Below are 226,264 nucleotides of genomic sequence, written 5' to 3' on the forward strand. Positions count from 1 at the left end.
CGTCAGCACACTCCGGTTCGGTCCAAACAGGCGAAAGCCTCCAACGACCAACACCCTGGCGCGGGGTGGAGCAGCCCGGTAGCTCGTCAGGCTCATAACCTGAAGGTCACAGGTTCAAATCCTGTCCCCGCAACCAAAGCCCCTCATACCCAAATGCAAAAACGCCGCCCAACAATGGGCGGCGTTTTGCGTTCGGGAACGCCGCGCATTGCTGAGCCAGTTCCTGCCAAGCAGCAGACGGCAAAAAGCCCGAGACGAGCTCGGGCTTTCCACCTGCGCATCCCGGCCGAAACCGGGGCGTCGCGCGCTTACTTCAGGTTATAGGCCGGGGCGCCCTTCAGCTGATCCTTGGTCATGCTGATCATGCCATGGTCCGGGTAGGTGCGGGCGTTGTCGCCGCTGCGCGCCACAGTTCCGGTCGTGTCGGTCGAAGCCGGCGCCGCGGCGGTGTTGCTGGCCGTATTCATGCCGGCCGAACCGGCCGTGCCGGCGCTGCCGGAGGCGCTGCTGCCGGCCGTGCTGGCCGTCGTGGCCTTGCGGGGCGTCTCGCTCCACTGGATCGCGTTGAACGGAACCGCGACGTCCTTCTCGCCCATGCCGAGGAAGCCGCCGACGCCGATCACCACGCCCTTGACGTTGCCCTGGTGGTCGACCAGCACGTCGCTGACGTCGCCGACCTTCTCGTCATTGGGGCCGTAAATGTCGACGCCCATCAGCTTCGAGCCGCGCCACTGGCCGGCCTGATCGTTGGTGATGAACTGAACCGAGCCAGCGGAGGTCCCCATGGCGGGCGAGCTGGTCGCCGGCGGCGCCGTGGTGGCGGGCGCAGGGGTCGACGGATTCGTCTGCGCGACGGCCGTCCCGGCCAGCAGAGCGGTTGCAATCAAACTGGTGGCGAGTTTGGCTTTCAGCATTGTGGTGTCTCCGATGCCGATGAAAAATTCGATGCGCGCCTAGATACGCGCTCCCTGATAACTGCAGGAGGGCCGGATGGTTCGCGAGAGTTGCTCCGGATTTCATTGCAGGAAACCCCAATCTTCTGCCGTAAGCTAGGCTTTGGCGGCTGGAGACTTGCGCTGTGTGGAAGCCCGAAAGGCATCGCAGACTCTCGTTGACTCCGTCCTCGATCGCTGGAATCCATAGAGAACAAAAGTGGAACATAAGCACAGGAAACCCGTGGAGCCATGTCTGCATCCGCGCAGCCTCTCGCCGTCTCTGCGCTTCGGGAGCGCATCGCCGCCATCGGGGCGGACGGTTCGGCGCGTGGCTTTACGCCGTCGCGTCAGCTGGTTTCGCTTGGCGTCGACGCCGTCGACCAGGCGCTCGGGGGCGGTCTTCGGCGCGGCGGTCTCCACGAAATTCGTTCCGCCGAACCGGGCTCGACTGCGCCGGCCTCCGGCTTTGCGCTGGCCCTGGCGGCGCGCCTGACCGCCGCCGACGGGACGTCGGCTCCCTGGCTCTGGGTGCGGCAGGATTTCTCGGGGCTCGAAGCCGGCGAACCTTATGGCCCCGGGCTCGCGGCCTTCGGCCTTGACCCGGCGCGCCTCGTTCTTGTGGGAGCCGCCGACGCCTCCGATGTGCTGCGGGCCGCCGAGGAGGGGCTGCGCTGCGCCGCCTTGGGCGCCGTCTTGATCGAGCCCTGGGGAGATCCTCGCGTCCTGGATCTCACCGCGAGCCGCCGGCTGGTGCTGGCCGCGGAAGCGTCCGGGGTGGCGGCTCTCCTGTTGCGTCCGGGCGCCCGGGAGGGCCCTGGCGGGTCCGCCACCCGCTGGAGCGTCGGCCCGGCGCCCAGCGCCGCCTTGCCGGCCCGCGGCGTAGGCCCCCCGGCCTTTCAGGTCGTCCTGTCGCGAAGCCGGCAGAGCGGCCTGGATGCTTCAACCCTCTCCCGGCCGGCCACCGCCGGCCATCTCCCAGACGCCCCTCCGGTCCACGCCCGGGAGGGCGATGGCTGGACCATGGAATGGCGTCCCAATGAACGCATTTTCGCCGACCCTCTCCGCCGCGAAGCCCGCAATGCCGACCCGGAGCCCGTCCGGGCGTTTCCTGGCGGTGCGTTTTCCGCGGCTTCCGGTGGATCGCCTGCGGAGAATGCAGGCTCGCACGGGTTCGCGCGACGCGCCCCCGCGGACGCCCCAAAGCGGGGAGGAATCCGCCGCGCCGGTTGAGCCGCCGCTCGTGGTGGTCGAGAAGATCAGGGGCTCGCATGTCGTGGCGTCCCTCGACGAGGCGGCGTCCCGGGCCGGCGTTTCGGCCGGAATGACGCTCTCCACCGCGCGGGCCATTCATCCCGGGCTGGCCGTCATGGAGGCCGACCCGGCCGCGGACGCCCGCACGCTCGAAACGCTTGCCGATTGGGCCGAGCGCTACACCCCCTTTGTCGGGCTGGATGGCGCCGACGGCCTATTGCTTGAGGTCACCGGGTCGGCGCATCTCTTCGGTGGCGAAGCCGCCATGCTGGGCGACATGCTGCGACGCCTGCGGCGCGCCGGTTATGCGGCGGCCGGAGCCATCGCGGGCGCGGTCGGGACCGCCCGCGCGCTGGCGCGCCATGGCGACAGGTCGGTCGTGATCCAGACGGGCGGCGAGGCCGAGGCGGTCGCCGCCTTGCCGATCGAGGCGCTGGCCTTGTCGCCGGACGCCGTCACGGCGCTGCATCGGCTCGGGCTGAAGCGCATCGCCGATCTGGCCGACCGGCCGCGCGGACCCTTGGCGGCGCGCTTCGGGGCGGATCTGCTGTCGCGCGTCGATCGTGTGCGCGGGCTCGCCGAGGAGCCGGTCTCGCCTCGCCGTTCCTTGCCGTCCTGCACGGCGGAGCGGCGCTTCGCCGAGCCCATCGGGCACGAGGAGGATGTCCGGCGCTCCATCTTGTCCCTGGCGGCCGATCTCTGCGCCGTGCTGGAGCGCCGTGGCGAGGGCGCGCGGCGGCTGGAGCTCGTGTTCTTCCGGGCCGACGGCGCGGTGCGGCGCATCGTTGTCGCGACAGGCCGGCCCTTGCGCGATCCGGCCGGCATGGCGCGGCTGTTTCGCGAAAAGCTGGACGCCCTGGCGGACCCGGTCGACCCCGGCTTCGGCTTCGACGTGATGCGGCTCGCCGCCCTGATGACCGAGCGGCAGGACGCAGCCCAGACGGGCCTCGATCGCCGCGCAGAGGACGCCGAGGCCCTGGCCGAACTGGCCGACAAGCTGGCCGCCCGGTTCGGCGCGCGCCGGGTGCAGCGGTTCATCCCGCAGGATACGCATTGGCCGGAGCGCGCCTCCCTGGCGGTTCCGGCGCAACGCAGCGGGCTGGCGCTGGCCGAAGACTGGAGCCCGGTGCTCGAGCCCGATGAGCCGCCGACGCGGCCGCTGCGGCTGCTCGCCAGGCCCGAGACGATCGAGGTTCTGGCCGAAATCCCCGATGGACCGCCCATCCGGTTCCGTTGGCGGCGCGTGCTGCACGTGGTCCGCAAGGCGGAGGGGCCGGAGCGCCTCGCTCCCGAGTGGTGGCGCTCCGCGGCTGACGCCCTGACGCGGGATTACTTCCGGGTCGAGGACGAGGTCGGGCGCCGGTTCTGGGTTTACCGCGAAGGGCTCTGGGGACGTGAAACGACCGCGCCCCGCTGGTTCCTGCACGGGCTGTTCGGGTGAGAACCGCCGCGGTTCGCTTCAACCGCCGCGGTTCGGTTGAGAACCGCCGCGGTTCGGTTGAGAACCGCCGCATGATCGAGGCTCAGCCATGACCCTGTCGCCATGATGCCCGTCGCCCGCAAGGGCGAGAACCCGCCCTACGCCGAGATCGCCGTAACGACGAATTTCTCGTTTCTGCGCGGCGCCTCGCATCCGGAGGAGCTCGTCGCCGAAGCCTGGCGGCTAGGCCTCGCCGGGATCGGCGTGGCCGATCGCAACTCGCTCGCCGGCGTGGTGCGGGCCCACACGGCCATGAAGGAAACCGGCGCTGCCGAAGCCGGCATGCGCCTCGCCGTGGGCGCGCGGTTGGTGTTCGCGGACGCAACGCCGGACATTCTGGTCTACCCGCAGGATCGCGCCGCTTACGGGCGGCTGAGCCGGCTCCTGACGCTTGGCAAGCGTCGGGCCGGAAAGGGCGATTGCACGCTGGCGCTGGGCGACCTGCTGGAGCACGTTCAAGGGCAGAACCTCGTGCTGGTCCCGCCCTTGCGGATCCCGGCCGCCGAGGCGACGCGGCTCCAGGCGGTGCTGGCCCAGCTGGTCGAGGCCGCGCCGGGAGCGGTCTGGATGCTCGCCGCCTTGCCGCACGCCGGTGCGGATCGCCGGCGCATGGCGCGCCTGGAGGAGATCGCGGCCGCGAGCGGCGCCCGGCTGCTCGCCTCCAACGACGTGCTCTATCACAACGCCGATCGCCGGCCGCTGCAGGACGTGCTCAGCTGCGTACGTGAGCATTGCACCATCGAGACGGCCGGGCGCCGGCTCGAGGCCAACGCCGAGCGGCATCTGAAGTCGCCCGACGAGATGGCGCGGTTGTTTCGCCCCCATCCGTCCCTGCTCGCCGAGACCATGCGGTTCCTCGATCGCTGCCGCTTCTCGCTGGAGGAGCTGCGCTACGAGTACCCGGACGATCCGGTGCCGCCCGGCAAGACGCCGCAGCAGCATCTGGCCGATCTCACCCAGGCGGGCGCGGCTCATCGCTGGCCCGAGGGCGTTCCGCTCAAGATCCAGGGATTGATCGCCAAGGAGCTCGCCCTGATCGCGCAGCTGAACTATGCGCGCTATTTCCTCACCGTGAACGACATCGTCGCGGAGGCGCGCCGCCGCAAGATCCTGTGCCAGGGGCGCGGCTCTGCGGCGAATTCCGTGGTTTGCTACTGCCTCGGGATCACGGCCGTCGATCCCACCGAGATCGACCTCCTGTTCGAGCGCTTCGTGTCGGCTGAACGAAGCGAACCGCCGGACATCGACGTCGACTTCGAGCATGAGCGGCGCGAGGAGATCATCCAGTGGATCTATGAGCGCTACGGCCGCGAGCGCGCCGGCATCGCCTCCACGGTGATCAGCTACCGGCCGCGCAGCGCCATCCGGGACGTCGGCAAGGCGCTGGGGCTGGCCGAGGACGTCACGGCCGCGCTCGCCGGCACCGTCTGGGGCAGCTGGGGCAAGGGCATCGAGGAGAACCAGGTTCGCCAGGCCGGGCTGGACCCGCACAACCCGGCCATCCGCCGGGCGGTCCACATCGCGCTGGAGCTGCTGGGCTTCCCCCGCCACCTCTCGCAGCATGTCGGCGGATTCATCCTGACGCGCGGCCGGCTCGACGAGACGGCGCCGATCGGCAACGCCGCCATGGACGACCGCACCTTCATCGAGTGGGACAAGGACGACATCGACGCGCTCGGCATTATGAAGATCGACGTGCTGGCGCTCGGCATGCTCACCTGCCTGCGCAAGGGGCTGGACTTGCTGCGCCGGCATGGCGGGCCCGATCTGGAGCTCGCCACCATCCCGCGCGAGGACCCGGCCGTTTACGCCATGCTGCAGCGGGCCGATTCGCTGGGCGTCTTCCAGGTCGAGAGCCGCGCCCAGATGAACATGCTGCCGCGGCTGCGGCCGGCCACGTTCTACGATCTCGTGATCGAGGTCGCGATCGTGCGGCCCGGCCCCATCCAGGGCGACATGGTGCATCCTTATCTGCGCCGCCGGCAGAACCGCGAGAACGTCATCTACCCGAGCCCCGCGCCCGAGCATGGCGACAAGGACGAACTCAGGAACGTGCTCGGCAAGACGCTGGGCGTGCCGCTCTTCCAGGAGCAGGCCATGCGCATCGCCATCGAGGCCGCCAAGTTCACGCCCGACGAGGCCAACCATCTGCGCCGAGCCATGGCGACGTTTCGGCGGGTCGGCACCATCCACCTGTTCCAGCAGAAGATGGTGGAGGGCATGGTGCGGCGCGGCTACGACGCCGAATTCGCGGCCCGCTGCTTCAAGCAGATCGAGGGCTTCGGCGAATACGGCTTTCCCGAGAGCCACGCCGCCTCCTTCGCGCTGCTCGTCTATGCGTCGTCCTGGTTGAAGTGCCACCACCCGGCCGCCTTCGCGTGCGCGCTGCTCAACAGCCAGCCGATGGGCTTCTACGCCCCCGCGCAGATCGTCCGCGACGCCGTGGAGCATGGCGTCGAGGCGCGGTCGCCGGACGTGAACGCCAGCTTCTGGGACAACACGCTGGAGGAACGCGCGGACGGCTCGCTGGCGCTGCGCATCGGCTTTCGGCAGATCGACGGTTTCCGGGAGGAGTGGGGCCGGAAGCTGGTGGAGCGGCGCAGCGGGTTCTACGGCAGCGCCGAATCGCTGCAGCGGCGCGCCGGCCTGTCCAAGGCCGCGCTGGTGCGCCTCGCCGAAGCGGACGCCTTCAGGTCGCTCGGCCTCGACCGCCGCAACGCCGCCTGGGCGGTGCGCCGTCTGCCGGACGACATCGCGCTGCCGCTTTTCGAGGCCGCCGGCGCGGAGGAACTGGCCGAGGAGCCCATGGTTGCGCTGCCCGCCATGCCGATGCCCGAGCACGTCGTGGCCGACTACCAGACCATCCGTTTGTCGCTGAAGGGCCACCCGATGGGTTTCCTGCGGCGCTTCTTCGCCCGCGAAGGCGTACGGGACTGCCGGGCGATCGCCGATATGCAGAACGGCTGGCGAGTGCGCGCCGCCGGCGTCGTGCTGGTGCGCCAGCGCCCGGGCAGCGCCCAGGGGGTGGTGTTCATGACCATTGAGGACGAAACCGGCATCGCCAATTGCGTGGTCTGGCCCACCCTGATGGAACGCTACCGTAAGGAGGTGATGGGGGCCCGGCTCGTGCTGATCGAGGGCCGCATCCAGCGCAGCCCGGAGGGCATCGTCCACGTAGTGGCCGAACGGCTGTTTGATCGCTCGGCCGAGCTCGGCCGCCTCTCGCGCGACGACATGCCGGTTCCGCTCGCCAACGCCGACGAGGTGCGCCGCCCCGTCGCCGAGAACCGCACGTCCGGCGGCCACGCCATCCGGCAGCACCCGCGCAATGTTCGCATCCTGCCGAAGTCGCGCGACTTCCATTGAGCCAGCCTGCGGCCCAAGCCGTGTGGCGTCAGGCCCGTCCCACGAAAGCTCGAAGGCGCTCGGCCAGCGCGCCCTCGTCGCGGGTCTCGCATTCCCACACCACCAGCGAGCGCCAGCCGCGCTCGTCCAACTCCGCCTGCGTCGCCATATCCCGGGCGCGGTTGCGGGCGATCTTGGCCGTCCAGTACTCCCGGTTCGCTTTGGGCGTGCGCGCTCCACGCGCGCAATCATGCCCATGCCAGAAACAGCCATGCACGAAAATCGCGGCCTTGCGACCCACATAGGCGACGTCCGGCCGGCCGGGGATGTCGCGGCGATGCAGCCGGTAGCCCGGCGCGATCCCGCGCAGAAGGCGGCGAACCAGCAGTTCGGGCGTGGTGTCGGCGGATTTCACGGCCCGCATGATGGCGGAGCGCTTTGCTGCCGGATCTTCCGGCGGATGGCCCGTCACTCGGCCGCCATCACCAGGGGCGCGCGCAGCAGCGGCTCCAGCAGGTGCTCGCGCAGAAACGCCACCACCGGCACCGCGAGGCCGTCGCCAGCGAGGTGGTAGGCCTCGTTGTAACGGGCAGGCAGCATGTAGCTGTCCGGCAGCCCCATCAGCCGCGCCGCCTCGCGCGCCGACAGGAGACGGCTGCGGATGCGCGATCCCTCCACCACCACAATCGTCTGCCGGCTTGATCCGCCGGACGCCGTGCGCAGGCAGCCGGCCACGCCGTCGAATCGCACCTCGGCTCGCTGCTGCTTGCGGCCATCCGGGTCGACGCGCGTACGCCGGTAAAGGGTCCCCACCTGCCGCCCACCAGCCGCCTGCGCTGCCGCCACCTTGGCGCGGTGCGCGGGCGTCATCAGCGCGAGCAGCCGCTCTGTTTGGGCGGGATCGTGCCAGGCCGCGTCATTGGGCCCATCGAGCACCAGATCGGCGAGCTGTACCCGGCGCGCCTCGGGCGGCGGCAGGCGCCACCAGCGCCAACGAGCCGAAAGCCGGGGCGGCAACAGGGCTTGCGCCCGCGCCAGCGCGTCCGACCGCCACATATCCGCGCCTCCTCCGATCGCATGCGGCGGCACGGAAGCGTCGTCCCGCACCGCGACGAAGAACACCCGTGGGCGTGACTGCGGGACGAAATGCACGGCGTCGAGCGTCAGCGCTCCATATAGATAGCCGAGATCGGCTAGCGCCCCGCAGAGCGCCTCGAAATCGCGGCCGGACCGGGACGACAGCGCGCCGCCGACATTCTCCAGCACCAGAAGCCGCGGCGCGCGGGCCTCCGCCCGCAGCGCTTCGACCAGGCGGGCGAAGCCCCAGAACGCTCCGGACCGAGCGCCCGAGAGCCCGGCGCCGCCGCCGGCCAGCGAAAGGTCCTGGCACGGAAAGGACGCCCAGGCGAGATCGGCCGCGCCCGGCAGGTCGGCGGCCGTGAGCGCATGGATGTCGCCCTGCCGCATCTCGGCGTCGCCCCAGTTTGCCCGGTAGGCGACCGCCTTCTTGGGATCAAAATCATTGGCGAACAGGCAGCGCCAACCATCGCCGAGCCCCGCGCGCGCCATGCCGCCGCCGGCGAAGAACTCGTAAAAGGTCGGCTGGTCGGGGCCCCGCATGCGCAAAGCATAGAAAGCGCGCCCGAGTCTGTCGATCAGGCGCGCGGATCAGTTGGGGACAGGGAAGTCGCGCGGGTCCGTTCGCCTGACGCTGTTCTGCTTCGGCTCACGGCAAGGCAGCGGAAACAGCAAAAACGCGGCCGCCCCACGCGGGAGAAGAATGCGCGGAGCGCAATGATGTTCCTGTATGAACGCTAGCGTGCCGTCTGCGCCGCCAGGGCCTTCTCGCGCATCGCCGTCAGCGTCGTGGCGGGGGTGATCGCCTCCGGGTCGATCAGGCAATGCAGGATGGCGGGCTTGCCGGACGCGACGGCGCGGTCGAAGGCGGGGCCGAACTCCTCGGCCGTCTCCACCCGCTCGCCATGGCCGCCGAACGCAACCGCATAGGCGCGAAAATCCGGATTCTTCAGCGCCGTGGCCGAGACCCGGCCCGGATATTCGCGCTCCTGGTGCATCCGGATGGTGCCGTACATGCCGTTGTCCACCACCACGAAGATCACCGGCAGCTCGTATTGCACGGCGGTGGCGAACTCCTGCCCGTGCATCAGGAAGCAGCCATCGCCCGCGAAAGCCACCACCATGCGGTTCGGCTGCGCGCGCTTCGCCCCGATGGCGGCCGGCACCCCGTAACCCATGGAGCCGGACGTCGGGGCCAGCTGCGACCCGAAGGAGCGGTAGCGCAGGAAGCGCGCCGGCCAAGTGGCGTAGTTGCCGGCCCCGTTGGTCACGATGGCGTCGGCCGGCAGGCGATTGCGCAGCCACAGCATCGCCTCGCCCATCTGCAGCCGGCCCGGAATGCGCGGCGGCTGGCCGGTCCAGGCGAGATAGTCCTCGCGCGCCTGTCGGGTCTCTGCCGACCACGGGATCTGGTTCGGCGGTTGCAGGCTCTCCAACGCGGCCGCGAACCCGGCCGGCGACGCGCAGATGCCCAGCGCCGGATGGTAGACGCGGCCGAGCTCCTCCGAGCCCGCATGCACATGCACGAGCGTCTGCTTGGGGGTGGGAATGTCGAACAGCGTGTAGCTCTGCGACGCCATTTCGGACATGCGGCTGCCGGCCAGGATCACAAGGTCGGCGTCGTCGATGCGCGCCTTCAGCTTGGGGTTCGGCGCGATGCCGATCTCGCCCGCATAGTTGTCGTGGTCGCCCGAAAACAGCATCTGACGGCGAAACGAGGCCGCGACCGGCATGTCGAAGCGCTCGGCGAAGCGCTGCACGCTCGCGCAGGCCTTCGGCGTCCAGCCCGTGCCGCCCAGGATCATGATCGGCTTCTTCGCCGCCCAGATCAGCTTCTGCAGCTCGGCCATCTGCGTCTGGCCCGGCCAGATCTCCACCGGCTCGACGCGAGGCCCGGCCTGCACGGCCGCGAGTTCGAGCAACATGTCCTCCGGCAGCGCAATCACGACCGGCCCCGGCCGGCCCTGCATGGCGACGTGAAAGGCGCGCGACACCACCTCGGGGATGCGCTCCACCTCGTCGATCTCGGTGGCCCACTTGGCCATGGTCCCGAACACGGCCCGGTAGTCCATCTCCTGGAACGCGCCGCGGCCGCGCATCTCGCGCGCGATCTGGCCGACGAACATGATTAGCGGCACGGAATCCTGCTCGGCGATATGGATGCCCGCCGACGCGTTGGTCGCGCCCGGCCCGCGCGTCACCATCACGACGCCCGGCCGCCCGGTGAGCCTCGCCGTGGCGTCCGCCATCATGGCGGCTCCGCCCTCCTGCCGGCACACCGTCACGTTGATGCTGGCGTCATGCAGCGCGTCGAGCACGGCCAGGAAGCTCTCGCCCGGCACGCAGAACACGTGCTCGACGCCCTGCTGTTGCAGGCAATCGACGATGAGCTGTCCGCCCGTGCGGGCCGGAAGGGTGGTCATGCGCGTGTCCTCGTTCGTTTGCGCTCGCGGTGTTCTACTTGGGCGCCAGTCTCTCCGTCATCCCCGGCGACCTGCGGAGCAGGTCGGGAAGGGGATCCAGGGGCAAAGGCGCTCACCCCTGGATCCCCTTCCCGGCGTTGCACGCCGCCGGGGATGACGGCCGCAGGAGGGGAAACCTCATGACCGCTACAGATGGTCGTGGCCCATCCATCCCGCATCGGCCAGCACCTCGTCGGTGTGCTCGCCGAGCCGGGGAGACGGCCGCTGCGCCACCATGGGCTGGCCGTCCAGCACCAGCGGCGAGCGGATGCTCGGGATGCTGCCGCCTTCGGCATGTGGCGCGGGCAGGTCAACCCGCATGCCGCGATGGCGCGCTTGCGGGTCCTCGAACACGTCCGCGACGGTGTTGATCGGCCCGGCCGGCACGCCGACGCGCTCCAGCGCGGCCAGCAACTCGTCGCGCCGAAAACTTTGCGTGCGCGCCGCGAGCTGCGGGATCAGCGTCTCGCGATGCCGGATGCGCAGCGCGTTGGAAGCGTAATCGGGCGCTTGGCCGAGCTCGGCCACGCCCAGCACTTCGCAAAGCCGCCTGTATTGCCCGTCATTGCCGGACGCGATCACGATGTGGCCGTCCGCCACCGGGAACACCTGGTAGGGCACGAGATTGGGATGCGCGTTGCCCATCCGCTTCGGGACCTTGCCGGACACGAGGTAGTTCAGCGCCTGGTTGGCGAGCACCGAAACCTGCGTGTCGAACAGCGCCATGTCGAGATGGCTGCCCACCCCGGTAGCGTCCCGCTGCCGCAGCGCCGCCAGCACGCCGATGACGCCGTAGACACCGGTGAAAATGTCCGCATAGGCGACGCCCGGCTTCTGCGGCTCGCCATCGGCGTCGCCGGTGAGGTCCATGATGCCGCCCATGGCCTGGATCATGAAATCATAGCCGGCCCGCTCCGCATACGGCCCGTCCTGCCCGAAGCCCGTCACCGAGCACGTGACGAGCCGCGGGTTGAGAGCCCGCAGGCTCGCGTGATCGAGCCCGTACTTCTTCAGCCCGCCAACCTTGAAGTTCTCCACCACCACGTCGGCGTGCATGGCCAGCCGGCGCACCAGCGCCTGGCCGTCCGGCGTTTCAAAATCCACCGCGATGGAGCGCTTGCCGCGATTGCAGGCGTGGAAATACCCCGCCGAGAGATCGCCGCCCTCCGTCGCCGCCACGAAGGGCGGCCCCCAGGCGCGGGTGTCGTCGCCCACGCCCGGCCGCTCCACTTTCACGACATCCGCGCCAAGATCGGCCAGCGTCTGGCCGATCCACGGCCCCGCCAGGATGCGGGCGAGTTCCAGAACCTTGACGCCCGCGAGGGGCTTAGGGGCGCCTGCGGGGTCAGACATGGCTCAGAAGAACGCCTGCAGGCCGGTCTGCGCCCGTCCGAGGATCAGCGCATGGACGTCATGCGTGCCCTCGTAGGTGTTCACGGTCTCGAGGTTCTGGGCGTGGCGCATCACGTGGTATTCTTCCTGGATGCCGTTGCCGCCATGCATGTCGCGGGCTACGCGGGCGATGTCGAGCGCCTTGCCGCAATTGTTGCGCTTCACGATCGAGATCATCTCCGGGGCCATCTTGCCGTCGTCGAACAGCCGGCCGACCCGCAGCGAGGCCTGGAGGCCGAGCGTGATTTCGGTCTGCATGTCGGCGAGCTTCTTTTGCACCAGCTGGGTGGCGGCGAGCGGCCGGTTGAACTGCTTGCGGTCGAGCGTGTACTGGCGCGCCCGGTGCCAGCAATCCTCAGCCGCCCCCATCGCCCCCCACGAAATGCCGTAGCGGGCGCGGTTGAGGCAGCCGAACGGACCCTTGAGGCCGCTGACGTTGGGCAGGAGGTTCTCTTCCGGCACGATCACGCCGTCCATCACGATCTCGCCCGTGATCGAGGCGCGCAGGCTGAGCTTGCCGCCGATCTTCGGCGCCGAAAGACCCTTCATTCCCTTCTCGAGCACGAAGCCGCGGATTTCGTCGCCATGCGCGGCCGACTTGGCCCACACCACGAAGACGTCCGCGATGGGGGAATTCGAGATCCACATCTTGGAGCCCGTGATGCGGTAGCCGTCGCTCACCTTCTCGACGCGGGTCTTCATGCCGGCGGGGTCGGAGCCGGCGTCCGGCTCAGTCAGGCCGAAGCAGCCGACCCATTCGCCCGAGGCGAGCTTGGGCAGGTACTTCTTGCGCTGGTTCTCGTCGCCATAGGCGTAGATTGGGTACATCACCAGCGACGACTGCACCGAGTTCATGGACCGGTAGCCCGAATCCACCCGCTCGATCTCACGCGCCACGAGGCCGTAGGACACATAATTGGCGCCCGCGCAGCCATATTCCTCCGGCACCGTCACGCCGAGCAGGCCGAGCTCGCCCATTTCGTTGAAGATCGCGCGGTCCGTCTTCTCTTCGCGATAGGCCTCGATCACGCGCGGCAGGAGCTTTTCCTGCGCGTAGGCGCGGGCCGTGTCGCGGATCAGGCGCTCTTCCTCGGTGAGCTGGTCCTCGAGCAGGAAGGGATCGTCCCACTGGAACGAGGCGGCGGAAGACTTCGTCTTGCTCTGCGGCTGCGCGCTCATCGGGTGTCTCCTCGATTGTTTCTTGGACCACGGGCCTCCGGCCCGCCGCGGGGGGAGCGGGCCTGAGGCCCGCTGTCCATTACCCCATGATCTCGAACGTCACGCCCTGCGCGAGCGGGACGGTTGTGCCGTAGTTCACCGTGTTGGTCGCCCGGCGCATATAGGCCTTCCAGGCGTCGGAGCCGGCCTCGCGGCCGCCGCCGGTTTCCTTTTCGCCGCCGAAAGCGCCGCCGATCTCGGCGCCGGACGGGCCGATATTCACGTTGGCGATGCCGCAGTCAGAACCCTCGTCGGACACGAACAGCTCGGCCTCGCGCATGTTCAGCGTGAAGATGGAGGAGGACAGGCCGGCCCCAACCGCATTCTGCATCGCAATCGCGTCGTCGATCGTGGCGTATTTCGTCACATACAGGATGGGCGCGAAGGTCTCGCGCACCATCGGGCCGGTCTGCGACGGCATCTCCACCAGCGCGGGCGCGGCGTAGTAAGCCTCGGCGCCGAGCGCCTCCTGGGCGCGCTGGCCGCCGAACACGGTCGCGCCGAGCGCCCGCGCCTCGTCCAGGGCGCGGCCCATGCCGTCAAAGGCGGCCTTGTCGATCAGCGGGCCCACCAGCACGCCCTGCTCGCGCGGGTCGCCGATCTTCACGCTGCCATAGACGCTCTTCAGCCGCGGCACGAGCTGGTCGTAGATGCTCTCGTGCACGAACAAGCGCCGCAGCGTGGTGCAGCGTTGGCCGGCGGTGCCGATGGCCGCGAACGCGATGGCGCGCAGCGCGATCTCGAGGTCCGCCGAGGGCGCCACGATGGCGGCGTTGTTGCCGCCGAGCTCCAGGATCGAACGTCCAAAGCGCGCCGCGACCTTGGGGCCGACCTGCCGGCCCATCGCGGTGGAGCCCGTGGCGGACACGACCGGCACGCGGTGGTCGTCCACCAGCGCCTCGCCGAGCGCGCGGCCGCCGATCAGCACCTCGCTCAGGCCGGCCGGCACGCCGCCGAACCGTTGCGCAGCCTTCTCGAAGATGGCCTGCACGCCAAGCGCCGTAAGCGGGGTCTTCTCGGAAGGCTTCCACACGACGGGGTCGCCGCACACGAAGGCGAGCGCGGCGTTCCACGACCAAACCGCGACCGGGAAGTTGAACGCCGTGATCACCCCGCAGACGCCCAGCGGATGCCAGGTCTCCATCATCCGGTGCTCGGGACGCTCGGTCGCGATCGTGAGGCCGAAGAGCTGGCGCGAGAGGCCGACCGCATAGTCGCAGATGTCGATCATCTCCTGGACCTCGCCCTGGCCCTCCGAGATCACCTTGCCGGCTTCCAGCGTCACCAGGCGGCCGAGATCGGCCTTGTGGGCGCGCAGCTCCTCGCCGATGAGGCGCACCAGCTCGCCGCGCCGGGGCGCCGGGACCTTGCGCCACTCCGCAAAAGCCGCATGCGCCCGCCCGATGGCGGCCGCAGCGTCTTCGGCGCTCGCCTCGCGCAGCTCGGCCACGACTTCACCCGTGATGGGCGAGCGCGCCGCCATGCCGCCCTTCTGGAAAGCCGAAGCCGGAACGCCGAGGCGATCGAGAATGCCGAGGACGTCGTCGCGCACCGTGGCGGCCATGGGAAATTCTCCGAAACAGAAGCCGGCCCAACGCCGGCATGCGGGCGAACGCTTTCCGGCGGTCCCGCGCAAGTCCCGCACGGTCGCTCTTTCGCCGGCGGCGCGCAACCGATATGTTCTCACCACTTCATGAGGAAATCGCATGACCTTTGCGACCCAGCGCAGCCTTCTTCCGTCGCTCGGCGCGCTGCAGGCCTTCGAGGCCGCCGCCCGGCACGGCAGCTTCACGCGCGCCGGCGAGGAACTCAGCCTCACGCAAGGCGCCATCAGCCGGCAGGTGGCCGCCCTGGAGGAGAGCCTTGGGGTGCCGCTGTTCGAGCGTGTTCGCCAGCGGGTGACGCTCACCCCCGCCGGCCAATCCTACGCGGCCGAGATCCGGGACGCCCTGTCGCGCATCGCCTCCGCGACCCTGTCCGTCATGGCGTTTCGCGGCGCGGGCGGCACGCTCGCGTTGGCGATCCTGCCGACCTTCGGGACGCGCTGGCTGATCCCGCGCCTGCCGGATTTCTTCAGCCGGCATCCGGAGGTCACGATCAATTTCGCCACCCGGATCCGGCCCTTCGATTTCCGCGAGGAAGGGCTCGACGCCGCGATCCACTTTGGCGATCCCACCTGGCCGGGCGCGGCGGCGCATCGGCTCATGGGCGAGGTCATCATCCCGGTCGCGAGCCCGGCCCTGATCGCCCGCGCAGGGATCGCCGCGCCCGCCGACGTCCTGAACGCGCCGCTGCTGCAGCAGTCCACGCGCCCTCGCGCCTGGGCCAACTGGCTGGAGTTACAGGGTCTGCCGCCCGGCCGCGCCCTGATGGGCCCCAGCTTCGAGCAGTTCGCCATGGTCGCGCAGGCGGCCGTGGCCGGGCTCGGCATGGCGATCGTGCCGCGCATGCTGGTGGAGGAGGAGTTGCGCTCCGGCCAGCTCGTCATCCCGTTTGATCGACCGCTCGAGAGCAACCAGGGCTACTGGCTGGTTTACCCGGAGGAAAAGCGCGACAGGCCGCCCATCGTGGCGTTTCGGGACTGGCTTCTCGCCCAATGCGGACGGGACCTGCGCAGCCCGGTGTCGACAGAAGCGTGAGAAGCTGGCAATCATGCGGCTTGCTCATGATCGAGCCTCCCGGGCCCGATCTCCACACCCGCTAGACCGGCCTGCCGATGACATCCCAGCCTGCTTCCCAGCTTCCCGCTTCGGCCGATGTGGTCATCATCGGCGGCGCGGCGATCGGCTCCTCGATCGCGTGCCACATCGCGGCCGATCCGGCCTTCACGGGCCGCGTGGTCGTGATCGAGAAAGACCCGACCTACCAGTTCTCGGCCTCCGCGCTGTCGGCGGCGTCCATTCGCCAGCAATATTCCAGCGCGGTGAACATTCGCATCTCGCTCTACGGCATTCAGTTCCTGCGCGAGATCGGCCAACGTCTGGCGGTAGGCGACGACCATCCTGAGATCGGGCTGACCGAGGGCGGCTATCTCTACGTCGCGGGCCCGGACGGCGCGCCCGTGCTCCGGGACAACAACGCCCTGCAGCAGGCCGAGGGCGCCGACATTCTCCTGCTCGATCCGCAAGCGCTGCGCGCCCGCTACCCCTGGCTCAACACCGAGGATCTCTCCTGCGGAACCTGGGGCCGCACCGGCGAGGGCTGGTTCGACGGCTGGGGCCTGATGCAGGCCTTCCGCAAGAAAGCCCGAAGCCTCGGCGCGATCTATGTCGAAGGCCAGGCGACCGCGATCGAGCGGGACGGCGCGCGCGTGTCGGCCGTGCGGCTGGCCGATGGCTCGCGGATCGCATGCGGCGCCGTCGTGAATGCGGCGGGCGCGTCCGGCGGTCGCCAGGTCGCGGCGCTCGCTGGCGTGGACATCCCGGTCCACTCCCGAAAGCGCTTCGTGTTCAGCTTCACGTGCAAGGCCGAGATCGAAAACGCGCCGCTGCTGATCGATCCCTCAGGGGCATGGTTCCGGCCGGAAGGTCGGCGCGGGCCCGAAGGGCAGCTCTTTATCGGCAGCGCCGGCCCCACGGCCGAGATGGACGATCCCGACTCAGACGAGTTCGACGTCGATTGGGGCTTCTTCGAGGATTTCATCTGGCCCGCGCTGGCGACGCGCGTGCCCGCCTTCGAGCAGATCCGCCCCGGCCGCGCCTGGGCCGGCCATTACGACATGAACCTGTTCGATCACAACGCCATCCTGGGCAAGGCCGGCGGGCTGGAGAACTTCTTTCTCGCGAACGGCTTCTCGGGCCATGGCCTGCAACAATCTCCCGCCGTGGGACGCGGGTTGGCGGAGTTGATCGTGCATGGCCGTTACCTGTCGCTGGACCTCAGCGAGATGGGCTTCGACCGCATCGCCGCCAACCGGCCGCTGCTGGAGCGGAATGTGATCTGAGGCGAGTGGCAGGGGCCATTCTCCCGTCAGTGCGAGCGCCAGCGAAGCAATCCAGCCTAACGCCGGGCGTTTAGACTGGATTGCTTCGCCTCCGGCTCGCAATGACGGCGAGGAGGCGGCTGGCTGTGCAAGGGGCCTACGACGCAGCGCCTCAGTGCAGCTCGCGCATGGGCGTGGAGCCGATCTCCTCGATGGCTTCCTGCAGGCCGAGCAGATGCGGATTGACGCGCAGCGCCACCTGGAAGGCCGCCCGAGCTTCTGCGAAACGCTGATGGCGCAAGCAAATCTGGCCAAAGCCCGAGATCGCCCCGAAATGCCGCGGCTCCAGCATCAGCGTCTGCTCGATGTCGAGCAGCGCGTCCGCGTCCCGCTTTTCGATGAAGGCCAGCGTGGCCCGCTTGTTCCAGGCCTCGGCCCAGCGTGGTTCGCTCTCCACCAGGCGATCCAGCATCGCGCGGGCGAGGTCCAGCGCGCCGGCCCCGATGGCCTCGATGGCGGCCGCCATCTGGCTCGACGCGTGCAGGTCCTTGTGGGCGATCCAGTGCGCCCAGATCAGGTCCTCGATGTCGTCCGGGTCGCGCTCCGGCTCGGGCAGGGCGAGTTCCCGGAAGAGCGGGATCAGCCGGCGCGGCAAGGTCGACGCGGGCCGCCGCTCGCCCAAATGGAGGACGAGCGCGAACACCTTGTCGATGGTCGCCGCCGAGGGTTGGGGTCGGGCGGCGCGGGCCGTCCGGGTACGCGTGCTCATGGGGTTGGACATAGGGCGAAGATCATGGCCGGGGAGGGGCGGCGGCTCCGAGGTTCGGCTCCGTCGAGCATTGGCCGCGCCCGAGCGAACCGGTAAGGTCCGCCGTCCCGCATTCGTGGAAGTCTCATGCCGCCCTTTGACGCCCTGCGGTCCGCGCCGGCGCTGGCCCTTCTCGCCGCCGCCACGGCGGTGCTGACGTGGCTCGCGATCCCGCTCCTGATGCCGGCGTTGCGCCGCTACGCCCTGGCGCGCCCCAATGCGCGCTCGAGCCATAGGGAGCCGACCCCACAGGGCGGCGGCGTCGCGGTGGCGGGCGTCGCCGTGTTGCTGCTCGTCCTGCTCGCGCTTTTGGCGCCGGCCACCCCGGCCGGGGAAACGACATCGTTGCTCGTCCTGTGCGGCGCCGCCGCCGTGCTGGCGGCGCTTGGGGCCGTGGACGACATCCGGCCGCTTCCGGCGCTGCCGCGCCTCCTCGTCCAGGCCGTCGCGGTGGCGGCGGCCGTCTACGCCATTCCGGCTGACGCCCGCGTGACGCCCGACGCCGTGCCGCTCGCCCTGGAGCGCGCGGTGGTGGCTTTCGCCGGGCTGTGGTTCGTGAACCTCACGAACTTCATGGACGGGCTGGACTGGATCACGGTTGCCGAATTGGTACCCGTGAGCGCCGCGCTGGCCGTGCTGTCTGCCATTCACCTCGCGCCGGTCAGCGCCGGCGTCGCGGCGGCGGCGCTCGGAGGCGCGCTGCTCGGCTTCGCGCCGTTCAACAAGCCGACCGCGCGGCTGTTTCTGGGCGACGTCGGCAGCCTGCCGATCGGGTTGCTGGCGGGCTACGCGCTGTACCGCCTCGCGAGCGCCGGCCATTTGCTCCCGGCGCTGATCCTGCCGCTCTACTATCTGGCGGACGCCACCATCACGCTGCTGCGCCGCATGGCGCGCCGCGAGCGCATCTGGGACGCGCATCGCAGCCACTTCTACCAGCAGGCGACCACCAACGGCCTCTCGGTGATGGGCGTCGTGTCGCGCGTGTTCACCGTGAACCTGACGCTCGCGGGCGTCGCCATCATCCTGGCCGCCGGCTTCACGCCCGCGCGTGGCGTGCTGGGGGCCGGCGTGGCGGCGCTCAGCGTAGCGGCCCTGCTGGCCGACTTTGCGCAGAAGCGCCGGAAAGGCTGACGCATGCGGGTGCTGCTCACCGGCGCGTCCGGCTTCGTCGGCCGGCATCTCGCGGCCGACCTCCTGGCGCGCGGCCACGCCGTGCGCGCGGCGATGCGCGATTCCGCCGCTCTGCCGCCCGGCGCCGAACTGGCGCCCATCGGCGATCTCGGAGAGCCGGTCGACTGGGGCCCGCTTTTGCAAGGCGTCGACGCAGTGGTGCATGGCGCCGGGATCGCGCATGCCGGGCCTGGCCTGCCGGACGACCTCTACGCCCGCGTCAATCGCGACGCCACGCTCGCGCTCGCGCAGGCCGCCGCAGAAAGGGTAAGCCGCTTCGTGTTCCTGTCCTCGATCCGCGCCCAATCAGGACCGACGTCCACGCATGCGCTCACCGAGGATGACGCCCCCGAGCCGACGGACGCCTATGGACGCTCAAAGCTTGAGGCGGAGCGCGGGCTGGCCGCCCTCCCCGGCCTGAACGCCACGGCCTTGCGGCCGGTGGTGGTCTACGGGCCCGGCGTGCGCGGCAACATGGGCGCTTTGGCCAAGCTGGCTCGCCTTCCCGTGCCGCTGCCCTTTGGCGCTCTCCAGACGCCACGCTCGGTGGTGTCGGTCGAAAACCTGGCCTCCGCGGTCGCGTTCGCGCTGGAGGCGGCCGAACCGACACGAGGCGCTTTCATCGTCGCCGATCCGGAGCCGATCGCCTTGGGCGCGCTCGTCGCCGCGATGAGGGCTGCGCTCGGTCGGCCCGCGATGCTGCTTCCCATTCCTCCCGCGCTCATGGGCGGGGCGCTGCGAGCGCTCCGCAAGGGAGAAGCCTGGGAGCGCCTCTCCGGCGCCATGACGGCGTCGCCGTCGCGGCTGATCAGCCTGGGCTGGACGCCGCCGGTGCGCTCAACGCCGGAGGGGATACGGCGCTGGCTGGCGCCGGGATCTCGGCCCGCGTAAATGCCGGCACCGCTTCGGCGAGCACGCGCCGGCCCATCTCGCGATCGTCGGCATCCAGCGCGGCGCGCAGCTGCGCCAGCCACGCCTCGATGCGGGCTTTGTCGGCGAACAGCGGCTTGGCGGCCATGAGCCCATCCACGCCGGTCTCGACCGTCGGCTCGGCCTGGTCGAACAGGATCTCGTTGAGCCTTTCGCCCGGGCGCGAGCCCGTGACGGCGATCTCGATGTCGACGCCGGGCTCAAAGCCGGCGAGCCGGATCATCCGCTCGGCGAGCGCCATGATCTTCACCGGCTGGCCCATCTTCAGCACGTAGACGGAGGGCGTCTCGGCCATGTCGGCCGCAGGGGCGCGCATGTCGACGTCGGCGTGGGACGCGGCGGTGAGCACCAGTTCGGCCGCTTCGCGCACCGTCATGAAGTAGCGCACCATGTCGGGATGCGTGACCGTCACCGGCCCCCCATGGGCGATCTGCGCCTTGAATTTCGGCACCACGGAGCCGTTCGATCCCAGCACGTTGCCGAAGCGCACCGCCACCAGCCGCATGCGCGGCGCACCATTGGGCTGAGCCCGCGCGGCTTCGGCGTCGAGCGCCTGCGCGTACATTTCGGCGAAGCGCTTGGTGGCGCCCAGCATCGAGACGGGCTCGATGGCCTTGTCGGTCGAGATCATCACGGCCGCGCTCGCGCCGGCCGCCACGGCGGCGTCCAGCACGTTCACGGAGCCGAACACGTTGGTTTTGATCGCCTCGTCCCAGTCCTGCTCGAGGTAGGGCACGTGCTTCAGCGCCGCCGCATGGAATACGAGGTCGGGCTGGAACCGTCGGAACACCCGCTCGATCCTGACCCGGTCGCGGATGTCGGCGAGCACGCCCACGAACTTCGTCACGGTGGCCTGCAGCGCCAGCGCCTCCGTGATGGCGTGCAACGCCGGCTCGGAGCTTTCCACCACCATGAGCTCGGCCGCCCCGAAGGCCGCCACCCGCAGCGCCATCTCGCTGCCGATGGAGCCGCCGCCGCCCGTCACGATCACCCGGCGACCTTCCACCAGTCCGCGCAGGCGATTGCGGTCGATGTTGACGCTCGGGCGCAGCAGGAGGTCGTCGATCTCCACCGGCGCGAGGCTGGCGGCCGCGCCCGCGCCCTCGTCCAGTGTCTGGAACCGCGTGAGCGGAATGCCGAGCCGCCGGGCCGCCGCGAAAAGTTCTTCGGGCTCGGCCTCGGGCGCGAGCGCCGACGGCGTCGCGATCAGGCGCTTGACGCTGACGCCGCGCTCGGCGAAGTCCGCCACGAGCTTCTCGAGATTGCGGAAGCCGGCCCTCACCTGGATGCCGCGCAGGCTCTGCCCGGCGTCGCTGGCGCGCGGCGACAGCGCGCCCACGGCGTGAATTCGCCGCAACCCGCCATTCTCCAGCGCACGCAGCACGATCTCGACGTCCACGGCCCGGCCGAGGATCAGCGCCGGCGTGGTGGCGAGCTTCCCAGCCTGGTCGCGAGAGCGGACGAATCGCGAGTAGCGGTAGGTCACGCGCGGCCCGCCCAGAAAGAAGATCTGGATCATCCAGTACAGCGCGATGGAGATCTTGCCGAAGTAGAAGTTGCCGTAGAAGTCCTCCGACACCAGCACATAATCAAGCAGCAGCAACGAGATGCTGAGCACCGACACGGCCTTGACGATGCCCGACAGGTCCGGCAGGGACGCAAACCGCCAGCGCGATTTGTAGAGCCCGAAATACCAGTAGACGACGCTCGCATAGGCTGCGAAACCCGGGATGATCACCGGCAGATAGCGTAGCCGTGCCGTGAGCTGCGGCCCCTCGAACCGGAGCACGAACACGGCCGCCAGCGCCGCGGCCGTCATTGCGACGTCGTGAACCACGACGAGCGCCTTTTTCCAGCTGATGCGGCTGAGCACGGACATGGGCGCGGTATCGGGCGGCGCGCCAGCGGTGTCAACCGGCGCGCCGGCCTCGATTGCCGCCCGGGGATCCTTCGGCTAAGCAGCGGGCGGGCAGGGGAGCACGTCGCATGCGCCGATCAGCAAGAGTGAACGCCGCCGTCACGGCCGGCCTGGCGGTCTCCGCAATCGGCGCGCCGACAGGCGCCTGGGCGGCCGATGGGCTCAACGGCGCGGCGCTGGGCGGCGTCTGGGCGCTGCCCTTTGTCGGCATGCTCCTGTCGATCGCGCTGTTTCCGCTGCTCGCCCCGCACGCCTGGGAGCATCACCAGGGCAAGATCGCGGCCTTTTGGGCGGCCCTGACCGCCGTGCCGCTGGCGCTCACGGCCGGGACGGCCCCGACAGCCTCGGCTCTCGCCCACACGGCCCTGCTCGACTATATCCCGTTCCTGCTGCTGTTGCTCGCGCTGTTCACGACGGCCGGCGGCATTCTGATCGCCGGCAACATCCATGGCTCGCCGGCCATGAACGCCCTCCTGCTCGCCATCGGGGCGGGCCTGGCCAGCCTCATCGGGACCACGGGCGCGTCCATGGTGATGATCCGCCCGATGATCCGCGCCAACGACGACCGCAAGCACAACACGCACGTCTTCGTATTCTTCATCTTCCTGGTGTCTAACCTTGGCGGAGCGCTGACGCCCCTGGGCGATCCGCCGCTGTTCCTTGGCTTCCTGCGCGGCGTCGACTTCTTCTGGACCACCACCCATCTGGCGCACGAGACGCTGTTCGCAGCCGGGATCGTGCTGGCCGTGTTCTTCGTCCTGGACACGATCATCTACCGCAAGGAAGACCGCCTGCGGGACCCGACGCCCGATCGCCATATTCGCGTGCGCGGCCTCGTCAACGTCGCGCTGATCGGCGTGATCATCGTCGCCATCCTGCTCAGCGCCGGCTGGAAGCCGGGCGTCGCCTTCACGCTGTTTGGCGTGGCGGTTGAATGGCAGGGTCTGGTTCGCGACCTCGCCATGGTGGCGGTCGCGGTCGCGTCGATGAAGCTCACCAAGCCCGCCTGGCGCGAGGCGAACGGCTTCTCGTGGGGACCCATTGTCGAAGTCGCCAAGCTCTTCGCCGGCATCTTCGTCACCATGATCCCGGTGCTCGCCATGCTGCAGGCCGGCCGCGACGGCGCCTTTGCGCCGCTGGTCGCACTCGTCACAAATCCGGACGGAAGCGCCAACAACGCCGCCTATTTCTGGCTCACGGGCGCCCTGTCATCGTTCCTCGACAACGCTCCGACCTATCTGGTGTTCTTCCAGCTCGCGGGCGGCGACGCGCAGGCGCTGATGACCCAGGGCGCGCTGACGCTGGCCGCCATCTCGTGCGGCGCGGTGTTCATGGGCGCCAACAGCTATATCGGCAACGCCCCGAACTTCATGGTCTACGCCATCGCGCGCGACGGCGGCGTCAGGATGCCGAGCTTCTTCGGCTACATGCTGTGGTCGGGCGCGGTGCTGATCCCGACCTTCCTGCTGGTCACGTGGGTGTTCTTCAGGGCGTGAGAGGCAGAGGCGGCGCCAGTGCTAGGGCAAGCCTAGGTGGTGATCCAAGGATCGATGACCGAGACCCCTGCGGCCCGGAAAGGGCCGATGTCGCGGGACGCCACGGAAAAGCCGTTCGCAGACGCGATCGCCGCAATGAAACCGTCCGGCGTGGAAAGCGCCAAGCCGGCCGACCGAGCTTTGCTTGCGAGGTCGGCGTACTGGCGCGCCGCACGCATGTCGAAGTCGAGAAGACGTTCGGCAAACAACGCGATGATTTGCTCGACCGCATCCGCCAAGGCGTCTTTGCGGCGGCCGTCCGGCAACGCTCGAACGCCGAACATCAACTCGGCTGCGGTGATGCTGGACATGTAAAGCGTTTCCGCCGCCTGGGCGTCCAGCCACGCGATGACCGATGGCTCCGGATGGGGCCTCATCGTTTCGGAAACGACGTTGGTGTCCAGGAGGATCATTCGAGGCTGATGGGATCGGCACCACGCTTGTCGCGCGATTGCTGGATCGCATCGATCTCCGCGTCAGTGAACTCTGCGGCTTGGCCGATGCCCCTCAAAACAGACCCGATCAGCACGCGCCCTTCAGGCTGGACCGCGTCCTCGAGAATGGCGCGTATTTCAGCTTCCGTGCTCCGATGGTGCTGAGCAGCCCGCTGCTTCAGAGCCCGGTGCACCTCGACTGACAAGTTGCGGATGGTGACGGCTGGCAAGCTTGAACCTCTACATTGATGATATCAAAATAGGTTAAACGATAGCACTTTGCAAGTTGAAGGCTGGCGCTCACAAAAAAGGCCCCGAGCTGGCGCCCGGGGCCTTGTGTCTGCAGCTTGGTTTGGCTTACTCGGCAGCCATCTGGTTGCTCGGCGCGGCCGCTTTCACGTCCGAGTCCACGTGGGCTTCGAACTTCTGGAAGTTGTCCGTGAACATGGTCACCAGCCGCTGCGCCATCTCGGCGAACTCGGCTTTGTTGGCCCAGGTCTTTACCGGATAGAGGATGTGCGGCTCGACGCCGGGCACCGAGGTCGGCACCGAGAAGCCGAAATAGGGGTCGGTGCGGAAGTCCGCCTTGTTGAGCGAGCCTTCCAGCGCCGCCGTGAGCAGGCGGCGGGTGACGCGGATCGGCATGCGCCGGCCGACGCCGTACTTGCCGCCCGTCCAGCCGGTGTTCACCAGCCAGCAATCGACGCCGTGCTTGCCGATGAGCTCGCGCAACATGTTGCCATAAACGGAGGGGTGCCGCGGCATGAAGGGCGCGCCGAAGCAGGTCGAGAACGTCGCCTGCGGCTCCGTCACGCCCTTTTCGGTGCCCGCCACCTTGGCGGTGTAGCCCGACAGGAAGTGGTACATGGCCTGGGCAGGCGTCAGCTTGGCGATCGGCGGCATCACCCCGAAGGCGTCGCAGGTGAGCATCACGATGTTCTTCGGCGCGCCGGCGCGGCCCGTCAGGGACGCGTTGGGGATGAAGTCCAGCGGGTAGGCGATGCGGGTATTCTCGGTCTTGGAGCCGTCGTCGAAGTCCGGGATGCGGGTCTCGGGGTCGAGAACGACGTTTTCCATCACGGTGCCGAAGCGCTCGGTGGTGGCGTAGATCTCCGGCTCCGCCTCGCGCGACAGCTTGATCGCCTTGGCGTAGCAGCCGCCCTCGAAGTTGAACACGCCGCCCGGCGCCCAGCCGTGCTCGTCGTCGCCCAGCAGGGTGCGGTTCGGGTCGGCCGAGAGCGTGGTCTTGCCGGTGCCCGACAGGCCGAAGAACAGCGCCACGTCCTCCTTGGACTCCTTAGCCGTGTTCGCCGAGCAGTGCATCGGCATCACGCCCTTGGGGGGCAGCACGAAGTTCAGGTAGCCGAACACCGACTTCTTCATCTCGCCCGCATAGGACGAGTTGCCGATCAGCACGATCTTGCGGGTGAAATCGCAGGCGATCACGGTCTCGCTGCGGCAGCCGTGCCGGGCCGGGTCAGCCTTGAAGGACGGCAGGTCCACGATCGTCATGTCGGGCAAAAAGCCCGCCAGGTCCTGCCACTCGGGCCGGATCAGCATGGTGCGGATAAACAGCGAGTGCCAGGCATACTCGGTGAACACGCGCACCTTGACGCGGAAGCTCGGGTCCGCGCCGCCATAGAGGTCCTGCGCGAAGAGCTCCTTGCCCTTGGCGTGCTCCAGCATGTCGCCCAGCAGCACTTCAAAGTGCTCGGGAGAGATCGCGCCGTTGTTCTCCCACCAGACATGGTCGGCCGTGGTGGCGTCCTTGACGGTGAACTTGTCCTTGGGGGAGCGGCCCGTGTGGGCGCCGGTTTCGGCCACGAGCGGGCCGCCCTGGGCCAGGATGGCCTCCTTGCGGGCGATCGCCTCCTCGTAGAGCCGTGGAGTCTGGAGGTTCCAGAACACCCGTTTCAGGTTCTTGAAGCCGAACGCCTCAGCGCCGTGCGCGCCGTTGTGGGTGCCGACATTGTCCACGATACTTAACTCCTCGCGTCGCGCGAAGGCCGCTCTGGCCGCATGGTCGAAAGAACCGGCGGGGGAACCGGTCCAGCATGGCTACGCCCCAGCCGGCGCGATGCGCCCGGTTGCGAAACCTCGGTCTCAACAATCACGAGACGCGCGGCGGAACAAGTCGTTCGTTGGACTTAAATGGAATTGAGCCTTTTCGGACGTGCTGCATCGCAGCATCTAAATCGGTTCAGGGAAGATGATCTTAACCACGTGCGAGGGTTGCCAGTTGCTGAAACGCCATGCGCAGTTCAGCTGGCGAAGTGACCCGTTCTGAAAACAAAAGCCGCGCTCGTTCTTCTTCCAAAGCCAAGTCGCAGCCTTCCGGGTCGATGCCGGTGACCCGCCACGAGCCTTCCCGGCGCCCAAGCAACCGCGTCGCGTAGAGCGCCACCGCGTCCGCGTGGTCGGCGTTCACGTGCGCCACTGCTTCCTCCTCGGCCGCGAGCAGCCCGGCGGCGTCCTCCATGGCCAAAAGGAGGTCCTCCGGCGGGATGTCGACGATGCGGCCGAAGCCCGCCACCAGATGGGCGCCCTGCACGACCATGCGATAGAACGCGAAGTCGGCGAAGCCGGCGTAAAAAGCGGCGTCGGGGTGGCAGGCCAGGAAGCGTCGACTCGCGCGCGGCTCGTCGGTTTTCTCCGCGTGCCCGGTCAGGCTCACGCGTGGATGCAGCAGCGGGTCGCCCGCGCCCACCTGCGCCAGCAGGATCGAGCACAGCGGGTCGATCTCGAGATTACGCGTGTGCACGGCCAATCGCGAGATCAGCAACAGCGGGGCGCCGTCCAGGTCGGCCGCGAAGGAGATCAGTGACGCGTAGGGACCGCCGGCTCGCCGGTCCAGCGTCGCCAGCGTCGCCCAGCGGCTGGTGCGCAGCAGCCGCCGCGCCTCGGCGCGGGCATCGAACGGCGCCTCAATGGCGGGACCATCGTTGGTTGACATCGGTAGCTCCTCGCGACCCGCCCATTGAGGCTGGAGACGGTGGCGAAAATGAGCGATGATGGCCACAACGATCAAGCGCGTGGCCGAACTTCTCGGGAACCCTGCGGCCCCTCGTCACATTTAAGCCGCGCTTCACGGCGAGCGTCCGCGCCGCAAAGCCTTCCACCACCAGCCGTCCGGCCGAAGAGCGCCGGGCAGGCAGGGAACATCCGCACTATGCCGACCATCGCCCTCGTCGACGACGATCGCAACATCCTGACCTCCGTCTCCATCGCGCTGGAGGCCGAGGGCTATCGGATCCAGACCTTCACGGATGGGGCCGCGGCTCTCGACGGCCTGAAGCAGAACCCGCCCGACCTCGCGATCTTCGACATCAAGATGCCGCGCATGGACGGCATGGAGCTGTTGCGCCGGCTGCGGCAGAAGTCGGACCTCCCCGTCATCTTCCTCACCTCCAAGGACGAGGAGATCGACGAGCTGTTCGGCCTCAAGATGGGCGCCGACGACTTCATCCGGAAGCCGTTCTCGCAGCGTCTGCTGGTGGAGCGCGTCAAGGCTGTGTTGCGCCGTGCCGGGGCCAAGGAAGCCGCCTCCCCCAAGGAGGGCGACGCCAAGGTGCTCGAGCGGGGGCTCCTCAAGATGGATCCCGAGCGCCACACCTGTACGTGGAAGGGCGAGCCCGTCACGCTGACGGTCACCGAATTCCTGATCCTGCAGGCCTTGGCCATGCGGCCGGGCGTGGTGAAGAGCCGCAACGCCTTGATGGATGCGGCCTATGACGATCAGGTGTATGTGGACGACCGCACCATCGACAGCCACATCAAGCGGCTGCGCAAGAAGTTCAAGTCGGTCGACGACGATTTCGAGATGATCGAAACACTCTATGGCGTCGGCTACCGATTCAAGGAATCCTGAGGGCGCTGGCGGCGCGGCGCTGAAGTCGCGCGCCGGGGCCAACGAGCCATGACCGCCCAGACCGAGCACGGCCCCATTCCGACCGACACCGCAGCCAAGCGGATTTCCCTGGGCCGCGCCATCGTGGCGCGCGTCCGGGCGCTGACGCGCGTCGCCGTCCAGCGCGGCTCGTCCAGCCTCGTGCGCCGGATCGTGGTGCTGAACCTCGCCGGCCTCGTCGCGCTGCTGCTGGGCTTTCTCTATCTCAACCAGTTTCGCGAAGGCCTGATCGACTCGCGCGTGCAGAGCCTGCTCACCCAGGGCGAGATCATCGCCGGCGCGGTGGCGGCCTCGGCCACGGCCGACAATGATTCGGTCACGATCGATCCCGACAAGCTGCTGCAACTGCAGGCCGGCGAAAGCGTCGGGTTCGGGGACGACAGCGCCACCGAATTCTCGATCAACCCGGAGCGGGTCGCGCCGCTGCTGCGCCGCCTCGTGACGCCGACCCGCACCCGCGCCCGGATCTACGACCGCGACGGGTTCCTGATCCTCGACTCCCGCTCGCTCTATTCGCGCGGTGACATCATGCGGTTCGAGCTGCCGCCCCCCACCGCCGAGGAGCCGACCGTCATTGAGCGGACCTGGAACTCGGTGAAGCGCAGCTTTGGGCGCAGCAACCTGCCGCTGAGCGAAGAGATCAACTCGGTCAACGGCCGCAACCTGCCGGAGGTCTCGCGCTCGCTCACGGGTTCGCCCGCCAGCGTGGTGCGGGTGAACGCCAATGGCGACACCATCGTGTCCGTGGCGGTGCCGATCCAGCGCTTCCGGGCGGTGCGCGGCGCGCTGCTGCTCTCCACCCAGGGCGGCGACATCGACGGCATCATCGCGAGCGAGCGCTTCGCCATCCTGCGGGTGTTCGGCGTCGCGGCCGGCGTCATGATCGTGCTGTCGGTGCTGTTCGCCGGCACCATCGCGGGGCCGATCCGGCGCCTTTCGGCGGCCGCCGACCGGGTGCGGCGAGGCGTCAAGGCGCGCGAGGAAATCCCGGACTTCACCGATCGCTCGGACGAGATCGGCCACCTGTCCGGCTCGCTGCGCGACATGACCAAGGCGCTCTACAACCGCATCGAGGCGATCGAGACCTTCGCGGCCGATGTCGCGCACGAGCTGAAGAACCCGCTCACGAGCCTGCGCAGCGCCGTCGAGACCCTGCCGCTCGCCCGCTCGGACGAATCCCGCGGGCGTTTGCTGGAGGTGATCCAGCACGATGTCCGCCGCCTCGACCGGCTGATCAGCGACATTTCGGACGCCTCCCGCCTCGACGCCGAGATGGCGCGCTCGGACGCCGAGCCCGTCGACATCCTGCGCCTGCTCGAAACCGTGATCTCGGTCGCCAACGGCGTGCGGCGCGACGACGGCGTCTCGGTGCGGCTCCTTCTTTCGGAGGACCCGCGTGGCCGCGACGCCTTCTTCGTGCTCGGCCATGATTCGCGGCTCGGGCAGGTCGTCAGCAACCTGATCGAGAACGCCCGCTCGTTCTCACCCCATGGCGGCGAGGTCCGGGTCGGGCTCAAACGGGAAGGCGCCGAGATCGAGATCGTCGTCGAGGACGACGGCCCCGGCGTGCCCAGCCACGCGCTGGAGCGGATTTTCGAGCGCTTCTACACGGACCGCCCCGAGCAGGGCTTCGGCCAGAACTCCGGGCTTGGGCTGTCCATCTCGCGCCAGATCGTGGAGGCGCATCGCGGCCGCATCTGGGCTGAAAACCGCCTCGAACCCGTCCGGACCGGCGAGCGGCGCTGCCTGGGCGCGCGCTTTCATGTTCGCCTGCCGGTTTCCGCCCCGTGAGCCAGGCCCTGCACGCGACCTGCGTGGTGGTCGGCGACGCAGGCGTTCTGATCAGGGGGCCGTCCGGCGCCGGAAAATCCACCCTGGCGCGGCGGATCGTCGAGGAGGCGACCCGGCGCGGGCTGTTTGCCCGGCTCGTGTCGGACGACCGCGTGTTCGTCAGGGTCCATGACGGTCGCGCCGTCGCCCGCACGCACCCGGCGATCGCGGGCGCGCTGGAGATGCGCGGGCGGGGCCTGCTGCACGGCGCGCACGAATCAGCCGCCGTTTTGCGTCTCGTGGTCGATTGTGGCGTCGTTGCACTGGACAGGATGCCTGATCGTGATGATCTGATGGCGGAGGTGGCCGGCGTGAGCCTGCCAAGGATCGTGGCCGGTCCGGAAGACGCGGATCGCGTGTTCCTGGCGCTGGGTCGCGGGTCGTTTTCATCGGAGCCGGGGAACCCGAAACCGGCTAACGCGTTGTAGGGGGTTGCACTTCCCGCTGCATCGCACAAAATGAGGGCTTCGTGCGCCGCTGGCGCGCAGGAGATCAGTTTACATGATCGGTATGGTGCTCGTGACGCACGGGCGGCTGGCGATCGAGTTTCGCGCCGCCATGGAGCACGTCGTGGGCCCGCAGCAGCAGGTCGAGACGATCACCATCGGGCCGGACGACGACATGGATCAGCGCCGGCAGGATATCGTGTCGGCCGTCGAGGCCGTCGACACCGGCGACGGTGTCGTGATTCTCACGGACATGTTCGGCGGAACCCCCTCCAACCTCGCTATCTCGGTGATGAACGGCGGCAAGACCGAAGTCGTCGCCGGCATCAACCTGCCCATGCTGATCAAGCTGGCCAGCGTGCGGGGCGAGTGCGACCTCGAAAAGGCTGTTGTGCAGGCCCAGGAGGCCGGCCGCAAATACATCAACGTCGCCAGCCGGGTGCTCGCGGGCAAATGATGGACGATCCCGACGCCGGCTGCGACTGCCCGCCCGCGCCCGTTCCGGACGGCGCGCTGGTGCGCGAACTCCGAATCGTCAACCGCAAGGGCCTGCACGCCCGCGCGACGGCGAAGTTCGTGCAATGCGCCGAACGTTTCGACTCCGCCATCCAGGTCACGCGCTGCGGCGAGACCGTCGGGGGCACGTCGATCATGGGGATCCTGACGCTGGGCGCCGGCATCGGCTCCACCATCACGGTCACGGCCGTGGGGGCGGACGCCGACCAGGCCTTGCAGGCGCTGGACGAGCTCGTCGCCAACCGCTTCGGCGAAGAAGAATAAATCGGGGCGGGCCGAAGCCCGCCGCCTGGCGCCTCAGACGCGGTAGTGGCCGTTGCGCTTGACCAGCACGGTCGTGCCGACCGGGACACGGTTATAGAGGTCCGCCACGTCCTCGTTCAGCATGCGCACGCAGCCGCTCGAAACCTGCTCGCCGATGCTCCAGGGCTCGTTCGTGCCGTGGATCCGGAACAGGATGTCGCGGCCGTTCTGGTAGAGGTAGAGCGCGCGCGCGCCGAGCGGATTGTCGATGCCGGCTTCCCGGAAGCGCGGCAGCTCGGGCTTGATCCGCACCATCGTCTTGGTGGGGCTCCAGTTCGGCCACACGCCCTTGCGCCCCACCGAGGCGACGCCTTTCCAGGAGAAGCCCAGCTTACCCACGCCCACGCCGTAGCGCATCGCGCTGCCGCCGGGCTGGACGAGGTAGAGGAAGCGCTTGTCGATATCGACCACGATCGTGCCGGGCTTCTCGGGCCCGTCATACGACACGGTCTGGCGGTTGAACTCGGGCGCGATCTTGCTCCGGTCCACGAGCGGAATGTCGTGCGGCTCGTCCGGCGCATAGCCGATGTACCACCCGGCGAGTTCCGGATCGGACATCAGGTCGGGGTTCTTCTTGGCGGTGGGCGCGACGGTGTTGCAGCCCGCGAGTGCGGAGCCGGCCAGCACGGCGAGGAGGGAACGGCGGGACAGCATGAGCGGGGTTCGATCCTGTCTGCGGAAAAGGGTATTCGGCGCCACGCCGAAGGTCATGCGGAGCACTAACCAATCGGGGCGCGGGTTCCAACCCTGCACACCCGGCCGTCCCGGCCGGTGGGGCCGTGTTTCGGGCGTTGTGTCCAAAGAGTCACGGATTCTACCCGTTCACAACCGGGGCGGGGCGTCGGTTCACCAGCCAGATCCCGCCGCAGACAAGGACGATCGCGGCCGCGAAGCCCGGGCTCAGCCGATCGCCCAGCACCGCCCAACCGGCGACGGCCCCCACGAGCGGGGTGAGGAATGTGAACGCCGCCAGCCTGGCGGCCGGATACACCGCAACCATCCAGAACCACACCAGGTAGCTGAAGAACCCGACCACGACGGTCTGGAACGCCAGCGAGGCGACGATGGCGGGCGACAGGCGCACGATTCCAGGTTCGCCCGCCAAGTAGGACAGCGGCAGCAGCATCACGGCCGAGACGAACAGCTGGTAGAACAGCGTCCGGATGGCGCTGATGGTCGCCAGCCTTGATTTGCGGATCACGAAGGTGGTCGCGCCCCACAGCACCGCCGCCGCGAAGCACAGCGCATCGCCCAGCACTGACGACCAGCTTGCATGCAGCACCCCGTCGCCGAATGCGATTCCGACGCCCAGGAAGGCTCCCGCCAGCCCGACGATCTGCCAGCCGACGAGCCGCTCGGCCGGCAACAGCCAATGCGCTCCCACCGCGACGACGAACGGCGCAGTGTAGATGAACAGCACGGCCCGCGCCGACGTCGTTCGTTCCGCGCCCAGGAAAATGCAGACGAACTCGAGGCCGAAAAGCAGCCCGGCGAGGAGACCGGGCTTCCACGCGCCATCGGTCCCGATCAGCGAAACGCCGCGAAACCGCGCCCACCCGGCCAGAAGCAGCGCCGAGCCGGCCGAGCGAAGGCCGGCCTGGAACAAGGGGCTGACGCCCTCGAGAGCGATCTTCACGAAAACCTGCTGGACGCCCCACAGGACGCAGAGCCCGACGAGCATCAGCGCGGCCCGGCGGTCGATGTGGTCGCGTGTCATGGCGGCTCGGGATGGAGGCTGCAGGTTCGGCAGCCATAGCCCACTTCGTTGCCGCGCGGCAGCCGCATTGGGGCAGCCTCGCCCTGCGTGGCGCTCAGGCGGAACGCGAAGCTCCAGCCTGCGTTGGGACGCAAACCGGAGGATCATACCTTGCGCATCACCATCACGGCCGCCCTGTTCGCCTGCATCGGCGCCATCGTCTCCGCGCAGGCGCAGACCACTCCCGCCAAGCCCGCCGGCGCCACGCCTCAGAACGACGCGGACTTCGTGGCGAAGACCAGCAAGGATCCGGCTTTCGCGGGTGGTGAGCAGCCCAAGGAGACCGGATCGACTACATCCGCCAGTCCCGCGCCGGCGCCGCGCGAGGGCATGAACTACACGCCGACGAAAACGCCTGACGAAACCACCCAGCAGGCCAAGTGAACGCTCGACCTGCACCGGAAAAGAAAAAGGGCCGCTCACGCGGCCCAAGTCTCAGGGAGGAAATGCCCGAAGCGGGCACGGCTGAAGAACGCCGACCTCATGGATAAGTTCTGCCGTGCTTGCGAACAATCTGTAGAAACGCGAACTAGGGCTACACCGTAGAACCTAAGTCGGTTGCTCTCGCGGGCTGGACGCGCCAGAACAGCGCGAGCTCTGGCGAGACCGCGAATGCCTAGAAAAACTCCCGCGACGGTTGCGATCGAGAGAGCAGGCCTCGCTTACGAGGCGTTCTCGTACGAATACGATCCCGACGCGCCTCAGATCGGCCTGCATGCCGCCGAGAGCCTGGGGGTTCCGCCCGCGATCGTGTTGAAGACGCTGATGGCGCTGGTGGATGGCAATCCCGTCTGCGTGGTCGTCGCCTCGGACCGTGAAGTCAGCATGAAGCGCCTGGCCGCGGCGGCGGGCGGCAAATCGGCCCAGATGATGAAGCCCGCCGACGCCGAGCGCCTCACGGGCTTCCGGGTCGGCGGCATCAGTCCGTTCGGGCAACGCAAGGCCGTTCCGGTGTTCCTGGATGAAGCCGCGCTCGCGCATGAGCGCGTCTACGTGAACGGCGGCCAGCGCGGCCTGCAGGTGCGCCTTGCCCCGCAGGCGATCATCGACGCTCTTCGGGCCAAGACCACCTCCCTGACGTAGCGAGGCAACGCTTCGGCAACCTTTGCGCAACTCTCGCGCAACCTCGTATAAAGACTTCTTTATGTCTTTATTGCCGTGGCGACCGGTCCGTGATAGAGACCCGCTCACCAGTTTCCCGACAGATCCGAAGGGCCGACCATGAGCCATCATTTCAACGACTACCGCGTCGCCGACATCGGCCTCGCCGAGTGGGGTCGCAAGGAGATCACGATCGCCGAGATCGAGATGCCCGGCCTGATGAAGACCCGGGCCGAGTACGGCGCGGCGCAGCCCCTCAAGGGCGCCCGCGTGGCCGGCTCCCTTCACATGACCATCCAGACGGCCGTGCTGATCGAGACCCTGAAGGCTCTCGGCGCGGACGTGCGCTGGGCCTCGTGCAACATCTACTCCACCCAGGACCACGCCGCCGCCGCCATCGCGGCCGCCGGCATCCCGGTGTTCGCCATCAAGGGCGAGAGCCTCGAGGACTACTGGGATTACACGCACAACATCTTCGACTGGTCGGACGGCGGCACGCCTAACATGATCCTGGATGACGGCGGCGACGCGACGCTGTTGATCCATCTCGGCATTCGCGCCGAGAACGGCGACACGGCCTTCCTGGACGGCGCCACCAACGAGGAAGAGGAAGTTCTCTTCGCGGCCATCAAGAAGCGCCTCAAGAGCCACCCGGGCTGGTACGCGCGCAACGGCCAGAACATCAAGGGCGTGACCGAGGAGACCACCACGGGCGTGCATCGCCTCTACCAGATGCAGAAGGAGGGCAAGCTCCTCTTCCCGGCCATCAACGTCAACGACAGCGTCACCAAGTCCAAGTTCGACAACCTCTATGGCTGCCGCGAGTCGCTGGTGGACGGCATCCGCCGCGGCACCGACGTGATGATGGCCGGCAAGGTCGCGATGGTGGCGGGCTTCGGCGACGTCGGCAAAGGCTCGGCCGCCTCGCTGCGCAACGCCGGCTGCCGCGTGATGGTGTCGGAGATCGACCCGATCTGCGCCCTGCAGGCCGCCATGGAAGGCTATGAGGTCGTCACCATGGAGGACGCGGCGCCGCGCGCCGACATCTTCGTGACCGCGACCGGCAATGTCGACGTCATCACGGTCGACCACATGCGGGCCATGAAGGACCGCGCCATCGTGTGCAACATCGGCCACTTCGACAGCGAGATCCAGATCGGCGGTCTGCGCAACCAGAAGTGGCACAACGTCAAGCCGCAGGTCGACGAGGTCGAGTTCGCGGACGGCAAGCGCATCATCGTGCTGTCGGAAGGCCGCCTGGTGAACCTGGGCAACGCGACCGGTCACCCGTCCTTCGTGATGTCGGCCTCGTTCACCAACCAGACGCTCGCCCAGATCGAGCTCTGGACGAAGCAGGGCGAGTACGAGCGCAAGGTCTACACGCTGCCGAAGCACCTCGACGAGAAGGTCGCGGCCCTTCACCTCGACAAGATCGGCGTGAAACTGACCAAGTTGTCGGACAAGCAGGCGAGCTATCTCGGCCTGCCCGAGCAGGGCCCGTTCAAGCCCGAGCATTATCGCTACTGAGAACGTCTGACCCGTCCAGACGGGTGATATCAGGCGAAAGTGCAACCCGGCCGCAACACGGTCGGGTTGTTTCGTTTCGGGGCGGCGAAAGCGCGTGTCAACCCCTCGTTAACCACTTCCGGGCGGAGTCAACACGAGTCTATTGTGAGGGTGATTCGGGGCGCCCGCGTTGCGGCGGAGGCGGCGTCGGTCACGGGCTGCGGGGGCGGCCCGACGCATGGATCGACCAGGAGCGCGGCGGCGCGCGCCTGGGTGGCGGGGCTGCTGGGAGGCGGTTGGATCGGCGTGCGCTTTCGCGCGCCGGTGCGGCGTCCGATGGCGCGACAAGAGAGGCGCGAGGATGGCCGATGGACGGCAGACGCACGGGATTCGTCGCGACCGCCCGGCGCCCGCACGCGTTCTCGCATCCGCCCTGCGGCTGCTGACCTCATCCACGGCGATCGGCGTCGTTTGTTCGTCCCGCAGTTCCGCGGCGTCTTTCGCCGATAGCCTGAGCATCCTGCCCCAGCGCGTTGACCCTCATGGCGCGGTGGGCGTCGCGGTGTTCGTCGGCCTCGTGTTCTTCGCCACCACGACGGCGCTGATCCATCTCGGCCAGCGACGGAAATGGGTCGAGCGCGAGGCCCGGCTCGCCGCCGAGAACGCCGACCTGCGGGCCCGCAACGATCGCGCCGACCTCCTTCTGGCGGCCGAGCCCCAGATCGTGATCGCGTGGGGCGGCCGCTCGGGCGAACCCGAGATCGAGGGCGATCTCTCGGTCGTCGGCGACGTCCCGATCGCCCGGCGCGTGCTCGGCTTCGGCAGCTGGCTTCCGGCCGCCCAGGCGCAGGCCATGGACACGGCTGTCGACCGCCTCAAGCAACGTGGCGAAGCCTTCCGAATGACGGTGCGCAGCGTCGGCGGCCGCATCCTGGAGGCCGAAGGCCGTCCGGTCATGGGGCGCGCCGTGTTGCGCATCCGCGAGATCTCGGGCGATCGCCTCGAACTCCTCCATCTGCGTGAGGAATTCGCCGCCGCGAGCGCCGACGTGATCGGCTTCAAGGCGATCCTCGACGCCCTGCCGCAGCCGCTGTGGCGGCGCGACGGCGAAGGCCATCTCACCTGGGTGAACGCCGCCTATGCGCGGGCCGTGGAAGCGCCCGACGCCGCAGTCGCGGCAGCGTCCGGCCTTGAATTTCTCGACAAGGCGATCCGCGAGGAAGCCCAGCGGGCCCGCGGCCGGTCCAGCGTTTTCCAGGGCCAGTGCGCGGCCGTGGCCGCCGGCGAGCGGCGCATCTATCAGGTGGTGGAAGTCGGCGCGAGCGACGGCTCGGTCGGCATGGCGACCGACGTGTCCGACCGCGAGGCGCTCCGGCTGGAGTTGGCGCGGCTCAGCGAGAACCACACCGTCACGCTGGACCAGCTGCCCACCGCGGTGGCTGTGTTCGACAATCTGAAGCGGCTGAGATTCTGCAATTCGGCCTACAGGGACCTGTGGCAGCTCGACGCCGCATACCTGGACGGTCATCCCACCGACGGCGAGATCCTCGACCATCTGCGCACGGCGCGTCGCCTGCCGGAGCAGGCCGACTATCGCGGCTGGAAAAAGACGCTGCTGGAAGCCTACCGGGCGCTGGAGCCCAAGGAGACCTCCTGGTATCTGCCGGACGGCCGCACCCTGAGGGTGGTCACCAACCCGAATCCGGATGGCGGAATCACCTACCTGTTCGACGACGTCACCGAGCGCTTCCAGCTCAAGACGCAGTTCAACGCCCTGATGCGCGTGCAGGGCGAAACGCTCGACAGCCTCAAGGAAGGCGTCGCGGTGTTCGGCACCGATGGACGCCTCAAGCTGCACAATCCGGCCTTCGCCAATTTGTGGCGCCTCTCGGCCGTCACGCTGGCGGACCGGCCGCACATCGACGGCATCGTCGCGTGGGCGCGCGAGCAGCACCCCGATGACGACGACTGGAACGCGATCCGGGGAGCGGTGGCGGGCCTCAGCGACAGCCGCCACGGCCTCGCACTGCGCATGGAGCGCCGCGACGGCTCGGTGGTGGACTGCGCCGCCGCGCCGCTGCCCGACGGCGCGACGCTGATCACCTTCGTGGACGTCACCGCCACCGTGAATGTCGAGCGGGCGCTCACGGAGCGCAACGACGCCCTGGAGAAAGCCGGCCAGCTGCGCGAGAGCTTCGTCCACCACGTCTCCTACGAGCTGCGCTCGCCGCTCACCAACGTGATCGGCTTCACGCAGCTTCTGGCCGACGGCGCCATCGGGCCGCTCAACGACCGCCAGAAGGAATATGCCGGCCACATCATGCGGTCCTCGGCCGCCCTGATGGCGATCATCGACGACATCCTTGACCTCGCCACCGTGGACACCGGCGAGATGGCCCTCCAGCTCGGGCCCGTGAACGTGCGCGAGACCATCGAGGCGGCCGTCGCGGGCGTGCAGGACCGCATCGCCGAGCACAAGATCAGCCTGGTGCTGGACGTGCCGGCCTCCATCGGCGAGATGAAGGCCGACGGCAAGCGGGTCCGGCAGGTGCTGTTCAACCTGCTGTCCAACGCGGTCGGGTTCTCGCGCGAGGGCCAGAGCATCACGCTCTCGGCCGAGCGCACCGAGCACGACATCGTCTTCCGTGTCCGCGACCAGGGACGCGGCATTCCGCCCGAACTGCTGGACAAGGTCTTCGACCGGTTTGAAAGTCATTCGGGCGGCTCGCGCCATCGCGGCGTCGGCCTCGGACTGTCGATCGTCCGCTCCTTCGTCGAGCTGCATGGCGGCAAGGTGAGCATCGCGTCCAAGCAGGACCGCGGCACCGTGGTCACCTGCGTGTTCCCGCTGAACGGCGCATCCTCGCGCGAAGCGGCCGAGTAAGGAGTTCGCGTCATGGTCGACGACGCCCCACGCCCGTCATTGCCCGAAGCGCGCTGGACCGTCCGCCTGGGCGACCAATCCGCCACGGCCTTCCTGGCCCGCGAACTCGCCCCGATCATGCAGCCCGGCGATCTCGTCACCTTCTCGGGCGACCTCGGGGCCGGCAAGACCACCTTCGTGCGCGCCCTGGTGCGCGAGCTCGCCGGCGATCCGGATCTCGAGGTCCCGAGCCCCACCTTCACGCTGATGCAGTCCTACGCGACGCCGCGCTTCACGGTGGTGCATGCCGACCTCTACCGCATCGGCGGCGCGGACGAGCTCGCCGAACTCGGCTGGGAGGAGGCGTCGGAAGACTCGCTCGTGCTCGTCGAATGGCCCGAGCGCGCAGGCTTCCTCCTCACCACCGAGCGGCTCGACATCGCGCTCTCGCTCGACCTCGCGGCCGGTGACGAGGCCCGCGTGGCCGTGCTGACGGGTCTCGGCGCCTGGGCGGGCCGGATCGGGCGCGCCAGCGCCACGCATGAGTTGCTGGCCCATTCGGGCTGGATCCACGCCCACCGCGAGCACCTGCAGGGCGACGCCTCCACGCGCGCCTATGAGCGGCTCACGCTTGGCGACCAGACCGCCATCCTGATGATCGCGCCGCGCCGGCCGGATGGCCCGCCAGTGCGCATGGGCAAGCCCTACAGCGCCATCGCCAAGCTGGCCGAGAGCGTCCACCCCTTCGTCGCCATGGCGGACGGCCTGCGCCGCGAGGGCTTCAGCGCTCCCGAGATCCTCGCCAGCGACCTCGACGCCGGCCTTCTGCTGATCGAGGACCTCGGCGCCGGGACGGTGACGGACGAGCATGGCCCCATTCCGGAGCGCTACGCCGAGGCGGCGGGCGTTCTCGCGGCGCTCCATGGACGCGAGCTGCCGGCCGTGCTCCCTGTCGAGCATGACGGCGAATACGCCCTGCCGCCCTATGATCTCGACGCTTACCTGATCGAGGCCGAGCTGATCCTCGACTGGTACGTGCCGCACATCCTCGGCGCCGAAGTGTCTGGCTCGGTGCGCAGCGCCTTCGTGCATCTCTGGCGCGCCGCCCTGGCTCCGCTCATCGAGGCGTCCAACACCTGGACGCTGCGCGACTACCATTCCCCCAACCTGATCTGGCTGCCGGAGCGCCAGGGCCTTGCGCGTGTCGGCCTGCTCGACTTCCAGGACGCCGTGATGGGCCACCCGGCCTATGACTGCGTGTCGTTGATGCAGGACGCCCGCGTGGACGTGTCGGAGGAGCTCGAGCTCCGGCTGCTCGGCCATTACGCCCGCAGCCGCAAGGCCGCCGACCCGAGCTTCGACATGGGCGACTTCGCCATGGCGTATGCGGTGCTGGGCGCGCAGCGCGCCACCAAGATCCTCGGCATTTTCGCCCGGCTCGACCGGCGCGACGGCAAGCCCCAATACCTCAAGCACCTGCCCCGCATCGAGCGCTACATCCGCCGCGACCTGTCCCATCCGGTGTTGTCGGACCTGAAGAACTGGTATGAGACCAACCTGCCGTCGCTGTTTGCGACGGACGATTCGGCCCCGCCCGCCTGACCGTCGCGGATTGGCTCCCGACCGGGCGAGCCGCACAGGCGTGGGCCGGCTGCGGCCCTCAAGGCCATGATTTCTGTTCCTGGGACGGCGCTCACGCATGCCTGCGCAGACACACACGACGCCCGACCACGCCATGGTGCTCGCCGCCGGGCTCGGCACGCGCATGCGGCCGATCACCGACACGATGCCGAAGCCGCTCGTGCCCGTCGCAGGGCGCGCGCTGATCGACCACATCCTGGATCCGCTCGCCGAAGCGGGCGTGACCACGGCCGTCGTCAACGTCCACTACCGGGCCGACCAGATGGAGGACCACCTGCGGGATCGGCGCGATCCCAAGGTGATCATCTCGGACGAGCGCGACCAGCTGCTCGATTCGGGCGGCGGCGTGCGTAAGGCCCTGCCGCACTTGGGAGCGAACCCGTTCTACGTGCTCAACGCCGACTCCTTCTGGGTCGACGGCCCCCGCTCCAATCTGCGACGCCTCGCCGAGATGTTCGATCCCGACATCATGGACATCGCCATGCTGGTGGCCGCCACGGCGTCGTCCACCGGCTATGACGGCGCGGGCGACTTCCTGATGGGCGCCGATGGCCGGCTTGCCCGGCGTCGCGAGCGCATCGTCGCCCCCTTCGTGTATGCGGGCGTTTTCATCGTCTCGCCCGCACTCTTCGCCGATACGCCCGAAGGGCCGTTCTCGCTGAACCGGCTGTTTGATCGCGCGATCGAGCGCGAGCGGCTGTTCGGCCTGCGGCTGGATGGGCTCTGGCTGCATGTCGGCACGCCCGAGGGCATCACGCTCGCCGAGCGCGCCTTGGTGCAAAGCGCCCGCTGAATGGCAGCCTCCGCCCGCGTCTTCACGATCTCTCCCGGCGCGCCCTTTCTGGCGACCCTAGCGGATGCGTTGCTGGACGGCCGGCTGATCCCGGGCTGGCCCGATCGTCGCGACCCGCTGTCGCTGGCCGAAGGCGCGATTTTCCTGCCCACCCGTCGCGCCGCCCGCGCGCTGGCGACGATCCTGGCCGAGCGCATGGATGGCGGCGCGGTGCTGCTGCCGCGGATCACGCCGCTGGGCGACGTGGACGAGGCGGAGGAATCCGCCCTGTTCGAGGCGCTGCGGAGCGGGCTCGACGACCCCGCCTTGCCGCCCGAGGTTCCCGAAGCTCAGCGCCGGCTCGAACTCGCCTCGCTGGTGCTCGCCTGGGCCCGGCAGGTCGACCGCGCCATGCTGCGGCTGGACGCCAACGAGCCCCTTCTGGTGCCGTCCTCGCCGGCCGACGCCCTTGGGCTCGCAATCGATCTCGGGGCCTTGATCGACACGCTGTCGATCCACGGCAAGACGGTCGCGGACATCCACGCGCTCGTGCCCGAGCGCTACGACCGCTACTGGGACATCACGCGCAATTTCCTGGGCATTGCGGCCGAGTTCTGGCCGAAGCGAGGGCAGGAGCTCGGCCTGATGGACGCGGCCCTGCGCCGCCATCGCGTCCTGTGCGCCGAGGCCGAGCGGCTCGCCGCCGCGCGCCCGCACGCGCCGATGATCATCGCGGGCTCCACCGGCTCCATGCCGGCCACCGCGGCGCTGATCGCCGCCGTGTCGCGGCTGCCGCGCGGCGCGGTGGTGTTGCCGGGGCTCGATCTCCATCTCGACGAGCCGTCCTGGCGCAAGATCCCGGCCGACGGCGCGGAGGCGGGCCACCCCGGCCACCCGCAGGCGGTGTTATCAGGGCTCCTGCGCGTGCTCGGCGTCGAGCGCCGGGACGTCGAGGAGCTGGCCCGCCCCTCGGCGGCCATGGACGCCCGCGAGCGCTTCCTGTCCGAAGCCCTGCGGCCGGCCGAAACAACCGACCTTTGGGCGACGACCGCCGGCCGCGTCGCGCCGGCGCTGGCCGAAGCCGCGCTCGCGGACGTGACCGTCGTGGAGGCCGCCGACGACCGCGAGGAGGCCCAGGCCATCGCGCTCGCGCTGCGGCAGGCCTTGCTGGACGACGCCGCGACGGCCGCCCTGATCACGCCCGACCGCACCCTCGCCGAGCGCGTCTGCGCCGAGCTGAAGCGCTGGGACATCGCGCTGGATGATTCCGCCGGCCTCCCTCTCGGCCGTTCCGGCCCCGGCGTTCTTGCCCGCCTGGTCGCCGAGGCGGCGGCAGAACAGTTCACGGCGGCCTCGCTGCTGGCGCTGCTGGACCATCCGCTGTGCCGCTTCGAACTGCCGCGCGCCACCGTTCTGCGCGGTCGCTCGACGCTGGAGATCGGCGTTCTGCGCGGACCCGCGCTGCCGCCGGGGCTTCCGGCGATCGAGGCCGCTTTGGCGCGCGCCGAGATCGACGCGCGGGATGATGAGAAGCGCAGGCGCATGCCCGGTCCGCGCCGCCGCCTGCGGGATCGCGACTGGCAGTCGGCCAGGGATGTCCTTCAGGCGCTCGCCCGGTGTTTTGCGGGCTTCGGCCCGACCGAGGTCGCAACCAATCTGGTGTCCGTGCTGGCCGCCCACGAGGCTGCGCTGAACCAGGTGGGCGCCCCTGCGCCCGGCGAGGACGGCGGCGTCTTCGTCGGACCTGCGGGCGAGGAACTGGCGTCGTTGTTCGATGACGCCACCGTGCGCCCGACGGAGGGCATCGAGGGCCGCTTCGTCGACTACCCGGCCTTCTTCTCGGGCCTGCTGGCCGGGCGCGTCACGCGCCGGCCGGACACCGGCCACCCGCGCCTGCGCATCTGGGGCCTGCTGGAAGCGCGCCTGCTCGGCGCCGACACGGTCGTGATCGGCGGCCTCGACGAGAAGACCTGGCCGCCCGAGGCCCGTGGCGACGCCTTCCTGAACCGTCCCATGCGGCACGATCTCGGCCTGCCCTCGCCCGAGCGGCGCATCGGCCAGACCACGCATGATTTTGTCCAGGCCATGGGCGCCCGCCGCGTCGTGGTCACGCGTGCGCTGAAGCGCGGGGGCGACCCCACCGTGCAGTCGCGCTTCCTGCAGCGCATGCAGGCCGTCGCGGGCGCGCCCGCGTGGCAGGCGTGTAAGGCGCGCGGCGACGCCATGCTGGCGCTCGCGCGCCTTCTCGACCAGCCGACCCGCGTCGCCTCCGCGGCCCGCCCGCGGCCGATCCCGCCGGCAGAGCGCTTCCCCAAGCGCCTCAGCGTCACCGAGATCGAGACGCTGGTGCGCGATCCCTATGCGATCTACGCCAAGCACATCCTGCGGCTCGAGCCGCTGGACCCTATCGCGGGCGAGCCCTCCGCGGCCGTGAAGGGCATGCTCGTGCACGAGGTGATCGGGCGCTTCGGCAAGGACTGGCCCAAGGACCTGCCGGCCGACGTCTATGCGGCGCTGCGCGATCTCGGCGTGGCCGAATTCGCCAGGACGCCCGAACTGCGCGACCGGCCGGATATTCGAGCCTTCTGGTGGCCGCGCTTCCTGCGCATGGCCGCCTTCATGGCCGAATGGGAGCATCGCCGCCGCGAAGCCCGGCCCACGGTCGCTGCGGAGATCGGCGGCAAGCTCGCGATCACGTTGAAGGACGGCTTTGCGTTCGAGCTCACCGGCCGGGCGGACCGCATCGAGCTCCTGCAGGGCGGCGAGTTCGCGATCGTGGATTTCAAGACCGGCGTTATGCCGGGCGTCGACGAGGTCCGGGTCGGCTTCAGCCCCCAGCTGACGCTGGAAGCCGCGATGGCCAAGCGCGGCGCGTTCCAGAACGTCCCCGCAGGCCTGCGGACCCGTGAACTCCTCTATGTGAAGCTCTCGGGCGCGGCCGAGCCCGGCAAGGAGCGCGCGATCGCGGATTCGAAGAACCCCTTCGACGTGGACGAGCTCGCCGAGGACCACCTCGACAAGCTCATGACGCTGCTGGCCCAGCACCGCGCCGGCGAGCGCGCCTTCCTGTCCCGGCCCCATCCCAAATACGCCAAGCGCTACGCTCCCTACGATCACCTCGCGCGCTATCGCGAATGGTCGCTGGCGGGCGAGGCCGGCGACGAGGCCGCCCCGTGAACGAGATCCTGCGCGTCCCGGACACGACCCGCATCGCCCAGCTGGAAGCCTCGGACCCGAAGGCGTCCGCCTGGGTTTCGGCCAATGCGGGTTCGGGCAAGACCTATGTGCTGTCGCAGCGCATCATCCGGCTGCTGCTTGAGGACGTGAAGCCCGGCAAGATCCTGGCGCTCACCTTCACCAAGGCGGCCGCCGCCAACATGGCGAACCGGGTTTTCTCGATCCTGGCCCAATGGGTGACGCTGGACGACGCGAAGCTGTCGGCCGAGATCGAGCGCCTGGACGGCAAGGCCCCGCCCGCCAGCCGCCTCGCGCTGGCGCGACGCCTCTTCGCCCGTGCGGTGGAAACCCCGGGCGGCCTCAAGATCCAGACCATTCACGCCTTCTGCGAGCGCGTGCTGCATCTCTTCCCGTTCGAGGCCAACGTGGCGGCCCGCTTCGAGGTGCTGGACGACGCCTCGGCGGCCGACCTGATGGCGCAGGCGCGCGCGCATGTGCTGACGCATGCGCTGGGCGAGAACGACGCCGAGCTCTCGCGCGCGCTTTCGCTCGTCAACGAGGTCGCGGGCGAGGACGGCTTCGTCAGCCTGATGACCCACGCGCTGGCGCTGGGGCCGTTGCTGGCGCGTTATGGCCGCGGGCGGGAGGGCATCGCCAAGCTGGCCGAGCAGATCGGCGAAGCGCTCGGCCTCGCGCCCGGCGAAACGCTGGAGAGCGTCGAAAGCCGCATCCTCTCCGAGGGCTTCGCGCCAATCGAATGGCCGATGCTCTGCGAGCGCTTCCTCGCCGATGGCAAAGCCACAGAGACCAAACACGCGCAGGCGCTCGCCCGCGCCGCCGAGGCGCAGGGGCTCGAGCGGCTGGGAGCCTACCTGTCGGTGTTCCTCACCAACGAGCACAAGCCGCGGGCTGATACGAGTTTCATTACCATGGGCTTCTGCGCCGCCAACCCGGCGCTCGCCGATCGCCTGAAGGCCGAGCGCGGCCGTGTGCACGATCTGCTGGACCGGCGCAAAGCCGTGGAGGCGACCGAGCGCACGAAAGCGCTGCTGACCCTCTCGGACGGGGTGATCGGGCATTATGCCCGCCAGAAGAGCTTGCGCGGGGCGCTCGATTTCAATGATCTCATCGGCAAGACGCTGGCGCTGTTCGAGCGCAGCGACGCCGCCTGGGTGCTTTACAAGCTCGACCAGGGCATCGACCACGTGCTGGTCGACGAGGCGCAGGACACCAGCGATCCGCAATGGCGAATCCTGCGGGCCCTGACGGACGACTTCATCGCCGGCGCGCAGGCGAGCGACCGCATCCGGACATTGTTCGCGGTGGGCGATCCCAAGCAATCCATCTTCTCGTTCCAGGGCGCGTCGCCCGAAGCCTTCGAGCGGTCTCGCCGCCATTTTGCATCCCGGATTCTCGCTCTGGAAAGCGAAGACCCTCAGCGCTGGGCGTGGCGCGAGCGGCCGCTGACGCTGTCGTTCCGCTCCGCGCCCGACTTGCTGCGCTCGGTGGACGCCGTCTTCGCGCACGCCGCGCACTACGAAGGCCTGAACCGCGGCGACCCGGTCGCCACCGTGCACGAGAGCGCCCGCGCCGAAGCGCCCGGCCTCGTCGAGATCTGGGACGTCGAGACCCCGGTTGTGACGGCTGACCCTGACGCATGGTCGAAGCCTCTGGACGAAGCCGACGAAAAGGCGCCCAGCGTGCGGCTGGCCAGGCGTATCGCCGGGTTGATCCGCCGTTGGCGCACGGTCGGCGACGAGAGCGGCCGCCGCATCCCGGCAGGCGACATCCTCATTCTGGTCCGCAGCCGCAACGCATTCTTCGAAGCCATGATCCGCGCCCTCAAGGACGCGGACGTGCCGGTGGCGGGCGCTGACCGCTTGGCCCTGACGAGCCATATCGGCGTCATGGACCTGCTGGCGCTGGGCCGCGCCTGCCTCACCCCGCGCGACGACCTGACGCTCGCGAGCGTGCTGAAGTCGCCGCTGGTCGGGCTCTCGGAGGATGATCTCTACACGTTGGCGGCGGACCGGCCGGGCAGCCTGTCGCGCGCCCTCGCGGAGGCTCAGGAACCGATTTTTTTCGCCGCGCAGAACCGCATGGCGCGCTGGAACGCACTCGCGGCGTCGAGCGGCCCGTTCGGCTTCTACGCCGCCGTGCTGGGCCCGGATGGCGGGCGCAAGGCCATGCTGTCGCGGCTGGGGCCGGAGGCCGGCGACGCCGTGGACGAGTTCCTCCGCCTCGCCCTGGAGCACGAGCAGCGCGCGACGCCCTCGCTGGCGCTGTTTCTCCACGCGATGGAGAGCGCCGACATTACGGTGAAGCGCGACATGGAAGCCGGGCGCGACGAGGTCCGGGTCATGACCGTCCATGGCGCCAAGGGCCTGGAGGCGCCCATCGTCTTCATGGCGGACACCTGCTCGGAGCCGCATGGGCGCCACGACTCGCCCATCTTTGGCGTGCCTTACCCGGATGGCCCCGACGAGGCGTTGCTGCCGGTGTGGTCGCCCAAGTCGGCCTGCGACACGGCCGTGATCCGCAAGGCTCGGGAGGCGCTGCGCGAAGCCGCGCGGGACGAGTACCATCGCCTGCTCTATGTCGCGATGACCCGCGCCCGCGACCGCCTCTATGTCTGCGGCTTCGAGGGGGCGCGCAAGCGGGGCGACTCCTGCTGGTACGAGATGATCCGCACTACGCTCGCGCCCTTCATGGAGGAGCATCCCGCCGGGGAGGGCGACGCCGTGGTGCTGCGCAGGCAGAGCCGGCCGTGGCCGGCCATCGCCGGCCAGACGCCCGCGCAGGTGCCCGTCGCCGCCGTCGCGCCCGCATGGCTTACCGCCAAGGCGCCGCCCGAAGCCTCGCGCCGGCCGCCGCTGCGCCCCTCCAGCGCCATCGACGCCGCCGACGGCGAGCCGGCCCGGGTTGGGACCGGCCGCGACCGCGATGGCCGCACCGTCGGTCGCCTTGTGCACGCCCTTTTGGAGGCGCTGCCCGGCTGCCCCGCCGCCCTGCGGCCGTCGGCGGCCCGGCGGCTCGTGGACGCCAGAGGGGCCGGCCTCTCGGCCGAGCGGCGCGCCGGGCTCGTCGCCGAGGTCCTCGCGATCCTGGACGCGCCCGCGCTGGCCCCGCTGTTCGGCGCCCATAGCCGCGCCGAGGCGCCCATCGCGGGCACGCTGCGGCTCGGCGGCGCGTCTCACCCTGTGTCCGGCCAGATCGACCGCCTCGCGGTGCTGCCCGACGCCGTGCTGGTGGCCGACTACAAGACCGGCGCCCCAGCCCCGGGCGAATCGGTCCCCGAGCCCTACCTCGCGCAGCTTGCCGTTTACCGGGCGCTGCTGGCCCAGATCTACCCGGACCGGCCGGTGCGCTGCCTGCTGGTCTGGACGTCCGGTCCGAAAGTGGTGGAGATCCCGTCGCTGGAGCTCGACGAGGCCCTTGCGCGGATCAAGCCTGCGTGACGGCGCCTTGACGCTCCGCCAGCCCATCCATAGCTTCCCCTCAACCAAGGCGGCGGGTGCGCCGCTCCCCTCTTCGCCCGCGAGGCTCCCATGACCGAGAAAGTCACCGACAGCTCCTTCGCCACCGACGTCCTGCAGGCGTCCACGCCCGTGGTGGTGGATTTCTGGGCCGAGTGGTGCGGCCCCTGCCGCATGATCGCCCCCGCCCTGGAGGAGATCTCCAAGGAGATGGGCGATCAGGTGAAGATCGTGAAGCTCAACGTCGACGAGAACCCCCAGGTGGCGGGCCAGTTCGGCATCCGGTCGATCCCGACGCTGCTCCTGTTCAAGGACGGCAAGATCGCGTCCCAGAAGGTGGGCGCCGACTCCAAGGGCGGCCTGTCCAAGTGGATCCAGTCCGCGATCTGACAATCTGCAGTTGATTCAGCGAAAAGCCCCGGAGCATCGCTCCGGGGCTTTGTTTATGCGTGCGTTGCTGCCGGTCTAGAACTCGTCCCAGCCGCCGTTCGCCGCCTTGCGGGGCGCCGGAGCGACCCGCGCGCGGGCCGGCGCCTTGGCGGCCTTCGACTTGAACGCCTCCGCGGCCAGCTCGCGCAGGCGGGCCGGCTCGGTCTCGGCCGGACGAGCCGTGTGGCCGATCGATCCTCCGCGCGTGCGGAACGTCGCCACGATCTCGTTCAGGCGCTCGATCTGCGACGACAGCGACGACGCCGAGGCGGCGCTTTGTTCCGCTAGCGCGGCGTTTTGCTGAGTCATCTGGTCCATCTGGGCGACCGCCTGGCTCATCTCGTCGATGCCGTTCGCCTGCTCGGCGGAGGCGGTCGAGATCTCTCCCACCGTGCTGGCGACGCGCTGCGACGCACCCACGATCTTGTCCAGCACCTCGCCGGCCGAACGCACCAGCTTGACGCCCTGCGCGACCTCCTGGGTCGAGGAGTTGATCAGCCCGGTGATGTCCTTGGCGGCTTCGCTGGAGCGCTGCGCCAGCGTCCGAACCTCCGACGCCACCACGGCGAARCCCTTGCCGGCCTCGCCSGCGCGCGCGGCCTCGACCGCGGCGTTCAGGGCCAGSAGGTTCGTCTGGAACGCGATRTCGTCGATGACGCTGGTGATGTCGGTGATCTTCTGCGACGCCAGCTCGATCCGCGCCATCGCGTCCACCGCCTGGGARACGATCTTGCCGCCATTCTCGGCCACCTTGGTGGCGTCCTCGGCCARCTCCACGGCCTGSCGCGACGACATCGCGGACGCCTTCACGGACGCGGCCAGTTCCTCGGTGGTCGCCGCGGTCTCTTCCAGCGACGCCGCCTGGTCCTCGGTGCGCCGCGACAGGTCGTCCGCGCCCGAGTTGATCTCSCGSGCGGCGCTGCCGACGTCGGTCGCCGTCACCTGGATGGTYGCMACYGTCTCGGACAGGCGCTCCACGGTGTCGTTGATCGCCGACTTCAGGTCGGCGAAACGGCCCCGGTAGGCTGTCGCGACCGTCTGGGTCAGGTCGCCCTGCGCGATTCTGTCGAGCACGCTGGCGAACTCCGTCGTGGCGCTGTCCACCACGGCGTTGATCTCGTTGATGCCTTGAACGAGTTTGCGCATCTCTGCGTCGGTCGTATCGATCTCCAGCCGTGCCGAGAAGTCGCCCGCCGCCGCGGCCGCCACGACCTGGCCCACATCGTTGACCACAGCGAGCATGGATTCTGCCCGCGCGGCTCTTTCGGCCACGGCGGTGCGTTCCTGTGCCTCCAACTCCCGCATGCGCACCGCACGCTCACGAAAAACCTCGAGAGCCCTGGCCATCGCGCCGATCTCGTCCGTCCTTTTCAAATGAGGGATTGCCGCTTCGTACTCACCGTCGGCAAGTAACTGCATTCGTGCCGTCGTATCGCCAAGTGGCGTGGTCACAGACCTTGAAACGAACCGCCACGCCATGATGCCGCTGCCCACGAGCAAGAAAACGAGGGCGACTGGAAGCAATCGACCGACAATCGCCGAAGCACGGTCGGCCTCTTCCTTTAGGGCAACTCCAGCTCGCTCGTTGCTCGCGCTAAAGCTTGTAAGGACGTCGTTAAGAGCCTGGCGATTCTGCCGGTTCAGATCGTTGTTGCCTTGCGCATCCGCCGCCGCGGCGGACACCTCCCGGGCCAAACGAATCGTCTCATTCCTGAACGCAATGAAGTCGGCGATTGTGGCAGAGAGTTTCTCGAAGCGCGCCCGATCCGACGCAGGGATAATTTTTCCGAGGTCTGCCGCCGAGCTCTGAAGCGTGGCGAACCGGACCTCGTTAGGCTTGGCAAACTTTTCTACATCGTCTCGGGTCTTCGCAATATAGATCCCGCGAGAGTCCATTACGACGCCGGTGACGAGGTGATTGATCTTCTCGGTCCTGAACGAAATATCCTGCTGAAGGTCCTGTAGCTGTCCGATACGGCCAATATGCCAAAGAGCCATCAAGCACATCATGCACGCGATGGCGCCCGCCGCGGCTACAGTGAACACCAGAATAGATATTTTCGCACGAATCGACTTCACAGCTTCGCCCCACAGCCCAAGAGCGAGCAATTTTGCAGCTGACCTCCAAATGGAGAGTTAAGCGCGCGACGTTCGGGATTCAGTCTGCTTCTGACCCAAAGCGGACCTGGCGAGTTACCGCTCCGAAAGTCAGCTCTAAAGCTGGAAGGAGGCCATCGCGGGGGGCCATACCCGCGCCCGACAAGCGGAGCGTAGCGGGGCTATTGGCCGCCGGTGCGAAGTGAACTAGATCAGTTCAGCCGGCTCCCTCGTATGACGACGCAGAGCCGACCCCCTCCCGCGAGCGCCCCTCAGCCGATGATCCCGTCCTGGATGACACCGGAACAAGCCTACCAGTGGCAGCTCGCCCTGGAGGTGCGGCTGCTGCGCGCAAGCGGCGACGCCTTCCAGCAGTTCTTCTCCGACGTGATGGCGCGGCGGCACGGCGACGACTTCGTGCGCACGCGCCCGTGGGGTTCCGCCGGCGACAAGGGGTGCGACGGCTACCTGGTTTCGACGGGCGACCTGTTCCAGTGTTACGGCAGGATCCACGACGCCGGGCTATCGCTTCCGTCCGTGATTGCCAAGATGGGCGAAGACTACGCCAAGGCAGTCGGGGCGCTCGCGCGACTCATAAAGGGCTGGAGCTTCGTTCACAACCTTGTAGACGGTGTTCCGGTCGACGTGATGGCGAAGCTCCACGAGCTGAGCGCCGCGAACCCACACCACCGTTTCGGCTTCGTCGGTCCGGAGGGCATAGCCAAGCGAGTTTTCGAGCTGAGCGAGGCGGAGATCATAAGGCTGATAGGGCCGGCCGCTAACGCTGCGGACACGCAGAACCTGCGGATTGAGGAGGTCGCCGGGCTGATCTCGGTCGTGATGGGCAGCGTCTCCGGCGACGTGCCCCCCGCCGCAGCGCCCAAGCCGGTACCGTTCAACAAGATGGAAACAAACGAGATCCCGACGCTTTGGCGGGGCATCCTGAAAGCCGCGACTCCCAACGCTGCCTTTGTTCAAGACTACGTCAACGAGCACCCCGATCCGGAGATGGGCGGGCGGCTCGCCCGCATCTTCCGCGGCAGGTACGATGCCCTGAAGCTGCAGGGGCTGGGGCCGGGCGAGATCCTGCACACCCTCTACGAGGGCATCACGGGCGTCGGCGCCGTCGCCCCGGCGCGGCAGGTGGCGGCGCAGGCGCTTCTAGCGTACCTGTTTGAGGCTTGCGACATCTTCGAGGATCATCCGGCCAAGGTAAAACCATGATCCTTCCTGGCAAGCATCTGTCGCCCCAGCGCGCCCTGATCGGCGTCGGCGCGGACATCCTGGCGCAACTCGATCGCCCTCGCGACGTGTCGGAGCTGTGGGACCGCGTGCGGGTGGTGCGCGCTGGGCGCCCGGCGGCTGCGATCACCTACGACTGGTTCGTGCTGGCGCTCACGTTCCTCTACGCCATCCGGGCCGTAGACGAGGCAGACGGCGTCGTGCAGGCGGCGCGGCCATGATCCTGTCGATCGGCAGCAGCCTCCCCACCTTCAGGCCCGTGACGTTCCACGCGGGACTGAACATTGTGCTGTCGACCTCCGCTCCGGGGTCGGGCGAGCGGCTGACCCGCAACAGCGCAGGCAAGTCCAGCCTGATCGAGATCGTGCATTTCCTGCTCGGCGGAAAGGCTGATCCCGGCAGCCTGCCCCGGCACAAGGAAATGGAAGAGCATGCGTTTTTTGGGGTGTTCCGCATCGCGGGGCGAGAGGTGAGAGTCGAGCGCCGCGGGGCGAAGCCGTCACGCGTCGTGCTCGACGGCGCTACGGTCGCGTATTTCGGCCTGGACGCGAAGGAGAGCAAATCGGGCGAGCTGTCCGTCTCAAATGAGGCCTGGAAGGAGTTCCTGGGCCACCAGTTCTTCGAGCTCCCGAAAACTGTGAAGGGGTCCAGCTTCGAGGAGAGCTATACGCCTTCGTTCAGGCCGATGTTCGGTTACTTCGCCCGGCGCGCCGGCGCGGGCGGCTTCATGCATCCGGAAAAACAGGCAGAGCAGCAGCAGCGCTGGGACTGGCAGGTCAGCCTCTCCTACCTGCTCGGGCTCGACTGGCGTCCTGCCCACGACCTTCATCGTCTGCGCCAGCGCGAGGGCCAGCTCGAAGAGCTGAAGAAGGCTGCCAAGGGCGGCGTCCTAGGCTCCGTGATCGGGTCCGTGGCCGAACTGCGCCCGGAGATGGTTCAGGCGCGCGACCGGGCCGACCGCCTGCGCGAGGAGCTGGCCCGCTTCCAGGTGCACGAGCAATACGAGACCATGATGGCTGAGGCGACCCAGGCCAAGGCTGAGATGCAGGCGCTGCTTCGCAAGGCTGTGCCCCTGCGTGAGACGCTAAGTCACTTGGAGGAGGCGCTCAAGCGAGAGCGGGTGCCGGACCGCGGCGACGTTAGCCGGCTATACGAGGCTGTGGGGGTTGAACTGCCCGAGACGGCGCGGCGACGCTTCCAAGATGTGGAGCAGTTCCACCAATCGGTTGTCGAGAACCGCCGGCTGCGACTCCAGGAAGAGCTTGAGCGTTTCAGCAGGGAGATCAAAGGAGGGCAGAAGCGCGTGGCCGAGCTCGACGCTCTCCGTGGCGCCGTGCTCCGGGATCTCGAAGGGCGCGGGGCGCTCGAAGACTTCACCGCGATGCAGAGGCGTCTGGCGGAAGCCGACGCGGAGGCGGCGAGCCTGGCTGAGCGCTTCAAGGCGGCCGAGGCGCTCGAAAGCGAGAGCACCCAGCTCAAGATCGACCGCGCCAGCGTGAAGCGCCGGCTTCAGGAGGACCACCACACCCGGCGTGACCGGCTCGACAGGTCAATCCTGCTGATCGGGCGGGCGATCCGGGCGCTTTACGCCGACCGGAAGGGTAACTTCGAGGTCGCCGCCACCGACAACGGCCCCGAGTTCCGGATTTCGATCGAGGGGGACCGGGGCGGCGGGATAGCCAACATGGAGATCTTCTGCCTGGACCTCGTCCTATTCACCCTTTGGGCCGAGCGTCACAAGGGGCCCGGCTTCCTGATCCACGACAGCCACCTTTTCGACGGCGTCGACGCCCGCCAGGTGGCCATTGCGATTAGAACCGGAGCGGAGGTCGCGACCATGGCGGGCGGCCAGTACATCGTCACGATGAACTCGGACATTCTCAATAGCTTGGTCTTTCCACCCGAGATCGAGATTCGGTCCGCCGTGGTCGCGCCTACCCTTTCAGACGCGGACGTGACTGGCGGTCTCTTCGGCTTCCGGTTCGACTAACATGGGCGTTGTAAGCGGGCCTTAAGTCTTTTCCGTCATAGAGGGAGTGGGTCCTCATGCGGGAACCCCGGGACCGTATGCCTCATTGACTAGGCTGCAAACGTGCAGGCATATGCAAGGATGTAAGCGCCATGTGCGGGCAAGCGCCTACGCGAACGGGGCCAAGGAGGGCCGCCATGAGCGAACGCATCTCACTCGTCCACAGGACGATAGATGGCTTCCACACTTTCACCTCGCCGCAGCTCAAAGGACTCTTCGCGACCGGCGAAACGCTTGAGGAAGCGCAGATCGAGGCCGTTGCTCTTACCCAGAAGCTTCTTGAGTTGCGCGGCACGAAGCCCGAGATGCTGTCCGCTCTGATCTTCGAGGACGAGACGGAAGCGGCTTGGTGATCTACTGCGTCGACTTCGCGGAAGTGGTCGCACACTTGCGTCAACGTGGATTTCGAGTTGTCAGCCAAACCCCGGCCACCTTCATTTTCTTCGACGGGGACTCGTATCTGTCTTTGAGGAAGCCAAACGTCAACGGGCACACGCCAGAGAACCTGATGCTGGCCGCCTTTGATGCAGCAGGCCTCGATCCGCCAGGCGACATCACTGTCTTCTACTGCGATTGAGTGACCAGCTTATCCAGAAAAGCGGCGCGCCAGCGAGGCGTCGCGCCTACGAAAGGTGCCCGCCCCTGCTGCATTGCGGCTTAGGAACGGGACCACTCAATTGAGCCTCCGTCCCCTCCCGAGGGCATCCGCGGCCGCAAAGGATGGCAAGGCAGATTCAAAGGCGAACCTGCGGCGACGTTAAACGTGATTGGCGGTCTTGCTCCGGCCGACGCTTTGCATGTGGCGCACCATCAGAAGGTTCTGTTCGCCCGAAACGTAGCCGCGGTTGTCTGCTCTCGCTCAATGAGCAGAAACTCGGGGGAAATCATCGGAAGTCCGCTTCTGGCGCAACGCGGACCGGGTCGAACGCGTGCGTATTGTCCGTTTGCTAGTTCCCTTAGAGAAATCCGATTGAGAACCAAGGAATAAACGTTAGGACCAATAGGCCGATGAACAAGGACCCGAGGTAAATCCAGATCCGTCGCATGCCCGCTTCAGGCGCAACCTGCCCAATGATACAGGCTGCGTAGTAGCAAAGCCCAAAGGGAGGGGCGAAGAGGCCGAGGCCCATCGCGAGGATCACCACCATGCTGTAGTGGACTTCATGAACCCCGAACTGCTTGGCGATGGGAAACAGGAGCGGTCCGAACAGGACGATGGCCGGGATGCCCTCAAGTAGGCTGCCAAGCACCATGAAGGCGACCACCGAAACCAGCAGGAAGCCGATCTGACCACCCGGGACCGCCGCCATGGCGGCGGCGAGCGCGTGGGAGAAGCCCGACTGGGTTAGCGCCCACGACATGGCGCTGGCCGCGCCGACGATGAACAGGATGGCCCCCGAGAGTGACGCCGTGCGGGCGAGCATCGGGATCGCGGCGTGCCATTTGAGCCCGCCCCGGTAAACGAGCATGCCGAGCACGAGCGAATAAGCGATGCCGATGGTCGACACTTCGGTCGCGGTGGCGAAGCCTTCCACGACGGCGGTGCGGATCAGGAAGGGCAGGAGCAGCGCCGGCAGCGCGATCGCGAGCGACTTGGCGACGACGCTCATGGGCGCGCGGGCCACGACCGTCTGGTCCTCCTCGCGCCCGGCGCGCCAGCGCGCCACGACGGCCAGCACGAGCGCCAGCACCAAAGCCGGCATGATGCCGGCCGTGAACAGGGCCGCGATGGACACGCCGGTCACCGACGCGATTGCGATCAGCACGATGGAGGGTGGAATGGTCTCGCTCATCGCGCCCGAGGCGGCGAGCAGCGACAAAAGCTCGCCATCCTTCATGCCGCGACGCCGCATTTCCGGAAACAGCACCGGCGCAACCGCGGCCATGTCGGCCGTCTTGGAGCCCGAGATGCCGGACACCAGCAGCATGGCGCCCAGCAGCACATAGGACATGCCTGCCTTCACGTGGCCGAGCAGGGAGGCCAGAAAGGCTACCATGACCCGCGCCATGCCGGTGACCTCCACCAGCTGGCCAAGTAAGACGAACAACGGAATGGCGAGGAGGATGAGCCCGCTCATGCCCTCGTCCATGCGGCCGACCACGATGGTCAGCGGCGTGGAGGTGGTGGTGAGGAGATAGGCCGCCGTGGCAAGCGCGAACGAGAAGGCGATTGGCACGCCGGCCAAAACGCCGGCTCCGAGCAGGCCGACAAAAAACACCATCAGCGACCAGTTGCCGGCCGCCACCAGGAGTGGCGCGGCGAGATAGAGGCCAAGCGCGATCCCGCCGAGAAGCGCACCGACGGCGGCGACATCCACCAGCCGATGCCGGGCCAGCTTGATGCCGCACGCCAGCAGGGCCAGCACGAAGCCCACCAGCACCGCCGCGGCCCGGACGACCCCCGACCAGCCGAGCGCCGGCATTTCCACGAACGATTGGTCCTCGGTGTAGTCATAGGCCGAGTGAAGCATCAGCGCGAAGAGCATGAACATCGCGCCCACCGCGAGCGTCTCCGTCCAGGCCCGCATCCGCGGGGAGAGCCCGCTCACCAGGAAGGTGAGGCGCATGTGCTCGCCCCGCAGCAGCGCCACCACGGCCCCGAACATCGCGAGCCACAGGAACAGGATCGACGCCAGCTCATCCGACCAGATAATCGGCCGGTGAAAGGTGCGGGCGCAGATGCCCACGAACAGGATCAGCACCTCCGCGGCGACGAGCAGAGCGGCCGGAACCTCGACGAGGCGCCTGAAGCCGGCGTCGAGGGTGTCCAACCAGCCTGGCGACGCGAGCGTGAGCTCGCTTTCGCAATCGCCGTGTTGAGGGGCCGCGATGCTCATGCAAGCTCTCCGGTGACGGACTCGAGCACGCCCCAGGCTTCGGCGCCGAACTTCTCTTTCCAGGTTTTGTAGAACCCCGACGCGGTCAGCGCCGACCGGAACGCCGGCTTGTCGGCGGCCTCGAAGACGAGTCCCTTGGCGGAGAGCTGCGCCTTCAGCGAGCCATTGAGCTTGGCGACGTCGTCGCGCTGCTCCAGCGAGGCGCGATCGAACTCGCGGCCCACGATCTCCTGCAGGTCGGCAGGGAGGCGTGCGATGGCGCGGCGGTTGCCCACCAGCCAGAAGGGATCCCAGATGTGGTTGGTCTCGGAGACGTATTTCTGCACCTCATAGAGCTTGCCCGAGTCGATCGCCACCAGGCCGTTCTCCTGCCCGTCGACCAGCTTCGTTTGCAGGGCAGTGTAGAGCTCGTTGAAGTTGATCGAGGTGGGGTTGGCCCCGAGAGACGAGAACAGCGACGTGAAGATCGGAGAGACCGGCACCCTGATGCGGTAGTCCTTTAGGTCCGCAGGCGTCTTGATCGGCTTCGTCGCGGAGGTGATCTGGCGGAAGCTGTTGTCGGACGCCTTGGAGGCGATCTGCAGGCCGGCCTTCTCGATCTGCTTCTTGACGTATTCGCCAATCGCGCCGTCGACCCCGCGCCAGGCCTGATCGTAGTCCACGAACGCGAAGCCGACATTCGTGATCGCCGCGCCGGCCGCCACCGTGGAGATCACCGAGCCCGCGATGTTGAGGAATTCGATGCCGCCGGAGCGGACCTGCGTGATGAGGTCCGTGTCGGATCCCAACTGGCTGGCGGGAAAGAACTTCATCTCCAGCCGGCCACCCGAGGCCTGCTGGATGCGCGCGCAGGCCTGTTCCAGTCGCGCGTTGATGGGCTGCGTCAGCGACTGGCCGGTCGCTACCTTGAAACTGAACTCAGCCGCGCGGGCCCGGCCCGTGCCGATCGCGAACAGCGGGATGCTGGCGGCCGCGCCGGCCAGAAGCGAGCGGCGCGAAAGTTCCGGCGTCCGGTTCGATGTGTTTTTGAATGTCATGATGTCCTCCCCTGGCGCGCAGATCTCGCGTGCTGCGTCCGTCGTGCCGAGCCCTGTCGGGAGCAAGCATCCAACAGTGCGTTAGGAAGGGAGCAATGCGTCGCCGGAGCACGATGCGTGCGTCGGCCGCTCTTCCTCCCGTCGTTTCCTCGAAGCGCCCGGTTGGTCCCGGAGGCATTCCTTATGGGCCGACAGTAGGAAGCGGGTCAGTGAAGATCAATTCAGATCGACAGTCCCTTTGTTTAGCGGAACTAAACGATCGAGGGCCCGCCTGGGCAACGCGTCGCGGCCTTTCGGAGCGGGCGGCAGCTTTCTTCAAGTCACGTTCATTAGCGCAGCTACACGATGAAGGTGTGTTTCTAAATTGAGCTAAAGACTGAGGTTGCTATCCTTCCCGCATACCGACGGCCGCGCTTCGCTGCGAGGGTCACGTCGGCAAAGGAGGATGCGGCCGCCGTCTCAGGCGGCTGGGTCACACGGACCGCAATCACCAAGGACGGCGAACATGAACCTCTACTCTTTGCTGGCCGCGCGCGCTGCGGCGGGCCGGCCCGTGCGCGTCGGCCTCATCGGCGCAGGCAAATTCGGCTCGATGGTGCTGGCCCAGGCGCAGCGGATCGCCGGGTTTCACATGGTCGCGGTTGTCGACCTCAACGTCGACAAGGCGCGGCAATCCCTGGAGCGTGTCGGCTGGGCCGCCGAACGCTACGCCGCCAAGGCGGTTGGCGACGCCATGAAGAGCGGCCAGACCTGTGTCCTGGACGATGTCGACGCCATGCTGGCCTGCGACGAGATCGAGTGCATCATCGAGGCGACCGGACATCCGCTCGCGGGCGCCCGGCACGCCCTCAAGGCGATCGACGCCGGCAAGCACGTCATCATGGTGAATGTTGAGGCGGACGTCATGGTCGGCCCGCTTCTCGCCGAGAAAGCGCGCCAGAAGGGCGTGATCTACTCCATGGCATATGGCGACCAGCCGGCGCTGATCTGTGAGCTGGTGGATTGGGGCCGGGCCTGCGGGTTCGAGATCACGGCGGCCGGCAAGGGCATGAACTTCGAGCCGCGCTACCGCTATTCCACCCCCGAGACGGTGTGGGGCTTCTTCGGCTGGACCGAGGAAGAGGTCGCCCAGGGCGATTTCAATCCCAAAATGTACAACTCCTTCACGGACGGCACGAAGGCCGCGATCGAGATGGCGGCGGTCGCGAACGGCGCCGGTCTGGACTGCCCCGACGACGGGCTCGCATTTCCGCCCGCCGGCTTGCAGGACCTCGCCAAGGTGTTCCGGCCTGCGGCGGATGGCGGCCGCATGGCGCGCTCCGGCCTCGTCGACATCGCGGCGAGCCAGGAGCCCGATGGGCGCGAAGTGCTCAACAACATCCGCTACGGCGTGTTCGTGACCTTCCAGGCCCATAACGAGTACGCCCGTGCGTGCTTCAAGCAATATGGCCTCCTGACGGATCCGTCCGGCTGGTACGCTTCGATGTGGCGTCCCTTCCATATCATCGGGCTCGAGACGTCGATCAGCGTCCTGTCAGCCGTGCTCCGCAACGAGCCGACCGGCTGCTCCAAGGAGTTCCGCGGCGACGCCGTCGCGACCGCCAAAAAGGACCTCGCGCCCGGTGAATACCTCGACGGAGAGGGCGGCTTCGCGGTCTGGGCCAACGCCATTCCGGCGGAACGCAGCCTGCGGCTCGGCGCCTTGCCGATCGGCCTCGCGCATCACGTCAAGGTGGTCCGCCCGGTCGCGCGCGACACGATCGTGACGGTGAACGACGTGGAGCTCGTCGACGACATGGACGTGGTTGCATTGCGTCGCGAGATGGAGGCCCGCTTTCGGGTTCCGGCGCCAACCCGGCTCGCGGGCTGAGGGTGTCATGGCGCAGCCAAATCCCTTCGTGGTCATCGCCGAGTTCCGGGTTAAGCCGGAGCGCCTCGACGCCTTTCTGGAAGCGGCGGCGGACGACGCCGCCCACAGCGTCGCGGACGAGCCCGGTTGCCGGAGATTCGACGTCGTTATGCCCGAGGGCGGAGCCACGGTGATCTTCTACGAGGTTTACGACGATCGCGCCGCCTTCGACGCGCATCTGCTGACGCCGCATCTGCAACGCTTTAGGGTGGCTTTTCCGCCGCTTATCGAAGCGGAGCTGCCGGTGCGGTTTGGCCTGCTTCAAAATCCGACGTCGCGCTGAGAATGAGAATAGGTTGAGGGCCGTCATGTTCGGCATGGCGGCCCTCAACCGTTCGGGCGGCGGCGCGACAAAGCCTGAGCGGCGTCGGTGTCAGCTCACGGTGCCTTGCCGGCGTCGAACTCTTGCCGCCAGATAACTCGCTCGGCCCGGATCCACTCTAGAAAGCGCTGCACCTTCTTCTGGCGTAGGTGGTCCGTCGGGCAGACGATCCATTGCGTCGTCAGCCGGACCGGAGGGGACTCGCGCACCGGGCAGACGAGCCGGCCCTCCGATAGCTCACGCCAACTCATTAGCGTGCTCTCGAGCGCGATGCCCATGCCATTCACCGCCGCGTCGATGGCCATGTGGCTGCGGTCGAACAGAAGGCGCCGCCACTGGCTCGCCGGGGCTACGCCCGCGAGCTTGAACCAGTGGGGCCACTGCGCCTGCGCCTTGACCGAATGGATCAGATTACGGCTCGCCACCTCGTCGGCGCCAAGACTTCCCGCAGCCGCGTAGTGTGGAGCGCAGACGGGCATGAAGGTCTCCTCCGTGAGGCCTTCAACGAACAATCCGGGCCACCGCCCGTCGCCATGGCGGATTTCGATGTCGACCAGCTCGCGATTGAAATCGGTGGGCTCGTTGGTACCGTCCAGCCTCAGCTCGATCTCGGGGTTCCCATCCAGAAAGGATTGAAGCCGCGGCAGGATCCATTTGTTGGAGAGCGTCGGCGTGGCGCGGATCGTCAGCCGAGTGACAGTGCGAAACCCGCGAATTTCGTGAGTGGCGTCGGTAATGCGTTCGAAGCCATCGCTGATTGCCGAGAAGTACCGCTCGCCGGCTTCGGTCAGGACCACGCGCCGACCTTTCTTGCTCAACAGCGAGACGCCGAGCTGCACCTCGAGAGCACGGATCTGCTGGCTCACAGCTGACGGAGTTACGCTTAGCTCCTCGGCGGCGCGCGTTATGCTTCCCGCCCGCGCGGTGACGTGGAAGACACTGACCGCCTTGATGGGAAGCTGCATGCTTGCGCCAGAGTTCAGCAACACCGATCCAGAGACCCTCACGGGGAACTCACACTTGGAGGTGCCGGACCTTATTACAGGGTCCGATCCGTCAGCGCCACCGGCACAGCATGACAAGCAGAACTAAGTGACCGCAAAGGGCAGCACGAACGGGCCCGGAATGGGAGCTCAAGTTAGGAAGGGCGAATAACGCCAACTGCAGCGTATCGTACAGGATCAAGTAATCGCGCAGCGGTGGGCGTTATTGGTGGGTACGTCTGTATCCGCCCTATTTCGGCTTCTTGTTTGCTATGCCGTCAATTCCGCATAGGCCGTGTCCAGCACGTTCTGGTATCTTCGTGCGCTCTGGACAGCACGGGCTTGATTGTAGTGCTTCTCCGCAACGGCATCATTATTGCCCAGCACAGTCGCGACATCACCCACGTAGCTGGGATTATCGACCGCGATTGCGGTCGCACCGGCATCGCGGAACCAATGAGGCGGGATCTCGACCCCGAAGGCGTCCTTGGTCCGCTTCCGGATGCGATAGTGCAAGGGTACCTCACCCAATGGCTCGCCCTGCCGCGAGATCCAGATCCGGTTCGTTGGCTTCGGATCTTTGCGTCCGCCAACACTGAGAAGGATGGGGCGATGGCGCGACATGTACAGGCTCACGGCCTCGGCCAGATCGGCCGGCAGGGCGAAATGCCGATACCGCTTGGACTTCATCTCAGCTGCCGGGAACTGAAGGCCCATCACAGATCCGTCGTGCGTAAAATGGTCGAGCGTGAGCCCGGCGAGATTGCGCAACCGGAGCAGACGTCGAACGAGCAATACGACACACAGCCCATCCCTGAAGCTGGCTGCACGCCGAAGCGGGGTGGAATTGTCATCGTCCGCCGCCCGGATGAGCGACCAGCCGAGCTCCTCGAGTTCGCGGGCGCTGCGGAGCCGAGCCAATTTGTTGCGGACCGGCTTTGGCCTGCGTCGCACACGCGCGCGGATGTCTCTCAGCCATCGCCAGTTCTGATCTGGATCCAGCACCCGGCACGCGTCATAAAGCTCCTGCACCCGGCAGAGAACAGTGTAGTCAGCCTTCTTCATCTTCCGCAGATCAGTGATGTAGGCGACGACCAGCTTCGGATGAACCAATCGCCCGGGGGCCCTATCCAACTCCGCGCCCGTGCTCGAGAGCCACCGCAAGAAGTAGCCCCAGCCCTTGATCGTTTTGCGCCGGGTGGACGGCCGCCAGAGGGCGGCTTCGCCACCCGTCGATCCGAGGTCGTCCTCGCTGCAGGCTCGCTGCCAGGCAGCCTGATGCTGTACCGGCCATTCAGTGAACTTCAGCCCGAGAATGCGCTTGGTCATGGCGCGTTCTCCTGCTGGTAGGAGTCGAGCAATTCGTCGTAGCGCCGAAAAGCGTCCTCCTGCTCGATGTCGCAGTAGAACGTCACCGTCGTGCGCAGCGACTTGTGCCCCAGCAGCACGCGCACCGTCTCGAACTCGCCCGGGTGCTGACGCAGGAACAGGTATGCAACGAGGTGTCGGAAGAGATGGGCGTTCATCTCAAGTCCAATTGTTTCCGCCAAGGCGGTTTGGATGGCCAACCCGATATAGGCCGGCGATTTGTGACCAAAACCGTTGCGGCCGGCCCCTGGGAAAAGACAGGGGGTTTCGACCTCGGCCAACAGCGGGCGATATTGGGCCAGATACACGTCGAGCAATTCGATCAGCCAACCGGGGAGGGGGAACTCAAGATCCTTGTCGTTCTTCACCTCGTGGGCCGGGAGGACAATGTGCACCGCCCCCTGCCGTCCCGACCGCGACGAACTGATGTGCCGGTCCAACCGCAGGCTGGCGAGGTTCTTTTCCCGCATCGGCGCGACGAGCAGGATCCCAATGGCCAGCGCCCGTTCCATCCGGGAAGCGTCAGCAGCATTTGGTGGACGAAGCTTTGCTTCAGCCATCAGGTCGCGGGGCGCCGCAAGCAGACGCGCCAGATTGGCGGGGTCCTTGAATTGCCGGAGGCGACGTTTGTTCTTCTCGGTCATGCCACTGTGGGGCGGGCGCACTCTGCCGGCCATGCGGCGCAGCTGCTGCAACTCTGGTTCTGGCAGAGCAAGCCGCCGCGCGACGAGCCGCAGGGCCGCGGCGATGTTCGCCATCTGGCCGCTCGCCTTGACGCCGTGGCGCTCCCGCAGCCGGTTGAGGATGGCGCGCACGGCGGCCGGCTGAACGAGATCTTCCAGTGTCTGGATGTCGTGCGCTGGCGTGCCAGCTTCCACCAACGCGGTCGCGGCCTGCAGAAGCTGCGCTCGACGATTGCGGATCGAGAACGGGCTCATTTCGGCGGTATCGGACTCGTCGAGCAGGTCCGGCTCGGCGAGCGTGCGGAGCAGGCCCTCCAATTCCTGCCGAAACGATGAGGGCATCTCATCCAGGGTCAACGCGCGGTAACGGAGACCTTTAGGGATGGGGAGATCCGCCGCGGGCCAACCGGCAATGGTGTCCCGGCTCTTGTTCCAGGCTCTGGCGACCTCGCGATGCGCCTGCTTGGCGCGGTCCACTCTGGTCGCAGCCAAATGCGAGCCGAAGGCGGTGAAGAGCGCCGCATCGAGGGTGTCCGGATCGCGACTCTGCCAATCACAGAATGACGCGAAGCGCCTCAGCGCGCAGCGGTCATAGCGGTTCCCCACGCTGGCCAGGAGATGCTCCCAAGCGTCGGTCAAGGCCACTTTGCTGCGCTTGCGCGGTCGCGCCTGCAGCCCCGCCAACTGCAGGGCGCTGTCGAGCAGCTTGCAAAGGTGCCGCCACTCGCGGGCGGTCAGGGCGACGCGACTGTGATCGAGGGTCGCCATGCGGTTGCGCAGCCCCAACGGGTCTGCGGCGATCATCTCGGCCGGCTGGCCGAGCATGCTCGCGACCTGGTCAATAGCCCGGGCGCAGTCTTGCGCGCGTTGCTTCGAGACCCGCTTGGAGGCGAACACCGCTGCGCCCACAGCTGCGAGGGTGAGGGGGCGAACTCGGATCGGAGAGGGAGCTTGCGGCATAGGGGCGTGGTCCTGCGTTTCGAGGCGGTTGTCGGTCGCCAATTTGCAGGTCGAGTTCACGACGAATTGTGGTTCTGGCGCATTCGCTTGCCCGTTTGCAGCTTTCTGAACCGGCTCCTCGATCTCAAAAAGGTCAATCTGGACAGCACGCGGAGAGCCGATTTTTGAGCTGCTCTTCTGCTGCTTCGTGCGCCGAGTATTCTGAGAGTTCGTCTGCTTCATCACCGCGGACGTCCTTCGGTTTGAAAACGGGGTCAGCTCCAGTTCCGAACTGCCGAGCGAGCAGGCGCGCTAGACGCTGCAGCGCGTCGCTTTCACCGGCGATGCCCAGCCCTGCTTGGCTCTTCGGCGTGCGACTCGCATTCACGGTGATCGGCCTTTTAGAGCAGACGACAGAGTCGGAATGTAAGCGTTGTGTTCGAAAAAGTATACCGGACACGATGTCCGGTTGAAGAGAAGTGTAGGGCGTATTCGACGTCAAAAACGCTAGATAGTGAAGTTCGTGTTTTGAAAGTCGATTCTAGAGTTGTTTGATTGGATCAACATGGTCGAATGGCGGTGTTGTGATAACCAAAATTTTTTGGCCGATTACAGAGGGTCCGCGCTCACGCTTATCCTTGCACCGGTTTTTTTGTCCGTTTTCAGCGGTCGGCATCGCCAAAAGCAAGGCAGAGTTTGGGTTGGAGCGTGCCGCTGGCTGAAGCTCGCCGACGCATCGCGCGCTGTATCCGAAAGACGCCGACGCTTGCCTTCACGCAGTTGAGCGCAGGGGGTCAGCGCGACGTGAGAGTGCCGTTCAGGCTCGAGCTCCTGCAGGCCGCCGGCTCCTTCAAGGCGCGCCGCACCATGAACCGGCTGCCTCACCGACACCCAGCGCGATCGCGGCATCGTCAGGATTTCGGGTGGCAATCACGGACTCGCGATCGCGCGATCGGCGCATGTTCTCGGCGCGCAGGCGAAGGTCTTCCTGCCCTCCAACGTCACGACCGACAAGGTCGCCAAGCTGAAGCAGTGGGGCGCCTCGGTCGAGATCGTGGGCGATGTCTGGGATGACGCCAACGCCGCAGCGCTTGCGCATGCGGAGAAGACCGGCGCGACCTACGCCCACCCGTTTAGCGATCCGGTCGTTGTGGCTGGGCAGGGCACGCTCGGCCTCGACATACTCGACGACATGCCGGACGTCGATGTCATCCTCGTCGCGATCGGCGGCGGTGGGCTCATCAGCGGTCTTTCGACCGCCGTCAAGGCCAAGCGTCCCTCCACCCGCATCATCGGGATCGAGCCATTCGGTTCGCCGACACTGCATGCTTGTTTCGAGGCAGGGAGGCTCGTCGCTCTCGATCGGCTCGAAACTCGCGTGGCAACTATGTCCTGCCGGCAAACCAATCAGGAAACCTTCGAGAACCTCGGCGAAACGTCGACGAGATCGTTCTGGTTAGCGATGACGAGATGCAGTTGGCTTCACGTTCGCTTTGGTTTGAGTTCGGAATTGCCGCGGACCTTTCAGGCGCAGCATCGGTCGCAGTGCTCCAATCGGGCCGTGCTTCGTTCTCACCAGGAGCACGCGTGTGTGCCTTGGTGTGTGGGGCCGGTGCAGACGGGCTTTCATGACCGCGATTACTGGGAGAAGCGGCTGAAGCAGAGGTCGCGCCTTGTTCTTAGGGCGTCTTTTCCGACGCCTTCCGAACACCTGTAGTCGGGCTGGCGTCGGCTGGATCCTGGAGGGCCGGCAAAGCTGCACTGACGAGATCTGCTTTCATGCGCAGGCGCATGTCATGCATGATTTGAATAGTGGAAGGCAGTGCAACGCGCCTTCCAAACCGGGTTAGCGTAAACATATCTAGCCACCTTCCTGCCTTTGATCGAGTTTCGGATCAGATCTCCTATTCGCCCGGCCAAACAGGCGAGGCCCGAAGGCGGCGTAGAGGGAAGCTTAGTAGCTTCCCTCCAATAGATATGCCACTAGAAGCCCATTCCACCCATGCCGCCCATACCTCCGCCACCAGACATCGGGTTAGCGGAGTCCTTGCTGGGGCGGTCAGCCACCATCGCTTCTGTGGTGACCAAAAGGCCAGCGACCGAGGCGGCGTTTTGGAGAGCCGTGCGGACGACCTTGGCCGGATCGACGATCCCGGCCTCGAGCATGTCGACATACTTCTCGGTCTGGGCGTTGAAGCCGAAGGTCTCGGACGTGTTCTCGCCGATCTTGCCGACCACGATGGAGCCTTCGACGCCAGCGTTCTCGACGATCTGGCGAAGCGGAGCCTCAAGGGCCTTCATCACCATGTTGATGCCGGCCTGCACGTCGGCGTTGTCCGACTTCAGCTTGGAGACTGCACCCTTGGCGCGCAGCAGCGCGGTGCCGCCGCCGGGGACGATGCCTTCTTCCACCGCAGCGCGGGTGGCGTTCAGCGCGTCGTCGACGCGATCCTTCTTCTCCTTCACCTCGACCTCGGTCGCGCCACCGACGCGGATCACCGCGACGCCGCCCGCAAGCTTGGCCAGACGCTCCTGGAGCTTCTCGCGGTCGTAGTCGGAGGTGGTCTCATCGATCTGCGCCTTGATCTGAGCCACGCGCGCCTCGATGTCGGAGCGCTCACCGGCGCCGTCGACAATCGTGGTGTTTTCCTTCTCGATGCGGATGCGCTTGGCGCGGCCCAGCATCTCGAGGGTAACGGACTCAAGCTTGATGCCCAGGTCCTCGGCGATCATCTGACCCTTTGTCAGGACCGCGATGTCTTCCAGCATGGCCTTGCGGCGGTCGCCGAAGCCCGGAGCCTTGACGGCCGCGACCTTCAGGCCGCCGCGCAGCTTGTTCACCACCAGGGTGGCGAGGGCCTCGCCCTCGATGTCCTCGGCGATGATGACCAGCGGCTTGCCGGTCTGCACCACGGCCTCGAGGATCGGCAGCATCGCCTGGAGCGAGGACAGCTTCTTCTCGTGGATGAGGATGTAGGGGTCCTCGAGCTCGGCGACCATCTTCTCCGCATTCGTGATGAAGTACGGGGAAAGGTAGCCGCGGTCGAACTGCATGCCCTCGACGACGTCGAGCTCGGTCTCGGCGGTCTTGGCCTCCTCGACCGTGATCACGCCCTCGTTGCCGACGCGCTGCATGGCCTGGGCGATCATCTCGCCGATGGCGCTGTCGCCGTTCGCCGAAATGGTGCCGACCTGCGCGATTTCAGCGGAGGAAGCGACCTTGCGGGCGCGGTTCTTGATGTCCTCGAGGGCCGCTGTCGTGGCGAGATCGATGCCCCGCTTGAGGTCCATCGGGCTCATACCGGCCGCAACAGCCTTGGCGCCTTCCTTCACGATCGCCTGGGCGAGAACCGTGGCGGTCGTGGTGCCGTCGCCTGCGACGTCGCTAGCCTTCGATGCCACTTCGCGCACCATCTGTGCGCCCATGTTCTCGAACTTGTCTTCGAGCTCGATCTCCTTGGCGACGGTGACGCCGTCCTTGGTGATGCGCGGTGCTCCATAGCTCTTGTCGATGACGACGTTGCGGCCCTTGGGACCAAGCGTCACCTTCACGGCGTTGGCGAGAGTGTCCACGCCGCGCAGCATCTTGTCGCGGGCGTCGGAGGAAAAGCGAACGTCTTTGGCGGCCATGATGGAGTGATCCTATCTGAATAAAAAAACGTGGATGAAAGCGTCGTTCAGGCAATGACGCCCATGATGTCGGATTCCTTCATGATCAAGATGTCTTTGCCATCGATCTTGACCTCGGTGCCCGACCACTTACCGAACAGGACGCGGTCGCCGGCCTTGACCTCCAAGGCGACGAGCTTCCCAGCTTCGTCACGGGCTCCGGGACCGGCAGCGACGATTTCGCCCTCTTGGGGCTTCTCCTTGACGGTCTCAGGGATGATGATTCCGCCTTTAGTCTTCTCGTCTGCTTCGATGCGTCGGACAGCAACACGGTCGTGCAGGGGACGGAAATTCATGAGGGCCTCCTAGATTTCGAAGTGAGGCACTGGTCCGCGCCAAACTCGACCTTAGCACTCGCCCAAGCAGAGTGCTAAACATATCGGGCTGGCCCCACTCTCGGCGGATTAGGACGACGCGATGCCGGATGGCTCAGAGAACCACGATTGCAACGCCTTCTTCGCCCAACTGCCGCGCCTGAGTTCTCCTGCCGACACCTTTGATGCAAGTTTACACCGACCCGCACCTGACGCGTGGTTCCTAGCGGCGACCGACATTCAGGGTTCGACGGCGGCGATAGCCCAAGGAGGGCATCGGACAGTGAACTACATCGCCGCTGCGGCGATCGCGGCGTTGCGGAATATTTGTAGCGGCTGTGAGATCCCCGTGCTGTTCGCCGGCGACGGTTGCGCCGTGATGGTCCCGCCGAGCTACGCTCGCGAGGCCCGCCTGGCGTTGGCGCGGTTGCGCAGGCTTGCGCGAGATGAGTTCAATCTGCATCTACGGGTCGGATTAGCTCAGGTCGCCGAGCTTCGCGCCTTGGGCGCGGATGTTCTTGTGGGCCGGTATGAGCCAACACCTGGCAACTCGTTTGGTGTCTTTCTCGGCGGCGGCGTCGCGGCTCTCGAGGCCTCAATGAAAAGCAGAGATCCTTCCCCGCTTAAGGCTGTCGCGGAAATTCCAGAATCACTGGATGATGGAGCCTCACCTGATCTCACCGGGCTGAGCTGCCAATGGCAGGAGCTCAAGGCCCTTAACGGGCGCATGCTCACCTTGATCCTCGAAGGTGCGGACTTATCGGTCGCCTACTCAGCCATTCAACGCTTGGCTGGCGCAAGCAGCCCTTCTCCTGCAAAGCCTGCCAATCTTACACCACGCTGGCCAGCTTCCGGAGTTTGGATCGAAGCTCGTGCGACGCACGGCCGAGCGCCGGCCAGCCTAGCGGCAGCGCGCTTATTCATGCGAGCGCTTGCAGCCTACCTTGTTCTGCGAACGAGTTGGCGTGTGAGGGGCTTTGACAGGCAGCGCTACCTTGCTGAGATCGCCAGCAACACGGATTTTTGTAAGTTCGACCGGCAACTGAGTCTTGTTATCGACTGTGACGGCGCGGCCGAAGCAGCCATTCGCGCCGAACTGGCATCGATTGCGGCAGGCGGAAATCTAGAGTTTGGCGTGCACGTTTCCCCCACAGCCCTGATGACGTGTTTCGTGACCTCGGCCAGCGACAGTCAACACGTCCACTTCATCGACGGCGGTGACGGTGGTTACACACGGGCAGCAAAACTGATGAGGCAAGACCGGCCACTATGAGGGCTTACTGGCGCCGCCCTGGCAACTCGCCTTCCTCGGCTCCCACCCTTTTACCCTGTGCGGCTAGGAGCACGAGTAGTCCGACTACGGCCAAAATTCCAAAGGTTGCGTTGTTGCCAGCTGCAACGATCAGGACGCCCGAGGCTTCGCCTGGTCCCACCCGGCATGCGTGAACAGGAAGGCGCCCACATAGCGTCCGAGGCCGCCGCGCACATCTGTGAGTTAGGAAGTTCAACCAGTCGAGGGTTGGGCCGGCGGCAGTTGGCTCAGCCTGCACAGCAAGGTCGCCAGTTGCTGGCGCAGGCGGTTCCATGAGGGAACCATTTTACACGCGGGCGCTGGCTAGAGCTCAATTCAGCTCGACCCAAGCTCCAACGTGGCGCGGCGGTGCCGCCCATGTACATTCGGCCAGCTTTTAAGCTCAAATCGTAGGCTGAATCAGGGTTTTTCTGGCTGCCCGCACACCGATTATCGAGCCTTCGGAGGGCAAGCGCCGCCTCACCTCAACGCTAGCTCGCGGTAAGTCGATTGTCGCGCGGCCTAAGCTGTCATTCCGAGTGTCCGGTACGGTTCAGGAGCAGTCTTTTGGCTTGCCTGTACTCCGGACTCGCTGCGACCTTCGGTTAAGGTGGTTGCGGGCCCCCCGCACCAGATTCGCCTGCGAAGGCGCTGGCGCTCTCGCCACGAGTTTGTTCTCGCCCCCCCCCGCCTCGCGTGGGTTGATGACGACACGCTCGATCAGGCTACCCTGAGGCGACAATCGTTTCAGAACAAGCGTCGCAGATGCGACATGACGCTCGCGCGGACGTTGTCGATATGCTCGCGCATGGCGTCTTGCGCGCGCGCCGCGTCTCGCGCCGCGATGGCGTCGATGATGGCCAGATGCTCGCGGACCCCGGGGTCGAACCGCTCGGGCACCCGCCCCATGTCGAAGATCTTCGTCTTCTTGCGCAGATCTTCGATCAATTCCGCGAGCAGGCGCGAACCGGCCAGACTTGCGATGATCCGATGAAGCCGGTCGTCCACCGCGACGTGCTCGGCGGGCGTGGGCTCGACGCCGTCGCGGAACTCGGCGATGCGGGCCCCGACTGCACTAAGTTCGGGAGATCCGCCCGTCTGGGCGGCGCGGCCCGCGGCTTCGACCTCGAGCAGCCGCCTGATGTGCAGGACCTCGATGAAGTCGTCGATGGAGAGCCGACGAACGACTGGCGTGGCGCCGGCGCTGCGGAGCACCAGCCCTTCCGTCATCAGCCGCATGGTGGCTTCGCGCACAGGCGTCCGGGATACGCCCAGACGCTCCGCAAGCTTGGTTTCCTGCAGCGACGCGCCTGCCGGCAGCTCGCCGTTGAGGATCATGTCGCGGAGCCGCTCATAGGTCGTATGACCCAGCGTCGAGATCGTGCCCTGATCGGCGGTCACCCATCAACTCCGCTGTTGGGGGCGTCAATGCATTGCTGAACCGCGTCTTCGCGCGTTCCTGACATGCACACTCACCGCAACCCTGGCTTTCCCTCTCGCTATCCCCACAGTATACACACTGTATGTCGAAGTCACGCAGGCTCGGCTGCACGGTGGCCAGTCTGCAGGGCGTAGCGCCCAAGCAGAATGGCTGGTGTGCGGCGGCCCGCATCCGGAGTCCACCATGGTCGACATGCACTACGACACCGTGATCCGCAACGGCGTCATCGCGACCGCCAATGACGTGTTCAAGGCCGATCTCGCGATCGCGGGCGAGACGATCGTGGCCATTGGCGCGTCGCTGCCGGCTGGCCGTCGGGAGATCGACGCAAGAGACAAGCTCGTCCTCCCGGGCGGCGTCGACGTGCACTGCCACATCGAACAGCTGTCAGGCGGCGGGTTGATGAACGCCGACACCTTCGAGAGCGCGACGCGCTCGGCCGCTTTCGGCGGAACGACCTCGGTCATCTCCTTTGCGGCCCAGCACCGGGGCGCGCGGCTCCGCACGGTCGTGGAGGACTATGCGGCGCTGGCCCGGCGCGGGGCGGTGATCGACTACGGTTTCCACCTCATGGTCGCCAATCCGGACCAGCAGACGCTCGACGAGGACCTGCCGGCCCTGATCCGGGCCGGACACCGCTCGGTCAAGGTGTTCATGACCTACGACGCCGTCCAGGTGAGCGACCAGCAGCTGCTGGACGTCATGCTGGCGGCCCGCAGCGCCGGAGCGCTCGTCTGCGTTCACGCGGAGAACCACGGCGTTTTGAAATGGATGAGCGAGCGGCTGGTCGCCCGCGGCTATGTTCTGCCGAAATTCCATGCCGTGAGCCATCCGCGCGCGGCGGAGGTCGAGGCCTTCCACCGCCTGATCGCCTTTTCCGAGTTGCTCGACCAGCCGATCATGATCTTTCACGTCTCCACCGCGGAGGGCGCGGCCGTGATCCGCGACGCGCGTGGACGCGGGGTGAAGATCTTCGCCGAGACCTGCCCGCATTACCTGCTGATGACGGGGCAGGATCTCGACCGGCCGGGGCTTGAAGGGGCCAAGTGGATCTGTTCGCCGCCCCAGCGCACGGCCGCCGACCAGGAGGCGCTCTGGCGAGCGCTGGCCCTCGGCGACCTGCAGATCCTGTCGTCCGATCACGCGCCCTATCGGTTCGACGCGAGCGGCAAGCTCAGCGCCGGGGACAGTCCGACGTTCAAGCAGATGGCGAACGGCATGCCGGGGCTGGAGCTGCGGCAGCCGTTGCTGTTCGACGCCATGGTGTCGCAAGGGCGCATGGGGCTCAGCAAGTTCGTCGAGCTCACCGCGACGGCTCCGGCCAAGATCTACGACCTGCCCGGAAAGGGCTCGCTCTCGATCGGGGCGGACGCCGACATCGCGATCTGGGACCCCGAGCGCCGTGTCACCCTGGGGAACGACCTGCACGACAATGCGGGCTACAACCCCTTTGAGGGCCGCACGGTCACGGGCTGGCCCGAAACGGTGCTGCGGCGGGGGGAGGTAATCGTCGCGGATGGGGCCATCGCCGCCGCGCCTGGCTCCGGCCGGCTCCTGTTGCGTGCGGCGGGCGAATCCACGCGACCCACGGGCCGGCTCTCGCCCGAATTCGATCCCGCACGGAATTTCGGCGCGGATCTTTACTGAGGCCGCGGCTTGGAGCGCTCCGCCATGGGCAACACGATCTACGTCATCAACCCGAATTCCTCAACGAGCGTCACCGACGCCATCGACCGGGCCGTCGCGCCGCTGCGCACGCCGGAAGGGCCGGCGATCGCCTGCCTGACCTTGCCGGACGGACCGGCCGGGATCCAGAGCCAGCGCGATGTGGACGGCGTCATCGGGCCGCTTCTGCGGCGCGCCGGCGAGCTCGAACAAGACGCGGCGGCCTTTGTGGTCGCGTGCTTCAGCGACCCGGGTCTCCACGCCATGCGCGAGCAGAGCAAGCGCCCGGTGTTGGGCATCGCCGAGGCCGGCGTGTTGACGGCGCTCACTTTGGGCCAGCGTTTTGGCGTGATCGCCATCCTGCCGACCTCAATCCCTCGGCATCTGCGCTATTTCGGCGCGATGGGCGTGATGGCCCGCTTCGCCGGCGATCTCTCGATCGGGCTGGGCGTGACCGAGCTCGGCGACGAGGCGCGCACCTATGAGCGCATGACCGCCACCGGCCGCGCGCTGCGCGACGCCCACGGCGCGGATGTCATCGTGATGGGTTGCGCCGGCATGGCGCGCTATCGGCGGCGCCTTCAGGACGAGCTCGGCGTCCCGGTCGTGGAGCCGACGCAAGCTGCGACCGCCATGGCCTTGGGCCGCGTTCTTCTGGGCGATCTCTGAGCGTCATCCCGGTCACCCGAAGATTGGAATCCAATGCCCCTCATCAGCGAAGCCGCGTCAGGCGTGTTCGTGATCGCCGTCACGCCGTTTACCCCGCAGGGCGCCATCGACGACGCCAGCCTGGACTCGATGGTGGATTTCTACCTCGAGAAGGGCGCGAGCGGCCTCACCTTGCTGGGCATGATGGGCGAAGCTCCGAAGCTCACCGCAGCCGAGTCCTTGGCCGTGGTGAAGCGCGTGCTGGGGCGCGTGGGCGGGGCGGTTCCGGTCGTGGTGGGCGTCTCCGCGCCGGGCTTCGCGCCGATGCGGGAGCTCAGCGCTGAGGTGATGGACGCCGGGGCGGCGGGCGTCATGGTGGCTCCGCCTTCCAGCCTTAGGACCGATGACCAGATCTACGCTTACTTCGAGACGGCGGCGGGGATGCTCGGCGAGACGCCGTTCGTGTTGCAGGATTATCCGCTCGCGACCGGCGTGCAGATTTCCACAAGCGTGATTACCCGCATCGTGCAGGCGCTGCCTCGTTGCGTGATGCTGAAGCACGAAGACTGGCCGGGGCTGAACAAGATCGGCGCGCTGCGCGCGTCCAGCGATCGCGGCGAAGCGCGCAGAATATCGATCCTGTGCGGCAATGGCGGGATCTTCCTTCCGGAGGAGATGAGCCGCGGCGCCGATGGGGCGATGACGGGCTTCGCCTATCCGGAGATGATGGTCGAGGTCTGCAGGGCGCATGCCGCCGGGGACATCGAGCGCGCCCACGACATCTTCGACGCCTACCTGCCGTTGGCCCGCTACGAGTTGCAGCCGGGGCTGGGATTGCAGATCAGGAAACACATCCTGGCGCGCCGTGGCGTGATCGCGTCTGCGGCGCTGCGCGCGCCGGCCGGCCGCTTGTCGGCAGGCGATCTCGCCGACATCGAGCGACTGATCGCGCGCCAGGAGCGCAAGCTGGCGGAGCTGGGCTGACACGTCAGCCCAGGCGAGCTGCGCGCGGGCGCTTACAGAGCGGGCAGGGCGCGGATGTCGACCACGCCGTCGCGGCGCATGCGCCAAGCGGGATGATGGCCGCGAAGGCCGATCACCCGGCGGTGATTGTAGAGATAGAGCCAGGGCGGGTCCTGCTGCAGCAGCCGGTAGCATTGCCGGTAGAGCTTTTCGCGCGCCTCGGCCGAGACCGTCCGGCGCGCACGATCGAGCAGCTCTTCCACGGCCGGGTTGGCGTAGCCTTCCCACCAGGAGCCGCGCACGCGGGAATCGATCTTCTCGTGCAGCACGCGAAACACGCTCATCGGGCTCGAGTCGAACACGCAAATGTCGCGAATGGCCTTGAGCCTGACCTGGTTGGCGTAAAGCACGCGATCGGGCTCGATGTGGCGCTCGAAGCGAACGCCAAGCGGGGCGAGTTGCGCCTCGACGGCGTCCGCCAGGGCCTGCGCTTCGTCGGGCAGTCGCGTCGGGCAGTAGAGGTGCAGGGTCAGGCCGTCCGCATGGCCGGCCTCGTCGAGGAGCCGCCGGGCTTCGGCAAGGTCCTGCCGGAAGGGCGGCGCCTCCGGGTCGGCGCCGTAATGCGCCGGGCTCACGAAGCCGTGCAGCGGCTGCCCGCCGCCGCCCAGCACATCGTCCACCAAGGCCTGGCGGTCGATGGCGAGATTGAGGGCGAGGCGGACGCGGGGATCGCTGGCGGGTCCTTGCGCCGCGTTGAACATCATGATCAGCGCCGTGGGGGCCAGGAACTCCTCCACGGTGAACGACGGCGACGGGAGCTCGGACAGCGCCGAGCGCGGCAGGCCGTTGGCGATGTCGACCTGTCCGGTCCTGAGCGCCTCGGCGCGGCCGGCCGCCGTGTCGCCCTTGACCCATGTGACGCCCTCGAAGGTCGGCTTGCCGTCGAAGTGGCCTGGATTGGCGAGCAATTCGATGCGCTCGCCGGGCTCGTAGGCGCAGAGCCGGTAGGGGCCCGTGCCGACCGCGCGGCGCGCGAGGTCGTCTCCGGCCGCCTCCACGGCGCGCGGCGAGACGATGTGCCCGTAGGCCAGGATGTCGAACAGGTCGGCGATGGGCTGCGCCAGCGTCAGCGCGAGTTCGTGGCGGCTCAGCACCTCCACCTCCAGCCCGGCGAGATACTGCGCATAGACGCCCGGCGCGCCCAGCGTCGCCCCCATGTCGGGGCGGGCCATGCGCAGCAGCGCGTAGCGGACCGCCTCGGCGTCACAGGGCTCGCCGTCATGGAACAGCACGCCCTCGCGCAGGCGGAATTGGTAGCGGCGCGCATCCTCCGAGACTGTCCACTCCGTGGCGAGCGCCGGCCCGTAGCCGCCATCCGGGGTGCGCCGGACCAGGGTGTCGAACAGCGCGCCGAACACCGTCAGGATGTCGTTGGCGTCCGTGCAGGCATGGGGGTCGTCCAGCGCGACGCGGCCCTGGCTGATCGTGATGATGGTCATGCGTGGGCCTCCAGGGGGGACGCGGTTGCGATTGCGTCGTGCAGGTGGCAGGCGACCGCCTGTCCGTCGCCCTGCTGGCGCAACACGGGGCGCTCGACGGCGCAGCGATCGAAGGCGAGGGGGCAGCGTGTGCGAAAGCAGCAGCCGGACGGCAGGTTGAAGGCGCTCGGCACCTCCCCCCTGATCTCCTCGGCGGCCGCCGCGATGGGGGCGCCGAGAACGGGCGCGGCCGCCAGCAGCGCACGCGTGTAGGGGTGCTTCGGGCTGTTGAAGATCGCGTCCGTCGAACCGGTCTCGACCATGAACCCGAGATACATCACCCCGATCCGGTCGCTGATGTGCCGCACCACGGACAGGTCGTGCGTGATGAACAGGTAGGAGAAGTTCATCTCGTCCTTCAGATCCATCATCAGATTGAGGATCTGGGCCTGGATCGACACATCGAGAGCGGAGACCGGCTCGTCCGCGATGATCAGCTCGGGCTCCACCGAGAGCGCGCGCGCGATGCCGATCCGCTGGCGCTGGCCTCCCGAGAACTGGTGCGGGTAGCGGTCCGCATGCTCGGGGCCGAGGCCCACCTTGGCGAGCAGCGCGAGCGCCCGGTCCTTGGCGTCGCGGACCTTGCCGGGCGCGTTCTCGATAAAGGGCTCCATCACGATGTCGCTGACCCGCTGCCGCGGGTTCAACGACGCGTAGGGGTCCTGGAAGATCATCTGCATCTTGCTGCGGATCGGCCGCATGCGGGCGAAGTCGTGATCGGTGATGTCTTCGCCGTCGAGGATGATGCGCCCGCCGGTCGGCTGGTGGAGCTTGATCACCGTTTTCGCCAGCGTGGACTTTCCGCACCCGCTTTCGCCGACGATGCCGAGCACCTCGCCGCGGTTAATCGACAGGCTCACGCCGTTCACCGCGTGGACCACGCGGCGGGGCGCCGACAAACGGCCGTTGCGCCAGCGCAGCCGGTCAAAGAAGCCGCCGCTCGCGTCGAAGCGTTGCTGGAGATCATCGACCTGGAGCAGCGGGGCCATCAGAGCTTCGCCTCCAGCGGGAAATGGCAGGCCGCGGCGCGGCCGGGCGCGAACTCGGTCAGCGCCGGTTCGACCTCTCGGCAGAGCGCCTGGGCGGCGCTGCAGCGCGGCGCGAAGGCGCAGCCGGGCGGCAGGGCGCGGATGTTGGGAACCGAGCCGGGGATCTGGTGCAGCCGCCGACGCGTCCGGTCGTCATGCGGGATCGAGTCGAGCAGGCCGCGCGTGTAGTGGTGCACGGGGCTGCGGATGAGCTGCGCTGTCGGCCCCCGCTCGACGATGCGGCCGCAATACAGCACCACGACCTTGTCGGCCATCTGCGACACCGCCGCGAGATCATGCGTGATCAAGATGAGCGACGCCCGCGTCTGCTCCACCTGGCGCTTCATCAGCCGCAGCAACTGGGCCTGGATGGTCACGTCGAGCGCCGTGGTCGGCTCGTCGGCGATCAGGAGGCGAGGGCCCGCGATCATCGCGATCGCGATCACCACACGCTGGCGCATGCCGCCGGAAAACTGGTGGGGGTAGCTGTCGAGACGCTCCTCGGGCTGCGGAATGCCGACTTCGCGCAGCATCTCGACGCATCGCGCCCGTCGTTGGCCTGAGGACAGGCCGGAATGCAGCCGCAGCATTTCTTCTAGCTGGTTGCCCACCGTGTACAACGGGTTCAGCGCCGTCATCGGGTCCTGGAAGATCATCGCGATGCGTTTGCCGCGGACGCTGCGCATGCGGGCCTCGTCGAGCCGCAGCAGGTCCTGTCCCTCGAAGCGGATCTCGCCCGCCTCGATGCGGCCTGGCGGATCGATCAGCCCCATGATCGAAAACCCGATCATGGACTTGCCGCCGCCCGACTCGCCGACCAGCCCGAGGATCTCGCCCGGCGCGAGGTCGAAGCTGACCCCGTCGACCGCCTTCACCACCCCGGCGAAGGTGTGGAAGTAGGTTTTCAGCCCGGTGACGGACAGCAACGGCGTGGCCATCGGGTCTGCGGCCACGACAGGCTGGAGCGGGGTCATCGTCATTTCAGGCGCGGGTTGAGCTCGTCGCGAAGGAAATCGCCGAGCAGGTTGATGCCGAAGACGATCAGCATGATGAACAGGCCCGGGAACACCGAGATCCACCACAGCCCGGAAAACAGCACGTCGAAGCCGTTCTTGATCAGCAGTCCGAGCGAAGGTTCGGTGATCGGCACACCGACGCCGAGAAACGACAGCGACGCCTCAATGAGGATGAACGTGCCGACCTGGATCGTCGCCACCACGATCAGGGGTGTCAGCACATTGGGGAGCACGTGGCGCAGGATGATCTTGCGGTTCGGCAGGCCCGAGACGCGGGCCGCCTGGACGTATTCCTTTTGCGATTCCCGCAGCGTCGAGCCCCGCACGATCCGCGCATACACGACCCAGCCTACCGAGATAAGCGCGATCAGCACCTTGTCGGCGCCTGTCCCGAACGCCGACATCAGGAACAGGGCCGTCAGCACCGATGGAAACGAGAGCTGGATGTCGGCGATCCGCATGATGACGCTGTCCAGCTTGCCGCCATAGAAGCCGGCGACGAGCCCGAGCGCGGCCCCGAGCACGCAGGAGCCCAACATGGCCGCGAAACCGATGAACAACGAGATGCGGCTGCCGTAAACGATGCTGGCGAGCACGTCGCGTCCCTGGCCATCTGTTCCGAGCCAGTATTGCGGCACGCCGCCTTCCAGCCACACCGGCGGCTTGAACGAGTCCATGAGTTCAAGCTGCGCGACGTCATAGGGATCCTGCGCGACCAGCCAGGGGCCGATCGACACCATGACGACGAACATCGCCACGATCGCCGCGCCGATCTTGGCCGAGCGGTTGTGCCGGAAACTGTGAAAGAGTTCCGAGCCCGCGAAGCGCCTCATGGCCCCTGAAAGCATGATCATCGGGCGCTTCACTTCACCTTGATGCGCGGATCGATGACCGCATAGAGGATGTCGACCACGAAGTTGACCACCACGAACATGAAGGCGACGAACATCAGGTAGACGACGATCACCGGCCGATCGCCGCGGTAGATCGAGTCGACCAGCAGCTTGCCGATGCCGGGCCACGCGAAGATGGTCTCGGTCAGCGTCGCGAAAGCGATGAGGTCGCCCATCATCAGTCCAAAAACCGTGACGAGCGGGATCAACGCGTTCTTGAGCCCGTGCTTGAACAGCACGCCGCGCCGGTCCGCCCCCTTGGCGCGCGCGAACTTGATGTAGTCCTGCTTCATGACCTCCATCATCTCGGCGCGGATGATGCGGATCAGGATCGCGAGCGTGCCGACCGATAATGTCAGCGCCGGCAGGATGAGGTGGCGGAAGCCCTCCCAGCTTAGGAAGCTGACGCGCATGCCGAGCCATTCCTGGGTCGGCCCTCTGCCCGACGAAGGGACGAGCTGGAACTTCACCGCGAAGATGTAGATCAGCACCATGCCGAGCCAGAACCCGGGGAGCGAAATGCCGACGAGCGAACCGGCCATTACGGCCTGGCTGCTGGCCCGCTCCGGGCTCGCGCCGGCGTAAACGCCGAGCGGGATCGCAACCACAAGGGCTATCGCCATGGCGAGAACAACAATTTCTAGCGTCGCGGGCAGCCGCTCGAGGATCAGCTGCATGGCGGGCTGGCGAAACACGAAGGAGCGCCCGAAGTCGCCCCGCGCAAGGCTCGAAAGGAAATGGCCGTACTGCACGAGGTGGCTGTCGTTGAGGCCGAGCAGCCTGCGCGCCTGCGCGATCTGCTCCTCCGTGGCGTCGAGCGGCACCATCATGTAGGTCGGGTCGCCCGTGAAGCTCATCATCACGAACACGAGCACCGACACGGCCCACAGGACCACGACGATCTGAACCAATCGCTTGGTGAAGTAGCCGAACACGATTGCATTCTCTCAGGGCGTGGCCGAGGGGGCGGCGGCCGGCGGGCTCCCGGAAGCCCGCCTGCGGACGATCAGGTGCTTGAAGACGTGGTCAGTTCACGTCCATCTCGTAGGCCCAGATGAACTTGTCCATCCGTGGCACGACCTTGACGGTCTTCTTGGCCGCGTAGATGTCTTGCTCGTAGTGCAGCGGGATCATCGGGATCTCGCGCGCCGCCACCTTGGTGGCCTCCTTCAGGAACTCGTCGCGCTGCTTGATGTCGGCGGTGGCGTCGGCCTTGTCGATCCAGCTGTCGAACTCGTCGTTGGAGAAGGAGCCGCGATTGGCCTGGCCGAAGCCGGGCTTCTTGCCGCGGCTGTACATCAGCGTGCTGTACATGTTGCCGGCGTCGCCGGAGGGCGTGTCCCAACCGCTCATGATGAAGCTCGACTTGTCGGACGGCACGCGGATGTAGCCGAAGAAGTTCGACCGGGGCATCAGGTTCAGGTTGAGCTTGACGTTGATGCGCGCCAGCATGCCGGCCAGCGCCTGCGCGATTGCGCCGTCGTTGACGTAGCGGTTGTTGGTGGTGTCGAGCGTCATCGAGAACCCCTTCTCGAAGCCCGCCTCCTTCATCAGCGACTTCGCCTTCTCGACGTCGAACGGGTAGAGCTTGTGGAAGTCGAGACCAGGCACGTAGCCCAGGTGCGACGAGGGGACATACTGCTCGCTGGGGGTCGCGAAGCCGTTCATCACCACGGTCTTGATCGCCTCGATGTTGATGGCGCGCGCCAGCGCCTCGCGCACCCGGCGGTCGCGCATCGGGTTTACGGGCAGGTCGATCGTCGGCGACTTCTCGCGCGTGTCAATCGCGATCACCATGTTGAGCAGGCTCGGCCGGGTGACGACCTCGAAGGCCGGGTTAGCCTTCACGCTGGCGACGTCACGCACCGACAGGTCCTGGATTACGTCGACGCCGCCGGTCAGCAGCGCCGCCGTGCGGGTGGCCGGGTTGGTGATCGGCTTGAAGACCACGGTGTCGATCTTCGGCTTGCCACGCCAGTAATCGGGATTGGCCGAGAGGGTGAGCCGATCTTCCTTGACCCATTCGGCGAGCTTGTAGGGTCCAGTGCCCATGGGCTTCAGACCCATCTGCTCGTCGCCGGTCGCTTTGGTGTACTTCTCGTTGACGATCAGCACCTCGGCCAGCGCCATGTGCAGCACCGCGTAGGGCTTGGGAGTCTTGATCTCCACCGTGTAGTCGTCGATGGCGCGCGACGACGCGATGTTGGCGACGAGGTTCGACATCAGCGCCTTCTTCAGGCGCTCGAACGTGTAGACGACGTCGGAGGCCTTGAGCTCGTCGCCGTTGTGAAACCGGACGCCCTTGCGCAGCTTGAAGACCCAGGTCGTGTCGTCCACGACCTGCCAGCTCTCGGCCAGTCCGGGCTCGAAGCCGAGCTCCGGCGTGCGCGTCACCAGCGGGTCGTAGAAGTGGTAGAACATGATGTTGCCGGTGAGCTCGTTGGCCGCATGCGGATCGAGGATCACCGCGTCGGCGGTCAGCGCGATCGAGAGCGACTTGCCCTGCGCGTGGGCGGCTCCGGAAAGCGCTACGCCGCTCAGCATGGCAAGCGCCAAAAGATTGCGGCGTGTCAAACCCGTGAGGCCGTTCGTCATCATCTAATCGCTCCCCTGCGCATGGTCCGAATGTGGTGAACGCCCCGATCAATCGAGCGAGGACTGGATCTCGAGCTGGTAGCCTTCAGGATCGTCGAACACGAAAGCCCGGATCTTGAGTTCGGCGTTGCTGCGCGGTTCGCGTAGGCCTGGAGGTTCGACGCTGCGGATATACGCGTACCATCCGTCGACGTCGTCGACGCGCATGCAGATCTGTACAGGCTTGATGTCGTTCGCGCGGTGACTGCCGCGACTTTCATCGACTAAGCCGATGTATCCATTGGCAGTGACCCTGTAGATCTTCGACCAGCCTTGGTCGATTTCCAGCGTCAGGCCGATAACATCCTCGTAGAAGCGCATCGCGGCAGGCAGATCACGATAGTAAAGGAAGGTGATCAGCTTTTCTGTCGCCGAGTGGGGCGGCCGGTCGGAATTTGTCATCGGTCAGCCCTTCTTCGTCGGAGCGAAGCGTCCAGAGCCCAAGCTCGTTTATTATCCCGACGGTATACAACACGTATTCCGTGTCAAGGCGAGGTCGTTGCAGTCGCTTCGGAGGCGGCCGGCCTAGCCAGAGAAACGCGTGAGAATGCAGCGCACAACACGCGTCACACGAATTGTCGGGGCGTTGAACCTGCTATAGCGTCAACGACACAGCGGGTTGTTCAAGCCCTCTGCAGGGAGGATCTTCATGAAGAATATCAAGCCGTTCAGGCTGGTCGCGGGCCTTGGCGTGGCGCTCGGTTTGGGGCTGTTTGCATCCGCGCCCGCGCAGGCGCAGGCCACGCTCGACGCCGTCAAAAAGCGCGGCAAGGTTTTGTGCGGCGTCTCGCCCGTTGCGGCCGGGTTCTCCTTCGCGGATGACAAGGGCGTGCGGCGCGGGTTCGACCAGGATGTCTGCCGCGCGGTGTCGGCCGCTGTATTCGGCGATCCGGACAAGGTCGAGTCAGTGCCTCTCAGCACCAATGTTCGCTTCCAGGGGCTGCAGTCCGGCGAGGTTGACCTTCTCTCGCGCCAAACCACCTGGACTTTTTCGCGCGACAATTCGCTCGGGCTTGATTTCGGACCGATCGTCTTCTACGACGGCCAGGGCATCATGGTTCCGGCCAAGCTCAACGTGAAGAGCGCGGGCGAACTCGGCAGCGCCGTTGTCTGCGTGCTGCCCGGCACCACCACGCAGCAAAACCTTGAAGACTATTTCCGGCCTCGCAACATCAAGTACGAGGCGGTTGTGTTCGAGAATTCGGACGAGTGGCGCAACGCCTACTTCACCGGCCGCTGCGACGCGATCACGACCGACCGATCCGACCTCGCGTCCGTGCGCGCGGTGGCGCCCAACCCGAAGGATCACGTCATCCTCCCCGAGACGATCTCCAAGGAGCCGCTCGCGCCTGTCGTCCGGCAGAACGACGCCAACTGGCGCGACATCGTCACCTGGTCGTTCTTCGCCATGGTGGCGGCGGAGGAGCTGAAGATCACGCGCGCGAACGTCGATACCTTCCTGACCAGCAAGGATCCGGAAGTGCAACGTCTGCTGGGCGTCAGCGGAGACCTCGGCAAGATGCTCGGGCTCGATGCGAAGTGGGCCTACAACGTGATCAAGGGCGTCGGCAACTATGCCGAAATGTTTGACCGCAACGTTGGGCCCGACACCCCGATCGGTCTCACGCGCGGACCCAACAAGCTCTGGACCGAAGGCGGCCTCCTGTACTCGCCGCCGTTCCGGTAAGCCGGCCCGCGAGGCCTGATTCGGCCTTTGCGATTAAGCGGGCAGGCGGCCCACATGCCGCCTGCCGTCCCGTTCCGTCCCGTCCATCCCCGCCCTGATGAGCCGAGCGAGCACGCCGCGATGACGCGACTGTTCTACGACCTGCGTGTGCGCGCCATCCTGTACCAGGTGCTGGCGGTCGCGTTCGTCGCCAGCGTGGCGTGGTATCTGGCCGCCAACGTGTCGCAAAAGCTCGCCGAGCAGAACATCGTCACCGGGTTCGGCTTCCTGAGCCGCGAAGCTGGTTTCGTGATCAGTCCGAGCTTCATCGACTACAAGCCGACCGACAGCTTCGCCCGCGCGTTGCTGACCGGCATACTCAACACGATCTTCGTGTCCGCGCTTGCGGTTGTGTTCGCGACGATCCTCGGCCTCATCGTCGGCGTCGCGCGCCTGTCGGGCAATCCGCTGCTGAGGGCGCTCGCCTTGGTCTATGTCGAGGCGCTGCGCAACGTTCCGCTGCTGCTGTACCTGTTTCTCTGGTACGGGCTGATCGTCAATCTGCTGCCGCCCGTGCGTGAAGCGGTGGAGTTGATGCCGCATGTGTTCATCTCGAACAGCGGCGTCACCATCCCGGCGATGAACTGGACACCGTCGCACACCAAGGTGCTGCTGGCTCTCATGGCCGGCATGGCCCTCGCGATGACGGTGCGACGGCGCATGGTGGCCCAGCGCGTCTCCACCGGCGTGGAGCGGCGCATGTGGCCCTGGGTGCTGCTCGCGTTGCTGGGGCCGGCGCTTGTCGCCTTGCTGCTGTTTCAGCCCGAGATAACGATCGAATACCCGGAGAAGGGGCGGTTCCGGCTCGCCGGCGGCGCGCATCTGAAGCCCGAGTTCACGGCCCTTCTGCTGGGCCTGACCCTCTCGGCCTCTGCGGGCATCGCCGAGACGGTGCGCTCCGGCATTCTCTCCGTGGGCAGGGGACAGTGGGACGCCACGAAGTCGCTCGGGCTGGATCGCGGCATGGCCCTGCGCCTCGTGGTACTGCCGCAGGCGCTGCGGGTGATCATCCCGCCGCTGACCAGCGCCTATCTCAGCCTGTTCAAGAACTCCTCGCTCGCGACCGCCATCGGCTATCCCGACCTCGTCCTCGTGACCAACACGACCATGAACCAGACCGGTCAGGCGGTCGAAGGCATCGCGATCATGATGCTGGTCTATCTCAGCATTTCGATCACGATCTCGCTCTTCATGAACTGGTACAACGCCCGCGTCGCGCTGAAGGAGCGTTGAGCCATGTCGCAGACCGAACTCATGGCGACCGCGCCGCCGCCCAGGCCTGGCTTCTTTCAACGCTCCGTTCAGCCGCTCTTCGGTACGCCGCTCAACGCGGTGATCACGATCGTCTGCCTTTGGCTGTTCTGGATCGTCGCCAAGGCCGCCTGGGGATGGGCGGTGACGCGCGCCGTCGCGGAAGGTGGCGGCGCGATCTGCCGCGCCGGAAGCGGGATCTGCCTGCCATTCCTGACCGCCAAAGCGCGCTTCATGATCTTCGGCGTCTACCCCTATGACGAGCACTGGCGTCCTGCCCTCGCGATGGCGGTGTTCTTCGTCGCGATCGGAGTCTCGATGATCCCGCGGTTCTGGGGGCGCTGGCTCCTGGCCGTCTGGGCGTTCGCTCTGGTCGCCGGCATGGTGCTGATCGCCGGCGGCGCGTTCGGGCTGCGTCCGATCCCCACGACGCAGTGGAGCGGGCTGCCGCTCTCCTTCATCCTCACCGCCGTGGGTTTGGCGCTGGGCTTTCCGCTCGGCGTCGTTCTCGCTTTGGCGCGAGCGTCGAAGCTGCCGGCCATCCGCGTCATCGCGGTTTTCTTCATCGAGGTCATTCGCGGCGTGCCGCTGATCTCGATCCTGTTCATGGCCACCGTGATGCTGCCGCTGTTCATGCCGACCGGCGTGACCGTCGACAAGTTGCTCCGCGCCCAGGTCGCGATCATCATTTTCGCGGGTGCCTATATCGCGGAAGCGGTGCGCGGCGGGCTCCAGGCCATTCCACGCGGCCAGTACGAGGCTGCGGCGTCACTGGGCCTGCACTACTGGCAGGCGATGCGGCTCATCGTGCTGCCGCCCGCCCTGAAGATCGTCATCCCGCCGCTGGTCAACATCTCGATCGGCTTCTTCCAGGACACGACACTCGTGACGATCATCGGCCTGCTCGACTTTCTGTCGACGGTCCGCACCGCGATGCTCGACCCGGAATGGGTCGGCGCCGCCGTGCTGGAAGGCTATTTGTTCGCGGCCACGATCTACCTCGTGTTCTCGTACGGAATGGGCGCCTACAGCCGCTATCTCGAGCGCAGGCTGAGAACGGGGTTTGACTAGCGCCGCCCTTTGCGTCGCCGGCTGGATCAGCCGGCTCGCGCCGCCCGGAATTCCTTAGCCAAATCCAAGGCTTGGTAGGTCCAGTAGGTCATCTGCGCGACCGCGGCGCCGACCGGGCCGCCGGCCCAGTTCAGCCCGAACGGCGCGAAGAGCTTGTAGCGGTCGCTGGCGCCCAGGATGCCTTCGGCGACGACCCGCCCGCCGACGGCGGTCGTATTGAGGCCATGCCCGCCAAAGCCGAAGCAGTGCCAGACGTTTGGCGTGGTTTGCCCGATCATCGGCATGAGGTGGCGGGCATACGCCATCAGCCCCGACCAGGCTGCATCGACGCCGATGTGGGCGAGGCTCGGATAGGTCGACACCATGGTCGCCCGCAGCATCTCGGCCAATCGCGCCGGCTCGCTCGTGCGCGTCGTGATGCGCCCGCCCCAGAGGAGCCTTCGACCGCCATCCACGATGCGATAATAGTCGCCAGCACGCCGGTTATCGCTGATAGCGTAGGGCACGCCGATGACGTCGGCGATCCGCTCCGGGGCGGGCTCCGTCAGCAGCACATAGGTGGCGATCGGAAGCATCGCGCGTCGCAAGTGCGGCGACACGTCCCCCGTATAGCCTCCCGTCGCGAACACCACGTCGCGCACCTCGATCCGCCCGCCGGACGTTTGCAGCACCTTGGTCGCGCCATCCAGGTTTGCGCCGATCACCGGCGAGCCTTCAAAGATCTGCGCGCCCAGCGCTTCGCATCCGGAAGCCAGGGACAGCGCGTAATTGAGCGGATGAAAATGGAACGCCTGAGGATCGAACAGCGCTTCGTGATACTTGGTCGATCGCAGCACGCCGCGAACCTGCTCACGATCGCGGAACTCCAGCGCGTAACCAAAGTCGCGCGCCATCTGCTCCTGCCGGGCCTTCAGGGCCGGGGCGGCGGCGTGGCGCATCACGCTCATCTTGCCATAGGTCGCGACATTGTCGGTCGAGCGGAGCGCGGAGAGGTTGTCCTCGACGATCCGGACGCCTTCGATGGAGAGCCGATACAACTCGTGCGCCGCCTCCCGGCCGGCCATCAGCGCGATGTGCGAGAGGCTCGTGGCGTAGCCAGGCCCGACGAAACCGCCATTGCGGCCCGACGCTCCCCAGCCAATGCGCTGCGCCTCCAGAATGGCGACGCTTCGACCGGCGCGGACCAGTTCGATTGCGGCGGTCAGCCCAGCGAGCCCGCCCCCGACGATTGCCACGTCGACATCGACAACGCCGGTCAAAGACGGCCGCAACGACGACGGATGGCGCGTGCGGGAGTAGTAGGAATCAATGTATTCGGTCATAACACCACTATAGGTGCACATCGGCCGTCTCAGCCATGGGCGCCGTTGCGGGCGTGGGCTTGAAGCTCAGGGCCGAGCCCATGGCGAGCCGTCACGGGCGTCCCGCAGGGCGGCGCCGCACTAGGTCTTTTCACACCATCGAACAACGGAACTCCGATGAGCGAAACCGCCGGCGTCACTGTTTTCCGCAACTGTGATTGGCTGGTGGCCTGGGACCAGGCCGCCAAATCCCACGTCTATCTGCGCGGCGCCGATTTCGCATTTTCGGGTCAGGATATCGTGCATGTCGGCAAAGGTTATGCCGGGCCGGCCGCGCAGGAGATCGACGCTCGCGACCAGATGATCATTCCCGGCTTCGTGGACGTACACAGCCATCCCGGGCACGAGCCCGGCTGGAAGGGGATGCTCGAGGAGCTGGGGTCGCCCAAGCTCGGCCAGAGCTCGCTGTACGAGTTCATGCCGGTGTTCCAGGTCGGCAAGGAATATACGCGCCCGTGCCTGCGCGTGGCCGTGTCCGAACTTCTGAAAAGCGGCGTGACGACGATCTGCGATCTCGGTCGCCCGCGCGAGACCTGGGCGGATGAATATGCCGAGACCGGCATCCGCGCTGTGCTGTGGGGCATGTTCCGGTCCGGACCGTGGAAGACCACCAACGGCCACTCGGTCGAGTACGATCTCGACTTCGCCGCCGGCGACAAGGCGCTGAAGGACGCCATCGAGATCGCCGACAAGGCGTCGCGGCATCCGTCGGGTCGGATCACCGGCTTTTTTGGTCCGGCGCAGATCGACACGTGCTCCGAGGGGCAGATCCGTGACGCCCTGGCGGCCGCCCGCGAGCGGAACCAGCCCATCCAGATCCATGCGGCGCAGAGCATCGTCGAATTTCAGGAGATCGTGCGTCGCTACGGGGCGACGCCGGTCGAGTGGCTCGACCGCATCGGCGCGCTGGGGCCCGACACGATCATCGGGCACTGCATCTTCCTCAACGATCACCCGTGGATCCACTATCCCCACGCCAACGACTTCGAGATGTTGCGAGACTCTGGCGCCATGGTGGCCCATTGCCCTGTCGTGTTCGCGAGGCGCGGCATCGCGCTCAACACGCTGTCGCGTTATGTGAAGGCCGGAATCCGCTGCGGCATCGGCACGGACAGCTTCCCGCACAACATGCTCGATGAGATGCGCATGGCCTGTTACGCGGGGCGCATCATCGGCGGCAGCTTCACGGCCTCGACTACGCACGACGTGTTCATGGGGGCGACCGCCACCGGCGCGGACATGATCCGCCGGCCCGACCTCGGCCGGCTGGCGCCGGGCTGCAAGGCGGATTTCTCCGTCGTCGACATGCGCAACCCCTACATGCAGCCCGATTACGAGCCGATCCGCAGCCTCGTGTACTCGGCAAACGACCGGGCCATCCGGGACGTCTATGTCGATGGCCGACAGGTGGTGAAGGCGGGCGAAGTCATGCATTTCGACATCGCCGAGGACATCGAGCTGCTCCGGCGGGCTCAAGGCGAGGCGATCGCGGCGGCTCCTGGCCACGATTGGGCTGGCCGCAGGCTCGATCAGCTGAGCCCGCGCGTGTTCCCGATCAGGTACTGAGCGGCAGGGACAAGGGCGCCAGCTTCGCCAGGGGCCGGCGCTGCGGGTCGCCCCGCTCCGCCGCCCGGCAGGCGCGCTTCTGCGCATCCTGCAGCTGGCGGACCGCGCCCTCGACGTCCAGCGTCAGCACGCGATGGTCTCGCACTACCTGTTGCCCGTCGATGAAAACGTCGCGCACGGCGCGCTCGGCGGCGCAGTGAATGAGGTTGCGAAGCGGATCGTGCACCGGCTGCATCGTCGGCTGGTCGAGATCGACCAACACGAGATCGGCCTTGGCGCCAACCGCGATGCGGCCGATGTCCTCGCGGCCGAGCGCCCGCGCGCCGCCCGTGGTGGCGATGTCGAACAGGGTTCCGGTATCCAGATCGAAAACCGACCCCGCCGAAACGCGCGAGCAGATCAGGGCTTCGCGTATCTCTTCCAGCATGTTGAACGGATAGCTGTCGGTGCCGAGCCCGACATTCACGCCGGCGCGGCGATACCCGCCGAGCGTCTGCAGCGTCATCCCGGAGCGCGCGAACGTCACCGGGCAGTGGGCGACATTTGTGCCCGAACGGGCCAGCCTGGCGAGGTCGTCGCGCGTGCGCTGGCGCGTCCAGCCGTGGTGATCCAGAAAGATGCAGTGGCCGATGATGAGGTCCGGGCCGAGCAGCCCCAGCCGCTCCATCATCTGTGGCGCGGTCTCACCGGTGCGGCGCAGCAGCTCCTCGTGCTCCGCCATGGTCTGCGCGCCGTGGATGGTGATGCGGGCGCCTCTGTCGCGCGCCGCGGCTGCCGCTTCCTGCAGCAGCGCCTCCGAACAGGTCTCGATCTGAGAGGGGGCGATGACGCCATCGAGCCGACCGGAGGGATGGGCCTTGGCCTGATCCACCAGGTTCAGCGCCTCCTCGTAGCGGGCCCGCCCGCGAGCCATATCCCACTCGAAGTCCAGCCGGTGACTTCCTTCCATTCGCCAGGCCGCCTCGCGGAAGCCCGGCGCGAGCCAGGCCCGGATGCCGCTCTGAGCGGCGAGCGACAGCCAGTGCGGATGGAAGCCCGCGATGTCGAGGCAGCTGGACACGCCCGAGCGCAGCAGGTCGGCCAGCATCACGATCTGGCAAGCGTCCTTGGCGTCGGCGTCTGCATCAATCAGCGCCGAAAACTCATAGAGCGCATTGCCCCACAGCGCGGCCGACCCGACATCCTCGAACAAGCCCTTGGCGATCGGCTCGTCGCCTGAATGGCAGTGAATATTGACGAGTCCCGGCATGACCATGCTGCGCCGGCCGTCGATGACCACATCGGCCTGACCCGCGTAGGCGGAGCCGACATGGATGATCGTCCCGTTACAGAAAGCGACGTCGACGCCCTGCCGGTAGCGATGCTCGGTCTCTCCGTCGGCGCGGGTGACGGCCCAGTCGCAATTGCGAATAACGGTGACGGGACCGGGCATGCTGGTTGCTCTCGAAGGGTTTCAGGGCGCGGTCGACCATTGGCGAAGCTGCTCTTTCAAGTCAATTGCGGCCGTCGCTAGGGCAGGGTAGGACTGGGCGCGTCCATCGCTGCCTGGGCGCCAGCCTTGAAGATGCGCTTCAGCGTTCGTAAGTCGACCTGCGACGGGCTGCTAGAACGGCGAGTCGATCTCCGCCGCTCGATCTTGCTGTACGGTTCGAGATAGCTCCCGTCCGGCCGGAAGTGCCCGGCGTTGATTTAGGAATGCGTCCACCTACCAGGAATTACAGAAGTTAGCCCAAGCTGGTGTTTACCGCGACCGGCAACGACGGCATGCAATTGGCTGCCCGAAACAGCTTCATGGCGCCTGAGTGCTGAGGGGCGGGCCGATTCCCAGTCAGAAGCGATCTTTCTGTTTGCGCCTGCTCCGGATGCGTAGTGTCGTTCGGTTAAGGTAGTTGCGCGTCCCCGCAACCAAAGCCCCTCAGACGCAAAATGCAAAAACGCCGCCCAACAAAGGGCGGCGTTTTGCGTTCGGGATTAACAGCATCCAAAGCCGCCCTTCCTGGGCGGCTTTGGATGCTCAAACAACAACATTGAGGAGACCTTTGCCCTCGTCGAGCCGGCGAACATTCTCGGCGATCGTCTGCTTGCGCCGCCTGATGGTCCCTTCCGTCCAGCCCGACATGTGCGGCGTCATCACGACGTTCGGCAGGCTCTCGAACGGCAGGTTTCCCGGCATGGGGGTCTGGTCCTCACCGGCCGGATAACGGTACCAGGTGTCGATGATCGCTCCGCCGATCGCGCCGCTCCGCAGGGCGTCGAAGAGCGCCTGCTCGTCGATGACGGGACCACGTCCGACATTCAGGATGACGCCGTCGCGGCGCATGGCGGCCAGTTCAGCCGCGCCGACGATGCCGGTCGTCGTAGCGATGTGCGGCAGCGACACCACGATGGCGTCCGCTGAGCCCATGAAAGCCTCCAGGTCATCCAAACCGTAGCTCTCATCCACGCCGGGTCCCACCGGAACCGGCGTGCGGTTCGCGACCGTCACCCGCATGCCGAACGCCTTGGCGCGCGCCGCGATGGCCTTGCCGATGTGCCCATATCCGAGCAGCCCAATCGTGGTCGAGCCAAGCTCGGTCCGAAGCCCGGTAGGGCGTCCGGCCCAATAGCGCCAATCGCCCTTGCGCAGGCGCGCGTCGGCGTCCGGCAACGGAACGTGTCGCAGCAACAGCGCCGCCATGACGTATTCGGCGATGGCGTCCTCGTGCCCGAACGCGTTGCAGAGGGCGGCGCCTGGCGGCAGCCTGTCGCGCTCGATCTGGTCCACGCCGGCTGCCGGCGCCTGGTAGAGGCGGAGGCGTTCGGGCCGGGGCATCGAGGCGTTGAGGCGAATGCCCACGATCATTTCGGCAGTACGGAAGTGCTCGCGCTCTGCTTCCGATTCGAGCGCGTCCGACAGGCTGACAATTTCGTGGCCGCCGTCGATCAACGTTTCGAAGCCGGCGCGGAAGCTCTTGGCGTTCTCGCCGTGGAAGACGATTTTCATGAAAGTACTCCTGCCGCGCCGGGCTGTCGCGCAACTGCGTGGGCTTTCAGATTCAAAGGACGGAGATCATGCCGCCGTCGACATAGATGATCTGCCCGTTAACGTAGTCGGAGGCCGGCGAGGCGAGGAAGACGGCGGCGCCGATCAGTTCCTCGGGCCTGCCCCAGCGGCCGGCCGGCGTGCGCTTCTTCACCCAGGCGTCGAACTCGGGATTGTCGATCAGCGCCTGGTTCATGTCGGTGATCATGTAGCCGGGCCCGATGGCGTTGGCCTGCAGGCCGTGAGCCGCCCACTCGGCCGCCATGGCTCGGGTCAGCATCTTGATGCCGCCCTTGGCGACCGTGTACGGCGCGACCGTCGCCCGGGCGAGCTCGCTGGTGAGCGAGCCGATATTGATGATCTTGCCTCGTCCGCGCGGGATCATCCGCCTGGCGGCTTCGCGGCCGATCACGAAGGCGCTGGTGAGGTTGGTGTCGATCACCCGCCGCCAGTCTTCCGTGGCGAGATCGACCATGGGCTTGCGGAACTGGATGCCGGCGTTGTTAACCAGGATGTCGACCGCGACCCCGCGGGCGTCGAAGTCCGCGAACGCCGCCGTGACGGCGGCCTCGGAGGTCACGTCGAACGCCGCCGCATCCGCCCGGTAGCCAGCCTCAACGAACGCTGCCGAGGTCTCGCGCGTGCGCGCCGGGTCGACGCCGTTGATGATGACGGATGCGCCTGCGGCCGCCAGTCCCTCCGCGATGGCGCGCCCGAGGCCCCGCGACGAGCCGGTGACCAGAGCCGTGCGGCCAGCGAGGTTGAACAGTGCAGGTCCCATGTCCGACTGCCTCACAAGCTGCTGCGGCGAACGGTGAGGTCCGTCCGCTCGAAGACGGCGGGCAGCAGCTCGACGCCCAGGCCCGGTCCCTCCATAGGATAGACGTAGCCGTCCTTGATCACCGGCATGGTGGTGACGAGCTCGTTGTACCAGCCAGTGTAGAAGGCGCGGACGCTTTCCTGGATCAGCGTGTTGGGCTGGCTGAACGAGGCGTGGATCGCCGCGATGAAGCCGACCGGACCGATGCAATCATGCGGTGCGAAGGGGCGATGGTAGGTTTCCGCCATGGCGGCGATCTTGCGGCCCTCCGTGAGGCCGCCCGTCCAGCACAGGTCGGCCATGACCACGTGCGCCGCGCCGCGATCGAGATATTCCTTGTAGGCGTAGCGGGTGCCGAGCGTCTCGCTGGCGCAGACCCAGACATTGGTGGACGCCGCGTATTCGGCCAGCGCCTGCGGGGAGTTCATCCGGATCGGGTCTTCGTACCAGGTCGGCTTGTAGGGCTCGAGCGCCCGCGCGATCTGCATGGCGGCCGGCAGGTTCCACAGCGAGTGGAACTCGACCATGATCTCCATGCGGTCGCCCACCGCCTTGCGGATCTTCTCAAAGGGCTCGGTGGCCTTCTTCATCTGCTCGGCCGAGATATAGAGGCCCTGGTTCTCCTGGGCGGCGGGATCGAAGGGCCAGATCTTCATGGCCGAGATGCCGCTCTCCAGCAGGCTTTCGGCCACGCCGTCGGCGCGGGTCATGAAGCCGACGAGGTCTTCGTACGGTCCCTCGTTGCCGTCGAGGTTCCAGTTGGAGACCGGCTTGATGTTGTTGGACCGCACATAGCGGTAGCCCGCGCAGGTGTTGTAGATGCGCTGCTTGTCGCGGCACAGGCCGCCCAGCATCTGGTGCACCGGCTGGCCGCACACCTTGCCGAACACGTCCCACAAAGCGATGTCGACCGCCGACGCGGCGCGGTGCTCCACGCCGGTTGAGGCCTGCGCCATCGGCAGGTTCAGCATGTCCCTGTGGATCGCCTCGATGTGCAGCGGATTGCGCCCGAGCAGCCGCATCGCCAGCGTGTCGTGGATGTGCGCCTCCACGGCTCCGGCGCCGTAGAAGGTTTCGCCGAGGCCGATGACGCCCGCGTCGGTATGGACGCGGACCCAGAGCACGTTGGCGAATTCCTCGGTGCGCAGCGTCTCGAGAGCTGTGATCTTCATCGCACTAGCCTTTCACGCCGCCGGCGGTCATCCCGCTCACGACGTATTTCTGGACGAACAGGTAGAAGATGATGGCCGGCGCCGTGTAGATCACCGCGATGGACATCACTGTGTGGATCGGCGTGGAGAGCTCGCCGACGAAGCCAGCCAGTCCCACCGAGGCGGTGCGCAGGCTCTCGCTCGACACCAGCGTCTGGGCGAAGACGTACTCGTTCCAGCCGTGAAAGAAGGCGATCACCGATGCGGCCGCCAGCGTCGGGGCGATCAGCGGCAGCACGATGCGCCACACGACGCCGGCCTGGCTGCAGCCGTCGATGCGGGCGGCCTCTTCGATCTCTTCCGGTACGCCGTCGATGGCGCCTTTCAGGATCCACACCACGACCGGCACCGTGAAGGCGGTGTTAGCCAGGATCAGCGCCGACAGCGTGTTGAGAATGCCGAATTGCCCGAACAGCGCGTAGAGCGGCACCACCAGCATGGCTTCGGGCAGCATCTGGGTGGCGAACAGCGACAGCCCCATCACGCCCTTGCCGGCGAAGCGGAAGCGCGACAGCGCATAGGCGGGAAACAGCGCGATCGCGAGCGACAGCACCGTGGTGCCGGAGGCCACGATCAGCGAGTTCAACAGCCAGGTCGCGACCGGCACGGTCCGGAAGGCATCGCTGTACACGCCGGTCTCGCTCCAGGTCGGCCAGAGCCGAGGCGTGGAAGCGAACAGCTCGGACGACGGCGTCAGCGACGTCACGAACATCCAGTAGAACGGGAAGCCGGCCAGCAGCAGCAGGAACAGCACGGCCGTCAGGCGCACGGGAAGCGGCAAGGAGGGCATCGCGTCACCGGGCCTGGAGTTCATACCGGCGGCTCAGCCGGTGGTGGAGCATGGTGATCAGAAACGCGATCGAGAGGCCCACCATGCCGACGGACGCGCCGGCGCCGAGATCGCGATACACGAAGGCGCGGCGGTAGAGGTCGATCACCAGCGTGTTGGTGGAGCCGATCGGGCCGCCCTGCGTCATCAGCCAGATCAGGTCGAAGCGGCGCAGCGACCAGATGGTGATGAACAGGCCGAGGATCATCACGGTCGGCCGGATGGTCGGCCACACCACCGCATGAAAGATCGCCCACGCGCCCGCGCCGTCGAGCGCCGCGGACTCGCGCAGCTCCTTGGGCACGCCCTGCAGGGCCGCCAGGATCACCACCGAGGCGAACGGGAAGATCTGCCAGATCGTGGCGATCAGGATGGCGGCCAGCGCATGCTGGGGCGTGTCCAGCCAGTTCTCGAACGCCTCGAAGCCGAGCAGCCGCTGCGCGTGATTGAACACGCCATACTGGGCGTTGTAGATCCAGCTGAAGATCAGCGCGACCGCCACGGGCGGCGCCGCCCAGGGCAGCGTGACCAGGACGCGCGCCACGGCCCGGCCGGCGAACGGCGCGTCCAGCAGCAGCGCGGCGCCCAGCCCGAAGCCGATCGCCAGCAACACGCAGGCGATCGTATAAACGGCCGTGATCCAGAGCGAATGCAGGAAGTCCGAATTGCCGAACAGCTCGCGGTAGTTGTCGAGGCCGATCCACTTGTGGATGGCGGGCGTCAGCAGCGAGGTCGACGTAAAGCTGAGATAAAGCTCGTTCAGCAGGGGAATGAAGTCGAACACGAGCAGGTAGAGCACGACGGGCGCCATGAACGCATAGGACGTCCATCGAAACGCGAGGGGATTGTCGATCTGGGCGCCGGGGGTCATGGCCGCTCCTGGGCTGGCCCGGCGTCCGCCACGGCGGACGCCGGCTCGAGGCTCGAGGTGGCGTTACTTCTTCATCCGGGCGACCGCGAGGTCCTGCGCCTCGTCCATCGCCTTCTTGGGATCCATTCCGCCCTGCAGCACCTTGAGCACTTGCTCGATGATGATCTGCTGGAGTTCGGGCGTGCGGACCTCGAAGCCGCCGACGAGCTGCGGCACGGCGTTTTCGGTCTGGTCGTCATAGACCTTGAGCCAGGGCTTCTTGGCGAGTTCCTCCGGCGCGCGCGGCACCACGGTGGCGACGCTGGAGGCGCCGAGGATGTCCTGCAGGTCCTTCTGGTTCTCGGGCTGCAGCGCCCACTTCACGAAGGTGAAGGCCGCGTCCTTGTTCTTGGTGTTGGCGTTCACGGTAAGCGGCGCGAGGATCAGGCCCTGCGCGCGGGTCGGGAACGGGGAGGGCGCGGCCTGGAAGGCGAGGTTTGGGGCCTGCTGGTTGAAGATGCCGGCGACGCCGCCGTTGTCGATCTCGATCGCGACCTTGTTCTCCCAGAACATGCGCCGGTAGGTGGCCGCGTCCGCGCCCTTCGGGATCGCGCCGCTGTCGTACATCTTCTTGTAGGCGGCGACGCCCTCGATCACCTTGGGGCTGTTGAGCGTCAGGTTGGTCCCGTCGCTCCAGCGGCCGCCGAAGCCGAACACATAGTTGCACAGGTCCTGCCAGAAGCCGTTGCGCTCGGCCATGGTCGCCCGGTAGGCGTAGCCATAGTTTCCGCCGCCTGTCGCGGCCTTGGTGACCGCCAGAAGCTCGTCGAAATTGGTCGGCGCCTTGCCGTCCTTGAGCAGGGCCGGGTTGTACATCATGACGTAGTTCGAGATCTCGAACGCGACGCCGTAGCGCTTGCCATTGACCTTCAAATAGTCGTTGGGCGCGCTGAACTTGAAGTCGCTGTCCTTGACGAAGTCATCGAACGGCAGGATGCGGCCGGCCGGCACTGCGGCGAAGAAATCGATCGTGTCGAACCGGATCAGGTCCGGGCCGCCGCCGCCGCCCATCTGCGTGAACATGGTGTTCGCGAAAGTCGCGAACGGCATGCCGAGCGTCTGCACCTCGATCTTGGATTGCGACTTGTTGAACTTGTCGACCCAGGCGCGCAGCCGATCGCCGCGGCCGGCCTCCGAGAAGGTGACGCCTGCGAATGAGATCGTCGTCTTGTCCTGCGCCCACGCGGGCTGCATCAGCATGGGCGCAAGCGTGAGAGCCATGGCGGCTCCCGCGACAGCAAGGCGGCGCGACACCTGCAGCATGATCAATCCTCCCGGGGCTTTAGGCGCGCTTGAACATGCACGCTCATCCGTGTGACATTTTGTGAAATATCACTGCTCGTCATGCTATGCAAGTGGCGGGAGATAGCTGGAGCATGAGGATGCCAGGGCAGAAACGCGCTGAGACGGAGCCGCCTCGGCCTGGAGCCGAGTCTCCGGCTCGCGAAATCGACGGGGCGTCGCGCAGCACCGAGAGCCTCTCCGAGATCGCCTATGATCGCATCGAGGACCTGATCGTCCACCGCGTCCTCGCGCCCGGCGCCGGCGTGACCACCAAGGATATCCAGGACGCCGTGAAGGTCGGCCGCACGCCCGTGCATCAGGCCGTTCGCCGCCTCGCGGCCGAAACCCTGATCCAGATCCGGCCGCGCGACGGCCTGATGATCAGCCCAATCAATCTGGAGCGTGACCGACGCCTGCTGCAGTTGCGCCGCGACATGGATCGCTTCGTCATCCGCTCCGCCTCGCGCAACGCGACCGGCAACATCCGCAGCCAGCTTCTTCATCTCAATCACCAGATGAAGGCGAGGCGCGCCGAGATGACCCTGGCGGAGTTCAACACCTACGACAGGCAGCTCGACCGGGCCCTGATGAGCGCGACCGGCGAGCCGTTTCTCGACCGCACGCTACGGCCGCTCCACACCGTGTTCCGGCGCATTGGCGGATTGTACCTGTCGCAGATCGTTGGACCCGAAGGTCTGCTGGACACGATCGATCATCATCTCGATCTCCTGCAAGCGGTGCTGCACGCCGGGGTCGAAGACGCGCTGCGCGCCTCCGATCGGCTGATCGACTACGCCGACAGCATGTTCATCGGCCTCGAAGCCGAAATCGATCCGACCCTGCTGGATGTGCGGCTGGCCGACCATGTCATGCCGAGATAGACCGTTTAGCGGCGGATGTCGTTCAAGCGCTGAAAAACTGTCGCATTGCGGCGATGATCCTGGCGATTTCTGACTGGTCGAGGTGTCCGTGGATCGGCAGTGACATCGTTCTCGCCGCGTGCAAGCAAGCCCGCTCGAATTGGCAATCGGATGCGGGCTCGAACATCGGCTCGCGGTGCAGCGGCCTCGGGTAGTGGATCATCGAAGGCACGCCGGCGCCTGCGAGGTGGCGCATGAGCTCGTCGCGCCGATCGGTGAGCAGAACGAATTTTTGCCACGCATGGGTCGAGCTGGCTTCGATCTCCGGAATTGAGATCGGCAGATCGCGAAAGGCGTCTGCCATCTGCTCCGCCGCCTGCTGGCGCCGACAGAGCCAGATCGGCGCCTTGTGCAGCTTCAACGAGAGCAGGGCGGCCGAGAGGCTTGGGAGTTGCGAGTTAAAGCCGAGACGCACGAAGCGCCCGCCGCTGCGGCCGTGATAGCGCAGCAGCCGGACCTCGTCGGCCAACGCGTCGTCGTCGGTCAGCACGGCGCCGCCGCTCCCCGGTGCGCTCAGCACCTTCATGGGATCGAAGCTGAGCACCGACGCGGCGCCGACGGCGCCCGACCTCCGGGCGCCGAAACAGGCGCCAAACGATTGGGCTGCGTCTTCGATGATGGTTATGCCGTGCCGGCGCCCGAACGCCTCGACGCGCTCCGGATCCGTCATGGAGCCGAAGAGATTGACGAAGAGCATCGCTCGCGTGCGTGGTGAGATCCGCAGCTGCGCCTGTTCGAGATCGAGGTGGCAGGACGGCCCGATATCGACGAACACAGGCCGAGCGCCCGTTCGGAGCACGGCCGCGGCGGTCGCGATAAAGGACACGTCCGGAACGAGCACGTCGTCGCCAGGCCCGATCCCCGATGCGATCATCGCGAAGTAGAGCGCATCCGTGCCCGACCCGACGCACACGGCGTGCTTTCGACCGCAGAACCGCGCGATCTGCTCCTCGAACACGGTCACAGCCGGACCCTGCAGAACGCGTCCGCTGAGGAGAATTTCGGCGATGATCTGCTGAGCTTCGTCGGCGATCTCCGCCGCTTCGCGCCGGATGCCGGCAAAGTCGATGGGTGGGTGAAGCGCGATGCTCATGCGGCGCCCGCACGTCTGCTTGTGAGATGCTGCAAGTAGGCGAGCACGCCGTTCTCGAGGCTGATCTGGGGTCGGAAGCCCAAGATACGTCGTGCTCTGGCGCAGGACAGCGTGCCGCGCCTTGGCGTCTCCTGGTCCACGGTTTTGCGTGCAACGACCATTGATCCCGGCTCGATGCTCAGGACGATCCGGGCCAAGTCGCCAAGCGAGCGGCCCTGGCCGTAAGCAAGGTTGAAAGTTTGCCCCGCTGCGCCCGGGACGGAGCCGGCTAGGTGGAGGCCGGAGACGAGGTCGTCGATATAGGTGAAGTCGATGTGGTTGGCGTCGGGGTTCACCAGTTCGATGGGCGATCGCCGCAGGGCCGCTTCGCAGACGTTCCTCACAACCCGGGGATGGCGCTCGCCTGGGCCATAGACGCCTGTCGGCCGGACCACGACGCACTCGACGTTCGTTCCCGCCAGGAGGCCGCGGGTGATGGCTTCGCCGGCCAGCTTCAGGCCGCCATAAACATTTAAAGGCTGCGTGAAATGGTCTTCATGAGCTTCGTCGTCCACGAAGTCGCCATAGACCATGCTGGACGATACGAAGACGAAACGCTGGATGTCAGCCTGTGCGCGAACCTCGTTCAGGCAGTGCGTGAGACCATGAACCATGGACCGGCAGGCCTCGGCCGGGCGCCGCGCCGCTTCGCGCACCATGGCTTCGGCCGCGAGGTAATAAACCAGGCTCGGTCGTACGTGTGAGAAAGCGGCCCGCAAGGCCATCGGATCGCCGACGTTCCCGCAGATGAAGCTCACATTCGATGTTTGCGCTGGGTCGAAAATGTCCGCATCGGCAAGCCAGTCGGGATCATTGATGTCGAACACAGTGGTGTCCGCGCCCTTGGCGTTCAGAGAAACGGCAAGATGACGCCCAATGAATCCGGCTCCACCAACGATCAGGGCGCGCATACGGTCTCCGAGGAGCTGAAGCACCCAACGCAATAGGGGTGTTACCAAGCATCAAAAAGAATTCGTCTGCAAAACTGAATTCGACAATAGCGCCACGGCGCGCTACGTCCAGAGTTGTCTACGATTTGTCCACTTCAGAGTATTGGCTGCAGCCAGATTTTGTTCATGATGAAGCTGCAGGATGAAGATGATCAAGCGATTCATACTTCTAACCACCGCGGTACTCGGCCCGACCGGGCGAGCAAGCTACCGGGACATGGTCGCCAGCGTCGGACAGACGCGCTCGGCCGAACATGCCTGGGACATCGTCGTCATTTGCCTGTTCCAGCGCGCTTCCGCCGACGCGCGGATCGCCATCGAAGCGGATCTGCCCAAGGCTGTCGTGCCGCTCTATTCGGATGAAGCCATGGGCACCGCCCAGGCGCGAAATGTCGTGCTTGGGTGTTTGAGCCAGCATCGCGCAGGATTTCAGGACGATGAGATCATCGTCGGCATTCCGGATGACGACGTGATTTTCTCGCCCGGTTTCTTCACCGGGCTCGCTGCGCTGTTTGACCCGAGCCCGGACCTGGATTTCGTCGTTGTCGGGTCGGGCGATCCCCCGAGCGGGGAGCCCTTTCCGTCCAGCCCAGAGCCTCTGTCCACCTACCAGCTCGTGCGGCGTGCAACCTCCAACACGGCCTATTTCCGGGCCGGCCTGCTGCGCCGCCCTCGGTCTTTCGACACGCGGCTCGGGCCGATGACCCCGACCGAAGGCGGCGAGGACTCCGAGTTCCTTTTCGCGCTGGCCCGGCGCAGCCGACGCCTGGGATTGGTCCCGGGCGTCTACGTCCGGCACCGGCCCGAGACCATTCAGCATACCGCGCGATACTTCATGGGAAGCGCTCTGGCGCTGCGCTCCCACCTTGGCTGGAATGCGACGATCAAGCTCGTCTTCCTTCGCAAGATGATGGTCGGGGTCTATCTGGTTCTCACGGGGCGCATGCCGCTCGGGCGGCTCTGGCGGACAATGGTCCGGTGCGTCATCTGGCGCTCTCACTGAAACCAGCGCTCGTGCTCGTACCGCCACCGGCGCATTCTGCGCGTGGCCCTCTCGACGAAATTTGCCGCCCGCGAGCGCAATTCGTCGCTCCGGTCGACCTGCAGGCTTTGCCCATCGGTCACGCGCGAGAAGTAGAAATTTGGCACTCGCTTCATATCCCGCATCGGCCGGTGGTAAACCGGGCACAATGACGGCGCCTGCGGCGGGACGATCCAGGACCATTTCGACGACGGAGTGCGTCCGGCCGACAACTCCCGCTTCTCGAACTCGACATATTGCTCGCTGGCCTGATGATGATCGAGCATCGTCACGTTTGCTGCGCGGAACGAGTGCAGCACGGCCCGATTGAGCTCCAGCGCGACCTCGTCCTGCCACAGCGGGATCGCGGCGTAATCGGCCGTGCCGAACCACTTCACGGCGACGGCACGCAGCAGGTCATATCGACGCTCGTCGGTAAAATTCCGTGAGGCGATCTCTGTGCCCATGTAGAAGCCGTTGAACGGCGCGCACGGGTATTCGACCCCGCCGATCGACAACACCATGTTGGTGACAAGGGGAACCGCATACCATTTCAAGCCGAGTTCGCTGAAAGCCGGGCAGGCCGGGTGGGTGATCGCCACTTCGTGCACGGCCTCCGGCGGCAGCGGGTAGAACCGCTTGCTCCCGGAGTTGTCGCTCAGGATGAGAGGCAACAGGTCGAATGACCCCGGCTCGACCGGCGGCTTCCATCCCAGCGCCCGTGCGGTGCGGGTGATCTCGACATTCTTGCCGTCGCCGACGATGCGCCTGCCCGGAGCCTGGTAGCCGGCATACTGGAGGGCCTGGGGGCTAAGCGAGTAGCTATTCTGGAGATCCGCCGTCTCGGGCGCGAAGATCGTGATCCGGGATCGGATTTTTCCGGCCGAACAGACCTCGCCAAGGTGGCGGAAGATCTCTGCCGCGATTTCGTCGGGATGCCTGACATGCCGGCGATCGACGACCTCCAGGGATTTCCAGAACAGCCTGCCGATGCATTTGGCGTGATTGCGCCAGGCCAGCCGCGCCCCGAAGGCGAGTTCCTCCGGCGTATGCGTGTAGGTCCCGGTTTGTCTCAGGCTTTTCTTCACTTCGCCCAATCGTGCGGTCAGGGACGAGGAGGGCAGATCCGCTTCCTGATAAAAGGACTTCAGAAACGCAACCGCCTCCTCGCGGCGCTGGCCATCCGTGATCTGGCGCAGGCGACGGCCGAGCGGGCCGGTTCTGACGGGTTGCCGGCCAAACACCGCGAGACCTCACATCAATCCGTCGAATGCACGGGCCGACCCGCGCAGCGGTTTGCGGTTGATTTCGTGAACATTCGCCAGAACGCGCGATTTCGCCTTGCGGTAGGCTTTGCCGAAGCCGTCCGGATTGACGTATTGGGCCCGGCCTTTCCGGTAGTCCCAATTCTTGATCGAAAGATTGGCCGGACCCCGACCGCTCGCGATGTCGCGGTAAACGGGCGTGCTCTCGTGCAGTGAAAACTCGTTGTAGCGGAGCCGATCGATATAGGCCTCGTTGCGCTCCAGGAACGCCGCCGTGAGCTCCATGTCCTCGGCTGTTTCTCCGGGATAGCCCTTGATCATCGTGCAGCGCACGCTGATCCCGGCCGCGTGCGCATCGCGGATGAACTGCTCGTTCTTCTCGATCGAGCTGCCTTTGCGCATGAGATCGAGCAGGCGCTGGCTGCCGCTCTCCAGGCCAAAGCTGACGCGCCTCATCCCGGACGCGGCCGCCTTCTTCAGGTCCTGCCTGGACAATCCATTGTCGCGCCGAAGATCGACATGAACGGTCCCGACCCACTGGGCGCCCGGCACTTCCCTCTGGATGTTCTCGGTGAGGCCGCGGAAGAGGCCGGGATTGGAGTTCAGCTTCAGATCGATGAAGAGGAAGTTGTTGGTCTCGTTCACGCGCGCTTGTTCACGCAACTCGCCCAGAACCGCATCGACGGACCGGGTGCGGAACGTGCGACCGCTCACCGACGCGACATCGCTGCAGAACGTGCATTTGTCCCACTGGCACCCGCGCGTCGCCATCACCGGGACCACGCGGAACCGATAACGGTGCCAAGGAAAATCGGAGAAGTCCGGAACCGGAAGGTCGTCGAGGCCTCTCAGAGGCGCCGCAGGGCTGGACCGCCGCCCATCCGGCAGCGTGACGCCCGGAAACTGCAGGAGGTCGCCGCCGCGCCGCAGCGTCGCCAGAATGTTCGGCAACGAGAAGTCGACCTCGCTGCCGACGATTGCGGTCAGGCCCGGGATGCCACGCCAGGCGTCCACGGTGTTCTCGAAGTTGAACACCGGCCCGCCGAGAAGCACCGGAATGTTCCGCTCGCGCGCCTGCGCCGCCAAGGCCACGACGGTGTCGTAGTGCTGCAGGTAGGCAGACAACAACAAGACGTCAGGACGCTGGTCGAGCTTTGCGGCGACTTCCCGGATCACCTTGCTGCGTGTCCGGTTGCCCCACGCCCAATGGGCCGAGCGCGCCAGGTCACGGATGGGACGGACCATCGGGGCGGTCGAGAGATGCAGGCGCCGGATGAGATCGTCGATCTTGGTCTCGGGATATTCCCGTTCAGCCGCCGGAACGTCGAATTCCAGTGGACACAAAACATCAACCTGCCATGCCGCATTCCTCAATGTTGCGACGAGAAGCCCGATAGCAAGAGTGGGGAAGGTCGAGAAATTATTGAGATCTACCAACAGCGCGCGGCCAGGAAAATCGCATAGCTGTTCAACATTTGTTTGTTCGTTGGCAGAAAGCATCTATCGCTACCTCTTCGATAGCGGGAAAATACGCATCTGATAGGCTTGCAAACAAGACAAAAATTTAACAAAGTCCAAAATGGCGCACAGGAGTTATTCAGTGCCGGAATTCCACCACGTGTTTATTACACGCTTCAATCTTGCCGCGCCTGGCCGTGACGCGAGGCACAGAGCCTCGAAAAACTGGCTGGAGCACAGGGTGGACCTGTTTCAACGCTTCTGCCTGCCGAGCGTGCTTGCGCAAAGCGTCGGTGACATTCACTGGCTCTTGTATTGTGACCTGGATACGCCGCCGGCGATTAAAAGCCAGCTGCAGGCGATGACCGCAGGGGACGCGCGGATCCAGTGGCTTTTCGGACGGCTCAGCGATTTTCCGCTTCACGCGATCCAGCGCCGTGTCGCCGATCTCGCGCCCGCGTCGGCGCGCTGGCAGCTGACCACTCAATTGGACAACGACGACTCACTGCCGCGGGACTACGTCGCGTGCGTGCAGGAGCAGGCCCGAATCGGACGCACGGAAGTGTTGAACTTTCCGGATGGGTACGTCCTGGCGCATGACAAGCTCTATAACTTTCGGCATCTCAGGAACCCGTTCTGCACCGTGTCCGAGGACCTTCGATCGAATCAGACCGTGATGTCGGCCGCCCACATGGTGATCGACCGCATCGCGCCGATCCGGCAAGTCTGCGAGGGCAAGAGGATGTGGATCCAGAACGTCCACGGTCGCAATGTCTCAAACCGGATTCGAGGGGTTCGCGTCCGCTACACGGATGACGGACGCTTCCCTGTACTGCGCAGCCAGACCGTCCAGAACCCGAGCCGGTCGGCCATGGTCGTTGAGCGCGCTTTGCTCCACCCGATGCGCCTGGGCCGTGAAGCCGGCATTCGGCTCGCCAAGCAGGCGATCGGCGGATTGAAGCGCTCAGACTGAGTCCGATCACACCGCCTCACGACATCGGCGTTCCGGCCATCAGGCCGCCGTCGATCGAGAAGGCGCTTCCGGTGCAGAATGCGGCTTCGTCGCTGAGCACATAGGCCAGCAGGGCCGCGACTTCGTCCGGCGTTCCGTAGCGTTTGAGCGGGAGGCGGGCGAGAGAGGCCCGCGCGGCGGCTTGCGGGTTTTCGGGCGCGAAGCCGTGCTCGATGTTGTGGATCATCGCGGTGTCGATCGGCCCGGGATGGAGGGTGTTCACCCTTACGCCCTGCGGAGCCCCCTCCAGCGCGGCGCAGCGCATCAGGCCGAGCACCGCATGTTTGCTGGCCACATAAGGCGCCATGGCTGGGCTGCCGCGCAGGCCGGCGGTCGAGGAGGTGAGGACGATCGATCCGCCACCCTGGCGCTTCATCAGCGGCATCAGACGGCTCAGGCCGATGAACGGGCCGCGGACGTTGATCGCCATCACGCGATCGAAGTCCGCGACCTCGGCCGCTCCGAGCATCGCGATCTTGCCCTCGGTCCCGGCGTTCAGGAACGCGCCGTCGATGCGCCCGAAGGCGTCGAGCGCCGCCTGGATCGCGTCGTCCATGGCGCTTTCCTGCGTGATGTCGCCGACGCTGCACACCACGCGTCCGCCGAGTTCGCCCGCCAGAGCATCCAGCGGCTCGCGCGTGATGTCGGTCAGCACGAGCTGCGCGCCCTCGGCGGCGAGACGGCGCGCCGCAGCCCTGCCGATCCCGCCGGTCGCGCCGGTGATCAGGACGGTCTTGCCGGCGAAACGGGTGTGCGTGGTCATGAGGTCGGTTTCCGATTTTGTCGGGCTGGCAACTCGAGTTCGAGCAGCGTGCCGCTGAGGCTTTTGCCATGGGGATCGAGGGCGAGCGAGCGTGTGACGCCGCCGCCCAGCGCGCCCGTCATCACGAAGTTCAGCGAACCAATTCCCGGCAGTTCGTAGCGCACCACGTCACCGTGGACGACGCCTGTGAACAGCGCCTTCACGCGCTCGGCGGTGACGTGCTCCACGAGGAACGCGTAGTCGCCGGGTTCGTACGCGATCACCGAGATGTTGGAGATGTCGCCTTTGTCGCCCGCGCGGGCGTGGGCGAGTTCGCGCAGCCGCATCCTAGGCCTCCAGCCAATGAACGGTCGGGACCACGAGCGACCGCGGCACCAGCGCAGAAGCCGCCGCGACGACCTGCCGTGCCGACCAGGTCGCGCCGCCGCCCCCGGCCGGTCCGTTGATCCAGACCGCCTCCACCTCGCGGCCGATGCGCTGGGCGTCCTGCAAGCTCCCGGTGCGGCCTGCGACGCGGGCGCGAACGTCCAGGACCTCGGCGTCGGGCCTTGGTCCGCGGTAAACGGAGTCGACGCCGATCACCTCCAGCCGGAGCTCCGAAACGGCGACGCCGAGCATCCGCAGGCGCTCCTCCACGATGGCGAGCGCGAGCCGCGCCCGGGCCTCGGCGCCGGTTCCCGCATAGGAAATCTGGCCCTCGCCGATGAAGCCGTCATGGTAGCCGATCGTGACCTTGAGGCTGTCCGTTCGGGGCGAGCCGCCCCCTCCTGAAAGCCGCACGCGGTCCGGTCCAACCTGCTCGAAACGCGCGCTCGTGAAGTCGGCGACGACGTCCGGCTGGATGTACCGCGCCGGATCATGCACCTCGTACAGCAGTTGCTCCTTGCAGGTGCGCAGGCTGAGTTCGCCTCCGGAGCCGTCGACCTTCCCGAACAGCGCGCCGCCATCGGCGTCGACCTCCGCGAAAGGAAAGCCGAGGCGTGCGAGACCGGCCACGTCTTTGACGCCAGGATCCGCGAAGTAGCCGCCCGTCAGTTGCGAGCCGCATTCCAGCAGGTGCCCGATCAGCGCGCCGCGGCCGAGGCGCTCCCAATCGTCCTCGCGCCAGCCGAATTCGTGCGCGAGCGGGGCCATGAACAGCGCCGGATCGCCCACCCGGCCTGTAATCACCACGTCCGCGCCGCCCGCCAACGCCTCCACGATCGGGGCGACGCCCAGATAGGCGTTCGCGGAGATCGCCCGGTCGGCGATATCCGCGAAGGCTGCGGGTCCATCGGTGAGCGCGGGGCTGGTCTCCCGCACCTGGTCGAGCACATCGTCGCCGAGCACATAGGCGATCTTCAGCCCGGCGAATCCGAGCTCGCGGGCGATGGATGCGATGGCGTGCGCGGCCGCCGCAGGGTTCGCCGCGCCCATGTTGCTGACGATGCGCACGCGGTTGCGGCGACAGGCCGGAAGCACCGCGCGCATCCGCTCATCGAGAAGCCTGTCATACCCGGCGTTCGGGTCCTGCAGCCGCGCCTGCTGGGCGAGCGCGATGGTGCGCTCGGCCAGGCACTCGAAAACCAGGTAATCGAGGTCGCCCTTCTCGGCGAGCTCCACGGCCGGCTCGATGCGGTCGCCGCCGAACCCCGAGCCTGCGCCGATCCTGATCGTCTTCAAGGGACGGCTCCGCCGCGATGCGCCGCCATGGCGTCACTCCGCCTCGATTCCGGCTTCCTTGACGAGCGTCGTCCACTTGGCGACCTCGCTCTTCACATAGGCCGAGAAGGTCTCGACGGACTGAGGCTGCGCCTCGATGCCGAGCGTCGCGAAGCGCTCCTTGACCTCGGGCATGGCCAGAACGGCATTCACCTCGCGGTTGAGCCGCTCGATGACGTCCTTGGGCGTTCCCGCCGGCGCGAAAAGCCCGGTCCAGGAGGCGAGGTCGAAATCCTTCACGGCTGTTTCGTCGATCGTCGGCAGGTCGGGGGCGAGGGTGCTGCGCGCCTTGGTGGTCACCGCCAGCGCCCGCAGCGAGCCCGCCTGCACGGAGGTGACGGCCGACGACATGTCGCAGAACATGATGTTGACGCGGCCGCCCATCACATCCGTGAGGGCAGGGGGGTTGCTGCGGTAGGGCACTTTCAGCATCTGCACGCCCGACCCCCGGGCGAAGCTCTCCGCCATCACGATGCTGGTCGAGCTCCCCGCCGCATAGGTCACGTCACCGGGCTTCGCCTTGGCCAGCGCCACGAGCTCGGCGACGTTCTTCACCGGAAGCTTGGGGTCGACCACCAGGAAATAGGAAAACACGCCCGTGTGCGCGATGGGCGCGAAATCCTTGATGGGGTCGTAGTTCAGCTTCTTGTAGAGCGCGCTGTTGGAGCCGTGGGTGGAGTTGGTGCCCAGGAGCAGCGTGTATCCGTCCGCGGCCGCGCGGGACACCGCCGTCGTCGCGATCGCGCCCGTGGCGCCGATGCGGTTCTCGACAACGAAGCCCTGGCCCAGGCGAGGCGCGAGGTATTGGCCGAGGATGCGGGCCGCCGTGTCGCTGCCGCTGCCGGCCGCGAAGGGCACCACGATGGTGATGAGCTTGGTCGGATAAGTCTGGGCGCCGGCCGGAGCCGCGATCCCCACACAAGCCAGCAAGCCCAGCACGGCTTTCGCCAAGCTCCTCATCGTCATCTCCCTTAGCCGCGTCTCGCCGACGTCATTGTGCGTGCGCGTTGGACCGGCGCACGTCGTCAGGGCACGTTAGAGTCACAACGGGGAGGGATCAACTAAAAGGTCTGATTATTTCAATGATCGCCAGAAAGGCAGGATCATGCCGGCTCGGCGCCCGCCGCAGCCGTTGAAGTCGCGATGTCTCGATAGCCGCTGACATGCCGGTCCATGCGCTTGAAGGCGGCGTCCTCGTCCTGGTCGCGGATGGCTTTCAGGATCACCGTATGCGCCTTGACGGCGACGGCCCGCAGTTCGGGCGTGGTGACGTGCTGGTAGTCCATGGCGTCCCGGATGGGCGTCGCGATCGCCTCCATCAGGGCCATCAGGGGCTCGTTGCGGCTGGCCCGCGCGATGGCGAGATGCCAGTCCAGGTTGATGTTCTTGTAGACGGCCACGTCGTCCACGGAGGCCACGAACTGCTGGTGGATCGCGTCCATCTCGGCCAGCTGCTCGTCGGTGCGATGCCGGGCGGCGAGGCGCGCCAGCGTCGGCTCCACGGCCACGCGGCACTCCAGCAGCGAATCCAGGCGAATGCCGTGCGTGCGCACGAACAGCTCCACCGACCGCGCCACGGACGCCCGGCCGGGCAGCGTCACCATGGAGCCGCCGGTCCGGCCGACCTTGGTGGTGATCAGCCCTTCCGATTCCAGCACGCGCAGGGCGTCGCGCACCGATGTCCGGCTTAGCCCGGACTCGACCACGAGGTCTCGTTCGGTGGGAAGAAAGCTCCCAGGAGTGATCTGGCCCTTCACGATCAGTTCGCGCAGCCGCGTCGCCAGGATGTCCGACGCCTTCGGAACCACAACCGGCGAAATGAGCGTGTTCATCTTGATCGTCATGCAGGTCTCCCCGCGCCTGTATCGGTCATTCCCGCGGAATGGTCCAACTGTTTACTAGAGACCCATGTAGGTTTCCTGAATGGATCGATCCGCCAGGAATTGCGCGGCTGTCCCGGAGCGCGCGATGCGGCCGTGATCGAGGATATGCGCCTCGTCGGCGATCTCCAGGACCTCGGTGACGCGCTGCTCGACGATCACGACCGTGAGCCCTTCCTCCCGCGCCAGGCGGGTGACGATCTCGAGCACCCGCTCGGCCATGAGGGGCGAAAGACCCACCGAAGGTTCGTCCAGCAGCAGCAGGGTAGGCCGGCACATCAGCGCCCGAGCGATGGCGCACATCTGCCGTTCGCCGCCCGATAGTTTGCCGGCGTGCTGGTCGCGACGCTCCAGCAGGATCGGGAAGGCGTCCATCACCTCGCGCATGCGCGCCGCCAGATGCGGCCTCGCGGTCGGCGCGTAGGCGCCCAGCTGCAGGTTCTCCTGCACGGTCATGAACGGAAACAGGCGCCCGCCCTCGGGCACCAGCGCCAGGCCGAGGCCCGGGAGCGCGTCGGCGCGGGCGCCCGTGATGTCCCGGCCATCGAAGGTGACGCGCCCGCGGCTCGGCTTGATCAATCCCGCGATGGTGGCGAGCAACGTGGTCTTTCCGGCCCCGTTCGCGCCGACGATCGCCGTCACCGCGCCCTTGGGCACACGGAAGGCCACGTCATGCAGCACCGGCATGTCGTTGTAGCCAGCCGAGAGATCTTCGACGACGAGATGATCGCTCATGCGCGCCTCTTGCCCACATAGGCCTCGATCACCTCGGGGTCGGACAGGACGTCCTCGGCCGACCCTTCGCGCAGCATCTTGCCCCGGTTCATCACGATGACGCGCCGCGAGAAAGCGCGCACGACCTTGAGATTGTGCTCAATCACCAGGAAGGCCACGCCGCCGGCGTTCAGCGTGTGCACCATCTCGATGATGTCCTGCACCTCGGTCTGGTTCAGCCCCGCCATCACTTCGTCCAGCAGGACGATCTGCGGCTCCATGGCCAGCGCCCGCGCGACTTCCAGCCGGCGCCGTTCGCCCAGCGTGAGATCGCCGGCCCGGTCGCCCGCCCGCTTGGCGAGGCCAACGAGCTCCAGCGCCTCGGCGGCCTTGGCGGCGGCGGCCGGAAGGGAGCGGTGGTGCAGGAAGGCGCCCACCATGCCGTTCTCCAGCACGCTCAGCGATGTCAGCGTCTGGGAGATCTGGAAGGTCCGGCCAAACCCCAGCCGCGCCCGCTCGTTCGGCCGTAACGGCCCGATGTCCCGGCCCCGAAACAAAATCTTGCCGCTCGACGGCGGCAACTGGCCGGTCAGCAGGTTGAACAGCGTCGTCTTGCCGGCTCCGTTCGGCCCGATGATGCTGACGATCTCGCCTGGCGCTACGTCGAAGCTGACGGCGTCCACGGCGCGCAGGCCCCCGAAATGGCGCGACGCGCCTTGCACCTGAAGAAAAGCGCCCGTCATCGGCCGGCTCCCTTCGCGGCGCCCGGCCGGCTCCACAACGACTTCAGGCCGCCCACGATGCCGCGGCGCAGAAATAGGGCCGTCAGCATCAGGATGAAGCCGAGCACGATCAGGTTCGCGCCCGGGATCGACCCGCCGAGCTCGGCCCGCAGCCAGCTTTCGAGCGGGATGATCAGCAGCGCGCCCAGCATCGGGCCGTAGATCGTCCCGATCCCGCCGATCAGGGCGATCAGGGCCATCTTCACGCCGATGTCGAACAGCGAGAACAGGGTCGGCGGGTCGGCGACGCGCACATACATGATGTAGAGCACGCCGCCCATGCCGGTGAGCGCCGCGCTGATCGCCATTCCGGCGAGCTTGGTGCGCAGCACGTCGATGCCGGCCGCCGCGGCCGCATCCTCGTTGTCGCGGACGGCCTGCAGCGAATAGCCGAGCCGGCTGCGGGTCACGGCCGCCATGACGACGAGACAGACGGCCAGGAAGCCGAGCATCAGCACGGCGTAGGACAGCCGGTCCCGGAAGATCATGTTCTGGAGTCCCGCCCGAAACGGGATCGAGACGCCGCGCGAGCCGCCGGTGAAACGGTCGAAGTAGAGCGAGAGCGACAGCAGCACCTCCGTCATCGCCATGGTGGCGATGGCGAAAAACGGCCCCCGCAGGCGAAACACCGGCCACGAGATCAGGACGCCGAGCACGGCCGACAGCAAAGCGGCGGGCAGGAGCGCCAGCCAGGGCGAGACTTGCAGGCCGAGATAGAGATTGCTGACCGTGAAGGCGCCGATCGCGAAGAAGACGCTGTGCCCGAGCGAGAACTGCCCGCCGAGCCCGCCGATGATGTTCCACGCGGTCGCCAGCCCGGCGAACAGAAACGTGCTGGCGAGGATGTTCAGCGTGAAGCTGTCGCCGGACATGGCCGCCACCAGCGCGCCCAGCGCCGCCAGGGCCCCGAAGGTGACGGGCAGCTCATGGCGCAGCGTCTTCACGCCGCCTGTTTTGCGCCAGGCGAGGCGCTGCTCACGATTGCTCACGGAGCCCCACTTCCTCCGCGCCCGCGACGCCGAAGAGACCGGCGGGGCGAATGATCAAGACGGCGATGAAAACGAGGAACAGCACGGCGTGCTTGAGCGCAGGATCCAGGTAGAAGCCCGCCAGCGCCTCCGTCAGCCCCACGATGAAGCCGCCCACATAGGCGCCCGCGACGCTGCCCAGCCCGCCCAGCACCACCACCGCGAAGGCCGGCATGATGAAGTTCATGCCGATCTGCGGCGACATGGAATAGAGCGGCGCGAGGAGGCAGCCGGCGAGCCCGGCCAGCGCCGCGCCGACGCCGAAGCTCACCATGTACATGCGCTCGACATTGATCCCCATCAGCCGCGCGGCCTTGCGGTCCTGCGCCACCGCGCGGATCGCCTTGCCCGGGAGGGTGACGCGTAGCCACCAGCCGAGCGCGCCCGCCACCACGGTGGCGGCGACCAGCACGAGGATGCGGGCCAGCGGCATCTGCACGGGCCCAAGCGACATGGAAATCTGCGCGGCGGCCGAGTTGACGCTGAGGCTCACGCCGCGCGTCAGCGCCAGCACCACGTTCTCCAGAACCATGAGGAGGCCGAAGGTGGCGAAGACCTGCATCATCGGCTCGCCCTGCAACGGCCGCAGCAGGATCCAGTAAACGACGCAGCCCAGAGCAAACAACGCCGGCGCGACCACCACCGGGGCGATGTAGGGGTCCATCCCCATCGCCATTTGGGCCGCGAACGCGCCGTACATGCCCAGCATCACGAACTCGCCCTGGGCGAAGTTGACGATGCGGATCACGCCGAAGATGAGGTTCAGGCCCACGCTGACGAGGCTGTAGATGCCGCCCAGCAAAAGGCCGATCGCCACGATGTTGAGAAATTCGGCCACGAGGGGCTCTCCGGTTGCGAGCTTGGGGCGAGGGCGCCGGGACGCCCCCGCCCACGGCGTCAGGCTCGGGGAACGTTGATGACCGAGACGCCCTCGGACGCCGCCTCGGTGGGGTAGACGGCCTTGACGGCGCCGCCCTGCCACTGCGCGACGACCGGCAGCGCCCGGGTGTTCTGCATCTTGTCGTCGAACTTCACCCCGTAGCCGGTCTCGTAGGCCCCGAGCGGCTTGTCCATGGCGGCCGCCGCCTTGATGACCTTCTCGAATTCGACGCTGCCGGCGGCCTTGATGGCCTCGAACAGGATTTTCATGCCCACGAAGGCGTTCATGCCCTGCGGGGCGACGGGGTCGCGGCCGAGCTTGTCGCGATAGAGCTTCAGGAAGGCGCCCGCGCCGGGCCCGTACTTCTCGCTCACGTCCGGCCGGGGGTAGGACACCAGCAGGATGCCGTCGAGGTAGTCCTTGCCGATGGCCTCCAGCGTCTCCTTGGTGTCGCCGACGCCGCACGACATCATGGCGGCGGGCTTGAAGCCCTGGTCGCGGGCGGCCCGCAGCAGCAGGTTCGTGTCCACCACATAGGCGGTGCTGATCCAGACGTCGGGCGCGAAGTTCTTCGCGCGCAGAATGGAATCCGTGACGTCGATCGCCTTGGCGCTGTGCGAGCCGATGCCGACCGTGACGCCGGCCGCCTTGAACAGGCGCTGCTGCTCCAGCGCGATGGACGTGCCGTAGGCCGAGTCCTCGTGCTCGATCCAGACCTTCAGGTCCTTGGGCTGCTTGTTCAGCTTCGCGCCCACCACCTTGATGGCGCCTTCCACGGCGCGGGACGCGAACTCGTTGCTGCTCGGGCCCGTGCGCACGAAGTTGGGAAGCCCCCGGTCGGTCAGGTCGCGCGCCAGCGCATTGGTTTCCCAGTAGAGCTTGCCGTAGTTCAGCGCGCTCTCGCTCGCCGCGTTGGAGATGGCTGTCACATAGGTGCCGGCCAGGATGTCGACCTTGTCGCGCCCGACGAGCTGCTCCACCGCGCCGATGCCCTCCTGCGCCGAGGTGGCGTTGCCGCGCACGATCTGGACCTGACGGCCAAGCAGGCCGCCCTGGGCGTTCGCCCATTCGGCCGCGAGTTCGTAGCAGCGGGTCACCTCGTCGCCATATTGCGCCATCGCGCCCGAATAGGGGTTCACGGCCCCGATCTTGATCGGCGCGCCCTGCGCGAAGCTGGCGCGTGAACCGGCCATGATGGCCGCGCCCGCCGCCAGGGCTCCAAACTGCCGTCTCGTGAGCGTCATGCTGTCCTCCCGCTGTGTTTTTTTGTTTGGTGTCGTTCTAGCCGGCGCGGCGCTGATCCGGCCGCATGCCGCACCGTTTCGCCCCGCTGCGCTCCGCGTCCAGCGCGTAGACCGGGCGGTCGTCGATCATCCGCTTGGTCGCGACCACCGCGCCGTAGACGGTCTCCGCCGCCCCGGCGTCGATGAACCCGCCATTCAGGTCGGCCTCCACGGCCGCAAGGTCGCGATCGAGCGGATCGCCGAAGCCGCCGCCGCCCGGCGAGCCGAGATGGAAGCTGTCGCCGGCCGCGAAGGGGACCTTCTCGGCCTTGCTGCGCATGGGCGGGATCCACGTCTTTCCGCCCGTATGAAGTTCGACGCTGTTGGGCGCGGCCGAAGTCCCGCCCTGCACGCCGAATGGCGCATGGTCGACACGGTCGCCGAGGATGGACACCACCGCGTCCGAGAGCGTCTCGATCTCGTAATGCGAGCCGCACCCGCCGCGGTGCATGCCGGCTCCGCCGGAGCCCTCGCGCACCCCATAGCTGCGGAAGCGCACGGGGTAGCGATGCTCCGACATCTCAACCGACATGAACTTGGCCATGGAGCCCGGCGGCGTGCCGTTCAGCAGACCGTCCGACGCCTGACTGGCTCCATAACCGCCCGGATAGGGATACACGGCGACAAAATACTTGCCGGTCGCCGGATGACGGCCAGAGACCGTCGCCACGCCGGTGGTGCCGAACGGCGCGGCGGGCGTGTGCTCCGGAATGGCCTGAGCCAGCGCGCCGAACACCACGTCGACGATGCGCTGCGTGACGTCGGTCGTGCCGCCCACCGCCGAGGGATACTCCGCCGCCAGGATGCTCGGCTTCGGGATCACGAACTTCGCCGGCCGGAACGCGCCGCCGCTCACCGGCGCCTCCGGGAAGATGTGCTTCAGCGCCACGAGGCAGAGCGAACGCGTGGTCGCGTCCGAGATGTTCATCGGGCCGGCCGCCCTGGCGGACGTGCCCGTGAAATCGAATGTCATGTCCGATCCCGCCACCGTGACGGCGAGCGCCACCGTCAAGGGCTCGTCCACCACGCCGTCATTGTCGAAATAGTCGGTGATCCGGTACGTGCCGTCGGGGATTTCCGCGATATAGGAGCGCATCTCGGCCTCCGAGCGGCGCATCATCTCGTCCATGCAGGACTTGAGAACGTCCGCGCCGTAGCGGGCCACCAGCGCGTCCAGCCCGCGGCGTCCGAGGCTGAAGACGTTGGTCATCGCTTCCAGGTCGCCCAGCAGCTGCTGCGGCAGCCGCACATTGGCGGTGATCAGCCCCACCACGGCGTCGTTGCGCTTGCCGTTCTCGAACAGCCGCAACGGCGGAATGATGATCCCTTCCTGATGGATCTCGCGCGCCGTCGGCGCCCAGCCGCCCGGCACGCTGCCGCCCATGTCCATCCAGTGGCCGGTGTTGGCGAAGAGCGCGAACAGCTTGCCGTCCACGAAATGCGGCGACACGAGCACCACGTCGTTGAGATGCGTGCCGCTCAGATAGGGGTCGTTGGTGATCCAGACGTCCCCCGGCCTGAAGCCGCCGGCCGCCTCCGCGATCGGGATCAGCCGCTGCACGGTGAACTGCATGTTGGCGAGGAACATCGGCAGGCCATACCCGCCCTGCGCGATGGTCTCGCCGGTCGTGGGCTCATAGAGGCCGTGCGCGCAGTCGTTGGTCTCCGAGATGATGGGCGAGAGCGCCGCCCGGATGAGATGCAGGTCCATCTCGTCCGCGATCTGCTCCAGGGCGCCGCGAACCACGGCGAGCGTCACCGGATCCATGTCAGGCCACCTCGATCAGGATGTTGCCGAAGGCGTCGACCCTGGCGTGCATGCCGGGCTCGACCACGCTGGTGGTGTCCGCCTGCTCGATGATGGCGGGGCCGTCGAAGACCATGCCGGGCGACAAGGCCGTCCGGTCATAGATCGGCGTACGCTTCCAGCCGCCGAAATACACGTCGCGGTGGTCGCGGACCGGGGCGGCGCGATGCTCCAGCCGGCCGGGCGCGCTGGCCGGCTTCGCCCGCACGCCCTGGACGGCCGTTTTCAGGCCGACCAGCACGACCGGGATGTCGCCCAGCACATTGCCGTATTCCAGCCGGTAGACCTCCTCGAAGGCCTGCACCATGCGGGCGTGGTCCCAGGACGGCTCCACGGCGGCGCGCAGCGTGTGGATCTGGCCGAGATAGGACATCTCGGCCGCATGCGAGACCGCCACGGTGTCGAGCGGCGTGCCGCTGGCGGCGAGCCGCTCCTCGCCCTCGCGGCGCTGGCGGGTGAGCACCTCGCTCACGAAGGTCGGCGCGACCTCGGCCAACGGCGTCTCCACCGTCTGGGAGAGGTCGTAGCGCAGGTCCGCGACCGCGCAGCCGAGCGCGCAGAGCACGCCCGGATGCGGCGGCAGCAGCATGGTGCGGATGCCGACCTCGCGCATGATTGCCGCGCCGTGCAGCGGCCCCGCGCCGCCGAACGCCACGAGCGCGAAGTCGCGCGGATCGTGTCCCTGCTCGACGCTGAGCAGGCGCGTGCGGCGCGCCATCACGTGATCCACGATGGTCAGGATGGCTTCCGCCGTCTGCTCGACGCCGAGGCCCAGCGGCTCGCCCAGCTTCGCCATGGCGACGCGGGCGCCCTCCACGTCGAGGCGTGTTAGATGCTTCATGCCGATCGGATGCTCGGCGTTGATGCGCCCCAGCACCGCGTTTGCGTCCGTGACGGTCGGCTCAACGCCGCCGCGGCCAAAGCACACCGGCCCCGGCACGGCGCCGGCGCTGCGCGGCCCGACCTGCAGGGTGCCGCCACGATCCAGAAAAGCGATGCTGCCGCCGCCCGCGCCGATCGTGTGCACGTCGATCATGGGCAGCCGCAGCGGCACGCGGAAGTCGAGCTCCGTGGTCTCGGCGATCCGCGGCGCGCCGTTCACCACCACGGCGACGTCGTAGCTGGTGCCGCCCATGTCGCCCGTGATCACGTGCGTGAAGCCCGCCTCGGCGGCGAGCCGCGCCGCAGCCATCACGCCGGCCGCCGGGCCGGAGCGCACGATGTTGGCGGCTCGCTGCGACAGCTGCGACAGCGGGATGAGCCCGCCATTGGACTGCATCACCAGCGTCTGGCGCTCGAATCCGAGTTCGCCGAGCCTCTCGGTGAGATTGCGGGCATAGCGGGACACGAGCGGCTGTAGATAGGCCTGCACGGTCGCCGTGCTGGTCCGCTCGAACTCGTAGTATTCGCGCACCACGTCGCTGGAGATCACGACCTCCCAGGCCGGGTTGGCGGCCTGGACGATCTCCTTCGCGCGGCGCTCATGCGCCGGGTTGGCGTAGGCGTGCAGAAACGAGATCACCACGGCGTCGATCGGCTCTCCCGCGAGGGCGCCGGCGAGACGCTGCAGGCCGGCCTCGTCCAGCGGCGTCAGCACCTCGCCGCGATGGTCGAGGCGCTCCTCGACCTCCCAGCGCATCTCGCGCGGGATCAGCGGCTGCTGCACTCCGGTGAGGCCGTACATGCGTTGCCGGTCGCGGCGGCCCAGCTCCAGGATGTCGCGGAAACCCTGCGTGGTGATCAGCGCGCAGCGCGCCCCGCGTCGCTCGATCACCGCATTGGTCGCGATGGTGGTGCCGTGCAGGATCACGTCCAGCGAAGCCGGCGCGGCGCCGACCGCCTTCAGGGCGTCGATCAGCCCGCGGCTGGGGTCGTCCGGCGTGGACGGCACCTTTAGCACCGCGTCTACGCTCAGGCCGTCGGCCGAGTAGAACAGGTCGGTGAACGTGCCGCCCACGTCGATGCCAACGATTCCGCCCATGGCGCGTCCCGCTCTCTAAGCTTGCGTGCGCGACAGGCGCGGCAGCGCCTCCGCGATCGTGGCGTCGTCCCAGCCGAGCCGCTCGCGCAGCACGGCGGCGGTGTCGGCGCCGAGGAGGTGGCTGGGCTCCAGCGTGCGGCGCGGCGCGCCCGCGTAGCGCAGCGGCGAGTGCTGCACCACGATGCGGCCGAGCTCCGGGTGGTCCTGCCATTGCAGCGAACCGCGCGCGTGCATGTTGGGGTCGTTCACGACCTCCTCGAGGTCGCGCACCGGCGCGCAGGGCACCTTGTTGGCCATCAGCGCCTGGAACGCCTCTTCCTTGGTGCGCTGGCTCGTCCAGGCGGTCACGAGCGCATCCACATCGTCCATGGCGGCGACGCGAAGCTTCAGGCTGGCGAAGCGCGGTTCCTCGGCCAGCTCCGGCCGGCCCATGGTCCGCACCAGCGAAGCCCAGTGCGCGTCGCCGACGCAGATGATCGCGATCCAGCCGTCGCTGGTCGGGTAGACGTTGTAGGGCGCCTCGGCGAGGCCGCCGTGGCGGTTGCCGGTGCGCGGGGGAGGCGGGTTCTCGGCGCCGCGCTGGCCCCAGAACATGCCGAGGCTGGAGCTCAGCGACGGGTACACGGCGTCCTGCATGGCGACTTCAAGCTTGCGCGCCACCCCGGTGCGCTCACGCTCGAACAGCGCGGTCGCGATTGCGCCGTAGAGATGCACCCCGGCGAAGAAATCGCACAGGGCCGGGCCGGCCTTCACGGGCGGGCGATCCGGAAAGCCGGTCGTGCTCATCACGCCCGCCATGGCCTGGACGGTCAGGTCCATGGCCGGGTAGTTGCGATAGGGCCCGTCGCTGCCAAAGCCCGAGCTGGACGCGTAGATCAGGCGTGGATTGAGCGCCTGCAGCACGTCGGCCCCCAGGCCGAGGCGCTCCATGGCTCCCGGCGCAAAGTTCTCCACCAGCACGTCGGCGTCGCGCACCAGGTCGCGCAGCGCGGCCTTGCCCTCCTCGGCCTTCAGGTCGAGCACCACGCACTGCTTGCAGGCGTTCAGCATCGCGAAGGGCAGGGCGGCTCCGCCCACCACGCCCCTGCGCCGCAGCGGCTCGCCGCCCGGGGGCTCGATCTTGATCACCGTCGCGCCCGCGGCCGCCATCAGGAACGTCGCGTAGGGGCCGTTGTAGATCTGGCTGAGGTCAATCACCACCACGCCGTCGAGCGGCTGGCGCGCGCTGTCCGGCGTCGGAGATGTGGCAGTCCCGTTCGCGAGGCTCACGAGGCGCGTCCCTTTCTGGCGTCACGGCGGAAGGCCGACCAGCGATGCACGGGCCACATGTCCTGGTCCTCGCCGTGCCCGGTCTTGCCGTTGATCGTCCACTCGATCAGGCCGTTGCTGTCGATGAAGCTGTGGCGGTTGATGATGATGCCGCTGAGCCGGCGGCCGGTCGCGTGGAGGTCGCGCCCGAACTCGTCCTTCGCCTCGATCGTGATGGTCGAAACGATCCCGGTCTGCGGATCGCGCTCGACGCTGCGCCGGCCGGACACGAGGTCGCCGATCTTGCCGTCCCTGATCATGAACCCGTAGGCGATCGGGTCCGCCTCGTCGTTCCACTTGGTCACCGCCAAGAATGCATCCTCCGGCGACGCGATGCCGGTCACATAGGCGCTCTTGCCGGGCCGGTGCTCGGGGCGGGGACCCCAACTCCGGTCGCGAATGGCGTAGCAGTCGATCGGAATGCGCTCGCCGTGCAGGACGATCTCGCCCGTTAAATGACCGAACTGGTCGAAGTGATTGAGATGCTTGAATGAAGAATCGCCCTTGCGCAGCGGGCGCGCCGGCATCACGGCGTCGAAAGTCAGGTCGACGCTCAGGCGGTCCTCGTCCTCAAAGCCAATCGCATAACGCTTCAGCGGCTCGAGTGCCTTGATCCTGACGCCGGTCGGCAGGGCGATATCGGAGAGGTTCTGGTCCCGGGGCAGGCGCAATGCTGTGTAGTTGGCCGAGTAGGGCACTTCCCAGGGGACCACGGCCGTCTCGTCCCAGATCCAGCACCCGCCCGCGATCGTCCCGATATTGGGTCGCGCCATGCTGTAGAGCCATCCGCCGAGCTTGCGCTCGGGGTTGCAGAACGCGAACCAGGCGGTTTCGGTCTCCCACCACCGATCGCTCATCTGATCGAAATGAAAGTCGTCGTCCCGGGCGGTGAACGGCGAGGCGGGGGCGGTCTCAGACATGGTCGGTTCCGGAGCTGGTCAATGGGGGGAAGCTGCGGTTCGCGAGGCCGCCCGACGCGGAGGCGGCGAGTTCGCCGTCGCGTGCGACGCTCGCGGCGAAAAATCGGAGCGCGGTCTCGAACGGCGCTCGCCCGGCCTTCAGGGCGGCGCTGAGCTGCGCCATTCCGGCCGCCACCGTCGCGGGGCGCTCGCCCAGCAGCGCCGCGAGTTCGTCCCGCTCCTGCGCCTCCAGCGTCGGTCCGAGCCGGTCGTGCTCGCGCAGGAACTTCACCACCTTGGCGGCGTTCTTGGCCGCCGTGACGACGCCCGCGTCAGCGCTCGCCTCCGCGATGTCATGGCGCAGCTCGTTCAGCACGTGATCGAACAACGCCGTGCGGTCCGACGCCGGCGCGCGAATCGGCTGCGCCGGCGGCAGCGTGACGCCCGTCGCATCCGCGAGCGCGGCGACAAGGAGGCGCCGGTTCAGGGCGCGCGACACGATGGAGTTCGCCGGCAGCCCCGTGACGTTACGGTGCCGGATAATCACCACGCGGGTCGACACGAAGACGCGGTGGTAGCGAATGCGCGTGAGGTCGGGCTTGGCGCCCGTCAGCCGGCCGTACTCCCGCAGGCACGCCGCAAAGTCGGGCACCGGCTCCATCACGCAACGCATCGAGAACCAGGCGAGGTCCTCCATCGGGTCGCCCGGATGCGCGAGCTCCCAATCGAGCAAGGCCGTCAGCCGTCCGTTGTCGAACAGGAAGTTGCCGGGCCCCGCGTCGCCATGGACGAGCACCGGTCGCCCGGCCGGCTCGGGGACGTTTTGGTCGAGCCACGCCAGCGCGAAGTCGATCAGCGGATCGGCCGTTCCGGCCTCGTCATACATGGCGCGCCAGGCGGCGAGTTCGCGGCGCACGCAGTCGGCCATCGTGGAAGCGTCGTCGAGGCCGGGCAGGCGCATGCCGGCCGTCGACGTCCCGTGCAGGGTCGCGAGCGCCGCCACGAAATCTTTTGCGATCGCGGCGCGCTCGGCCTGGTCGCCGATCCGGCGATAGTCAGCGCGGCCGGGGACGCGTTCGGTCAGGATCGCCTGCGAGGTGGGGTGAACGGCGATGAGCCGGGGCGCCGGCACGCTGGTGCCGCCGAGCGCCTTGTAGAACTCCGCCTCGCGCCAGACCGTATAGGGCTCGGCTGAGGGCGGCCGCGGCGGCTGGTAGCGCAGGTAGAGCGGCTCGACGCCCGACCCCGTGTCGACGTCCACCGCCCAGGAGCGGCACCGGTTGCCGCCGCTGATCTGACGCCAGTCGACGATCGACGCGCCGGTCTCGTGCTGGATCCAGGCGCGGAGTTCGTCGGTGCTGGCCGCCCGGCCTTCGGCCGCGCCATGCGTCTCGACTGGCCGCTTTGCCGGCTCGTGGTTCAACGGAGCGTTTCCTCGTTTGCTTGCCACGACGATAAGAGGCTCGACAACGCCGTGCAAGTAAATTATCAGACCTTATAAAAGAGCGATGAATTAGGGAGGCTCAGGGATGGCCGGTCTGTTTTTTGACGAACTCACCGTCGGGCAGGTGTTTCGCCACGAGATCCGGCGCACCGTCACGGAGGCGGACAATGTCTGGTTCAGCTGCGTCACGCACAATCCGGCCTATCTGCACCTCGACGAGGAGTATTGCCGGACCGAGACGGAGTTCGGGCAGCGCCTCGTCAACAGCGCCTTCACGCTCGGCCTGATGGTGGGCATCTCGGTCGGCGACACCACGCTCGGCACCGCGATCGCCAATCTGGGCTGGGACGAGGTGCGCTTCCCCAAGCCGCTGTTCCACGGCGACACCGTCCGCGTTGAGACCGAGGTGGTCGAACTGCGCGAAAGCCGGTCGCGACCCGAAGCCGGGATCGTGGTTTTCCTGCATCGCGCCTTCAACCAGCGCAACGAGCTCGTCGCCCACTGCAAGCGCTCCGGCCTGCAGCGCAAGAGGCCTGCGGCATGACGCTCCGGTCCTTTCTGTTCGTTCCCGGCGATAGCGAGAAGAAGCTCGCCAAGGGCGCCGGCTCGGGCGCTGACGCGCTGATCCTCGACCTCGAAGATTCGGTTGCGCCCTCCCGCAAGGCGTTGGCGCGCGACATGGTGCGCGAGTACCTCGCCGCCCCGCGCATGGGCGGGTCGGAGCTGTGGGTGCGCATGAACCCGCTCGCGGATGGCGGCCTCGACGACCTCGTCGGCGTGGTCCGGGCCGCGCCGGACGGGATCGTGGTCCCCAAAGCGGACGGCCCGGCCGACCTCGTCCGCATCAGCGCCTTCCTGGATGCGCTGGAGCGTCGTGACGGCGTCGCCAAGCCGATCCGGCTGCTGCCGGTCGCGACCGAGACCCCGAAGGCGCCCTTCGGTCTCGCGCACTATCACGACACGCCGCTGCCGCGCCTGTTCGGGCTGACCTGGGGCGCCGAGGACCTCAGCACGGCGGTGGGCGCCAGCACCAATCGGGACCCGTCGGGCCAATGGGCCTTCACCTACCGGATGGTGCGGTCGCAGTGCCTCCTGGCCGCCAAGGCTTGCGGCGTCGCCGCGATCGAGACGCTCTACGCCGATTTCCGCGACGATGCCGGCCTGCGGGCCGACTGCGCCGAAGCGTCCCGCGAGGGCTTCACCGGCCGCATCGCCATCCATCCCGACCAGGTGGCGGGCATCAACGAGGCGTTTTCGCCGTCGCAGTCCGAAATCGACCACGCCCGGCGTGTCGTGGATGCGTTCTCGGCCAGCCCGGGCATCGGCGTCGTCGGACTCGACGGCAAGATGCTGGACATCCCGCATCTCAGGCAGGCCGAACAGGTGCTCGCCCGCGCGGCCGCGATCGCCGGCCGGGCCGGAGCGCGCGCCTGATGCGGGAGGCCGGCACACCGGGCGCCGCGCGGCGCGTCAACGATACAGCCGGGCTCGTGCGGCTGCTTTCGGCGGGCGACCGCATCTTCCTGCCGGGCGCCGGCGCCGAGGTTCCGGCGCTTGTGGATGCGCTCTGCGCCGCCGATGCGCCGCCTCTCCGTATCACGGGCACTTTCGTGCCCGGCATCAACCCGGCCCCGCTGGAGCGTTTGCCCGAGGGCTCCACCTGGTCCAGCACCTTCGCGCTGCCCGCGCCTCCCGGCTCGCAGGCGGGCGGACGCTTGCGGCACCTGCCGATGTCCTATGGCGCCTACGCGTCCCACCTGCGGGGCGCGGAGTTCGACGTCGGCTTCGTCCACTTGTCGCCGCCGGATTCCGACGGCCTCTGCTCCTTCGGCGTCGCGGTGGAGTTCACCCCCATCGCGCTGAAGCGCTGCCGGCGCATTTTCGCGGTGATCAACCCGCGCATGCCGCGCATTCCGGGCGCCGAGACATTCGCGCTCGCCCAGGCCGACGCCGTTCTGGAATTGGACGCGCCGTTGCGCGAATATGATGTAGGCGCGCCGTCTCCTCAGGCCTCGCGCATCGCCGCCTTGATCGCCGGCTTCGTGACAGACGGGTCGACGCTTCAGGTCGGGCTCGGCAAGACCCCCGACGCGCTGATGCGCATGGTCGCCGACCGCCGGGGGCTGCGTCTCCACTCCGGCATGCTGTCGGACGCGGCGCGGCTGCTGGCTGAAGGCGGCGCGCTCGACCCGGACGCCCCGCACGTCAGTTGCGTCCATGTCGGCACGGCTGGCTATTACGACTGGCTCGCCCATCGCAACGACTTCGCCGTGCGGGCCTGCGACTTCACGCATGGGCCCGCGACGCTGGCCGGCCTGCCGCGGCTCGTCGCCGTGAACTCGGCGCTGAGCGTCGACCTGTTCGGCCAGGCCAATCTGGAAATGCTGGACGGCCGCATGATCAGCGGCGTCGGCGGCGCGGCGGACTTCGCGCAGGCCGCAAGCCTCGCGCATGACGGCGTCAGCATCATCGCGCTGCCGGCGACCTCCGGCCGCAACGCCGTGTCGCGCATCATGGCGCGCCTCGATGGCGTCTGCTCGCTGCCGCGCAACGTCATCGACGTGGTGATCACCGAGCACGGCGTGGCGGACCTGCGCGGCCTCGCCGTGACCGAACGCGCCGAGCGACTGGTCGCCATCGCGGCCCCGGTGCATCGCGGAGCGCTGCAGGACGCCTGGAAGGACATCGCCGCGCGGTTCTGAACGCGCCGCAACAGGGAAACGCACATGAAACGCGCCGAAAAGGTCATCATCAGCTGCGCCATCACGGGCTCGATCCACACGCCCAGCATGTCGCCGCATCTGCCGGTCACGCCGGACCAGATCGCCCAGAGCGCCATCGGGGCCGCCAAGGCGGGCGCGGCGGTCCTGCATCTCCACGCGCGCAACCCCGAGACGGGCCGGCCGACGCAGAATCCCGAGATGTTCAAGCGCTTCCTGCCCGCCATCAAGCAGGGCTGCGATGGCATCATCAACATCACCACCGGCGGCGGCCTCGGCATGACGCTGGATGAGCGTCTGGCGGCGGCCAAGTGGGCGCAGCCCGAGATCGCCTCCATGAACATGGGCTCGTTCAACTTCAACATCTCGGCCGCGGGCGGGCGCATCGCCGAGTACAAGAACGACTGGGAGCAGCCCTATCTGGAGATGACGAAGGACTTCATCCTCTCCAACACCTTCACGCAGATCGAGCGCGGCATGACCGAGCTCGGCGCGCTCGGGACCCGCTTCGAGTTCGAGTGCTACGACGTCGGCCACCTCTACAATCTGGCGCACTTCGCCGATCGCGGGCTGGTGAAGCCGCCGTTCTTCGTCCAGTCGATCTTCGGCATCCTGGGCGGCATCGGGCCCGAGCCCGAGAACCTGATGCACATGAAGGCGACTGCCGACCGGCTTTTCGGACAGGACTACTACCTGTCGATCCTGGCCGCTGGGCGCCACCAGCTGCCCTTCGTCACGATGGGGGCCATCCTGGGCGGCAATGTCCGCGTCGGGCTGGAAGACAACCTCTATCTCGGCAAGGGCCAGCTCGCGCCGTCAAACGCCGACCAGGTCGCCAAGATCCGCCGCATTCTGGAGGAGCTGTCGCTCGAGGTCGCCACCCCCGACGACGCCCGCCGGATGCTCGGAACCAAGGGCGCCGCCAACGTCGCCTTCTAGGAGCGCCCGATGCCGACCGACATCCCGACATATTCCACCCCAGGCGAGAACCGGCAGGTCCTGCTGGCCCGGCGCCCGGCGGGCGTTCCGCAGGCGAGCGACTTCGAGCTCGCCAGCGCGGCCGTGCCCGAGCCGCGCGACGGCGAGATCCTGGTCCGCAACGTCTACCTGTCCGTCGACCCGGCCCAGCGCGGCTGGGCGTCGGCCGAGGCGAACTACTCCGCCCCCGTGCCGCTTGGCGGCCCCATGCGGGCGCTGGCGGTCGGCATCGTGCAGGAGAGCCGACATCCGGACTTCAAGGCCGGCGATGCGCTCTATGGCTGGTTCGGCTGGCAGGACTACGCGGTCGCGACGCCCGCGCAGGTGATCCACCGCGCCACGCAGGACCTGCCGCTTGCCGCCTTTGGCAGCCTGCTCGGCATCAACGGGGTGACCGCCTATCTGGGCCTCACCGAGCTGGGCAGGCCCCGCGCGGGCGACACGCTCGTTGTGTCCACGGCGGCCGGCTCCGTCGGCAGCTTCGTCGGCCAGATCGGCCGCAATCTCGGGGCCCGCGCGATCGGCCTCACCGGCGACGACCGCAAGGTGGCGCTCTGCCGCGAGCGCTACGGCTATGCCGATGCGATCAACTACAAGACGGCCGACCTCGACGCCGCCGTCGCGAAGGCGGCGCCGGATGGCGTGAACGTCTATTTCGACAACACCGGCGGCAGCATTCTCGACACCGTGCTGCGCCGCATGGCCATCGGCGGGCGCATCGTCCAGTGCGGCACCGCCTCCGTGGCCTCGTGGAACCCGCTCCCGACCGGCCCCCGCAACGAGCGCGAGATCATGTTGCGGCGTCTGGTGTGGAGCGGCTTCGTGATCTTCGACCACATGGACCGCTACGCGGCCGCCTGCGACGACCTCGCGCGGCTCTGCAAGGCCGGAACGCTCACCTACGACGTCGACCTCGCGCAAGGCATCGAAGCCGCGCCCGGCGCCATCGCATCCCTCTACGCCGGCGAGAACCTCGGCAAGAAGCTGATCTTCATCGGCTGACGCGCCGCCTGCCCCTTTCCCCAGCATCGGACACCCTCATGGACATCCAGCTCAGCGACGACCAGAAGGCCATCGACGCCAGCGTCCGCCAGATCTGCTCCTCTTTCGATGACGACTACTGGACGGATTGCGAGGAAGAGGCTCGCTTCCCCAGCGAGTACTACGACCTGATGGCGCAGAACGGCTGGCTGGGCATCACCATGCCGGAGGAAGTCGGCGGCGCGGGCCTCGGCGTCACCGAGGCGGCGATCATGATGCACGCCGCGACCTCCAGCGGCGGCGGCTACTCGGCGGCCTCGGCCATCCACATCAACCTGTTCGGCCCCCACGCCATCGTGGTTCACGGCTCGCCCGAGCAGAAGCAGCGCTGGCTGACCCCGCTGGTGAAGGGCGAGCAGAAGGCCTGCTTCGGCGTCACCGAGCCGGACGCCGGCCTCGACACCACCAGCATCAAAACTTTCGCCACAAAAGCGCCGGGCGGCTACGTGGTGCACGGCCGCAAGATGTGGACCTCCACCGCCCAGGTGGCCGACAAGATCCTGCTGCTGACCCGCACCACCCCGAAGGACCAGTGCCGCAAGCCCACCCAGGGCATGACGCTGTTCTACACCGACCTCGACCGCTCCAAGATCGAGGTTCGGCGCATCAAGAAGATGGGCCGCAACGCCGTGGACTCCAACGCCGTGTTCATCGACAGCCTGTTCATCCGCGAGGAGGACCGTGTCGGCGAGGAGGGCAGGGGGTTCGAGTACCTGCTGGACAGCCTCAACCCCGAGCGCATCCTGGTCGGCATCGAGGCCATCGGGGTCGGCCGCGACGCGCTCAACCGGGCGGCGCAATACGCCAAGGACCGCGTCGTGTTCGGCCGGCCCATCGGCCAGAACCAGGGAGTCCAGCACCCGCTCGCGGAAGCCTGGACCTATCTGGAGTCGGCCTACTGGATGCTGATGCGGGCCGCCTGGCTCTATGACAACGGCCAGTCCTGCGGGGCGGAGGCCAACGCCGGCAAGTTCCTCGGCGCCCGCGCGGCCTTCGACGCCTGCACCAAGGCCGTGATGACGCATGGCGGCATGGGCTACGCCCGCGAGTACCAGGTCGAGCGCCTGTTCCGCGAATCGATGCTGCCCCGCATCGCGCCCGTCACCGAACAGCTCATACTGTCCTTTATCGCCGAACGCGTGCTCGGCCTGCCGAAATCCTACTGATGGGGCGCATGTTCCGCCTTCCCGACGCGCTCGAACCGGGTGTCGCGGCTGCGGCGGAAACGCCCGGCGCGCTGCCGCCCGGCCGCGCCTTCCTGGAGAATCCGGACGTCTTCGCCGAGCGGGTGCGGAGCCTCACGCCCGCCCAGCGGGCGATCCTCGGCCTCGTGGCCCAGGGGCAGCTCAACAAGCAGATCGCGCATCGGTGCGGGATCAGCGAGGCGACCGTGAAGGCGCACATCTCCGCCGTGCTCGGCAAGCTCGGCGAGCGCACGCGCGTGTCGGCCGCGGTGCGCTTCGCGGTGTTCTGCGAGCGCGAGACCCGCCGGGCCGGCGACGCCTGACGGGCGGTCTGGGGAAACACGCGCCCGGGTAAGCGCAGATCCGCACCTCGCCAAGCGGCTTTGCGCCCAATCATTGGTTGACCAATGAATTCATCGTGCCAAAACTAATGTGAAGCGCCGAGCAGAATGGCGCAGCGCCGTATGGCGGGAGGAGAGCACCATGACGCGGACCACAGGCCGTCGGCCCAACATTGCCCTTGCGGCCGGCGCGCTGGCCATCTTCGGAACACTCGCCGGCGACGCGCTCGCCCAGGCCAAGCCGCTCAAGATCGGCCAGCTCAGCGACATGTCGGGCATCGTCCGCGATCTCTCCGGGCCGGGCACCAACACGGCCATGACGATGGCCATCGAGGATTTCGGCGGAACCGTGCTGGGGCGTCCCATCCAGCTTTTGAGCGGCGACCACCTGAACAAGCCCGACGTCGGGCTCGGAATGGCCCGCAAATGGTACGACGAGGACGTGAACGCGATCTTCGACATCGGCATCACGACCGTGGCGCTCGGCATGCAGGAGCTCGCCAAGAACAAGGACAAGCTGGTCATCTACCTGTCGACGGCCAGCTCCGATCTGACCGGGCCCAAGTGCAGCCCCAACGGCATCCACTGGACCTACAACAACTACAGCCAGGCGCTCGGCGTCGTGAACCAGCTGATGAAGCAGAAGCACGACAGCTGGTACTTCATGACGGTGGACTACGGCTATGGCGTCAACGTCGAGCGCGACACCACCGCGATGGTGAAGAAGGCCGGCGGAACGATCCTCGGCTCCACCAAGCACCCCTTCGACACCACGGATTTCTCGTCCGATCTCCTGAAAGCGCAGGGGTCCGGCGCCAAGGTCGTCGCGCTCGCGACCACCACCGCGCACGCGGCCAACATCGTCAAGCAGGCGGACGAGTTCGGCATCCGGCCCAAGCAGCAGCTCGCGGCCCTCAGCCTCACGCTCCATGACACCAAGGCCATGGGCCTCAAGACCGCGCAAGGCCTGCTCGAGACCGCGCCCTTCTACTGGGACCAGAACGACCAGACGCGCGCCTTCTCCAAGCGTTACTTCGACCGCTTCGGCAAGATGCCGAACATGATCCAGGCCAGCGCCTATGGGGCGGTCATGCACTACCTGAACGCCGTGAAGGCGGCCGGAACGGACGAAACCGCGGCCGTGAACAAGAAGATGCGCGAGACGCCCATCAACGACTTCATGACCCGCAACGGCTCAATCCGGCCCGATGGACGCGTGATGCGCCAGATGTACGTCTTCGAGGTCAAGAAGCCCGAGGAATCGAAAGGCGAGTGGGACCTCTACAAGCAGGTCGCCGAAATCGCCCCCGAGGACGCGTTCGCGCCCGCCGATCCGGCCGTGTGCCCCCTGGCCAAATAGGCCGCCGGCCAGCGCCCCACGCCGGCGTAGCCCGCGAGCTGCGCCGGCCCCACGATCCGGGAGTTGAACATGTCCGCTCGCACGCTCAACGATGGCCTGCTCGACGTCGCGGTGGTCGGCGCGGGCTTTTCGGGGCTCTACCTCATCCATCGGCTGAGCCGCATGGGCTTCTCGGTGAGGGCGTTCGACAGCGCCGGAGACGTCGGCGGAACCTGGTACTGGAACCGCTACCCCGGCGCGCGCTGCGACGTCGAAAGCATGCAATATTCCTACTCGTTCGATGACGAGCTGCAGCAGGACTGGAACTGGTCGGAGCGCTTCGCGACCCAGCCCGAGATCCTGGCCTATGCGCAGCACGTCGCCGAACGCTACGGCCTGAAGCGCTTCGTCCAGTTCAACACGACAGTGACCAGCGCCGAATTCGACCAAACCACGCAAAGCTGGACGCTCACCACCGACACGGGCGAGACGATCCGCGCCCGCTTCTGCGTCATGGCGACCGGGTGCCTGTCAGCCTCGCGCATGCCCGAGATCCCGGGCGCGGAGTCCTTCGGGGGCGAGGTCTATCATACCGGCGCGTGGCCGCATGATCCGGTCGACTTCGCCGGAAAGGCCGTGGGGGTCATCGGCACCGGTTCATCCGCCATCCAGGCGATCCCGGAACTCGCCCGGCAGGCGGGACATCTCACCGTTTTCCAGCGCACGCCCAATTTCAGCGTCCCGGCCCGCAACGCGCCGCTGACGCCCGATGAAGTCGCGCGCTGGAAGGGGGACTATCCGGCGCTCCGCAAGCGCGCCCGCGAGGAAACGCGGTCCGGCACGATCTACGAATTCGCCGTGAAATCGGCGCTGGAGGCGACCCCGGAGGAACGCGAGGCGGAGTACCAGCGGCGCTGGGACAAGGGCGGCGCGAACTTCATGCATGCCTACAACGATCTCGTCGTGAACGAGCAGTCCAACGAAACCGCGGCCGACTTCGTGCGCCGGAAGATCCGGGAGATCGTCCACGACCCGCAGACCGCCGAACTCCTCACCCCGACGGACTACCCGATCTTCACCAAGCGCATTTGCGTGGACAGCGACTACTACGCCACGTTCAACCGGCCGAACGTGACGCTCGTGGACATCCGCCGCGACCCCATCGAGGCGATCACGCCGGATGGCCTCGTCACTCGGTCCGCCGCCCGCTACTGCTTCGACGCGCTCGTCTACGCGACCGGGTTCGACGCCATGACGGGAGCGCTGCTGCGCGTTGACATCCGCGGCGAGGGTGGCGCCTCGCTCCGGGACAAGTGGCGCGATGGCCCGCGCGCCTATCTGGGCCTGATGAGCGCGGGCTTCCCCAACCTGTTCATGGTCACCGGCCCGGGCAGCCCGTCGGTGCTCAGCAACGTGATCACGTCGATCGAGCAGCACGTGGAGTTCATCACCGACTGCATCGACCACATGCGGAACGCGGGCCTCGCGCGCATCGACCCGGACGCAAACGCGGAGGAACGATGGGTGACGCATGTCGGCGAGGCGGCGGCCGGCACGCTCCTGCCGAAGGCGGCGTCCTGGTACATGGGCGCAAACATCCCCGGCAAGCCACGCATCATGATGCCTTATGTGGGCGGCGTGGACCGCTACCGGCGCATCTGCGACGAGGTCGTGGCCAAGAACTACGAAGGCTTCGTTTTCGCATGACCGGCGATCGCGAGCGGAGCAGGCCATGACGCTCCACCCCTTCATCGCCGCCATGATCGAGCAACTGAAAGGCCGCCCGGCCTTGTCGGCCGGGTCGCCCCAGGATGCGCGCGCGATGGTGGCGGCCGCCCGCGCGGTGATCGGCCAGGGACCCGCAATGGCGGAGGTCCGCGAGCTCGAGATCCCGACCCGCGCCGGCGCGATCGCGGGTCGGCTCTATCGGCCGTCCGATGCGCCAACTGGCATGCTCGTTTATTTCCACGGCGGCGGATGGGTCATCGGCGCGCTGGACGACTACGACACCCTGGCGCGGACCTTGGCGGCCCTGAGCGGCTGCGCGGTTCTGCTGCCCGACTACCGCCTGGCTCCGGAACACCCCTTTCCGGCCGGGCTGGACGACGCCGTCGACGCCATCACGCATGCGCGGGCGCTCGCCGGGCCGGAAACGCCGCTGCTGGTCGCGGGCGACAGCGCGGGCGCGAACCTGGCCACGGTCGCGGCGCGCAAGCTGCGCGGCGCGGTCGCGCTGGCCGGGCAGGCACTGGTCTATCCGGTCACGGACAGCGATTTCGATCGGCCGTCCTACCGTGCCTTCGGGGCCGGCCTGCCGCTGACCCGGGACGACATGGTCTGGTTCTTTCGCCATTACGCGCCGGAGACCCTGTGGACCTCGCCCGACATCGCGCCGCTGCGGGTGGCCGACGACCTAGCCGGGATGCCCCCGACGCTGGTGGTGCTCGCCGAGTGCGACGTGCTCGCCGACGAGGGGCGCGCCTTCGCGGACGCGCTCGAACGGGCGGGCGTTCCGGTGACGCTTCGCACGGCCGAGGGCGTTACCCACGGCTTCATTCGCCTGCACAATCTGTTCGATGTCGCCGCGCGGGAAGTCGCCGCGCTGGCCGATTTCGCGACGCGGGCCGCAAAGTCGGCCACTGCGGCGCACTGACATTCACGAAAAGGAACGCAGCATGAAAGCCTGGGCCGTCGTTCGCCACAGCGAGCCGCTCGAATGCATCGAGGTCAAACGGCCGGAGCCGACCGGGACCGAAGTCGTGGTCGCCGTGGAGGCGTGCGGCGTCTGCCATTCCGACCTGCATTTCTGGAAGGGCGTCTACAACATGGGGGGCGGCAAGGTCCTGACCCTCGCCGACCGCGGCGTGACGCTGCCGCGCGCGCCCGGCCACGAGATCGCCGGCCGGGTCGTTGCGACAGGGCCGGACGCGACCGGCGTCACGGTGGGCGAGCGCTACGTCGTCTACCCGTGGGTCGGCTGCGGCCATTGCGAGCATTGCCTCAACGAGGACGACAACCTCTGCGCCAGCCAGAGCAGCATCGGCGTGATGCGCCATGGCGGGTTCGCGAGCGAGATCGTCGCCCCGCATCCGCGCTACCTGGTGCCGCTCGGCGACCTCGACCCGGCCCTGGCCTCCACCTTCGCGTGCTCGGGCATCACCGTGTACAGCGCCATCCAGAAAATCATGCCGATGGCGCCGGACAAGCCCATTGTCCTCATCGGCGCAGGCGGCCTCGGGCTCGCGGCCATCTCGATGCTTCGCGCTTTCGGCCACCATGCGATCGTCTCGGTCGACATCGACGCGGCGAAGCGGCAGGCCGCCCTCGACCTCGGCGCAACCGCCGTGGTGGACGGATCGGGCGACGACGTGTCCCAGAAAATCGTCGCCGCCGCGGGCGGCCCGGTGAGCGCGGTGATCGACTTCGTCAACGCCAGCGCCACGGCGGCGGCCGCCATGGGCGCCCTGGCCAAGGGCGGAACGCTGGTCAATGTCGGCGTCGCGGGCGGCGAACTCACCCTCTCGCTGGCCGGCATGGTGTTTCGCGCGCTCAGCGTGCTGGGCAGCAACACCGGCACCGTGAAGGATCTGCGCGCCGTGGTCGCGCTGGCCCAGTCCGGCAAGTTGCCGGCCGTGCCTGTGACGCGGTTTCAGAAGGACGACGCCAACCTCGCGCTGCTGCGGTTGAAGGCCGGCGAGATCACCGGCCGCGCGGTTCTGATGGACGGCTGAACGCCGCGAACTGATCCCGGCGCCCAGAACGCCAGCACTCCAAAGCCGCCCCGCAAAGGGCGGCTTTCGACGTTGGAAGGGGTCCCGGCCACGCTGCGATTGGCTCAGCCGCCTGCGGGAATCGACCACGCGCGATTGATCATGCAGGCGGCCGTGGCGGCTCGATCTCGCAACAGCGCAATGCGCTTCGCAAACGCCGAGAATCGGGTGGTCTAGAGCATTCCGCCGCCAGACGATCTGCGGGCAAACGGCGCCTCTGCCTCATCATGACCTTTTTCGTCCGCAAACCTTGCGTTGATTCGGGAGGAATATTCGTCCGTTTATGGTGGGGGTATGATGAAGGATCTTAGCGGATACAAGCTGACGTTCAGCGACGATTTCAACGGCCGCAGCATTTCTCAGACGGGCGCGGCGACGAAGTGGTCCGACATTCGGCCGGAGTGGCGGTACGACGCCAATTCGGACATCGGCTTCGGAAGATCGTCGTTCGTGGACGCGGCCTCGGGCTACGACCCGTTCAAGGTAGCCAACGGCGTGCTCACGATCACGGCGCAGCCGGACAAGACGCCCTACGGCTATCCGGGCAGCTGGGAATCCGGCTTGATCCACACGCGGGGCGAGTTCGCGCAAACCTACGGCTATTTCGAGATGCGGGCGGACATGTCCGACGTGAAGGGCGCCTGGGATGCGTTCTGGTTGATGCCGGTCACCCCGGCCAACAACAAGCCCGGCTGGCAGGAGCTCGACGTGGTCGAGCACTACGGACGCTACACGCCGGGCGTCTATAGCTGGATTCACACCACCGATTACCATCCCAACCCCAACGAGACGCTGCAGGTCTTCAGCAATCACCCTGACCAGACGCAGGGTTTCCACACCTACGGGATGGACTGGAACGACAAGACGATCGGCTTCTACTACGACGGCCAGCTGATGGGGACGCGGGCGACGCCCAGCGACATGCACGGCCCGATGTACCTCCTGGCCAACCTCGCCGTGGAGGACGGCGCCGACCCGGCCGGCGCGCCGCTCGACATGAAAATCGACTATATCCGCGCCTACTCCAACGATCCGAACGCGACGCCGACCACGCCGCCCACGACTCCGACCCCGACGCCCACTCCCACCACCGGCCTGACCCTGAACGGAACGGACGCAGCCGACAGGCTGTCGGGGCAGGGCGGCGCGGACGTGATCGACGGCAAGGGCGGCAACGACGCCCTCCTGGGCGCCGGCGGCAACGACACGATCAAGGGCGGAGCCGGCAACGATTCCATCAATGGCGGCGCCGGGGCCGACTCCATGTCGGGCGGAACCGGCAACGACATCTATGTCGTGCTCGACACGGGCGACAAGGTGATCGAACTCGCCAACGAGGGCGTCGACACCGTGCGCAGCGGGATCACCCACACCCTGTCGGCGAATGTCGAGCGGCTGGAGCTGATCTACAGCGCCGCCGCGAACGGCTTCGGCAATGGGCTCGACAACCAGCTCACCGGCAACGGCGCCGCCAACCAGCTGCACGGCGGCGCCGGCGCCGACACGCTGGACGGGAAGGGCGGCGCCGACGTGCTCTTCGGCGACGCCGGCAACGACATCTTCCGGTTCACGACCGCCCCGGGCGCCGGAAACGTCGACACGATCGCGGATTTCTCCAACGCGGCGGGCAACAACGACACGATCCACCTCGAGAACGCGATCTTCACCGCGCTCACCAAGGCTGGCGCGCTCTCGGCGGGGTCCTTCGCCGCGAACGCCGCGGGGGTGGCGCAGGACGCCAACGACTTCGTGGTCTACGAGACCGACACCGGCAAGCTCTTCTACGACAGCAACGGCTCGGCCGCTGGCGGAGCGGTGCAGATCGCGACGCTGGCCAACCACCCCGTTCTGACGGCCGCCGACTTCTGGATCGTCTGACGCATCACCGCGATCGGCGCCCCGCGCGCCGGTCGCCCTCCGGCTGCGGCCGGACCTGCGCTGGATATTGCGCCTCCGCGGTCGCGATGCGCACCGGCTCCGTATAGCCCTTCAGCGGGACGGCCCCGAGGTCGCGGAAGCGCGTGCGCGCCAGCGCGGCCAGCACGGCCGGGTCCGTCCCGGGCTCGGCCCGCGCCTGCTCCAGCGTCTCGGCCGCGATCACCACCGAGACGCCGTGCGGATTGCAAAGCCCCTCCAGCCGGGCCGCGAGGTTCATCGGATCGCCGATGGCGCTGAAATTGGTTTTCTGCTTGGAGCCGTAGTCGCCCACGAAGGCGAGCCCGCTCGCCACCGCGGCCTTGAAGCGCAGGCCCTCGCCGCCGTCCTCGCCCGGCAGCGCGTCCTGTTCGATCAGCTCGATGGCGGCCGCCACCGCCCGCGCGGCGTGGTCCGGCTGCTCGCCCACGCCGTTCCAGAACGCGATCACGGCGTCGCCGTCGAACTTGTCCAGCGTCGCCTCGTAGCGGTCCAGCACCGCCTGCGCGGCCGCGAACTTGGCGTTCAGCGCCCCGATAATGGCGGTCGGCTGCCGGCGGCGGCTCTCGCAGAACTGGATGAACCCGCGCAGGTCCGCGACCAGCACCGAGATCGGCCGCTCCTCGCCGCTCACCACGTCCTCGCGCCGCAGCGCCGCCGCCACCACCTTGGCGGGCAGGTAGCGGCCAAAGGAGCGCCGCAGGTCCGCCAGCGCCAGGTCGCGGCGCACCGCCAGCGTCATCGCGCCCATGAACCCCGCCGCGCTCACCAGCATCAGCGTGTGCCCGAGCGGCAGCCACAGGCCCAGCATCCGCACGGCCAGCGCGGCGACGCCCAGAAACGCCGCCGCGAGCCCCACGATGGCGGCGACCACCCCGGCGAACGCCACCGCGGTGGTGGAGAACAGCGTCGGCCGCTCGGCCGGCATCCGCGCCAGCCGCCGGCTCAAGCCCAGAAACACCAGCACGGCGGCCGTCGCCATCAGCCCGCTCGCTGCGGCCCGCGCCGGCGCGTCCGCAAGACGGGGCGTGCGCGTCGACGCGGCGCTCTCCACCGCGGCCGCCTGCACGAGCACGCCCGGCGCGACGTTGCGGTCGCCGAAGTCCAGCGTAAGCCCGCCCGGCGCGCAAGGCTCGGTCGGCGCTGCGGCGGTGGCAGGCTGGCGCATGAACCGGTCCGGCCCGCGCCGCAGGTCCTCGCCCACGATGCCGGTTCCGATCAGCACCACGCGGTTGCGCAGCGCGGCCTCCAGCCGCCCCGACCCGTCCGCGGACGAAAGGCAACTCTCGAAGCGCCGCACCGTGATCACCGGCGCGGTGCGCAGCGGCGCGCCCGGGAACAGCAGCACGCGGCTCTGCTCGCGCACGCTGAGGTCGTCGTCGTCATCCGCCGCGAGACGATCCGCGAAGCCGGCCTGGATCTCGCCCGTCGCCAGCCGCAGCCGCGTCGCGACGCTGCGCACCACGCCGTCCTCCTCTGCCTGGAGGTCCACCACGCCGACGCCGCCCGGCCCGACCAGGTCGCGATAGGCCTGCGCCGGCCGCACGGTGGGATAGGAGCCGATCACGACCCGGTCGCTTTCGCGCTCCAGCAGCGCCCGCAGCGGCGCGTCGAAGCTCCGCAGGTCCGCACCCGCGATCGCGAGGTCAGCCGGGTCCAGCGCCAGCACGAGGTCGAAGCCCACCTTGCGCGCGCCCAGGTCCAGCGCCCGGCGGCCAAGCTCGGCCAGCTGTCGATGCTGCAGCGCGCGCGGCGCCAGCGACCAGGGCGGCCCGTCCAGCGTCTCCTGGTCGATCAGCAGCACCACGGCGTTCGGCCAGGCGCTGGCCGCGTCCGGGCGTTGCAGCAGCGCGGCTGACAGATCGTAAAGCGGCGCGTTCGGCCCCGACAGGGGCGAAAACGGCCCCGAGAACCCGCTCCAGGCGCCCATCGCCGCGCAGGCCGCCACCAGGGCAATGCAGGCTCCCGACGAGAGCGCGCGCTGTCGCCAGAAGGGCTTGCCGGGCGCCGCGCCTGTGATCATGGAACGCGGGCGCCTCCTATTTCGGCGAGGCCGGAGGCCGCACCGATCGCAACAGCACGCCGCCCGTTTCGCTGGGCGAGGCCGGCGGCGCGCAGGTTCCCATGGGGGCGATCCGCGGCCCGTCGCCATCGGCGTCGATGCCGCCCTGGCCGACATGCACCGCGCCCGCGCCTTCCACCCGGAAAATCTTGCTCGCGCCCTCGTGGCAGAACGCGAAGCCCTCGCGGGCGCGCAGCACCACCATCGCGCCGGCCGGCAGCGTCTGCATCAGCGCCATGGGAGCGAGGCGGCCATCGGCCAGCACCTGCGGCTTGCCCCGCATCGCCGAGACATAGCCTGCCGGCTGCTCCTGCGCGCAGGTCGCGCCCGGCGTGAGCAGGGCTGCGGCCATAAGCGCCAAGCCGGCCAGCGGCGGGCCATGTCCGGACCATTTCGAGCCAATCATGCGGGCCCTCCTGTGGCGACGCGTTCGGCGACGAAGCGAGAGCGCCAGCATAGCGCAGATGGCGGCCCGCGCGGTGCCGAAAGACACGCGCCGGTTGTGGTCCGTCCATGTGCGCCCGCGCACGTCGCGCGCCGCCGGCGAATTGCCGCATCCCGGGATCGCGCTTACGCTTTCGGCTCCGCGAGGCGCGCTCCGTCGCGCCTGCGATGCGGGCTGGATGTGATGGCGATGCTCAGGATCCCATCGCGGAGCGCCGGCGCCACGGTCGCTCTCGTCTGGTTGCTGTTTCTGGCGCTCGCCTGCGGTTCCGCGATGGCGGATCGGCGCGTCGCGCTCGTGATGGGCAACGCCCACTACGGCAAGATCAACCGCCTCGAAAACCCGCTCAACGATGCGCCCGACCTCGCCGAGGCGCTGCGCAAGCTCGGCTTCGACGTCATCCTGCGCACGGACGCCGACAAGGGCGGCTTCGACCGGGCCCTGTCGGAATTCGCCCGCAAGGCCGCCGGCGCGGATGCGGCGCTGTTCTACTACGCCGGCCACGGCATCCAGTATCAGCGCCAGAACTACCTGCTGCCGATCGACATCGAGGTCGAGGACTACAACGACGTCGAGTTCCAGGCCGTCAACGTGGCGCGCGTCATGTCGGCGCTGGAGCGCTCCAGCGGCGTCAAGATCATCGTGCTGGACGCCTGCCGCGACAATCCGCTCGACCGCCGCCTCACCCAGGCGAGTCGCGCCGTCTCGGCCTCGCGCGGCCTTGCCCGGATCGATCGCACCGAGGGGCTGGTGATCGCCTACGCGACCGCGCCCGACCAGGTCGCGCAGGATGGCCGCGGCCGCAACAGCCCCTTCACGGAAGCGCTGATCCGGCGCCTGGCGGAGCCGGGGCTGGAGATCGCCACCCTGTTTCGCCGCGTCACGCAGGACGTCTACGAGCGCACGGAGGGCCGCCAGCGGCCGGAGGTGTCGATCTCGCTGCTGGGCGACTACTTCCTGAATGGCGGCGAAACGGATGCGCTGGCCTGGGCGCGGGTGCGCGAGTCCTCCGACGGGGCCGATTTCCAGGCCTTCAAGGCGCGCTATCCCAATTCGCCCTTCGCCCGCGAGGCGCAATATCGCCTCGATATGCTGGACCGCTTCCGCAAGGTCGAGGAACAGCGCGTCGCCTTCGAGCAGGAGCGGGCCCGCGAGCGCGAGCGCGTCCAGCGCGAAGCCCAGGAGCAGGACCGCATCCGCCTCGAGGCGCAGCGCCGCATCTTCGCCCGGCTGGAAGCCGACGCCGCCCGCGACGCGGAGCGCCGCGCCGCCGAACGCCGCGAGGAGGCCCGCCTCGAAGCCGAGCGGCAGGCCGCCGAGAAGCGCGAAGCCGAGCGCCAGAGCGCCGAAAAGCAGGATGCGGCGCGCGAGGCCGAGAAGCTCGCGATCCAGCGGCGCATCGAGGCCGAGCGCGTCGCCGCCGCCCGCCGGGAAGCCGAGCGCGTCGCCGCCGAGGACCTCGCCCGCCGCGAAGCCGCCCAGCGCGAGGCCGACCGCCGCGAGGTGGAGCGCATCGCCGCGCAGAAACGCCTCGACGCCGAAAGGCAGCGCGCCGCCGACGCCGAAGCCGACCGCCAGGAAGCGCTGCGCATCGCCGAGCAGAGCAAGGAGGCCCTGCGCCGCGAAGTCGAGCAACTGGCCGCCCGCCGCCGCCAGGACGGCGACCACGTCGCCGACCTCGGCTCCGCGCCGGCTGACCCCGGCCTCTCCCGCCGCCTCACCGAGGCCGAGCGCCAAGCAGTCGAGCAACGCGCCTTCGAACGCCGCCAGGCCCTGGAAGCCGACCGCCGCGAACTCGCCCGCCTCTCCGAGCTGCGCAAGCACGCACCCCCGCGCGAAGCCCGCCGCCTCGACGCCGCCATCCGCAAACTCCAGTCCGCCATCGCGGCCCGCGACAAGCCCGCGACGGCCCAGACGCCCTGAGCGCTTGCCTGGTGAGGGAGCGGCGCCCACCCTCCGAGCGCCTCGCCGTCATTGCGAGCCAGAGGCGAAGCAATCCAGCCTAAGGGCCCGGCGTTAGCTGGATTGCTTCGCTGTTGCTCGCAATGACGGGGAGGGTGGATCGACAACTCAGCGCCTCGCCGTCATTGCGAGCCGGAGGCGAAGCAATCCAGCCTAAGGGCCCGGCGTTAGCTGGATTGCTTCGCTGTCGCTCGCAATGACGGGGAGGGTGGATCGACAACTCAGCGCCTCGCCGTCATCCCCGGCGACCTGCGCAGCAGGTCGGGAAGGGGATCCAGGGGCCATTGGCGCGGCTGCCCTGGATCCCCTTCCCGGCGCTACGCGCCGCCGGGGATGACAGGAAGTTGGTGCCAACAGCCCAGCGCCTCGCCGTCATTGCGAGCCGGAGGCGAAGCAATCCAGCCTAAAGGCCCGGCGTTAGCTGGATTGCTCCGCTGTCGCTTGCAATGACAGGGAGGGTGGATCGACAACTCAGCGCCTCGCCGTCATCCCCGGCGACCTGCGCAGCAGGTCGGGAAGGGGATCCAGGGGCCATTGGCGCGGCTGCCCTGGATCCCCTTCCCGGCGCTACGCGCCGCCGGGGATGACAGAAGGGTGTAACCGGCATCGCAGCGCCTCGCCGTCATTGCGAGCCGGAGGCGAAGCAATCCAGCCTAAGGGCCCGGCGTTAGCTGGACTGCTTCGCTGTCGCTCGCAAGGACGGGGAGGGTTGCGCCCACAACCCAGCACTCCCGGCGCCAAACAACCGACGATCACGGCTCCCGCGCCACCCGCATGCCGTTGGTGTAGAAGCGCACGTCGAAGTCGTATTTGTAGCGCGAGGCCGAGCGCACATAGCGCTGGTCGGTGTTGAAGGAGCCGCCTCGCAGCACGCGTTCGGGGCAGCGGGGGCGGGTCCAGGCGGAGCCGTCGGCGGGCGCGCCCTTGAAGCTGTCGTTCCAGCAATCCTCGACCCATTCGGCGACGTTGCCGGTCATGTCGAAGAGCCCGAATGCGTTGGCCGGGAAGCTGCCGACCGGCGCGGCCGCGGCGGCGGGTTCGGGGTTGCAGCCCACGCATTGGGCGCGGCCCTTTTCCATGGCGCCGCCCCACGGATAGGCGGTGGAGCCGCCCGCGCGGGCCGCGTATTCCCACTCGCTCTCGGTCGGCAGGCGATAGGTTTTGCCGGTCTTGCGCGACAGCCAGGCGACGTATTGCTGCGCGTCGTTCCAGTCGAGATTGGAAACCGGGCGATTGCCGCGCCCGGCGCCGCGATCCGGCGGCGAATAGGCGCATCCGCCGTCGGCCACGCAGGCGTCCCATTCGGCGAAGGTCACCTCGTGCACGCCCAGCAGAAACGGCTTCCGGATCGTGACTTGATGCACGGGGCCCTCGAACGGGAAGAGCTCGGTCGATCCCATCGAGAAGGACCCCGGCTGGATCGCCGTCAGCGGCGGGCAGCCGTCGCAATCCTGCACGATGGCGGCCGCCGCCGGCGCGGGCTGGCGAGGCTGCTCGGCCTGGCGGGGCTTTTCGACCGGCCCGGGCTTTTCACCTTGCAGAGGCCTTTCGACCTGCCGAGGCGCCGCCGCGGGAGCCCGCGAGGGCGTTTGTGGGGCTGGCGTCGCCCCGGCTTCCAGTTCGCGTAGCCGGGCCCGGGCCTGCGCGGCGAAGCGGCCGTTCGGGTAGGCGTCGAGATAGGTCTGGAAATCCGCCGCCACGTCCGCGCCCCGGATGGAGTTCCAGAACCGCGTCTCGAGCGTGTCTTCCGCCGACGGCGCCGCGCGGGGCGCCTCGGCCGGCCTGCGCGCCTGCGCGTCGGCGCGGTCGATCCCGGCCACGAGCAGCGCCGCGGATGCGCCGAAAACTCCGCAAAGGACGCCGCGCAAGATCAGGGACGCAAGACCGGCTCTAACGCACATAGACGGTGATCTTTTTCGAAACGACCGGCGGCGTGTGCGGGACGTGGTCATGGTCGCCCACCACGAGCTGCAGCGTGTGCGGCCCCGGCGGCAGGGTGAGCAGCACCTCCGTCTGGCCGTTGCCGAGGTGGATGTGATTGTAGTCCGACGGGATCGGCCGGGTGAGATCGAGCGGCTCGGCGTCCACGAGCAGGTGGTGGTGGCCGGTGTTCGCCTTGGTGACGCCGGCGGGGGCCACGCCCATCTCCTTGAGCCCGATGCGCACCGTGAAGCGCTGCGGCACATGGATGCCGTCCAGCGGATAATGGAAATACACGGTCGCGCCGGGCGGAGAGGCCGTGCCGGCCGCGGCCGCGACGACTCCCGTTCCGAGCCCGGCGAGCAGGCCCAGGAGCGCGACAATCATTCGTCCCATCGCGGTCATCGCCATGCTCCCTCAGCGCCGGCGCTTCTTGGACGCCGCCTTCGCGCCGCCTTTCCGAGGCGCCATCACGGTGACGTCGATCCGCTCCGTCATCACGGGCGGATCGAACGGCACATGCTGCGCATCCGCCAGAATGAGCTGCAGCGTGTGCCGGCCGGGAGCGAGCGAGATCTTCTTCTCGGTCTGCCCGTTGCCGAAATGCAGGTGCGCCGGATCGTTCGGGATCGGCTGGTCGAGCGGCGGCGTCTCGACGTCGACCAGCAGGTGATGGTGGCCGGTGTTGGCCTTGGCGACCCCGGCCGGGGCGACGCCCATGTTGCGCAGGCCGAACCGCACGGTGGTGTTCGGGTAGATGGTCGCGCCCTTAGGCGGATAGATGAAATACACCGCCGCATCGGGCGGGGCGGGGGTGCGGCCGGATGCGCCCTGCGCACTTGCGGAAGCCGCCTGCGCGACACCCGGCGCAGCGGAAGAAGCGGGCCGGTCCGGCGCGCGCGGCTCCTCGGCGACCACGTGAATCGCCTTAGAGAACACGGGCGGATCATGAGGCACGTGCTCGTGGTCGGCCAGCGCGAGTTGCAGCGTGTGGGGACCGGGCGACAGCGTCACCTCAGTGGCGGTCTGCGCCTTGCCGAAATGCAGGTGGTTGGGATCGTTCGGGATCTCGCGATCGGCGTCGGGCGGCGGCGCGTCGATGATCAGGTGATGATGCCCGGTCGCGGGCGCGCTTGTTCCGGCGGGCGCCAGCGCCATCCCGGTCACGCCGAAGCGGATCGTCATGCGCGTCGGGACGAGCGCGCCGTCGTCGAGCCCCTCGAAAAACACCGTCGCGCCGGGCGGGGAGGGCGTGCGGGCCCGCTCCACCGTGGCGGCGTCGACCCGCACGCGCAGCACCTCCGACATCACGGGCGGATCGTGAGGAGCGTGGTCCTGGTCGCCGAGAACGAGCTGCAGCGTGTGTTCGCCGGCCGGCAGGATGATCTCGGCCTCGGTCTGGCCGCGGCCGAAGTGAAGATGGTTGGGATCGCTCGGGATCGGCTGGTCGGGCGCCGGCGGCGGAGCGTCGATCACAAGGTGGTGGTGGCCGGTGTTCGGCCGCGCCACGCCGGCCGGGGCGATCTCCATCTTCTCGAGGCCGAACCGCACGGTGAAGCGCGACGGCACGGTCGCTCCGTTCTTGAGGTCGACGAAGAAGACCCGGGCGTCCGGCGGCGAGGCTTTGCGCTGCGGCTGCTGCGCGTCGGCCGACCGCGCCGCGAGAGCGGCCAGCATGGCGACGAGCATGCGAAGGGACGCGTGGGTGAGCATCGCCGACCTCCGATGGCCGCAGGACACAAAATGCTCGTCTGGGTTGAAAGTTAACAAGCCCGGACGGGCGAAACAAGGCAGGCTTGAGCGTGTCGCCCTGGGCTCATCATGCTCCGGGCCGGCGCAAACGGGTGTGACGTTGCGCACATGCGCGCTTCGGTCGCCGGCTCAGGGTTCGGGCGGAGCCCCGGCGTTGCGCGCCTCCAGGAGCCGCCGCTCCACCTCGGCGGTCCGCTGGATCTGCGCCTGCAGCAGCCGCAACCCGAAATCCGGATACTCCAGCACCAGCTCGGTGAGGACGTCGCGGCGGATGCGCAGGGCGCGCACGGGCGTGTTGGCGGTCACGGTCGCGGCGCGGCGGCCGCGGGTGAGCGCGCCCATCTCGCCCACGATCGCGCCCGGCTCGGTGACGCCCAGGCGCAGCGCGCCCGCGTCCCCCTGGATCCACACGGTCGCGTCCCCGGACAGGAGCACGAGCGCGTCGTGCGCCTCGTCGCCCTGGCGCATGAGCACGTGCCCGGGCGCGAACGTCACGCGCTCGCCCGTGAACGCGAGCAGCTTCAGGCGCGCGGTCTCGAGCGAGGCGAGCATGGGCACGGCGCGCAGCGCGCGCACCTCCTCGCTCATGGCCTCCGGGCGGGCGGGCTCGGGCGCGCTCTCGCGCGCGCCTGCGCGGATGCGGGCGCGGCCGCCCCCGAGCTCGATCGCCTGCGTGAAGCCCGCGCGCTCCACGCCCGGCCCGCACGCCGCCACCAGCGTGCGCCCGTGCATGAACGCCCGGATGGCCGCCAGCGCCTGCGCGCCGCGCGCGTCCCCGTAGGCCTGCAGCGCGCCGTCGATCACGAGCACGGCCGGGCGCTTGAGCAGGCAGCGCCCGAGCGCCAGCGCGGCGCGCTGGGTCGCGTAGAGCTCGCGCCCGCCCGGGCCCACGGGCTGGTCCAGGCCCACGTCGAGCACGACGCGCGTCAGGCCCGTCTGCGCCAGCGTGCCCTCCAGCGCCTCCGCGAGCCGCTCGCCCGCGCTGGGCGCCTCCGAGACCACGCGCCCGAACAACAAATTGTCCCGTAAACTCGCGCCGGGCGTGTAGGCGGCGGGGTCGTAGACGGGGAGGGAAACGCCGGCCGCCGCGGCGGCTTCGGCGACGGCGGGGCGCGCCGCCAGGATGCGGGCCCGCAGGGCGTCGTCGAGCAGGCCCAGCCGGTGCACGGGCTCGCAGTAGCGCAGCGCCAGCATCAGGAAGTTCAGCCGGTCCTCGGACGTGGCGCGCCCCAGCCCGTGCCGTTCCAGCGCGCGCCGATGCCCGTCCAGCGCCTCGGCCGACATGAAGGCGAAGCGCTGCACCACGAGGCTTTGCGGGCCGAAATCGGCGAAAATCTCGACCATGGTCGCCGCGAACCCGCGCCCGATCGCCTCCAGGGCGTCGCCCAGCTCCAGCCGGTAGAGCGTGACCGCCAGAAACGGCGGCGCCGCCGAGGCCGCCTCCGGCTCGGGCAGGGGCCCGAACAGCAGGTTCTCGCGGATCGACAGGCGCTCGCCATAGCGCTCGGGGTCGAATCGCTCCACGAGGTCGGAGGCGTTGGCGGCCGCCAGCCCGTCCGCCAGGGCGTCGCGCGCCGCGACGATCCGGGCGGCCAGATCAGGCTCCGCGGCCGGGTCGATCCGCGCTGCGAGCCCGGCCCGGCGCATGTCGGCCTCCAGGTCCACGACCCGCACCACCCGCAGCACCGCCTCGCCGAGTTCCTCGGGCGAGGAAACGCCTGCGGCCTCCAGATCGAGCCATTCCGCATCGCCGCCGCGGCGCAGCCCGTAGAGCAGGTTGTCCCGGAACGTCCCGGCGAACACGGCCGGGTCCGGCCCCGCATAGGCGAACAGCCGGCCCAGCGTGGCGTCGTCCATCTGGTCGAGGCGGTTGTCGCCATAGGAGACGTGGCCGGAGGCCGGCCGGCGCCGTCCCGCCAGCGCGGATGCGAGCGCGCTCACGAGTTCGTGCGGCCCGAACAACGCCACGTGGTCACCGGGCGCGATGGTCAGCGAAGCCTTCTCGGAGCCAGGCTCGCCCGGCGAACCGCCAAGCTCCACCGCGACCGCCGCCAACACCGCGCCGGCGGGCTCGGCGGGCGTGAGTGCGCCAGTCGCCGCGGGGGCGTCCAGCGCCGGGAACTGCTCCACGACCTGCTGGAACTTCACCTCCACGTCCATGCGCTGCTGATCCCAGTCGATCAGCTCCTTCACGGGCGGGGGCAGGTCGCGATAGGCCGCGATCACGGCCACGAGCTGGCCGATGGCGAGCTCGCCGCGCAGTGCGAAATAGCCGCCCAGCGAGTAGAACAGGAACGGCGTCGCCTGCGCGAGCAGGTTGTTGGCGAACTTGGCCGCAAATTTCCGCCCGTAGAGGCGGTAGCGGATTGAAAACAGCTCCTCCAGGCGGCCTGCGATGCGGCTCATCTCGTAGGGGGCGGCGCCGTGGTTTCGAACCTCGTCGAGCCCGTCCACGACCTCGCCGATGCGCCCGGCCAGCGCGCGCGACTGCAACTGCCGCATCCGCCCGAGGCGGAGCTGCTCGCGCCGCAGCCGCGGAATGATCACCGCCTGCACGCCCACGAGCGCGCCGGCGCAGATGCCCAGCGGCAGGCTCTGGATGAGAATAAACGCCAGCGCGGTCGCGGCCTGTCCGAACAGGAAGATCGGCTGGATAAAGGCGTCGCCCACGAACCCGCCGACCGGCTCCACCTCGTCCTTGATGATGGTGGCGGCCTCGGAGGCGCTGATGCGCCGGCCCGCGTCGGGCGTGCGGGCCACCAGCGCGGCGAAGAGCTCGAAGCGCAGGCGCTGCAGCACGCGTTCGCCCAGCGCCCCCTTGCGCATGTTGATCACGTATTTGAAGGCGCCGTTCACCAGCACCAGCGCGAGGAACAGCCCCGACAGGGCGAACAGGTAGGAGGTGCGGTCGAACTCGATCCCGGGAAACAGCACCGCGCCGCTCCAGGGCGAGACGATGCGAAACAGCGGCGCTGTGGCGGAAGACTGAAAGGCCCGGCCCTGGATGGCGTCGGTGACGATCAGCTTCGGCACGTCCAGCGACGCGTAGTAGAACGGCATCGACAGCAGCACGACCGCAAGCACGCGCAGCTGCTCGCCGCGGCTGCAGCGCCAGATATAGGCGAACAGACGCTCGCGCTGGAGTGTGGCCGGTTGCACCGTTTGACGCCCTGATTGGCCCCGACCGCCGCTCGGATTCAGGGCTGGCGAGATTACCCGCAGCGGCGGCCCCGCGCTACGTCGGGCCCGTGCAAGAACGCACAGAGCGCAACCGGGCGGCGGGTTATGGAGGCGGGGTTCGGGGGGCGCGCGCCCAACGAGCAACCCCGACGTCGCCTTGCGGGCGGAGTCGAGATTCTCCCCAATCCACCGCGCATGTCCGGGTTTGTTTGATGAGGTCGTGGTATGTTGATCCGACGAGCCCGCCGCTGTCCGCACAACCTTTGACCGCGATCGTCGCCAACGGGTGGGGCCTGCGATGCGATCCGCGCTAATCAGCCTCGCCGGCGTGCTCATCGTCGTGTTCGCGCGCTTCATCACGGCCGTGCGCGGGCTCTGGGCGGGAACCGCGCCCACCGACGAGCAGCGGATCTATTTCGCCAACCACGCCAGCCACGGCGACTTCGTCCTGATCTGGACGGTGCTGCCGCGGCGCATGCGCTTTGCGACCAGGCCGGTCGCCGGCAGCGACTACTGGCTCGCCAACCGCCTGCGGCGCTTCATCGGCTGCGAGGTGTTCAACGCGGTGCTGATCGATCGCGATCGCGTCAGCCGAACCAACGATCCGATCCGAATGATGACCGACGTGCTGGACGCCGGCCGCTCGCTGATCGTGTTTCCGGAAGGCACGCGCAACGCCACCGACGCGCCGCTGCTGCCGTTCAAGAGCGGGCTCTTCCATCTGGCGCGGGCGCGATCGGGTGTCCCGCTGGTCCCGGTCTGGATCGACAACCTCAACCGCGTCATGCCGAAAGGCGAGTTCGTGCCCATTCCGCTGATCTGCACCGTCACGTTCGGCGCGCCCTTGTGGCTCGAGGAGGCTGAGAGGAAGAAGGCCTTCCTGGCCCGCGCCGAACGGGCGCTGCTGGCTTTGTCGCCCAAGGCGGCCGCGCCATGACGATGCCGCATCCCGACCTCGTGATCGTGCTCGCGTGCCTGCTGGCCGTTCTCATCGTCGCGTCCGCGATCGGCTACGCGCTCCAGCGCAGGTTGTCGCCGGATGGCCAGAACGCCGTGGTCGAGAACCTGAACGACCGGATCCGGGCCTGGTGGATCATGGTCGTCCTGATGGGCCTGGCGCTGATCGGCGGCAAGACAGGCGTGACGCTCCTGTTCGCGTTCTGCTCCTTCGCGGCCCTGCGCGAGTTCATCACGCTCACCAACACGCGCCGCGCTGATCATTGGGCGCTGGCCGCCGCGTTCTTCATCGTGCTGCCGGTGCAGTACTACCTGGTCTGGATCGACTGGTATGGGCTCTACGCCATCTTCATCCCGGTCTATGCTTTCCTGCTGATGCCTATCATCGCGGCGCTGCGCGGCGACACGGACCATTACCTCGTTCGCATCGCCGAGGTGCAGTGGGCCCTGATGATCTGCGTCTTCTGCACCTCGCACGTCCCGGCGCTGCTGACATTGCAAATCCCCGGCTACGAGGGGCGCAACGTCCTCCTGATCGCGTTCCTGGTGATCGTCGTGCAGATGAGCGACGTCCTCCAGTACATCTGGGGCAAGCTTCTGGGCCGCACCAAGATCGCGCCTCGCCTGTCTCCCTCCAAGACAGTGGAGGGCTTCGTCGGCGGGGCGCTCAGCGCCACGCTCATCGGCGCGGCGCTGGCATGGATGACGCCGTTCCGGCCGCTCGAGGCCGCATTCCTGTCGCTCGTGATCGTGCTGATGGGTTTCTTCGGCGGGCTCGTGATGTCGGCGATCAAGCGCGATCGTGGCGTCAAGGACTGGGGCCACCTGATTGCCGGCCATGGCGGCTTCATCGATCGGCTCGATTCGGTGGTCTTTTCCGCCCCCATCTTCTTCCATCTCGTCCGTTACGGCTGGTCGGCCACATGACCGCATCGCGCCGCGGCCTGATGGACAGCAGCGTCGTGCATGTCGGCTTCGCATTCGTCGCGATGGGCGGCTGGGCAGCTTTCGCCAACCGGGCCCATCCGACGGCGGCATGGCTGCAGGCCGGCTTGATCCAGGGCGCGCTGTCGGCCGCCATCACCCTGCTGCTGAAACGCGCGATCGAGCTGTTGGCCGATTGGTTCGAAGGGCCTGTCGGGCTCGTCGCCCCGCCGCTGGTCGCCTTGATCGTCTCGGCCTGCGCGCTGACCACGCTTCATGCGCTGGGCGGCACGCCCGAAATCGCCCACACGATCGCCGTGCCGCTCACCGTTTCGACGAGCTACGCGGCGCTCTACAACCTCGCGCTCTGGCGCGCAAAGAGGGCCTGACCGGTGGCGGTGGACGACAACAGAAGACCCCTCGCGAGCCGCGACTCCGGCTTGGCCCAAGCCGTCGCGCGCCGCCTGAGCGCCGCATCCGTCACCCCGAACCAGATCTCCGTGGCGAGCATCGGCATGGCGGCCGTCGCCGGCGTGGCGTTCAGCCTCACGGCCCATGCCGAGCCATGGCCGCGCGCCGGGTTGCTCCTCCTTGCGGCCCTGTTTTGCCAGTTCCGGCTGCTCTGCAACCTGTTCGACGGGATGGTGGCGATCGAAGGCGGCAAGCAGGCCCCCGACGGGCCGTTCTGGAACGAGTTTCCCGATCGCGTCGCCGACATCCTCATCCTGGTCGGGGCCGGCTACGGCGCCGGCGCTCCGGCCCTCGGCTGGGCGGCGGCGGCCTTTGCGGTCCTCACCGCCTACACGCGCGAACTCGGCCGGGCGTGCGGGCTTCCGGTCGATTTTTCCGGCCCGATGGCCAAGCAGCACCGCATGGCGACGATCACGGCCGCCGCGCTGGCCTCCCTGTTGGAGCCGCTCTGGCTTGGCCGGGGAGGGGTCCTGGTCGCAGCTCTGGGCGTGATTGTGGTTGGGGCTGCGGTCACGGCGCTCAGGAGAGCCAGGACCGTGGTGCTGGCGCTCCGCAGCCGCTGACCGGTCGCCTTGCTAATCAGGCTCGCTGAACCCCCTCAATCCCCTCATCCTGAGGAGCGGGCCCCCTTGGGCCTGCGTCTCGAAGGACGAGGGATTCCAGCTTGCACGAGCTTTCAGCCCTCTGGACCCCTCGTCCTTCGAGACACATCGCCAAGGGGCGATGTTCCTCAGGATGAGGGGTGTTGAGGAATCAAACCACGGGGAAGCTCTCGCGAAAACGCCGCCCGGAGGGGCGGCGCTTTGCGTCGATGTCAGCCGCGCGGATGCGCAGCCCGCACGGGCAGGGTCACTTCTTCGTCTTGCTGCCGATTTCCTCGTCCCAACGGCGGAAGGCGACCACCATCTTGTCGGGCGTCAGCGGCAGCTCGATCGGGTTGTCGGCGATCAGCTTGGCGTATTCCGGCCGGCCGAACTCGCGGATGACGTCCTGGCTCTTCTGCGGCGCCAGCTCCAGACCCACATTGCGGACCGCAGGCCCGGGATAGAGGTAGCCCTCGTCATACGCGAAGGCCTGGATCTTGGGCTGGAGGATGAAGTTCATCATGTCCAGCAGCACCGCGAAGCGGTCAGCCGGCACGCCCTTCGGCACCGTCATGAAGAACGCGTCCGACACCCAGTGGAAGCCCTTCAGCGTCGCGATGGCGGCGGATTTCGGCACGATGCCCAGCGCGCGGGGGTTAATGTCCCACCCGGTGGTCGAGATGATGATGTCGCGTGAGCCCTCGCCGAACTCCTTCATGGTCGCGCCGGTGCCGGTCGGGTAGTACTCGACGTACTTGTTGAGCTCCTTCAGGTAGGCCCAGGTCTTCTCCCAGCCGTTCACCGGATCGGCCGGGTCCTTGTCGCCCAGGAGGTAGGGCAGGCCCATCATGAAGGTGCGGCCCGGGCCAGAATTGGCCGGCCGCGCATACATGAAGCGGTGGGGGTTGGCCTTCGCCCATTCCAGCAGCTCCTCGGCCGAGCCCGGCGGCTTGGCGACGCGCTCCGGCGCGTATTCGAGCAGCGGGCCGGACGGGTAGTAGGCGCACACCACCGCGAAACCCTGGCCCTGCGCCTTGAACAGCCGCAGCGCGGCGGGCTCGTAATTCGCCTCTATGCCCGGGAAGGACGCCTCGTGCTCCGGGAACAGCTTGGTCCAGAGCCCCTGGTCGAGGCCGGCCGCGAGGCCATCGCTGCCGGTCAGGATCAGGTCGAGGTCGCTCTTGCCGGCGTTCTGCTGCGCCTTGATCTTGGCGGCGAGCTCCGGCGCGGGGGCCTTCACGTAGGTGATGCGCGAGACCACTTCGGGCTTGGCGGCCTTGTAGGCGTCGAAGCCCGGCTGCAGCAGCGCGAGCGCGCCGCCAACGTCCATGATGGTGATCGCGACCGGCGATGTCGGCAGCGCCGGCCCGGCCGCACGCGCGCCCGTGGCCAGCAACGCCGAACCGGCGATGCCCCCGAGGACCTCGCGGCGTGAAAATGGCCCCTGCATGATGTTCAGCCCTCCCGTTGTTGTTGGCAGTGTGTGGCGGCCCGGGGCCGCGGTCTAGCGTCCGGTCACGACGGATCCATTCAGCCGGACCTCGTCGATCGTGAGCGCGGGCGACCAGGTCACCTCGCTCGGCGGCTCCACGACGCCATGCCGCCGCATCGCCGGCGCGAGCAGCGCGCGCGGATGGGTCGAGGCCATCGCGACGGCCTGCTCGGGCGTCGCCAGCCCCCAGCGCACGACGTTGCGGACCGCGTCGTCGAGCGTCAGGCAGGAGCCCGCCAGATAGGGCGTGCCGGGCTGGCTGACGCGGCCATCGGCTGTCTTCTCCACCGTCATGCCCGCGAAGGGATAGAGGCCGGGCGGCGACGCCGCGGCCGCGACCGCGTCCGTGACCAGGATGGAGCGCTCCGGCCCCTTGGCGCGCAGCATGACTTTCAGGGCCGTGGGCGTCAGGTGGACGCCGTCGGCGATGAAGTCGGCCCAGAGCCGGTCCTCGGCGAGCTGCGCCACGATGGGGTTGTCGAACTTGTGCTGCTGGTGTGCGACGCCATTGCCCAGATGCGTGGAGAGCGTCGCGCCGGCCTCGGCGGCCTCGGCGACTTCGGCCGTGGTCGCGTTGCTGTGCCCGATCGCGACCACGATGCCGGCGTCGGCGGCCCAGCGCGCGAAGGCGCCGCCGGGGTCGCGCTCCGGCGCGATCGTGACGAGCAGCATCGGCCGGGTGAGACGCGCCTGCAGCGACCGGACGAGCTCGGGGTCCGGCGGCGTCATTGCGGCGGCCGGGTGGCAGCCCTTGTAGCCGTCCGCCGGGTTCAGGAAAGGCCCCTCGAGGTGGTAGCCCAGCGCCATCGCGGGCCCGAGCCGGCTGCCCGCCACGGCCGCGTCCAGCGCGGCGAAGCGCTCGGCGAGCTCCCGGGGGTGGGCGGTGATGATGGTGGGCAGGCAGGCGGTGACGCCGGTCGCCAGCATGGCCTCCAGCGCGTGGTCCAGCGCCTGCGGGGTTAGCGCGCCGTCGTTGAAGTCGACGCCCGCGAAGCCGTTCACCTGGATGTCGAAGAGCCCTTGCGAGCGCATGGTCAGGTCCGCTGCGCCGGGTAGCCGGCCGAGAGCTCGGCCGCGGCGGGGGGATCGAGATACGCCACCGTGTCGGGATGGCGCTGCAGCACGGAGGCCGGCACATCCGGCGTAACCGGACCCTCCAGCGCGCCGCGCACCGCCGCGGCCTTGCGCGTATCGAGCACGGTCAGGACGATGAGGCGGCTTTTCAGGATCTGCCGGACGCTCATCGACACCGCCTGCGGGGGCACGTCCGCCAGCGTCGGGAACCAGCCCTCGCCGAACTGCTGGCGCCGGCAGGCGTCGTCGAGATCCACCACGATATAGGGCTGCTCGGTCTCGAAATTGGCGGGCGGGTCGTTGAACGCGAGGTGGCCGTTCTCGCCGATGCCCGCGAAGCACACGTCGATCGGCGCCGCGGCGACCAGCGCGGAAAGCCGTGCAAGCTCGGCCTCGATGTCCGCCGCCTCGCCGTCGACGAAGTGGAACGCGCCCAGCGCCGGCAGCCGGCCGGTGAAGCGCTCGCGCAGGTAGCCGCGGAAGCTGGCGGGGTGGCTCTCCGGCAGGCCGATATATTCGTCGAGGTGGAAGCCCGTCACCTTGCCCCAGTCGATGTCCGGCTCCTGAACAAGCGCGTCCAGCATCTCGAACTGGCTCGCCCCCGTGGCGACGATCACGCGCGCCTCGCCGCGGTCGCGGATCGCGGCCCGTATGGCCGCCGCGCCCGTGCGGGCGGCCTCTTTCCCGGCGAGAAGCTTGGATGGGGCGATATGGACTTTCAAACGGCGGCTCCCTTGGTCAAGGGGCCATGACGGCTCGTTTGGGCCCATCCTGTCAACCGCGCCGGCGCGCATGGCCCCCCTGCGGCGACCGCCTCCTTTTGCGCCACGACCGGGCCGTGTTGGGGGCGCATTTGCAGCGTGAAGATGTTAAACGACTAATCTGAATTAGTGGTTGTGCCCGGCGTCCCCTCGCGCCGTTCCCGCCGCACCATCTTAAAAGCAGCGTCGTACGCCCCATGAGAGGCTGCGCGTCGGGTTGTCCGCCAGGAGACGGTTTTTGAACGACAGGGCGGAAGACCCTTTCAACAAGGCGGCCAGGCTCGCCGCGTTGCGCCGCTACGGCATCCTCGACACCCCTCCCGAGGAAGCCTTCGCGAGCGTCTGCCAGGTCGCCTCGCGCGTGTGCGACGCGCCGGTCGCGGTCGTGAACCTGATCGACGACGAGCGCCAGTTCTTCAAGGCCGAGATCGGCCTTGGCGTGCGCGAGACGCCCGTCGACGTGTCGATCTGCGCCCACGCGATCCTGCAGCGCGACCTCTTCGTCGTGCCGGACACCACCAAGGATCCCCGCTTCGCCTGCAACCCGCTCGTCACCGGCAGCCCGCATCTGCGGTTCTACGCCGGCGCGTTGCTGGAAACGCCCGAGGGCGTGGCGATCGGCACCATGTGCGTGCTGGACTACAAGCCCAGGCCAGAGGGGCTGACGGCCGAGCAGGCGGAGGTTCTGAAGACCCTCGCCAGGCAGGTCATGAGCCTGCTCGAGCAGCGCCGCCTGATCGCCTCGCTGGCGGAGCGCGAGGCCGAGCTGGAGCGCCTGCACCGGATCGCGCGCATCGGCGCGCTGCATGTGGACCTGCGCGACGGCTTCAAGAACCAGCGGTCCCCCGAGTATCTCCAGATCCACGGACTGCGTCCCGAAAACGCGGACGAGAGCCACGCTGATTGGGTGCGGCGCATCCATCCGGACGATCGCGCCCAGGTCGAGCAGGCGTTCATGGACGCGGTGCGCGGCCGAGACACCGAATATGAAGCCGAGTACCGGATCATCCGCCCCAGCGATGGCGAGGTTCGCTGGATCGCGGCGAGCGCCACCATCGAGCGGGACGCGAACGGCCGGGCCCTGCGCCTGGTCGGCGTTCACCGCGACATCACGGATCGCAAGCAGGCCGAAACCGCCAACGCGCAGCTCGCCGCGATCGTGTCGTCGTCCGTCCATGCGATCTTCAGCATCTCGGCGGCCGATGGGCGGGTCCAGACCTGGAACGACGCGGCCACGCATCTCTTCGGCTACACGGCCGCGGAAGCGATAGGCGCGCCCGCAAATCTGCTTGTCCCCAAGGACGGGCTGACGGAGGCCGAGAACAAAAGCGGCGTGTTCGACCTCGCCATGCGGCACGGCCATGTCGACCTGGAGACCGTGCGCCGGCGCAAGGACGGCAGCCTGGTCGAGGTGGCGGCCAGCGCGGTGCGGATGCACGGCGCCGATGGGCGCGTGCTCGGCGTGTCGGTGATCTTTCGCGACATCACCCAGCAAAAGGAGCAGGAGCGCGCCTTGCGGGCCAGCGAGGAGCGCCTGCATCTCGCGCTGGACGCCTCGGAGAGGATCGGCACCTGCGTGTGGGAGATCCAGACCGACCGCGTCGTCGCGGACGCCCGCTTCTCCCGCCTGTTCGGCGTCGAGGAGGGGCAGGGGGCCGCGGGCGTGCCGATCCAGGCCGTGTTCGACGCGATCCACGACGAGGACCGGGCCCGCGTCATGCGCGAGCTCGCGGCGGCCGTCGAGAGCGCCTCGAGCTACGAGACCGAGTACCGGGTGACCCAGAAGGACGGCAGCGTGCGCTGGGTCGCGGCTCGAGGCCGTTGCCAGCCGGACGCGTCCGGACGCGCCATGCGCTGTCCCGGCACGGTGGTCGACATCACGGATCGCAAGCACGCCGAGGAGGCGCGCGAACTGCTGACGCGCGAGCTCAGCCACCGCATTAAGAACATCTTCACGGTGGTGAACGGCCTGGTCACCCTCTCGTCGCGCGGCCGCCCCGAGGCGCAGGTCTTCGCCGCAGGGCTGCGGGACCGGCTCTTCGCGCTCGCGCAGGCCCACGAATATGTCCGTCCACACAGTCCCGAGAGCGCCGCGACGATGGGCGGCGAGACCATGTTCGGCCTGCTGCGGCTCCTGCTCGCGCCCTATCTCCAGGAGGGGCATCCCCGCGTGGAGATCAGCGGCGACGACGTCGCGATCAACGAGAAGAGCGCGACCGCTCTGGCGCTGATCCTGCACGAGCAGGCCACCAACGCGATGAAATACGGCTGCCTCAGCGTCGAGACCGGGCGCGTTCTCGTCACGGGCGCCATCCGGGACGGCGTCTACCGGCTCACCTGGCGCGAAGTCGGCGGCCCGCCCGTCGCAGGCGCGCCCCAGCACACCGGGTTTGGCACCGTGCTGGCCGCCCGCAGCGCCGCCGGCCAGCTCGGCGGCGAACTCCGCCACGCCTGGGCCAGCGACGGCCTGGAGGTGGTCTTCTCCGCGCCGATCGCCAATCTGGGCTGAGGCCCTACCGCGCCCCCGACGCGCGCGGATTGACCTGGAAGAACTCGATGTCGCTCGCCTCGCCGGCGCGCGGCGCGATGGTCTGGCGGGGCGCGGGCCGGGCCCGGACGGCCCGGGCCGGCTTGCCGTTTCGCGCGCCAGCCGCCGCCGCAGCATTCGCGGGCGGGGCCGCGGGGCGATCGAGGCGCCCGAGGCGAACCGTCACCGATACGATCTTCTGCCTGACCGGGTCGTAGGAGCATTCATAGCTCACCCGCACCCACTCCTTTTGCGGGCTCTGGAAGCGGATGGAATCGCCTCTGTAGCGGATGGCCGGATGCTCGGCGTCCGGCGTGTCGCCTTGCTGGAAAATGCCGCCGAACGGCCTTTGCAGCCAATCGAAGTCGATCGGCGCCTGCGCCTCGATCTGGGGCGCGCAGGCCTGCGCGGCCCTGTCGTTGAAGCCGCGCACGCAGTTGGCGTCGCAATCCGGGCGCGCGGCCGGCGGGCCGCTGGTGGCGGCGGGCGGAGCCGCGGGGGTAGGCGCGGGAGGCGTCTGCGCTAGCGCCGCGCCGGTGGCTGACACGCAAAGCCACGCACAAACGGAAACAGAGGCGAGCCAGCGGCTGGGCCGGACAGTGTGAGGCAGGCGCATCGGCGAAGGTCCCTGGAGGTTGCAGCCGTCATGGCGGCTCGGACAACGGGCGGAGAGGCGATTTGACCTGATCGACCCTGACGCCGTCCCGGGGCGCGCCCGCATGCCCGCCGTGGGGCGTCTTCTCGCGGACGGCCTGGCCGGACCGCGCGCTTTCCGGCCCGGCGGCCTTGAGCAGCGCATCCGGGATGCGGCCTGGAGCGATGGGGGGTTCGGATGTCGGCTGAAGCCGCTGGTCCTCTGCCCGGTCGAGGCAATCGCGCAGCGCCAGCGGCTCGGTCAACCGCGTGCAGTCATGCGCCGTGCCGGGCTTCGCCTGGGCAAGCACGATGGCGCCATGGACCGGTGCGGCGCCCTGTGCGGCTGCTGCAGGGCAGCGCTGGAAGCCGACCGCCGCCAAGGCGAGGCAAAGAAGCGTGGCGCGTCGCAGCACGAAGATTCTCCGGGGATTGGCCACAGCCTATGAACGACGGCGTTAAGCCGCAAGCGCCAAGTCTTACAAGTTTTCGCGGGTCGACGTTTCATGGAAACGAATCAGAGATGCTGCAGCGCACAACTCAAAAGACTGGAAACATGGTAAAACCCAGGAATAGCCCACATTTATCAATTAAAACCGGCAGAGCGCAGAATTGCGGATCGAAAACTGTAGACAATTTTTGTGATTGGCCATGACATTTGGAAATGATGATAAAATTCCAGTCATTCGCAGTAGTCCGAACGTATTAGATGTTAAAAATAGCCTAACAAAACGTATTGCCAGATAAAAACAACTCTCCTAGCGTCATTAAGTTGCCGTTAAATTTATCCGCTGGGCTCAGGGCTGCGGGGAAGGCGCGCAACAAGAGAACGACGCGTCACGCGTCGCGTTGGTGATCAGGGAAGGGTTAGTCCTATGTCTAGGAAGTATTTGCTCGTAACGACCAGCCTCGCCGCCTCGCTCCTGGCGACGGCCGCCATGGCGGACAGCAACACGGTTTATCTTAATCAGAGCGCAGACTCGCAGAGCGCCACGATCAGCCAGAGCGGCGTCGGCAACGCCGTCGGCTCCAACGGCCAGGCCTTCGGCCAGGGCGGCGGTTCGGGCAACACGCTCACGGTCAATCAGACGAATGCCGGCAACTCGATCGGCGTCGCCACGAGCGGCTACCAGTCTGGCAACAACAACCTCGCCAATGCGTACCAGGATGGCGTCGGCAGCCGCATCGAGATCAAGCAGAGCGGCAACAACAACGGCCAGCACGGGACGACGACGGGGTGGGACTGGAACAATTCGTCCGATTATGCTCGCCTTGCTCAGGATAGCTCCGCTAACGGCAGCGTGATCGAACTCACCCAAAACGGAAATGGCAATGCGTTCGACATTGGCCAGGGCGGCGCGTCGAATGGCGTCTCGGTGACCCAGACCGGCACCCTCGGCCAGACCTTCGTGCGCCAGAACGTCGGCCAGGCCGGCTTCCATAACAGCTCGGTCGTGGTCAACCAGGACACGAGCAACAGCATCAACTATGTCAACGTCAATGCGCAGATCGGCAATGGTCTGCAGATCAACATCGCCCAGTCGGGCGGACAGCAGGGCCTCGGCGTCAACCAGCAGGGCTCCGGAAGCGTGTTCATGTCGAACCAGAGCGGCTTCGGCAACTCGTTCGGCGTTACCAACAACCTGTTCGAGCAGGACACGCCGATTCTCCAACTCGGCGACGCGAATAATATCTACAACTATCAGTCCGGCTCGAGCAACATCGGCAACGGCGTGCAGAACGGCAATTCGCTGCTCCTGACCAACACCCAGGGCGGCAGCGGCAACTCGCTGGTCTTCAACCAGACCTACACGAGCAACCGCGCCTATAACGCCCAGTACGGCACGAACGGCTCCGTCTCCGTCACCCAGACGGGCGGCGACGGCAACCTGTTCAACAGCGTGCAGTACGGCAATGCGCTGGGCGCGTCGGTGACCGCTCTTCAGAACGGCACGAGCAACCAGATCATGACCACCCAGTATGATGGCGCCAACACGGCTCTGCTGACCCAGACCGGCTACGGCAACACCATCACGGGCGTGCAGAACAACAGCGGCTTCGGCGCCGCCAACATGGCGACCGTCAACCAGACCAACTCGGGCAACGTCGCCAACTACAGCCAGAACGGTTCTGGCAACATGGCGTCGATCTCGCAGCACTAAGGGCTTAACGGGAGGGCGGGTCCAAGGATCCGCCCTTCTTTTCTATGTTTCCATTTGCCGGAGAACGTCCATGCCGTTGGTCGTCGCCGCGCCGCCCCCCATCGTTACATGCGCGATCGAGCGGAAGACCGTGGATCACGGGCTGCTGTTCCAGGGCGTCCTGACAGCGAACAGCGCTGTGGAGGGTTCCTATCGCCTCACGGTGATCAAGACCAGTGCGTCAGGCTCGGCCAATCTGAAGCAACAGGGAACGTTCTCGGCTTCTCCCGGACAAATAGTGGCGCTCGGACATGTCGGCTTTAACCATGAAAACGGAGTATCGTTCGAAATACGTCTAACGCTTGACATAGCCGGGCAAGAAGTAGTCTGCTCTAAACACGCGGGCGGAAGTGAATGACAATGTATAATAATGCACTGCGGTATGCAGGAGCGATCTGCCTGATGATCATGGCGTCCGCCGACATGGCCGAGGCGCAGGTCTATGTCGACCAGATCCAGCCGAACTCGCGGTCCGGCGCGCGCTCTCCCGCACACAGCTACGCTCCGGCGCCGAGCTTCAATGCCGCCCCGCTCGGTCCCGCGTCTTCGGCAAACACCGTTTTCGGAACGCAGGGTGGAGCGGTGGACGGAGTCACCCAGCGCGCCACGGTCCAGCAGAACGGAACAGGCAACCGGGCCAACGTCTCGACAACGGGCGACGGCAACGTCACCAGCCAGGTCCAGAACGGTCGCGACAATGTTTCCAACCTGTCGGCGACCGGAACGCAAAACAGCCTCGCCACGGTCCAGAACGGCGCCGGCAACACGGCCAGCGTCGCCGTCGCGGGCAATAACAACACGATTTCAAACACCCAGATCGGGGCCGGCTCCAGCTACACGCTTCAGCATGTGGGCAATGGGCAGTCGATCTCGGTCACGCAGGTCAGGTGATCGCAATGACACGCTTCCTCCACGACGCTTGCGGCCGCGTGGCCCTGATGGCCGCGCTCATCGTCAGCGCGCCGACATTCGCCGGCAGCCTCGTCTACCAGCCGGCCAACCCGAACTTTGGCGGCAGCCCGCTGAATGGGTCGTTTCTGACCTCACAGGGCCAGCTGCAGAACACCGAGATCCAGCGCAAGCAATCGTTGCGCAACCAGGCCACGACGGCGAGCGGCGTGGGCTCGCAGACCCCGGGCCAGATCTTCGCCCGGCAGTTGCAGAGCCAGCTCTACGGCTCGCTCGCCAACAAGATCACCCAGGCCATCTTCGGCGAAGGCGCCCAGCAGTCCGGGACGTTCAGCTTCGAGGGCACGACCATCAACTACGTGCGCGTCGGCCCGAACGTCCAGCTCACCATCAACGATGGGCAGAGCGTCACCACCATCACGGTGCCGGCGGGCATCTGATCGTCTCCACACAATACAGAGCCGCCACAGGCGCGTGCAGCGGCGCGCCCGCGGGGTTCTTTGGCCGGGAACAAGTACGAATGCGCGTTTTGAGTGGGGCCATCGTTGTCGCCGTCGCGGCTTTCCTGGGCGGCTGCGCCGCGCCGGGCATGCCGGACGTTCTGGAGCAGGCGCCGACGCTGACGCCGAAAACGGCCGTGCGTCTCAGCCTCGAGCAGTTGCCGGCTCCGGACCGCAAGGTCTATGTGGCGCTTTATGCCTTTCCGGACCTGACCGGCCAGAACAAGCCGAGCGACACCATCGCCGAATACTCGCGCGCCGTGACGCAGGGCGGCGTCGCCTTCGCGGTGGACGCGTTCCGACGCGCCGGCAAGGGCTCGTGGTTCTCCATCGTCGAGCGCAGCGGGTTGCCGAACCTTCTGCAGGAGCGCCAGCTCATCCGGGCGACGCGCCAGGAATTCGAGGGCCAAGGCGCTCGGCCGCTGCCGCCCATCAAGTTCGCCGGCCTCATCGTGGAAGGCGGCATCCTGGCCTATGACGCCAACACGATGACCGGGGGAGCGGGCGCGCGATACCTGGGCGTCGGCGGCGACGTGAAGTACCGCCGCGACATGGTGACGGTCGGCATGCGCATCGTCTCGGTGCAGTCGGGCGAGGTCTTGAACTCCGTCACCACCACCAAGACGATCTATTCGATCGGGATCAGCGGCAGCGCCTACAAGTTCGTGGCCCTGAACAAGCTGTTTGAGGCCGAGGCCGGCGTCACCCGCAGCGAGCCGACGCAGTTCGCGGTGCGCCAGGCGATTGACCTCGCCGTCTACGCCACCGTGATCGAAGGCGCGCGGCAGGGCCTGTGGAAGTTCCAGGACCGCGCCGCCGGCAAAAGGCTGATCGAGGACTACCAGCGCGAGAACGGCCTGACGGACGGCTCGGACGAGGTCGTCGCCGCGGCGGGCTGATCACGCCGGCGGTCGCCCGGATTCGCGCTCGGCCAGCAGGGGCGCGAGTTCGGTTCTGCTCGGAAAGGACGGCACGGTGCCCGGGCGCGTCACCGCGATCGCGGCGGCTGCGGTCGCTGCCCGCATGGCGCGGTCGGGCGCGGCGCCGCGGCAGAGCGCGCCCGCGAAGACGCCGACGAAGACGTCGCCCGCGCCCGCCGTGTCCACGGCCTTGACGCGCGGCGCGGCGACGGGCGTCAGCACGCCGTCCCGCGCCATCACGGCCCCGTCCCGGCCGAGCGTCACGATCGCGATGCGCCCCGGCCCGGGTGCGAGCACGGCCGCGGCCATGCGGGCGTCCGTCCCGGTGACCTGGGCCGCCTCCACGGCGTTGGCGATCACGATGTCGAACAGCGGGAGCGCCTCGGCCATGTCCCACGCGATCGGGGCGGTGTTGAGCACGTTCAGCGCGCCGCGCTCCCGGCCGAGGCGGGCCGCCGCGATCGTGACCTCGCGCGTGAGGTTGCCCTGCAGCAGCAGGATGTCGCCCGCCTGCAGCTCGGCCAGCGCCGCGATGGCGTCGCCTTCTGCCATTCCACGCGCCGCGGCGGCGCTGCTCACGATCATGTTCTCGCCGCCGGCCGCGACCCAGATGGCCGAGTAGTCCGTCGGCGCGGCGCTGTTGATCCAGCGCGGCGCGAGGTCCGGCTCGGCCGCCACGGCGGCGGTCAGCACCGCGGCGTCGGCGTCCCGGCCGAGCGGGGCGATCAGAACAGTCTCAGCGCCCGTCCGGGCGCACGCAATGGCCTGGTTCAGCCCCTTGCCGCCCGGGCAGCGCAGCAGGCTGTCGGCCAGCAGCGTTTCGCCCGGCGCGGGCAGGCGCGGCACGGTCTGGATGCAATCCAGCGTCGCGTTGCCGAGAACGAAGACGCGGCTCACCCGCGCGCCTCGCGCACCACCCGCATGAACGCCTTGACGCGGGCGGGGTCGACCTCGTTCCACCAGCCCCCATCATGCTTCAGCGCGCTCGCGACGATCACGGCGTCCGCAAAACCCAGGATGGCCGCGACATTGTCCGGGTTGACGCCGCTGCCCACCATCACGGGCAGGGAGCTCGCGTCGCGCACGGTCTCGAGCTCGTCGAGCTTCGCGCTGTCGCCGGTGCGCTGGCCGGTGACGATCACCGCGTCGGCGTCGAAGAATTGCGCGTCGCGGGTAAGTTCCGTCAGAGACCGATCCGCCATGATGGCGTGCGAGCCGTGCTTCACGTGCACGTCGGCGAACACCGCGATGTCGCGCGCGCGCAGATTGTTGCGGTAGCGGGCGGCAAGGCCCGCCTTGCCCTCCATGAAGCCCTCGTTGGACACATAGGCGTTGGCCCACTGGTTGACGCGCACGAAGCTCGCGCCCGACGCCTTGGCGACCGCAATCGCCTGCACGGCCGCGTTGGCGAGCACGTTGACCCCCACCGTCAGACCGGCGGCGCGGCGCACCCTGTCGGTCATCACCGCCATGGCGGCCGCGGTTTCGGGCCCGAGCTCCTCGGGCTTCGCGAACGGGATGTCGCCGTGGTTCTCGACGATCAGGCCGTCGACGCCGCCCTCGGCGTAGCGCTGCGCCTCCGCGCAGGCGTGCTCGTAGATGCGCTCCACGGGCTCGCCGTCATAGTTGGGCGCGCCCGGCAGCGGCATAGCGTGGATCACGCCGATCACGGCCTTGCGGCGGCCAAAGAGCCGCTCGACCACGTTGGATTTCGGCTTGTAGACGGACTGGGACAACGCAGGCTCCGGGGTGAGGCGAGGGGGCGGGGGTCAGGTGGACGAAAGAGCGGGCGTCGCCGCGACGCCGGGCAGCGGCACGCCGGCCAGCGCAGCCAGCTCGTCCGCGGCGGGGCGGATCTCCTGCGCGCCGAAGCTGGTGCCGGCCAGCGAGCCGGCCGCGCAGGCGACGCGCGCGCAGTCCAGCGGGTCGCAGCCGTGCAGCCACAACGCCAGGAAGGCGCCCACGAAGGCGTCGCCCGCGCCGGTCTTGTCCACCATGGCGACATCCGGCGCGGGGGCGCGCTGGCCGCCGGCCTCGCGGGTCACAACCGCGGCGCCCTGGGCGCCCAATGTCAGCGTCACGACCTGCGGCCACGCGCCGGCCGGAGCGTCGGCGGCGCGCGCCGCCAGCCATGCGAGGGCTTCGTCGGGCGTTTCCGGGCAGCCCGGGATGGCGGCCAGCGTTTCGCGATGCAGAAACAGGGCGTCGACGCTCGCAAAGAGCTTCTCGGCGTTGGCGGCGGTCCAGTCCGGCGGCAGGCCGGTCGCCTGCACGCTGGTCCGGAACCCCTTGCGGCGCGCCTCGCGCAGCGCCTCGATCTGGATGGGAGCCTGGAACCCTTCGAGATGCAGGCACCAGGTGAGGCCGTCCGTCTCGGTCTCGTCCACGAAGCGCCGAACGTCGACCTCCGCCAGGCTGGAGGGCTCGTTCACGATGGTGCGGCGGCCATCCGCCTCCACGAGCACCAGCGCCCGGTCGAGCCGCCCCTGGCGTCGCTCGCGCGACGCGAGGAGATCCACCCGCCGGGCGGCCAGCTCGGCCGCCGCCCAGTCGCTCTCCTGATCGGCCCCGATGGACGTGATGATGGACGCCGCCACCGGCCACGGCCCGCCCACGCCCGCCGCGATCGCGGCCACGTTCGCGGCGGGGCCGCCGATGGATTTCAGGATGCCGCGCGCCTGCAGGCGCTCCTCCCGCTCGGGCAGGCGGGCGACGCGCGCCACGTAATCCACGCTCACATAGCCGACCGTGGTCAGGCGCGGGACGCTGGCGTCGGCGCGCGGGGCCGAGCGCTTGCGCGCCGTGAGCGAGCGCGCGGTCTCGGCGGGCGCGTAGTCGAGCGCCCGGATGGCGGCGAGCACGCGGTCTCGCGTGTGCGGGCGCACGTAGACGCGCGCGTTCAGCACGTGCGACACGGTCGCCTTGCTCACGCCCGCGACGCGCGCCACGTCCGAGATGGTGGGCGGGCCCCCGCTCACGCCGGCGCGTCCGGGCTTGCCGCCCCGCGCATGTCGGCGCGGGCGGCGCGCAGGAGCGCCATGCGGGTCTGGAAGGCGGGCGAGGGCGCGCCCTCGGCCGCAGGGGCGGTCTCGGGCCCGAGCTCGGCGGCGCGGATGCAAGCCGCCAGGCGCGCGCCGTCCGCGTAGGCGTCGAGCGGGGGCTCGGCGGCCCGGCAGGCCGCGATCGCGTGCGGGCAGCGCGACGCGAACCGGCACCCGGGCTCGCGCCCATAGGGGCTCGGCGGCTCGCCCGTCGCCTCGGCGCGCTCGCGCCGCCCCGCCGCATGCGGCCGCGGCGAGGCGGCCAGGAGCATGCGCGTATAGGGATGCCGGGGTGCGCCCAGCACGGCGGCGGCCGGCCCCGTCTCCACGAGCCTGCCCGCGTACAGCACCCCCACATGCGACGCGAGATGCCGCACCACCGCCATGTCGTGCGAGATGAACACATAGGCGACGCCCAGGCGGGCGCTGAGGTCGGCGAGCAGGTTCACCACTTGCGCCTGCACGGAGAGGTCGAGCGCCGAAACCGGCTCGTCGCAGACGATCAGCTCCGGCTCCACGGCGAGCGCCCGCGCGATGGCGACGCGCTGGCGCTGGCCGCCCGAAAAGGCGTGCGGGTGGCGGTCGGCGTGGGCGGCCGAGAGCCCGACCATATCCAATAATTCGACCACGCGGTCCTTCACGGCCCCGGCCGGCCGCAGGCCGTGGAGGCGGATGGGCGCCGCAATGGCGTCGCCGACGCGCACGCGCGGGTCGAGCGATGCGAACGGGTCCTGGAAGATCATCTGCGCCCGGCGGCGGAAGCCGCGCAGCGCGGCGGGCGCGAGGCCGCGCACGTCCTGCCCGTCAAACAGGATCTCGCCCGAATCCGCCTCCGTGAGGCGCAGCAGCATCCGGCCGATCGTGGTCTTGCCCGATCCGCTCTCTCCGACAAGCCCGAACACCTCGCCCCGGCCCACCGTGAAGCCGACATCCTTCACGACCTGCGCCTCGCGTGGCGCGCGCAGGAAGCCGCCGCCGGAGCGGTAGATCTTGTTAAGCCCACGGACCTCTAGCAAAGGCGGGACATCGAGCAGCGGCGCGGTCATGCGACGTTCCGTTCCAGCGGGGCGCGCCAGCACGCGACCGCATGGCCGGGCGCCAGCTCGGCCAGAGGCGGGTAGGCGGCCCGGCACTTCTCAACCGCGAACGGGCAGCGCGGCGCGAAGCGGCAGCCGGCCGGCATCTGCCCTGCCGCGGGCGGCTGGCCGTCGATCGCCGTCAGCGGCCGACCGACGTCCTCTTCGCGCGGCAAGGCGGCCAGCAACGACAGCGTGTAGGGGTGCTGGGGATCGGCGAACAGGTCGGCGCGGCTGCCGCTCTCGACGATGCGGCCTGCATACATCACCGCGATGCGGTCGGCGATCTCGGCCACGAGCGCGAGATTATGGGTGATGAACAGCACCGCCGCGCCGAGCTCCGCGCGCAACTCGTCCAGCAGATGGAGGATCTGGCTCTGGATGGTCACGTCGAGCGCCGTGGTGGGCTCGTCGGCGATCAGGAGGGCAGGGCGGCAGATCAGCGCCATCGCGATCATCACGCGCTGGCGCATGCCGCCGGAGAGCTGGTGCGGATAAGCGTCGAGCCGCGCCTCGGGGTCGGGGATCTTGACCCGCCGCAGCATCGCGAGCGCAACATCCCGCGCCGCTCTGCGGCCGAGGCCGCGATGCGCCTCCAGGATCTCGGTCATCTGGTCGCCGACCGACATCACGGGGTTCAGCGACGTCATCGGCTCCTGGAACACCATCGCGATGCGGTCGCCCCGCAGGCGGTTCATGGCTTCCTCGGAGGCGCTCGCGAGGTCCTGCCCGTCGAACGCGAAGCGGTCGGCTGAGAGGCGCGCTCCCGGCGGCAGGAGGCGCATCACCGAAAGAGCGGTGAGACTCTTGCCCGAGCCCGATTCGCCGACGAGGCACAGCAGCTCGCCAGGCGCCATCGCGAGGTCGACGCCATCCACGATGGCTGGGCCGCCGAAGCCCACCCGGAGGCCTCGGACATCCAGAATGCGGCCGGGGCCGGCCGACGGCCGGGGCGCTTCGTCGAGGGGTTGAAGGGCGGAGCTGTCCGGCGCCATGCGGGCAAGTTTCTCACGCTTGAAGTGCAGCGACCGCATTGACATCCGCGGTTGCATTTTCGAGTATCAGAACCATTGAACCGGTTCAAGGGCGCTTCGAACACCATGGGACGCTACCTTCTGGGACGGCTCGCCAGCCTTCTCCCCATTCTGTTCGGGACGTCGCTGGTCGCCTTCCTGCTGATCAGGCTCGTGCCAGGCGACCCCGCCGTGGCGCTGCTCGGCATGGAGGCGGACGACGCCGCCATCGCGGCGCTGCGGGCGAAGCTGGCGCTCGATCAGCCCCTGTGGATGCAATATCTCTCCTGGGCGGCGGCGCTCCTGAAGGGTGACTTTGGCCGTTCCATCCAGGGCGGCCGCGAGGTGCTGCCGCTGCTCGCCTCGGCGCTCGGCCCGACCGCGCTGTTGTCCGCCGCCGCGCTCGCGATCTCGCTCGTGATCGCGATCCCGGCCGGCGTGATCGCGGCTACCCGCCGCAACACGGCAGCCGACTATGTGGCGTCCTTCGTGGCGCTGTGCGGGCTGTCGCTGCCGAGCTTCTGGCTGGGCATCCTGCTCATCCTGACCTTCTCGATCACCTTCCCGATCCTGCCCGCCTCCGGCTATGTATCGCCGCTGGCCGACATGGGCGGCTTTCTGCGCTCGCTCGTGCTGCCGGCGCTGACGCTCGGGGCCGCGCTGGCGGCCTCGACGATGCGCATGACGCGCGCCTCCATGCTGGAGGTGCTGCGGGCCGACTATGTGCGCACCGCCCGCGCCAAGGGCATCGCGCCGTCGCGCGTGATCTGGCGGCACGCCTTCGGCAATGCGCAGATCCCGATCGTGACGCTGCTCGGCATCCAGATGGGGCAGCTGCTCGGCGGCGTCGTGATCACCGAAACCGTGTTCGCGTGGCCGGGCATCGGCAAGCTCACGGTGGACGCCATTTTCGCCCGCGACTATCCCGTCGTGCAGGGCGCGGTGCTGCTCACCGCCACGCTGTTCGTGCTGATCAACCTGGCGACGGACCTCATCTACACGCTGATCGACCCGCGCATGAGGGTCGCATGAGCGCGGCCGCGATCGAGCCCGCCGTCGCGACGCGGCGCGCCTCGCTGGGCCGGGCGCTCGCGCAGGATCCGCGCGCCACGCTCGGGGCCGCGCTGGTGCTGCTCGCCGTGGTGCTGGCGGTGGCCGCGCCCGCCTTGGCGCCGTTCGACCCGGAGCTGCCGGACTTCACCGCCATCCTGTCGGGGCCCTCGGCCACGCACTGGTTCGGCACGGACGATCTCGGCCGGGACGTGCTGTCGCGCATCATCTACGGGGCACGGGCCTCCATCCTGGTGGGCGTGTTCAGCGTGGTGGGCGCGCTGATCGTCGGCGCGGTGGCGGGGCTCGCGGCCGGCTTCTTCGGCGGTTGGACCGACACGCTGATCATGCGCGTCATGGACGTGGTGTTCGCGTTTCCGAGCATCCTGCTGGCGCTGGCCATCACGGCCGTGCTCGGCCCGAGCTTGCAGAACGCCATCCTGGCCATCGCGGTCGTGAACCTGCCGGTGTTCGCCCGCATCGCCCGCGCGCAGACCATGGTCGTGCGCGAGCTCGAATATGTGGACGCGCAGCGGGCGCTCGGCTTCGGGCCCTGGGCCATCCTGGCGCGCACGATCGCGCCAAACATCGCCGCCCCGCTGATCGTGCAGGGCTCGCTGCTGTTTGCCTCTGCGATCATCACCGAATCCTACCTGTCATTTCTGGGCCTCGGCGTGCAGCCGCCGGCCCCGACCTGGGGCAGCATGCTGCGCAACGCCATCGGGTTCCTCGACATGGGCCCGTGGCTCGCCTGGTTTCCGGGGCTCGCGATCTTTGTCGTGGTGCTCGGCTTCAATCTGCTCGGCGACGGCCTGCGTGATCGCTTCGATCCGCGCGAGGTTCGCTGAACCGCTTTCTGTACTGGTCTGGAGGGACTTGACGATGCTGAGACGTACATTTTGCGCCGGAATGGGCGCGATCCTGGCGATAGGGCTGGCGCAGCCGGCGGCCGCGCAGGACAAGAAGGCGCTCACGGTCGGCATCGTGTCGGACCCGGTGACGCTCGACCCGGCCCAGATGGCGTCGTTCTTTGAGCTGTCGGTGCAGTACAACATCCACGAGCCGCTCGTGCACATGACCCCCGATCTGAAGATCGAGCCGGGCCTCGCCAGCGTGGCCACGCCCGACCCGCTCACCTACGTTTTCACGCTGAAGCCGAATCTCACCTTCCATGATGGCGCGCCGATCGACGCCGCCGCCGTGAAGGCGAACTTCGACCGCATGCTCGACCCGGCCGCGGGATCGCCCCGCCGCAGCGAACTCGGGCCCATCGACTCGGTGGAGGTTACCGGACCGCTCGCCGTCACGATCAAGCTGAAATCCGCCTATGCGCCCTTCCTGCAGGTGCTGGCCAACCGCGCCGGCATGATGGTGTCGCCGGCCGCCCTGAAGTCGCTCGGGGCGGACTTCGCCACAAAGGCGGTGGGGGCGGGACCCTACAAGGTCGTGAGCTGGACCAAGAACGCCGAGCTCGTGCTGGAGCGCTTCCCCGGCTATTGGCGCGGCGCGGCCCCGATCGAGCGCGTCGTGTTCCGGCCCATGGCGGACGAGACCGTGCGGGTGACGAACCTGCGCTCCGGCACCGTGCAACTCGTCGACGGCGTGCCGGCCCAGACGGTCGGCCAGCTCACCCGCGAAGCCTCGCTGAGCGTGAAGCAGACGGATGGGCTCGGCTTCAATGCCTTCTCGTTCAACACCACCCGGGCGCCCTTCAACGACGCCAAGGTGCGCCGCGCCTTCGCGATGGCGATCGACCCGACGGCCGTGCAGAAGGCCGTGTATTTCGGGACGGGCGCGCCGGCCTATGGCCCCATCCCGCCCTCGATTAGCTGGGCCTATGACAAGAACGCGACGCGGCCCAAGGCCGACCCGGCCGGCGCCAAGAAGCTGCTGGCCGAGGCCGGCGTGACGACGCCGGTTCCGGTCTCGATCACGGTGACGAACTCGCCCGCGCAGGTGCGCACCGCCGAGGTGCTGCAGGCGCTCGCCAACCAGGCCGGGTTCAAGGTGGACGTGAAGCAGATCGACGCCACCAGCCTGATCACGGTGCTGCGCCAGAAGGACTTCGACCTGTGCATGTCGCCCTGGTCGGGCCGGTCCGATCCGGACGGCAACATGTTCAACTACTTCACCAAGACCGGCCCCAACAACTTCGCCGGCTACGCGAGCGACGCCGTCACAGACCTGCTCGTGAAGGCCCGCGGCGTCCCGAGCCAGGACGAGCGCGCCAAGCTCTACAACGAGGCCGAGAAGCAGATCGCCGCTGATGCGCCGATGCTGTTCCTGACCTTCCCGGCCACCATCCAGGCCTCCGTGGCGGGGCTCGACTGGATGCAATACCCCGACGGCGCGCTGCGGCTGCAGTTCGCCAAGTTCAAGTAAATACTCACGAGTCCTTCGGCCCCCGCCTCGCGGCGGCGGGCCGGAGGGGCCTGTCCGATCGAGGAACCATGTCGACCAAAAAGATCCTTCTCGCCGGCGAAAGCTGGACCTCCACGGCCGTTCACATCAAGGGCTGGGACCAGTTCGCCTCCGTGACGCACCATCGCGGCGCGGACCCGTTCATGGCCGCGCTGTCGGGCGGTGACTACGCCTTCGACTACATGCCCTGCCATATCGCGGCGGAGCAGTTTCCCTCCACGCCGGAGGCGTTCGACGCTTATGACGCCGTGATCCTGTCCGACATCGGCGCGAACACGCTGCTGCTGCCGCCGGATGTGTGGATCCATTCCCGCCGCTTCCCGAACCGCCTGAAGCTGCTGCGCGACTATGTGCGCCGGGGCGGCGGGCTCGTGATGGTGGGCGGTTATCTGAGCTTCCAGGGCATCAACGGCGCGGCGCGCTTCCGCGGCACGGCCGTCGAGGACGTCCTGCCCGTCTCGATCCACCCCTATGATGACCGCATCGAGATGCCCGAGGGCGTCGACCCCGTGGTGACCGCGGCCGGGGCCGGCCACCCGGCGCTGGGCGGCGTTGCGGGCGGGCTGCCTTACGTGCTGGGCGTCAACGAGGTGGTGGCCAAGCCCGACGCGCAGGTGCTGCTGGCGCTGCCGGACGGCGAGGGCGGCCACCCTCTGCTGGCCGTCGGCCAGTACGGCCAGGGCCGCACGGCCGCCTGGACCACCGACATCGGCCCGCACTGGCTCCCCAACGAGTTCCTTGCCTGGGACGGCTTCCGCCCGCTCTGGACGGGGTTGCTGGACTGGCTCTGCGCCGGGAAGCGGTAAACCCTGCACCGTCATCCCCGGCGCGCCGAAGGCGCGGGAAGGGGATCCAGAGCAAAGGCGCTCACCCCTGGATCCCCTTCCCGGCGCTTCGCGCCGCCGGGGATGACGCCAGATTGGGAGCCGTCTGGGGAGACGCTGGACAGCCAGCGCCACCCTCCCGTCATTGCGAGCGAGAGCGAAGCAATCCAGCTAAAGGCCGGGCCATTAGACTGGATTGCTTCGCCTTCGGCTCGCAATGACGGCGGAGGGTGGGAAAAAGCCCTCAGTCGTTCGCGGCCTGAATGGCCCCGATCACCGCGGCGGTGACCTCCGCGGTGCGGGCCTTGCCGCCGAGGTCGGGCGTGTGGAACTGCGGGTTGGCGGTGACGCGCTCGATGGCGGTCATGAGCCGGCCCGCCGCCTCCGGCTCGCCGAGATGCTCCAGCATCATCACGAGAGACCAGAACGTCCCGATCGGGTTGGCGACGCCCTTGCCCATGATGTCGAAGGCCGAGCCGTGGATGGGCTCGAACATCGACGGAAACACGCGCTCGGGGTTGAGGTTGGCGGTGGGCGCGATGCCGAGCGAGCCCGCCAGCGCGGCCGCGAGGTCCGACAGGATGTCGGCGTGGAGATTGGTCGCCACGATGGTGTCGAGCGTCTCGGGCTTGATCACCATGCGCATCGTCATGGCGTCGACCAGCATCTTGTCCCAGGTCACGTCCGGGTAGCCGGCCGCCACCTCGGTGGCGATGTCGTCCCACATCACCATGCCGTGGCGCTGGGCGTTGGACTTGGTCACCACCGTGAGGAGCTTGCGCGGCCGCGAGCGGGCGAGCTCGAACGCGAAGCGGATGATGCGCTCCACGCCCGCGCGGGTGAGGATGGAGACGTCGGTCGCGACCTCGAGCGGCAGCCCCTTGTGGACCCGCCCGCCGACGCCCGCATATTCGCCCTCCGAGTTCTCGCGCACGATCACCCAGTCGAGCTCCGGGCCCTCCACCTTGCGCAGCGGGCTGGTGATGCCCGGCAGGATGCGGGTGGGGCGGACATTGGCGTACTGGTCGAAGGGCTGGCAGATGGCGAGCCGCAGGCCCCAGAGCGTGATGTGGTCGGGGATCTCCGGGTGGCCGGCGGAGCCGAACAGGATGGCGTCGTGATTGCGGATCTGCTCGCGGCCGTCGGCCGGCATCATCGCGCCGTGGCGCTTGTAGTACTCGCCGCCCCAGTCGAAATGGTCCACCGCGAACCCGAACGTGCCGTAGCGCCTGGCCAGCGCGTCCATCACCTCGACGCCGGCCGAGATTACCTCCGTGCCGATGCCGTCGCCCGGGATGGCCGCGATCGAGTAGGTCTTCATGGGGGAACTCCGGGGGAGGATGCGGCCGCGGCCGTGCGCAAGGAACGGCCGGAGCTTAGTGACGCGCGCGGCGGGAGGCTAGGCGTGTTTGGCGGGTTGACCGCGCGACTAGGGCCGGGCTGAAACAGGAAGTCGGGTCACCCCCGGCCCAACCTCTCATGCGTGACGATCCGGAACCGCTCTCCGGGTTCCTGTCGAAACAACGCGATGCGATCCACCGGCGTCGGGCCCCCGGCGCGGTGCTCGTCGGCCAGAGCCTGGAGGCGCACCGCGATGGCGCCGGCATGTGCGCCGAGAGGGCCCGTGAGCGTCATGTGGAAGCGAAACAGTTCGCGCACATAGGGATAGCCGTAGCGCTCGAACAAGGCGCGCTGGCGCGGCGTCATCGCGTCCGGATTGCGCCGCAGCCGCTCGGCCGGGGTGGGCGGCGCGCGGAACGGCTCGAAAGCGTCCACGGCCGCGTCGGCCAGCGCCGACAGGGCGGGCGGCTGGTCGCGCGGCGCGAGCGCCACGAACGATCCGAGCGACATGACGGCGAGGTCGGCTTCGACGGCCGGCTGTTGGCGCGCGAGCGTCGCCATCGCGGCGACGAGATCGGCTTCAGACCAGCCCCCCGCGAGCCGGAACGGCGCCTTCAGGGTGGCGTGGAAGCCGTAGCGGCGCGGATCCGCGGTGAGGTCGCGCCACTCGGCTTCGGCGATACCCGCGGGCGCCAGCGCCGGCACGTCCTGGCCGGTCGCGGCGTCGTAGCCGAGCACGGCCGAGCCGAACCGCCAGAGCGCGGTGTCGGTGGAGGGCGCGAAGTAGATGGCGTAGCGGGGCGCATCCATCGGGTCAGCCGCCATGGCGTTCGAGAAACGCGTCGACCGACAGCGCTCGGAAATCCGGCAGCGCCAGACGCAGCCGCTCGTGATCCCAGTCCCACCAGGCGAGCGCCTGGAGGCGATCGGCCGTGCGGGCGTCGAAGCGCCGGCGCACCGGGCAGGCCGGGACGCCGGCCACGATCGTGTAGGGCGCGACGTCCTTGGTCACTACCGCGCCGGCCGCCACCACGGCGCCGTCGCCGATGCTGCGGCCGGGCAGGATGATGGCGCCGTGCCCGATCCAGACGTCGTGGCCGATCGTGACCGGCGTGGAGCGACGCCAGTCGAAAAACGCGGCTTCGTCAGCCTCCCCGTCGAAATAGGCCGACGCCCGGTAGGTGAAATGCGCCTGCGAGGCCCGGTGCATCGGGTGATTGCCGGGATTGATGCGGGTGGCCGCCGCGATGGAGCAGAACCGCCCGATGGTCGTGTAGATGATGTCGGAATCCTGCACCACGTAGGAGTAGTCGCCCATGCGGGTCTCGGCCACGCTCGTGCGGGCGCCGACCTCGGTGTAGCGCCCGAGATCGGATTGCACCACCCGCGCGGTGGGATGGATCAGCGGCTCGGGGCCCAGTTTCGTCGCCACGCCGATTCTCCTCCGCATCCGTTCGCGCCGGTCGGTCGCACGGCGCCATGACGCCGGAATGACGCGATGCGGAGCGGCTGTCACGAAAGCGTTGCGGAGACCCTTTAGCCGGTTCCCTCAGCGGGATTTCGGGGGCGACCCAATGCTGGTGATCGAGGGACTGACGCGACTTTTCGGCGGCAAGGCCGCAGTCAGCGACGTGAACCTAACGATCGAGAGCGGTGGCTTCGTGGGCGTGATCGGCCGCTCCGGCGCCGGCAAGTCGACGCTGTTACGCATGATTAATCGCCTGCAGGAGCCGAGCGAAGGCCGCATCCTGTGCGAGGGCCGCGACGTCACGGCGCTGCGCGGCCAGGCCTTGCGTGACTGGCGGGCCGACTGCGCCATGATCTTCCAGCAGTTCAACCTCAGCGGCCGGCTCGACGTGCTCACCAACGTGCTGATGGGCCGGCTCAACAAGACCTCGACGCTCACCTCCGTGCTGCGGCTGTGGAGCCCGCAGGACAAGGCGATGGCGCTTTCCGCGCTGGAGATGCTCGACATCGCCAACCTGGCCGCGCAACGCGCCGACAGCCTCTCGGGCGGGCAGCAGCAGCGCGTCGCCATCGCAAGGGCTCTGGTGCAGGAGCCGCGCATGATCCTGGCCGACGAGCCCATCGCGTCGCTGGATCCGCGCAACACCAAGGTGGTGATGGACGCGCTGCTGCGCATCAACAAGCACTACGGCATCACGGTGCTGTGCAACCTCCATTCGCTGGATCTCGCGCGCACCTATTGCGACCGCCTCGTCGGCATGGCGCAGGGCCGCGTGGTGTTCGACGGCGCCCCCGAGGCGCTGACCGAGGACGTCGCGCGCGAACTCTACGGCCTCGAGGCCGGCGACGTGATGGACGCCGCGCCCGACCGCGCCCAACCGGCCGCCGCCGCCTTCGCGGCCGCCTGACCCCGCCGCCGTCGCGGCGAAATTTCCACCCAGGAGAGACCCATGTTGAACCGTCGCACTCTGATCGCCGCCGGCGCCGCCCTGGTGGGCGCGACGCTGGCCACCGGCGCCTTCGCGCAGGATTGGAAAGCCAAATATCCCGAGCTCGTGCTCGGCGTGATCCCGGCCGAGAACGGCTCGGGCGTGCTCGACCGCTACGGTCCCTTCGTGGAGTATCTCTCCAAGGAGATCGGCGTGAAGGTGACGCTGCGCGTCGCCCAGGACTACGCGGCCGTGATCGAGGGCCAGCGCGCCGGCAACATCCACATCGCCTATTACGGACCGGCGTCCTTCGCCCGCGCCCGCCTCACGGGCGTCGCCACCGACGTGTTCGCGATGGACGTCAACAATGACGGCGCCAAGGGCTACTACTCGGTGTTCTACGTGAAGGCCTCCAGCCCCTACAAGACGCTGCAGGACCTCAAGGGCAAGAACCTCGGCCTGGTCGACCCGAACTCCACCTCCGGCAACAACATGCCGCGCTTCGAGCTCGACAAGATGAAGATCGAGCCGGAGAAGTTCTTCGACAAGGTCGTGTTCACGGGCAGCCACGAGAACGCCGTGCTGGCGCTCAGCCAGGGCACCGTCGACGTCGCCGCCAACGCCTGGACGGCCGACGACGACAGCTACCTCTACCGCATGATCACCAAGAACATGCTGAAGAACGCCGACGGCTCGCCCGCCAAGGTCAGCGACTACCGCATCATCCACAAGTCCACGATGATCGTGAACGGCCCCTACGCCTTTCTCTCCAGCCTGCCGGACGACCTGAAGGCCAAGATCCGCGACGCCTTCATGAACGCCGCCACCAAGGACAAGGCCGCCTTCGACAAGCTGTCGGACGGCAAGAACAAGCCCTGGGCCGCGACCGAGAACAAGGACTACGACCAGACGATCGAGCTGATCCGCTTTGTCGACAGCCTGCGCAAGAAGTCGTCCTGATCTCCTGCCTGTGGGGGCGCGGCGTTTGCCGCGCCCCATTTTCGTGAGGCCCGCCATGGCGACCGCAGTTCCGTTGAGGCCGGACGCCCAGAACGCGGCGCTCGCGGGAGCCTACGAGGCCGCGGTCGCGGCCAAGCGCCGACGCCTTCTGGCCGGGCTCGCCATCCTGCTGGCGCTGATCCTGATTGCGGCGCGCATCAGCGAAGTCGATCTCGCGACCTTCTTCGGCAATATCGGCCGCTTCACCAGCTATCTCGGCCGCATTTTCACGCTGGAGGACGGCGCCCTCGTCTTCACCCACCCGACGGAATGGTTCTGGGGCCTGCGCAAGTGGCTGCGGCTCCTGGGCGAAACCGTCCTGATCGCCTATCTGGGCACCGTGATCGGCGGGCTCGGCGCCTTCGCGCTCTGTTTCCTGGCGGCCCGCAACATGCTCGTCGCGCCCTGGCTGCGCTTTACGGCGCGCCGCTTCCTCGAGTTCTGCCGCACCGTGCCGGAACTCGTGTTCGCGCTCATCTTCGTGGTGGCGTTCGGGCTCGGGCCGCTGCCCGGCATCCTGGCGCTCGGCATCCACACCATGGGGGCGCTCGGCAAGCTCTTCGCCGAAGTGGTCGAGAACATCGACATGAAGCCTGTGGAAGGCGTGGTCGCCACCGGCGCGAGCTGGACGGAGGGCGTGCGCTTCGGCGCGGTGCCGCAGGTGCTGTCCAACTTCACCAGCTACGCGCTACTGCGTTTCGAAGTGAACGTGCGCGGCGCCGCCATCATGGGCTTCGTCGGCGCCGGCGGCATCGGCCAGGACCTCGTGGAGGCGATCCGCAAGTTCTACTACTCCGACGTCAGCGCCATCCTGCTTTTGATCGTCGCCGCCGTGATGCTGATCGACCTCGTCACCGAACGCGCGCGCCACGCTTTGATCGGCAAGGAGGCGGGACGATGAGCGAGGGAGCATCCTTGGCGCCGTCTCGCCGGGCCAGCCTTGGCGACGTCGATCTCGCCGCCATGGCGGCGCGGCACCCTATGGTGTTCCGGCCGGACTGGCGCCGCCGCGCGATCGTCGGGCTGAGCGTGCTCGCCCCCATCGCGCTCTTCGCCTACGCGCTGGACAGCCTCGACATCTCGTGGGCCCGCGTCTGGTCCGGCATGGGCCGGCTCGGCGACTTCGTCGGCCTGATGCTGCCGCCGAGCTACGGCACGACCGCAAAGCTCGTGATCTACCTGCATGCCTTGGCGGAGACGCTCGCGATCGCGTTTCTGGGAACGTTGCTGGCCGCCGTGCTTGCCTTGCCGCTCGGCTTTCTGGCGGCCCGCAACGTCATCCCGAGCTGGATCTTCCGCTTCGGCGTGCGGCGTTTTCTCGACACCATCCGCAGCGTCGACACGCTGATCTGGGCGCTCATCTGGATCAACGTGGTGGGGCTCGGCCCCTTTGCGGGCGTGCTGGCCATCATGAGCTCGGATTTCGGCGCCTTCGGCAAGCTGTTCTCCGAGGCCATCGAGGCGGCCGACCGCAAGGCGGTGGAGGGCGTCGAATCGACCGGCGGCAGCCGTCTCCACGGCGTGCGTTTCGGGCTCCTGCCGCAGGTCCTGCCCGTGATGGCCAGCCAGATCCTCTATTTCTTCGAATCCAACACCCGCTCGGCGACCATCATCGGCATCGTCGGCGCGGGCGGCATCGGCCAGTACCTCTATGAGGAGATCAAGGTGCTGGAGTGGGGCCACGTGTCCTTTCTGGTGCTGCTCGTGCTCGCCGCCGTGGTGGCCATCGACGCCGTGTCGGCCCGGCTGCGCTTCGCCGTGATCGGAAACGGTCCGCAGGGCTGAATGCGTCATCCGGGCGTCATCCGACCGGCTTAGCAGACCTCCCATGGTCATGCAGTTGAACGCCCGGCGCATCGACGACACCGTCGCCCGCCAGCACCTGATGGCGACCGCCGCTCTGGCGACGCTCGACGAACTCGAACGGGCCGTGGCCCGCCTCGGCAGGCCCGCTTATCAGGACATCCGCGCTCCCGAGATCGGCCTCGTGATGCTGCGCGGCCGGATGGGCGGCGACGGCGCGCCCTTCAACATGGGCGAGGCGACCGTCACGCGCGCCGCCGTGCGGCTGGAGACCGGCGAGGTCGGGATGTCCTACCTGCTCGGCCGCGACCCCGCCCGCGCCAGGCTCGCGGCCGTGATCGACGCCGTCTGGCGGCGCGACGTCGCGTTGGTCGAAACCGTGTTCATCGATTCCGTCCAGGCCCGCATCGAGGCGGACCGGCGCGAGGCCGCAGCCCGCACGGCCGCCACCCGGGTCGACTTCTTCACCCTCGTTCGCGGAGAAGACTGATGTCCGCCGCCCTTTCGACCGCCCTTTCGGCCGGCTTCGAGCGTCCGGTCTTCGACGCCCAGGCGGTGTTTCGCTGCGTCATGATGGCGATGGCGCGTCCGGGGCTCGCCCGTACGCTGACCGTATCGGTGAAGCCGCCCGGCCGCATGGCCCCGGCCGCCGCCGCGCTGGCGCTCGCGATGTGCGATTTCGAGAGCCCCGTGTGGCTGGACGACGCGCTGGCGGCCGATCCGGCCGTGGCCGAGTTCCTCCGCTTTCACACCGGCGCTCCGATCGTCGCCGACCCGCGCAAGGCGAGCTTCGCCTTTCTGGCCGATGGGGCCGAAATGCCGCCGCTGGATTGCTTCGCGCTGGGCTCGCCCGAATATCCGGACCGCTCCACCACGCTGGTGATCGGCGTCGACTGGATCGACACCGAGCGTGGCTGGAGGCTCGCCGGCCCGGGCGTGAACGGCGAGACCCGCTTCTCGGCCGGCCCGCTGCCGAACGACGTGCTGGCGCGCCTTGCAGACAACCACGGCCTGTTCCCGCGCGGCGTCGATCTCGTCTTCGCGCACCGCGACTGCGTCGCCGCCATTCCCCGCTCGACCATCGTCGAGAAGTGAGATCGAACCATGTATGTCGCAGTCAAAGGCGGGGAGCGGGCGATCGAAAACGCCCACCGCCTCCTCGATCACGCCCGCCGGGGCGATCCCGCCGTCCCGGAGCTTACGCCCGCGCAGATCGACGAGCAGCTCGCGCTCGCGGTCGACCGCGTCATGGCCGAGGGCTCGCTCTATGACCGCGATCTTGCCGCCTTGGCGATCAAGCAGAGCCGTGGCGACCTGATCGAGGCCATTTTCCTCGTCCGGGCCTTTCGTACCACCTTGCCGCGCTTCGGCGCGTCCGAGCCGGTCGAGACCGACGCCATGCGCATCGAGCGGCGCGTGTCGGCGACCTACAAGGACCTGCCCGGCGGGCAGGTGCTCGGCCCCACCTTCGACTACACGCATCGCCTCATCGACTTCGCGCTCGCGGCCGGCGTATCGCCGCCCGAGCCCACGATGGCCGGGGAGGGCGAGGCCATCGACGCGCCGCACGTCACCGGGCTGCTGGATGACGAAGAACTGATTGAAGCGAACCCGCCGGGGCGCGGCGACGAGGCGGTCGGCGACCTGACCCGCGAGCCGCTGGGCTTTCCGGCCGGCCGCGACCTCCGCCTGCAGAACCTCGCGCGGGGCGACGAGGGCTTCCTGCTGGCGCTCGGCTACTCCACCCAGCGCGGCTTTGGCCGGACTCACCCCTTCGTGGGCGAGATCCGCTACGGCGAGGTCGAGGTCGAGTTCACGCCGGAGGAGCTGGGCTTTCCGGTCTCGCTCGGGCGCGTCGCCCTCACCGAATGCGAGATGGTCACGCAGTTTTCCGGCACGGCCGAGGTCGCGCCGCAGTTCACCCGCGGCTACGGTCTCGTGTTCGGCCAGTCCGAGCGCAAGGCCATGTCAATGGCGCTTGTGGACCGGGCGCTGCGCACCCGCGAGTTCGGCGAGGACGTGGTCGCGCCCGCGCAGGACGAGGAATTCGTGCTGTCGCACTCCGACAACGTGCAGGCAACCGGCTTCGTCGAGCACCTGAAGCTGCCGCACTACGTCGACTTTCAGGCCGAGCTCGGCCTGATCCGGCAGCTGCGCCGCGAGCATGCCGAGCGCGCCGCCGCGAAACAGCCCGAGGCTGCCCCGCGCAGGGAGGCGGCCGAATGAACGCCCCCATGACGGCCGGATACAACTTCGCGTATCTCGACGAGCAGACCAAGCGGATGATCCGCCGCGCCATCCTGAAGGCCATCGCGGTTCCCGGGTATCAGGTCCCGTTCGCATCGCGCGAGATGCCGATGCCCTATGGCTGGGGCACGGGCGGCGTGCAGGTGACCGCCGCGGTGATCGGCGAGCACGACGTGCTCAAGGTCATCGACCAGGGCTCGGACGACACCACCAATGCGGTGTCGATCCGCAAGTTCTTCGCCCGCACGGCCGGCGTCGCAACCACGACGGCGACGGCTGAGGCAACCGTGATCCAGACGCGCCACCGCATCCCGGAGGCGCCGCTCTCGGAGGAGCAGATCCTCGTCTACCAGGTGCCGATCCCCGAGCCGCTGCGCTTCCTGGAGCCGCGCGAAACCGAGACGCGCACCATGCACGCGCTGGAGGAATACGGCCTCATGCACGTGAAGCTCTACGAGGACATCGCCCGGCACGGCCACATCGCCACCACCTACGCGTATCCGGTGAAGGTAAACGGCCGCTACCTGATGGACCCGTCGCCGACGCCCAAATTCGACAACCCGAAGATGCACATGTCGCCCGCGCTGCAGCTCTTCGGCGCGGGTCGCGAAAAGCGCATCTATGCGCTGCCTCCGTATACGCAGGTCGTGTCGCTGGATTTCGAGGACCACCCCTTCGAGGTGAACAGGTTCGACAAGCCCTGCGCGCTCTGCGCCGCCCACGGCGTCTACCTCGACGAGGTCGTGCTGGATGACAGGGGCGGGCGCATGTTCGTGTGCTCGGACACGGATTACTGCGAGACCCGCCGCGCCGAAGGGCATCGGGGCGAGATGCTGGCCGACGCGCCCGCCGAGGGAGGCGCGCCATGAGCCCCGACCACGAACTGCCTCTGCTTCAGGTCGAGTCGCTGGGCAAGATGTACGGCGCGCGCGTCGGCTGCGCCGACGTGTCGTTCGAGCTCTACGCGGGCGAGGTGCTGGCCGTGGTGGGCGAATCCGGCTCCGGCAAGTCGACGCTGCTCAGCGTGCTCTCCACCCAGCTCGCGCCCAGCGCCGGCGCGGTGCGCTACCGCATGCGCGACGGCGTGTTGCGCGACATGTTCGCGCTCTCGGAAGCCGAGCGCCGCTTCCTGATGCGCACCGACTGGGGCTTCGTCCACCAGGATCCGCGCCAGGGGCTGCGCATGGGCGTTTCGGCCGGCGCGAATGTGGGCGAACGCCTGATGGCGGTCGGCGAGCGCCATTACGGCCGCATCCGCGACACTGCGCTCGACTGGCTCGGCCGCGTCGAGATCGAGGCCGGGCGCATCGACGACCAGCCGCGCGCCTTTTCGGGCGGCATGCGCCAGCGCCTGCAGATCGCCCGCAACCTCGTCACCCATCCGCGGCTCGTGTTCATGGACGAGCCGACAGGCGGCCTCGATGTCTCCGTCCAGGCGCGCCTGCTCGACCTCCTGCGCGGGCTCGTCGCCGATCTCGGGCTGGCGGTGATCATCGTCACGCATGATCTGGCGGTGGCGCGGCTGCTGTCGCACCGCATCATGGTGATGCGGCAGGGCAGGGTGATCGAGACGGGCCTCACCGACCAGGTGCTGGACGACCCGCGCGAGCCCTACACCCAGCTTCTCGTCTCCTCCGTGCTGCAGGTATGACCATGGAAGCGCTCGCGATCGACAACGTCGGCAAGACCTTCACGATGCATCTGCAGGGCGGCGCCCGCCTGCCCGTGGTGCGCGACGTGTCGCTGGCCGTCGCGCCGGGCGAATGCGTCGTTCTCGGCGGCCCGTCCGGCGCCGGCAAGTCGTCCCTGCTGAAGATCGTCTACGGCAACTACCGTTGCGACGATGGCCATGTCTGGGTGCGGGACGGCGACGAGCGCGTCGACGTGGCGCGCGCCGCGCCGCGGCGCGTGCTGCGTCTGCGTCGGACCACGCTGGGCTATGTCAGCCAGTTCCTGCGCGTCATCCCGCGCGTCTCGGCGCTGGACCTCGTCGCCCAGGCGGCGGTGGAGCAGGGCGCCGCGCCGGCTGACGCGGCTGACCGGGCCGCCGCCTTGCTGGAGCGCCTCAACGTGCCGCGCCGGCTCTGGAGCCTGCCGCCCGCCACCTTTTCGGGCGGCGAGCAGCAGCGCGTCAACATCGCGCGCGGCTTCGTGGCCGAGCATCCGGTGCTGCTGCTGGACGAGCCGACGGCGTCCCTCGACGCCCGCAACCGCGCCGCCGTGGTGGAGCTGATCCACGACAAGAAGCGCCGTGGCGTCGCCATCCTGGGCATCTTCCACGACGAGGACGTGCGCGACCGCGTGGCCGACCGCGTCGTGGACGTCACCCGCTTTTCGGCCGCCGCCTGAGAGATCATCATGGACCCGCGCGACTACGTGCTCGCCAACGCCACCCTCGTGCTTCGCGATCGCGTGATACCTACCGGCTGGGTGGCGGTGAGCGACGGCCGCATCGTCGAGATCGGCGAGGGCGCGCCGCCCGAGAAGGGTTTCGACCTGAAGGGCGACACGCTGATCCCCGGCTTGGTGGAACTGCATACCGACCACCTCGAGCTTCACTACACGCCGCGCCCCGCCGTGCGGTGGCCGGCTGTCTCGGCCGTGCTGGCCTATGACGCCCAGATCGCCGGATCCGGCATCACCACGGTGTTCGATTCCCTGCGCGCCGGGCAGGAGGATCGCCGCGACGCCGTCACCAACAGCCTGGAAATCCTGGCCGGCGCCCTCGACGAAGCCCGCGAAAAGGACCTCCTGCGCGCCGAGCACCTCACCCATCTGCGCTGCGAGATCTGTACCCGCGACGTGATCGAGGTCACGACCGCCTTCCTGGCCAAGCGCCCCATCCACCTCATGTCGCTGATGGACCACACCCCCGGCCAGCGCCAGTTCCGCGACGTCGAGAAGTTCCTGGTCTACTACCGCGGCAAGACGCCCCTGAACGAGGCCGAGCTCCAGCAGCTCATCGAGCGCCGGATCGAGGAGCACGGCCGGCTCGGCGTCTCCAATCGCCGCCGCCTCGTCGAGATCGCACGGCAGCACGGCGTGGCGCTCGCCAGCCACGACGACGCCACGCTGGAGCATGTGGAGGAATCGGTGGCGGACGGTGTCTCGATCGCCGAGTTCCCCACCACGGTTGAAGCCGCCGAAGCGTCCCACGCGGCCGGGATCGGCGTCCTGATGGGCGCGCCCAACCTGGTGCGCGGCGGCTCCCATTCGGGCAACGTCGCCGCCGAGGATCTGGCGCGGCGCGGCATGCTCGACATCTTCTCGTCCGATTACGTCCCCGCGAGCCTGATCCACGCCGCCTTCGACCTGCACCAGCGGGTGCCCACGATCACGCTGCCGGACGCCGTCGCGACCGTCACGGACAACCCGGCCCGCTCAGCCGGCCTCAGCGACCGCGGCCGCATCGAGGTCGGCCTCCGCGCGGATCTCGTGCGCGTCACGCAGGGCGACCTTCCCGCAGTGCGCGCCGTCTGGCGCGAGGGGCGGCGCATCTCGTGACCCACGGCGGCGCATGGGGGCCCGGGCGCCTCATTCTGGTGGTCGGGCCGAGCGGCGCCGGCAAGGACACGCTGATCGGCATTGCGCGCGACGCCTTCGCGCATGATGGCCGTGTGGTATTCCCCCGCCGGCTCGTGAACCGGCCGGCGAACGCCTTCGAGGATCACGACACGTTCAGCGAAGAGGCGTTTCTGGCCGGCGAGGCGGCCGGGCTCTATCCGCTGTGCTGGCGCGCCCACGGCCTGTGCTACGCGCTGCCGGCGAGCATCGTCGATGCGGTGCGGGACGGACGCGTGGTGATCGCCAACGTCTCCCGCGCCGTGATCCCGCAGGCACGCGATCGCTTCGCCAGTGTTTCGGTCGTGCTGGTGAGCGCCCCGCCGGAGGTGCTGCGCCAGAGGCTCGCCGCCAGAGGGCGCAACGAAGACGTCGCCGCCAGGCTGTCGCGGGCTCGCGCTCATTTGGATTGGGCGCCCGATCTCGAAATCGCCAATGTGGGCGACCCTGTCGTGGCGGCCGCCGCGCTCCGAGCGCTCATCAGCGAAGCGCTCGCGACGGGCTGACGCGTCTCGCCGTGGGGGTCTGCGGCGCGATGGAATCCACCGACGCTCAGCGACGCCCTCCGCACCGCCTATTCGGCGCGGATGTCGTATTTCGCCAAGCGGTAGCGAAGGGTGTCGCGCGTCACCCCGAGCCGCTGGGCGGCGCGGGTGACGTTGCCGCCGCACTCGCGCAGAGCCGTGGCGATGTGGTCCCGCTCCACGTCCTCCAGCCGCGACTGCCGCGCCGCCGTCGGGGTGGGCGCGCCGACGGGCGCCAGCGCCGCCATGGTAGAGAGCGCCAGGTCCTCGGGCTCCACGACGTCGCGCCGTGCGCTGAGCAGCGCCTGCTCGATGGCGTTGCGCAACTCGCGCACGTTGCCCGGCCACGCGTGGCTGCGCACCAGCCGCCGCGCCGCCGGCGACAGCGTCACCGAAGGCCGCCCGTAGCGCTGTCCCTGCAGCCGGAGGAAGTGCTCGGCCAGGTGCTCGGCGTCATCCGGCCGGTCGCGCAGCGGCGGCACGTCCACGGTGACGACCCGCAGCCGGTAGTAGAGATCGGCGCGAAACCGGCCGCTCTGCACCAGCTCCTCCAGCGGCCGGTTCGTGGCCGCGATGAAGCGGATGTCGACCACGCGGTCGCGCACGCCGCCGACGCGCCGGACGGTGCGGTCCTCCAGCAATTTCAGCAGCTTCAGCTGGATCGAAGGCTCCGTGTCGCCGATCTCGTCCAGAAACAGCGTTCCCCCGTGGGCGGCTTCGGCCAACCCCAGCTTGCGCTCCTTGGCGTCCGTGAAGGCGCCCCGCTCGTGCCCGAACAACTCCGACTCCAGCAGGTGCACGGGCACGGCCGCGCAGTTGGGCTCGATGAAAGGGGCCCGGCGCCGGCCGCCCTCGAGATGGAAGGCCCGCGCCACCAGCTCCTTGCCGACGCCGGTCTCGCCCCGGATCAGCACGGTCGGCGGTCGGCCTTCCACCAGCCGCGCCTCGGCGTCCACGAAAGTCTTGATCCGCTCGCGCAGCGCCTGCATCTGCGAGGATCGCCCAACAAGCGCGGCGAGGCCGCCCGACGGCGCGCCCTGCGTGGCGTAATACGCCATCGCGCCCTCGAAGCGCTCCTGGCCGACCGCCTTGTCGACCAGGACGTGCAAGGCGCTGAGCACCACGGGCTTCGCCACGTAGTCGAACGCGCCGGCCTTCATGGCGTCCACCGCCACCTGCACGCTGCCATTGCCGGTGACGCAGATCACCTTCACGTGCGGGGCGGTGTCGCGAATGCGCTTCAGCACGTCCAGCCCGTGCATGTCCGGCAGGTTGATGTCGAGCAGCACGAGGTCGATCTCGCCCGCCTGGAGGCTCTGCAATCCATCGGCCGCTGTTCCGGCCACGATCACCTCGTAGCCCCGCCGGTCGAGGTAGCGCTTGATGTTGCCCGCCAGAACCGCCTCGTCCTCGATGCAGAGGATGCCTTGCCCCATCCTCAGCGCTCCAGCGCCAGGATCACGGTGACGCGTGTCCCGCGCCCGGGCCTGCTCTGGATGCGCACTTCGCCGGCGTGGCGCTCGACGATGCGGCGCGACAGCGAAAGGCCGAGGCCCGTTCCGTTGGGCTTGGTGGTGAAGAACGGCCGGAACGCCTTGCGGGTGGAAGCCGCATTCATCCCCGGGCCCGTGTCATGGATATCGACGCGCACCGAGCCGCCGACGCGTCCGCCGGTCAGCGTCAGACGGCCGCCGCGCGGCATCGCGTCCACCGCGTTGGCGACGATGTTGCGAAAGGCGTGCAGCAGCGAGGTGCGGCTGCCGATCACGATAGGCAGGTCCTCCAGGTGGTTCTCGACCACGATGGCGCGCATCTGCATGTCATGCGCCATGCCGCCGAGAACCTCGTCGAGCAGCGCGCGGACGTCCACGGCTTCGCGCGGGATCGTCCCGCCGCGGCAGGCGGCGAGCATGTCCCTGATCCAGCCGTCGATGCGGTCGGCCTGATTGGTGATGTCGCGCAGCGAGGCGGCCAGTTGCGGGCCGTCCTCTTCCTGGGCGATCTCGGCCGCCGAGCGGATGGAGGCCAGCGGGTTGCGGATGCTGTGCGCCACCGAGGCGGACATCTCGCCCACCGCCGACAGGGACTCGGACGCGACGAGCCGGTCCTGCTGGTCGCGCAGCAGCGCGTCCGCCTTGCGGATCAGCCAGAACAACGCGGCGTAGAGCGCGATGCCGAACAGGCCCGCGCTGATCCAGACAAGCTGTACGCCCCGGTCTATGGATCGGAACAGGGATCGCGGCAGCTTGTAGATCTCCACCACGGCGATCACGTGCTGGCGCGCGGAGTCGCGGATCGGCAGGTAGGCCTCCACAAAGCGGTTGTCCTGGCCGTCCTCGGCGCGGTCGCGGATCCAGGTGTGTTCGGCCTTCTTGTCGTTGGGGTTGAACACGCCCGTCGAGGAGACGATCTGGCCCGCCAGGGCTTCGTCGAGCTCGTCATTGTTGGTGAAGCGTCGCCCGATAAGGCTGGTCTCGCTGGACCACAACACGACGCCGTCGACGCTGTAGAGGTTTGCGTTCACGACGCCGGGCAGCGACGGAATGTGCAGCACAAAACGGTTCAGGGCGTCGCGGGCCTGCGCGTCCGAGGCGCCGGCCGAGAAGGACATGTAGCTGTCCTCGGTCCGGGCGATGCTCTCGATGAAGTCGCGGCTGACTTCGGCGTCGCGCATCAGCATGTGGCGGGCGATGAACTGCCCCAGCAGCAACGCCATCGCGACGCCGCCGACCGTGATGATCACGAGGCTGGACAGCGAGAACCACCGCAGCAGGCTGAAGCTGGCGCGAGGGGAGGGAGCCGCCTCGACGATCGGCGCTTCGCTTTCGGTGAGATGCGTCGCGATCGACATGGCGCGTCCACTGTGGCGGGCGACGCCCGCGGCCCGGTCACTGTAGCGTCCGTCGGCGGAGCGCGACAGCTTGGTGAAAATCCGTGGAGCCCGCATGGGCTCCACGGATCAGAATCGCCGCGTCAGCCGTGCCCGGCGCCGTCGCGGCCCTTGCCGCCTCCGCGGCCGCCACGATCTCCCGCACGGTTGTCGGCGCCGTTTTTGGCGACAACGACGCCGCCGTCGATCGACGTGTGCCCGGCGCCGTGACCGCCCTTGCCGCCGCCGCCGCGACCGCCGCGATTGCCGCCGCGGTCGTCGCCGGCGTTGTGGCCTGCGCCGTCGTCGGCGCCGTTGCGCGCGACCGTGGCGGCGCCGTCGATCGCCGCACGGCCGCCCTTCGCCGCTCCGCCGCGACCGCCGCGATTGCCGCCGCGATCGTCGCCGGCGTTATGGCCCGCGCCGTCGTCGGCGCCGCCCCGGGCGAAAGCCGGCGACACGAGCAGCGACGCGAGGTCAGCCCGGATCGGGGCCGGCATGGCTAAAAGCGCGATGGCGGAAGCGCCCAGCAGGGCCGTAGTGAACTTGGTCATGGTGACCTCCGTTTCCTCGAAGGCGGGCCGTGTCGGCTCCGCTGACGACCCCTGCGCAATGCCCGTGCCATCAAGGAGAAAAGATCGAAACGTAAATCATTACAGCAGGTTAGGCCGAAAAGCCGATTGGGGGAGCCCCCGTGGTATTCACCCGTTTCGGGGGATAACACCCAGCTCGCAAGACCCGGAGGCGGCGAGACCCGGCCGCGCGGCGCGTCCGGGGCTCTGCTCGATTCAGGCGAGCGGGGTACGACCAAGCCAGCGCATCGACGCAGTGGGAGTGCGCCCACGCCACGGCGCCCCGGCCCGCAAAGCCCAAGGCGGGCTCAGCGATCCACGGCGCGGACCAAAGCGCTGCCGATCTCGGCTATGGCGGCGTTGCGGGCGTCCATCGACGCTCCGGTTTCGGTGAGGTAGATCGCCGCCACGATCGGCGGCCGGCGCGGGGGCCAGAGCACCGCGAGGACGCTGCGCGTGCCGTGACCGCCGGCGCCGGTCCGGTCGGCGATCCGCCAGCCTTGCGGAAGGCTCGCCCGCAGCAAGGGCCCGGCGACCTGGTTTCCGATGAGCCATGCCTGAAGCTGCCCGCGGCTTTCAGCCGAGAGAACGTCGCCCAGCACCAGCTTTCGAAAGCTCTCGGCGGCTGCGGCCGGGGTGGTCGTGTCGCGAAGATCGCCCGGGACGCCCTCGTTCAGTTCGGTTTCGCGGCGGTCCAGTCGCGTCTCCGTATCGCCGATTCTGCGCATGAACGCCGTCATGCCGCCTGGACCGCCGATCGCGTCGAGGATGAGGTTGGCCGCGGCGTTATCGCTCACCGCCGTGGCGGCGGCGCAGATCTCCGCGAGGCTCATCGAACCGCCGACATGCTTCTCCGTGACGGGGGCGTAGGGCACGAGATCGCTGCTTGTGACAGCAACCCGATCGTCGAGCCGCCTCTCGCCGGCGTCGACCCGGGCCAGCAGTGCGGCGCACGCAAACGCCTTGAAGGTGCTGGCCATCGGGAAACGCTCGTCCTGCCGGTAAAGCCAGCGACGGTCCGTTCCCACCTCCGCGGCCACTACGCCGATCCGCGCCTTCAATCGCGCCTCGACGCCGCGCACGCTGTCGACAAAGGAATCGACCGGTGCGGCCGCCAGCCAGGACGAGTGCGCCGAAGCTACGGAGGCGGCGGCGCCGGCGATGAGGGTCCGGCGGGAAATCAATGGAATCACGGTACGCTCCTGGAGATCCGGGGGTGCCGCGGGAAGTTCATCGCGATGGCGGCGGATGTTGGGCGCGACCATGGATCGGCGCCCAAGCTTCCGGCCTGTCCGCACGGCCGCATGCGACGCGCGAAGCGACGGAGTTGCCTTGCTTATGAACGGACGGTGGACTTCGCAAGGGCGCCCTTGGGAAAGGCGGTCGCGGCTAAACCTCCGCCGCGGTCGCCGACTGTTCGCTGCTTTACTTGGCGGCCAGCAGCTCTTCCACCTGCAACAGCACGAGCTCGTTGTCGTCGGCCTTGTTGGGTTCGCGGCTGGACGAGAACGGCAGGTTGTTGTCGTTGCCGACCACGATGTGGCTGGCGTCGACCACGTCCACATTCTCGATGGTGAAGAACGGGAAGGTGAGAACGCCGGCGGTGAGCGGCTTGCGGGCCAGCTTGTCCGGGTCCTGGATCTTCATGAGGTCGATGTAGCCGATCTTGCGCACCGGCTTGCCGACATTGGCGTCGCTGAGCTCGATCTTGTAGACGCGCTTGAACTTGGCGACGTCCGGGAAGCAGGCCGCGCCGCGCACGCCCGCCGCGCACGCCTTGTCGGCCGTGCCTTCGCCGTTGTCGCGTTCGATCACCAAACCGGTCGTGCCGTCGATCATGTTGAAGTCGCCGATGGCGTTGCCATTGGCCTCGAAGCGATAGTGCCAGTAACGACCGGTGAACTTCTCGGCCGCGACATCGAATTCAAGGATCCGCGACGTTTCGGTCCCATCGACCTTTTCCCATTCCTTCTTGTCGGCGTCCCACAGCGGGCCTTCCAGCAAGCCGTAGATGAACTTTCCGTCCTTGCTGGACGCAAAGCCTTCGAAGCCCTTCGAGCGGCGCAGGTTGACGTTGGTGTAGGTGGCGCCTGGCGCGCCCGGCGACGCCGCCGCGTAATGGTCGGGGGAGCGAACGGGCTTGCCGTCCGCCACGGTCTCGAACACGCCGAGAACCTTGCCGCTTATGTCGGCCTTGATCAGGTAGGGCCCGAACTCGTCGCCGATCCACAACGTCTCGCCGATGATCTGGAAGCCTTCGGTGTCGAAATCCGAGCCGGTCAGGTAGCGCTTCTCGGTTCCCTCGTGCACGATGCGGAAGGGGACCTTCTTGTCCGGATCATGCAGGAAGACCGTCTTGTTGTGCCGCCAGGCGCCGGACTTCCATTCGATCGTCCAGTTGTTGAGGTAGAGCATCGAGTCAAGCGAATTGGCCTTCGAGCCCATGCCGTTGTCGGTGATGATCCAGAACGAGCCGTCCGACATCACCTTGACGCCGGAGTGGCCCTGGATGGGCTGGCCCTTGAACGGCAGCTTCACGCCTGTGGCGCGCTCGAACGACATGCCCATCACGGAGCCTTGCGCGTCCACGCGCTTGCCGGTGGTGTACTTGCCGGACGTTTGCAGATCCAGCGGAGCGTCGGACGGGGACGGGATGAACGTCTCGGCCGCCAGCACGGCGTGGCCGGCGAGCCTGGCCGGAAATTCCTGCTGCGCTGACGCCGCCGTCGCGGAGATCGCGAGCCCGAGGCTCACCAGAAGAATGGCGCGTTGCATACTGACCCCCATGAGTGAATTGGACGGCTTCTTCTGCGAGGGCGGCGCGACGGTGCGATGACGTCCGGCTGTCATTTTAACGACAGTCGCGGGTCTAGCGTCCGCGGAGCCCGGACACGACGCTTTGCCGGTAGGCGGCGAAAGCCGGAACCATGGCCAGCAGGACGCCAAAAGCTGCAGCCAGCCCTGTCATCGCCCACTCGTTGGGGCCAAGGCGCGCGTTCAGCACGAAGCCGAAGCGCTCCGAGAGCAGCGCGGAGGTGCCCGCGGTGGCGCCGAAGCCCAGCGCCATTCCGGCCAGAGCGGCGGCGCAGACCAGCAACGACACGCCGAGCCACACCACCGCGAACACGTACCCCCGCGGCGCGCCGATGGCGCGCAAAACCGCGATGTCGCGCCGGCGGGCGGCCGCGAGCGCGAAGACGCAGACCAGCACCGAGACGAACACGAGCGCCTGCGTGGCCAGCGCCATGGCCGCCATCACGGCCTTGACGTCGGCCAGAGCGCCATAGAGCTGCACCAGCACCTCGGCCGGGAACACCGCCATCGTGCGTCCGCCCCGAAACGCAGCGCGCAGCCGGTAGGCGTCCGCCACGCTGGCGGCCTTGACGACGATCACGGGCGCGTCGCCGGTCGCGTCCGGCCAAGGCGACCCGATCCGCGCGTCGCCTTCCGGCCGCCCCCGCGCGAGCCCATGCGTTTCCCAAACGGATTCGATTGGAACCAGGATCGCACGGTCGTAGGGCGTGCCCGTGGGCGGCATGCGTCCGACCACGGTCAGGTCATGCCCATCGTGGCGCGCTTCGCCGGGGAGGGCGCGCCCATCCTCGCGGGAGTGGCCATGCGACGTGACGATGGTGGTTCCCAGCGCGAGCGGAACGTCCCACCCCACGACGGCCTCGTTTTCCGCCGCGAACACCCGGCCGAGCTGCAGCTGCCGCTTGCCGCCCCGGGTGACGAAATCGGCAATGGTCCCCACCACCGGGCGCCCGCGCCAGGTGTCGCCGAACGCCAGCGGCGCCGCCCAGGCGACGCCGTTGCGGCGGGCGAGTTCGGACCAGACCGCATCCGGCATCAGCGGCAGGGCGCTTTCCTGGAGGTAGACGCCGGTCAGCACGAGCTGCGTCTCGCTGCCGGGCGCGCCGACCAGGAGGTCGAAGTCGTCCGCCGCGCGGGCGCTGCCCTGGCGCAGCGCGCGCTCCTGAGCGGTGACGGTCACGCCGATCGCGATCGCGAAAGCCATCACGGCGAACAGCGCCAGCGCGCCGAGCCAGGAGCGCCGCAGCTCGGCGCCGATGAGCGGCCACGGGTTCATGCCGCCGCCCCGACCAGAGCGCCGCCGGCGATCCGGATCGTGGACCCGAGCCGCCCCAGCAGCGCGGCGTCGTGCGTAACGACCAGCAGGGTCGCGCCGCTCCGGCGCTCGGCCGCCAGCAGCAGATCCGCGACCCGCGCGCCATTGTTCGCGTCCAGGCTCGCGGTGGGTTCGTCGGCGGCCAGGATGCGCGGCTCGCGCACCAGCGCCCGCGCGATGGCCACGCGCTGCTGCTCGCCGCGCGACAGCACCCCGGCGCGCCGTGCCGGCTCCGTGAGGCCCACCGAGTCGAGCAGTTCGAGCGCGCGCTCACGCTGGGAGCCGCTCAGACGCCAATGGTCGAAGCGGAACGGCAGCAGCACGTTCTCCAGCGCGGTGAGCTCGGGCGCGAGGTGAAAGTCCTGGAACACGAGCCCCACGTTACGGCGTCGCCACGCGTCGCGCGCTCCTTCGCCGAGTTTCGCCAGGTCGACGCCGCCCCAGTGGATGCGTCCGGCCGTCGGGCGTTCGATGCCGGTCAGCACATGGAGAAGGGAGGTCTTGCCAGAGCCCGAGGGTCCGCTGACGCCCAGCTGGTCGCCCGCCGCGATGCGCAACGTCGGGATGTCGAGAATGGTCGTGGCGTCGTCGCCGCGCCCATAGGTCAATCGCAGGCCTTCGACCGTGAGCGCCGGAGCCTCAGACGATGCGGAAATCGGCATTCATGATCCGGATCTGGGACACGAATCCCGTGGTCGGATCGGTCGCCGAGCCAACCTCCAGAACGCCCGTCACGGCGATCGGGTCGGAGTAGCGGGTGGGCTGGGCGGCGTTTCGCAGATGAACCACGACGATGTCGGTCGGCCAATCCGCGTCCGACGAGCAGAAGGGACAGAGCGACACGGGCTCGCGAGTCAGCACGAAGAAGTCGCTCTCCGCCTTGAGCGGAGGAGCCATGTAGCCCTGCATCCCCACGGCCGCACCCTTGAGCGACAAGAGCCTGGGGGAGAACCGCAACCCCAGCACGCCGGACGCTTCGTAGAGGTCGGCGAAGTCGAGCGCCGCCGGCGCGGCCCAGGACGGGCGCACGCCTCCGGCAGCCAAGCCGGCCGCCATCGCCAGGAGGGCACGGCGACGGCTGAGCCGTGGAGTTGCAGCGTTACTTCGATGATCCGAGTGCGAGCGCATGCGCCATCACCTTGAACACGTCGGTGTTGTCCATCAAGCCCTTCACCATCTCGGAGCCGGGGCCATAGGCGTTCAGCAGCGAGTCCTCGGCGCTGTGGACGTCGGAGTTGCCGTCCTTGGGCAGGTTTCCGGCCCGCAGTTGCGCGCCCGGCGACTTGGCGTAGATCTCGTTCGCCGCGTAGGTACCCTTTTCCTTGCCGGCGACGGTGGGATTGTTGGGGCCGTCCATCTTGGGCCGGTAGGTCTCGTAGTAATCCGGGAAGCTGGCCGAGAACAGCGCGAGGCGGTCCTTGACGTCGACCTTGTTGGGATAGCCCTCGGCGTCCGGGGCCGGGTAGCTCGGATAGCCTGCGTCCGCATAGATGCCGAGCCGGTCCCGCAACTCGACGTTGGGGGCAGGGCCGTCCATGTCGTCATGCATGACGCCGACGATGCCGACCGGGTGGGTATGGTCGGCCAGCACCAGGATCAGCGTGTCGTTCTTCTGGTCGGCGAAGTCCTTGGCGACCTTCACGGCGTTGTCGAGCATGATCGTGTCGTAGATCGCCCGCTCCATGTCGAGGGCGTGCGTGTACTTGTCGATCAGGCCGGACTCGACCATCAGCACGAAGCCGTTTTCGTTCTTGGACAGCACCTCGATGGCGGACTTCACCTGCTCGGTGAGGTCGGGCTGCTCGGGGTAGCGCTTGACGCTGCCGACCTTCAGGAACTTGCGATCGAGCACGCCGTCCATGTTGCCGAGGTTGAACAGGCCGAGCAGCTTCTCGGCGCCGGCTGCCGAAGCCGCCTTCATCTCGCCCGCCGTGGTGGCGACCGCATAGCCGGCGTCCCTGAATTTCGCGACGTAGTCCTGGTCGTCGCCGCGCTTGGAGCCGGCCATGCTCTTGGGAATGAAGTTCGCCGCGCCGCCGCCCATGATCACGTCTGGCTTCTGGTCCAGGAACTGCTGGACGATGACGTCGTACTCGGCGCGCCGGCGGGTGTGGGCCACCATGGAGGCCGGGGTGGCGTCCTCGATCTCGGTGTTGGTGACGACGCCGGCCGCCATGTTCAGCCGGCGCTGCGCCAGCGACGTGATGGTCTCGACCTTGGGGTCGTCCGTCGTGCTCTTGGTGCGGTCCGCATAGACGCCGAGCGCGTTGGTGGAGGACTTGTGCCCGGTCGTGTAAGCGCTCGCCGAATTGGCCGAGTCGGTGATCACGCTGTCGACGCCGGAGGTCGACACCAGCGCCATGGCGGGCATGTCATCGAGGGTGAGCTTGCCCTTGTACTTGCCCTCCTGGATCCCTCTGGCGAGGATGCGCGCCGCCACCCGGTGGGCGTTCGACATGCCGTCGCCGATGAACAGGATGACGTTCCTGGCCTTGCGCGGCTGAGCCGTTTCGTAGACCTCCCACGCGACCTCGCGGGTGTTGACGCCGTCTGTCGCCTTAACGACATAGCGGCCCGGCTTGTCGATCACAATGTCACGCAGCGTCACGGCCGACTGGTCCTTGTCGTCCTCACGGGCGACGTAGGCCGCGGCGCGGCCAAACGCCTGGGCGTGGTCTTGGCCGTTCACCGTCACGGCGATCTTGCCGGCCTCGACCAGCCCGGGGAACTCGACCTTGAGGTCAAACTTCGCCCCGACCAAAATCTGCGCCCGGTCGATCGGGTATATGGTCTGGCTCAGCGCCGGGGCCGAAACAGTGGAGAGCAGCAAGGCTGCGGCGAACGTCTGGCGCATGGCATGATCCTGAAGGGAGACGAAGAACGCCAACATCGCCTAGAGACGCCGCGTGACGCCCCCATGACAGGTGCCCGAACGGAGCAAACACGGCAAATATTCGCCGCCTTCGACCTGCATTCCACTCCTGCCACAGCATTATGAGAGCCCAGCAAAGGAGGTGGGAGACGGCATCAACGATGCTCCCGCGCTCGCCGCCGCCAGCGTCGGCATCGCCATGGGGGGAGGAACCGACGTCGCCTTGGAAACGGCCAATGCGGCGGTGCTCCACGGCCGAGTCATGGACATCGCTGATATGATCGCGCTGTCGAAGCGGACAATGGCGAACATCCGCCAGAACATCACCATCGCGCTTGGGCTCAAGGCAGTGTTCCTCGTGACCACGATCGCTGGCGTCACGGGGCTCTGGCCGGCGATCCTGGCCGACACGGGCGCGACGGTGCTGGTGACCGCCAACGCCATGCACATGCTGCGGGCGCGAGGCTGACGATCCGCGGCCAAGCTCTTGACGATCAGAGCGGCGGCGGCCGATGCCGAACTCCGTCGTCACCCAAGGGTCAGCGGATCCAAGACCGATCGCTTATTCGCCGAGTTACCGTCCGGCATAGCTTCGTGTCCGCTGTCCGCTATCCGCTATCCGATGGCGGAAACCGCGATGGCTTCGCCGGGCCATGACCTGGCATCTAGTGTGGATGATCCTCCGGTTCGGTCATCCGAAACGGCAGGGTCTCCTGCTGGCCTCGTCGCGACAGGACCAGGCGCGCCTCGAACTCATGAGGCTCCGCGGGCGCGACCTCGCTGACGAGAACGCCGGCGGCGCCGCCGGCGAGGAGCGCCAAGGATTCAATCCGCCCGCCGTCGCGAAGGATTTCGACGTTCGCCTCGAGCGGGAACACGGGTTCGTCGAGTGTCAGCCGCATCCGCTCACCGGACGAGGTATCGACGATCTCGAGCCGGCCGCTCGCCAGCCGGCCGACGAAGACGAACGGGTCAGGCGCGTGATGATTTCCGTGGAGAGTGGGCGCTAGATGTCCTCCGGCAGGGCGCAAGGCCACGTGCGCCGAGGCGAAGCTGGGCAGATGTCCCTCGAAAGCCGCGATCAGCTCGCCGCGCACCCGTTCGGCGTCCGCGATCGTCAGAGCGGGGTCTACCGCCGCCGTGGCCTCGACGTGGAGCTTGTGCCCCAGCCAGCGGAGCTTGACCTCCGGGGCGCCGACGATCCCCGGAACGTGCTCCGCGGCGTGGCGCGCCTCGGCCGTGATGCCGGGTTCGACTCCGTCGATCATGCGGCGGACGACGGACACCGAGGATTGCCAGACGATGCCGAAGATCGCGAGCGTGATCAGCAGGCCCACGATGGGGTCGGCCAGCGGAAAGCCCAGCCACACGCCGAAGGCGCCGAGCACGACGGCGAGGCTCGTCAGGCCGTCCACTCTGGCGTGATAGCCGTCGGCGATGAGGGCCGCACTGTTGATGCGGCGGCCCACGCGGATCCGGAAGACGGCGACGGCCTCGTTTCCGATGAAGCCGACCAGGCCGGCCGCCGCGACCCAGCCAAGGAGGCTGATCGGTTGGGGATGGATCAGCTTATCGAGGGCTTCATAACCCGCCACGAGGGCGCTGGCGAAGATGATCAGCACGATCGCGATGCCGGCGAGGTCCTCCACCTTGCCGTAGCCGAAGTTGAACGTGGCCGTGGGCTGCCGGCGCACCAGGCGGAAGGCCACCCAGAGCGGGATGGCCGTGGTCGCATCGGCCACGTTGTGGATCGTATCAGCGAGCAGCGCCACGGATCCCGACGCGATGACCACCAGGATCTGGAAAAAGGCGGTGATGGCCAGGATCACGAAGGACCACTTGATGGCCCAGATGCCCTGCGAAGTCGTCGCGATGGTGGGATCCATAACCCCGTGGCTATGGCCGTGCCCTCCGTGGCTCCCGTGGGACCCATGGCTGCCGTGCCCGCCATGGGCGCCGTGAGAGCGGGAGGTCACGTTACTGTAGCCCCCATGTCCAAAGCCGAACCAGTCGAGCAGCTTGCTCACGTGCACATCCTCATAGGTATTTCGCGAGCTGCTTGAACTCGGCCAGGACTTTGGTTGGCGCGGCCTTGTCGGCATCGAGCTCGTGGCCGAGGCAATGCTCGATGTGGTCGTGGATCAGCAGTTTCTTGGCGTTGGCGATCGCCGTTTCGACGGCGTGAAGCTGCTGGGCAAGCTCCACGCAGCTGCGCCCACTTTCGACCATGTCGATCACGGAGGCGAGGTGGCCGTTGGCCCGCTTGAGACGGGCGATCACGTCGGGGTGGCTGGCATGGATCATGGACCATGTCCTATCCCCCTGGATAGGATCCGGCAATCAGCCGCGAGCAATGCTGGTTCCATGTTTTGGCGGAAATGGCCGTCGGCGCCGTCGCTAGGGAATCCTGGCGAAGCTTTTCATAGGGTCGGACGGTGGCTTCACGGCCTTCGGCTGTTGGACTGGATGCTTGGTGTCATTGCGAGATAGCTGGAGCACACAGCTACGCAATTCTTTCAAGCTCTCCAAAGTCAGCCGCAAGCCCGGCCGGATAGCGAACCCTGAACCGCCAGCCGCAGCCGTGGCGTTCGGGATATGGCGAGTGTCCCACCCCTGCGCCCCATCCATGTGGCAATAAGGGGAGCGGATTCCCAGACGGAAAATCCGAGGGCTCGTCTGGAGCTGCGCCTGAGTTTGGCTGGGGGACCTGGACCCTCATTTTTCCAGACGTAAGTGCTTGAACCTCTATGATTGTTCACATTTTCCGGTTGCGTGGGCTACCAAGCTGGGCTACTCCGTGGGCTACCAGACGCCCTCAGCGAGAATCCCATGGCGCTCGACAAGCGGTACCTGAAGTGGCACGGCAATCAGTGGATCGTGGTGATGAAGGTCCCCGAGAAGGTCCGTGCGACCATTGGGAAGGCCCATTTCAAGGCCCCGCTCCACACCCCTTCCTTGGCCACCGCAAACGACCTCCGCTGGGATCACGTCACTCGCTTTCGGAAGGCGATCAAGGCAGCGGAGAGCGGCGCTGCGAAGGGTCCAGACCCGCTGGTGGAAGAGGCTCTGGCGATCCGGGCCAGCGAAGGCCAGCACGGGGTTGATGAGGCGGTCGTTATCGAGGTTGCCGAACAGCGGGCCAAGGAGATCGAGGCCAAGTTAGGCGAGGGGAAGGCTTCCACGTTCTACGCCATCGCCACGGGCCAGGAGACGCCCGTAACGGCCTATGTGGATGCGTGGCTCGCTGAGACGCCCATGAAGCCCCGCCAGAAAACCGACTACCGCAGGGCCGTGACTACCCTTAAGGGCTGGCTGACCAAGAAGACCCTTGAGGCCGTCACGAGGAAAGAGGCGGGCTCATACGTCTCAGCTCGGGTTGCCCAGGGTGGCCATTGGAAGACCATCAACAAGGACGTTTCTGCGCTCCGCTCCTACTGGAAGTGGCTGCTCAAGAAGGGCCACGCCGAGCTGGACGTGTGGATGGGTCAGTCGCTTGCCAAACAGCAGACCTCCAAGAAGGAGGAGCCGCGTCCGTTCACGCCTGACGAGGTGGGGAAGCTCCTCGAAGGAAAGGCAAAGGACTTCCTGAAGGATGCGATAAGGATCGCTGCCCTGTCAGGTATGCGCGTCGAGGAGATTGCTCAGCTTCGGGTTGAGAACATCGGCCCCGACGGGATGGAGATCGTGAAGGCGAAGACGAAGGCTGGTGAGCGAACAGTCCCCATCCACAGCGCACTGGCGTCCCTGATCGAGACGCGGGTGAAGGGCGCAGTGAACGGCTGGCTCTTCCCCGAGCTGCCTGAGGTGGCCGAGGATAGCGTCATGGAGCGGTCCCAGAAGATCGTGAAAGCGTTCGTGACCTATCGCCGCGCGTTGGGCATCGAAGACATGGTGGAGGGCTCACGCCAGTCTCGGGTGACCTTTCACAGCCTGAGGCGGTTCTTCGTAACCGAAGCAGAGAGGGCAGGGCAGCCCATCCCCATCATCGAGTTCGTAGTTGGTCACAAGCGTGAGGGCATGTCTGCCGGGAGGTACTCGGGTGGTCCCAGCTTCCAGCAGAGGAAAGCGTGCGTGGAAGCCGTGAAGCTGCCCTAACTCTCGACGCCATAGCCACCTCGATCTCGCATAAGCTCCTTAAGTTCGCCGCTCGTGGTACTCACGCGGACCGGAATGCCTCGCAGAAAGTGACTGCCTCTCTTCCGCCAGATCACGCGAGCAACGAGCGACAGGTCCGCTTCGTCATCGAGGAAGTCGTTGAGGCCCAGGCTGACGAGGCGGGTCTCCCGCTGTTGGATGAATGCGGGCCGAGGGCGGTCGGTGAAGATGCGGACGACCTCTTCAACATCGTCTCCAACGAAGTAGAGGATGCCCGGCCGGTCAAAAACGATGTCTTCGATGATTATCTCGTCGGCCGAGCAGTTTTCGATGCGCAAGCAGATCTGCTTAACAAAGTGACCGGATGTAACAGCGAAGTCGAAGTGGACGATCGGTCGAGAGGCAAGAATACGATCCCATACAGTGAAGAGGAATGTGATTAGCCCGGCAACGGATCCGAGCGTTTTGACGCTTTCGACGACGTCCAAATGTCACCTTCCGCCATCCTCGACGCCGGTGGCGAACGGGATGCCCACCAGCGGCTCGAATTTCAGCCATTCACTAAACCAATGCCTCTGGTCCAGGCAAATTCCAGCCTCCTCCCAAACCTCACATGCAGCCCCAGCCCATCGAGTATAAACGAAGCAGCGTCCACTACCGATCTACATAGTCTGTTCGTTGCCCCAATGTGGAATAGCTCCACGACCAAGGCGTAGCTCGCGCTCACCGAGGGACGATTACAGGGCACGCCTTAGTTACGAGGGTGGATTACTTGCGTGGGTGGGATGCAGAGGCTACCTTTTTGGTCTCGAGATAACCAATTCGGTTCAGGACGTACTTCGAAGCCACGCCAACCGCAACAAATCCTGCAATGATCAACGCGAGCCGCCAAAAGGCTTCGGCGTTGGCTGAGATCATTTGATAGAGAACGATGAACGGTAAACAAACGAACGCGACCAGCTTGGCCAAACCTTGGCCAAGTGCTGCGCGATTAGCTAAGCCTCTATCTCCCTGCCCGTAGCTTTTGCGCCTCCCCACACCCATCTCCATCGCCGCTCGTTGTTCCAGCAAGGTAGCTCTCGGGCGGCCAACATGGCAACGGCTTGGCTCTCCACCGTTTCCCATCAGTGATGGTAAATCGGACGCCATCCCTGGGCCGACAACCGACATCGCAGGACAGGTGCACATCGAAGAAGCGTAAGGAAGAGGCCGTTTGTTTTGTCTCGAAACTGCGAAAGACCATCGATGGGCGGGGCGCGCGCCAATCCCCCCGTGGCCCTCGCCCGAACCACCGCGACGGCAGCCCCTCTTGGGGCTGTCAATGTGGACCCTCGCTGACAAGAGCATCCAAAATCGGCTGGGCTTCATGCAGATAGCGCGGGAACAGTTTCTGGCGCTTGAGCTTGCGAACTACTGGCTTGGCCTCGTCCGCCATCCGCCCGTCACCAATGGTACGTTGAATGCAGACGTCACCTGGACTCGCGAGGCCTCGGCTCAGGTACCAATCCCAGAGCGTTTTTCCGAGAACTATCGTGCGGCCCGGATTAAGCATCCTCCTCTGTTCGCTGGTCAGTCTCCACGCATCATCGAGGGTCGTCCTGTTGGGCGGGTGTTTGGCATCGGTCCTCCACTTACACACGTTTAAGTAGGCGATCTCTTCGAAATCAGCTTTTTGGGCACGTAGAATTTCGTTGATCCCGTTGTTCTCTATCACCTTCCATCGAGGCATGAAGATAGCCAAGTGAGCCATCAGTGCTTCAAAACCAATTACAACAGTTGGTCCTGAAGCGTTCTTCAAAGCTCTTATCAATTTGTATTGTGTTAAATCATCGGCGCTTATCCCGTCCCCGCCCTTTGCGGGGTTTAACGCAAGCACAAGTGGGCAGCCATCGCGATAGCCTTTCCCAACGTATCCTGGCTGGGGCAGGAGGTCGAAACTCGCGCCACGTTGGAGTAGTGACCCGGAATGGGCAAGCGCGGCGGGCACCTGAGATCTTGCCACTTTGCGCCAAAGAGAGGCGAGTTGGTCGCGGCTGCTCATTCCCAAGTTCCCTATCGCTGATGCAGAAGCTTGTACTTAGACCTACGCACAGTCCAGTCCCGGCTGCGTATTGTATAACCACCAAACGTCCGTTAGATGGTTATGCACATACTGCCGTTGAGGACCGAGACGATGACCAGCACGACCGCTTCCTCCACCCGCCTCGTATCCTATGCCCGCGTCAGCACCGACAAGCAGGGCCGTTCTGGGCTCGGCCTGGAGGCACAGGAGGCTGCCATCAAGGCGCACCTCGCGGCCACAGGCGGGACACTGGTGGCATCGTTCGTGGAGGTCGAAAGCGGCAAGCGGGCGGATCGCCCGAAACTGTGCAAGGCGATTGCCCACGCGAAGCTAACCGGTTCAGTGCTGCTGATTGCCAAGCTGGACCGGCTCTCGCGTGATGCTCACTTCCTCCTCGGGCTTTCGAAGTCGGGGGTAGAGTTCGTGGCGGCTGATATGCCATCGGCCAACCGGCTCACGGTGGGCATCATGGCGATGGTGGCCGAAGAAGAGGCGCGGATGATCTCGGCTCGGACGAAGGCGGCGCTGGCCGCTGCAAAGGCTCGGGGCGTCAAGCTGGGCAACCCGCAGGGTGCGAGGGCCATCAAGGACGCTGGGCACCACCGGAAGGCGACGGAGGCCGTTGTGGAGGACGCTCAGACCCGCGCACAGGCCATTCGTGAGACCATCGAGGCCATCAAGGCCACGGGGCGAACCTCGGCCAACGCCATCGCCCGGGAACTGAACGCTCGGCACATCGCCACGGCACGGGGTGGGAGGTGGACAGCGAGGTCGGTGATCAACGTGCTGGAGCGGTTGAGCGCCCCATAGGGCGGCTGATTACCCCAACCTATCGGGGAACCCCGTCCATTTCCCCTCACCCTAGGAATACACGCTCGCCACCTTGCGAGCCGTGAGGGTGCGCCCCGTCGATTTCCGCCCACCCTAGGAATACCCGCGCCACATCGTCAGGTCGGCGGTGGCGGCCCGGTCGATTACCCCACACTTACGGAGAACCGCACCGCCATGAGGCGTTTTGTGGGGTTTCCCGTCGATTACCCCCTCCTATTGGAGAACCCCGCGTCGATCGGGGGACACCTAACGGAGAACCCGCGTCGACTTCGGCTGTCTGTGTGGGTGGGGGTACCGTCCTACCCACCTCACGCGGCGTTCACGACCCATCATGCCCGCTTACGTCGCCAACAGAACCCGGCAGCGCCCCATCGGCGCTCTCTCACACTCATCACCATCATCCGCGCTCACACGGCGCTCACACACCCAAGGAAGGAGGTGCAGCGATGCGCAAGTCCAAGGATGGCCCGCGCCTCTGCCGGGCCGAAGGATGCCAAGCCCACAGCAAGGGCTTCTATTCTGTCTACTGCAACCGCCACGAACTGAACCAACGCCGACACGGTCATGAACTCCAAACCGCCATCGGCCCGACCCAGCTCAAGCCCTACCTCAAGATGGTCGATGACCGCTTGAGGAAGAACGAGAACACCGTCCGCTGGGATGTCATTGAGGACCGCTGGAAGATCATCGTCAGCCACGCTCGGGAGATCGTCGCGAGGACGGGTGCTGGGTTCGGATGGGAGCGACGGGCTGCTCAGACCATCATTAAGGTCAGCGACAACGTGGACTACAAGGAGATCGTAAGGATCGTGGTGGCCCTTTATCTCCTCCAGCGGTTCGACCCTCGGGTCTTCCGTGATGACCGGGCGTTCCAGTTCCAGTTGGTCAGAAACGTGAGGAAGCTGACCGACATCAGCGTTGGTACCTACTACAATCCCAGCGACGGTAAAGTGAAGCGGGCCTACAAGACCCTACCTCCTAAGTCCGTGGCAATCATGGGTCAGTGGATCTCTCAGGTCCTCGGATCACTCGCTCTGTACTTCGTGAAGGCTGAGGAGCGAGACGAAGAAGAACGTCAACGGAAGGTTGCTGCTTTCCGTGAGCCCATCCTTGAAGGCACGGAGCTACTCTGATCCCCGGTAGTCACCCGGTTATCGGGGGGTGAGACCTCATCATCCGCTTTAGAGGTTCGACCCCCGATAAATCCGTCAGTCTCAATCCAGCATCAGCCGCCGTCAGCCAACGACGTCACCCAACTCTCAACATCACAGGAATACACAGCATGGTCACCACGGTGAACCCTGAGGTCTTCGCTTGCGCCATGCGGGACCACTGGACCACGAACTGCAATAACATCGCATCTCCTGCCTTCCTCGATCTCTGGTCGGCGATGGCAAAGACGTTCAACCAAGCTATCGAGAGCCACGGCACCCAGGAGGCCAACCTCTGGCGTGTCCTCCAGCCCTCCACGGGGACCGGAAAGACCCAAGGCGCTCGCATCTACTCGGCGCTGACCATCCTCAACAACATGGTCGTGCCCCCGGAGGACAGGATCGGGATCCTGATCGTCACCCGAGAGATCATCGAGGCTGAGAAGCTGGCCACGGAGATTAACGAGAGTGTCGGGTGGTTCCTGTCGCCCGCGAAAGACGCCCCCCGAGCTACTTCTCCCGCCATAGAGGTTCAGGGGTGTACTTCTCCCGGTGTTTCACTCGCAAAACATTCTCAGTCCCCCAAGGGGGTGACCGGAGATGTAATGGCCACAGCGGATGTCCTGATCATCACCCATGCCGCCTACGTGAAGGCGCTCGACAACCTCAAGCACAATGATGACGAACGTTGGTCGTCGTTCATCCAATGGGCTGGCGGCACCCGCCGTCTGACCATAGTGGACGAGACTATCTCCAACATCGTCGAGATGTACGGGATCGACGTAGAGAACCTCAAGAGGACCATTGCCCACATCCCTGACGACATCCAGAGCGAGTTCCCTATGCAAATGAAGTACCTGAACGAGATGGTCGCGGTACTTCGGAAGCTGCGGGAAACCGTCAGCGGGCGGCGGGATCTGGTGGATGAGGACGACAACCTCAGCCGGATTGTGTGGGATAGCGAGGCGAAGGAGGTCTCAAGCTACGCTCGAAGGAACGCCACAGGGTATGACATGCGGCTCCTCCGTGCCCGCCTCGCCGGGTATTGCTGGGACACTGCGGTGACCGGGGTCGAGGACCAGGTTGTCGGCATGGCCATCGCGGAGCGTGTGGACCGGGCTCTGCGGGATGTGGAAGCGATCTACTCCCGGTGGGCCTGGTACGCGAAGCGAGGGGACTACGACACCCTCAACTCGTCCCGGTTGCTCCTACCTGACACCTTCCCAGCCCCGGTCGTCCTCGATGCCACCGCCTCCACACAAGTCCTCTGGGATCTGTTGGGGGACAAGGTGGTTCGGCCGGTCGTCCCTCCTTATGTCCGCTCGTACCACAACGTGATTCTGCATGTCGCTTGGTCGTCAGCGGGGACCGGCAAGACCGCGATGGTCAAGCACGGGAAGAAGCGGATGGCCCGACTGATTGCCGATCTGAACGAAAGGTTCGGCGGTCAGACCCGGAACGTCTTGCTCGTCACCAACAAGGCCGTCGAGCATCTCGCGATAGACCATGAGGTCACCTTCGGAGAGCTCAAGGTGGCCCATTGGGGACGGATCGACGGGAAGAACGACTGGCAGGACTGCGACACGGTCGTGATCGCGGGGCTCCAGTTCAAGGGCTCCGTATGGGCCTCAAACCTCTACATGAGCGTCAGAGGACCGAAGGGAGCCGAGTGTCTCCACAAGGGCAATCAACTCGCCCAGCAGATGGAGACCAAGGAGGTCATCGTCTCCGTCGTCCAGGCACTCAACCGGGTCCGTTGCCGCAAGGTGGTGGACACGGAAGGGAACTGCCCTCCCACCGAAGCCTTCATCGTTCTTCCTGGCGGTGAACGTGGTCGAGCCATCCTCGACGGTATCACTCAGGAGATGCCTGAGATCGTGGTCGATCCCTCGTGGTCGTTCACTTTCGAGGGCTCTCGGGTCGAGATCCGCCGTGGGTCATCTCACGAAGGCATCGTTCGGCTCGTGGAGAACCGTGGACCGGGGGAGGTCTCGATGGAGGCAGTCCAGCGGGAGTTCTGCCTCGGCCATGAGGCAATGAAAGACCTCCGCAAGGCGTTCCGCAATCCTGAACATCCACTGACGAAGGCGCTCGCTGACCTTGGCGTGGCCTACGTTCAGACAGGATACGGGAAGGGCTCCCGCAGCTACCTCGTCAAGCACTGAGCATCAACGTTTCAAGCAATCAGCGCGGGGGAAGAGCATCAGCCCTCATCCCCGCGTCACCTCGCTACTGCCTGAGCGCCCATACCCCCGCGCCTTTGCCTTCGGGCATCTGGAAGAGGTCAAGGCCGCCTCGGTAGTTCATCGAACTGCTAGAGTGATCCTCAAGGGTGCGGCGGATCACTGCTTCCAATGACATAGGAACGGAGCGACCTGCACTGTTACGAAGCGCCCGAACTTGGGCGTAGATGGCATGAAGGGTGGCTTTCCCTCCGAGCCTTTCCAGCGCCGACCTAACATCGTCTCGCCACGTCATCTCATCACCTTCATCGCGAGTTGAGGCGAGATCGGGTACAGCGACCGGCTGTGTCTCGACCTTGCGGACGGCTATGGTTTGTCGGTCCCTGAGAACGGAGACGGGACGTTTCTTGCCGCCGTCGTCGGTGAAGAACCAGTTCACCCATGCGTTCTCCGTCTTAGCTCCGACCCCTCGGCTGAGGGCATTGAGGCTAGGGTAGTCACGGCCATCTTGCAGTAGTCGCCAGACGCCCCTTTCTGCTTGCGCTTCCCAGTGAGCGCCAAGGTAGATCCGAAAGATCCTGAACCCGGAAGGAAACGCGACCTTGTGGCGGGGATCCACATAGCCGCTCTCCAGGTCGGGTGAGGCGGCCATAGGCGAAAGCCCAAGCAATCGCATGAGGATGTCGTTCTCCGACGCCTCTCCGTTCTGATGCAGTGCCCAGATGCGGGCGAACACGTCGACTGACACTGTGATCTGCTTCATCAATCTACCTCCATGCAAAGATAGTGGAGGTAGATTGAGTGATAGTCAATTGTCCCTCACGCCCGATTCTCTCTCCTTCGCGGAACGGCGAGCCAGTCCGTCTCCAGCCACACCCGAACAATCGTTCGGTGACCCTCAGTTCCCGGTCCCATCAAGTCGAACCTCCGAGACGGAGAGGAGGACGGAGGTGGTCTCGCGACTGTCGCCAAGGCGCTGGACGCGGTGAGCGTCAATTAAGCCAAGGAAACTTCACGTCACCTCTGTCGAGGACACCCGCGAGGATCTCCCGCATAGCTTTCACGTCCTTTCGGAAAAGCCAGCCGGGTTTTGCCCCCTCAGGGCGTCCCTCCTTGGGGACAAAGAGGGGACGGTGGTCCACCACTTCGAGGACATTGCCTCGGCAGTCGGTAGAGACGCCCGGCACGAGGCGGGGCCACTCCTTGTATCCACCGGGGATGTTTCTGTTGTCGTTGGTCGTTTCAGTCATGTCTTGCTTGCGTGTGGTGAGGCCCTCGTCATTGCGCGGGATACTGAGGACGCCGCTACTGCCCCTGCGGTGGAAGGCTTCTCGCCCGCCACTGAGGCCGGTATCGCATCCCTCGTGGCCGTCACGGACGCCTCCACCCAGATCGTCATTGCCCATCAGATCGCCTCCACCGGGGACGTGAACGAGGGCACGATTGGTCGCTTCGCCTCTCAGGCTGGCATCGAGCCACATGAGGCTGCCCGCGCCATCGACGGCATCCGAGCCGAGTTCGGGGGTCAGGCTGCCAAGGCCCTCGGCAAGCTCGGTGTGGACGATCTTGGCCACTTCGGTGACTGGCTGTCCTCCGAAGGCTTCGGTGAGGATCTCTCGCGAGCCATCATGCACCACGTCACGGAGCGTTCGACGGCTGCCTATGGTGACCTCGCCCGCCGCTACGTCGAAGCCATGGATCGTCACTCCCCCGACGCGATCCTGCCGGCTGACTTCGGCACTCTGGCATCACCGCCCAGAAGGTGGACGGAGCCATCGTCCTGAACATCCCCGGAAGGGGCCAGGTGGGCTGGAGTGCTGCCGTGAAGAGCGGCCTGATCTCGGTGGGCTCGCGGTGAACCAACCCCGGCTCCGCAATGAGTTGGTCCACAGGGCACGGGAGGAGGCGATTGGTCCTCCTCCACGATCCACGCCTCCAGAGAGTGGATGGCTTGAAGCTCAGATCGAGTACGCCCGCCTGACAGTGGCCGACTGGGTCAGCTCGCGTCGCCGTGGAGGCACGAGCCTCCGCACCGGAGATGAGGTCACCGGGGTCATCCTCCCTGACCTCCGACCGGAGCCCTTCACCGTCCGCGAGTCGGTCGAGCGTGGGCTGATCTGACCATCACCACCGTCATCTTCCTTGAAGCCCTTGGCGTCCCTCATAGGATGCCGGGGGTCACATCACGATGCCGCTCAATTGTCCATTACCGGAACTCAGTCGTTTCTTTATTTCCCGGTGAACGACCCGGTGGCAGTTCGCGCAGAGGCATTGAAGGTCTTCCAACTTCGTGCGGTGACCCTGGCCCATGTCACTGACGTGAACAGCGGCATGGTGAACCTCGATGCAAGCCGTCCCGACATCGGGCCCGTAGGTTTCAACGGGGTCAATCTTGCAACGCTCACAGAACAGCCGACCGTGCTGGCTCATGAACTGATCCTTCTTGGCCGGTGCGAGGCCATGCCCTCGTTCGCGTGCAAGGTGGGCCACGAGCTTCGGTTTCCCTTCGGTCCATTCCCGGTCCTCGTTCGATGTGGGAATGGCTGCAGACCCAAGTTCCTCCCCCTTTGGTACGACCGAGTATCCCGCGTTTTTCAGGACCTGAAAGGTCGCAGCACCGGACGAGAAGTTGCCCGGCAAAACCTCACGTCCCAGACCCTCACTTGCTGCAATCCCGAAGACTGCTTTCGGTGGCAATCGTTCGCCGGTTTCCGTGATCAGGTCGTAGTCTGTTGAAGGTCCGAAAGGATTGATGAAGCCGGGATCGAGCAGCTTCCCGATAGCATTGAAAAGATGCTGCGGCGTAGCTGCATCGCGCAGGACATCGAATGGGATCCGCTGAGGACGAGTAGAGGTTGCTGCCTCGGGGCTGAGGCCCAGTAGCCGCTGCAAGTCTGGAAGTGGCAAGGTGCGAGCGAACTGGATACGCACCTGCTTCGTCGGGTTCCCTCCACCCTTCTTCCGCTCACTCGCTACACCAGCCATTCGCCTGGACATCAGGCTGAACGCCGTTTCCCCTGACTGATCCAACTCCCCTGCGGTCAGGATCATGCGTTCAGCGAGGGGCAAGGCTTGAACCTTGGCGCTATCCACCCATACGCCTTCCAGCGGGATCTGGAATTGCGCAATCCGACGCAGCAGGAGCCGAAGTGCAGGGCCATACTGAGTGTTCCGAGCTGGCCCTCGGCTCATGAAGGTGACGCCGCGCTCATCAAGGTCAGCATGGGCGTCCAGCCGCGATCCGGCTTCGTCAACCACGCAATGCATGAAGACCAATCTCCATCAATCTTTCTGGCCGAGGCAGTGTAGGGCGGTCCCTCTCAGTGACGTAAGTGAGGATCTCATGGGCACTAATAGAGCGTCTTCGGGCGCTCGGAGTAGCGTTCGCTCTCCCGTCGCCGTGGCAGAACTCCAGATCCCTTGACCTCTCCTAACCTGAACGCCGTCGGTCATAAATCCGGTCGCTCCAGACCGGCGATACCTTTGAGGTCGTTGGGCTTGCTGCATGTGGTGCAACCCGCATGGAATCGTTTGATGCTTAGCGCCAGAGCCCCAATCGCGGCTTGAAAGTATTAGAAGCGCTGGCCACACGGAAGAGAATCAGATCCGATCGAGGCTCAGGAGGCTTGCTGCCCATGAGTACTGATCTCTTTGAAGATGATACTGATCTTGAAGTTCAGGACAACATTCGCGAACGCGAAATACGCGATCTGTTTCAGCTTGAGAAGCCGCCTGGCGAAGGCAGAGGAGGCACGGACGCCTATCTTGTTTGGAAGGGAAAGCAGTTCAACTTCGAGTTGAAATCCACAACACGGGGCTCAGTCACAACCGTCCGCGACTTCGGCCCGGATCACATCGAGAAGTGGAAGTGCCGCCATTGGCTTATCGGGGTTTATAATAAATCTAAAAAAATCCAATCGGTGATCTTTGCGACACCAGAACAGATGGAGCCTTGGATTTCTGAGAAGGCAACATACATAGCTCTAGACTTCAATCTCGCTGAGCACGTACCAGCGCTAATCACCCAGAGCGAACTGAAACGGCTGATGGGCGAAAAAGCTATCTATACTCTTTCAGATGCCCGCTTTGTAATGAAAAAGCAGTGGTCGAAATTGAAATACGTTGCCGAGATGGACCTCAAGGACGGCTATTCACCCAGCCGCATGCTCGCGATTTTACAACACAGATGCGCGTACATCATCCGTCGAGGTTCTACCTTGAATAACCCGCATGTTCCTGCAAGCTACTTCGATGGGTTCCACCACATCAAGGCTGATCATGCTACCGAATTGCGAAGACTGCTTGACACCTATTTGAGCGCGGCGGCCACTGCCAAGGCGACGTTGTAGCCCATAGGAGGAGCAACTGAGTTCCCGATCAGACCAAGCGCCTGATAAGTTGCCCCTTCGAACTGCCAGTCGGTAGGGAACCCCTGTATTACCGCGCAGTCCTCAACGGACATCCGGTAATGCCCATCCTTCGCCGGAAACGCCTGTGCCGCCTCGCGGCTGCGCGCGACCCCGTTGGGCCAGATCGCCAACTTCGTCCATACCTTGAGCGCAGCCGTGCTACTGAGAATGGACGTCGTGTGGCGAGGACCAGTGAGGGCACTTCGTATCGTTGGCGCCAACTCATCATAGCCAATTGCCGGGAGGCCAAGCGCTTCGCGCACACCCATGGTGCGCCTCAAAGTCTCAAATAGAGACAGCGAGGGTTGAGTTGGGAACTGATGGGTTGGCGCTGGCTCTCTGAACTTGGATGCCGCGCTTTCGTCACGAAACCCCACGAAGAACATGCGTGAACGTCTCTGCGGAACACCGAACATTGCGGCATCCAAACGGAAAGCTCTGATAGTATACATCTGACTCAAAGGGCCGAGGATAGTTTGCTTCACATACTGTTCAAACTTCTTACTGCCGAGCCCCGCAACATTCTCTGCTACAAACGCGCGCGGCTGCACCTCCAAAACTATTCTGACGAAATGAGGAAACATGTCGCGGACATCGTCGGCTCCATTCTGCCGCCCTGCGGTCGAGAATGGCTGACATGGGGGGCCGCCGTGAATTACGTCTACAAGCCCTCTGAGCGCGGACCAACGTGCGGTTACGACATCGCCGTCTGTTCCTGAGTTCACGCTCCAAGTGGGCCTGTTTCGGCGCAGCGTAGCTCCAGCGAAGGTAAGGATGTCGTACGCCGCCGTATGCTGAAACCCTGCCCGATCAAAGCCGAGATCGAGGCCACCCCCGCCGCTGAACAGCGAGAGGGCCTTGAACCCATTGGGTGCAAGTTGCGGCATCAGGTCATTGGGATCAAGGCGGGGCTGGTACAGTGGATGGGCAGATGCAGGCAGGAGCCCCTTGTCTGCGTTGATTCTGGCGAGCTGCGAAGCACGCGAGCGGGCTCTGAACACGTCCCGCTCTTCCTCACTGAGTTGCCAGCCCTTGTACCACTCAGTCTGGGTGCCCCTCTTCGCGTAGAGTGGACCTTCTTCGGTCTTTTTCGGACGTGTCGAAGAACTCACTTTGGACCATGCTCCGATTCGAGACGCGATAGCTTCTCACCGTGGCACGCGGCGGATCAGGCCGCCACCCTGCTATCCCAACTACACACAGGGTGCCAGTCCCTGTCTGGCCCTCTGCAAAGACAACGTGGGGCTCGTCTTTTCAACACATCTGGGCTACCACGCTGGGCTACCGCGTGGGCTACCAGAGTAGTTCGACTCTCGATTAAGCAGTTGATTTGAAATGGGAAAAATGGACTGGCTGGGGGACCTGGATTCGAACCAAGATTAACGGAGTCAGAGTCCGCTGTTCTACCGTTGAACTATCCCCCAACGGGCTTCGCCGGAGAGCGCGGGGCGCGGTGGCGAGCGGCGTGTGAATAGCCGAGGGGGAGGGGGTTGGCAACCCCTTCGGCGGCGAAATGGGCGGCGATTTCCGGGCGGCTGGATCTAGACGCTGGCGAAGCGGTCGAGATCGGCCGCAAGGCGCTTGGCGAGTTGCGCCGCAGGGGGGCTCATCTGGCGGGCGGCCGGCGTCAGAAGGCCGATGCGCAGCTGGTTGACGCCGGGCGACGTGAATGGGCGCCACACCAGGTCGCCATGCTCGATCTCGTGCAGGAAGCCGAGGCGGGTGAAGAACGCGATTCCCATGTTCAGCATCACGCACAGCTTCAGCATCTGGATCGAGTTCGACAGCACCTTGGGGGCGATCGAGGCGCGAAACGCGATGTAGTCGGGATCCGCCTCGGCGGCGCGGGGCAGGGGGCCCGGCTGGGTGAAGATGTTGAAGGGCCGGGTTTCCTCAAACGCGATTTGCAGCCGGTTCGCGAGCGGGTGGTCGGGCCGCATCACGACGCCGATCGGCGCCGCCACTTCGGCGAGAAAGCGCACGGTCGGGGGGATCTGGGCCGTCACGAAGGTGAACCCCATGTCGGCGTCACCGGCCGCCACCGCGTGCGCGATGTCGGCGGGTTGCAGCGCCAGCGCCGAATAGCTCACGGCCGGGAAATCAGCCCGAAACCGCACCAGCGCGCGGGGCAGGAAATCCACGAGCAGCGAATCCAGCGCCGCCACCGAGACATGGCCCGAGCGGGCTTCGCGCAGGTCGTCGATGTCGGCGCGCAGGCGGTCGAAATCATGCAGCGTGCTGGTGACGTGCCGCAGCAGCAGCTCGCCCGCCACCGTGAGGCGCATGCCGCCCGGCAGGCGGTCGAACAGCGGCGTGCCGAGCTCGTCCTCGAGCTTCAGGATCTGCCGGTTCAACGCGCTGGCGGCGACGTTGAGCGACGTCGCGGCCTTGCGAATCGAGCCGACGCGGGTGACTTCGCGGAAGTAAAACAGCGCTGCGGCGTGCACGACGATCCCGTTGGCGGCTGCGCCCAGGCGGCGCCCCGCGCCAATGTAGCGGGACCTGCGCGGCGCGCTACAGCATGTCGAGCGGACGCTTGCGGCGCGGAGGCGGATACTCGCGGTCCAGCGCCGCGCAATCCTCCGCGTCGAGCGCGAGGTCGGCCGCGGCGCGGTTCTGGCGAACGTGCTCCAGCGTGCCGGCCTTGGGGATCGCGATCACGTCGTCGCGGCGCAGCACCCAGGCGAGCGCCACCTGGTAAGGCTTCACGCCGTGCTTGCGGGCGACCGATTGCAATGCGCCGGTCTGGGGCAGCGAGCCCTGCTCGATCGGGCTGTACGCCATGGTGGGAATGCGCTTCTCGGCCAGACGCGGCATGAGCTCGAATTCCGGCCCGCGCCGCACGAGATTGTAGAGGATCTGGTTGGTCTGGCAGCTCGCGCCGCCCGCCTCCATCAGCTCCTCCATGTCTGACGTATCGAAGTTGCTGACCCCCCAGCCGCGGATCTTGCCGGCGGCCTGGAGGTCCTCGAACCCCGCGATCGTCTCCTCGAGCGGAACGTCGCCGGGCCAGTGCAGCAGATAAAGGTCGAGATAGTCGGTCGCCAGCCGTTTCAGGCTGTTTTCGCAAGCCCGCGCCATCGCCTTGCGGCCGGCGTTCTGGGGATAGACCTTGCTGACCAGGAACACGTCCTTGCGCACGCCCTGGAGCGCCTGCGAGAGCAACTGCTCGGTGCGGCCCTCGCCATACATCTCCGCCGTGTCGACCAGCGTCATGCCGAGCTCCACGCCAAGCTGGATCGATTCGATCTCCGAGCGCCGCCGTTCGGGCTTCTCGCCCATCCGCCAGGTGCCCATGCCAAGGCTCGGAACCGTTGTTCCGTCCGGGAGCACGAGAGTGCGGATCATCGAGACCTCCGATCGTGAACGCGCCGCCGCCGCGAGCACGTGAAACTGAAACGGGTCAACTCCAACCGTGCGCCAAAGTTGCCCGATTCCGCGCCCGGAAAGAGAAGCGTTCTTCCGCTATCCCGGATTTCGATGAGGCCGAGCGCTTGTGTCGGATCTATGGACGCGCGCGGCCAAGTCCAAGTCTCGGGACTGGATATGCCCGTCGAAATTGCGGGCGGGACGGAACGACACCGCGGCTCTCCGGTTTGCAGACGCACAGCAATGGAGGCCTTCTCATGAGCGACATCGCCCAGTCTTTTTCCAGCGACACGAGCGCACCCACCAATGTGGGCGGGGCGGAGCGGGCGCTGTCCACCATCGGCGGCGCGCTGATCGTCATCGACGGATTGCGCAGCGGCAGCACCTGGGGCGCGTTGCGGGCGCTGGTGGGAGCGGTTCTGATCGCCCGCGGCGTCGGCGGCCACTGCCCGGCCTATGCGGCGCTCGGCATGAACACCGCCGAGGACGATACGCAGGCGAAGCGCCTCGGCGGTCAGATCTGAGGGCGCTATGAGCTTTTTCATGACGAGCCCGCTGTTCACCAACGGGCAGGCGATCCCCGGCCGTTTCACCCGCAACCAGGAGAACATCTCGCCGCCGCTGGTCATTCAGGGCGCGCCCGAGGGCACGCGCAGCTTCGCGCTGCTCGTGGAGGATGCGGACGCCGAGGGCTTCGTCCACTGGGCGGCGTTCGACTTCACCGCCGAGCACCTGCTGGAGGGAGCCGGCGCGCTCGACCAGGAGAAGCGGCCGCCCGGCCTCAAGCACGCGCTGAATGGCTTTGGCCGCCCGGCCTATGACGGCCCGCAGCCGCCCGGCGAGGACAGCGTCCACAACTACTATTTCCGCCTGCTGGCGTTGCCGACCGAAACGCTTGGTTTCGCGGAGGGCTGCGACGCCCGCGAGATGTGGCACGAGGCGCGGGCCAAGCGGCTGGCCGAGGTCGACCTGATCGGCCTCTACATGGGCACGCCGCTCTAAAACCCTGCGGTTTCGCCCGCTTTGCGCTCCCGCAGGCATGGACGAACGCCGATGACCCTGTAATCTCGCTTCGACGCCGGCAAAAGGGCGCGAAGCGAAGAACAGGGAGTTGAAGATGACGGAGTTTTCCCGGCGCAGCCTGGCGCGCCTGGCTGCGGGGCTGTCGATCGTCGCGATCGGCGCCACCACCGCGCTCGCGCAGGGCCCCACCTTCTTCCGCATCGGCACCGGCGGCACCGCCGGCACTTATTATCCGGTGGGCGGCATGATCGCCAACGCGGTGTCCAGCCCGCCGAACCTGATCCTCACCGCGCAGGCGTCCAACGGCTCCGTCGCCAACATCAACGGCGTCGTGAGCGGCCAGCTCGAATCCGGCTTCACGCAGGCGGACGTCGCCGCCTGGGCTTATACGGGCACGGGCCTTTTCGAGGGCAAGCCGAAGGCCGAGGACCTGCGCCTCATCGCCAATCTTTACCCGGAGAGCATCCACTTCGTGGCCGCCAAGAGCGCCAATGTGAAGTCGATCGCCGACCTCAAGGGCAAGCGCGTCTCGCTGGACGAGCCGGGCTCCGGCACGCTGGTGGACGCCCGCATCATCCTCAAGGCGTTCGGCCTGACCGAAGCTGACATCAAGCCCGAATACGTGAAGCCGAACCAGGCCGCCGACAAGATGCGCGACGGCTCGCTTGACGCCTTCGTGTTCGTGGGCGGCTACCCGACCAGCGCCATCGCGGAGCTCGCCGCCACGGGCGGGGGCGTCGACATCATCCCGATCACGGGTCCGCAGGTGGACGAGCTGCGCAAGCAGTACGGCTTCTTCGCCGAGGACGAGATCCCGGCCGGGACCTACAAGGGCGCGGACGCCGCCAAGACGCTGGCTGTCGGCGCGCAGTGGGTGACCTCCGCCAAGGTGTCGGCCGACACCGTCTATGCGATCACCAAGGCGCTCTGGGCCGACAAGACCCGTGCGGCGCTGGATGCAGGCCACGCCAAGGGCAAGATGATCCGCAAGGAGACGGCTCTCGCCGGCGCCGGCGTGCCGCTGCATCCGGGCGCGGAGAAGTTCTACAAGGAAATCGGGCTGATCAAGTAAGCCCCGTCCGCCGGCGAACATCTACGGCCGATCTGCGTGGTGGCCGGGCCCGTTCCGGGCGCCACGCCTTGTCCGCGCTTGAGCGACGCGGGCGCAAGACCCTCGACGAAAAACGACAACGGCAAGAGGACCTGCCTTGACCACCCAAGCCATGAGCAGCCATCCCGCCGTTCTCGAAGACGATCCGCTGAAGCTCGAGGAGAAGTTCGACCCGGAAATTCATTTCCGGCCGCTGCTGCCCGCCACCGCCGTGCTTGTGGCGGGGCTGCTCTTCACGCTGTCCTGCTTCCACTACTACACGGCGGGCTTTGGCCTGCTGGCCGAGACGACGCATCGCGGCGTCCACATGGCCTTCGTGATCGGGCTCATCTTCCTGGTGTTCGCCGCCCGTGGGCGGGACCAGGACCGCATCGCCCCGCATGCGTGGTTTCGCCCGGGCGGCATTCTGCTGATCGACTGGGCCCTGGCGCTCGCGGCCGCGGCGGCGAGCCTCTACGTGCCGTGGATTTTCCACGACCTCGCGTTCCGTGTCGGCAATCCCACCACGATGGACGTCGTAATGGGCACGGTGCTGATCGTCGTGCTGCTCGAGGCGACGCGCCGCTCGGTCGGGATCGCGCTGCCGCTGATCGCGGTCGGGATGATGATCTACGGCTATTTCGGGCCCACGATGCCGGGCATCTTCAAGCATCCGGGCGCGTCCTGGAGCGGGCTCGTCAATCACCTCTATCTCACCAGCCAGGGCGTCTACGGCGTCGCGCTCGGCGTGGTGGCGACCTACGTGTTCCACTATGTGCTGTTCGGCGTGCTGGCGACGCGCATCGGCCTCGGCAAGCTCTTTATCGATCTCGCGTCCTGGCTGGCGGGCGGCTTCGCGGGCGGGCCCGCCAAGGTGGCGATCTTCGGCTCGGCGTTGTTCGGGATGATCTCAGGCTCCTCGATCGCCAACACGGTGACGGTGGGCTCGCTCACCATCCCGGCCATGATCCGCATGGGCTATCCCAAGCACTTCGCGGCGGCGGTGGAATCGACCGCCTCTACGGGCGGCCAGATCACGCCGCCCATCATGGGCGCGGCCGCGTTCCTGATGATCGAGTTCCTGGGCGTGAGCTACTCGACCATCATCCTGGCCGCGATCGTGCCGGCCTTCATGCATTTCTTCGGCGTGTTCTGTCAGGTCCACTTCGAGGCCAAGAAGAAGGGCATGCGCGGCCTAAGCCGCGAGGAGCTGCCCGACCCCGTCCAGACCATCCGCGAGGGCTGGCAGACCGTGATGCCGCTCGCCGTGCTGCTGCTGGTGCTGTTCAGCGGCTACACGCCATACCTGGCGGCCTTCTGGGGCATCACCGCCTGCATGATCGTGGGCGTCGGCCGCTCGCCGCTGATCACGCTCGGCAGCTTCGCCGCCATCGTGGCCGCCACGGCGGCCGGGCTGCTCACCAAGTGGATCTTCATCGGGCCGATGGCGGCGGCCGTCGCGGCGCTGCTCGTCTGGTCCTGGCTGAACGGCGCGGAGCGGCGCGCCCGCGTGGCCGACATCGGCGACGCCTTCGTGGTCGGGGCGAAATACGCCATCTCGGTCGGCGCGGCCTCCGCGACCGTAGGTGTCATCGTCGGCGTGATCACGCTGACGGGCGTCGGCTTCAAGATCTCCTGGATGGTGACCCAGATGGCGGGCCAGATGGGCGACGCCGTGCTGTCCGTGCTGCCCGCCGGCCTGTTCACCCCACAGGGCGCGACGCTGTTCTTCACCCTGGTGCTGACCGCGATCGTCTGCATCCTGCTCGGCTGCGGCGTGCCCACCACGGCGACCTACATCATCATGGTGACGGTGGCCGCCCCGACGCTCGGCATGCTCGGCGTGGCTCCGATCGTGGCGCATTTCTTCGTGTTCTACTACGGCGTGCTGGCGGACGTGACGCCGCCCGTGGCGCTCGCCGCCTATGCGGGCGCGAGCATGGCGGGGGCGGACCCGTTCAAGACCGGCAACACGGCGTTCCGGCTGGCGCTCGGCAAGGCGCTGGTGCCGTTCGTCTTCGTCTATGGCCCCGCCATGCTGATCGTCACGCAGGGCTTCACCTGGTACGATTTCACGGTAACGACCTTCGGCTGCATGGCCGGCATCGTGATGCTCTCGGCCGCGTTCAGCGCCTATATGTTCGCGCCGCTGCGCGGCTGGGAGCGCATCCTTCTCGTGGCCGCCGCCATGCCGACGGTGGCCCCGGGCCTGCCTTCCACGCTGGTCGGCCTCGCAATGGCGAGCCCGGTGCTGTTGCTGCAACTGCGCAAGCGCTCGGCGGCCGCTGCGGCGATAGCCGCCTAGCGGCGCAGAACGAGCACGTTGCCGGCCAGCACCAGCACGAGCCCCATGGCGGCCGGCAGCGTCCACACATAGCCCTCGAACACGGTCGAGATCGCCAGCGCGAACACCGGAAACATCACAGTGGAGTAGCCTGCCCGGGCCGCGCCGATGCGGCCGAGCAAGGTGAGATAGGCCGCGAACGCGACCACGGAAGCCACCACGGCCAGCCAGACGAGGCCGCCCAGATAGGGCAGGGTCCACTCGATCACGAAGGCGTCGCCCTTGATCCAGGCGAAGAGCCCCAGCGCGGCGGAGCCGTAGAGCATGCCCCAGGCCGAGGCCGGGATCACGGCCACGCCCTGGCGCTGCACCCAGGTCGACAGCATGTTGCCCGAGCAGAAGAACAGCGTGCCGAGGATGCACAGGCCAAAGCCGATCTGCGCCGAAGCGCCGAAATCGGCGCTGAGCAGCCGCGGCGCGAACATCAGGAACACGCCGCCGAGCCCGAGCGCGGCCCCGGCCGCCACCCGCGGCTCGATGCGCTGGCCCAGGATCGGCCAGGCGAGCAGCATGTTGAACAGCGACGCGGTGGAAAACACCACGGCGAGCAGTCCGGAAGGCGTGGACAGCCCGCCATAATAGAAGCTCAGGAAGTTGCAGCCGAACAATAAGAGCCCGAGCCCGGCGAAGCGCACATGCATGGCGGCCGGGTAGGCCAGGCGCGCGCCGCTGGCCTGGGCCCAGATGAACATGATCGCGCTTGCCAGCAAAAAGCGCCACATCACGGACACTTCAGGGCTGACGACGCCGAGCTGGTAGCGGATCGCGATCCAGCTCGTCGACCAGGCGAACACGACGGCGGCGTAGAGGCCGAGATCGAAACGCGACAGCCCCGGCCGCGTCCGCGGTTGGGCTGCGGGAGGCGGCGCGGAAGCGCCGAGCGGGGCGGCGGTGGTCGGAGCTGAGCTCATGGCGGCGCAATCTATCGGCGCCGGGGCGCGCTGACTAAGCATAGCTTCTGATGCGTCCCATGCGCGCCCGTGATGCAGGCGCGCCTCAGGCGGAATCGGGTTGCGGCGTGCCCCGGGATGGGGTGTGCTCGCCCTCCATGGACGAGCTATCCGATCTCCCCCAGGACGAAGCGCTGCAGCAGCCGGACCCGGTCGAAGCCGCGTTGAGGCCCGTCGCCACGCTTTCGGCCACGCAGGCGCGCCGCATCGCGCTCGCCGCCCAGGGTTTCGCGCGACCGCGGCCCGACGAGGCCACGCGCACGCATTTCGACGCCATGACGGCCCGGCTCGGCCTGTTGCAGATCGATTCGGTGAACGTGCTGGCGCGCGCCCATCACATGCCGGCCTATTCGCGGCTGGGCCCCTATGACGTCGGGATGCTGGACCAGGCGGCCTATGGCGGGCGGCGTCGCAAGCTGTTCGAATATTGGGGCCACGAGGCCTCGCTGATCCGCTGCGAGCACCAGCCGCTGTTGCGCTGGCGCATGGCACGGGCTCAGCGCGGGGAGGGGACCTACACGGGCATCGCCAAGTACGGCCGGGAGAACCCCGACGCTGTGAAAGCCGTTCTGCGCGAAGTCGAGAAGCGGGGCGGGCTGGCCGCGCGCGACCTCGGCGAGGAGCGCGGCGCCGGCGCGTGGTGGGGCTGGAGCGACACCAAGCGGGCGCTGGAATGGCTGTTCTGGGCCGGCCTGGTCACCACCGCGACGCGGCGCGGCAATTTCGAGCGCGTCTACGATCTCACCGAGCGTGTTCTACCCCGCAAGGCGCTCGACGCGCCGACGCCGACCGAGCCCGACGCCCATCGCGAGCTCCTGCGCATCGCCGCCCGTGCGCTCGGCGTCGCGACGTCGCAGGATTTGCGCGACTATTTCCGCATCGGTCCATCCGCCTCGGCGCGCCTTCCCGAGCTCGTGGAAGAGGGCGCGCTGCTGCCGGTCGTCGTGAAAGGCTGGAAACAGCCGGCCTATCTGTTCGCCGACGCACGCAAGCCGCGCGCCATTGCGGCCCAGGCCATCGTGTCGCCCTTTGATCCGCTGCTCTGGCATCGCAGCCGCACCGAGCGGCTGTTTGGCGTCCGTTACCGCATCGAGATTTACACGCCCGCTCACAAGCGCGAGCACGGCTACTACGTGCTGCCGTTCCTGCTAGGCGACCGCATCGTCGGCCGGTTCGACCTCAAGGCCGACCGGGCCGCCAAACGCCTCGTCGTGCAATCCGCCCACCTGGAGGCGGGCCAGCAACCCGGCCCCGTCGCGGAGGCCGCCGCAGACGAGCTCCGCAAGCTGGCCGCCTGGCTCGGGTTGTCCGCCATCGAGGTGAAGCCCAAGGGCGACCTCGCGGCCCACATCGCGCTCTGACCGGACTGCAACTTTCCCCAACCGCCCTCGTTGGTCGGCGAAGAGGAGGCTGCATGAACGCGCTGCTCGGCGCTTCGGTGATACCGTTCGAGGACCTGCTCTGGCGGCTCGGCGCCGCCGCGCTGTTCGGCATGCTGCTCGGGATCGACCGGGAGATCCGCGGCAAGTCGGCGGGCATCCGTACGCACATGCTCGTGGCGCTGAGCTCCGCGACCACCATGCTGATCGCGCTCGAGCTGTTCGAGGAACTGTCCGGCGCGGGCAAGAGCCCGGACCCCACGCGCGCCATCCAGGGCCTCGCGCAGGCGATCGGCTTCATCTGCGCCGGCGTCATCTTCGTGGCGCGCGGCAATGTCCGGGGACTCACCACGGCGGCCAGCCTTTGGATGACGAGCTCGGTCGGCATGGCGGCGGGCGCGGGCATGAACCGCATCGCCGTGACGGCCGTGGTTCTCGCCCTGCTGATCCTCACGGTGCTCTGGGTCGTCACCCGGGCCTTCGAGCCATGGCGAAAAACGGACGGCGGCGACGGGGACGACTGATCCCCGCCCTTGACCGGCGCGGCGACGGCTTGTCTCTTTGCGGGCGATGGATCGCAAGGGGGCGCGGATGACGGAGCGGATGGCCACGGTGGGCGAGGAGCCCCGGGGCGAACTCACTGTGCGCACCATCGCGATGCCGAGCGACACCAACGCCAATGGCGACATCTTCGGCGGCTGGGTCATGTCGCAAATGGACCAGGCGGGCGGCATCGCGGGCGTGGAGCGCGCGCAGGGGCGCGTCGTCACCGTCGCGGTGGAGGCCATGACGTTCATCCGCCCGGTGGCGGTCGGCGACGTGCTGTGCGTCTACACAGCCGTGGACAGCGTCGGCCGCACCTCCATGAAGATCCACATAGAGGCCTGGGCGCGCCGCTTCCAGACGCGCGTGCGCGAGAAGGTGACGGACGCGACCTTCACCTTCGTGGCCATCGACGACGACGGCAAGCCGCGCACGGTGCCGCCAGTCTGATCAGTAAGGCAGCCCGACATAATTCTCCGCCAGCGCGGTGCGGGCAGCGCGCGAGCCTTCCAGATAAATGAACTCCGCCTCCTGCATGCGCCGATCGAAGGAGTTCTGGTCGGCGAAGCGATGCAGCAGCGACGTCATCCACCAGGAGAAGCGCTCGGCCTTCCAGATGCGGGCCAGCGCGCGCGCCGAGTAGGCGTCGAGACCCGCGCTCGAGCGCTCGCCATAGTGCTCGGCAAACCCCTGCGCGAGATAATGCACGTCGCTGGCCGCGAGGTTCAGGCCCTTCGCGCCCGTCGGCGGCACGATGTGCGCCGCGTCCCCGGCAAGAAACAACCGTCCGAAGCGCAGTGGCTCGGCCACGAAGCTGCGCAAGGGCGCGATGGATTTCTCGATCGACGGCCCGGTCACCACATGGGCGGCCGCCTCCGGATCCAGCCGCGCCCGCAATTCGTCCCAGAAGCGCTCGTCCGACCACGCGGACAGGTCCTCATCCGCGCCGCACTGCACGTAGTAGCGGCTGCGCGTGGGAGAGCGCATGGAGCACAGCGCGAAGCCGCGGTCGTGCCCGGCATAGATCAGCTCGTGCGAGCAGGGCGGCACGTCGGCCAGCACGCCGAGCCAGCCGAACGGGTAGACGCGCTCGAACGTTTGCAGGCTCCCCTCCGGCAGGCTCGCCCGGCTCGGGCCGTGGAAGCCGTCGCAGCCGGCGATGAAGTCGCAGGCGAGCTCGCGCGCCAGCCCGTTCTCCGTCCATGTGACGCGCGGGGCGGCGTCAGCGAAATCATGGAGCGCGACGTCGTCGGCCTCGTAGATGGTCGCGAGGCCCGCGGCCTCCCGCGCCGCCATCAGGTCGCGCGTAACCTCCGTCTGGCCATAGACGGTGACGACCTTGCCGACGAGGTCCTTGAGGTCGATCCGCAGACGCCGGTTGGCGAAGCCGAGCGCGAAACCTTCATGCGGCAGCCCCTCGGCCCGCAGCCGCGCGTCGACGCCGGCTTGCGCGAGCAGGTCCACGGTGCCCTGTTCGAGCACGCCGGCGCGGATGCGCGACAGCACGTAGTCCTTGGACTTGCGCTCCAGGATGACGGTTTCGACGCCCGCCTTGTGCAGCAGCTGACCGAGCAGGAGCCCGGCCGGGCCTGAGCCGATGATCGCGACCTGTGTGCGCATGGTTGTCCTTGCCTCGACAAAGGGGCGTCGGAGGCCGTCATGAGTGCCCGTTTGGCCGCAAGGTGCAGCCCGTGGCGCAGCCGCGCAAGGGATGACCCAGCAAACCTTGCGTGAATACGAGCTTCGGCCGCCGTTGGACGACAGGCGGCGGAGCCTTCGGGCGGGTTCTCGCATTGCCCGCGGGCGCGCTATGATGGCCGCCTTGTAACCCTGAGGAGTGCCGCTCGTGCCGCGCTATATCATCCTGGACAACGTCACCGGCTCCATCGTCGCCGATACGCTCGATCTGGACGGCGCCCCGCGCGAGGAGGATCCGTTGGAGGCGGTGAAGCGCTTCGACGGGCTGACCCTCGAGGACAAGCGCAGCTACGCGCTGGAGCATCCGACCGCCGCCCTGAACGAAGCCGTCGGCTACATCGTCTATGTCGCGCCGGACGACTATCCCAAGATCAAGGACGGCCAGGACCAGGACGTCATCGACGCGATGATCGCGGCCTGCGAGCCCGTGGCCTTCGTGGAAGTCCGGGAACTCTGACCCAACGCTGAAATCTCCCCGGCCTCATTGATCGCCCGCAATGCGCTCCTCTGCGATTGCGGCCAGCATCCTCCCCGGAAAAACGACCAAAAGGGGAGGACGCCATGGCGTTCAAAGACATTCTCGTGGAATTGGCGGCCGGTCGGGGCGGCGACGCCACCCGGGCTTTCGCGCTCGGGCTGGGCGCGTCCACCCAGGCGCATGTCACCGGCGTGGCTCCGATCGGCGACATCGACGCGGGCTATCTCCTGGCCGAAGCCGGCGCGGTGATGCTCTCCCGGTCGCTGGCCGAGTCGACCGAGCGGGCCAACGCCCTGCGGTCCAGCTTCGAGGCGGACGCGGTCGCGGCCGGCGTGCGCGCCGAGAGCCTGAACCTGAAGCTTTCCGCCCAGCACGGCGACAGGGTGGCGGCTGAACTCGCCCGCCATTTCGACATGACGATCGTGAGCCAGCCCCAGGACGGCAAGGCGCCGGACGAGCCCTCCATTCTGGAAGCCGCGCTGTTCGGCTCGGGCCGGCCCGTGCTGATCGTGCCCTACATCCACCGGGACCCGCCGCGGCTCGACCGCGCCATGCTGGCGTGGGACGGTAGCCGCGAGGCGACGCTCGCGCTAGCCGGCGCCCTGCCGCTGCTGGTGCGGGCCGCGAAGGTCGAGATCGTGACGATCAACCGCGACCGGCACGTGGACTTCCCGGGCTTCAACATCGCCCGCCACCTGGCCCGGCACGGCGTCAACGCCGAGCTGAAGCGGGTGACGACCGATCTCGACGTCGGCAATGCCTTGCTGTCGCATGCGGTGGACACGCGCGCGGACCTTCTCGTGATGGGCGGCTACGCTCATTCGCGTTTCCGCGAGCTGGTGTTCGGCGGCGCAACCCGCACTGTGCTGGAAAGCATGACGCTGCCGGTCGTGATGGCGCACTGACCACCCTCCGGTATCCACTGGATTGCGCACGTCGCCGATCGGGCGCTCCGTGCTCTCAAGGTCGCCATGTCGCTTCACGCCGCCAGCCAGCATCGTCGTCCCGCCCGCTACGGCTGGCGGGCGCTTGCGTCGTCGCCGGCCGCGGTCGTCTGCGCGGCGATCGGCGGCCTGACGCTCCTCGCCTGGGCGGCCCTGCTTGGCGAGGCGCTGCGCGGCGGCGGTTCGCTCGACGCCTTTGTGGGCGCGATCTGCCGGCCCGTGGCGCTGGACGGCCTTGGCGTCTGGAGCGCGGCCGGATCCTTCGCGTTGTCGGCCGGCCTTTGGATGGCGATGGCGGTCGCCATGATGCTGCCCACCGCCGCGCCCCTGGCGCTCGCCTATGCGCAGATCGCGGCCGAAAGGGACGCACAGGGGTGCGAGAGCCCGTCGCCCACCGTCCTCATCGCCGGATATCTGAGCGTCTGGCTCCTGGTCGCGCTCGGCGCCGCGCTGCTCCAGACGGCCGTCGCTTGGGGATGGCCACGGCTCGGCGTACCCCCGCAGGCCGCCGGCGTCCTGGCCGGCTTCGCGATCGGCGCGGCCGGGCTCTACCAGTTCAGCGAACTCAAGCTGCGCTGCCTGGCCTTCTGCCGCATGCCCACAGCGGCCCTGGACGGCAGGGTGACGCCTCGCCGGGCAGACGTGTTTCGCCTCGGGCTCGAACAGGGCCGCGCGTGCCTGGGCTGCTGCGGCGCCACCATGGCGCTGATGCTGCTCGCCGGCGCGATGAACCTGCTCTGGATGAGCCTCCTCGCGCTCCTCAGCACGGTCGAGAAGCTGACCAGCGGCACGGCCGCGCCGCGCCTGATCGGCGTCGCGCTCGTGCTCGCCGGAATGGCCGTCGCGATCGGCGCCGTGGGGGTCGAGCCTGTCTGGCGCGCGCTGGCCGGGCGCTGATCGGCTCCCCCGAACCATACACAACCGTGCGCAACTCTCGGTAAGCTCTGGCCAGACCGCGCATGGTGATGTTTTATCCCGGCAGGTTCATTCCCGCCCGGCGGGTGGAACCGTCTCTCGGGGCCGTCCGTTCGCGTCGGCCAACTCGGATCGGTGTAGACGCGTGGAATCGGAAGAACCCGTAAGCAATCGGCCAAAGCGAAGCTTTGCGGAGCGTCTTCCCGCGTATTTCGTCCATTTCTTCACTGCCTCGGGCGGCGCGCTGGCGTTTCTTGCGCTGCTGGCCGCCATCGACAAGGATTTCTCCCGCGCCTTCCTGTGGCTCGGCGTCGCCCTGATCGTCGACGGCGTGGACGGCACCATCGCCCGCGCCCTCCACGTGCGCGACCGATTGCCGAACATCTCCGGCGACGTGCTCGACCTCGTGATCGACTTCACGACCTACGTGTTCGTGCCCGCCGCCATTCTGGTGTTCTGCGGGTTCTGGTCGCGCGAAATCGCCATCGTCTGGGCGATCGTCATCATCGTGTCGGCGGCGCTCTACTTCGCCGACCTGCGCATGAAGACGCCGGACAACTGGTTCGCGGGTTTTCCGGCCGTCTGGAACGTGATCGTCTTCTACCTGGTGGTGTACCACCCGCCCGTCTGGACGGCCTCGGCCATCATCCTGGCGGCCGCGGTTGGGCAGGCTTTGCCGATCGTCTTCGTGCATCCGTTCCGGGTGCGGCAACTGAAGCCGCTGACGCTCCTGATGGCCGCTGTTTGGGCGGTCGCCGGGTTCGTGACCATCGCCGAAGATCTGCTGCCGGATCGTCTTACGCATGCGGTGCTGTTGATCTGCGCCGCCTATTTCACCTGCCTGGGACTGGTGCGACGTCGGCCCAAGGGGCTCGCCGACACCGCCTGAGGCGCTTATCCAAGGAGTTGACGCACGATGCTGGACTGGCTGACGGACCCCGCCGGCTGGGCGGCCCTGCTGACCCTCACCGCCATGGAGATCGTGCTGGGCATCGACAATGTCGTGTTCATCTCGGTCCTTGTGGCGCGCCTGCCGGAGGACCAGGCCAAGCGCGCGCGGGGCATCGGCCTGCTGCTGGCGCTGGTATTCCGCATCCTGCTGCTCTCCGTGCTCACCTGGATCATCGGCCTGACCAAGCCGGTGCTGACGATCGCCAGCCTGTCGCTTTCGTGGCGCGATCTCATCCTGCTGGGCGGCGGCGCCTTCCTGGTCGCCAAGGCTACGCATGAGATCCACGCCGGCCTCGAAGGCGATCACGAGGCGGACGGCAAGGCGAACGCCCCCAAGGCGTTCGTGGGCGCCATCGTGCAGATCGCCGTGGTGGACCTCGTGTTCTCGATCGACTCGATCGTGACGGCCATCGGCATGGCCGACAACCTGTCGATCATGGTCACGGCCGTGCTGCTCTCGATGCTGGTGATGTATGTGGCGTCCGGGCCGGTCTCGGCCTTCATCGCCGCGCATCCGACCACCAAGATGCTGGCGCTGTCGTTCCTGATCCTGATCGGCGCGTCGCTCTGCGCCGAGGCGACCGGCTTCCATCTGCCGCGCGGCTACATCTACGCCGCCATGGCGTTCTCGGCCTGCGTAGAGTTCATCAACATCACGGCTTCGCGCCGCATGAAGCGCCGCCGGGCCGCCGCCAAGGCCGCGAACCCGCCGCCGGACGCCTGACCGGTCAGGCGGCCTCGGCTGGTTCGTCGGCGGTCGGCGGGCGCGTCGCGTCCGCCACATTGTTCACATAGGTGACCAGCGGCTCGCTGGCGCCGTGCTCGATCAGCGCCTCGCGCACATTGGGCGGCGCCCCGGCCGCGAACACCCGCGCGCCGGAGCGTCCGGCCTTCCGGGCGAAGCTCGCCAGCGACTTCGCCGCCGTGGCGTCCGCGAACGGCACGCGGCTCATGTCGAGCACGAACACGCGCGGCGTCTGGCCGATGCGGTCCAGCACCGCCGCCACCTCGGACGCCGCGCCGAAAAACAGCGGCCCGGCGATCCGGTACACGAGCACGTCGGGATCCCGGCCCGGCCCCTCGTAGTCGCCGCGCGGCGACGCCGTGTCGGCCTCGTCCGTGTCGATGAGGCGGGTCTGCGTCTCCACTTCCACGAGCTCGGCCATGCGGTGCATGAACAGGATGGCGCCCATCACCACGCCCACCGCGATGGCCTCGGTGAGATCGCGGAACACGGTGAGTAGAAACGTCGCCAGCAGCACCGCCGAATCGCCGCGCGACGTGCGCAGGATGGCGGCGAACTCGGCCCGCTCGGCCATGTTCCACGACACCACGGCCAGCACCGCCGCCAGCGCGGCGAGCGGGATGAAGGCCGCCAGCGGCGCCGCGACCAGCATCAGGGCGAGCAGCACGAGCGCGTGGATCACGCCCGCGATTGGCCCATGCGCGCCGGCGCGGACATTGGTCGCCGTGCGCGCGATGGTGCCGGTGGCGCAAATGCCGCCAAACAGGGCCGAACCCATATTGGCGAAGCCCTGCGCCACGAGCTCGCAGCTCGAGCGATGCCGACGCCCCGTCATGCCGTCAGCCACCACGGCCGACAGCAGCGACTCGATGCCGCCCAGCACCGCGAAGGTGAGGGCGTCCGGAAAGGCTGCGGAGATCTTCTCGACCGACAACGGCGGCAGCGACGGCATCGGCAGCGTGCTCGGAATGCCGCCGAATTTCGAGCCGATGGTTGCGACCGGATAGCCGAGCCGCGCCAGAAGCGCCGCCAGCAGCGACGCGAACGCGATCGCGATCAGGAACCCCGGCCAATGCGGCCGCAGCCGCCGCAGCGCCAGGATCAGCCCGATCGACGCCGCCGCGATCACGACTGCGGCCGGCGTGACGGTTCCGCTCGCCGCCGCGATGGCCTGGAGCTTGGGAATGAACGCAGCGGGCTCACGGCCGGGCAGCGAAAGGCCGAACAGGTCCGTGAGCTGGCTGGCGAAGATGATCACCGCGATGCCGCTGGTGAAGCCCACCGTGACGGGATGCGGAATGTACTTGATGTAGGCGCCCAGCCGCATGAAGCCCATGGCGGCCAGCAGCACGCCTGCCATGAGGGTCGACAGCAGAAAGCCGTCGAAGCCCTGCCGCTCGATGCTGGCAGCCACCACGACGATGAAAGCGCCGGCCGGCCCGCCGATCTGGAAGCGGCTGCCGCCCAGCAGCGAGATCAGCAGCCCGCCCACGATGGCGGTGAACAGCCCCCGGTCCGGCGTCGTCCCGCTCGCCTTGGCGATCGCCATGGAGAGCGGCAGCGCCACCATCGCGACGGTCGCGCCCGCAATGGCGTCGGCCCGCAGCTCGCGGGCGCCGTAGCCCTCCCGGAATACGGAAACGATCTTGGGCGTGAACAGCTCGGCGAAGGACGGCGAGCGGCGGCGAAGGGGTTGATGCATGGCTGCGACCGAATAGAACCGGCGAACGCCGTCGGCGGCGCAAGCGCGCAAAATACACGCGCGACTTGTGAAATGAGCATGGCAGACTCGAAGCCGGTTGCCGAGTCAGGGCATCTCCGTAAGATGCCCGAATTATTGGGAGGATTCTGATGGTCAAGGCCATTCGCGTGCACAAGGTCGGCGGCCCCGAGGCTCTGTCCTACGAGGACGTCGAGCTCCCGGCGGCAGGGCCTGGCGAGGTCCGCGTCAAGCACCGGGCCATCGGCCTGAACTACATCGACGTCTATGACCGCTCGGGCGTGTACCCCGCCCAGACGCCCTTCATTCCGGGCAGCGAGGCCTCCGGCGACGTGGTCGCGGTGGGCGAGGGCGTCACCGAGTTCAAGGTGGGCGACCGCGTCGCCTACACGGCGCGGCTTGGCGGCTATGCGCAGGAGCGCAACGTCGCCGCGAAGGTCCTGGTCAAGCTGCCAGACGCGATCGACTACGAAACAGGCGCCGGCATGATGCTGAAAGGGCTGACGGCCCAGTATCTGCTCCGCCGCACCTACAAGGTGCAGAAGGGCGACACGATCCTGTTCCACGCGGCCGCGGGCGGCGTCGGCATGATCGCCTGCCAGTGGGCCAACCATCTCGGCGCGACCGTGATCGGCACCGTGGGCAGCGCCGACAAGGCGAAGCTCGCCAAGGACAACGGCTGCCACCACACCATCCTGTACCGCGACGAGGATTTCGTCGCCCGCGTGGCCGAGATCACCGGCGGCAAGAAGTGCCAGGTCGTCTATGACGGCGTCGGCAAGCAGACCTTCCCGGGTTCGCTGGATTGCCTGCGCCCGCTCGGCATGTTCGTGAGCTTTGGCAGCTCGTCGGGCGCCATCGAGGCCTTCAACATCGGCATCCTGGCGCAGAAGGGCTCGCTGTTCGCGACCCGGCCGACGCTGTTCACCTACACGGCCGAGCGCGCCGACCTGCTGGCCATGTGCGACGACCTCTTCGCCGTGATTGCGTCGGGCGCCGTGAAGATCCCGGTGACGCAGCGTTTCGCCCTGAAGGACGCCGCCGAGGCTCACCGCGCGCTGGAGGGCCGCGACACCACCGGCGTGACCATCCTCACCCCGTAAGCGTCCACCGGCTGGGTCGGGCGCGCAGGATGGCGCCCGACCTGCATAGGAACTCTCGAGCGGGTGGGGCGCAGCGCACAATGGCGGGGGCATCGGGGCAGGACAACCAGCGCGACGGGCCGCCGCTCGTCAGCCTGCGCGGGATCGTGAAGCGGTTCGGCACGCTGACGGCCAACGACCATGTCGATCTCGACATCCGCTCCGGCGAGATCCACGCGTTGCTGGGCGAGAACGGCGCCGGCAAGTCCACGCTGGTGAAGATCCTGTTCGGCCTGCTGCAGCCCAACGAGGGCGATATCCGCTGGCAGGGACAGCCGGTGACGCTGGCCAACCCGGAGGACGCCGGCCGCCTCGGCATCGGCATGGTGTTCCAGCACTTCTCGCTGTTCGACAACCTGACGGTGGCCGAGAACATCGCGGTCGCGCTGCCCAAGAGCGAGGACATGCGGTCAATCGCGGCGCGCATCGCATCAGTGGGAGAGCGCTATGGGCTCGCGCTGGAGCCCGGCCGCCCCGTCTGGACGCTCTCGGCTGGGGAGCGCCAGCGCATCGAGATCGTACGGGCGCTCCTGCGCGAGCCGCGCCTCTTGATCCTGGACGAGCCCACCTCCGTGCTGACCCCGCAGGAGGCGGACACGCTCTTCGTGACGCTGGAGAAGCTCGCGGCCGGCGGGTGCGGCCTTCTTTACATCACGCACCGCCTCGAGGAGGTGAAGCGGCTCTGCAGCGGCGCCACCGTGATGCGGGCCGGCAAGGTGGTCGCCGCCTGCGATCCGCGGGAGGAGAGCGTGCGCCGCCTCGCCAGCCTGATGGTCGGCTCGGAGGTGATGGAGGTCCGCGCCGCGGCCGCGCACCAGCTTGGGCCGGTTCGCTTCGAGCTAAACAAGCTGTCGCTTGCGCCGGACGAGATCCACGGCGTCGCCCTGAAGGGCGTCGACCTCGCGGTGCAGGGCGGCGAGATCGTCGGCGTCGCGGGCGTGGCCGGCAATGGCCAGGACGAGCTCTTCGCCGCCATGTCGGGCGAGTCCAAGGCCGAGACGGCCGGCGCGGTGCGCATCGACGGCGCCGATGCAGGCCGCGACGACATCGACGCCCGACGCCGGCGCAAGGCGGCCTTCGTGCCCGAGGAGCGCAATGGCCACGCCGCCGCGCCCAGGCTGACGTTGTCCGAAAATGTTGTCCTGTCGCGCCACGCGACGGGCGGCGTCGCGCGCAACGGCCTCGTCGACTCGAGCGCCGCCAGGGCGGTCGCAGCCGAGATCAGCCGCGTCTTCGATGTTCGGAAGGGCAGGGTGGATCCGCCCGCCGGCACGCTCTCGGGCGGCAACCTGCAGAAATTCGTGGTCGGCCGCGAGATCCTGCGCGAGCCCGGCGTGCTGATCGTCAACCAGCCCACCTGGGGCGTGGACGCCGGCGCGGCGGCCACCATCCGGCAGGCGCTGATCGACCTGGCTGCGCGCGGCGCGGCCGTGGTGGTGATCAGCCAGGACCTCGACGAGATCTTCGCCATCGCGGACCGCATCGCGGTGATCCATGATGGGCATCTCTCGGCGACCT

Annotated in this window: 197 protein-coding genes, 2 tRNA genes and 3 pseudogenes (1 of these 202 cut by a window edge); 101 read left to right on the forward strand and 101 right to left on the reverse strand. The window is 67.5% G+C overall.

Annotated elements, in window-relative coordinates; all coding sequences use genetic code 11:
• Positions 1 to 59 precede the first annotated feature (59 nt).
• Positions 60 to 136, forward strand: a tRNA-Met gene (locus tag AC1DSZ_RS00005).
• A gap of 172 nt (positions 137 to 308) precedes the next feature.
• On the opposite strand, the gene AC1DSZ_RS00010 is transcribed toward AC1DSZ_RS00005, so the two are convergent.
• The gene (locus AC1DSZ_RS00010) at positions 309 to 914 is read right to left on the reverse strand and encodes a PRC-barrel domain-containing protein (protein ID WP_476836354.1); all 606 of its coding nucleotides are present in this window, start codon (positions 912 to 914) and stop codon (positions 309 to 311) included.
• Positions 915 to 1,184: 270 nt separating this feature from the next.
• Between AC1DSZ_RS00010 and AC1DSZ_RS00015 the strand changes: the two genes are divergently transcribed.
• From AC1DSZ_RS00015 to AC1DSZ_RS00025, 3 genes are all read left to right on the forward strand, one after another.
• Positions 1,185 to 2,165 (forward strand): ImuA family protein, encoded by a 981-nt coding sequence (locus tag AC1DSZ_RS00015; protein ID WP_476836355.1) that lies wholly within the window; start codon positions 1,185 to 1,187, stop codon positions 2,163 to 2,165.
• Positions 2,089 to 3,627, forward strand: a complete 1,539-nt coding sequence (locus AC1DSZ_RS00020; protein WP_476836356.1) for a Y-family DNA polymerase — start codon at positions 2,089 to 2,091, stop codon at positions 3,625 to 3,627. The genes AC1DSZ_RS00015 and AC1DSZ_RS00020 overlap by 77 nt, the downstream gene beginning before the upstream one ends.
• Positions 3,628 to 3,729: 102 nt before the next feature.
• On the forward strand, positions 3,730 to 7,032 hold the full coding sequence (locus AC1DSZ_RS00025) for an error-prone DNA polymerase (RefSeq protein WP_476836357.1): 3,303 nt from the start codon (positions 3,730 to 3,732) through the stop codon (positions 7,030 to 7,032).
• Between the two features lie 28 nt (positions 7,033 to 7,060).
• Here the strand turns inward: AC1DSZ_RS00025 and AC1DSZ_RS00030 are convergent, their stop codons facing one another.
• From AC1DSZ_RS00030 to amaB, 6 genes are all read right to left on the reverse strand, one after another.
• Positions 7,061 to 7,483, reverse strand: a complete 423-nt coding sequence (locus AC1DSZ_RS00030; protein ID WP_476836358.1) for a very short patch repair endonuclease — start codon at positions 7,481 to 7,483, stop codon at positions 7,061 to 7,063.
• On the reverse strand, positions 7,480 to 8,631 hold the full coding sequence (locus tag AC1DSZ_RS00035) for a DNA cytosine methyltransferase (protein WP_476836359.1): 1,152 nt from the start codon (positions 8,629 to 8,631) through the stop codon (positions 7,480 to 7,482). The genes AC1DSZ_RS00030 and AC1DSZ_RS00035 overlap by 4 nt, the downstream gene beginning before the upstream one ends.
• A 194-nt stretch (positions 8,632 to 8,825) precedes the next feature.
• Positions 8,826 to 10,511, reverse strand: coding sequence for a thiamine pyrophosphate-binding protein (locus tag AC1DSZ_RS00040; protein ID WP_476836360.1), 1,686 nt, complete (start codon positions 10,509 to 10,511; stop codon positions 8,826 to 8,828).
• A 186-nt stretch (positions 10,512 to 10,697) separates the two neighbouring features.
• Positions 10,698 to 11,903 (reverse strand): CaiB/BaiF CoA transferase family protein, encoded by a 1,206-nt coding sequence (locus tag AC1DSZ_RS00045; protein ID WP_476836361.1) that lies wholly within the window; start codon positions 11,901 to 11,903, stop codon positions 10,698 to 10,700.
• Positions 11,904 to 11,906: 3 nt separating this feature from the next.
• Entirely contained in the window at positions 11,907 to 13,121 is a 1,215-nt protein-coding gene (locus tag AC1DSZ_RS00050) for an acyl-CoA dehydrogenase (protein WP_476836362.1), read from the reverse strand.
• A 79-nt stretch (positions 13,122 to 13,200) separates the two neighbouring features.
• Positions 13,201 to 14,724: an L-piperidine-6-carboxylate dehydrogenase gene (gene amaB / locus AC1DSZ_RS00055; RefSeq protein ID WP_476836363.1), complete on the reverse strand. Its 1,524-nt coding sequence runs from the start codon at positions 14,722 to 14,724 to the stop codon at positions 13,201 to 13,203.
• A gap of 142 nt (positions 14,725 to 14,866) precedes the next feature.
• On the opposite strand from amaB, the gene gcvA reads away from it, so the two are divergent.
• Together gcvA and AC1DSZ_RS00065 are read left to right on the forward strand one after the other, a co-directional pair.
• A complete protein-coding gene (gene gcvA / locus AC1DSZ_RS00060; protein WP_476836364.1) occupies positions 14,867 to 15,799 on the forward strand; it encodes a transcriptional regulator GcvA in 933 nt (310 codons plus the stop codon).
• A gap of 77 nt (positions 15,800 to 15,876) precedes the next feature.
• Positions 15,877 to 17,103: an NAD(P)/FAD-dependent oxidoreductase gene (locus tag AC1DSZ_RS00065; protein WP_476836365.1), complete on the forward strand. Its 1,227-nt coding sequence runs from the start codon at positions 15,877 to 15,879 to the stop codon at positions 17,101 to 17,103.
• A gap of 151 nt (positions 17,104 to 17,254) precedes the next feature.
• Here the strand turns inward: AC1DSZ_RS00065 and AC1DSZ_RS00070 are convergent, their stop codons facing one another.
• Positions 17,255 to 17,851, reverse strand: a complete 597-nt coding sequence (locus tag AC1DSZ_RS00070; protein ID WP_476836366.1) for a hypothetical protein — start codon at positions 17,849 to 17,851, stop codon at positions 17,255 to 17,257.
• A 126-nt stretch (positions 17,852 to 17,977) separates the two neighbouring features.
• Here AC1DSZ_RS00070 and AC1DSZ_RS00075 point away from each other — a divergent pair, with 126 nt between their 5' ends.
• Both AC1DSZ_RS00075 and AC1DSZ_RS00080 read left to right on the forward strand, forming a co-directional pair.
• On the forward strand, positions 17,978 to 19,021 hold the full coding sequence (locus tag AC1DSZ_RS00075) for an MraY family glycosyltransferase (RefSeq protein WP_476836367.1): 1,044 nt from the start codon (positions 17,978 to 17,980) through the stop codon (positions 19,019 to 19,021).
• A 3-nt stretch (positions 19,022 to 19,024) separates the two neighbouring features.
• Entirely contained in the window at positions 19,025 to 19,951 is a 927-nt protein-coding gene (locus AC1DSZ_RS00080; RefSeq protein ID WP_476836368.1) for an NAD-dependent epimerase/dehydratase family protein, read from the forward strand.
• Here AC1DSZ_RS00080 and AC1DSZ_RS00085 read toward each other — a convergent pair.
• Positions 19,869 to 21,869 carry an SDR family NAD(P)-dependent oxidoreductase gene (locus tag AC1DSZ_RS00085; RefSeq protein WP_476836369.1) on the reverse strand — a complete coding sequence of 667 codons (2,001 nt, stop codon included), beginning with the start codon at positions 21,867 to 21,869 and terminating at the stop codon, positions 19,869 to 19,871. The two genes, AC1DSZ_RS00080 and AC1DSZ_RS00085, sit on opposite strands and share 83 nt — an antisense overlap.
• A gap of 107 nt (positions 21,870 to 21,976) precedes the next feature.
• On the opposite strand from AC1DSZ_RS00085, the gene AC1DSZ_RS00090 reads away from it, so the two are divergent.
• Positions 21,977 to 23,404 (forward strand): sodium:proton antiporter, encoded by a 1,428-nt coding sequence (locus AC1DSZ_RS00090; RefSeq protein ID WP_476836370.1) that lies wholly within the window; start codon positions 21,977 to 21,979, stop codon positions 23,402 to 23,404.
• A 32-nt stretch (positions 23,405 to 23,436) separates the two neighbouring features.
• Here the strand turns inward: AC1DSZ_RS00090 and AC1DSZ_RS00095 are convergent, their stop codons facing one another.
• The 4 genes from AC1DSZ_RS00095 to AC1DSZ_RS00110 form a co-directional block, all read right to left on the reverse strand.
• A complete protein-coding gene (locus AC1DSZ_RS00095) occupies positions 23,437 to 23,856 on the reverse strand; it encodes a PIN domain-containing protein (RefSeq protein WP_476836371.1) in 420 nt (139 codons plus the stop codon).
• Positions 23,853 to 24,107: a FitA-like ribbon-helix-helix domain-containing protein gene (locus AC1DSZ_RS00100; protein WP_476836372.1), complete on the reverse strand. Its 255-nt coding sequence runs from the start codon at positions 24,105 to 24,107 to the stop codon at positions 23,853 to 23,855. Before AC1DSZ_RS00100 ends, AC1DSZ_RS00095 begins: the two co-directional genes overlap by 4 nt.
• 127 nt (positions 24,108 to 24,234) lie before the next feature.
• Positions 24,235 to 25,854: a phosphoenolpyruvate carboxykinase gene (locus AC1DSZ_RS00105; RefSeq protein ID WP_476836373.1), complete on the reverse strand. Its 1,620-nt coding sequence runs from the start codon at positions 25,852 to 25,854 to the stop codon at positions 24,235 to 24,237.
• Positions 25,855 to 26,092: 238 nt separating this feature from the next.
• Positions 26,093 to 26,830 (reverse strand): HugZ family pyridoxamine 5'-phosphate oxidase, encoded by a 738-nt coding sequence (locus tag AC1DSZ_RS00110; RefSeq protein WP_476836374.1) that lies wholly within the window; start codon positions 26,828 to 26,830, stop codon positions 26,093 to 26,095.
• 216 nt (positions 26,831 to 27,046) lie between these two features.
• Here AC1DSZ_RS00110 and AC1DSZ_RS00115 point away from each other — a divergent pair, with 216 nt between their 5' ends.
• The 5 genes from AC1DSZ_RS00115 (at position 27,047) to AC1DSZ_RS00135 (ending at position 30,840) form a co-directional block, all read left to right on the forward strand.
• A complete protein-coding gene (locus AC1DSZ_RS00115) occupies positions 27,047 to 27,745 on the forward strand; it encodes a response regulator transcription factor (RefSeq protein ID WP_188515716.1) in 699 nt (232 codons plus the stop codon).
• Between the two features lie 48 nt (positions 27,746 to 27,793).
• Entirely contained in the window at positions 27,794 to 29,575 is a 1,782-nt protein-coding gene (locus AC1DSZ_RS00120) for a stimulus-sensing domain-containing protein (RefSeq protein ID WP_476836375.1), read from the forward strand.
• Positions 29,572 to 30,042, forward strand: a complete 471-nt coding sequence (locus AC1DSZ_RS00125; protein ID WP_476836376.1) for an HPr kinase/phosphorylase — start codon at positions 29,572 to 29,574, stop codon at positions 30,040 to 30,042. Before AC1DSZ_RS00120 ends, AC1DSZ_RS00125 begins: the two co-directional genes overlap by 4 nt.
• A 73-nt stretch (positions 30,043 to 30,115) precedes the next feature.
• Complete coding sequence (locus AC1DSZ_RS00130) at positions 30,116 to 30,517, forward strand: PTS sugar transporter subunit IIA (RefSeq protein ID WP_188515718.1); 402 nt, start codon at positions 30,116 to 30,118, stop codon at positions 30,515 to 30,517.
• Positions 30,517 to 30,840, forward strand: coding sequence for an HPr family phosphocarrier protein (locus AC1DSZ_RS00135; RefSeq protein WP_476836377.1), 324 nt, complete (start codon positions 30,517 to 30,519; stop codon positions 30,838 to 30,840). Before AC1DSZ_RS00130 ends, AC1DSZ_RS00135 begins: the two co-directional genes overlap by 1 nt.
• A gap of 33 nt (positions 30,841 to 30,873) precedes the next feature.
• On the opposite strand, the gene AC1DSZ_RS00140 is transcribed toward AC1DSZ_RS00135, so the two are convergent.
• Positions 30,874 to 31,533, reverse strand: coding sequence for a L,D-transpeptidase (locus AC1DSZ_RS00140; RefSeq protein ID WP_476836378.1), 660 nt, complete (start codon positions 31,531 to 31,533; stop codon positions 30,874 to 30,876).
• 160 nt (positions 31,534 to 31,693) lie between these two features.
• Complete coding sequence (locus AC1DSZ_RS00145) at positions 31,694 to 32,596, reverse strand: DMT family transporter (RefSeq protein WP_476836379.1); 903 nt, start codon at positions 32,594 to 32,596, stop codon at positions 31,694 to 31,696.
• 150 nt (positions 32,597 to 32,746) lie between these two features.
• Between AC1DSZ_RS00145 and AC1DSZ_RS00150 the strand changes: the two genes are divergently transcribed.
• The 9 genes and pseudogenes from AC1DSZ_RS00150 to trxA all read left to right on the forward strand — a co-directional run.
• Positions 32,747 to 33,019, forward strand: coding sequence for a hypothetical protein (locus tag AC1DSZ_RS00150; protein ID WP_476836380.1), 273 nt, complete (start codon positions 32,747 to 32,749; stop codon positions 33,017 to 33,019).
• Between the two features lie 228 nt (positions 33,020 to 33,247).
• Positions 33,248 to 33,718 (forward strand): Cys-tRNA(Pro) deacylase, encoded by a 471-nt coding sequence (gene ybaK / locus AC1DSZ_RS00155; RefSeq protein ID WP_476836381.1) that lies wholly within the window; start codon positions 33,248 to 33,250, stop codon positions 33,716 to 33,718.
• Between the two features lie 138 nt (positions 33,719 to 33,856).
• A complete protein-coding gene (ahcY, locus tag AC1DSZ_RS00160) occupies positions 33,857 to 35,263 on the forward strand; it encodes an adenosylhomocysteinase (protein ID WP_476836382.1) in 1,407 nt (468 codons plus the stop codon).
• 340 nt (positions 35,264 to 35,603) lie between these two features.
• Positions 35,604 to 38,126 (forward strand): sensor histidine kinase, encoded by a 2,523-nt coding sequence (locus AC1DSZ_RS00165; protein ID WP_476836383.1) that lies wholly within the window; start codon positions 35,604 to 35,606, stop codon positions 38,124 to 38,126.
• A gap of 12 nt (positions 38,127 to 38,138) precedes the next feature.
• Positions 38,139 to 39,707, forward strand: a complete 1,569-nt coding sequence (tsaE, locus tag AC1DSZ_RS00170; protein WP_476836384.1) for a tRNA (adenosine(37)-N6)-threonylcarbamoyltransferase complex ATPase subunit type 1 TsaE — start codon at positions 38,139 to 38,141, stop codon at positions 39,705 to 39,707.
• Positions 39,708 to 39,804: 97 nt separating this feature from the next.
• Positions 39,805 to 40,539: a nucleotidyltransferase family protein gene (locus AC1DSZ_RS00175; RefSeq protein ID WP_476836385.1), complete on the forward strand. Its 735-nt coding sequence runs from the start codon at positions 39,805 to 39,807 to the stop codon at positions 40,537 to 40,539.
• Positions 40,540 to 43,695 (forward strand): double-strand break repair protein AddB, encoded by a 3,156-nt coding sequence (addB, locus tag AC1DSZ_RS00180; protein WP_476836386.1) that lies wholly within the window; start codon positions 40,540 to 40,542, stop codon positions 43,693 to 43,695.
• On the forward strand, positions 43,692 to 47,153 hold the full coding sequence (gene addA, locus AC1DSZ_RS00185) for a double-strand break repair helicase AddA (protein WP_476836387.1): 3,462 nt from the start codon (positions 43,692 to 43,694) through the stop codon (positions 47,151 to 47,153). Before addB ends, addA begins: the two co-directional genes overlap by 4 nt.
• 75 nt (positions 47,154 to 47,228) lie before the next feature.
• Positions 47,229 to 47,561 (forward strand): annotated as a pseudogene (gene trxA, locus AC1DSZ_RS00190) (thioredoxin); the annotation flags it as partial.
• A 75-nt stretch (positions 47,562 to 47,636) separates the two neighbouring features.
• On the opposite strand, the gene AC1DSZ_RS00195 reads toward trxA, so the two are convergent.
• Positions 47,637 to 49,679 carry a methyl-accepting chemotaxis protein gene (locus AC1DSZ_RS00195; RefSeq protein WP_476836388.1) on the reverse strand — a complete coding sequence of 681 codons (2,043 nt, stop codon included), beginning with the start codon at positions 49,677 to 49,679 and terminating at the stop codon, positions 47,637 to 47,639.
• Between the two features lie 297 nt (positions 49,680 to 49,976).
• Between AC1DSZ_RS00195 and AC1DSZ_RS00200 the strand changes: the two genes are divergently transcribed.
• The 5 genes from AC1DSZ_RS00200 (at position 49,977) to AC1DSZ_RS00220 (ending at position 53,545) form a co-directional block, all read left to right on the forward strand.
• Positions 49,977 to 50,921 (forward strand): ABC-three component system protein, encoded by a 945-nt coding sequence (locus AC1DSZ_RS00200; RefSeq protein ID WP_476836389.1) that lies wholly within the window; start codon positions 49,977 to 49,979, stop codon positions 50,919 to 50,921.
• The gene (locus AC1DSZ_RS00205) at positions 50,918 to 51,160 is read left to right on the forward strand and encodes an ABC-three component system middle component 6 (RefSeq protein ID WP_476836390.1); all 243 of its coding nucleotides are present in this window, start codon (positions 50,918 to 50,920) and stop codon (positions 51,158 to 51,160) included. The genes AC1DSZ_RS00200 and AC1DSZ_RS00205 overlap by 4 nt, the downstream gene beginning before the upstream one ends.
• Positions 51,157 to 52,929, forward strand: coding sequence for an ABC-three component system protein (locus AC1DSZ_RS00210; RefSeq protein ID WP_476836391.1), 1,773 nt, complete (start codon positions 51,157 to 51,159; stop codon positions 52,927 to 52,929). The genes AC1DSZ_RS00205 and AC1DSZ_RS00210 overlap by 4 nt, the downstream gene beginning before the upstream one ends.
• Positions 52,930 to 53,105: 176 nt before the next feature.
• Positions 53,106 to 53,321, forward strand: coding sequence for a hypothetical protein (locus AC1DSZ_RS00215; RefSeq protein WP_476836392.1), 216 nt, complete (start codon positions 53,106 to 53,108; stop codon positions 53,319 to 53,321).
• Positions 53,318 to 53,545 (forward strand): hypothetical protein, encoded by a 228-nt coding sequence (locus tag AC1DSZ_RS00220; RefSeq protein ID WP_476836393.1) that lies wholly within the window; start codon positions 53,318 to 53,320, stop codon positions 53,543 to 53,545. Before AC1DSZ_RS00215 ends, AC1DSZ_RS00220 begins: the two co-directional genes overlap by 4 nt.
• Before the next feature lie 379 nt (positions 53,546 to 53,924).
• Here the strand turns inward: AC1DSZ_RS00220 and AC1DSZ_RS00225 are convergent, their stop codons facing one another.
• Entirely contained in the window at positions 53,925 to 55,805 is a 1,881-nt protein-coding gene (locus AC1DSZ_RS00225; RefSeq protein ID WP_476836394.1) for a TRAP transporter large permease, read from the reverse strand.
• Positions 55,802 to 56,842, reverse strand: a complete 1,041-nt coding sequence (locus tag AC1DSZ_RS00230) for a TRAP transporter substrate-binding protein (protein ID WP_476836395.1) — start codon at positions 56,840 to 56,842, stop codon at positions 55,802 to 55,804. The genes AC1DSZ_RS00225 and AC1DSZ_RS00230 overlap by 4 nt, the downstream gene beginning before the upstream one ends.
• Positions 56,843 to 57,347: 505 nt before the next feature.
• Here AC1DSZ_RS00230 and AC1DSZ_RS00235 point away from each other — a divergent pair.
• On the forward strand, positions 57,348 to 58,712 hold the full coding sequence (locus AC1DSZ_RS00235; RefSeq protein WP_476836396.1) for an NAD(P)H-dependent oxidoreductase: 1,365 nt from the start codon (positions 57,348 to 57,350) through the stop codon (positions 58,710 to 58,712).
• Positions 58,713 to 58,719: 7 nt separating this feature from the next.
• Positions 58,720 to 59,034 (forward strand): putative quinol monooxygenase, encoded by a 315-nt coding sequence (locus AC1DSZ_RS00240; protein ID WP_476836397.1) that lies wholly within the window; start codon positions 58,720 to 58,722, stop codon positions 59,032 to 59,034.
• Between the two features lie 95 nt (positions 59,035 to 59,129).
• Here AC1DSZ_RS00240 and AC1DSZ_RS00245 read toward each other — a convergent pair whose 3' ends face one another.
• The 3 genes from AC1DSZ_RS00245 to AC1DSZ_RS00255 form a co-directional block, all read right to left on the reverse strand.
• On the reverse strand, positions 59,130 to 60,038 hold the full coding sequence (locus tag AC1DSZ_RS00245; RefSeq protein ID WP_476836398.1) for a LysR substrate-binding domain-containing protein: 909 nt from the start codon (positions 60,036 to 60,038) through the stop codon (positions 59,130 to 59,132).
• A 288-nt stretch (positions 60,039 to 60,326) separates the two neighbouring features.
• Positions 60,327 to 61,385, reverse strand: coding sequence for a hypothetical protein (locus AC1DSZ_RS00250; protein WP_476836399.1), 1,059 nt, complete (start codon positions 61,383 to 61,385; stop codon positions 60,327 to 60,329).
• Positions 61,382 to 63,289: a tyrosine-type recombinase/integrase gene (locus AC1DSZ_RS00255; RefSeq protein WP_476836400.1), complete on the reverse strand. Its 1,908-nt coding sequence runs from the start codon at positions 63,287 to 63,289 to the stop codon at positions 61,382 to 61,384. Before AC1DSZ_RS00255 ends, AC1DSZ_RS00250 begins: the two co-directional genes overlap by 4 nt.
• 700 nt (positions 63,290 to 63,989) lie before the next feature.
• On the opposite strand from AC1DSZ_RS00255, the pseudogene AC1DSZ_RS00260 reads away from it, so the two are divergent.
• A pseudogene (locus AC1DSZ_RS00260) lies at positions 63,990 to 64,678 on the forward strand (pyridoxal-phosphate dependent enzyme).
• A gap of 351 nt (positions 64,679 to 65,029) precedes the next feature.
• Here the strand turns inward: AC1DSZ_RS00260 and groL are convergent.
• Positions 65,030 to 66,676, reverse strand: a complete 1,647-nt coding sequence (gene groL / locus AC1DSZ_RS00265) for a chaperonin GroEL (protein ID WP_476836401.1) — start codon at positions 66,674 to 66,676, stop codon at positions 65,030 to 65,032.
• Positions 66,677 to 66,723: 47 nt separating this feature from the next.
• Complete coding sequence (locus AC1DSZ_RS00270; protein WP_476836402.1) at positions 66,724 to 67,011, reverse strand: co-chaperone GroES; 288 nt, start codon at positions 67,009 to 67,011, stop codon at positions 66,724 to 66,726.
• Between the two features lie 121 nt (positions 67,012 to 67,132).
• Between AC1DSZ_RS00270 and AC1DSZ_RS00275 the strand changes: the two genes are divergently transcribed.
• The gene (locus AC1DSZ_RS00275; protein ID WP_476836403.1) at positions 67,133 to 68,302 is read left to right on the forward strand and encodes a DUF3095 family protein; all 1,170 of its coding nucleotides are present in this window, start codon (positions 67,133 to 67,135) and stop codon (positions 68,300 to 68,302) included.
• Between the two features lie 765 nt (positions 68,303 to 69,067).
• Here AC1DSZ_RS00275 and AC1DSZ_RS00280 read toward each other — a convergent pair.
• Positions 69,068 to 69,721, reverse strand: coding sequence for a GntR family transcriptional regulator (locus tag AC1DSZ_RS00280; RefSeq protein ID WP_476836404.1), 654 nt, complete (start codon positions 69,719 to 69,721; stop codon positions 69,068 to 69,070).
• Positions 69,722 to 69,944: 223 nt separating this feature from the next.
• Here AC1DSZ_RS00280 and hydA point away from each other — a divergent pair, with 223 nt between their 5' ends.
• Genes hydA through AC1DSZ_RS00295 form a run of 3 tightly spaced genes read left to right on the forward strand, consistent with a single transcriptional unit; the run spans position 69,945 to position 73,058 of the window.
• A complete protein-coding gene (gene hydA / locus AC1DSZ_RS00285) occupies positions 69,945 to 71,408 on the forward strand; it encodes a dihydropyrimidinase (RefSeq protein WP_476836405.1) in 1,464 nt (487 codons plus the stop codon).
• Positions 71,409 to 71,432: 24 nt separating this feature from the next.
• Positions 71,433 to 72,095 carry an aspartate/glutamate racemase family protein gene (locus AC1DSZ_RS00290; protein WP_476836406.1) on the forward strand — a complete coding sequence of 221 codons (663 nt, stop codon included), beginning with the start codon at positions 71,433 to 71,435 and terminating at the stop codon, positions 72,093 to 72,095.
• A gap of 33 nt (positions 72,096 to 72,128) precedes the next feature.
• Positions 72,129 to 73,058, forward strand: a complete 930-nt coding sequence (locus AC1DSZ_RS00295; protein ID WP_476836407.1) for a dihydrodipicolinate synthase family protein — start codon at positions 72,129 to 72,131, stop codon at positions 73,056 to 73,058.
• Between the two features lie 32 nt (positions 73,059 to 73,090).
• Here the strand turns inward: AC1DSZ_RS00295 and AC1DSZ_RS00300 are convergent, their stop codons facing one another.
• From AC1DSZ_RS00300 to AC1DSZ_RS00330, 7 genes are all read right to left on the reverse strand, one after another.
• Positions 73,091 to 74,536, reverse strand: coding sequence for an ABC transporter substrate-binding protein (locus tag AC1DSZ_RS00300; protein ID WP_476836408.1), 1,446 nt, complete (start codon positions 74,534 to 74,536; stop codon positions 73,091 to 73,093).
• Positions 74,533 to 75,567, reverse strand: coding sequence for an ABC transporter ATP-binding protein (locus AC1DSZ_RS00305; protein WP_476836981.1), 1,035 nt, complete (start codon positions 75,565 to 75,567; stop codon positions 74,533 to 74,535). The genes AC1DSZ_RS00300 and AC1DSZ_RS00305 overlap by 4 nt, the downstream gene beginning before the upstream one ends.
• Complete coding sequence (locus tag AC1DSZ_RS00310) at positions 75,564 to 76,541, reverse strand: ABC transporter ATP-binding protein (protein ID WP_476836982.1); 978 nt, start codon at positions 76,539 to 76,541, stop codon at positions 75,564 to 75,566. Before AC1DSZ_RS00310 ends, AC1DSZ_RS00305 begins: the two co-directional genes overlap by 4 nt.
• A 38-nt stretch (positions 76,542 to 76,579) precedes the next feature.
• Complete coding sequence (locus AC1DSZ_RS00315; RefSeq protein WP_476836409.1) at positions 76,580 to 77,473, reverse strand: ABC transporter permease; 894 nt, start codon at positions 77,471 to 77,473, stop codon at positions 76,580 to 76,582.
• An 8-nt stretch (positions 77,474 to 77,481) separates the two neighbouring features.
• Positions 77,482 to 78,447 carry an ABC transporter permease gene (locus AC1DSZ_RS00320; protein WP_476836410.1) on the reverse strand — a complete coding sequence of 322 codons (966 nt, stop codon included), beginning with the start codon at positions 78,445 to 78,447 and terminating at the stop codon, positions 77,482 to 77,484.
• Positions 78,448 to 78,538: 91 nt separating this feature from the next.
• Positions 78,539 to 80,107 carry an ABC transporter substrate-binding protein gene (locus AC1DSZ_RS00325; RefSeq protein ID WP_476836411.1) on the reverse strand — a complete coding sequence of 523 codons (1,569 nt, stop codon included), beginning with the start codon at positions 80,105 to 80,107 and terminating at the stop codon, positions 78,539 to 78,541.
• Positions 80,108 to 80,155: 48 nt separating this feature from the next.
• On the reverse strand, positions 80,156 to 80,548 hold the full coding sequence (locus AC1DSZ_RS00330) for a VOC family protein (RefSeq protein WP_476836412.1): 393 nt from the start codon (positions 80,546 to 80,548) through the stop codon (positions 80,156 to 80,158).
• A gap of 247 nt (positions 80,549 to 80,795) precedes the next feature.
• Here AC1DSZ_RS00330 and AC1DSZ_RS00335 point away from each other — a divergent pair, with 247 nt between their 5' ends.
• From AC1DSZ_RS00335 to AC1DSZ_RS00345, 3 genes are read left to right on the forward strand one after another with little or no spacing between them, the layout of a single operon-like run.
• Complete coding sequence (locus AC1DSZ_RS00335) at positions 80,796 to 81,833, forward strand: amino acid ABC transporter substrate-binding protein (protein ID WP_476836413.1); 1,038 nt, start codon at positions 80,796 to 80,798, stop codon at positions 81,831 to 81,833.
• 54 nt (positions 81,834 to 81,887) lie between these two features.
• On the forward strand, positions 81,888 to 83,105 hold the full coding sequence (locus AC1DSZ_RS00340; protein ID WP_476836414.1) for an amino acid ABC transporter permease: 1,218 nt from the start codon (positions 81,888 to 81,890) through the stop codon (positions 83,103 to 83,105).
• A 3-nt stretch (positions 83,106 to 83,108) separates the two neighbouring features.
• Positions 83,109 to 84,194, forward strand: coding sequence for an amino acid ABC transporter permease (locus AC1DSZ_RS00345; protein WP_476836415.1), 1,086 nt, complete (start codon positions 83,109 to 83,111; stop codon positions 84,192 to 84,194).
• A gap of 26 nt (positions 84,195 to 84,220) precedes the next feature.
• Here the strand turns inward: AC1DSZ_RS00345 and AC1DSZ_RS00350 are convergent, their stop codons facing one another.
• A complete protein-coding gene (locus tag AC1DSZ_RS00350; protein ID WP_476836416.1) occupies positions 84,221 to 85,516 on the reverse strand; it encodes an NAD(P)/FAD-dependent oxidoreductase in 1,296 nt (431 codons plus the stop codon).
• 156 nt (positions 85,517 to 85,672) lie between these two features.
• Here AC1DSZ_RS00350 and AC1DSZ_RS00355 point away from each other — a divergent pair, with 156 nt between their 5' ends.
• Positions 85,673 to 87,121: an amidohydrolase family protein gene (locus AC1DSZ_RS00355; RefSeq protein ID WP_476836417.1), complete on the forward strand. Its 1,449-nt coding sequence runs from the start codon at positions 85,673 to 85,675 to the stop codon at positions 87,119 to 87,121.
• Here AC1DSZ_RS00355 and AC1DSZ_RS00360 read toward each other — a convergent pair.
• The 7 genes from AC1DSZ_RS00360 to AC1DSZ_RS00390 all read right to left on the reverse strand — a co-directional run bounded on the left by AC1DSZ_RS00360 (position 87,111) and on the right by AC1DSZ_RS00390 (position 95,176).
• The gene (locus AC1DSZ_RS00360) at positions 87,111 to 88,553 is read right to left on the reverse strand and encodes an amidohydrolase family protein (protein ID WP_476836418.1); all 1,443 of its coding nucleotides are present in this window, start codon (positions 88,551 to 88,553) and stop codon (positions 87,111 to 87,113) included. The two genes, AC1DSZ_RS00355 and AC1DSZ_RS00360, sit on opposite strands and share 11 nt — an antisense overlap.
• 582 nt (positions 88,554 to 89,135) lie before the next feature.
• Complete coding sequence (locus AC1DSZ_RS00365; protein WP_476836419.1) at positions 89,136 to 90,104, reverse strand: 2-hydroxyacid dehydrogenase; 969 nt, start codon at positions 90,102 to 90,104, stop codon at positions 89,136 to 89,138.
• A 52-nt stretch (positions 90,105 to 90,156) separates the two neighbouring features.
• Positions 90,157 to 90,924 carry an SDR family oxidoreductase gene (locus AC1DSZ_RS00370; RefSeq protein WP_476836420.1) on the reverse strand — a complete coding sequence of 256 codons (768 nt, stop codon included), beginning with the start codon at positions 90,922 to 90,924 and terminating at the stop codon, positions 90,157 to 90,159.
• Positions 90,925 to 90,935: 11 nt separating this feature from the next.
• The gene (locus tag AC1DSZ_RS00375) at positions 90,936 to 92,135 is read right to left on the reverse strand and encodes a mandelate racemase/muconate lactonizing enzyme family protein (RefSeq protein WP_476836421.1); all 1,200 of its coding nucleotides are present in this window, start codon (positions 92,133 to 92,135) and stop codon (positions 90,936 to 90,938) included.
• A 4-nt stretch (positions 92,136 to 92,139) separates the two neighbouring features.
• Complete coding sequence (locus tag AC1DSZ_RS00380) at positions 92,140 to 92,955, reverse strand: carbohydrate ABC transporter permease (RefSeq protein ID WP_476836422.1); 816 nt, start codon at positions 92,953 to 92,955, stop codon at positions 92,140 to 92,142.
• 13 nt (positions 92,956 to 92,968) lie between these two features.
• Positions 92,969 to 93,874 (reverse strand): carbohydrate ABC transporter permease, encoded by a 906-nt coding sequence (locus AC1DSZ_RS00385; RefSeq protein ID WP_476836423.1) that lies wholly within the window; start codon positions 93,872 to 93,874, stop codon positions 92,969 to 92,971.
• Between the two features lie 63 nt (positions 93,875 to 93,937).
• The gene (locus AC1DSZ_RS00390) at positions 93,938 to 95,176 is read right to left on the reverse strand and encodes an ABC transporter substrate-binding protein (protein ID WP_476836424.1); all 1,239 of its coding nucleotides are present in this window, start codon (positions 95,174 to 95,176) and stop codon (positions 93,938 to 93,940) included.
• A 119-nt stretch (positions 95,177 to 95,295) separates the two neighbouring features.
• Here AC1DSZ_RS00390 and AC1DSZ_RS00395 point away from each other — a divergent pair, with 119 nt between their 5' ends.
• Complete coding sequence (locus AC1DSZ_RS00395) at positions 95,296 to 96,078, forward strand: GntR family transcriptional regulator (RefSeq protein ID WP_476836425.1); 783 nt, start codon at positions 95,296 to 95,298, stop codon at positions 96,076 to 96,078.
• A gap of 22 nt (positions 96,079 to 96,100) precedes the next feature.
• Here AC1DSZ_RS00395 and AC1DSZ_RS00400 read toward each other — a convergent pair whose 3' ends face one another.
• On the reverse strand, positions 96,101 to 97,210 hold the full coding sequence (locus AC1DSZ_RS00400; protein WP_476836426.1) for a DegT/DnrJ/EryC1/StrS family aminotransferase: 1,110 nt from the start codon (positions 97,208 to 97,210) through the stop codon (positions 96,101 to 96,103).
• Positions 97,207 to 98,160 carry an NAD-dependent epimerase/dehydratase family protein gene (locus tag AC1DSZ_RS00405; protein ID WP_476836427.1) on the reverse strand — a complete coding sequence of 318 codons (954 nt, stop codon included), beginning with the start codon at positions 98,158 to 98,160 and terminating at the stop codon, positions 97,207 to 97,209. The genes AC1DSZ_RS00400 and AC1DSZ_RS00405 overlap by 4 nt, the downstream gene beginning before the upstream one ends.
• A gap of 181 nt (positions 98,161 to 98,341) precedes the next feature.
• Between AC1DSZ_RS00405 and AC1DSZ_RS00410 the strand changes: the two genes are divergently transcribed.
• The gene (locus AC1DSZ_RS00410) at positions 98,342 to 99,202 is read left to right on the forward strand and encodes a glycosyltransferase family 2 protein (protein ID WP_476836428.1); all 861 of its coding nucleotides are present in this window, start codon (positions 98,342 to 98,344) and stop codon (positions 99,200 to 99,202) included.
• Here the strand turns inward: AC1DSZ_RS00410 and AC1DSZ_RS00415 are convergent.
• Together AC1DSZ_RS00415 and AC1DSZ_RS00420 are read right to left on the reverse strand one after the other, a co-directional pair.
• Positions 99,196 to 100,464 carry a nitric oxide synthase oxygenase gene (locus AC1DSZ_RS00415; RefSeq protein ID WP_476836429.1) on the reverse strand — a complete coding sequence of 423 codons (1,269 nt, stop codon included), beginning with the start codon at positions 100,462 to 100,464 and terminating at the stop codon, positions 99,196 to 99,198. The genes AC1DSZ_RS00410 and AC1DSZ_RS00415 overlap by 7 nt on opposite strands.
• 9 nt (positions 100,465 to 100,473) lie before the next feature.
• Positions 100,474 to 101,985, reverse strand: coding sequence for a B12-binding domain-containing radical SAM protein (locus AC1DSZ_RS00420; RefSeq protein WP_476836430.1), 1,512 nt, complete (start codon positions 101,983 to 101,985; stop codon positions 100,474 to 100,476).
• A 100-nt stretch (positions 101,986 to 102,085) separates the two neighbouring features.
• Here AC1DSZ_RS00420 and AC1DSZ_RS00425 point away from each other — a divergent pair, with 100 nt between their 5' ends.
• A complete protein-coding gene (locus tag AC1DSZ_RS00425) occupies positions 102,086 to 102,916 on the forward strand; it encodes a glycosyltransferase (protein ID WP_476836431.1) in 831 nt (276 codons plus the stop codon).
• Between the two features lie 16 nt (positions 102,917 to 102,932).
• Here the strand turns inward: AC1DSZ_RS00425 and AC1DSZ_RS00430 are convergent, their stop codons facing one another.
• From AC1DSZ_RS00430 to AC1DSZ_RS00500, 15 genes are all read right to left on the reverse strand, one after another.
• Positions 102,933 to 103,718 carry an SDR family NAD(P)-dependent oxidoreductase gene (locus tag AC1DSZ_RS00430; protein ID WP_476836432.1) on the reverse strand — a complete coding sequence of 262 codons (786 nt, stop codon included), beginning with the start codon at positions 103,716 to 103,718 and terminating at the stop codon, positions 102,933 to 102,935.
• On the reverse strand, positions 103,715 to 104,044 hold the full coding sequence (locus AC1DSZ_RS00435) for an AtuA-related protein (RefSeq protein WP_476836433.1): 330 nt from the start codon (positions 104,042 to 104,044) through the stop codon (positions 103,715 to 103,717). The genes AC1DSZ_RS00430 and AC1DSZ_RS00435 overlap by 4 nt, the downstream gene beginning before the upstream one ends.
• A 1-nt stretch (position 104,045) precedes the next feature.
• Complete coding sequence (locus AC1DSZ_RS00440; RefSeq protein WP_476836434.1) at positions 104,046 to 105,380, reverse strand: acyclic terpene utilization AtuA family protein; 1,335 nt, start codon at positions 105,378 to 105,380, stop codon at positions 104,046 to 104,048.
• 33 nt (positions 105,381 to 105,413) lie between these two features.
• A complete protein-coding gene (locus AC1DSZ_RS00445; protein ID WP_476836435.1) occupies positions 105,414 to 106,379 on the reverse strand; it encodes a Bug family tripartite tricarboxylate transporter substrate binding protein in 966 nt (321 codons plus the stop codon).
• A gap of 143 nt (positions 106,380 to 106,522) precedes the next feature.
• Positions 106,523 to 107,263, reverse strand: a complete 741-nt coding sequence (locus AC1DSZ_RS00450) for a FadR/GntR family transcriptional regulator (protein WP_476836436.1) — start codon at positions 107,261 to 107,263, stop codon at positions 106,523 to 106,525.
• Between the two features lie 54 nt (positions 107,264 to 107,317).
• Positions 107,318 to 108,034: an ABC transporter ATP-binding protein gene (locus tag AC1DSZ_RS00455; protein WP_476836437.1), complete on the reverse strand. Its 717-nt coding sequence runs from the start codon at positions 108,032 to 108,034 to the stop codon at positions 107,318 to 107,320.
• The gene (locus AC1DSZ_RS00460; protein ID WP_476836438.1) at positions 108,031 to 108,756 is read right to left on the reverse strand and encodes an ABC transporter ATP-binding protein; all 726 of its coding nucleotides are present in this window, start codon (positions 108,754 to 108,756) and stop codon (positions 108,031 to 108,033) included. The genes AC1DSZ_RS00455 and AC1DSZ_RS00460 overlap by 4 nt, the downstream gene beginning before the upstream one ends.
• Positions 108,753 to 109,784 (reverse strand): branched-chain amino acid ABC transporter permease, encoded by a 1,032-nt coding sequence (locus AC1DSZ_RS00465; protein ID WP_476836439.1) that lies wholly within the window; start codon positions 109,782 to 109,784, stop codon positions 108,753 to 108,755. The genes AC1DSZ_RS00460 and AC1DSZ_RS00465 overlap by 4 nt, the downstream gene beginning before the upstream one ends.
• Positions 109,771 to 110,661, reverse strand: a complete 891-nt coding sequence (locus tag AC1DSZ_RS00470; RefSeq protein ID WP_476836440.1) for a branched-chain amino acid ABC transporter permease — start codon at positions 110,659 to 110,661, stop codon at positions 109,771 to 109,773. Before AC1DSZ_RS00470 ends, AC1DSZ_RS00465 begins: the two co-directional genes overlap by 14 nt.
• A 59-nt stretch (positions 110,662 to 110,720) precedes the next feature.
• A complete protein-coding gene (locus AC1DSZ_RS00475; protein ID WP_476836441.1) occupies positions 110,721 to 111,947 on the reverse strand; it encodes an ABC transporter substrate-binding protein in 1,227 nt (408 codons plus the stop codon).
• Positions 111,948 to 111,984: 37 nt separating this feature from the next.
• Complete coding sequence (locus tag AC1DSZ_RS00480; protein WP_476836442.1) at positions 111,985 to 113,754, reverse strand: hydantoinase B/oxoprolinase family protein; 1,770 nt, start codon at positions 113,752 to 113,754, stop codon at positions 111,985 to 111,987.
• 1 nt (position 113,755) lies between these two features.
• Positions 113,756 to 115,774: a hydantoinase/oxoprolinase family protein gene (locus AC1DSZ_RS00485; RefSeq protein ID WP_476836443.1), complete on the reverse strand. Its 2,019-nt coding sequence runs from the start codon at positions 115,772 to 115,774 to the stop codon at positions 113,756 to 113,758.
• A 15-nt stretch (positions 115,775 to 115,789) separates the two neighbouring features.
• Complete coding sequence (locus AC1DSZ_RS00490; RefSeq protein WP_476836444.1) at positions 115,790 to 117,043, reverse strand: CaiB/BaiF CoA transferase family protein; 1,254 nt, start codon at positions 117,041 to 117,043, stop codon at positions 115,790 to 115,792.
• Positions 117,040 to 118,002 carry a DUF7065 domain-containing protein gene (locus AC1DSZ_RS00495; protein WP_476836445.1) on the reverse strand — a complete coding sequence of 321 codons (963 nt, stop codon included), beginning with the start codon at positions 118,000 to 118,002 and terminating at the stop codon, positions 117,040 to 117,042. Before AC1DSZ_RS00495 ends, AC1DSZ_RS00490 begins: the two co-directional genes overlap by 4 nt.
• Entirely contained in the window at positions 117,995 to 119,404 is a 1,410-nt protein-coding gene (locus AC1DSZ_RS00500; RefSeq protein ID WP_476836446.1) for a phosphotransferase family protein, read from the reverse strand. The genes AC1DSZ_RS00495 and AC1DSZ_RS00500 overlap by 8 nt, the downstream gene beginning before the upstream one ends.
• A gap of 106 nt (positions 119,405 to 119,510) precedes the next feature.
• On the opposite strand from AC1DSZ_RS00500, the gene AC1DSZ_RS00505 reads away from it, so the two are divergent.
• The 12 genes from AC1DSZ_RS00505 to AC1DSZ_RS00560 all read left to right on the forward strand — a co-directional run bounded on the left by AC1DSZ_RS00505 (position 119,511) and on the right by AC1DSZ_RS00560 (position 132,676).
• Positions 119,511 to 119,969: a MaoC family dehydratase gene (locus tag AC1DSZ_RS00505; protein ID WP_476836447.1), complete on the forward strand. Its 459-nt coding sequence runs from the start codon at positions 119,511 to 119,513 to the stop codon at positions 119,967 to 119,969.
• On the forward strand, positions 119,966 to 120,859 hold the full coding sequence (locus AC1DSZ_RS00510) for an HpcH/HpaI aldolase/citrate lyase family protein (RefSeq protein WP_476836448.1): 894 nt from the start codon (positions 119,966 to 119,968) through the stop codon (positions 120,857 to 120,859). The genes AC1DSZ_RS00505 and AC1DSZ_RS00510 overlap by 4 nt, the downstream gene beginning before the upstream one ends.
• Complete coding sequence (locus tag AC1DSZ_RS00515) at positions 120,859 to 122,127, forward strand: acetyl-CoA hydrolase/transferase family protein (RefSeq protein ID WP_476836449.1); 1,269 nt, start codon at positions 120,859 to 120,861, stop codon at positions 122,125 to 122,127. Before AC1DSZ_RS00510 ends, AC1DSZ_RS00515 begins: the two co-directional genes overlap by 1 nt.
• A 24-nt stretch (positions 122,128 to 122,151) precedes the next feature.
• Entirely contained in the window at positions 122,152 to 123,084 is a 933-nt protein-coding gene (gene kce, locus AC1DSZ_RS00520; RefSeq protein ID WP_476836450.1) for a 3,5-dioxohexanoate:acetyl-CoA acetone transferase, read from the forward strand.
• Between the two features lie 9 nt (positions 123,085 to 123,093).
• The gene (locus tag AC1DSZ_RS00525; RefSeq protein ID WP_476836451.1) at positions 123,094 to 124,125 is read left to right on the forward strand and encodes an NADP-dependent oxidoreductase; all 1,032 of its coding nucleotides are present in this window, start codon (positions 123,094 to 123,096) and stop codon (positions 124,123 to 124,125) included.
• A gap of 38 nt (positions 124,126 to 124,163) precedes the next feature.
• Positions 124,164 to 125,330 (forward strand): acyl-CoA dehydrogenase family protein, encoded by a 1,167-nt coding sequence (locus tag AC1DSZ_RS00530; RefSeq protein WP_476836452.1) that lies wholly within the window; start codon positions 124,164 to 124,166, stop codon positions 125,328 to 125,330.
• Positions 125,331 to 125,338: 8 nt separating this feature from the next.
• Positions 125,339 to 125,671 (forward strand): LuxR C-terminal-related transcriptional regulator, encoded by a 333-nt coding sequence (locus AC1DSZ_RS00535; protein ID WP_476836453.1) that lies wholly within the window; start codon positions 125,339 to 125,341, stop codon positions 125,669 to 125,671.
• Positions 125,672 to 125,831: 160 nt separating this feature from the next.
• On the forward strand, positions 125,832 to 127,049 hold the full coding sequence (locus AC1DSZ_RS00540; RefSeq protein WP_476836454.1) for an ABC transporter substrate-binding protein: 1,218 nt from the start codon (positions 125,832 to 125,834) through the stop codon (positions 127,047 to 127,049).
• Positions 127,050 to 127,118: 69 nt separating this feature from the next.
• The gene (locus AC1DSZ_RS00545) at positions 127,119 to 128,735 is read left to right on the forward strand and encodes a flavin-containing monooxygenase (protein WP_476836455.1); all 1,617 of its coding nucleotides are present in this window, start codon (positions 127,119 to 127,121) and stop codon (positions 128,733 to 128,735) included.
• Between the two features lie 25 nt (positions 128,736 to 128,760).
• Positions 128,761 to 129,681, forward strand: coding sequence for an alpha/beta hydrolase (locus AC1DSZ_RS00550; RefSeq protein ID WP_476836456.1), 921 nt, complete (start codon positions 128,761 to 128,763; stop codon positions 129,679 to 129,681).
• A 22-nt stretch (positions 129,682 to 129,703) separates the two neighbouring features.
• Positions 129,704 to 130,759 (forward strand): alcohol dehydrogenase, encoded by a 1,056-nt coding sequence (locus tag AC1DSZ_RS00555; RefSeq protein WP_476836457.1) that lies wholly within the window; start codon positions 129,704 to 129,706, stop codon positions 130,757 to 130,759.
• A gap of 336 nt (positions 130,760 to 131,095) precedes the next feature.
• Entirely contained in the window at positions 131,096 to 132,676 is a 1,581-nt protein-coding gene (locus AC1DSZ_RS00560) for a family 16 glycosylhydrolase (protein WP_476836458.1), read from the forward strand.
• Between the two features lie 4 nt (positions 132,677 to 132,680).
• Here the strand turns inward: AC1DSZ_RS00560 and AC1DSZ_RS00565 are convergent, their stop codons facing one another.
• The gene (locus AC1DSZ_RS00565; RefSeq protein WP_476836459.1) at positions 132,681 to 134,735 is read right to left on the reverse strand and encodes a CHASE2 domain-containing protein; all 2,055 of its coding nucleotides are present in this window, start codon (positions 134,733 to 134,735) and stop codon (positions 132,681 to 132,683) included.
• A gap of 16 nt (positions 134,736 to 134,751) precedes the next feature.
• Positions 134,752 to 135,180 (reverse strand): hypothetical protein, encoded by a 429-nt coding sequence (locus AC1DSZ_RS00570; RefSeq protein WP_476836460.1) that lies wholly within the window; start codon positions 135,178 to 135,180, stop codon positions 134,752 to 134,754.
• A 228-nt stretch (positions 135,181 to 135,408) separates the two neighbouring features.
• Here AC1DSZ_RS00570 and AC1DSZ_RS00575 point away from each other — a divergent pair, with 228 nt between their 5' ends.
• On the forward strand, positions 135,409 to 137,142 hold the full coding sequence (locus tag AC1DSZ_RS00575) for a caspase family protein (RefSeq protein WP_476836461.1): 1,734 nt from the start codon (positions 135,409 to 135,411) through the stop codon (positions 137,140 to 137,142).
• A gap of 791 nt (positions 137,143 to 137,933) precedes the next feature.
• Here AC1DSZ_RS00575 and AC1DSZ_RS00580 read toward each other — a convergent pair.
• From AC1DSZ_RS00580 to AC1DSZ_RS00595, 4 genes are all read right to left on the reverse strand, one after another.
• On the reverse strand, positions 137,934 to 139,001 hold the full coding sequence (locus AC1DSZ_RS00580) for a formylglycine-generating enzyme family protein (RefSeq protein WP_476836462.1): 1,068 nt from the start codon (positions 138,999 to 139,001) through the stop codon (positions 137,934 to 137,936).
• A 70-nt stretch (positions 139,002 to 139,071) separates the two neighbouring features.
• Positions 139,072 to 139,506 carry a DUF4399 domain-containing protein gene (locus AC1DSZ_RS00585; RefSeq protein WP_476836463.1) on the reverse strand — a complete coding sequence of 145 codons (435 nt, stop codon included), beginning with the start codon at positions 139,504 to 139,506 and terminating at the stop codon, positions 139,072 to 139,074.
• Positions 139,507 to 139,518: 12 nt separating this feature from the next.
• A complete protein-coding gene (locus AC1DSZ_RS00590; protein ID WP_476836464.1) occupies positions 139,519 to 140,814 on the reverse strand; it encodes a DUF4399 domain-containing protein in 1,296 nt (431 codons plus the stop codon).
• 168 nt (positions 140,815 to 140,982) lie between these two features.
• The gene (locus AC1DSZ_RS00595) at positions 140,983 to 144,012 is read right to left on the reverse strand and encodes a cyclic nucleotide-binding domain-containing protein (protein ID WP_476836465.1); all 3,030 of its coding nucleotides are present in this window, start codon (positions 144,010 to 144,012) and stop codon (positions 140,983 to 140,985) included.
• Positions 144,013 to 144,331: 319 nt separating this feature from the next.
• Between AC1DSZ_RS00595 and AC1DSZ_RS00600 the strand changes: the two genes are divergently transcribed.
• Genes AC1DSZ_RS00600 through AC1DSZ_RS00615 form a run of 4 tightly spaced genes read left to right on the forward strand, consistent with a single transcriptional unit; the run spans position 144,332 to position 146,948 of the window.
• Complete coding sequence (locus AC1DSZ_RS00600) at positions 144,332 to 144,970, forward strand: lysophospholipid acyltransferase family protein (protein WP_476836466.1); 639 nt, start codon at positions 144,332 to 144,334, stop codon at positions 144,968 to 144,970.
• The gene (locus AC1DSZ_RS00605; RefSeq protein ID WP_476836467.1) at positions 144,967 to 145,917 is read left to right on the forward strand and encodes a phosphatidate cytidylyltransferase; all 951 of its coding nucleotides are present in this window, start codon (positions 144,967 to 144,969) and stop codon (positions 145,915 to 145,917) included. The genes AC1DSZ_RS00600 and AC1DSZ_RS00605 overlap by 4 nt, the downstream gene beginning before the upstream one ends.
• Complete coding sequence (locus AC1DSZ_RS00610; RefSeq protein ID WP_476836468.1) at positions 145,914 to 146,303, forward strand: hypothetical protein; 390 nt, start codon at positions 145,914 to 145,916, stop codon at positions 146,301 to 146,303. Before AC1DSZ_RS00605 ends, AC1DSZ_RS00610 begins: the two co-directional genes overlap by 4 nt.
• Positions 146,304 to 146,306: 3 nt before the next feature.
• The gene (locus tag AC1DSZ_RS00615) at positions 146,307 to 146,948 is read left to right on the forward strand and encodes a CDP-alcohol phosphatidyltransferase family protein (protein WP_476836469.1); all 642 of its coding nucleotides are present in this window, start codon (positions 146,307 to 146,309) and stop codon (positions 146,946 to 146,948) included.
• A 286-nt stretch (positions 146,949 to 147,234) separates the two neighbouring features.
• Here AC1DSZ_RS00615 and AC1DSZ_RS00620 read toward each other — a convergent pair whose 3' ends face one another.
• Genes AC1DSZ_RS00620 through AC1DSZ_RS00630 form a run of 3 tightly spaced genes read right to left on the reverse strand, consistent with a single transcriptional unit; the run spans position 147,235 to position 150,257 of the window.
• Entirely contained in the window at positions 147,235 to 148,419 is a 1,185-nt protein-coding gene (locus tag AC1DSZ_RS00620; RefSeq protein WP_476836470.1) for an extracellular solute-binding protein, read from the reverse strand.
• Between the two features lie 54 nt (positions 148,420 to 148,473).
• Complete coding sequence (locus AC1DSZ_RS00625) at positions 148,474 to 149,493, reverse strand: N-acetylglucosamine-6-phosphate deacetylase (protein ID WP_476836471.1); 1,020 nt, start codon at positions 149,491 to 149,493, stop codon at positions 148,474 to 148,476.
• A 2-nt stretch (positions 149,494 to 149,495) separates the two neighbouring features.
• Positions 149,496 to 150,257: a glucosamine-6-phosphate deaminase gene (locus AC1DSZ_RS00630; protein WP_476836472.1), complete on the reverse strand. Its 762-nt coding sequence runs from the start codon at positions 150,255 to 150,257 to the stop codon at positions 149,496 to 149,498.
• 277 nt (positions 150,258 to 150,534) lie between these two features.
• Here AC1DSZ_RS00630 and AC1DSZ_RS00635 point away from each other — a divergent pair, with 277 nt between their 5' ends.
• Complete coding sequence (locus AC1DSZ_RS00635) at positions 150,535 to 152,805, forward strand: PAS domain-containing protein (RefSeq protein WP_476836473.1); 2,271 nt, start codon at positions 150,535 to 150,537, stop codon at positions 152,803 to 152,805.
• 4 nt (positions 152,806 to 152,809) lie between these two features.
• On the opposite strand, the gene AC1DSZ_RS00640 is transcribed toward AC1DSZ_RS00635, so the two are convergent.
• Both AC1DSZ_RS00640 and AC1DSZ_RS00645 read right to left on the reverse strand, forming a co-directional pair.
• A complete protein-coding gene (locus AC1DSZ_RS00640) occupies positions 152,810 to 153,370 on the reverse strand; it encodes a hypothetical protein (RefSeq protein ID WP_476836474.1) in 561 nt (186 codons plus the stop codon).
• A 97-nt stretch (positions 153,371 to 153,467) separates the two neighbouring features.
• Positions 153,468 to 153,872, reverse strand: a complete 405-nt coding sequence (locus AC1DSZ_RS00645; protein WP_476836475.1) for a hypothetical protein — start codon at positions 153,870 to 153,872, stop codon at positions 153,468 to 153,470.
• Between the two features lie 522 nt (positions 153,873 to 154,394).
• Between AC1DSZ_RS00645 and AC1DSZ_RS00650 the strand changes: the two genes are divergently transcribed.
• The 5 genes from AC1DSZ_RS00650 to AC1DSZ_RS00670 all read left to right on the forward strand — a co-directional run bounded on the left by AC1DSZ_RS00650 (position 154,395) and on the right by AC1DSZ_RS00670 (position 157,965).
• Positions 154,395 to 155,618: a curlin gene (locus tag AC1DSZ_RS00650; protein ID WP_476836476.1), complete on the forward strand. Its 1,224-nt coding sequence runs from the start codon at positions 154,395 to 154,397 to the stop codon at positions 155,616 to 155,618.
• Positions 155,619 to 155,688: 70 nt separating this feature from the next.
• A complete protein-coding gene (gene csgH / locus AC1DSZ_RS00655; protein ID WP_476836477.1) occupies positions 155,689 to 156,015 on the forward strand; it encodes a curli-like amyloid fiber formation chaperone CsgH in 327 nt (108 codons plus the stop codon).
• A gap of 44 nt (positions 156,016 to 156,059) precedes the next feature.
• Complete coding sequence (locus tag AC1DSZ_RS00660; protein ID WP_476836478.1) at positions 156,060 to 156,548, forward strand: hypothetical protein; 489 nt, start codon at positions 156,060 to 156,062, stop codon at positions 156,546 to 156,548.
• A 5-nt stretch (positions 156,549 to 156,553) separates the two neighbouring features.
• Complete coding sequence (locus AC1DSZ_RS00665; protein WP_476836479.1) at positions 156,554 to 157,006, forward strand: curli assembly protein CsgF; 453 nt, start codon at positions 156,554 to 156,556, stop codon at positions 157,004 to 157,006.
• A gap of 80 nt (positions 157,007 to 157,086) precedes the next feature.
• Positions 157,087 to 157,965 carry a CsgG/HfaB family protein gene (locus AC1DSZ_RS00670; protein WP_476836480.1) on the forward strand — a complete coding sequence of 293 codons (879 nt, stop codon included), beginning with the start codon at positions 157,087 to 157,089 and terminating at the stop codon, positions 157,963 to 157,965.
• On the opposite strand, the gene AC1DSZ_RS00675 is transcribed toward AC1DSZ_RS00670, so the two are convergent.
• From AC1DSZ_RS00675 to AC1DSZ_RS00695, 5 genes are read right to left on the reverse strand one after another with little or no spacing between them, the layout of a single operon-like run.
• Complete coding sequence (locus AC1DSZ_RS00675; protein WP_476836481.1) at positions 157,966 to 158,883, reverse strand: PfkB family carbohydrate kinase; 918 nt, start codon at positions 158,881 to 158,883, stop codon at positions 157,966 to 157,968.
• On the reverse strand, positions 158,880 to 159,722 hold the full coding sequence (locus tag AC1DSZ_RS00680) for a BtpA/SgcQ family protein (RefSeq protein WP_476836482.1): 843 nt from the start codon (positions 159,720 to 159,722) through the stop codon (positions 158,880 to 158,882). Before AC1DSZ_RS00680 ends, AC1DSZ_RS00675 begins: the two co-directional genes overlap by 4 nt.
• A gap of 33 nt (positions 159,723 to 159,755) precedes the next feature.
• On the reverse strand, positions 159,756 to 160,964 hold the full coding sequence (locus AC1DSZ_RS00685; protein WP_476836483.1) for a PfkB family carbohydrate kinase: 1,209 nt from the start codon (positions 160,962 to 160,964) through the stop codon (positions 159,756 to 159,758).
• Positions 160,961 to 162,073 (reverse strand): ABC transporter ATP-binding protein, encoded by a 1,113-nt coding sequence (locus tag AC1DSZ_RS00690; RefSeq protein WP_476836484.1) that lies wholly within the window; start codon positions 162,071 to 162,073, stop codon positions 160,961 to 160,963. Before AC1DSZ_RS00690 ends, AC1DSZ_RS00685 begins: the two co-directional genes overlap by 4 nt.
• Positions 162,070 to 163,137: an ABC transporter ATP-binding protein gene (locus tag AC1DSZ_RS00695; RefSeq protein ID WP_476836485.1), complete on the reverse strand. Its 1,068-nt coding sequence runs from the start codon at positions 163,135 to 163,137 to the stop codon at positions 162,070 to 162,072. The genes AC1DSZ_RS00690 and AC1DSZ_RS00695 overlap by 4 nt, the downstream gene beginning before the upstream one ends.
• Positions 163,138 to 163,203: 66 nt before the next feature.
• On the opposite strand from AC1DSZ_RS00695, the gene AC1DSZ_RS00700 reads away from it, so the two are divergent.
• The 4 genes from AC1DSZ_RS00700 (at position 163,204) to AC1DSZ_RS00715 (ending at position 167,393) form a co-directional block, all read left to right on the forward strand.
• Complete coding sequence (locus AC1DSZ_RS00700) at positions 163,204 to 164,148, forward strand: ABC transporter permease (protein WP_476836486.1); 945 nt, start codon at positions 163,204 to 163,206, stop codon at positions 164,146 to 164,148.
• Positions 164,145 to 165,014, forward strand: coding sequence for an ABC transporter permease (locus tag AC1DSZ_RS00705; protein WP_476836487.1), 870 nt, complete (start codon positions 164,145 to 164,147; stop codon positions 165,012 to 165,014). Before AC1DSZ_RS00700 ends, AC1DSZ_RS00705 begins: the two co-directional genes overlap by 4 nt.
• A 34-nt stretch (positions 165,015 to 165,048) precedes the next feature.
• Entirely contained in the window at positions 165,049 to 166,548 is a 1,500-nt protein-coding gene (locus AC1DSZ_RS00710; protein ID WP_476836488.1) for an ABC transporter substrate-binding protein, read from the forward strand.
• A 68-nt stretch (positions 166,549 to 166,616) separates the two neighbouring features.
• Positions 166,617 to 167,393 carry a glutamine amidotransferase gene (locus tag AC1DSZ_RS00715; protein WP_476836489.1) on the forward strand — a complete coding sequence of 259 codons (777 nt, stop codon included), beginning with the start codon at positions 166,617 to 166,619 and terminating at the stop codon, positions 167,391 to 167,393.
• A 262-nt stretch (positions 167,394 to 167,655) separates the two neighbouring features.
• Here AC1DSZ_RS00715 and AC1DSZ_RS00720 read toward each other — a convergent pair whose 3' ends face one another.
• From AC1DSZ_RS00720 to AC1DSZ_RS00730, 3 genes are all read right to left on the reverse strand, one after another.
• Positions 167,656 to 168,732, reverse strand: a complete 1,077-nt coding sequence (locus AC1DSZ_RS00720; RefSeq protein ID WP_476836490.1) for a tartrate dehydrogenase — start codon at positions 168,730 to 168,732, stop codon at positions 167,656 to 167,658.
• A 137-nt stretch (positions 168,733 to 168,869) separates the two neighbouring features.
• Positions 168,870 to 169,577 carry a DUF1045 domain-containing protein gene (locus AC1DSZ_RS00725; protein ID WP_476836491.1) on the reverse strand — a complete coding sequence of 236 codons (708 nt, stop codon included), beginning with the start codon at positions 169,575 to 169,577 and terminating at the stop codon, positions 168,870 to 168,872.
• A complete protein-coding gene (locus AC1DSZ_RS00730; protein WP_476836492.1) occupies positions 169,567 to 170,184 on the reverse strand; it encodes a DapH/DapD/GlmU-related protein in 618 nt (205 codons plus the stop codon). Before AC1DSZ_RS00730 ends, AC1DSZ_RS00725 begins: the two co-directional genes overlap by 11 nt.
• Positions 170,185 to 170,326: 142 nt before the next feature.
• Here AC1DSZ_RS00730 and phnC point away from each other — a divergent pair, with 142 nt between their 5' ends.
• From phnC to phnN, 12 genes are all read left to right on the forward strand, one after another.
• The gene (gene phnC, locus AC1DSZ_RS00735) at positions 170,327 to 171,127 is read left to right on the forward strand and encodes a phosphonate ABC transporter ATP-binding protein (protein ID WP_476836493.1); all 801 of its coding nucleotides are present in this window, start codon (positions 170,327 to 170,329) and stop codon (positions 171,125 to 171,127) included.
• Positions 171,128 to 171,169: 42 nt separating this feature from the next.
• Positions 171,170 to 172,108 carry a phosphonate ABC transporter substrate-binding protein gene (gene phnD / locus AC1DSZ_RS00740; protein ID WP_476836494.1) on the forward strand — a complete coding sequence of 313 codons (939 nt, stop codon included), beginning with the start codon at positions 171,170 to 171,172 and terminating at the stop codon, positions 172,106 to 172,108.
• 55 nt (positions 172,109 to 172,163) lie between these two features.
• A complete protein-coding gene (gene phnE / locus AC1DSZ_RS00745; RefSeq protein WP_476836495.1) occupies positions 172,164 to 173,048 on the forward strand; it encodes a phosphonate ABC transporter, permease protein PhnE in 885 nt (294 codons plus the stop codon).
• Entirely contained in the window at positions 173,045 to 173,932 is an 888-nt protein-coding gene (phnE, locus tag AC1DSZ_RS00750; RefSeq protein WP_476836496.1) for a phosphonate ABC transporter, permease protein PhnE, read from the forward strand. The genes phnE (AC1DSZ_RS00745) and phnE (AC1DSZ_RS00750) overlap by 4 nt, the downstream gene beginning before the upstream one ends.
• 100 nt (positions 173,933 to 174,032) lie before the next feature.
• Positions 174,033 to 174,440, forward strand: a complete 408-nt coding sequence (gene phnG, locus AC1DSZ_RS00755) for a phosphonate C-P lyase system protein PhnG (protein ID WP_476836983.1) — start codon at positions 174,033 to 174,035, stop codon at positions 174,438 to 174,440.
• On the forward strand, positions 174,440 to 175,045 hold the full coding sequence (gene phnH / locus AC1DSZ_RS00760) for a phosphonate C-P lyase system protein PhnH (protein ID WP_476836497.1): 606 nt from the start codon (positions 174,440 to 174,442) through the stop codon (positions 175,043 to 175,045). The genes phnG and phnH overlap by 1 nt, the downstream gene beginning before the upstream one ends.
• Positions 175,046 to 175,054: 9 nt before the next feature.
• On the forward strand, positions 175,055 to 176,176 hold the full coding sequence (locus AC1DSZ_RS00765) for a carbon-phosphorus lyase complex subunit (protein ID WP_476836498.1): 1,122 nt from the start codon (positions 175,055 to 175,057) through the stop codon (positions 176,174 to 176,176).
• The gene (locus AC1DSZ_RS00770; RefSeq protein WP_476836499.1) at positions 176,173 to 177,066 is read left to right on the forward strand and encodes an alpha-D-ribose 1-methylphosphonate 5-phosphate C-P-lyase PhnJ; all 894 of its coding nucleotides are present in this window, start codon (positions 176,173 to 176,175) and stop codon (positions 177,064 to 177,066) included. The genes AC1DSZ_RS00765 and AC1DSZ_RS00770 overlap by 4 nt, the downstream gene beginning before the upstream one ends.
• Entirely contained in the window at positions 177,063 to 177,848 is a 786-nt protein-coding gene (phnK, locus tag AC1DSZ_RS00775) for a phosphonate C-P lyase system protein PhnK (RefSeq protein ID WP_476836500.1), read from the forward strand. Before AC1DSZ_RS00770 ends, phnK begins: the two co-directional genes overlap by 4 nt.
• Positions 177,845 to 178,546, forward strand: a complete 702-nt coding sequence (phnL, locus tag AC1DSZ_RS00780) for a phosphonate C-P lyase system protein PhnL (RefSeq protein ID WP_476836501.1) — start codon at positions 177,845 to 177,847, stop codon at positions 178,544 to 178,546. Before phnK ends, phnL begins: the two co-directional genes overlap by 4 nt.
• 9 nt (positions 178,547 to 178,555) lie before the next feature.
• A complete protein-coding gene (locus tag AC1DSZ_RS00785; RefSeq protein WP_476836502.1) occupies positions 178,556 to 179,701 on the forward strand; it encodes an alpha-D-ribose 1-methylphosphonate 5-triphosphate diphosphatase in 1,146 nt (381 codons plus the stop codon).
• Positions 179,698 to 180,264 (forward strand): phosphonate metabolism protein/1,5-bisphosphokinase (PRPP-forming) PhnN, encoded by a 567-nt coding sequence (gene phnN / locus AC1DSZ_RS00790; protein WP_476836503.1) that lies wholly within the window; start codon positions 179,698 to 179,700, stop codon positions 180,262 to 180,264. Before AC1DSZ_RS00785 ends, phnN begins: the two co-directional genes overlap by 4 nt.
• A gap of 68 nt (positions 180,265 to 180,332) precedes the next feature.
• Here phnN and AC1DSZ_RS00795 read toward each other — a convergent pair whose 3' ends face one another.
• The 9 genes from AC1DSZ_RS00795 to AC1DSZ_RS00835 form a co-directional block, all read right to left on the reverse strand.
• Positions 180,333 to 181,718 (reverse strand): sigma-54-dependent transcriptional regulator, encoded by a 1,386-nt coding sequence (locus tag AC1DSZ_RS00795; RefSeq protein WP_476836504.1) that lies wholly within the window; start codon positions 181,716 to 181,718, stop codon positions 180,333 to 180,335.
• 2 nt (positions 181,719 to 181,720) lie between these two features.
• A complete protein-coding gene (locus AC1DSZ_RS00800; protein WP_476836505.1) occupies positions 181,721 to 183,229 on the reverse strand; it encodes a sensor histidine kinase in 1,509 nt (502 codons plus the stop codon).
• Between the two features lie 26 nt (positions 183,230 to 183,255).
• Positions 183,256 to 183,705, reverse strand: coding sequence for a hypothetical protein (locus AC1DSZ_RS00805; RefSeq protein WP_476836506.1), 450 nt, complete (start codon positions 183,703 to 183,705; stop codon positions 183,256 to 183,258).
• A 326-nt stretch (positions 183,706 to 184,031) separates the two neighbouring features.
• Entirely contained in the window at positions 184,032 to 184,988 is a 957-nt protein-coding gene (gene bla / locus AC1DSZ_RS00810; protein WP_476836507.1) for a class A beta-lactamase, read from the reverse strand.
• A gap of 160 nt (positions 184,989 to 185,148) precedes the next feature.
• Positions 185,149 to 186,498 carry an esterase-like activity of phytase family protein gene (locus tag AC1DSZ_RS00815; RefSeq protein ID WP_476836508.1) on the reverse strand — a complete coding sequence of 450 codons (1,350 nt, stop codon included), beginning with the start codon at positions 186,496 to 186,498 and terminating at the stop codon, positions 185,149 to 185,151.
• A 94-nt stretch (positions 186,499 to 186,592) separates the two neighbouring features.
• A complete protein-coding gene (locus AC1DSZ_RS00820; RefSeq protein ID WP_476836509.1) occupies positions 186,593 to 187,813 on the reverse strand; it encodes an FtsX-like permease family protein in 1,221 nt (406 codons plus the stop codon).
• A complete protein-coding gene (locus tag AC1DSZ_RS00825) occupies positions 187,810 to 188,514 on the reverse strand; it encodes an ABC transporter ATP-binding protein (RefSeq protein WP_476836510.1) in 705 nt (234 codons plus the stop codon). The genes AC1DSZ_RS00820 and AC1DSZ_RS00825 overlap by 4 nt, the downstream gene beginning before the upstream one ends.
• Positions 188,492 to 188,896 carry a hypothetical protein gene (locus tag AC1DSZ_RS00830; protein ID WP_476836511.1) on the reverse strand — a complete coding sequence of 135 codons (405 nt, stop codon included), beginning with the start codon at positions 188,894 to 188,896 and terminating at the stop codon, positions 188,492 to 188,494. The genes AC1DSZ_RS00825 and AC1DSZ_RS00830 overlap by 23 nt, the downstream gene beginning before the upstream one ends.
• Before the next feature lie 55 nt (positions 188,897 to 188,951).
• Entirely contained in the window at positions 188,952 to 190,706 is a 1,755-nt protein-coding gene (locus tag AC1DSZ_RS00835; protein WP_476836512.1) for an alkaline phosphatase, read from the reverse strand.
• 157 nt (positions 190,707 to 190,863) lie between these two features.
• On the opposite strand from AC1DSZ_RS00835, the pseudogene AC1DSZ_RS00840 reads away from it, so the two are divergent.
• Positions 190,864 to 191,193: pseudogene (locus AC1DSZ_RS00840) on the forward strand (heavy metal translocating P-type ATPase); the annotation flags it as partial.
• Between the two features lie 196 nt (positions 191,194 to 191,389).
• Here the strand turns inward: AC1DSZ_RS00840 and AC1DSZ_RS00845 are convergent.
• Entirely contained in the window at positions 191,390 to 192,751 is a 1,362-nt protein-coding gene (locus tag AC1DSZ_RS00845) for a cation diffusion facilitator family transporter (RefSeq protein WP_476836513.1), read from the reverse strand.
• Positions 192,752 to 192,761: 10 nt separating this feature from the next.
• The gene (locus AC1DSZ_RS00850) at positions 192,762 to 193,028 is read right to left on the reverse strand and encodes a metal-sensing transcriptional repressor (RefSeq protein WP_476836514.1); all 267 of its coding nucleotides are present in this window, start codon (positions 193,026 to 193,028) and stop codon (positions 192,762 to 192,764) included.
• Positions 193,029 to 193,553: 525 nt separating this feature from the next.
• On the opposite strand from AC1DSZ_RS00850, the gene AC1DSZ_RS00855 reads away from it, so the two are divergent.
• On the forward strand, positions 193,554 to 194,819 hold the full coding sequence (locus AC1DSZ_RS00855) for a site-specific integrase (protein ID WP_476836515.1): 1,266 nt from the start codon (positions 193,554 to 193,556) through the stop codon (positions 194,817 to 194,819).
• Here the strand turns inward: AC1DSZ_RS00855 and AC1DSZ_RS00860 are convergent.
• From AC1DSZ_RS00860 to AC1DSZ_RS00870, 3 genes are all read right to left on the reverse strand, one after another.
• Positions 194,816 to 195,307, reverse strand: a complete 492-nt coding sequence (locus AC1DSZ_RS00860; protein WP_476836516.1) for a hypothetical protein — start codon at positions 195,305 to 195,307, stop codon at positions 194,816 to 194,818. The genes AC1DSZ_RS00855 and AC1DSZ_RS00860 overlap by 4 nt on opposite strands.
• 280 nt (positions 195,308 to 195,587) lie before the next feature.
• Complete coding sequence (locus tag AC1DSZ_RS00865) at positions 195,588 to 195,890, reverse strand: hypothetical protein (protein ID WP_476836517.1); 303 nt, start codon at positions 195,888 to 195,890, stop codon at positions 195,588 to 195,590.
• A 247-nt stretch (positions 195,891 to 196,137) separates the two neighbouring features.
• Positions 196,138 to 196,860, reverse strand: coding sequence for a uracil-DNA glycosylase family protein (locus tag AC1DSZ_RS00870; protein ID WP_476836518.1), 723 nt, complete (start codon positions 196,858 to 196,860; stop codon positions 196,138 to 196,140).
• 132 nt (positions 196,861 to 196,992) lie between these two features.
• Here AC1DSZ_RS00870 and AC1DSZ_RS00875 point away from each other — a divergent pair, with 132 nt between their 5' ends.
• The 3 genes from AC1DSZ_RS00875 to AC1DSZ_RS00885 all read left to right on the forward strand — a co-directional run bounded on the left by AC1DSZ_RS00875 (position 196,993) and on the right by AC1DSZ_RS00885 (position 201,028).
• A complete protein-coding gene (locus tag AC1DSZ_RS00875) occupies positions 196,993 to 197,691 on the forward strand; it encodes a recombinase family protein (RefSeq protein ID WP_476836519.1) in 699 nt (232 codons plus the stop codon).
• Positions 197,692 to 198,158: 467 nt separating this feature from the next.
• Complete coding sequence (locus AC1DSZ_RS00880; protein WP_476836520.1) at positions 198,159 to 198,845, forward strand: hypothetical protein; 687 nt, start codon at positions 198,159 to 198,161, stop codon at positions 198,843 to 198,845.
• 149 nt (positions 198,846 to 198,994) lie between these two features.
• Positions 198,995 to 201,028, forward strand: coding sequence for a hypothetical protein (locus AC1DSZ_RS00885; protein WP_476836521.1), 2,034 nt, complete (start codon positions 198,995 to 198,997; stop codon positions 201,026 to 201,028).
• Between the two features lie 64 nt (positions 201,029 to 201,092).
• Here AC1DSZ_RS00885 and AC1DSZ_RS00890 read toward each other — a convergent pair whose 3' ends face one another.
• From AC1DSZ_RS00890 to AC1DSZ_RS00900, 3 genes are all read right to left on the reverse strand, one after another.
• Complete coding sequence (locus AC1DSZ_RS00890) at positions 201,093 to 201,809, reverse strand: hypothetical protein (RefSeq protein ID WP_476836522.1); 717 nt, start codon at positions 201,807 to 201,809, stop codon at positions 201,093 to 201,095.
• Between the two features lie 229 nt (positions 201,810 to 202,038).
• Positions 202,039 to 202,752 (reverse strand): hypothetical protein, encoded by a 714-nt coding sequence (locus tag AC1DSZ_RS00895; RefSeq protein WP_476836523.1) that lies wholly within the window; start codon positions 202,750 to 202,752, stop codon positions 202,039 to 202,041.
• Positions 202,753 to 203,224: 472 nt separating this feature from the next.
• Complete coding sequence (locus AC1DSZ_RS00900; RefSeq protein WP_476836524.1) at positions 203,225 to 204,313, reverse strand: HNH endonuclease; 1,089 nt, start codon at positions 204,311 to 204,313, stop codon at positions 203,225 to 203,227.
• 368 nt (positions 204,314 to 204,681) lie between these two features.
• Between AC1DSZ_RS00900 and AC1DSZ_RS00905 the strand changes: the two genes are divergently transcribed.
• On the forward strand, positions 204,682 to 205,395 hold the full coding sequence (locus AC1DSZ_RS00905) for a PDDEXK family nuclease (RefSeq protein ID WP_476836525.1): 714 nt from the start codon (positions 204,682 to 204,684) through the stop codon (positions 205,393 to 205,395).
• On the opposite strand, the gene AC1DSZ_RS00910 is transcribed toward AC1DSZ_RS00905, so the two are convergent.
• The 4 genes from AC1DSZ_RS00910 to AC1DSZ_RS00925 form a co-directional block, all read right to left on the reverse strand.
• Positions 205,356 to 206,567: a DNA cytosine methyltransferase gene (locus AC1DSZ_RS00910; protein ID WP_476836526.1), complete on the reverse strand. Its 1,212-nt coding sequence runs from the start codon at positions 206,565 to 206,567 to the stop codon at positions 205,356 to 205,358. The two genes, AC1DSZ_RS00905 and AC1DSZ_RS00910, sit on opposite strands and share 40 nt — an antisense overlap.
• 238 nt (positions 206,568 to 206,805) lie before the next feature.
• Positions 206,806 to 206,879, reverse strand: a tRNA-Gln gene (locus AC1DSZ_RS00915).
• A 117-nt stretch (positions 206,880 to 206,996) separates the two neighbouring features.
• Positions 206,997 to 207,902, reverse strand: a complete 906-nt coding sequence (locus AC1DSZ_RS00920) for a LysR family transcriptional regulator (RefSeq protein ID WP_476836527.1) — start codon at positions 207,900 to 207,902, stop codon at positions 206,997 to 206,999.
• Positions 207,903 to 207,969: 67 nt separating this feature from the next.
• Complete coding sequence (locus AC1DSZ_RS00925) at positions 207,970 to 208,803, reverse strand: aldo/keto reductase (RefSeq protein ID WP_476836528.1); 834 nt, start codon at positions 208,801 to 208,803, stop codon at positions 207,970 to 207,972.
• A gap of 278 nt (positions 208,804 to 209,081) precedes the next feature.
• On the opposite strand from AC1DSZ_RS00925, the gene AC1DSZ_RS00930 reads away from it, so the two are divergent.
• The 4 genes from AC1DSZ_RS00930 to AC1DSZ_RS00945 all read left to right on the forward strand — a co-directional run bounded on the left by AC1DSZ_RS00930 (position 209,082) and on the right by AC1DSZ_RS00945 (position 213,242).
• Positions 209,082 to 209,348 carry a YgaP family membrane protein gene (locus AC1DSZ_RS00930; RefSeq protein ID WP_188517879.1) on the forward strand — a complete coding sequence of 89 codons (267 nt, stop codon included), beginning with the start codon at positions 209,082 to 209,084 and terminating at the stop codon, positions 209,346 to 209,348.
• A 19-nt stretch (positions 209,349 to 209,367) separates the two neighbouring features.
• A complete protein-coding gene (locus AC1DSZ_RS00935; protein WP_476836529.1) occupies positions 209,368 to 209,826 on the forward strand; it encodes a YbhB/YbcL family Raf kinase inhibitor-like protein in 459 nt (152 codons plus the stop codon).
• Between the two features lie 115 nt (positions 209,827 to 209,941).
• On the forward strand, positions 209,942 to 210,919 hold the full coding sequence (locus AC1DSZ_RS00940; protein ID WP_476836530.1) for a TAXI family TRAP transporter solute-binding subunit: 978 nt from the start codon (positions 209,942 to 209,944) through the stop codon (positions 210,917 to 210,919).
• Between the two features lie 151 nt (positions 210,920 to 211,070).
• Positions 211,071 to 213,242, forward strand: a complete 2,172-nt coding sequence (locus tag AC1DSZ_RS00945; protein ID WP_476836984.1) for a TRAP transporter permease — start codon at positions 211,071 to 211,073, stop codon at positions 213,240 to 213,242.
• Here AC1DSZ_RS00945 and AC1DSZ_RS00950 read toward each other — a convergent pair.
• Positions 213,239 to 214,192 (reverse strand): DMT family transporter, encoded by a 954-nt coding sequence (locus tag AC1DSZ_RS00950; RefSeq protein ID WP_476836531.1) that lies wholly within the window; start codon positions 214,190 to 214,192, stop codon positions 213,239 to 213,241. The two genes, AC1DSZ_RS00945 and AC1DSZ_RS00950, sit on opposite strands and share 4 nt — an antisense overlap.
• Before the next feature lie 137 nt (positions 214,193 to 214,329).
• Between AC1DSZ_RS00950 and AC1DSZ_RS00955 the strand changes: the two genes are divergently transcribed.
• The 3 genes from AC1DSZ_RS00955 (at position 214,330) to AC1DSZ_RS00965 (ending at position 216,603) form a co-directional block, all read left to right on the forward strand.
• Positions 214,330 to 215,592, forward strand: a complete 1,263-nt coding sequence (locus AC1DSZ_RS00955) for a winged helix-turn-helix domain-containing protein (RefSeq protein WP_476836532.1) — start codon at positions 214,330 to 214,332, stop codon at positions 215,590 to 215,592.
• A gap of 53 nt (positions 215,593 to 215,645) precedes the next feature.
• Positions 215,646 to 216,134 carry an MgtC/SapB family protein gene (locus tag AC1DSZ_RS00960; protein ID WP_476836533.1) on the forward strand — a complete coding sequence of 163 codons (489 nt, stop codon included), beginning with the start codon at positions 215,646 to 215,648 and terminating at the stop codon, positions 216,132 to 216,134.
• Between the two features lie 67 nt (positions 216,135 to 216,201).
• Positions 216,202 to 216,603 carry an acyl-CoA thioesterase gene (locus AC1DSZ_RS00965; RefSeq protein ID WP_476836534.1) on the forward strand — a complete coding sequence of 134 codons (402 nt, stop codon included), beginning with the start codon at positions 216,202 to 216,204 and terminating at the stop codon, positions 216,601 to 216,603.
• Here AC1DSZ_RS00965 and pobA read toward each other — a convergent pair whose 3' ends face one another.
• Positions 216,604 to 217,773, reverse strand: a complete 1,170-nt coding sequence (gene pobA / locus AC1DSZ_RS00970; protein WP_476836535.1) for a 4-hydroxybenzoate 3-monooxygenase — start codon at positions 217,771 to 217,773, stop codon at positions 216,604 to 216,606. It lies immediately after the preceding gene.
• 226 nt (positions 217,774 to 217,999) lie between these two features.
• Between pobA and AC1DSZ_RS00975 the strand changes: the two genes are divergently transcribed.
• From AC1DSZ_RS00975 to AC1DSZ_RS00995, 5 genes are all read left to right on the forward strand, one after another.
• A complete protein-coding gene (locus tag AC1DSZ_RS00975) occupies positions 218,000 to 218,308 on the forward strand; it encodes a hypothetical protein (RefSeq protein WP_188517887.1) in 309 nt (102 codons plus the stop codon).
• Between the two features lie 104 nt (positions 218,309 to 218,412).
• Positions 218,413 to 219,234, forward strand: coding sequence for a universal stress protein (locus tag AC1DSZ_RS00980; RefSeq protein ID WP_476836536.1), 822 nt, complete (start codon positions 218,413 to 218,415; stop codon positions 219,232 to 219,234).
• A gap of 66 nt (positions 219,235 to 219,300) precedes the next feature.
• The gene (locus tag AC1DSZ_RS00985; protein WP_476836537.1) at positions 219,301 to 220,170 is read left to right on the forward strand and encodes a DUF2182 domain-containing protein; all 870 of its coding nucleotides are present in this window, start codon (positions 219,301 to 219,303) and stop codon (positions 220,168 to 220,170) included.
• A gap of 163 nt (positions 220,171 to 220,333) precedes the next feature.
• On the forward strand, positions 220,334 to 221,077 hold the full coding sequence (locus AC1DSZ_RS00990) for a CDP-alcohol phosphatidyltransferase family protein (RefSeq protein ID WP_476836538.1): 744 nt from the start codon (positions 220,334 to 220,336) through the stop codon (positions 221,075 to 221,077).
• A 27-nt stretch (positions 221,078 to 221,104) separates the two neighbouring features.
• Positions 221,105 to 221,863 (forward strand): TerC family protein, encoded by a 759-nt coding sequence (locus AC1DSZ_RS00995; protein WP_476836539.1) that lies wholly within the window; start codon positions 221,105 to 221,107, stop codon positions 221,861 to 221,863.
• Positions 221,864 to 221,867: 4 nt separating this feature from the next.
• Here AC1DSZ_RS00995 and AC1DSZ_RS01000 read toward each other — a convergent pair whose 3' ends face one another.
• A complete protein-coding gene (locus AC1DSZ_RS01000; protein ID WP_476836540.1) occupies positions 221,868 to 223,586 on the reverse strand; it encodes a SulP family inorganic anion transporter in 1,719 nt (572 codons plus the stop codon).
• Positions 223,587 to 223,735: 149 nt separating this feature from the next.
• On the opposite strand from AC1DSZ_RS01000, the gene AC1DSZ_RS01005 reads away from it, so the two are divergent.
• A complete protein-coding gene (locus tag AC1DSZ_RS01005; RefSeq protein ID WP_476836541.1) occupies positions 223,736 to 224,707 on the forward strand; it encodes a quinone oxidoreductase family protein in 972 nt (323 codons plus the stop codon).
• An 80-nt stretch (positions 224,708 to 224,787) separates the two neighbouring features.
• On the forward strand, positions 224,788 to 226,264 hold the 5' portion of the coding sequence (locus tag AC1DSZ_RS01010; protein ID WP_476836542.1) for an ABC transporter ATP-binding protein. The gene runs 80 nt beyond the window's last position; 1,477 of the gene's 1,557 nt are visible here — the first part of the coding sequence; it begins with the start codon at positions 224,788 to 224,790; its stop codon lies beyond the right edge, outside the window.

Source organism: Alsobacter sp. P4_H11, from assembly GCF_056400925.1.

What these genes read in the sequence shown, in the direction of transcription:
- AC1DSZ_RS00875 (WP_476836519.1), top strand. Translation starts at nt 196,993, where the DNA reads ATGACCAGCACGACCGCTTCCTCCACCCGCCTCGTATCCTATGCCCGC.
- bla (WP_476836507.1), bottom strand. Translation starts at nt 184,988, where the DNA reads ATGGTCGCGCCCAACATCCGCCGCCATCGCGATGAACTTCCCGCGGCA.
- AC1DSZ_RS00255 (WP_476836400.1), bottom strand. Translation starts at nt 63,289, where the DNA reads ATGAAGCAGACGAACTCTCAGAATACTCGGCGCACGAAGCAGCAGAAG.
- AC1DSZ_RS00555 (WP_476836457.1), top strand. Translation starts at nt 129,704, where the DNA reads ATGAAAGCCTGGGCCGTCGTTCGCCACAGCGAGCCGCTCGAATGCATC.
- AC1DSZ_RS00230 (WP_476836395.1), bottom strand. Translation starts at nt 56,842, where the DNA reads ATGACATTCAAAAACACATCGAACCGGACGCCGGAACTTTCGCGCCGC.
- AC1DSZ_RS00395 (WP_476836425.1), top strand. Translation starts at nt 95,296, where the DNA reads ATGCCAGGGCAGAAACGCGCTGAGACGGAGCCGCCTCGGCCTGGAGCC.
- AC1DSZ_RS00020 (WP_476836356.1), top strand. Translation starts at nt 2,089, where the DNA reads ATGCAGGCTCGCACGGGTTCGCGCGACGCGCCCCCGCGGACGCCCCAA.
- tsaE (WP_476836384.1), top strand. Translation starts at nt 38,139, where the DNA reads ATGGTCGACGACGCCCCACGCCCGTCATTGCCCGAAGCGCGCTGGACC.
- AC1DSZ_RS00250 (WP_476836399.1), bottom strand. Translation starts at nt 61,385, where the DNA reads ATGACCAAGCGCATTCTCGGGCTGAAGTTCACTGAATGGCCGGTACAG.
- phnH (WP_476836497.1), top strand. Translation starts at nt 174,440, where the DNA reads ATGTCCGCCGCCCTTTCGACCGCCCTTTCGGCCGGCTTCGAGCGTCCG.
- AC1DSZ_RS00045 (WP_476836361.1), bottom strand. Translation starts at nt 11,903, where the DNA reads ATGTCTGACCCCGCAGGCGCCCCTAAGCCCCTCGCGGGCGTCAAGGTT.
- AC1DSZ_RS00370 (WP_476836420.1), bottom strand. Translation starts at nt 90,924, where the DNA reads ATGGGACCTGCACTGTTCAACCTCGCTGGCCGCACGGCTCTGGTCACC.
- AC1DSZ_RS00695 (WP_476836485.1), bottom strand. Translation starts at nt 163,137, where the DNA reads ATGCGGTCGCTGCACTTCAAGCGTGAGAAACTTGCCCGCATGGCGCCG.
- AC1DSZ_RS00435 (WP_476836433.1), bottom strand. Translation starts at nt 104,044, where the DNA reads ATGCGGCTGCGCGAACTCGCCCACGCCCGCGCGGGCGACAAAGGCGAC.
- AC1DSZ_RS00935 (WP_476836529.1), top strand. Translation starts at nt 209,368, where the DNA reads ATGACGAGCCCGCTGTTCACCAACGGGCAGGCGATCCCCGGCCGTTTC.
- ahcY (WP_476836382.1), top strand. Translation starts at nt 33,857, where the DNA reads ATGAGCCATCATTTCAACGACTACCGCGTCGCCGACATCGGCCTCGCC.
- AC1DSZ_RS00245 (WP_476836398.1), bottom strand. Translation starts at nt 60,038, where the DNA reads ATGCAGCTTCCCATCAAGGCGGTCAGTGTCTTCCACGTCACCGCGCGG.
- AC1DSZ_RS00940 (WP_476836530.1), top strand. Translation starts at nt 209,942, where the DNA reads ATGACGGAGTTTTCCCGGCGCAGCCTGGCGCGCCTGGCTGCGGGGCTG.
- phnE (WP_476836496.1), top strand. Translation starts at nt 173,045, where the DNA reads ATGAGCGAGGGAGCATCCTTGGCGCCGTCTCGCCGGGCCAGCCTTGGC.
- AC1DSZ_RS00530 (WP_476836452.1), top strand. Translation starts at nt 124,164, where the DNA reads ATGGACATCCAGCTCAGCGACGACCAGAAGGCCATCGACGCCAGCGTC.
- csgH (WP_476836477.1), top strand. Translation starts at nt 155,689, where the DNA reads ATGCCGTTGGTCGTCGCCGCGCCGCCCCCCATCGTTACATGCGCGATC.
- AC1DSZ_RS00495 (WP_476836445.1), bottom strand. Translation starts at nt 118,002, where the DNA reads ATGTCTGAGACCGCCCCCGCCTCGCCGTTCACCGCCCGGGACGACGAC.
- AC1DSZ_RS00040 (WP_476836360.1), bottom strand. Translation starts at nt 10,511, where the DNA reads ATGACCACCCTTCCGGCCCGCACGGGCGGACAGCTCATCGTCGATTGC.
- AC1DSZ_RS00725 (WP_476836491.1), bottom strand. Translation starts at nt 169,577, where the DNA reads ATGGCGGCTGACCCGATGGATGCGCCCCGCTACGCCATCTACTTCGCG.
- AC1DSZ_RS00795 (WP_476836504.1), bottom strand. Translation starts at nt 181,718, where the DNA reads ATGGGGCAAGGCATCCTCTGCATCGAGGACGAGGCGGTTCTGGCGGGC.
- phnG (WP_476836983.1), top strand. Translation starts at nt 174,033, where the DNA reads ATGGCGACCGCCGCTCTGGCGACGCTCGACGAACTCGAACGGGCCGTG.
- AC1DSZ_RS00175 (WP_476836385.1), top strand. Translation starts at nt 39,805, where the DNA reads ATGCCTGCGCAGACACACACGACGCCCGACCACGCCATGGTGCTCGCC.
- AC1DSZ_RS00505 (WP_476836447.1), top strand. Translation starts at nt 119,511, where the DNA reads ATGGCCGGTCTGTTTTTTGACGAACTCACCGTCGGGCAGGTGTTTCGC.
- AC1DSZ_RS00165 (WP_476836383.1), top strand. Translation starts at nt 35,604, where the DNA reads ATGGCCGATGGACGGCAGACGCACGGGATTCGTCGCGACCGCCCGGCG.
- AC1DSZ_RS00095 (WP_476836371.1), bottom strand. Translation starts at nt 23,856, where the DNA reads ATGATCCTCCTGGACACCAACGTCGTTTCCGAAACGATGAGGCCCCAT.
- AC1DSZ_RS00585 (WP_476836463.1), bottom strand. Translation starts at nt 139,506, where the DNA reads ATGACCGCGATGGGACGAATGATTGTCGCGCTCCTGGGCCTGCTCGCC.
- AC1DSZ_RS00475 (WP_476836441.1), bottom strand. Translation starts at nt 111,947, where the DNA reads ATGACGCTCACGAGACGGCAGTTTGGAGCCCTGGCGGCGGGCGCGGCC.
- AC1DSZ_RS00240 (WP_476836397.1), top strand. Translation starts at nt 58,720, where the DNA reads ATGGCGCAGCCAAATCCCTTCGTGGTCATCGCCGAGTTCCGGGTTAAG.
- AC1DSZ_RS00510 (WP_476836448.1), top strand. Translation starts at nt 119,966, where the DNA reads ATGACGCTCCGGTCCTTTCTGTTCGTTCCCGGCGATAGCGAGAAGAAG.
- AC1DSZ_RS00355 (WP_476836417.1), top strand. Translation starts at nt 85,673, where the DNA reads ATGAGCGAAACCGCCGGCGTCACTGTTTTCCGCAACTGTGATTGGCTG.
- AC1DSZ_RS00880 (WP_476836520.1), top strand. Translation starts at nt 198,159, where the DNA reads ATGCGCAAGTCCAAGGATGGCCCGCGCCTCTGCCGGGCCGAAGGATGC.
- AC1DSZ_RS00340 (WP_476836414.1), top strand. Translation starts at nt 81,888, where the DNA reads ATGCCGCCTGCCGTCCCGTTCCGTCCCGTCCATCCCCGCCCTGATGAG.
- AC1DSZ_RS00480 (WP_476836442.1), bottom strand. Translation starts at nt 113,754, where the DNA reads ATGGATCCGGTGACGCTCGCCGTGGTTCGCGGCGCCCTGGAGCAGATC.
- AC1DSZ_RS00335 (WP_476836413.1), top strand. Translation starts at nt 80,796, where the DNA reads ATGAAGAATATCAAGCCGTTCAGGCTGGTCGCGGGCCTTGGCGTGGCG.
- AC1DSZ_RS00945 (WP_476836984.1), top strand. Translation starts at nt 211,071, where the DNA reads ATGAGCAGCCATCCCGCCGTTCTCGAAGACGATCCGCTGAAGCTCGAG.
- AC1DSZ_RS00565 (WP_476836459.1), bottom strand. Translation starts at nt 134,735, where the DNA reads ATGATCACAGGCGCGGCGCCCGGCAAGCCCTTCTGGCGACAGCGCGCG.
- kce (WP_476836450.1), top strand. Translation starts at nt 122,152, where the DNA reads ATGAAACGCGCCGAAAAGGTCATCATCAGCTGCGCCATCACGGGCTCG.
- AC1DSZ_RS00450 (WP_476836436.1), bottom strand. Translation starts at nt 107,263, where the DNA reads ATGACGATCAAGATGAACACGCTCATTTCGCCGGTTGTGGTTCCGAAG.
- addB (WP_476836386.1), top strand. Translation starts at nt 40,540, where the DNA reads ATGGCAGCCTCCGCCCGCGTCTTCACGATCTCTCCCGGCGCGCCCTTT.
- AC1DSZ_RS00930 (WP_188517879.1), top strand. Translation starts at nt 209,082, where the DNA reads ATGAGCGACATCGCCCAGTCTTTTTCCAGCGACACGAGCGCACCCACC.
- AC1DSZ_RS00540 (WP_476836454.1), top strand. Translation starts at nt 125,832, where the DNA reads ATGACGCGGACCACAGGCCGTCGGCCCAACATTGCCCTTGCGGCCGGC.
- AC1DSZ_RS00890 (WP_476836522.1), bottom strand. Translation starts at nt 201,809, where the DNA reads ATGAAGCAGATCACAGTGTCAGTCGACGTGTTCGCCCGCATCTGGGCA.
- AC1DSZ_RS00050 (WP_476836362.1), bottom strand. Translation starts at nt 13,121, where the DNA reads ATGAGCGCGCAGCCGCAGAGCAAGACGAAGTCTTCCGCCGCCTCGTTC.
- AC1DSZ_RS00925 (WP_476836528.1), bottom strand. Translation starts at nt 208,803, where the DNA reads ATGATCCGCACTCTCGTGCTCCCGGACGGAACAACGGTTCCGAGCCTT.
- AC1DSZ_RS00085 (WP_476836369.1), bottom strand. Translation starts at nt 21,869, where the DNA reads ATGTCCGTGCTCAGCCGCATCAGCTGGAAAAAGGCGCTCGTCGTGGTT.
- hydA (WP_476836405.1), top strand. Translation starts at nt 69,945, where the DNA reads ATGGTCGACATGCACTACGACACCGTGATCCGCAACGGCGTCATCGCG.
- AC1DSZ_RS00070 (WP_476836366.1), bottom strand. Translation starts at nt 17,851, where the DNA reads ATGAGCACGCGTACCCGGACGGCCCGCGCCGCCCGACCCCAACCCTCG.
- phnK (WP_476836500.1), top strand. Translation starts at nt 177,063, where the DNA reads ATGAGCCCCGACCACGAACTGCCTCTGCTTCAGGTCGAGTCGCTGGGC.
- AC1DSZ_RS00535 (WP_476836453.1), top strand. Translation starts at nt 125,339, where the DNA reads ATGTTCCGCCTTCCCGACGCGCTCGAACCGGGTGTCGCGGCTGCGGCG.
- AC1DSZ_RS00515 (WP_476836449.1), top strand. Translation starts at nt 120,859, where the DNA reads ATGCGGGAGGCCGGCACACCGGGCGCCGCGCGGCGCGTCAACGATACA.
- AC1DSZ_RS00270 (WP_476836402.1), bottom strand. Translation starts at nt 67,011, where the DNA reads ATGAATTTCCGTCCCCTGCACGACCGTGTTGCTGTCCGACGCATCGAA.
- AC1DSZ_RS00145 (WP_476836379.1), bottom strand. Translation starts at nt 32,596, where the DNA reads ATGACACGCGACCACATCGACCGCCGGGCCGCGCTGATGCTCGTCGGG.
- AC1DSZ_RS00135 (WP_476836377.1), top strand. Translation starts at nt 30,517, where the DNA reads ATGGACGATCCCGACGCCGGCTGCGACTGCCCGCCCGCGCCCGTTCCG.
- AC1DSZ_RS00820 (WP_476836509.1), bottom strand. Translation starts at nt 187,813, where the DNA reads ATGAACCCGTGGCCGCTCATCGGCGCCGAGCTGCGGCGCTCCTGGCTC.
- AC1DSZ_RS00445 (WP_476836435.1), bottom strand. Translation starts at nt 106,379, where the DNA reads ATGAGGAGCTTGGCGAAAGCCGTGCTGGGCTTGCTGGCTTGTGTGGGG.
- AC1DSZ_RS00905 (WP_476836525.1), top strand. Translation starts at nt 204,682, where the DNA reads ATGAGTACTGATCTCTTTGAAGATGATACTGATCTTGAAGTTCAGGAC.
- AC1DSZ_RS00720 (WP_476836490.1), bottom strand. Translation starts at nt 168,732, where the DNA reads ATGAAGACCTACTCGATCGCGGCCATCCCGGGCGACGGCATCGGCACG.
- AC1DSZ_RS00620 (WP_476836470.1), bottom strand. Translation starts at nt 148,419, where the DNA reads ATGCAGGGGCCATTTTCACGCCGCGAGGTCCTCGGGGGCATCGCCGGT.
- AC1DSZ_RS00965 (WP_476836534.1), top strand. Translation starts at nt 216,202, where the DNA reads ATGACGGAGCGGATGGCCACGGTGGGCGAGGAGCCCCGGGGCGAACTC.
- AC1DSZ_RS00885 (WP_476836521.1), top strand. Translation starts at nt 198,995, where the DNA reads ATGGTCACCACGGTGAACCCTGAGGTCTTCGCTTGCGCCATGCGGGAC.
- phnE (WP_476836495.1), top strand. Translation starts at nt 172,164, where the DNA reads ATGGCGACCGCAGTTCCGTTGAGGCCGGACGCCCAGAACGCGGCGCTC.
- AC1DSZ_RS00090 (WP_476836370.1), top strand. Translation starts at nt 21,977, where the DNA reads ATGCGCCGATCAGCAAGAGTGAACGCCGCCGTCACGGCCGGCCTGGCG.
- AC1DSZ_RS00815 (WP_476836508.1), bottom strand. Translation starts at nt 186,498, where the DNA reads ATGCAACGCGCCATTCTTCTGGTGAGCCTCGGGCTCGCGATCTCCGCG.
- AC1DSZ_RS00610 (WP_476836468.1), top strand. Translation starts at nt 145,914, where the DNA reads ATGACCGCATCGCGCCGCGGCCTGATGGACAGCAGCGTCGTGCATGTC.
- AC1DSZ_RS00995 (WP_476836539.1), top strand. Translation starts at nt 221,105, where the DNA reads ATGCTGGACTGGCTGACGGACCCCGCCGGCTGGGCGGCCCTGCTGACC.
- AC1DSZ_RS00065 (WP_476836365.1), top strand. Translation starts at nt 15,877, where the DNA reads ATGACATCCCAGCCTGCTTCCCAGCTTCCCGCTTCGGCCGATGTGGTC.
- AC1DSZ_RS01000 (WP_476836540.1), bottom strand. Translation starts at nt 223,586, where the DNA reads ATGCATCAACCCCTTCGCCGCCGCTCGCCGTCCTTCGCCGAGCTGTTC.
- AC1DSZ_RS00365 (WP_476836419.1), bottom strand. Translation starts at nt 90,104, where the DNA reads ATGAAAATCGTCTTCCACGGCGAGAACGCCAAGAGCTTCCGCGCCGGC.
- AC1DSZ_RS00215 (WP_476836392.1), top strand. Translation starts at nt 53,106, where the DNA reads ATGAGCGAACGCATCTCACTCGTCCACAGGACGATAGATGGCTTCCAC.
- AC1DSZ_RS00985 (WP_476836537.1), top strand. Translation starts at nt 219,301, where the DNA reads ATGTCGCTTCACGCCGCCAGCCAGCATCGTCGTCCCGCCCGCTACGGC.
- AC1DSZ_RS00130 (WP_188515718.1), top strand. Translation starts at nt 30,116, where the DNA reads ATGATCGGTATGGTGCTCGTGACGCACGGGCGGCTGGCGATCGAGTTT.
- AC1DSZ_RS00205 (WP_476836390.1), top strand. Translation starts at nt 50,918, where the DNA reads ATGATCCTTCCTGGCAAGCATCTGTCGCCCCAGCGCGCCCTGATCGGC.
- AC1DSZ_RS00850 (WP_476836514.1), bottom strand. Translation starts at nt 193,028, where the DNA reads ATGATCCATGCCAGCCACCCCGACGTGATCGCCCGTCTCAAGCGGGCC.
- groL (WP_476836401.1), bottom strand. Translation starts at nt 66,676, where the DNA reads ATGGCCGCCAAAGACGTTCGCTTTTCCTCCGACGCCCGCGACAAGATG.
- AC1DSZ_RS00140 (WP_476836378.1), bottom strand. Translation starts at nt 31,533, where the DNA reads ATGCTGTCCCGCCGTTCCCTCCTCGCCGTGCTGGCCGGCTCCGCACTC.
- AC1DSZ_RS00765 (WP_476836498.1), top strand. Translation starts at nt 175,055, where the DNA reads ATGTATGTCGCAGTCAAAGGCGGGGAGCGGGCGATCGAAAACGCCCAC.
- AC1DSZ_RS00115 (WP_188515716.1), top strand. Translation starts at nt 27,047, where the DNA reads ATGCCGACCATCGCCCTCGTCGACGACGATCGCAACATCCTGACCTCC.
- AC1DSZ_RS00855 (WP_476836515.1), top strand. Translation starts at nt 193,554, where the DNA reads ATGGCGCTCGACAAGCGGTACCTGAAGTGGCACGGCAATCAGTGGATC.
- ybaK (WP_476836381.1), top strand. Translation starts at nt 33,248, where the DNA reads ATGCCTAGAAAAACTCCCGCGACGGTTGCGATCGAGAGAGCAGGCCTC.
- AC1DSZ_RS00225 (WP_476836394.1), bottom strand. Translation starts at nt 55,805, where the DNA reads ATGAGCATCGCGGCCCCTCAACACGGCGATTGCGAAAGCGAGCTCACG.
- AC1DSZ_RS00430 (WP_476836432.1), bottom strand. Translation starts at nt 103,718, where the DNA reads ATGACCACGCACACCCGTTTCGCCGGCAAGACCGTCCTGATCACCGGC.
- AC1DSZ_RS00805 (WP_476836506.1), bottom strand. Translation starts at nt 183,705, where the DNA reads ATGACCAAGTTCACTACGGCCCTGCTGGGCGCTTCCGCCATCGCGCTT.
- AC1DSZ_RS00200 (WP_476836389.1), top strand. Translation starts at nt 49,977, where the DNA reads ATGATCCCGTCCTGGATGACACCGGAACAAGCCTACCAGTGGCAGCTC.
- AC1DSZ_RS00825 (WP_476836510.1), bottom strand. Translation starts at nt 188,514, where the DNA reads ATGCCGATTTCCGCATCGTCTGAGGCTCCGGCGCTCACGGTCGAAGGC.
- pobA (WP_476836535.1), bottom strand. Translation starts at nt 217,773, where the DNA reads ATGCGCACACAGGTCGCGATCATCGGCTCAGGCCCGGCCGGGCTCCTG.
- AC1DSZ_RS00295 (WP_476836407.1), top strand. Translation starts at nt 72,129, where the DNA reads ATGCCCCTCATCAGCGAAGCCGCGTCAGGCGTGTTCGTGATCGCCGTC.
- AC1DSZ_RS00785 (WP_476836502.1), top strand. Translation starts at nt 178,556, where the DNA reads ATGGACCCGCGCGACTACGTGCTCGCCAACGCCACCCTCGTGCTTCGC.
- AC1DSZ_RS00870 (WP_476836518.1), bottom strand. Translation starts at nt 196,860, where the DNA reads ATGAGCAGCCGCGACCAACTCGCCTCTCTTTGGCGCAAAGTGGCAAGA.
- AC1DSZ_RS00025 (WP_476836357.1), top strand. Translation starts at nt 3,730, where the DNA reads ATGATGCCCGTCGCCCGCAAGGGCGAGAACCCGCCCTACGCCGAGATC.
- AC1DSZ_RS00590 (WP_476836464.1), bottom strand. Translation starts at nt 140,814, where the DNA reads ATGCTCACCCACGCGTCCCTTCGCATGCTCGTCGCCATGCTGGCCGCT.
- AC1DSZ_RS00325 (WP_476836411.1), bottom strand. Translation starts at nt 80,107, where the DNA reads ATGACGAACGGCCTCACGGGTTTGACACGCCGCAATCTTTTGGCGCTT.
- AC1DSZ_RS00375 (WP_476836421.1), bottom strand. Translation starts at nt 92,135, where the DNA reads ATGAAGATCACAGCTCTCGAGACGCTGCGCACCGAGGAATTCGCCAAC.
- AC1DSZ_RS00460 (WP_476836438.1), bottom strand. Translation starts at nt 108,756, where the DNA reads ATGACGGGCGCTTTTCTTCAGGTGCAAGGCGCGTCGCGCCATTTCGGG.
- phnL (WP_476836501.1), top strand. Translation starts at nt 177,845, where the DNA reads ATGACCATGGAAGCGCTCGCGATCGACAACGTCGGCAAGACCTTCACG.
- amaB (WP_476836363.1), bottom strand. Translation starts at nt 14,724, where the DNA reads ATGGCCGCCACGGTGCGCGACGACGTCCTCGGCATTCTCGATCGCCTC.
- AC1DSZ_RS00315 (WP_476836409.1), bottom strand. Translation starts at nt 77,473, where the DNA reads ATGATCATGCTTTCAGGGGCCATGAGGCGCTTCGCGGGCTCGGAACTC.
- AC1DSZ_RS00715 (WP_476836489.1), top strand. Translation starts at nt 166,617, where the DNA reads ATGTCGACCAAAAAGATCCTTCTCGCCGGCGAAAGCTGGACCTCCACG.
- AC1DSZ_RS00485 (WP_476836443.1), bottom strand. Translation starts at nt 115,774, where the DNA reads ATGGGCGGAATCGTTGGCATCGACGTGGGCGGCACGTTCACCGACCTG.
- AC1DSZ_RS00550 (WP_476836456.1), top strand. Translation starts at nt 128,761, where the DNA reads ATGACGCTCCACCCCTTCATCGCCGCCATGATCGAGCAACTGAAAGGC.
- AC1DSZ_RS00575 (WP_476836461.1), top strand. Translation starts at nt 135,409, where the DNA reads ATGCTCAGGATCCCATCGCGGAGCGCCGGCGCCACGGTCGCTCTCGTC.
- phnC (WP_476836493.1), top strand. Translation starts at nt 170,327, where the DNA reads ATGCTGGTGATCGAGGGACTGACGCGACTTTTCGGCGGCAAGGCCGCA.
- AC1DSZ_RS00625 (WP_476836471.1), bottom strand. Translation starts at nt 149,493, where the DNA reads ATGCGCTCGCAAGGGCTCTTCGACATCCAGGTGAACGGCTTCGCGGGC.
- AC1DSZ_RS00400 (WP_476836426.1), bottom strand. Translation starts at nt 97,210, where the DNA reads ATGAGCATCGCGCTTCACCCACCCATCGACTTTGCCGGCATCCGGCGC.
- AC1DSZ_RS00015 (WP_476836355.1), top strand. Translation starts at nt 1,185, where the DNA reads ATGTCTGCATCCGCGCAGCCTCTCGCCGTCTCTGCGCTTCGGGAGCGC.
- AC1DSZ_RS00010 (WP_476836354.1), bottom strand. Translation starts at nt 914, where the DNA reads ATGCTGAAAGCCAAACTCGCCACCAGTTTGATTGCAACCGCTCTGCTG.
- AC1DSZ_RS00385 (WP_476836423.1), bottom strand. Translation starts at nt 93,874, where the DNA reads ATGACCCCCGGCGCCCAGATCGACAATCCCCTCGCGTTTCGATGGACG.
- AC1DSZ_RS00705 (WP_476836487.1), top strand. Translation starts at nt 164,145, where the DNA reads ATGAGCGCGGCCGCGATCGAGCCCGCCGTCGCGACGCGGCGCGCCTCG.
- AC1DSZ_RS00670 (WP_476836480.1), top strand. Translation starts at nt 157,087, where the DNA reads ATGCGCGTTTTGAGTGGGGCCATCGTTGTCGCCGTCGCGGCTTTCCTG.
- AC1DSZ_RS00080 (WP_476836368.1), top strand. Translation starts at nt 19,025, where the DNA reads ATGCGGGTGCTGCTCACCGGCGCGTCCGGCTTCGTCGGCCGGCATCTC.
- AC1DSZ_RS00650 (WP_476836476.1), top strand. Translation starts at nt 154,395, where the DNA reads ATGGCGGACAGCAACACGGTTTATCTTAATCAGAGCGCAGACTCGCAG.
- AC1DSZ_RS00690 (WP_476836484.1), bottom strand. Translation starts at nt 162,073, where the DNA reads ATGACCGCGCCGCTGCTCGATGTCCCGCCTTTGCTAGAGGTCCGTGGG.
- AC1DSZ_RS00950 (WP_476836531.1), bottom strand. Translation starts at nt 214,192, where the DNA reads ATGAGCTCAGCTCCGACCACCGCCGCCCCGCTCGGCGCTTCCGCGCCG.
- AC1DSZ_RS00345 (WP_476836415.1), top strand. Translation starts at nt 83,109, where the DNA reads ATGTCGCAGACCGAACTCATGGCGACCGCGCCGCCGCCCAGGCCTGGC.
- AC1DSZ_RS00330 (WP_476836412.1), bottom strand. Translation starts at nt 80,548, where the DNA reads ATGACAAATTCCGACCGGCCGCCCCACTCGGCGACAGAAAAGCTGATC.
- AC1DSZ_RS00560 (WP_476836458.1), top strand. Translation starts at nt 131,096, where the DNA reads ATGAAGGATCTTAGCGGATACAAGCTGACGTTCAGCGACGATTTCAAC.
- AC1DSZ_RS00525 (WP_476836451.1), top strand. Translation starts at nt 123,094, where the DNA reads ATGCCGACCGACATCCCGACATATTCCACCCCAGGCGAGAACCGGCAG.
- AC1DSZ_RS00290 (WP_476836406.1), top strand. Translation starts at nt 71,433, where the DNA reads ATGGGCAACACGATCTACGTCATCAACCCGAATTCCTCAACGAGCGTC.
- AC1DSZ_RS00455 (WP_476836437.1), bottom strand. Translation starts at nt 108,034, where the DNA reads ATGAGCGATCATCTCGTCGTCGAAGATCTCTCGGCTGGCTACAACGAC.
- AC1DSZ_RS00710 (WP_476836488.1), top strand. Translation starts at nt 165,049, where the DNA reads ATGCTGAGACGTACATTTTGCGCCGGAATGGGCGCGATCCTGGCGATA.
- gcvA (WP_476836364.1), top strand. Translation starts at nt 14,867, where the DNA reads ATGACCTTTGCGACCCAGCGCAGCCTTCTTCCGTCGCTCGGCGCGCTG.
- AC1DSZ_RS00390 (WP_476836424.1), bottom strand. Translation starts at nt 95,176, where the DNA reads ATGCTGCAGGTGTCGCGCCGCCTTGCTGTCGCGGGAGCCGCCATGGCT.
- AC1DSZ_RS00360 (WP_476836418.1), bottom strand. Translation starts at nt 88,553, where the DNA reads ATGCCCGGTCCCGTCACCGTTATTCGCAATTGCGACTGGGCCGTCACC.
- AC1DSZ_RS00545 (WP_476836455.1), top strand. Translation starts at nt 127,119, where the DNA reads ATGTCCGCTCGCACGCTCAACGATGGCCTGCTCGACGTCGCGGTGGTC.
- AC1DSZ_RS00310 (WP_476836982.1), bottom strand. Translation starts at nt 76,541, where the DNA reads ATGGCCACGCCGTTGCTGTCCGTCACCGGGCTGAAAACCTACTTCCAC.
- AC1DSZ_RS00120 (WP_476836375.1), top strand. Translation starts at nt 27,794, where the DNA reads ATGACCGCCCAGACCGAGCACGGCCCCATTCCGACCGACACCGCAGCC.
- AC1DSZ_RS00770 (WP_476836499.1), top strand. Translation starts at nt 176,173, where the DNA reads ATGAACGCCCCCATGACGGCCGGATACAACTTCGCGTATCTCGACGAG.
- AC1DSZ_RS00980 (WP_476836536.1), top strand. Translation starts at nt 218,413, where the DNA reads ATGGCGTTCAAAGACATTCTCGTGGAATTGGCGGCCGGTCGGGGCGGC.
- AC1DSZ_RS00410 (WP_476836428.1), top strand. Translation starts at nt 98,342, where the DNA reads ATGAAGATGATCAAGCGATTCATACTTCTAACCACCGCGGTACTCGGC.
- AC1DSZ_RS00350 (WP_476836416.1), bottom strand. Translation starts at nt 85,516, where the DNA reads ATGACCGAATACATTGATTCCTACTACTCCCGCACGCGCCATCCGTCG.
- AC1DSZ_RS00075 (WP_476836367.1), top strand. Translation starts at nt 17,978, where the DNA reads ATGCCGCCCTTTGACGCCCTGCGGTCCGCGCCGGCGCTGGCCCTTCTC.
- AC1DSZ_RS00900 (WP_476836524.1), bottom strand. Translation starts at nt 204,313, where the DNA reads ATGCATTGCGTGGTTGACGAAGCCGGATCGCGGCTGGACGCCCATGCT.
- AC1DSZ_RS00235 (WP_476836396.1), top strand. Translation starts at nt 57,348, where the DNA reads ATGAACCTCTACTCTTTGCTGGCCGCGCGCGCTGCGGCGGGCCGGCCC.
- AC1DSZ_RS00420 (WP_476836430.1), bottom strand. Translation starts at nt 101,985, where the DNA reads ATGCTTTCTGCCAACGAACAAACAAATGTTGAACAGCTATGCGATTTT.
- AC1DSZ_RS00660 (WP_476836478.1), top strand. Translation starts at nt 156,060, where the DNA reads ATGATCATGGCGTCCGCCGACATGGCCGAGGCGCAGGTCTATGTCGAC.
- AC1DSZ_RS00405 (WP_476836427.1), bottom strand. Translation starts at nt 98,160, where the DNA reads ATGCGCGCCCTGATCGTTGGTGGAGCCGGATTCATTGGGCGTCATCTT.
- AC1DSZ_RS00210 (WP_476836391.1), top strand. Translation starts at nt 51,157, where the DNA reads ATGATCCTGTCGATCGGCAGCAGCCTCCCCACCTTCAGGCCCGTGACG.
- AC1DSZ_RS00800 (WP_476836505.1), bottom strand. Translation starts at nt 183,229, where the DNA reads ATGCGGGCTCCACGGATTTTCACCAAGCTGTCGCGCTCCGCCGACGGA.
- AC1DSZ_RS00300 (WP_476836408.1), bottom strand. Translation starts at nt 74,536, where the DNA reads ATGACCATCATCACGATCAGCCAGGGCCGCGTCGCGCTGGACGACCCC.
- AC1DSZ_RS00605 (WP_476836467.1), top strand. Translation starts at nt 144,967, where the DNA reads ATGACGATGCCGCATCCCGACCTCGTGATCGTGCTCGCGTGCCTGCTG.
- AC1DSZ_RS00570 (WP_476836460.1), bottom strand. Translation starts at nt 135,180, where the DNA reads ATGATTGGCTCGAAATGGTCCGGACATGGCCCGCCGCTGGCCGGCTTG.
- AC1DSZ_RS00035 (WP_476836359.1), bottom strand. Translation starts at nt 8,631, where the DNA reads ATGCGGGGCCCCGACCAGCCGACCTTTTACGAGTTCTTCGCCGGCGGC.
- AC1DSZ_RS00960 (WP_476836533.1), top strand. Translation starts at nt 215,646, where the DNA reads ATGAACGCGCTGCTCGGCGCTTCGGTGATACCGTTCGAGGACCTGCTC.
- AC1DSZ_RS00110 (WP_476836374.1), bottom strand. Translation starts at nt 26,830, where the DNA reads ATGTCAACCAACGATGGTCCCGCCATTGAGGCGCCGTTCGATGCCCGC.
- phnD (WP_476836494.1), top strand. Translation starts at nt 171,170, where the DNA reads ATGTTGAACCGTCGCACTCTGATCGCCGCCGGCGCCGCCCTGGTGGGC.
- AC1DSZ_RS01005 (WP_476836541.1), top strand. Translation starts at nt 223,736, where the DNA reads ATGGTCAAGGCCATTCGCGTGCACAAGGTCGGCGGCCCCGAGGCTCTG.
- AC1DSZ_RS00955 (WP_476836532.1), top strand. Translation starts at nt 214,330, where the DNA reads ATGGACGAGCTATCCGATCTCCCCCAGGACGAAGCGCTGCAGCAGCCG.
- AC1DSZ_RS00835 (WP_476836512.1), bottom strand. Translation starts at nt 190,706, where the DNA reads ATGCGCCAGACGTTCGCCGCAGCCTTGCTGCTCTCCACTGTTTCGGCC.
- AC1DSZ_RS00665 (WP_476836479.1), top strand. Translation starts at nt 156,554, where the DNA reads ATGACACGCTTCCTCCACGACGCTTGCGGCCGCGTGGCCCTGATGGCC.
- AC1DSZ_RS00600 (WP_476836466.1), top strand. Translation starts at nt 144,332, where the DNA reads ATGCGATCCGCGCTAATCAGCCTCGCCGGCGTGCTCATCGTCGTGTTC.
- AC1DSZ_RS00275 (WP_476836403.1), top strand. Translation starts at nt 67,133, where the DNA reads ATGCCGGATGGCTCAGAGAACCACGATTGCAACGCCTTCTTCGCCCAA.
- AC1DSZ_RS00700 (WP_476836486.1), top strand. Translation starts at nt 163,204, where the DNA reads ATGGGACGCTACCTTCTGGGACGGCTCGCCAGCCTTCTCCCCATTCTG.